The following is a 218263-nucleotide window of genomic DNA, read 5'->3' on the forward strand; positions in this document are numbered from 1 at the left end:
CGCCAGCGACGGGTGCAACACGCCATATTCGGCCAGCACCGCCTTCGGCCCCAGCCGCAGCGTGCCGGACTGACCCGGATGATAGGCGGCCGACGCCTCCCCGAAATTCTGGAGATTGCCGACCGGCGCGCCGGCCGCCGCCAGCAGCGCGATCACCTCGGCTTTGGCGTCGAATGCGTCGAGGCCCTGCGCCTTGCCCGTCTGCCAGCCCCGCGCGAACTTCTCGCCAGCCAGCACGAAGCCGACGGTCGCCCGCTCACCCTGCTTGAAATAGCGGCGGCCCAATTCGAACAGACGTACGCTCGTCGCGCTGCGATCGACATTCCGCTTCGTCGCCGATAGCAGGCCGGGCAGCAGCGATGGCCGCATGACCTTCAACTCTTCGGAAATCGGGTTCGCCAACGTCCAGTCGCCTCCGCCCACGGCGGCGGCTTCCTTTTCGGCAATGAACGACCAGTTGATCGCTTCGGCCATCCCGCGCGCCGCGGCGGTGCGGCGCACCCGGCGCTCGACCATCTGTTCGGGGGTAGCAGTCGGGCGGGCGACGCCCGGCACGCGCGGCAACGGGGTGGACGGCACCTGGTCCAGGCCGACGATGCGCACCACTTCCTCGACAATGTCGGGCCAGCCATCGACGTCGCGGCGCCATGTCGGCACAATGATCGTCCAGCTGCCCGGCACCGTCACCGGCATGCCGTCTTCATATTCGACGCGGCTCGCCTCGCCGCTGACGCCAAAGCCCAGGCTCTCCAGGATGCGCTTTTGTTCGTCGGCGGGCACATGCACGCCGGCCAGCGCCAGGCACTGGTCGGGCGCATAGGCCACGGTCCGGGGCGTCGCGGGCGGGGTGCCGGCACGGGTCGCCTGGCTGGGCGTACCACCGCACAGGCTCACCACCAGGCTGGTCGCGATCGACAGGCCGTCGTCCAGAAACGCCGGATCGACCCCACGCTCGAACCGGCCCCGCGCGTCCGACGTCAGGGTCAGCTTCTGCCCCGTCATCGCGATCCGCTCTGGCGTGAAATAGGCGCATTCGATCAATACGTCGGTCGTACCCTCCTGCGCGCCCGAATGTTCGCCGCCCATGATGCCGCCAATGTCGTGCACGGCTTCGTCGTCGGCGATGACGGTCATCGTCTCATCCACGGTGTAGCTCTTGCCGTTGAGCGCCAGCACCTGCTCGCTGGGCTTCCCCTTGCGCGCCACCAGGCCGCCTTTCAGGCGCGCCATGTCATAGACATGCAGCGGCCGGCCAAGATCGAACATGATATAATTGGTGATATCGACCAGCGTGCTGATCGGCTTCTGGCCGATGGCTTTGAGGCGCTTGGCCATCCATTCGGGCGATGTGCCGTTGGTCACGCCGCGCACCGTGCGCGCGAAAAAGGCGGGGCAGCCGTCCATATCGTCGGTGCGCACATCCGGCCCCGGACCCACGCCGGCAATCTCCGGCACGATGATGGCGTTGAGCGTGCCCAGGCCCGCTGCCGCCAGATCGCGCGCGATCCCGCGCACGCCCATGCAATCCTGACGGTTGGGGGTGACGCTGACGTCGATGACCGGATCGTTCAGCCCCGCCCAGTCGGCATAGACCTGCCCCACCGGCGCAGTTGCATCTAGTTCGATGATGCCGTCATGATCGTCGCCCAGTTCCAGCTCGCGCGTGGAACACATCATGCCGTTGGATTCGACGCCCCGGATCGCGGTCTTTTTCAGGACCATGCCGTTGGACGGCACCACCGCGCCCTCAAGGCCGAACACGCCGACCAGCCCCGCGCGCGCATTGGGCGCGCCGCACACGACCTGCAACGGCGTCCCGTCGCCATGATCGACCGTCAGTATTTGCAGCTTGTCGGCCTGCGGGTGGCGATCGGCGGTCAGGATCCGGGCGATCTTGAACGCGCCTAGCTTTTCGGCGGGATTTTCGACCCCTTCGACTTCCAGGCCGATGGCGTTCAGCGTCTTGAGGATGGTGGGCAGGTCGGCATCGGTGTTCAGATGCGTTTTGAGCCAGCTCAGAGTGAACTTCATGCGCCTACGCCTCCGCTCAGCGTGGGCACGTCCAGCGCCGAAAAGCCATAATGTTTCAGCCAGCGCAGGTCACCGTCGAAGAAAGCGCGCAAGTCGTTCATCCCATATTTGAGCATGGCGAGGCGATCGACCCCGGTGCCAAAGGCAAAGCCCTGCCACTCGTCCGGGTCCAGCCCGCACGCCTCGATCACCTTGCGATGGACCATGCCGCTGCCCAGCACTTCCAGCCAGCCGCCGCCCGGCGCGTCGCCATCGCCGCCGATGACCCGCTGGCCATTGGTCAGGGTATAGCCGACATCGACTTCGACCGAGGGTTCGGTGAAGGGGAAGTAGCTGGGGCGCAGGCGCAGGACGATGTCCTCGCGCTCGAAAAACGCCTTCAGGAACGTCTCCAGCGTCCATTTCAGGTGGCCCAGCGTGATGCCCTTGTCGATCACCAGCCCCTCGATCTGGTGGAACATCGGGGTGTGGGTGGCGTCGCTGTCGGAACGATAGACGCGGCCGGGCGCGATGATGCGGATCGGTGGCGGCGTGCCGTTCATCATCGTGCGGATCTGCACCGGTGACGTGTGCGTGCGCAGCAGCATCCGCTTCTGGCCTTCCTCATCGGGGAAGTAGAAGGTGTCGTGCATCGCGCGCGCCGGGTGCGTCTCGGGAATGTTTAGCGCGGTGAAATTATGCCAGTCGTCCTCTATCTCCGGCCCGGTTGCGACGGAAAAGCCAAGGTCGGCGAAGATTTCGGCCAGTTCGTCCATCACCTGGCTGACCGGATGGACCGATCCAAACGCACCACCGTCGGCGGGCAGGGTCATATCGACCTTCTCCGACGACAGCTTGGCGTCGAGCGCGGCCTGCTCCAGCGCGGCCTTCCTGTCCGCCAGCGCCACCGTCACGCTCTCGCGCAGATCCTGAATCGGCGGCCCTTTTTCCATCCGCTCATCAGGCGACATCGGGCCGAGCGTTTTGAGCAGGCCGGTCACGACCCCGCTCTTGCCCAGCGCGCCGACCCGCAGCGCCTCCAGCGCATCAAGTGTGTCGGCGGCGGCGATGTCGGCGATCAGGCCGGCTTTCAATGCGCTAATCTCAGTCATAAATCTTCCAGAGCCTGTGATGGCGGAAACATGCCCGCGGCCTTAGCGGCGGCGGGCGCTCAAGGAAAGGGCCAGGCCAGGAAAGCGCTACGCCCGCGCGCCCAGCAATGCCCCGCCAAAGCCGATGAACAGCAACCCGGTGCCGCGGTTGAACAGCGTCTGCCGGTTGGCCGGCTCCAGCCAGCGGGCCAGGCGCAACCCGCCCAGCGCATAGACGGCGTACCAGAAGCTTTCGATCACCACGAAACTGGCGATCAGGATCACAAGCTGGAGCCAGAAAGGCCGGTCCAGCTCGATGAACTGCGGAAAGAGCGCCGCGGCGAAGATGATCAGTTTGGGATTGGCCAACCCCGTCAGCAGCCCGCTGCCATAGAGGGCGCGCGCGGAACGGGCGTTGGTCGCTTGGCGCTCGCCGCCGCTCACCGGCGCGCGCCACGCCTTGATCCCCAGCCAGACCAGATAGGTGACGCCGGCATAGCGCAGCACATCGAACAGCCGCGGCGACGCCTTGAGCAGCGCGCCCAGGCCCAGCGCGGACGCGATCAGGCACAGCAGCACCGCGCTCATCAGCCCCGCCATCGTCGCTGTCGCCTTGCGCGGGCCATGGGCGATGCTCTGCGTCATCACATGCAGCATATTAGGGCCGGGCGTGGCCGATATCAGGAAAACCGCCGTAACATACAACCACCACAGATGCAGCGACATGGGATGCCTTCCGAAATTAGGTCCGTTCGGGCTGAGCGAAGTCGAAGCCTTCCGCTGAACGAAATGAAGCGCCTCGCCAAGCTCGGCAGAACCCTTCGACTTCGCTCAGAGCCTGCCCCCGGCTTGATCGGGGGGCGAACGGGGCGCGTTAGCGAACAAACAAAAAGGGCGCCGGAAGCATCTGCCCCCGGCGCCCTTTTGACGATCTTGCGACCGACTGGTTCAGGCCGCGGGCAGCGCAGCCTTCGCCTGGGCGATGATGGCGCTAAACGCCTCGCCTTCGTGCATCGCAATGTCGGCCAGGACCTTGCGGTCCAGTTCGACACCGGCCAGCTTCAGACCGTGCATGAACTGCGAATAGGTCAGGCCTTCGGCGCGGACACCCGCGTTGATGCGCTGGATCCACAGACCACGGAAGCTGCGCTTCTTGACCTTGCGATCGCGATAAGCGTACTGGCCGGCCTTTTCGACGGCCTGGCGAGCGATACGGATCGTGTTCTTGCGACGGCCATAATAGCCCTTCGCCTGAACCAGCAACCGCTTATGCTTCGCCTTGGTGGTTACACCACGTTTTACGCGTGCCATGTGCCTCTACTCCTTACTTCAGGCCGTAGGGCGCCCACAGGCGCACATGGGCAACATCCGAATCCGACAGGACGGACGTACCGCGGTTCTGGCGAATATATTTGGCATTGTGGCTGATCAGGCGGTGACGCTTGCCAGCGACGCCGTGCTTGACCTTGCCGGTCGCGGTGAACTTGAAGCGCTTCTTCACACCGCTCTTGGTCTTCATCTTGGGCATTTTCGTCTCCTTATCTGCGCGACGATTACAGACAGCCCCGGCAGCCCTAGTTAGCCGGGCGGTCTCACTGAATACTCGCGAAGGGCGCGCATAGGGCGACATGCGCGCAAAGGCAAGCGATTCGCGTAAACCGCCGCCCGGAGCCATTTACCCCGTCGGGGCGTTGAGGCCGCCATGGTCGATAGCGATGTGCACATTTCAGAACGTCCGGCCCCTGCGCCGCGCGTGGGCTATCGCGCGCACGCGACCGCGTTGCGCGAACGGTGGCGCAAACTCCCGCTGCCCGTCCGCATGCTCTTCGCCATCATAGGCTTCCTCTTCGCGATCTGGCTGATCCTGTTCATCACCAAGGGCCGATTCCTTAAAGGCTCCTTCGAACAGATATTGGGTAATCGCCTTCAGCGCGAAGTCCGGGTCGAGGGCGACTTCCAACTCTATTTCGCTCCGCTCAGCATCAAATTCCTGGCCGAAAAGGCGCGGATCGGCAATCTGCCCTGGGCCAGCCAGCCCGACCTGTTCCGCGCCGACCTGATCGACGCGCGCATTGCGCCGCTCAGCCTGTTGTTCGGTGACAAAGTCCGCCTGCCCTGGCTGGAGTTGCGCAACGGCACCGTCGACCTGGAATGGTCGCGCGATCACAAACATAATACATGGACGCTGGGGGATCCCAATGTGGAGGGCAAGCCTATGGTCTTCCCGCTGATCACCCAGGCTAAGCTGGCCGGAACCACGCTGCGCTACCGCGATCCCCGGATGCAGTTGAACGCCGACATCGGGTTCGAGACGGTCCGCGCGCGCGACACCCGTTTCGCCAGCGACGTGCGCCTGTCGGGCACCGGCAGCATGCGGGGGAAGCCCTTCTCGCTCAAAGGCGGCCTCCTTTCCCCCAACGCCACGGTGTCGCGCGGCAAGAACAGCCTGCAAATGCGCGCGCAGGCCGGCGCGACGATCGTCGACGTCGCCGGCACGCTGCGCGGCGCGACCGAATTGGAGGGCAGCGACCTGCGCCTTATAACGCGCGGCCCCAATCTTAGCCTGTTGTTCGATTTTCTGGGCGCGGCCATCCCCGACACGCGGGCCTATCGTTTTACCTCGGCCCTGACCAAGGTCGGCGAAGAATGGCGCTTCACCCAATTGAAGGGCCGCTTTGGCGCCAGCGATCTGGCCGGCCGCTTCACCGCGTCGCTGCCCAACAACCGCCTGTTGCTCAAGGCGGACCTGGCGACCCAGACGCTCGACATCGTCGATGCCGCCCCCTTCTTCGGCTATGACCCCGACAAGATCGAGAAGCAGGGCGCAGCCGGCGCGATCGAAACCGTGCAGGGTACGCCGCGCCTGTTGCCCGACGCGCCCTTGCGGGTGGAGGCGATCCGCAATTTCGACGCGAATGTCAGCTACAGCGTCAAGCGCGTCCGGGCGCAGCATGTCCCCATCTCCGCCATCGCCCTGACCTTGAAGCTCGACCGCAGCCTGCTGACCCTGTCGCCGCTCAGCTTCGACATGTCCGGCGGCCATGTCGCGTCCGACATAGAGATTAACGCCCGTGGCGCGCCGGTGAAGACCAGCTACGACATCCGCCTGGCCCCCACGCCCATGGGCACGCTGCTGGCGCGCTGGGGCGTCGAACAATCCGGCACCACCGGCACGATCAAGGGCCGCGTGCAGATGACCGGGCTGGGCGACACGCTCCATGATTCGCTCGCGACCGCCAACGGCCGCATCGCGGTCATCCTGCCGGCCGGGACGATGTGGGCGCGCAACGTGCAATTGTCCGAACTGGACGTCGGCACCTTCGTCACCAAGATGTTCTCGGGCAAATTGAAGCAGCCGGTGGAGATCAACTGCGGCCTGATTGCCTTCACGGTGAGGAACGGCGTCGCGGCGGCCGATCCGATCCTGATCGATACGAAGAAGAATGTCATGATCGGTCGCGGCGGCTTCTCGTTCAAGAATGAGAGCCTCGACCTTGCCTTCCGCGCCGACGGCAAGAAGGTCAGCCTGCTGTCCGGCCAGTCGCCGATCGGCATCAACGGCTATTTTGCGCGGCCGGGCATCAATGTCGTCAGCCCCGAACTACTGACCCGTGGCGGCGCGGCGCTGGCGCTGGGCGTGGTCGGCACGCCGATCGCGTCGTTGCTGGCCTTTGTCGACACGGGCGACGCGAAAGGCGCGGCCTGTGGCCCGATCCTGGCCGGGGCGAGCGCCCAGGGCCAGCGCACCAAGCGCGGCAATCCGCGCGACGATGTCGGCCGCGGCACCACGGCGAAGGACGAAAAGGGCGAGGGCAGCAAGGGCGAGCAGAAGAAGCAGGACAAGAAATTCCTAGGCATCTTCTGATCGCGACCCGCTGCTAGACTGCTTTCAGTCGGTCAATGATCGTGATTGCGGCCCGGCGCGCTGCCCAGCGCCTCCAGCACATCCTCCAGCCGCGCCGGATCGCCCAGCGCCAGCACATGGCCTTCGCTGTCGGCCGTCAGCGGCTCGCCATGCCAGTCGCACATCAGCCCGCCCGCGCCCTCGACCACCGGCACCAGAGCGGCGAAGTCGTAGCTTTGCAGGCCCGATTCGATGACGATGTCGAGAAAACCCGACGCCAGCAGGCCATAATTATAGCAATCCCCGCCATAGACCGGCCCCTGGCGCGGCGACCCGCCCGACACGGCGGCGACCAGCGCCATATAATGGGGGACGTCACCCTCGCCGAACAGATGCGGGCTGGTGGTGGCGATGCCCGCGCCCTCCAGCGCGGCGCAGGCGCGCGTGCGCACCGGCTTGCCATTGAAGGTCGTGGGCTGTCCGCTCATTCCGGCCCAGCGTTCGCGCGCGATCGGCTGGTCGATGATGCCGATCGTCGGCCAGCCGCCTTGCGTCAGCGCGATCAGGGTGCCGAAGATCGGCCGACCGGCGATGAAGCTGCGCGTCCCGTCGATCGGATCGAGTATCCACACCCGCTCGGCATCCTCGCGCACCGACCCATATTCCTCGCCGATGATGCCGTCGCCCGGCCGTTCCTTCTCCAATATCGCGCGGATCGCGGCTTCGGCGGCGCGGTCGGCCTCCGTCACCGGCGATTTGTCCGCTTTCAACTCCATGTCGTAACGGGCGCGGAAAAAGGGGCGGATGGCCGCGCCGGCGGCATCGGCAAGGCGGTTGGCAAGGGCCAGGTCGTCGCGGGTTGTCATGCCCTTCGCCTAGCGGTTGCGTCGCGCTTAGGCTAGACTGAACCACAGACGAAAAGAAGGAGAGGAAGATGCCCGGTTCGCCCGTCATCCCATGCCTGCGCTACGCCGATGCCCCCGCCGCGATCGATTTCCTGTGCGCCGCCTTCGGCTTTGCGCGCCATGCCGTCCATGCCGACGATAGTGATCCCACCATCATCCACCATGCCCAGCTGATCCTGGGCGACGGCATGGTCATGCTGGGCAGCGTCAAGGATATGGAGGACGAATCGCTCTACACCTGGTCCACCGTCCGCGACCTGGGCGGCATCACCGCCTGCGTCTATATCGTCGTGCCCGATCCCGACGGTCATTGCCTCCACGCCCGCAACGAAGGCGCTGTGGTGGTACAGGAACCGCAGGCCAATGACGGCTATCCCGGCCGCGGCTACACCGCGCTTGATCCCGAAGGAAATGTCTGGAGCTTCGGCAGCTACGATCCCTGGACCGATTAAGCCTTCGGAAACCCGACCGTTCTATCCTGCATCGTCAAAGGGGGGCGCATGGCGCTGATCGGCTGGTTCCTGAGTTTCGTCGGCCTGTTCGCGGGCCTCGCCCTGCGGCAGGACATGCCGTTCGGCGGATCGGTTACGCTGTCCAATCTGGCGATCGGCTTTGCGCTGCTCGCCTGCCCGATGCTGTGGCGCGAAAGGCCGCTGGGCATCTCGCGCGGTCAGCGCATCGTCGTCGCCCTGGTCATGATCCTGACGGTGCCGTTGGTGATGCTGCCCGCTGCCTGACCACCCTCAGTCGAACAGGCTGGATACCGAACTCTCGTCCGCGATCCGCTTGATCGCTTCGCCCAGCAGCGGGGCGATGGGCAGGTGGCGGATGCGCTTGGACGTGTTCACCGCCTCGGTCCCCTGAATCGAATCGGTGATCACCAACTCCAGCAGTTCCGACGCATCGACGCGCGCGACCGCGCCGCCCGACAGCACGCCATGGCTGACATAGGCGATCACGCCCTCTGCGCCCTGCGCCTTCAAAGCCGCGGCGGCGTTGCACAGCGTTCCCGCCGAATCGACGATATCGTCGATCAGAATGCAGAAACGGCCCTTCACGTCGCCGATGATGTTCATCACTTCGGATTCGCCGGCGCGCTCGCGGCGCTTGTCGACGATGGCGAGCGGGGCGTTGTCGAGCCGCTTGGCCAGCGCGCGGGCGCGCACCACGCCGCCGACGTCGGGCGACACGACCATGATATTCTTGTCGCCAAAGCGCGCCTGGATATCGGCCGACATCACCGGCGCACCGAACAGATTGTCGGTCGGGATGTCGAAAAAGCCCTGGATCTGCCCGGCGTGCAGATCGACCGACAACACGCGGTCGGCGCCCGCCGTGGTAATCAGATTGGCGACCAGTTTCGCCGAGATGGGCGTGCGCGGGCCGGGCTTCCGGTCCTGCCGGGCATAGCCGAAATAAGGGACGACCGCCGTGATTCGCTTGGCCGACGCGCGTTTCAGCGCATCGATCATGATCAGCAATTCCATCAGATTATCGTTGGTCGGATAGGCGGTCGACTGGATCACGAACACGTCTTCGCCGCGGACATTCTCATGAATTTCCACGAAAACTTCTTCGTCGGCGAAGCGGCGAACGCTGGCGTCGGTCAGGGGGATTTCGATATAGTCGGCGATAGCGGCCGCGAGCGGCTTGTTGGAATTGCCGGTCATGAGTTTCATAGCGAAAAACCCCAGGCTGATTGGCGTGACGAATGGATGACGATGCGCGAAACGCGGTCCCTGTAGCGGCGCAAGGCGCAAGTGGAAAGGCGCTTTTGCGCCAGCCCCAAAAATGGACTAGGGCGCTGGCATGACCGACAAACTCGTGATCGCACTCGCGCAGATGACCCAGTCCGTGGGCGACCTTGCGGCCAATGCCGACGCCATGCTGGAATGGCGCGCGCGGGCGCAGGGTGCCGACCTCATCGTCTATCCCGAACTGCAACTGATCGGCTACCCGCCCGAAGACCTGGTCCTCAAGCCCGCTTTGGTCACCCAGGCCAATTATCAGCTCGACCGGCTGGCGCAGGAAACGGCCGATGGCGGCCCGGCGATGCTGGTCGGCACGGTCGTCGCGGCGCAGGGCGTCCTCTTCAACGTCGTCGCCCTGCTGGAAAATGGCGCGGTCACCGCGATCCGGCAAAAGCGCGAACTGCCCAATTACGGCACCTTCGACGAAAAGCGCCTCTTCGCCCCCGGCCCGCTGCCCGCGCCGATCGACTTCAAAGGCGTCAAGATCGGCGTGCCCATCTGCGAGGATATCTGGTTCCCCTTCGTCACCGCGCATCTGCGGGCCGAAGGCGCGGAAATCCTCATCAGCCCCAATGGCAGCCCCTATGAGGTCGACAAGGACGATCGCCGCCTCAACGCCGTCGCTGGCACCCGCGTCCGCGAAACCGGCCTGCCTTTGGTCTATCTCAACCGCGTCGGCGGACAGGACGAACTGGTGTTCGACGGCGCGTCCTTCGTGATGAACGGCGACCTTGGCATCGCGCAGCAACTGCCCGATTGGGAAGAGGCGCTGGTGCTGACGCAATGGGAGAAATGGGACGGCCAGTGGGTCTGCCTGCCCGGCGAGCCGCATCAATTGGATGACCGCCCGGCCGACATCTACAACGCGATGGTCCTTGGCCTGCGCGACTATGTGAACCGCAATCGCTTCCCCGGCGTGGTCCTCGGCCTGTCGGGCGGCATCGATTCCGCCCTCTCCGCCGCCGTCGCGGTCGATGCGCTCGGCCCCGACCGTGTCTGGTGCGTGATGATGCCTTCGCGCTTCACCTCCCAGGAAAGCCTGGACGATGCGGTGGAGTGCGCCCGCCTGCTCGGCGTCCGTTACGACACGATCCCCATAGAACCGGCCGTCGCCGCCTTCGACACGATGCTGGCCCCGGTGTTCGAAGGGCGCCAGCGCGACCTCACCGAAGAAAATATCCAGTCGCGTATCCGCGGCGTGACGCTCATGGCCCTGTCCAACAAATATGGCCATATGCTGCTCACCACCGGCAACAAGAGCGAGATGTCGGTCGGCTACGCCACCATCTATGGCGACATGGCGGGCGGCTATTCGGTGCTCAAGGACGCCTACAAGACCACCGTGTTCGACCTGTGCCGCTGGCGCAACGAGAACGTCCCGTCGCTGGGGGCAGGCATCGGCCCGGAAGGCCCGGTGATGCCCGATCGCGTCATCACCAAGCCGCCCAGCGCCGAACTGCGCGACAATCAGCGCGACGACGACAGCCTGCCGCCCTATGAAGTGCTCGACCCCATCCTCTACGGCCTGGTCGAGGAGGAACTGTCGGTCGACGGGCTGGTCGAACGCGGGTTCGAGAAGGAGACGGTCGCCCGGATCGAGCGCCTCCTCTACGTCGCCGAATATAAGCGCCGCCAATCGCCGCCCGGCGTGAAACTGGGCACCCGCAATTTCGGCCGCGACCGCCGCTACCCGATCACCAACGGCTTTCGTACGATATAACCAATATAAAAAAGCCGTTCGGGCTGAGCGAAGTCGAAGCCCTGCACTGAGCGAAGCGAAGTGACTTTGCTACGCGCGAACCGAACGGGTTTAGGACCAATCATGACCGTCATCACCCGCTTCGCCCCGTCGCCGACCGGCCATCTCCATGTCGGCAATATCCGCGCCGCGCTCCACAACTGGCTGTGGGCGCGCAAATCGGGCGGCCAATTCCTGCTGCGTCTCGATGATACCGATCTCGAACGCTCGCGCCCCGAATATGCGGATGCGATCAAAGCGGACCTGGCGTGGCTCGGCCTCCATTGGGACGGTGAGGAGAAGCAGTCGGACCGTTTCGCTCTCTACGAATCCCGGTTCGAAGCGCTCAAAGCGTCCGGCCATGTCTATCCGGCTTATGAAACCGCCCAGGAACTCGACCTGCGCCGCAAAATCCTGCTCGGTCGCGGCCTCCCGCCGGTCTATGACCGCGCGGCCCTGTCGCTGACACCGGACCAGATCGCCGCGTTCGAAGCCGAAGGCCGCACCCCCCATTGGCGCTTCAAGCTCGACCATGATCAGCCGATCACCTGGACCGACCTCATCCGCGGCGACCAGCGCTTCGACCCGAAATTGCTGTCGGACCCGGTCATCCGCCGAGCCGACGGCAGTTGGCTCTACATGCTCCCGTCGGTGATCGATGATATCGCCATGGGCGTCACCCATGTCCTTCGCGGCGAGGATCATGTCTCCAACACCGCCACCCAGATTCAGATGTTCACGGCGCTCGGCGCGCCGCTCCCCGCCTTCGCCCATGAAGCGCTGCTGACCGGCAGCGAAGGCAAGTTGTCCAAGCGCTTGGGGTCGCTCGGCGTCGCCCATTTCCGCGAGATCGGCCTCGAAGCGGCCGCCATCGCCTCCCTGCTCGCCCGCCTGGGCAGTTCGCAGCCGATAGAGCCATTCGCGGATATCCAGCCGTTGATCGACAGTTTCGACTTCGCCCATTTCGGCCGCGCCCCCGCGCGCTTCGATGAAGCCGAACTCGCGACCCTCAACCAGAAGATCGTCCACCTTCTCCCCTTTGAGGCTGTCGCAGACCGCCTGCCCGAAGGCATGGACGCCGCCGCTTGGGAAGCCATCCGCCCCAATCTGGAAACGGTCGCCGGCGCGGCCGACTGGTGGCGCATCGTCACCGGCCCCATAGACGCGCCGGCGCCAGCGGACGAAGACCGCGATTTCCTCGCCGCCGCCCATCGCATCCTGTCGGACGCCGCCTTCGATGCCGACATCTGGCGCACGCTGACGGGTGCACTCAAGGAAGAAACCGGCCGCAAGGGCAAGACCCTCTTCCTCCCCCTCCGCCGCGCGCTGACCGGGCTGGATCACGGCCCGGACATGGGACAATTGCTGCCGCTGATCGGCAAGAATGAGGCCTTGGCACGCCTGCGGACTTGAAGGCAGGCGCGACGAAATTTCTCGTCGTCCCGGCATCGTCCCCAGCCTGCGGTCGCCCGATTGGACCGCCGCCACCCGCCCCCTCCTTCCGCTTCGAACGAAGTCGAGAAGCGCCACGCGCTCCCCTCCTATTCCCCTTCCAAAATAGGATTTCCTCTGATCTATGCTTTCAGGTGGACCAGCATTTCCCCATTCCTCCGGCAGCGCCGTCGCGCGGCAAGCGCTTCGCCGTGACCCCACAGGCGCGTCGGTGTGACCCCGCCGTAACCCGCCCCTTACCTCGCCGTTACATGGCCGGGGCTTCGCGGGGGCTTTGCTGTCACTATCGGCCGGAAAAGCCCGACGACGGTGTGAACTTCGCGCCTGTAACTCTACCGAACCCGCTACTTCGCCTGCAAAGCGGTCGCACAGGATACCGGATCGACATCCGCGCCCGCCGGGCTGCGCGCATCGACATGGGTGACGACCGGCTCTTTCCCCCGCGCCGGGGCGTAGAGATAGGCGTCGAGGATGCAGCGGCCATTGGCGAACTGCAATTTGCGCACCGTGGTTTCGCGAATATCGAGCCGGGGCTGGCCGAACATCCGGGTCAGCGCACCCGCATCCGATCCCATCAGCGGCCCCTGCTTCATGAAAGCGCTGGCCGGCGGTCCGGCGGGCGGCGGGGCATAGCTGCCCTTGGGCACGACGCCGCCGCCACAAGCGGCCAGCGGCAGGCACAGCGCCGCCGTCACAACGCGCGGGAAATTCATGCGGATGTCTTTCGCCCAAGCAACATGTGCACGGCCATAGCCGCGCTCCAGATCGGCGCAAGCAGGTTGACCAGCGGGATCAGGAACGCAAGCGCCGAAACGAGCCCCAAAAGCCACCGGCTGCCGCGCGACAGCGGCGGGAGGGCGGGATGACGCGGCTCCACCATGTCGGCCATGTCGCGGCCCAGCAGATAGGCGTTCACCACCAGGAACAACCCGATCGTCCCCACCCCCGTCACCAGCAACAGGATATAGGCGGGCAACGCCAGCAGGTTCCAGCCCAGCGTGCGCGCCAGCGAGGCGAAGGCGAAGCGCAGGCTGCGCGCCCAGCCCACCGGACGCGCGGCGAGCGCCGCCTGGGGGTAACTGTCCCGCTCCACCGCTTCGATAATGTCGTCGGCGAACAGGCCCATCACCGCCATCGCCACGGCGCGGAACAGCAGCCAGCCCGCGCCGACGATCAACAGCGCGGTGGCGGTCGCTTCGGCGACACCGCCGCCGCCCCAACCGAAATGCAGCCGCAGCGCATGAAACCCGGCCCAGAGCGCACCGGCCAATCCTGCGAAGACCAGCAGCGTCAGGATCAGCGTCTTGAACAGCAGGCGCAGCGCAGCGCCGTGAAAGAGGGAGGGAAAGGCGCGCAGGGCGGCGGTCAGGACCATGGTCCCGTCTATCCTCCCCCGCGGGCGCAAGGTCAATCAGCGCCGTTGCATGGGGGGGCGCGGACCGATAAAGGCGACGAAATTTTATGTCTATCTCAAGATAAGGATATTGCGTGACCGCATCCTCCGCGCCCCAGGAAAACCCGGCCGCCACGCTGCCAGCCGCCACGCTCGACGTCGTCGCGATCGGCAACGCCATCGTCGACGTGCTCGCCCGCAGCGACGACGCCTTCCTGGCACAACATGCGCTGACCAAGGGTGGGATGCAGTTGATCGACGCCGCCATGGCGGAGACGCTCTATGCCGACATGCCGCAGGCCAAGGAGATCAGCGGTGGCTCCGCCGCCAACACGCTGGCGGGCCTCGCTGCGCTGGGCAAAAAATGCGGCTTCATCGGCCAGGTCAATGACGATCAGTTGGGCGCGGTCTTCGCGCATGACGTCCACGCCTTGGGCATCCGTTTCGACACGCCGGTCATGCATGGCGAAGTGCCGACCGCGCGCTGCCTGATCCTGGTGACGCCGGACGCCCAGCGCACGATGAACACCTTCCTGGGGGCGTCGCAATTTCTACCGGAAGCCGCGGTCGATTTCGACCTGATCCGTTCGGCCAAGATCCTCTATCTCGAAGGCTATTTGTGGGATCCCGAGCAGCCGCGCGCGGCGATGCGGGCGGCGATCGACGCGGCGCGGGGTGCCGGGCGCAAGGTCGCCTTCACCCTGTCCGACAATTTCGTGATCGACCGCCATCGCGCCGACTTCATCGATCTGATCGACAATGGCCAGATCGACATCCTCTTTTCCAACGAGGGCGAGATTCAGTCGCTGGCGCAGATAGACGATTTCGAAAAAGCGCTGGCCCGCTTCGCCGACAAGGTGCCGGTGCTGGTGTCGACCCGCAGCGAAAAGGGCGCCGTCGCGATCGTCGATGGCGTGCGCCATCAGGCCCCGGCCGCACCGGTCGGGCAAATCGTTGATACGACGGGGGCGGGCGACCTGTTCGCCGCTGGTTTCCTGGCGGCCCATATCGACGGCCGCAGCGTCGAGGATGCGCTGGCGCTGGGCGCCGCCGCAGCGGCCGAAGTCATATCGCATTGGGGCGCGCGACCGGAAGCCGACCTGGGCGTGATCCGCGACGCGCTGTTCGCCTGACACGGACAAGGCCTGCTTCTCATGGGAGAGGCGGGCCTGTCTATCGGGTCATTCCGCTTTCTGCTTGCGGAACAGGGCGCGGTCGTCGGACCCGAAGCCCCAGCGCCAGATGACGAGGCCATAGGCGCCCAATATCGCCCAGACGCCGACCGCCAGTTCGACCCATTCGAAGCGCGGCGGCAAGGCGACGAAGCCCGCGCCGACGATGCAGGCGACCCCCGCAGCGCTCAGCAACGGCCAGCGCCAGGCATTGATCGGCGCATCGAGCAACCGGGCGAGCAGCCGCGCCTTGACGAAAGCGCCGACCGCCAGCGCCAGGCAGAGCGCGAGCGCGGGCGCGGCGGCCACCCACATCACCGGCATGGCCAGCCGGCGTGCAGCCAGGATCAGGGCGAAGCTGAAGGCCGCCTGCAACCCGATCATGACGAGCGAGATCATGAGGTTGCGGTGCCGGGCGATATAGACCAGCGCCGATTCGCTGACCACCGCCGTCGCCGCCACCACTTCGGCGAGCAGCAAAAAGGCGAGCGCGCCGGTGCCGCCGACGAAATGCGGGCCGACCAGCCCCATCACCGCTTCACCGGGGATGCCGAGCGCGAGCGCGATGCCCGCCTGCGCCGCGATGATCCAGAAGCCGACCTGGCTGACCTGACGGGCGATGCCAGCCAGGTTGTTCTCCGCCAGGTTGCGGGTGATGACCGGGCCGAGAATGGGGTCGAAGCTGGTCTTGAGCTTCTGCGGCAGCGACGCGACCTGTTGCGCGACATAATAGATGCCGATCACCGCCGGGCTGACGAACAGGCCCAATATCGCCATGTCGAGCCGACGCGATCCCCATTCGACGCCGTCGGCTGCGGCGAGCGGCAGGTTGCGCCGGGCCAGTCGCCAGAGCCGTCCACCATCGGGCCGCCAGCCCCGCGGCAGGCCATAATGGCGCGCCATCGGGATCAGCGAGGCGACCAGCGCTGCAATCATCGACAAGGCATAAGAGAGGATGAGGCCGTCGCGCGTGGAATAGAAGGCGAAGGCGAAAGCGCCGATGCTGATGGTCCAGGGTTCGATGATCGAGCGCGCCCGCACGGTCGCGCCAACGTCGAAGCGATAGGCACAGGCCGCCAACGCCACGTCCGATCCCGCCACCGCGATCACCACCAGCGCCAGCAACCGGTCGAGGCCATTGATGCCGCTATTGGGGAACATGGCCTGCGGGAAGACGACCAGCAGGCCTGCGCCGACCACCGCCGCGAGCAAGGTGACAAACATGGCGTCGGTCACGACATGGGCATGAGGCCGTTCGGTCTGGCTGAGCGCGCCGGCCAGGCCGCGTTTCAGTCCCAGCGTGGCCAGTTGTGCCACAAACTCCACGACCAGAACGGCATAGGCGAAACGCCCCAGCGCATCTGCGCCATACCAGCGTCCCGCAATGAACAGGAACGGCAGGCGCGCCGCCAGGCGCAGCAGAAATCCGAATATGTTGGTCCGCCCACCCTTGGCCAGGGCGGCGATGTCATCCTGATCCTTGGATGCGGATGCCTGTGTGCCCGATACCGGCGTCGCCAACGAACCCTGAACCCCCTGCGTCATCATGTTTCTTTTTCTGCTCTAGGCGCAAGAAGGCGGCGACGCGACGGCTTATTCGGGCCGCAACGGCCGCGCGAGCAGCGCGTCGATCACGGCGCCGAGCGGCGCGGCATCGGCGAGCAGCGCGCACACCGCCTCCACCACCGGCATTTCCACGCCGGCCGCGCGCGCGGCATCGCGCAGCACCGGCGCGGTGAACGCTCCTTCCGCCACGGTGCGGCGGTTGGCGAGCAGGGCTGCGGCGCTGGCGCCTTCGCCCAGACCCTTGCCCAGCGAGAAGTTGCGCGAATTGGTGGAGGAGCAGGTGAGGACGAGATCGCCGAGGCCCGACAGGCCGCCGAGCGTTTCGGGACGCGCGCCGCGCGCCAGGCCGAAGCGGGTCATTTCGGCAAAACCGCGCGAAATGAGCGCAGCGCGGGCATTGAGGCCAAGCCCCGCCCCTTCCGCAACGCCGCAAGCGATGGCGAGCACATTCTTGACCGCGCCGCCAATCTCCGCGCCGATGACGTCGTCGGACAGATAGGGGCGAAAGGACGGACGGGCGATACGCGCGGCGAGGCGCTGGCCCAGCGCCCGGTCTTCGCAAGCCAGCGTGATGGCGGTAGGTAGGCCCTTGGCCACTTCATGGGCGAAGGTCGGGCCGGACAGGACGGCGATGGGCGAGGTCGGCTGCGCCTGAGCCGCCACTTCGGACATCAAAAGGCTAGTCCCAGCCTCGATCCCTTTGGAGCAGAGGACCAGCGGCACGCCGGCGGGGGCCTGCGCCACCACGCTGCGCAGATGCTGGGCAGGGCTGACGACCAGCAGCAGGTCACATGACCCAAGGTCCGCCATCGCGCCGGTCGCCCGGATCGAGGGGGAGAGCGGGATATTCGCGAGATAGAGCGGGTTTTCGTGGACGTGATTGATCGCATCGATCACGTCCGGCTCCAGCGCCCACAGCGCGACCGACTGGCCGTCGCTGGCCAGCAATTGCGCCAACGCCGTGCCCCATGCGCCCGCACCGATAACGCCCGCTTTCATGCCTTCACGCCCTTCATGCTTTCACTCCGGCGCCGCGCGCCTTTTCCGCGGCCGGGTCGAGCGGCCAACGCGGCCGGGCCGGGAAGGTGAGATCGTCGATCAAGCCGACCGCAAAGCGTTCCGCCCCGGCCCAGGCGATCATCGCGGCATTGTCGGTGCACAGCCAAAGCGGCGGCGCGACGAAGGGCAGGTCATGAGCGGCGGCGAGCGATTCGAGCGCCGCGCGGACGGCATTATTGGCGGCGACTCCGCCCGCCACGACCAGTGCGGTGACGCCCTCGCTCCGCCCCAGCGCGCGGCGCGTGCGGTCGACAAGGCAGTCGATCACCGCCTGCTGGAAGCTCGCGGCGATATCCTGCGTCGTATATCGGCCCAACTGGACCGCGCGCATCACCGCGCTCTTGAGGCCGGCGAAGGAGAAATGCGGTTCGTCGGTGTGGATCAAAGGGCGCGGCAGGGGAACGGCCTTGGGATCACCCAGCGCGGCCGCCTTTTCCACCTGCGGGCCGCCCGGATAGCCCAGCCCCAGCAGCTTGGCGGTCTTGTCGAACGCTTCGCCCGCCGCATCGTCGATCGTGGTGGCGACGCGGACATAGGCGCCCGGTCCCTTCACATGGAGCAGTTGGCAATGGCCGCCCGACACCAGCAGCAACAGATAGGGAAATTGCAGCGTCCGATCGGCGAGGCGCGGCGAGAGCGCATGGCCCTCCAGATGATTGACCGCGATCAGCGGCTTGCCCGCCGCATGGGCCAGCGCCTTGCCGGTGACAAGGCCGACCATGACGCCGCCGATCAGGCCCGGCCCGGCGGTGGCGGCGATGACGTCGACATCGGCCAGCGTCATCTTCGCGTCGGCCAGGGCCTCTGCGACCAGGGGGGTGAGCATTTCGACATGGGCGCGGGCGGCGATTTCTGGGACGACGCCGCCATAGGGGCGGTGCGCTTCCTCCTGCGTGGCGAGGCGATGGGCCAGGATTCGGCCGTCTGCCGTCACCAGCGCCGCTGCGGTTTCATCGCAGCTCGATTCCAGGCCAAGGATGATTGTCATTGCCGCTTCCATCTAAAGGTCGTGGCTATTAGAGCAAGCCGCATATGTTTTTGCCCGAAAGACCGTTGCGCCTCGGCACCAGAGGATCGCCCCTAGCACTGGCCCAGGCCCGCATGACCGCCCGCGCTTTGTGCGCTGCCCATGGCTGGCCCGAGGAGGCCGTGGCGATCGTCACCGTCCAGACAAGCGGCGACCGGATACAGGACCGGGCGCTGGCCGATATCGGCGGCAAGGCGCTATGGACCAAGGAATTGGACCGGGCGCTGGTCGAGGGCGCAATCGATTTTGCGGTCCACAGCATGAAGGATGTGGAGACGCTGCGGCCCGACGCCTTCCGCATCGCCGCGATGCTGCCGCGCGCCGATGTGCGCGACCGGCTGGTGGGGGCCGATGACTTCGCCGCGCTGCCCGCTAATCCGATCGTCGGCACCAGCTCGCCGCGCCGCGCCGCGCAGGTCAAGCGGCTGCGCCCCGACGCGACCATCACCCTGTTCCGCGGCAATGTCGCGACCCGGCTGGCCAAGCTGGCGGCTGGCGAGGTCCATGCCACGCTGTTGGCGGCGGCGGGGCTGGACCGGCTGGACCAACAGGATGTCGGCGCGACCATAGCGATCGACGTCATGCTGCCCGCGCCATCGCAAGGCGCGGTGGGGATAGAGACGCTGGGCGACAATGACGCCATGGTCGCGGCGCTGTGTGCGATCAACGACGGCGACACCTTTGACGCGGTGATGGCCGAGCGGGGCGTGCTCAAGGGATTGGGCGGCACCTGCCATTCGCCGATCGCTGCACTGGCGCGGGTCGAAGGAGAATTTCTGCATCTGATCGCGGAGATCATCAGCCCGGACGGGCAGGAAACGGTGCGCGAAGAGACGCGGCTCGCGCGCGGCGACGACGCGGCGCAGGCGGTCGGCCATGCGCTGCTGGGGCGGGCCAGCCCGGCGCTGCGGTCGCTGTTCGAAGCGTGAACCGGGTCTTCATCCTGCGCCCCGAACCGGCGGCGGGCAGGACGGCGGCAAAGGCGGCCGCGCTGGACCTGGACGCGCGAGTGCATCCGCTGTTCGCGCCCCAGCCGGTCGCGTGGACGCCCCCGCCGCCCACGGATTTCGAAGCCCTGCTGCTGACCAGCGCCCATGGCGTGCGCCTGGCCGGGCCGGAGCTGGCCGCCTATCGCGGACTGCCGGCTTATGCGGTGGGGGAAGCAACGGCGCGGGCGCTGCGCGACGCGGGCTTTGCCGATGTCGTGGCGGGCGTGGGCGACGGTAGCGCGATCGCGGCGCGGGTCGCGGCGCACGGTCATCGGCGGCTGCTCCATCTGGGTGGGACCACCGTCGCGCCGATGGCGGCGGATGGGATCGATGTGACGCGGATCGCGGTATATAGCATGACCAGCCTGCCGCCCGACCCGGCGCTGATCGCCGATGCCGTGGCCGGATCGATACTGCTGGTCCATTCGCCGCGCGCCGGCGAAAGGCTGGCGGCGCAGATCGCGCAGGACGCGCGCGCAGCGCTGCACATCGTCGCGATCAGCCCGGTTGCGCTGGCGGCGTGCGGCGCGGGCTGGGCGAGCGGGCGGGCCGCCGCACGGCCGGTCGATGACGAGATGCTGGCCCTTGCCGCGCGATTGTGCGAATGACGGGCATAATGACAGACGAAAGGGCCGGCATGAGCGACGAGGATGGGGTTGGCAACGCGACCGTGATACCGCCGCGCCGTCGCACGATCCTGCCGCTCCTGATCGTAATCCTGCTCGCCTTTGCCCTGGGCGTTGCGCTCACCGTCTGGGCCTGGCCCCAGATCCAGCGCCGTTGGGGCGATCCGCAACCACAGCCGACCGTCGCGACCCAACCGCAGGGACTGATCACCGGCACCGGCGCGAGCGCGACAGTCCGGCCGCTGACCGCCGATGCGGCGCAGATGCTCGACACGCGCGTCATCCAGCTGGAGGAACGGCTCAATCGCATCACCGTGGAGGCGCAGGCCGCGTCGGGCAATGCCGCCCGCGCCGAAGGGCTGCTGGTCGCTTTCGCCGCGCGGCGCGCGCTCGATAGCGGGACGCCCCTCGGCTATGTCGAGGGGCAGTTGCGGTTGCGCTTCGGCCAGGCCCAGCCACGCGCCGTCGCCGCCGTCATCAATGCGGCACGCGATCCGATCACGCTCGCTGACCTGCGTGGCGGACTGGGCGAGGTGGCCGAACGATTGGTCACGCCGCCGGCCGGCACCGGCTGGTGGGACGCGATGGAGCATGAGGCGCGCGAACTCGTCACCATCCGCAAGGCATCGACCCCGTCGCCCCGGCCGCAGGCGGCGATGGACCGGGCGCTGCGCTACATCGACGGCGGCCGGGTGAGCGCGGCGCTGGGCGAAGTGGAACGGTTGCCAGGCAAGGCGGCGGCGGATCGCTGGATGCAATATGCCCGCCGCTATCTGGAAGCGCGGCGCGCGCTGGACCTGATCGAGACGGCCGCGATCCTTGAACCGCGGCAGTTGCGCGGGACCGAAGGCGCGACCGTGACCCAGACGTCACCGCTCGCCCCTTAAGCCCCCGCCACCAACCACTGTCACAAACGACGAACCGTTTGTCGGCATCGATAAACGGCATGGACGCGGCCCTGCCTGTCATGGGAATGTCATCTTTCGATTTCGAAAGAGGACTATCCGTTCGTGCCGCCTTACGCCGATGCCATCGCCAGTTTCTGGAAAGCCCATAGTTGGAAAGACCGTATGGTCGGCGGACCGCGTGCGGCGGAGCGGCCGTCCCTCTCGCATCTGCTGGGCAATGCGTCTTTGCCGTTCGACCTGGCGCGGACCCGTGCGCAGGGCGCGATGCTGGCGCAGGGGATGCGGGGCGATGGCCGGCATGTGCTGCTGATCCCCGGCCTGCTGGCGTCCGAACAGCGGATGGAGCCGTTGCGCGCGGTGCTGGATGCGGCCGGCTATGTCGCCCATGGATGGGGCATGGGGCGCAATTTCGGGCCGAAGCCCGACAGTCTGGAGCAGATCGACCGGCGAGTGGATGCGATCCGGCGGGAGAGCGGCGCGCCGGTGACGCTGGTCGGATGGAGCCTGGGCGGGCTGTATGCGCGCGAATATGCCAAGTTCGCCGCGCACAAGGTTGGCGGCGTGGTGACGATGGGTACGCCCTTTTCCGGCGATCCGCGCGCCAACCATGCCTGGCGGCTATACCAACTGGTGTCGGGCTTCCCGGTCGATCGGCCACCCTTCCCCTGCACCCGCGAATCCAAGCCGCCGGTGCCGACCGTGGCGCTGTGGTCGCTGCGCGACGGCGTGATCCTGCCCGCCTGCGCCAGGGGCCGCGCGGGCGAACGCGACCGGGCGATCGAGGTGGACTGCACCCATATGGGCTTCGCCGCCGCGCCGGAGGGGATTGCCGCCGTGGGGAAAGCGCTGGAGGCGATCGGCGCCTGACCCGGTCCACCTGCGCGATCCGGGCGCGATGAAGCGACCGGCAGGGTCACAGCTCCAAAGTTCACACCATCGTTGGAATCGCGTTTCTGCGCTTTTTCGCGGCAATGGCGCCGGGAACCTCCCGCCCAGCTATCGCTGACGACCCGGCGACGCGCCTGTCGGGTCACGCCCACGCGTCCCTCACGCCCCATGTGGGTCACGGGCTGGCGGCAGCGCTGGGGCGATCGGGAGGGGGGAGCGGGCGTCGAGGCTGTGCGGGTCCATCGACAAGGATAGATCAGAAGAAATCCTACATTGGAAGGGGAATAGGAGGGGCGGCGTCAGTGCCCGTCAACCCACGAGTGAGGCGGTTGTTCTTTTCTTCTCCGCGGCTCCGCGGCTTCGCACGATAAAATTTCTCGCGCAGAGGCGTAGAGAACGCAGAGCAATAAGAAATATCGGCTTATCTTTCCCCTCTCTTCCAGGGGAGCGGCTATATTTCCGCTTTTTGATCGTCAGCCGCCCGATCAATCCCCGTCGACAATCCGCCCGATCGCCCAGTTCGCCGCCTCCGCCACCACCGGGTCGTCATCGCCGAGCAGCGCCTCCAACCGCGCCAGCAGGCGAGGGTCGCCGCTGTTGCCGGCGGCGATGGCGGCGTTGCGGACCAGGCGGTTGCGGCCGATGCGCTTGATCGGGGAGCCGGAGAAGATTTCGCGGAAACCCGCATCGTCCAGGTCGAGCAGGTCGGCGATTTCCGGCGCGGCCAGTTCCGCGCGGCTCATGAACGCGCGGTTCGCCGCCGCGGCATCGGCGAACTTGTTCCACGGACACACCGCCAGACAATCGTCGCAGCCATAGACGCGGTTGCCGATCCCGGCGCGCAGATCCGGCGGGATCGGCCCCTTATGCTCGATCGTCAGGTAGGAGATGCAGCGCCGCGCATCGACCACATAGGGGGAGGGAAAGGCATCGGTCGGGCAAGCGGCCATGCACGCGGTGCAGCGGCCGCAATGGTCGGTTTCGGCGGCGTCGGCCGCCAGCGCCAATTCGGTATAAATGGCGCCCAGGAAAAGCCAGCTGCCATGGTCGCGGCTGACGAGGTTGCTATGCTTGCCCTGCCAGCCCAGCCCCGCGCCCTGCGCCAGCGGCTTTTCCATCACGGGCGCGGTATCCACGAACACCTTTAGGCTGCCGGGCTGTTGTTCCACCAGCCAGCGCGCCAGGGCCTTGAGCGCCTTCTTGACGACGTCGTGATAATCCTTGCCCTGCGCATAGACCGAAAAGCGCGCCCGGTCGCCCACGTCCGCCAGCGCCAGCGGATCGCGCCCCGGCGCATAGCTCATGCCCAGCATGATGACGCTGCGCACGTCCGGCCACAGGCCCTTGGGCGATCCGCGCTGCTGCGCCCGCTCCTCCATCCACAGCATGTCGCCATGATGGCCCGCGTCCAGCCATTGGCGTAGCCGCTCGCCGGCTTTGGGCGCGGCGTCGGCGGGCGCGATGCGGCAGGCGGCAAAACCTAACCGCGTGGCCTGTACCTTCAGGCGCTGTTCCAAGGTTTCGGTTTCCACGGGCATGGGTCCAGACTATCAGGGCAGGATGATCGGCGACACCCCGGCCTTATCCCCCGCGCCTGTGCCCGCGCCTTCCGCTCGGCCCGCCTATGCTCTTGAAGGCCATGGGCTTGTCAAGACGTTCGGCAGCTTTCGGGCGGTCGATGGGATCGACATCGCCGTGCCCGCGGGCACCATATACGGCGTGCTCGGCCCCAATGGCGCGGGCAAGACCACGTTGCTGCGCACCCTCCTGGGCATTATCGACCCTGATGAGGGCACCCGCACGCTGCTGGGCGAGGTGCAGCCGCTGCGCATGGCGCGGCAGGTGGGGTATCTGCCCGAAGAGCGCGGCCTCTATCCGTCTATGAAGGCGTATGAGGCGATCGCCTTCATGGGGGCGCTGCGCGGCCTGCCGCTGAAAGAAGGGCGGGTGCGGGCGCGGGCGATGCTGGAGGATTATGGCATGGGCGGATCGATCGACAAGCCGATCCGCCAGCTGTCCAAGGGCATGGCCCAGACTGTGCAATTGTTCGGCACGATCATCCACGAACCCCGGCTGATCGTGCTGGATGAGCCTTTTTCCGGGCTGGACGCCATCAATCAGGAGAAATTGGAAGCCCTGATTCGGGAGCAGGCGCGCCAGGGCGTCACCATCCTTTTTTCCACCCATGTCATCGCCCATGCCGACCGGCTGTGCGAGCGGATCGCCATCGTCGCGGGCGGCCGCATCCGGTTCGAAGGGACGCCGGGGGAGGCGCGCGACCAGTTGCGATCGCAGGTGCGGCTGCGCACGCGGGTCAGCGACGGGGCGTGGCGGCGCGCCTTGCCGGCCGATACGGTGGCGGAGGATGGTGCCTGGCTGTTCGCCCTGCCCGACGAGGGGATAGAGCCATTGCTGCGCGCGCTGCTGGATGGGCAGGCGGGGATAGAGAGCCTGTCGATCGAGCGGCCCGGCCTGCATGACGCCTTCGTCGCGATCGCCGGGGCGGCCGCCGCGCAGCAGATGCAGGCTGAACCGACGCCGGAGGAGGACGCATGAGGGAATTGCTCCGCGCCGCGCTGGTCATCGCCCGGCGGGATTTCACTGCGGTCGTGCTGTCGCGCACCTTCATCCTGTTCCTGCTGGGACCATTGCTGCCGATCCTGATCGGCTTCGCTTTCGGCGGCCTGGGCGACCGGATTTCCAGCACCGACCTGCGCCCCGTCGTGGGCGTGGCCATGTCCGCGCGCGATACCGCCGCGCTGGAGCGGGCGCATGATCGGCTGACGCAGCGCATGGGCGACCAGGCGCTGCCACGACTGCGCCCCGTGGCGTCGACACCCAGCCCGCGGATACAATTGGCACGCCCGGATTCGGAGGTGGTGGCGATCATGTCGGGCACGCTTCTGCGTCCGGCGCTGACCGGCAAGGCGGAGGATCTGGACAAGTTGCAGGGCGATATCAGCCTGCTGTCCACCGCCGCGCTGGCCGAACGCACGCTGCGGTTCGTGACCGTCGAGCGGCAGGAAGTGGCCACCAGCCTGGGCGCGCAGGCGCAGGCGCGGCTGTTGATCGGGCGGGTGGCGCAGGTGGTGATGTTCTTCCTCACCATCTTGCTGGCGGGCATGATCCTGTCCAATCTGGTCGAGGAAAAGACCAACAAGATCATCGAGATATTGGCCGCTGCGGTGCCGATCGACGCGATCTTCCTGGGCAAGCTGATGGCGATGCTGGCGATGAGCTTTGTCGGCATCGCCTTTTGGGGCGGGACGGCCTTCGCCATTTTCGCTGCGCTGCATGACGGGGGCGGGTCGCTGCCGACGCCGGCGGTGGGCTGGCCGCTGTTTCTGACGCTGGCGGTGCTCTATTTCGCCATGGCCTATACGCTGCTGGGATCGCTGTTCCTGGGGATCGGCGCGCAAGCGGCGACGGTGCGCGAAGTGCAGACGCTCAACATGCCGATCACCATGGGGCAGATGCTGATCTTCTTCTTCGCCAGCTATGCGGTCGATCATATGGGATCGCCGGCGGAACTGGCGGCCTGCATTTTCCCGTTCAGCTCGCCCTTCGCCATGATTGCCCGCGCGGCGCAGGATGGCGCGATCTGGCCGCATCTGGTGGCGCTGGTGTGGCAGGCAAGCTTCGTCGCGCTCATCATCCGGGTCGGCGTGCTCCTGTTCCGCCGCCATGTCATGCAGTCGGGCGGAAGCTGGTGGAAGCGGCTGTTCAGGCCTGCGACAGGCTGAGGCCGATAAACCCAGCGCCATGAACAGACGGCATTTCCTGGGTGGCGTCACGACTGGCGCGGTGGCTCTGGCCTTTTGGCAGTTTGCGCCCGAAGAGGCGCAGGCGGCCTATCCCTTTGTGCTGAGCGACGCGGAATGGAAGAAGCGGCTCAGCCCGTGGGGTTATAAGGTGCTGCGCCAGCAAGCCACCGAATATCCCGGCAGCAGCCCGCTCAACGACGAGCATCGCGCGGGTATCTTTTCCTGCGCCGGTTGCGATCAAAAGCTGTTCAGTTCCAAGACCAAGTTCGACAGCGGCACCGGCTGGCCCAGCTTTTACGCGCCGCTGCCCAAAGCGGTCGGCACCAGCCGAGACGGTTTGCTGGGCTATGCGCGCACCGAAGTCCATTGCGCGCGGTGCGGCGGGCATCTGGGCCATGTGTTCGACGACGGGCCAAAGCCGACCGGCAAGCGCTATTGCTTGAACGGCGTGGCGATGAAGTTCAGTCCCGCCTGATCCGCCAGACATGGAGCGGGCCTTGCGTCGGCACCGGTTCCAGCCAGTCGGGGGGAGATCGCTTCGCCAGCAGGGCGGCGAGGCCCTGCTTATTCTCCTGCCCGTAGAGCCGATATTCGGTCAGCCCGTCGCAGGTCACGAGATAGGTGGCGCTGGTGGGGGCGATGACGGCGCGGGCCTTCTCCGGCGCATCGACGAACCCCTCGATCACCGCGGTAATGCCGGTCGCATTGCGGTGATGCGCGGTGCCGATGACGCCATGGCGCGTCTGGACGAGGATGTCGGGACCAAGGTCGAGCGGCGCGAAGAGCGTGGCGGGCGGTAGCGCCTTCAATGGAGCCAGCACACTGGCGGCGCGGCAGTTGGCGCTCGCCGCCTTGGCAGGCTCGGGCTTGGCCGCTACCGCCACCCACGCCGCACAAAGGCCCGCGGGGGTCAACAGCACCAGCGCGACTGATCCGATCACCCGCACCAGCGCCGCGCGCGACGCCTGCGTCCTAGTGAACAGCCGCGCGACCAGCCAGGCGATGCCGGGCAGCGCGAAGACATGGGCGACCGACAGCGCCCGCATCACCAGCAGCGCGATCATGGTCGATCCGGCGAGCAGCAGCGCCAGCACCAACCAGCGCATCCGGGCTTCGCCTTGGTGCGCCCGCGCGGCCAGCAGGCTGGCATAGAGGCCGAGCAATGCGGGCAGCAGGATCACCCCTTGCAGTGACAGGCTCTGTTCCCAGATCGGCCGCCCTTCCAGCACTTGCAGATACCAGAGCCGGTAAGCGATCGGGCCAAGCGCCGCGAAGGGATCGCCCGACAGGCACGGCCCGCCGGTCAAAAGGAAGGCCGCCAACGCCGCACCGCCGCCGATCGTTGCGACGGCCAGGCGACGGCCCGCATGGGTCGTGCCGATCAGCCGCGCCGCGATCGTCGTGGCGAGGGCCAGAACGACGAGCGGCCAGAGATACACGAAGGAGAGCGCATCGCAGCGGCTGTCGATGAGCGCCTGCGGTCCGCGCAGCAGCGCCAGCAACAGCAGGGCCGCGCCGCCCAGCATGGCCGCGAACGCAATGAAGCGCGGCGCCTGATCCCGCGCCATCCAGTGACGCAGGGCGAAGGCGGCGGCGAAGAGCGTGACATAGGGCAGCGACTCGCTCGAAATCTGGAGCCATAGCGCCAGTGCCAGCCCCGCGACGATCCCGCCGCGCGCCGGCCGCGTGTCGAGCGCGCCGCACAGCGCCAGCGTCGCCATGGCGATCTGCCAGCCATGATGGTCGATCCGCAGCGGTGTGAACTGCACCAATATGCTGGGACTTGTCAGCAGCAGCGTGACGCCGAGCAGGGCGATGCCGCTGCCCGTCACCCGTCGCGCCGCGACGAACAGCGTGGCGGTCAACCCGCCGAGCAGCATCAGCGGCACGAGGGCGCAGGCGACCAACTCCGCGCCCGCTGCGCCCATCATTGGCCGCAGCAGCAGGATCAGCGCCGCGATCGGCATGTCGACGATCCGCGACCAGTGCATCGGCCCGCCGACCGGCGGGTTCACCCTATGCTGGATGACGTCCCAAAAGGCTTGCCCGCCGATCCAGTCGCGCACCTGGGCCAGGCGCATGGCATCGTCGGGATCGCGAAAGGCGAGGGTAGAGAAATCGCCCCGGAACAGCCAGAGCATCGCCATGCTGCACAGCAGCCAGGCGATCAGCGCCCAAAGCGCGGTGCGCGGGGCATCAGGCCTTGCCGAAAATGCCATATTTGCGGATCGCATAGACGGTCAGGAAGCTGGCCGGGACCGACAGCAGCTTGGCGATCGGCGGAGCGAGGCCAATGGCGCTGAGCGCGCCCACCAGCGCCATGGTGATGCCCATGCCCACGGCCGCGCTGACCACGAAGCCGATGCGCTGGGCGTGGGTCGGCCCATGCGCCAGGTCGAAGACGAAACGTGTGCTGATGACCCAATGGACGACAAGGCCGACCAGATAGCCGCCCAGCGCCGCGATCATCGGTGCCGCGCCACCATGGTCCAATATCAGGAAGGTGGCGAAATCGCTCGACAGCGCGCAGACGCTCGCCAGCAGATAGCGGGCGAACATCAGCCGCGCGAAAAGCGCGCCGATCTGCTGCGCCATGGCGCTCAGGCGGCCTTCAAGCGCGAGGGTACGGCGCGAACGCTGGCCAGCGCAGCTTGCGTGTCGGCATCCTGGCCCTCATCGCCCGCCTCATGATATTCGGCGTCCTCGTTGACGCTCCACACATCATGGATGCGCGCGCCAGCGCCGATGTTGCGCACGGTCAGCATCGCCGTCATCATCGCATGGTCCTGATTATTATAGCGGTGCATCCCGTTGCGGCCGACCATGTGCAGCGTCGGGTAACGCGCTTCCAGCTCGCTGCGCATCGCCAGCACATTAGCGGCATAGTCGTCGTCATAGACCGGATAGGCCTTTTCCTGCCGCACCACCGCGCCGCCCACGACATCGTGCGGGTTGCACAGGCCCAGTTGCGCCATCTCGCGCGTGGCGAGCGCGATCAGATCAGCGTCGTCGGCGGACCAGAGGCCATCGCCTTCAAAGCAGAAATATTCCAGCCCCACGCAGGCCAAAGAAGGATCGGGCACCATTTCGGGCGACCAGCTGCGGAAATTCTGAATCCGGCCGACCTGCACCTTGCTGTCATGGATATAGATCCAGTTGTCGGGGAAGATATCCTCCCCCTTCACCATCAGCGCCACGGTCAGGAAGTCGCGATATTTGAGGTCCATCGCCTGCGGCAGTGTGTCGGGCAGCGGGTGGATGCGGCCCGCCAGTTCGCGCATCGGCGCGGAGGAGATGACATGGGCGGCGTCGATCACGACATCGCCGTCCGGGCCGTCGGCGATCAGCCGCCAACGGCCCGACGCCTGATCTTCCTCCAACCGCTTGAAGCTGTGCGCCATCAGTATCTGGTTGCCGCCCTCGACCACCCTATCGCGCGCGGCTTCCCACATCATGCCGGGGCCAAGGCGTGGATAGCGGAATGTTTCCAGCAACGTCTTGGTAGCCATGCCGTCATTGGGTCGCTTATTAAGGCCAAGCGAGCGTTTCAGCCCGTCGACGACCGCGCCCCAGAGCGACAGGCCCTTGATCCGCTGCGCCGCCCAGTCGGCCGACATTGCGTCGCAGGGCATGCCCCACACCTTCTCGGTGTAGGTCTTGAAAAAGATGGAAAAGAGCTTGTGGCCGAAAGCGTTGACGGTCCAGTCCTGAAAGGAACGGACGTTGCGGTTCGGGAACAGCTTGGCCTTGGCGAAACTCGCCATGCACAGGGTCGAGCGCCAGATGCCGAGATTCCACAAGGCTTCGAACGCGCGTAGCGGATAGCTGTAGAATTTGCCTTCATAATAGATGCGGCTCATCCGCGGGCGCTGGATGAAGTCGTCGGGCAGGATCTCGTTCCACAGATCCACGACCTGCTGCGACTTGGAAAAGAAGCGGTGCCCGCCAATGTCGAACCGGAAACCGTCCAGTTCCACCGTGCGGCTGATGCCGCCGACATAGACCGGGTCTTTTTCGATCACCGTGACGTTCAGGCCCTGCTTGGTCAGCAGATAGGCGGCGGTCAGGCCCGCCGGGCCAGCGCCGATGATGGCGACGTCCACATGTCGGTCGGTACGCGGCATGGCAGGCTATTCCCCCGGAAGATCGTTCGTGCCTGCCGGAGTGAAGGAAATCCTCTAAGGACTGGTTAACGCGCGGTAAGGATGAGCGGCCCGCGCATGACAAAGGGCCGCTCCATGGGCATGGAACGGCCCCCTGCAGTTCCCCTTCGCGTGGGGAAGGCGGATGTTCTCAGCTCTGGCGCTGGGCCAGCGTGCTCAGGTCGTTGCGCGCGCCGTCGATCGCGCTGCCGAAGCAATTGCGATAATCCTCGGTCACGGGCAGGACGGAGCCGTTCACAAAGCCGCACACCTGCTTGGCGGCGCGAGTCACGCGCGAATCGGCGCGGCGCATGCCGTTGGTGCTGGTAAGGTTGAGGTCGGCCACGGACACGGCCAGGCTGCGGGTTTCGGTGCCGGCGCGGCCGTCCACGATCACATCCATGTCGTTGCTGCCGGCGCTTGCCACGCCAGGCAGCGCAACGGCGATAGCGGCGGCCATGGCCACCCACGTTTTCTTGGTCATCCTGTATCTCCTGTCGAATATTGTTCTAATTGTCTGCCCCGCGTCTGACGTGGAAACAGGGCCATGCTCTAAATAAGCGCACAGGGCGTTGATGAAAAGAGGCCACTTTATAAAAAGTGGCTGAAAAGCGTTATTTTGCAGGTGCGAAGGGATCAGCTTCGCACCCGCGTCAAAGCTTAGTGCCGGAAGTGGCGCATCCCGGTGAAGACCATCGCCAAGCCAGCTTCGTCGGCGGCGGCGATGACTTCGTCGTCGCGGATCGATCCGCCGGGCTGGATCACAGCCGTCGCGCCGGCCTCCACCGCCGCCAGCAGGCCGTCGGCGAAGGGGAAGAAGGCGTCGGACGCGACCGCCGAACCGATCGTGCGGGGCGTGTCCCAGCCGGCCTTTTCAGCGGCGTCCTTCGCCTTCCACGCGGCGATGCGCGCGGATTCAAGGCGGTTCATCTGGCCAGCGCCCACGCCCGCGGTGCTGCCCTCCTTGGCATAGACGATGGCGTTCGATTTCACATGCTTGGCGACGGTCCAGGCGAACAGGCAGTCCTTGAGTTCCTGGTCGGTCGGCGCGCGTTTGGTGACGACCTTCAGCGCGTCGCGGTCGACCTGGCCATTGTCGCGGCTCTGGACCAGCAGGCCGCCGGCGATCGTCTTGATCTGAAGGCCGGGACGCGCCGGATCGGGCAGGTCGCCGGTCAGCAGCAGGCGCAGATTCTTCTTCTTCGCAAAGATTGCCCTGGCTTCGTCATTGGCGTCGGGCGCGGCGACGACTTCGGTGAAAATGCCGCTGATCGCCTCGGCGGTCGGGCCGTCGAGCGGGCGGTTGACGGCAATAATGCCGCCGAACGCCGATACGCTGTCGCAGGCGAGCGCGGCTTCATAGGCTTCGATCAACGTCTCGCCGGTGGCGACGCCGCACGGGTTGGCGTGCTTGACGATCACCACGGTCGGCGGGCCATTGCGAAACTCGCTGACCAATTCCAGCGCGGCGTCGGCGTCGTTATAATTATTGTAGCTCAGTGCCTTGCCCTGGATCTGGCTGGCCTGGGCGATGCCCTTGGCGGACGGACTGGTAGGCAGGTAGAGCGCGGCGGACTGGTGCGGGTTTTCGCCGTAGCGCAGCGTGGTGGACAGGGTGCTGGCGACGGCCAGCGTGTCGGGGAACATCACGCCCTGATCTGCGAAGGCGAACCAGCTGGCGATCATCGAATCATAGGCGGCGGTGGCGGCATAGGCTTTGGCGGCCAGCATCCGGCGGAAATCATAGCTGGTCGCCCCGCCCTTCTCCGCCATTTCCGCGATCAGCCGGTCATAGTCGGCCGGATCGGTGACGATCGCCACGCTCTCATGATTTTTCGCGGCGGAACGGACCATCGACGGGCCGCCGATATCGATATTCTCGATGATCTCCTCGCGCTCCGCGCCCTTGGCGACGGTCGCGGCGAAGGGGTAGAGGTTGACGACCACCAGGTCGATCGCGCCGATTTCATGGCTCTCCATCGACGCGACATGGTCGGGGTTGTTGCGGACGGCGAGCAGACCGCCATGGACCTTGGGGTGCAGCGTCTTGACGCGGCCGTCCATCATTTCGGGGAAGCCGGTGAGGTCGGAAATATCCTTCACCTCCAGCCCCGCCTCGCGCAGCGCCTTGGCGGTGCCGCCGGTCGATACCAGTTCGACGCCATGCTGGCCCAATGCCCGGCCCAGTTCGATCAGGCCGGCCTTGTCGGACACGGACAACAGGGCGCGTTTGATGGGATAGTCGGTCATGAGCAAGGCGCTTTCTACAGGCAAAGGGCAGGACGGCTTTGCGCCAGCCCCATAGGCCCGGACCGCGCAAAAATACAGTGCGAAAGCGCGATTCCGCTTGGCTTGGAACCGCATGCGCATAGTGTCCTGCTCCATCACGACAGTTGGGGAAATCATCATGCGCCGTCTGCTTGCCGCCACCGCCTTGCCGTTGCTTATCGCGCACCCCGCCGCCGCCCAGATCGCGACCCCCGACCGGCCCGTCACCGACCCCGCCAGCCTGCAATCGCCCGCCAATCCCAAGGCGCGCGCCGTGCCGGTGGCGGATATCGGCGCGTCGCGCACGCTGGGCAGCGCGGCGTGGAGCATCGATGGCAAGCAGATTTTCGTCGCGACCAACCTCACTGGCCGCACCAATATCTGGCGGACCGACACGGCGGGCAGCTGGCCGGTGCAGCTGACCCAGTCCGACGACGCGCAGACCGGCCTTACCGCATCGGCGGACGGCCAATATCTCTATTTCCAGCAGGATGTCGGCGGCAATGAATATAGCGACATCTACCGCGTGTCGGTGGATGGCGGCGCGGTCGAAAATCTGACCAACACGCCCGACCGGCGCGAAAGCGGGATGCTGCCCGGCCCGGTCGGCGGGCTGGTGGCGCTATCGACGAAGCTCAAGTCGCAGGGCCAGACCAACGTCGCGGTGATGGACGCCAGCGGGACGGTGCGCGTGCTGACGAAGGAGGCCGACCCGCAATATGGCTGGAGCCCGATCGCCTGGATCGATGGCGGCAAGGCGCTGATCGCCAATCGCGATCGCGTGGATTCCAAGGTGGCCGAGGTGTGGCGGATCGATGTCGCGAGCGGTGCGGCGACCAGGCTGATCGCCAAGGCTGATACGGTCTATGTCGCGGCGGACGCAACCGCCGATGGGAAATGGATCGCGGTCAACACCGATGTCGGCACCGGCCAGATTCATGCCGGCCTCTATGATGTCGCCGCCAAGCGCTGGAAATGGCTGAAACCCACGCCCTGGGAGCAGACCGCCAGCCTCTTCACCCGCGACGGCAAGACGCTGATCTTCGGCACCAACGCCGATACGCGCAGCACGCTCTACACCTATGATCTGGCGAGCGGCGCGGAGAGCGCGCTGCCGATCCCACCGGGCGTCAATTATCCCGTCGGGCGCGAGCCGCGATCGCCCGATGGCCGCACATTGATGGTCAATCATTCGGGCGCAGATTCGCCGGCCAATCTCTATCTCTACGATCTGGCGACCGGCGCATCGCGGCCCGCGACCCAGCTCGCCATCGCCAGCCTCCAGCCCGACGTGCTGCCCAAATCGACCGTCGTCACCTACAAAAGCTTCGATGGCACGCTGGTCAGCGCGATCGTCACCATGCCCGCAAACCTGAAGCGCGATGGCGGCAATCCCGCGATCGTCCTGCCCCATGGCGGCCCGACCGGCCAGGCGCAGGACGGGTACAGCCGCTACGCCACCGCCTTCGCCAGCCGCGGCTATGTGGTGATCCAGCCCAATTTCCGCGGCTCGACCGGCTATGGCAAGGCGTTTCAGGACGGCAATTACAAGGATCTGGGCGGCGGCGATTTGAAGGACACGATCGCGGCCAAGGATTTCCTGGTGAAGACCGGCTATGTCGACAGCAAGCGCGTCGGCATTTTCGGCGGCAGCTATGGCGGCTTCATGACGCTGATGGCGATCGGCCGCGCGCCCGACGCCTTCGCCGCCGCGGTGCAATGGTTCGGCATCATCAACTGGCGCACCATGTATCGCGACCAGGACGAGGAACTGAAAGCCTATCAGCGCGGACTGCTCGGCACGCCGGAAAGCGACCCCAAAGTCTACGACGCCGCCTCGCCGCTCACCTATATCCGCGCGGCCAAGGCGCCGTTGCTGACGATCCAGGGCGAAAACGACATCCGCGTGCCGCGCGGGCAGGCGCAGGAAGTGCATGACATATTGAAGGCGAAGGGGAATGTGGTCGAAACCATCTTCTACCCCGCCGAGGGTCACGGCTTCCAGAAGCGCGAGAACCAGCTGGATTCGCTGACGCGGACGGTTGCATGGTTCGACAAATATCTTAAGCCCGCTGCGGGGCAATGATGGGGAGTGAGTTGAAGAGCCGCCGAAGGATGGCATCCACGTCTTCTCCGCGTGAGAAAATTTAATCGCGCGGAGACATGCTGGCTTACATCCGGATGGCGAGAAGGGTGGTTAGGGGACTGTCTGTTATTAGCCCTCTACCGCCGAAAACCAGAAATTAAGGTATGATAGCTTTTGCCGTTTCGACAGCATAGTCGGCTTTGAGATCATCAAAGCGCGAGTGCCAATCTCCAATACCATGCATGGCCTTTAGAGCCGTTTCCAATCGAACGGGAGCAACCACCGTCCGAAGTCGCAACATGGCACCCTCCGATGATGTGGCCTTTCGGGTATATGATCGATCACGCGCCTCGATATACATGTCCGTACCTTGGCTGACTTTGAACCAAGGCTGAGGAATAGTACCCAAATTATCCTGATAGTTGCCGATAATACTCCAATCTCCGTGATGCAGCTTGGCGTCGAGAGTAAGGGCTGCAAATTGGATGGGGGCTCCATCCACGGTTGAAATTGCGACATCGTTGTTCACGACCTTGTCAAAGACAACGACATAGAGTTCACCCTTCCAGTCACCCACAATCTGCCCAAGGCCGTTGCGCTCTTGATCGATCGGCATGAGAAAAACATCACCCAGCTTCACACGTTGCGGCATTCGACAATCCTTGCATAGCTGAGATGTCTTGGCCCAAGCTTCCAACGTCCGCAATCGGGCAAGAAAATTCCACGGCGGAACGGCAACAAATGGTCGATCCCAGACGGTCCGTTCCATCAGCCCCACGGCCCAACCGGCTCACCCCACCCGCTTGAAAATCCAGCCGATGCTCGATCCGCCGGGCAGCGCTTCGCTGGTCACGACCAGTTGCTTGGTCGGGTGGGGGCGGCCGTCGCCGTCGACCCACAGGCTGTCCTCGACGCTCAGTACACCTGCGCCGGTGCGATATTGCCAGAGGGCACCATGGTCGATGCGCAGCAGCGCACCCATATTGTCGGCGGTCAGCGTCGGTTCGACGCCCGGTGCCAGGTGGAAGCGCAGCTGCACCGGCTGTTTGGCGGGCTTGCGGCGGCGTTCGGCGGGGGTTAGCATATCCTCGCCCCGGATTTCCTTGCCGTCGCCGCTCATCAACAGCAGGCGGCGGTGGACATAGCCCAAGCGGCGGACATAGCCGTCATGGGACAGGTCCAGCCGGCTGCCATTGTCCAGCTCCTGCCGGTTCAGCTCGACTTCGGTCACGCCCTTGCCCAGCGTGCCGTCGGGCAGCAGCGCGGTCGAATTATTATCGTTGAGGATCAGCGTGCTGTGCGCGGCGGTGGTGCGCAGTCCCTGCGCCAGATCGCGCGGTATCCACGCTCCCTCCAGGGCCGCGCCGCCGCAATTGACGACCAGCCGCAGCGGCCCGTCGCTGATCTCGATCGCGCCGGTCGATGCGCAGCCCGCTTCGGCGAGGCGCGCGACCGGGGGCGGGGCGGCGTCGATCTGGAGCACGGTCGCGCCCGCGGCGATGCGCTGATAACCCCAGTCGCGCGCCTGGCGCAGCGGCCGGGCGCGGACCCGGCTGGCCGCGACCACGGCGGACACCAGGTCGGGGTCGATCGCGCCGGACCCCTGCCAACTGCCAAGGCCGCCGTCGCCATGGGCCAGGCCCAGCAGCGCCGGGACCGCGCGGTTCAATCCTTCGATCAGGCAGGCGGGCGGGGCTTCGCGGCGCACGTCATAGACTGCGCGCAGCATGGACAGCAGCATCACCGCCTCCAGTTGCGCCAGCGGGGACCGCGACACGATGCCGCCATCGGGATGGAAGCCGCTGTCGATCGCGCGCTTGAGGCCCGCTTCGCCGAACAGCTTGCGTGGCCCCCCGCCGGGAATCAGCAGCGCTGCGGCGACGATGCCGCACCAGACGACGAGGCGGGGCAGGCCCATCGGCGCCTTGTCGGCGCTGCGATCCAGATGGCGGGCGGTGCGCGCAATGCAGTTCAGCACCAGCGAGCGATAGACCAGGTCGCTGGACGAAAGGATCAGCGGCGCATGGGCGGTCCAGAACAGCAGCCGCCAGCCGGCATTGTCCGCGCGCCAGGCCGGTTCGCTGGGCGTTTCATGATGGGCCGCCAGCCATTTGCGCATCACGCTTTCAGCGATCGGCGCGCCCTGTTCCCGCGACGCGCTGCTGGCCAGGTCGCGCAGCCAGCGGAAGCCGTGCAGATAGTCGGCAAAGGCCGGGCCGACCGACAGCTTGGCGAAGTCGAGCGCATCGACCGGCAGCTTGTGCCCGCGGAACAGGAAATAGCCCGCCCGCATCGCCGCGCCCGCCCGGCCATCGCCGGGAATGGCGTCATCCGGCACAGCCAGCAGCTTCAGGGGATATTTACCGCGCAGCTTGCGGCCGTGGATCGGCGTCTTCCAGCTGAGCAGATAGAATTGATTGGCGATCTTTTGCGCCAGCGACAGGCCTTTGTCATCCGCGACGCGGATGAGGCGCTTGCCCTGCTCTATGCCGTCGTCGCCGGCATCAGGCGCGGCGTCGGGGGTGGAGCGGCTGGCGATGCGCCGGTGGTCGTTCACCCGCCCCGCAGCTTCCGGATATTGTCGGCATAGGCGGACGGGCCGCCACGGAAGGTGGCGGTGCCCGCGACCAGCACGTCTGCGCCGGCTTCGATCGCCTTGGGCGCGGTGGTGAAATCGATGCCGCCGTCGACCTGCAAGTGAATCTCGCGGCCGGTCTTGTCGATCATCTTGCGGATCGCTTCGATCTTGCGCAGCTGATTGTCGATGAAGCTCTGCCCGCCGAAACCGGGATTGACGCTCATCACCAAGATCAGGTCGACGTCGTCGATCAGATAATCCAGCATCTTGGCCGGGGTGCCGGGGTTCAGCACCACGCCCGCCTTCACGCCCAGCGACTTGATATGCTGGACGGTGCGGTGGATGTGCGGACCCGCTTCGGGATGGACCGTAATGATGTCGGAACCCGCCGCCACGAAGGCTTCGAGATACTGATCGACCGGAGAGATCATCAGATGGACGTCGAAGACCTTCGTCGTGTGCGGGCGCAGCGCCTTCACCACGTTGGGGCCGATGGTGATGTTCGGCACGAAATGGCCGTCCATGACGTCGATATGCACCCAGTCGCATCCCGCTTCGTCGATGGCGCGCACCTCCTCGCCCAGGCGGGCGAAGTCGGCGGAAAGGATGGAGGGCGAGATGAGAATGGAACGGGTCATTAACCGTTCGCCTTAATCGCCACCGGGGGCGAGGGCAACGGACATTTGCAGGCGAGTCGCGATTGTTTCCGCGCTGCGCCTGCGGCGCTTTACAGCATCACGAAAATCGTGGGGTCCAGCCGCTGCGACGCGGGCGCGCCGCGGGGCAGCAACTGCTTGACGCCATGCAGCCCGACCACGACCCCATCATCGTCCAGCACCGGCGCGGCGATCAGTCGCATGGCGCATTGGCCCGCACCGTCGATCTGGTTGATATCGACGTCCAGGGTGAAGCCGCGTTTATGGCGGATGGCATAGGTGCGCAGCCGCTCCATCGCGTCGCGGGAGTCCGGGGTGTAGAGCGACACGGACAGCGGGCGCGATACCGCGCTGTCGCGTTCCAGCCCGAATATGTCATAGACCCCGGCGGTCCAGCTCAGCGCATTGTCGGCCAGGTTGCAATGCCACAGCCCCAGCCCCCGTTCCGCCAGCGCCGCGTCGTTGCGGGCGATGCTGGAATCGAGCAGCACCGGGGCAAGATGTTCGCGCAGGTCGTAGAGCGGCCAGCTATGATTGAGGGGAAGAGGCTCGATCGGACGCACAGGGGGCACCTTTTACGCGGGGAAATCCTCTCTAAGCCCTTCATGGTTAAGGCTTAGTTCGCCCTTTTGGCAAGCCTCGCGATGAAAAATCCGTCCGCGCCGCCCTGCGCCGCCAGCGTGTCGGGCAATGTCCGCAGCCAGCCCTGTGCCGTGGGGGCCATGCCTTCGGGCATTTCGTCAGCTTCCACAGGGATCAGCGCGAAGTCGGGGCGAGCGGCCAGGAAGCGTTCGACCTGCTCTTCGCCCTCGGCCCGTTCCAGTGAGCAGGTGGCGTAGATGATCCGGCCGCCCGGCTTCAGCCAGTCGGCGGCGCGGGCCAGCAGCGCGCTTTGCAGTTCGGCCAGTTCCGCGATCTGGCGCGGGCCGATGCGGTGCAGCACGTCGGGATGACGACGGTAGATGCCTGTCGCGGTGCAGGGCGCATCGAGCAGAATGGCGTCCACCGGCTCCTCCGGCTGCCATGTCCGCAGGTCGGCGGTCGCGACATCGGCGGTCAGGCCGGTGCGCGCCAGATTTTCGGTGAGCCGCTCCAGCCGCTTGCTTGACTGGTCGATCGCGGTGACGCGCCAGCCGGCCGCGGCCAGCTGCATCGTCTTGCCGCCCGGTGCGGCGCACAGGTCCAGCACATCGCGGCCTTCTCCCGGCCCCAGCAGCCGCGCGGCGCAGGAGGCGGCGATATCCTGCACCCACCAGGCGCCGTCCGCAAAGCCGGGCAGGGTGGGTATTGCAACGCTTTCGGGCAGGCGGACATGGCCCGGCGCGAACGACGCGCCACCCAGTTCAGCTGTCCACTTCGCTGTCTCCGCTACGTCGCGCAGGCTGATGTCGACCGGCGGGCGGATCGCATAGGCATGGGCGGCGGCCAGTGGCATGGCGTCGCCCCATTGGGCGGCCCAGCGTTCGGCGACTTGCGCGGGCAGGGTCAGGGGGACGGGCAGGGCGGGTTCGCCGCGCGTCACCGTGCCGAACACGCCATGGACCAGCTTGCGTGGCCCGCCATCGACCAAAGGCAGGGCGGTGGCGATGGCGGCATGGGGCGGGGTGTCGAGCACCAAAGTCTGGACGAGGGCGATGCGCAGCACCATCCGCGCCTTGGCGTCGGGGGGCAGGATCTGCTTGGTCGCGCCGTCGATCAGCGCGTCGAGATCGGGCAGGTGGCGCAGGGTTTCGGCGGCGATCGCATGGACCAGCGCGCGGTCGGCGGGCGGCAATCCCTGCGCCGCGCCATGCAGCGCCAGCTCCAGCGGATCGCCCCGACGCAATACCGCATCGAGCAGTTTCAGCGCGGCGCGGCGGGCGGGAAGGCCGGGGACATCTTCGGGGCGGATTGCGGGACGGCGGGACATGGGCGGCCCCTACGCGCTTTCGCCATCAAAGAAAATGGGAGACGCCAAAGCCAATGGCGAGGAACAGCGCGACCCAGGACAATATGCCGACCCAAAGGGCCAGCCAGTCGGACCGGCGCGGCTTGGGGCGGCTACCCTTGGGCACCACCCGCAGCGAGGAGGGGATGCGTTTGGTGCCGAATGTCGCGACCGCGATGAGCCGTCGCCCAATGCCGTGAAAGAAGCGGGCGGTGTGGCGGGAAAAGACATGATTGACGGTCAGTTCCACGGCAAGGCCGCCGACCTGCCGAAACAGGAAGCCGGCCGCTTCACTGACAACCTCGTCCACCATCAGCGGCCGTGCGGGTCGAGCGCGCTGCGACGGCGCGGGGGCGGCGCTGCTGGAGAGAGGGCGGAGGCGCGGGGCGCTGCGCCGATTGTGGGCGCGCCCATCTGCGCCGCCAAATCCTGTAGCGCGGCGATCCGCTTTTCCGTGGCCGGGTGAGTGGAGAAGAGTTCGCTGACATGGGTCGGCACGATATAGAGCTGCGCCGCGGCCGGATTGCGCTGCGCCACCGGGTTGGGAATCCGCTCGGCCGCTCCCGCGATCTTGGCCAGGGCGGCGGCGAGGGCATGGGGATTGCCGCTGATGGCCGCCCCGGCCCGGTCGGCGCCATATTCGCGGGTGCGGCTGATCGCCATCTGCACGATCATCGCGGCGAAGGGGGCGACGATCACCGCCATCAGGCTGGCGATCATATTGCCATGCCCGCCTTCCCGGTCGCCGCCGCGGAAGAAGAGGCCGAAATTGGCCAGCATCGAAATGGCGCCCGCGATCGTCGCGACCATCGTCATGATGAGCGTGTCGCGGTTCTGCACATGGCCCAGTTCATGCGCCATCACGCCGGCTACCTCGTCGCGACTCAGCATCGAGAGCAGGCCGCTGGTGGCGGCGACGGCGGCGTTTTCCGGGTTGCGGCCGGTGGCGAAGGCGTTGGGCGCGTCCTGGTCGATGATATAGACGCGCGGCATGGGGAGCTGCGCCCGCTGTGCCAGATCGCGCACCAGATTGTAGAAATCGGGCGCGCTCTGCGCATCGACTTCGCGTGCGTCATGCATCCGCAGCACGATCTTGTCGGCGTTCCAGAAGGTGAAGAGGTTCATGCCCGCCGCCACCAGCAGCGCGATCACCGCCCCGCCGCTGCCGCCCAGCGTATAGCCCAACGCCATGAACAGCGCGGTCAGCGCCGCCAGCAATAGGGTCGTCTTCATTCCGCTCACTTGCACTCGCCTCCGTGTCGGCCCAGATAGCATCGCAGTCCTGAATATGGGGGTGATGTCGCCCCTCCGCAATCGAAAGGCCGCCACCATGGGAACCTTCAACGGCAAACGCCCCGCGCATGTGCAGCCGCCTGCGCACCTGTCCAAAAGCCCGCCGGTGCCGCAGCCCGATCCGCTGGACCAGCCCACGCCCCATGACGAGGCGATGAGCCCGGTGCGCTATGGCGATTGGGAGCGGAAGGGCATCGCGATCGATTTCTGAGTTGGCTCTAAATCCTTGATCCTGCTGGCATGACTCGGCTCGCCGTCGATTTTGCACGGCTGCCGATGGCCCGTGCCGCCGCTGCGGGGAGTCAAGCGCCTCGCTCTGGCCTTTTGCCCCGCAAGGCCTGAAGGCTTGGGGTAAGAGGAGATAGTGGGGCGTGGGCGTACAATTGGTTTCTGACGGGAATGGCAAGGCGGTTTCGGATTATGCGCCGGAGGATGCGGCGCTGCTCTGCGCGGTCGGGCGGCTGGTCTGCGCCTGGACGATGCTGGAACAAAGCCTGGAGGCGAAGATCGGCCTGTTGCGCGACGCCATGGGCGACATACGCACCGTGGGCGCGCGGACCCGGCCAAGCATGGCCAAGCTGATGACCGAATTGCGCACGATGGTCGCGATGCGGGACCGGCGCAACGCCAGCGCGCTGACCGAAATTTCCGCGATCGAGCGCGACATACAGCGGATCGACCGCTTCCGCGCGCTCATCATCCAGGGGTTTCACCAGCCCGAACCGGGCGGATTTACCTGCCGCGACAGCCGCAACACGATCCATCATGTCGCCTTCGATCATCTCGATGGCGAAATCGCTGCGCTGGAAGGTGTCGCCAGCCGTCTTCTTGCCGTGTAGGGCGACGCCTTTTCGAATAGTGCGCTCGCCAATTCGTTCGTCTTGCCCATGTCTTAAATCGGGCTGAAAAACCCGCCACACATCATCATAACATGCGCGCGACGCTTGACCTTTTCTGCACGGGCGGCAATTCAAAGCCCGATCGCGTCCGCGTGAAAGGGATACCAACTTGACCAAGCCGATTCGTAAAGCCGTTTTCCCTGTCGCCGGGCTTGGCACGCGATTTCTGCCTGCCACTAAAGCGGTGCCCAAGGAATTGCTGCCGGTGGTCGATCGTCCGCTAATCCAATATGCGGTGGATGAAGCGCGCGAAGCGGGGATCGAGCAGTTCATCTTCGTGACCGGTCGCGGCAAGGGCGCAATCGAGGATTATTTCGACATCGCTTTCGAATGCGAGACGTTGCAGCGCGAGCGCGGCAAGGATTTGTCGGCGCTGGAAGGGACGCGGCTCGATCCGGGCAATGCCGTCTTCCTGCGCCAGCAGGAATCGCTGGGCCTGGGCCACGCCATCTGGGTGGCGCGCGACATCATCGGCGACGAACCCTTCGCCATCCTGCTGCCCGACGAATTTATGAAGGGCGAAAAGGGCAATGGCTGCATGAAGCAGATGGTCGACGCCTATGAGAAGGTCGGCGGCAATCTGGTCTGCGCGCTGGAAATTCCGATGGATCAGACGCCCAGCTATGGCGTGATCGATCCGGGCGCGCGCGACGGCGCGCTGACGGAGGTCAAGGGGCTGGTCGAAAAGCCAAAGCTCGGCACCGCGCCCAGCAACTTGATCCTGCCGGGCCGCTACATCCTTCAGCCCGACGTCATGAAGATCCTGGAAAACCAGGAAAAGGGCGCTGGCGGCGAAATCCAGCTGACCGACGCCATGGCCTCGCTGATCGGCAAGCAGCCTTTCCACGGCGTCGCCTTCGACGGTCGCCGCTTCGATTGCGGGTCGAAGGCCGGCTATATCGAGGCGAACCTGGCGCTGGCGCTCGAGCGCGCGGATCTGGGCGACCATATCCGCGCCTTCGCGACGGCGGAACTGGCGCGCTGAACTGCAGCTTGACGTGCTCCCGCGTAGGCGGGAGCACGGAACGAATGAAAAAAGGCGGCTCCCCATAGGAAGCCGCCTTTTTTCATATCGTTGAACCTGGGTGCTCAGAACGGCACTTCGTCGTCCAGGTCATTGTCGAAATTGGGGCTGCCCGCGCGGCTGGCGCCACCGCCGCCACCTGCGCTGCCCTGCGATCGTCCGCCGCCGAAGCCGCCGCCACTCGAAGCACCGCCCCCGAAATCATCATAACCGCCCGACGATGCGCCCCAGTCGCTCACGCCCTGCTGCGAACGGCCGCCACCGCCGCCACCCTGGCCGCCGCCGCCCGGCGCGCCGTCCAGCATGGTCAGCACCGCGCCCGGTCCCGACAGCGCGACTTCGGTCGTGTAGCGGTCATTGCCCGACTGGTCCTGCCATTTGCGGGTGCGCAACTGGCCCTCGATATAGATTTTGCTGCCCTTGCGCAGGAAACGCTCGGCCACGCCGACCAGGCCTTCGCCGTTGATGACGACATTATGCCATTCGGTGCGCTCTTTTTTCTCGCCGGTCATCCGGTCTTTCCAGCTTTCGGATGTCGCGATGCGCAGATTGCAAATCTTGCCACCATTCTGGAAGCTTTTGACTTCCGGGTCGGCACCCAGATTGCCGACCAGAATGACCTTGTTGACAGACCCTGCCATGATTCCTCCGAAACTCTAAAGCCGCCTCTTATAGTCCTGCCGCTTTCGCCGTCTAGGCGGAAGCTACCCCAAACCCAAAGCGGTTGCGGTCCAGTAGGTGATGCCCGCCGCGACATAGGCCAGCGCAAACAGGTAACCGACCATGAATAGCGGCCATTTCCAGCCGTTCGTCTCGCGCCGGGTGACGGCGATGGTCGATATGCACTGGGGCGCAAAGATGAACCAGGCGAGGAAGGCGAGGGCGGTGGGCAGCGGCCACTGGTCCTTCAGCCGATCGCCGAGACTCCGTTCCAGCAGCGCTTCATCGTCGCCCGCGTCGATCGAATAGACGGTGGCGAGCGCCGACACCGCGACCTCGCGCGCCGCCATTGCCGGGATCAGCGCCAGCGAAATGTCGCGGTTGAAGCCGATCGGCTCCAGCACGACGTTGAGGCCGCTCGCGATCCGCCCGGCGATCGAATGATCGACCTGGCTGGTGGGATCGCCATCAGGCACGCGCGGGAAGCTCAAGAGCAGCCATAGGATCACGGTCGATGTGAAGATGATCGTGCCGGCGCGCTTGAGGAAGATGACCGCGCGCTGCCACAGGCCGAGCAATATGTCCTGCGGGCGGGGCCACTGATATTTCGGCATTTCCATCAGGAAGCCGCCGCTCGCCCCCTTGGTCACGGTCATGCGTAGCAGCATCGCGACCAGCATCGCGCCGACGATGCCGGCCAGATAGAGGCAGAAGAGGACGAAGCCCTGAAGGCCCACGCCCGGCAACACGTCGCGGGCGGGAATGAAGGCACCGATGATGACCGCATAGACCGGCAGCCGCGCCGAACAGGTCATCAGCGGCGCGATCAGGATCGTGGTCAGCCGGTCGCGGGGGTCGGCGATGGTCCGCGTCGCCATGATGCCGGGAATGGCGCAGGCGAAGGAGGACAGAAGCGGGATGAAGGCGCGGCCCGACAGGCCGACCTTCGCCATCAGCCCGTCCATCAGGAAGGCGGCGCGGACCATATAGCCGGTCGCCTCCAGCATCAGGATGAAGAAGAACAGGATGAGGATCTGTGGCAGGAACACCACCACCGATCCGACGCCGTTGATGATGCCATCGACCAGGAAAGAGCGGAATATGCCGTCGGGCAGGGCGGTGCGCACCGCATTGGCGATGGCTTCGGCAAAGCCCTCGATCATCGCGATCGGCGCTTCGGACCAGGCATAGACCGCCTGGAACATGACGAACAGCAGGCCGAGCAGCAGGATGAGGCCAAAGACGGGATGCAGCGCCACCCGGTCGACCGCGGCGGTCAGCCGGCGGGAGGGGGTTTCGCGCACGATTGTCGCGCGCGCGATGCGGCCCGCTTCCTTGCGCACCGCATCGAAATCCTGCGCGGCGCCGGTGGGATAGGCGCGTGGCGCGCCGTTCAGCAGCCCTTCCAGTTCCTGTCGCAGATGATCCAGGCCGCGCTTGCGCACCGCCACGGTCGATATCACCGGCACGCCCAGTTCGCGCGCCAGCACCGCCGCGTCCAGTTCCAGCCCGTCGCGGGTGGCGAGGTCGACCATGTTGAGCGCGACGATCGTCGGCAGGCCGAGCGCCAGCAGTTCTAGGGCAAAGCGCAGATGATTGTCCAGATTGGCGGCATCGACCACGATCACCAGCGCGTCGGGTCGCTTTTCACCGGCCTGCTTGCCCATTACGACGTCGCGGGTGACCTGCTCGTCCGGGCTGCCGGGGTCCAGGCTGTAGGTGCCCGGCAGATCGACTAGTTCGACCGGGCGGCCATCGGACAGGGCCAGCCGCCCCGCCTTGCGCTCCACCGTGACGCCCGGATAATTGCCCAGCTTCTGCCGCGCGCCGGTCAGCGCGTTGAACAGCGCGCTCTTGCCGGCATTGGGATTGCCGACCAGCGCGACCAGCGGCAGCGCGCTCATGCCTCCTGCTCCGGTCCGGTGCGCACCGTCACCGCGGCGGCATGGTTACGGCGCATCGCCACGGTCATGCGGCCGATCTTGCAGGCGATCGGCCCCTTGCCGAAAATTCCGCCATGGTGCAGCGCTTCGACGCTGGCGCCCTCACACAGGCCAAATTCGCGCAACCGCTGTCCTTCGGAGGGCGTGAGAACGGACCAGTCGATCAGGTCGACATAGGCGGGCTGGCGCAGCGGCAGGTCGGTAAGACGCAAAGGAAGGATACTCGCGGGCTATTTCTGCGAGTGACTATCAATACCGATTGGGAAAGGCCAGCGCGAATCGCGTGCCGCCCGGATCACGCCCACTCAGATAGCGGGGTAGCGCAAGCGGCCGATGAAGCGCGACAGGCTCAGCCGCTCACCGCCGCCCACGCCCTTGACCTTCGCTTTGAACTTTTCGAAGCGCATCACATCTTCGATCCGGCGCGCCAGGAAAGCGCGGCTGTCGGCATGACCCTCGCTCTCGTCATCCACGAACACCAGCAGCGTGGCGGTATAGAGAGCGGCCAGCGTCGTGCGCTTGCTGTAATGGGCCAGGTCGGTCGTCGTGTCGCCCGCCGCGCGCCACATGACATCCGCCGCGCGCCAGCCAAGCTTGGCGGCGCGCATGGCGTTGGTCGGCAGCGCGAGGATAGCGATCGCGCGGCGCAGCGCTTCGCGGTCTGGCGCTAGCAACTCCAGGCGCGCCTCGACCAACGCCGTGATTTTTCGGCGGATCGACATCGTTGCCAACTCGTCCGCCGGCAGCGCGTCGACCATGCGCGTATCGATGCTGGCGAACCAGGCGTCGATCATGTCGATCGCGCCATCGGCGAAGGCAAGGGCGGCGATGTCCGCATCCACGCTTTTTTCCGCCGCGGCCATGGCCACGGCCGGCGGTCGCCAGCCGTCGAAAGCGGCATGGCGCGCCAGCGCGGGGGCCAGCAGCGCGCGGATTTCGTCCAGGGTGAGGTCCGATGTTTCGCTCATAGGGCTTATCTAGGCGCGCGAGGGCAGGCGTACAAGCACCAGCGCTGCGGCCACCGCCGCCGTGCCGACCATGTCGATGGGGCTGAGCCATTCGCCGAACAGCAACCAGCCGAGCAGCGCCGCCACCGCCGGTTGCAGCAGCAGGCTGACTCCCAGCACCAGCGGCGAGAACCAGCCGATCGCATAGGTCAGCAGCCCCTGGCCGATCAGTTGGCTCGACAGCGCCAATATGATGAGCGGGGTCCAGTTCCCCGGCATCACCCGTTCGCCCAGCGCCAGCGCGCACAGCAGCAGCGCCGGCGCGCTGACCACGCTCGACACGGCCAGCACCGACCAACTGTCCAGCCGCCCGCGCACCTTCTGCACGATCAGCAGATAAGCGGTGTAGAGGATGCCCGCGACCAGGCAGAGCAGGTCGCCCTTGAGGTTACCGATCGACAGGTCGTAGCTGCCGCCCATCATGACGAGCGCCCCTGCGCCCGCCAGCGCCAGCGCGGCCGCCTGCAATCCGCGGGGCTTCTGGCGCAGCACCAGCATCCCCCAGGCGGGCAGGAACAGCCCGCTCATATTGCCGAATATCGTGGCGTTGGCGACCTTGGTATAGAGGATGCCAACATGCCAGGCGGCCAGGTCGGCCGCGAAGACGAGGCCAGCGAAGACCAGCGCGATCCATTCGCCGCGCGTGGGCGGCGTGCGCCTTATGCCCGGCCGCGCCAGCAGCAGCAGGAAGGGCAGGGCGAGCGCCAGCCGCCAGAAGGCCGCCGCCACCGGTCCGACATCGGACAGGCGCACCAGCACCGGCCCCAGCGGCAGGATCAAATTCGCCAGCACCAGCGCCGGAAAGGCGAGGCGCGGCATATCGATCCGCGCGGCGGGGGTTGAACTCGACATCCCGGCTCCCTAGCTGGCTTTACGCATCAAGTCCCGTTGCAAATTGCAACTATGATTGAGAGAGATTCCATGACGACCCTGTTCGATCCGATCCAGATCGGTGCCATCGACGCGCCAAACCGCATCCTGATGGCCCCGCTGACCCGCGGCCGCGCCACCCGCAACCATGTGCCTACCCCGATCATGGTGGACTATTATCGCCAGCGCGCGTCGGCGGGCCTGATCATCAGCGAAGCGACCGGCATTTCGCGCCAGGGGCTTGGCTGGCCCTATGCGCCGGGCATATGGTCCGACGAGCAGGTTGCCGCATGGCGGCCGGTGACGCAAGCCGTCCATGATGCGGGTGGCCGGATCGTCGTCCAACTCTGGCATATGGGGCGTCAGGTCCATAGCAGCGTGACGGGCGAGCAGCCGGTGTCGTCCAGCGCGACCGCGACGGCGGGCGACGCGCATACTTACGAAGGCAAGGCGCCGTTCGAAACCGCCCGGCCGCTCAGCGTCGACGAAATTCCTGGCCTGATCGACACCTATGTCCGCGCCGCGCATAATGCGATCGCCGCCGGGTTCGACGGGGTGCAGATTCATGCCGCCAACGGCTATCTGATCGACCAGTTCCTGCGCGACAACGCCAATTTCCGCACCGACGAATATGGCGGCAGCGTGGAAAATCGCGTGCGGCTGCTCGCGGAAGTGACGCAGGCGGTAGTGGATGCGATCGGCGCGGACCGCGTGTCGGTGCGCCTGTCCCCCAATGGCGATTCGCAGGGCGTGGACGACAGCGATCCCGCCAGCCTCTTCGCCCATGCCGCCGACGTGCTGGACGCGATCGGCATCGCGTCGCTCGAATTGCGCGAACCGGGACCGGACGGCACGTTCGGCGCGACCGATGTGCCGCGCCAGTCGCCGCTGATCCGCCAGCATTTCAAGGGACCGCTGATCCTGAACAGCGATTATGATGTCGACCGGGCGCAGGCGGATCTGGCCAGCGGCCTGGCCGACGCGATCAGCTTCGGCCGCCCGCTGATGGCCAACCCCGATCTGGTGGAGCGATTCCGCATCGGCGCGCCGCTCAATCCCATTCAGGATATGACAACCTGGTATGCGCTGGGCGAGACAGGCTATACCGATTATCCGACGCTGGCGCAGGAAAAGGCGGACGCCTGAACCCTGCTATGGGCGAATGAAAAGGGCTCCGTAAGGAGCCCTTTTTTACATGCCGAAGCGTTCGCGCAGGGCGAGCATGGCGATGGCGGCCTTAGCCGCCTCGCCGCCCTTGTCCTTTTCGGTCGGCTTGGCGCGAGTCAGCGCCTGCGCTTCATTCTCGACCGTCAGGATGCCGTTGCCGATCGCAATCGCGTCCATGCTCAGCGCCATCAGGCCGCGGGCACTTTCGTTTGACACCACTTCGAAATGATAGGTTTCGCCGCGGATCACCACGCCGATCGCGACGAAGCCGTCATAACGGCCGCTTTCCGCCGCCAGCGCGATCGCGCCGGGGATTTCCAGCGCGCCCGGCACCGTCACCACCTCATATTTATGACCGGCCTCGTCCAGCGCGGCTTTGGCGCCTTCGATCAGCAGGTCGTTCAGATGGTCATAGAAGCGCGCTTCGACGATCAGAAATTTTGCCATGATGCTATGTCCTTACAGCTCGATCGGCCGTTGCCCAACCACGGCCAGGTCATAGCCGTCAAGCGCGATCAGGCTGCGGTGGCTGTTGGTCAGCAGGATCATGTCATGCACCCCCAGGTCCGCCAGAATTTGCGCGCCCGCGCCATAGTTGCGCAATTCGTCCATGTCGCCCGTCACGATGCCGGCATTATATTGCAGCATCCGGGTCAGCATGTCGGGTTCGTCGCCGCGCAGGATGACGATGATGCCAGCGCCTTCGTCGCCGATAATCTCCATACAGCGCGGCAGCAGGCCCGTGCGCGCGCCCAGCTTGCCGAATGTATCGCTCAGTGGCGACATCTGGTGCATGCGCACCAAAGTCGGCTTTTCGGGATCGACATGGCCCTTTTGCAGCACCAGCTGTTCGGTCTGGGTCGCCTTGTTGTAGAAGCTGATCGCCTTCCAGTCGCCGCCCCAGCGGCTGTCGAACGTGGTTTCGGCGCGCCGCTCGATCATATGGTCGTGACGACGGCGATAGGCGATCAGGTCGCGGATCGTGCCGATCTTCATCTTATGCTTCTGGGCGAAGGGGATGAGGTCGTCGAGGCGCGCCATCGTGCCGTCGTCCTTCATCACTTCGCAGATGACGCCCGACGGGTTGAGGCCCGCCAGCCGCGCGACGTCGACCGCCGCTTCGGTATGGCCGGTGCGCACCAGCACGCCGCCATCCTTGGCGATCAGCGGGAAGACATGGCCGGGCGTGACGATGTCGACCTTGCCCTTCGACCCGTCGATCGCGACGGACACGGTGCGGGCGCGGTCGGCGGCGCTGATGCCGGTGGTCACGCCTTCGCGCGCCTCGATCGACACGGTGAAGGCGGTTTCATGCCGGGTGCCGTTGTTACGGCTCATCAGGTCCAGGCCCAGTTCCTCGGTCCGGCTCTTGGTCAGCGCCAAGCAGATGAGGCCGCGGCCGTGGGTGGCCATGAAATTGATCGCGTCAGGGGTCGCCATCTGCGCCGGGATGACCAGGTCGCCCTCATTCTCGCGATCCTCGTCATCGACCAGGATGAACATGCGGCCGTTGCGGGCTTCGTTGATGATCTCTTCGGGGCTGGCCAGCGCGGTGCCGCCTTCACGCTTGAGCAGGTAGGATTCCAGCTTGCCCAGCGTGTCGGCGGTCGGGTTCCAGTCGCCTTCGCCCAGCTTGCGCAGCGAATTGGCATGGAGGCCAGCGGCGCGCGCTAGGCCGGAACGGGACATGCCGCCATCGGTGACGAGGCTGCGGACGGTATCGATAAGGGCAGAGGACATGGAAACGACTCCTTCCCACCAGTGGGATCGCATCGCATATCACACTGCAATGTGATTAATTCAAGATATAATCACATGCTGCGGTTGCGAAGACTCTGCATCCGGTCCAAATAGCGCGCCAGCACGTCAATCTCCAGGTTGAAAGCGCGCCCGTCGGGCAGCGCGTCCAGCGTGGTTGCGGCGGCGGTGTGCGGGATGATGTTCAGCCCGAAATGCACGCTGCCGTCGGCCTGGTCATCGACGCTGTTGACCGTCAGCGAAATGCCGTCGAGCGTGATCGATCCCTTGGCCGCCAGCGCGGCGGCGAGGTCGGCGGGCGCGCCGATCGTCAGCCGGGTCGAATCGCCTTCGCTGACCGCCGACACCAGATGGCCGATGCCATCGACATGGCCGGTCACGATATGCCCGCCCAGTTCGTCGCCGACCTTGAGCGCCCGTTCCAGGTTCAGCCGGCCCCCCTCGGCCCACAGGCCGGGTGCTGTACGCGCGATCGTTTCGGCCGACAGGTCCACCGCGAACCAGTCCGCGCCTTTTTCAACCACCGTCAGGCAGGCGCCCGAACACGCGATCGACGCGCCGATGGCGACGCCGTCCATGGCATAGGCGCAACCGATGACCAGCCGCAGGTCGCCGCGCTGCTCATGGGTGCGGATGGTCCCGATGTCGGTGATGATGCCGGTGAACATGAAACGCAAAGGCCCTTATAAACCACACGGAAACTGGAAACTGGCTCTAAGCGTTGCGAACCGCTTCGTAAACCTCCAGCCGATCGACGCCCAGTTGTCGCATGTCGGTCATCCGCCAGCGGCCATGGGCGTCTGCCAGGTCGAACAGGCCGATGTCGCCGATCCCGGCCAAGCCGGACCCTATGACGATCGGCGCGCGATAGAGCAGCAGCCGGTCGACCAGCCCGGCGCGCAGGAAGGCGGCCGCCGTTTCCGCCCCGCCCTCTACCAGCAGATGATCGACCCGCTCCAGCGTCGCAATCTCCTCTGGCGCGCCGATCCGGGTCCAGCCCGCCGGCGCGTCGCCCCGGCTCAGCAGCACCCGGCGCGGCGATCGATCCGCCAGCCCCGCCAGCCGTACGTCCAGCGACGGGGCGTCGGCCCGCAACGTGCCGCCGCCCACCAGGATGGCGTCATGCCGCGCCCGCTCCATATGGGCATGGGCGCGCGCGTCCGGGCCGGTGATCCAGCGGCTCGATCCATCCGCCAGTGCGATGCGTCCGTCCAGCGAGAGGCCAAGCTTCAACGTCACATGCGGCCGTCCCAGCGTCTGGCGCAGCACGAATCCGGCCATGGCGCGGGCGGCCTCGTCCGCCATCAGGCCCATGTCCACCGTCACGCCCCGATCGCGCAGCCAGGCGGCGCCCTGTCCGTCGGTGCGTGGATCGGGATCGCGCAGCGCGATCACCATGCGGGCGATGCCGGCGCGGGCCATCAGGTCGGCGCAGCGCGGGCCGCGCGGGGACAGATGGAAACAGGGCTCCAGCGTGACATAGGCGGTCGCGCCTGCGGCCCGGTCCATCGCCTGGTCCAGCGCCTGCGCCTCGGCATGGGGGCGGCCGCCCTTCTGGGTCCAGCCGCGCCCAACGACGTGGCCGTCGCGCACGATCAGGCAGCCGACATTGGGATTGGGAGTGGAAAGGCCACGCCCGCGCCCCGACAGGGCGATGGAGGCGGCCATGTAGCGCCGGTCCTGTGCAGACGGCGTTGGCGAGGACGGGGCCTGTGGGGGCGAAGCCGGCTCGCTCAGGGCTGGGCGGCTCCCGCAGGCGGCGCGCCCGGCGTCTTCTTCGTCGCTTCCGCCTTGGCCAGCCGGTCGTCCAGCAGCGCGTCGATTTGCTTCACCGCTTCCTTGCGGCGGGCGGTGTTGCGGGCTTCCTCCTCGCGCCATTCGATGCCGAAGGCGTCGGCGAAGCCCTGCATCTTGGCCTGATTCTTCAGTAGCGCCGCCTCGCGCTTGGCGAAGTCGATCTTCTGTTGCAGGATGATCGCGGCGTCGGACCGGTTCGCGTCCCAACTCTGGACATAGATGATCTTGTTGCGCGTCGGCATCGTATTGGTGTTCGCGTCGACGATGAACGCCCAGATGATGACATAGGTCAGCGCAGCCGAAACGCCCAGCAGCGGCCATTTATGCCGCCGCTGCTGCTTGAAATAGCCCCAGAAATCGCCAAGCGCGCTTTTGGGGGAAACGGGCCGGGGAAAGATCGCCATGCCGCCCTTATAGGACAGGGCGGGCGCAGATGCAAAATGGTCCATGATGGCGTTCCCCGAAATTCCCTTTCTTTCCCCGCGGCGACCTTGCCCTATCGCTCCGTCAGGGTGAAGCGCACCGTCAGAACTTTGGACGAAGCCACCGCCACGCCGTCGCGGGTCGCCGGGCGGAAACGCCATTTGCGCAGGGCGTGGCGCTGGGTCGCGGCCCAGAAGCTTTCGTCGGTGGCGGAGACTTTTTCGATGGCGGTGACGCGGCCTTCGGCGTTGATCGTCACGCGCACCGTCACTGTCCCTTCCAGCCCCTGACGGATCATCGCACCGGGATAATCGGGCTGGAAGGCGGCAAGGGCGCGTGGATCGATCTGGGGTTCGGTCAGCACCGGATCGGCTAGGGGCGGCGGCGGTGGAGCGATATAGGGTTGGATCGGACCTGTGCCGGTTCCGCCACCCCCGGTTGCGGTCAACGGCGGATCGCCTGTAGGTAGGTCGATCAGTGGATCGGTGACGGTCGGCTGCGCTCGCGGCTGCGGCCGGGTCTGCACCTTGGGATCGACCTGCTTCTCGACCACCGGTTCGGGTGGTTTGGGAAGGGGGATATGTCTGGTCTCGATGGGCTTGGAGGGGATGAATACGTCGATCACCTCCTTGGGGATCAGCAGGAAGGCGCCGATCAGCAGCCCATGCACCGCCACCGTGCCGCCCAGGCCCAGCGGCGATTTGCGCCTCGCGCCATAGCGCGCTGGCCCGCTTGGTTCCGTCACCCGATTCGTTGTGCTGTGTCCAATGGCCGATAGGGTCATGAGTCGCATCGTCTGGCTCCTCGTCTGTCGCATCCTCTCGCCGATGTCGGTTCTTCTTGCCCGAACCGTGATCGTCGATGAAATGATACAACATCATTTAATGATATGTTGCAACATCATTTAATGATATGTTGCAACATCATTTTTAGGCGGCGTGCAACATTGCGGCTGCATCGCGACATATGGCGGCAAAGCAAGGGTGCGAAAGCAGGGGCGATCCCGCTTTCAGGAGCCTTCATGCGTTTTCGCAACTGCCTATCTGCTGTCTCACTCGCTGTCGCGCTGCTCGCCTCCGCGCCGCTTCTGGCGCAGCCCGCTGGCCCTGAAGATGGTCCCTGGGCAGCGGATGCCGATGGCGACGGCCGAATCACGCGGGACGAGATGCGCGCCTATATGGAGCGCCGCTTCGGTCTAATGGACCAGGACAGCGACGGGCTGGTGCCGGTGCAGGCGATGCAGCGGATGCTGGGACATGAGCGGCAGGCGCGCCCCTCTGCGGAGGGCGAGGCTGGCAAAGACGGCGGTCCCGGCAAGGGACGAGGTGGTCCTGGCGGTCCCGGTGGCGGTGGTCCCGGTGGAGGCGCTGGTGGCCCCGGTGGCGCAGGCGGTCCGCCGCCCGGCGGTCGTCCGCGCGGCGGCGATCGCGCCGACGCTGCGCCGCCAGCGCCGCCGCCGGGTCGCGCCATGCCCTATCCCGAAGACAGCAATGACGATGGCCAGATCGACCGCGCCGAATTTCTCACCCCCGCGCTCGCCATGTTCGTCGATCAGGACCGCAATGGCGACGGCGTGCTGACCGCCAACGAACTGCCGCTGCCGCCGGGCGGTGAGGGGCGTGTCCCAGACTGAGTTTTCCAGCCAGGAATCGGCCGCCTCTCCTCTCCTCTGCGCGGCCGGTTCCGCCGGGGCGCGTCGTTTGGCCCGACGCGCTCCGGCATCTTTTCGGGCGATGCGCTAACGCGCGTGCCAAGACGGTGCCAGCCCACACCCCCACCCGGCACCCATAGAATACGGCCGTTGGGTGGCCGGGTGGGGGTGTGGGCTGGTGCGGTTCTACTTCAAAAAAATGTATCGACCGTGTGGATCGCGAGGCCCACCAGACCGCCGACCAGCGTGCCGTTGACGCGGATATATTGCAGGTCGCGCCCGACGGCATTTTCCAAGCGACTGGTGACCGTGCCCGCATCCCACCCACGTACCGTGTCGCTGACCAGCCGCACGATTGCGTCGCCATAGCTGGCAGTCGCGCCCACCGCGGCGCGGCGCACGAAGCGGTTGATGACCAGCCGCAACCGCGCCTCCTGCTGCAACGTGCCACCTAGTTGGCGCAGCGCTTCGCCCAGCCGCCCGGCCATCGCCTTGCCCGGATCGCGCACCGCGCGCAGCAGGCCGGCGCGCGCCTGTTCCGACATTCCCTCGATCCAGCGCTGCATCGCCGGATTATCGACGATCTCGTCGCGGATCTTGGCGACCTTGGCCTGCATCTCCAGGTCGAATTGCAGGTCGAAGGCGAGTTTCGCCATGCCTTCCTCCGCCTTCAGGCGCAGGCTGTGGCCCGGATCGGCGGCCATGTCCGCCAGCATCTTGCGCAGGCCCGACAGGATGGCGTTGGCCAGATTTTCGTCCAGCCCGGTCCAGCGCAGCACCTTGCCCGCCCGTTCCTGCACCATCTGGCGGATCAGATGCTCGTTCGCCTCCAGCGTGCGGTCCGCCCAATGGATGATGCCGTCCATCACCGGGGCGTGGCGGCCGTCGCGCATCGCCGCCTCGATCGCTTGCCCCGCCAGCGGGCCGATATTGATCGCGCGCAGCCGCTGGCCGATCGCGCCCTTCACCATGCCGCCCAGCCGTTCCTGGTCCAGCGCCTCCAATATGTCGGCCACCAGCCGCGACGCGCCCTCGCGCAGCCGCCCGTCGCCTTCGGACGGGCTGGCCAGGAAGCGTCCGGCGGCGGCGGCGACGTCCATGCCGCGCATCCGCCGCGCGACCACGGCTGGGGTCAGGAAGTTGTCGCGCAGGAAAAGGGCGAGCGTATCGCCGATCCGGTCCTTGTTGCGCGGAATGATCGCGGTGTGCGGGATGGGCAGGCCCATCGGGTGGCGGAACAGCGCGGTGACCGCGAACCAGTCTGCCAGGCCGCCGACCATCGCCGCCTCGGCGAAGGCCTGGACGAAGCCGATGGCGGGGTGGAGGTGGACGGTGGCACGCGCCGTGACGAACACCACCGCCATCGCCACCAGCATCCCCGTCGCTACCAGCCGCATGCCCCGCGCAGGGTGCGGGGCAAATTCGCCTCTGGGCCGGGGGATGCGAAGCAGCGTCATGGCCGTCCAACGGTTACGCCGCCGTTTCGTTCAGGCAAAGCCTTCTTTTACCGGCCTTACTCGGCGGGGTGCGGATGGACCGGTCGATCCTTGTCGTCGCCGGCCTTATAGGTCAACAGACCCCGGCCCAGTCGCGGCCCGACCCAGCTTTCGATCGCCACCGCCAGGCTGAAGGTCGCCGGCACGATCACCAGCGTCAGCACCGTCGACAGCAGCAGGCCGCCGATCACGGTGATGCCCATCGGCGCGCGCCAGGCACCGTCGCCCGACAGGGCGAGTGCGGTCGGCACCATGCCCGCGACCATCGCGACCGTGGTCATGACAATCGGCTGGGCGCGCTTGTGCCCGGCATCCACGATCGCCTCGAACTTGGGCACGCCCTTCTCCATCTCCTCCAGCGCGAAGTCGATGACGAGGATCGAGTTTTTGGCGACGATGCCCAGCAGCATCAAAAGGCCGATCAACACCGGCATGGAGATGGGCTGTCCCGCGATATGCAGCGCCAAAGCGCCGCCCAGCGGGGCGAGCAGCAGCGATCCCAGATTGACGAAGGGCGGCATGATCCGCTTGTAGAGCAGCACCAGCACCGCCAGCACCAGCAGGATGCCGGATGCGACAGCGATCATGAAATTGGTCAGCATTTCCGCCTGGAACTTGCTGTCGCCGGCATTGATCTTCTGGATGCCCTGGACCTTGCCGTCATTGATCGCCTTCATCAGTGGCAGGGCGTTGATCTTCTGCGTTGCCTGGCTGGTGACGATGCCGGGGGCCAGGTCCGCGCCCACGACGATGCGGCGAATCTGGTTGTAACGGCGGATCTGCGTCGGCCCCGCGCCAAAATGGATGTCGGCGACGACCTTGAGCGGCACCGATCCGCCGCTGACCGTAGGCACCGGCATGTTCTGGATCGTCGCGATATCCTTGCGGCTATCCTCGGCGATCGACACGCGGATCGGAATCTGACGGTCGGACAGCGAGAATTTGGCGCTGTTCTGGTCGATGTCGCCGATTGTTGCGATGCGGATCGACTGGCTGAGCGCGGCGGTGGTCACGCCCAGGCTGGCGGCCAGGTCCAGACGCGGGGTGATGATGATTTCGGGCCGTTGCATATCGCCCTGCACGCGCGGCGCGCGCAATTCGGGGATACGCGCCATTTCCGCGACCAGCTGATTGGCGGTGCGTTCCAGCTTTTCCGGGTCGTCGGAGCCGAACATCATGATGATGTCGCGGCCAAAGCCGCCGCCTGATTGCGACTGGAAATTGACTCGCGCGTCGGCGACGGTCTGGAATTGCGGCGCGATCTTGCGCTCCCAATCGACCGAACTGATCGGGCGGCTCTTCTTGAGCGTCAGGAAGATGTCGGCCATGGTCGGCTCGATATCGGCGAAGGCGGCCTCCACCACGTCCGTATCGGCGGCCAGCATGTCGGCGACCTTGCGGGTGATGGCGGTCGTCTGCGCCAGCGTGCTGCCCGGCACCGTCTCGATCTTCACCTGGCTGAAATCGGTGTTGGTGACCGGCTGGAACGTCATCGGCAGCGTGGCGAAGGCGATGATCGTGGCGACGAACGCCAACGCGCCGATGCCCACCGTCCAGACGCGATGGTCCAAAAACAGGCCGGTAAAGCGCCGCCAGCCGCCCCGTGCGCGATGGGCGATCGCCCGGCGCTCGTCCAGCGACCAGCGCAGCACGCTCATATAGCGGTCCATCATCCAGCCTTCGCCATGGCTTTCCTCGCCATGGGCCTTGAGGAAATAGGCCGCGATCATGGGCGTGATGAGGCGCGCGACGGCCAGGCTCATCAGCACCGACACGACCACGGTCATGCCGAACTGGATGAAGAACTGGCCCGATATGCCAGGCATCAGGGCGACCGGCAGGAACACCGCGACGATCGCCATGGTGGTGGCCAGCACGGCCAGGCCGATTTCGTCCGCGGCGTCGATCGACGCCTGATAGGCGGATTTGCCCATGCGCATATGGCGCACGATATTCTCGATCTCCACGATCGCGTCATCGACCAGCACGCCCGCGACCAGGCTGAGCGCCAGCAGCGAAATGCCGTTCAGGGTGAAGCCCATCATCTCCATGAACCAGAAGGTCGGGATCGCCGACAGCGGGATCGCCAGCGCCGAAATCATCGTCGCGCGCCAGTCGCGCAGGAACAGGAAGACGATCACGACCGCCAGCACCGCCCCCTCAATCATCGCGGCCATGGCCGAATGATATTGTTCCTTGGTGTAACCGACGCTGGTGTAGAGTTCCTTGAACTGGACCTTGGGATTTTCTTTCTTCAGCTTGTCCAACTCCGCCATCGCGTCGTCATAGACGGTGACGTCGGACGATCCTTTGGCCTTTTCCATGCTGAAACTGGTGACTTGCCGCCCGTTCATCAGCGACAGGTTGCGCTGTTCGGCATACATGTCGCGCACGTCGGCGATGTCGGCCAGCTTGACCGTCCGGGCGCCGCTGATCGCGATCTGGGTCGCGCCCAGGTCGCGGGCGTTGCGGGCGTTGCCCAACACGCGGATCGATTGTTCGGCGCCGGCGATTTCCGTACGGCCACCCGCCGCGTTCAGGTTGACCTGGTTCAGCTGTTGATTGACCTGGGCGGCGGTGATGCCGAACGCCTGTAGCTTGGCCGGGTCCAATATGACGCGGATTTCGCGGCTGACGCCGCCGCCGCGGTTGACCGCCGCCATGCCGCTGACCGACAGCAGTCGCTTGGCCACCGTATTGTCGACATACCAGGACAGTTCCTCCAGCGTCATGTCGGTGGCTTCGGCGCTGAAATAGGCGATCGGTCCGCCATCGATGTCGATGCGGGTGACCTGCGGCTCCAATATGCCGTCGGGCAGGTCGCTGCGGATCTGGTCGACGGCGTTCTTGACGTCGTTGACCGCGCGGTCAACCGGGGTGCCGATCTGGAACTGGACGTTGGTGAGCGACCGCCCTTCGGACGCGAAGGAGGTGATCTCGTCGACGCCGCTGATGCCGCGTACCGCCGCTTCGACCCGCTGCGTGACCTGCGTTTCCAGCTCGGTCGGGGCCGCGCCGGGCTGGCTGACGACGACGCTGACCGCCGGGAAGCTGATGTCCGGGTTGTTATTCACGTCCATCCGCATGAAGCTGACGATGCCCGCCAGCATCAATGCGGCGAACAGGACCAGCGGCGTCACCGGGTTGCGGATGGCCCATGCGGACATATTGCGAAAATTCATGACGGGCTTCCCTCACCGGACGCGCTGGCGCGTCCGTCCAACCTGTGCCGGACGCAACATAGCGTCCCATTCAACCTGTTCGCCGCGCCTGATGGCGCGCATCCTGCCGTCCGTGGCGCGGCCGGCATCGGCCGCGCCTATATCCTAGCGGGTCTTCAACAATTCCGGTTTCACCTTCTGCCCCGGCGCCAGGAAGGCGCCGGCGGAGGTGACGATGCTTTCCGCGCCGTCGATCCCGCTGGTCACGGCGACCCCGGCGTCGGACACCTGGCCCACTGTCACGGCGCGGCGCTCCACCTGGTTCTTGGCGTTGACGACATAGACATAGCTGCCCTTGGCGTCGCTCTGTACCGCCGATTCTGGCAGCAACGGCGCGCTGCCCGATCCGCTGGTGATGGTCGCGGCGGCAAAGCCGCCCGGCCGGATCGCGGGATTATAGGCGACGGCAATGCGCGCGATGCCCTGGCGCGTCTGGGGATCGATCACTGGCGACACCTGCCAGATGCGACCGGCGAACTGATCGCTATGGCCGATCGGCGTCACCATGGCGCTGTTGCCCGGACGCAGCGTCGCCAGGTCGCCTTCGGCCACCTGCGCCTGCAATTCCATCTCGCCATCCTTGGCCAGGCGGAACAGCACGGCGCTGCCTGCCTGGACGATCTGGCCCGGTTCGACCGCGCGGGTCAGGACCAAGCCGGACGCGGGCGCGCGAATGTCCAGCCGCCCGGTGCGGGCGCGCTGTTCGGCGAGTTGCGCGGCGGCCACGCTGACGCGGGCTGCGGCTGCGTCGCGGGTCGCGGTGCGCTGATCGATGTCGGCGGCGCTGATGAAGCCGCGGCCTACCAGCGCCTTGGCGCGGTCAAGCTGGGCCTGGGCGAGTTTGGCGTCGGCGCGGGCCACGTCTACCTGGCCAGCGAGCGATCGAACCTGTTCGACCTGGACTGATCGTTCGATGATCGCCAGCGGCTGGCCGGCGCGCACCCAGTCGCCCGGTTGCACCAGCACTCGCGTCACCATGCCGCCTTCGCCGACGACGCCGACCGGCATGTCGATCCGCGCGGCCAGCGATCCGGTCGCCGTGACGGTGCGGGCGACGACCGACTGGCCGGGCCGAATGACGGTTACGACTGGCACCTGCGCGGCCGGGGCGGCGGGAGCGGCCCCCGTATCGCCGCGCATCGATATCCAGGCGGCCGCAGCGACCAGCAGGACGGCGACGCCGCCGCCGATCAGCAGCAGCCGTTTGCGCCGCCGGCGCGCCTCATCTTCTTCGATGACGACCATCGAGTCGCCCACCAGCTGGGTTTCGTAATTCATGCCGTTTCTCATCTCTCCGGCGCATCGCCATTTCGGCAACTGTGTTATATGAATATAGCACCGCTCTCAACCCCCAATATCATGGTTCAAAGGGGGACGGCAAAGCGATATTGCGGGGCGGATGGAGGGTGGAGTGCGACGCGCCGTTCGTCTATGTTGATGTACGCACATTGACTTGCCGAATCCGCCAGTCGTGGCGCAGCGGCGATGCCATGCGGGAGAGGAGCGCGCCATGGATTTGCTGGGGTGGATCGTCATCGGCCTGCTGGCCGGAGCCTTGGCCAAGCTGATCATGCCCGGCCGCGATCCGGGCGGCTGTATCGTCACCATATTGCTGGGCATAGCCGGGGCGTTGCTGGCCGGCTTCGTCGGGCGGTTGGCTGGCGTCTATGCGCCCGGTGAGCGGGCCGGCTTCATCGCCGCCATTTTGGGCGCTATCGCCGTACTGGCGCTCTATCGCTTTTTCGCCGCGCGGCGTTGAACCGCGCACAAAAAAAGGGCCGCGCCATGGCGCGGCCCTTTTGTGTGTACGGGATGCGCGGTTAACGCATCGATCCGCGACGAACCAGGTTGACGATCGCCAGCAGGATGATCGCGCCGACCAGCGACACCAGGAAGCTGTACAGCGTCAGGCCCGCATTGTTGATCGAGCCGCCGCTAAAGATCAGGCCGCCGATGAAAGCGCCGACGATACCGACCACGATGTTCAGCAGGATGCCCTGCTGCGCGTCGGTCCGCATCACCATGCTGGCAAGCCAGCCAATGACGCCGCCGACGATAAGCCACAAGATAATGCCCATGTTACTCTCCTTGACCACGCCCCCAGCGGGTTGGGTGCTGTCTCAACGGAGGAGAAGGCGTCCCGTTCCACGGCGCAAAAAATGATTCCGGGCTGGAAACCATCTTGGCTTTGTGCCGTTCTGGCGCGTTCGTTACGGATGCAAGCCAAAAACATGGCGAAGGGCCGCAGGATCTGCATCCGGCGGCCCTTCGTCATGTCGCTATGTAGCCGTGGCGGGAGTCGCCCGCCCAGGCCGATCAGTATTTCTGCTGCCGTTCGTACAGCGACTTATAATATTGGATGCGGGTGACGCGCAGGCCGTGCATGCCCGATCGGTCGACCGCACGCTGCCAGCTGGCGAATTCCTCCAGCGTCAGATTATAGCGCGCGCACGCCTCGTCCACGCTCAGCAGGCCGCCATTCACCGCAGCGACCACTTCCGCCTTGCGCCGCACCACCCAGCGTGTGGTGTCGGCTGGCGGCAGGCTGTCGAGGGTAAGGGGTTCCCCGAGCGGCCCGACGACCTGAGTCGGCTTGATTTTCTGGTTCTCGATCATTCTTACCCTCAAAGTGCGGCACTGGCGTTACCGAATTCAGCAGTGAAACCTTTATCTGCATCAGCCCTGAAGAACGGCTAAAGCCCCACGGTAAACACGGCCTTCATCATTCATGCCCCCTGGCTAAACGGCTCGCGATCAACGGGTTGAAACTTCCCGCGAGACGAACGGCTTCGATCTTGCCGCCGGAACGTGGCGCGAAAACACCCGCCAGTTCCTGAATCCAGTCGTCGCTTCCGCCCTGCCCCCGCAGGACGCCCGCCACCGCCTGCGCGGTCGGACTGGCCGCCTGCGCTGCTGCCGTGGCAGCCCGCAGAAATGGCCAGGCCGGCACGCGCGGCCGGCTGAAGGGTCTGGGGGAGCCAGGCTTCAGCCCGCCACCCCGAAGGAAACTCAGATCCATGACCCCTGTGTAGAGGGTAATGAATAAGGGTCGGTAAACTCGACACCGCTTTCGTGACTCGTCCGGCCTCCCTTTCGCGTCGATCCATCCCGATTATGGGCAAAGTGGCGCTACCTTTTGTTAACTTTTGCACCGCCGCGGCTGCTGCATTATAGGCGCGTCCATGCAGCCCCAGTTTCAGCTTCCCGAGCCGCTTACCCAGCGGCGCATCGTCGTCGCCATGTCGGGCGGCGTGGATAGCAGCGTCGTCGCCGCGCTCGCCGCGAAGACCGGCGCCGAAGTCATCGGCGTCACGCTCCAGCTTTATGATCATGGCGCGGCGGTCGGCCGCACCGGCAGTTGTTGCGCCGGGCAGGACATCCGTGACGCGCGCGCGGTGGCCGACCGCATCGGCATTGCCCATTATGTCTTTGATTATGAAACCGCATTCCGCGATTCGGTGATCGCCGACTTTGCCGACGAATATATGGCCGGGCGCACCCCCATCCCCTGCGTGAAGTGCAATATGGGGGTGAAGTTCACCGACCTGTTCCAGATCGCGCGCGACCTGGGCGCAGACTGCCTGGCGACCGGCCATTATGTGCAGCGGGTCGAGGGTCCGAACGGCGCGGAATTGCACCGCGCCGCCGATCCTGCGCGCGACCAGAGCTATTTCCTCTTTGCCACGACTCAGGCGCAGCTGGACTATCTGCGTTTCCCTCTGGGCGGCCTGCCCAAACCGCAGGTGCGCGAGATTGCCGCCGAATTGGGTCTTTCGGTGGCGCTCAAGCCCGACAGTCAGGACATCTGCTTCGTGCCGGACGGCGATTATGCCAAGATCGTACGCAAGCTGCGTCCCGACGCGGACGAGGGCGGCGACATCGTTCATATCGACGGGCGCACGCTTGGCCGACACAAGGGAATGATCCATTTCACCGTCGGCCAGCGCAAGGGACTGGATATCGGCGGCCAGCCCGACCCGCTCTATGTCGTGCGGCTGGATGCGGCGGGCAAGCGCGTGATCGTGGGGCCACGGGCGGCGCTGGCGGTATCGGGTGCGGTGCTGAGCGATATCAACTGGCTGGGCGGCGAATTTGCCGGGCCGCTGACCGCCAAGGTGCGATCGATGGCCAAGCCCGTGCCCGCGCGGCTGGATGGCGACCGGCTGCTGTTCGATGCCCCCGAATATGGCGTCGCGCCGGGACAGGCGGCAGTTCTCTATGCGGGCGAGCGCATATTGGGCGGCGGCTGGATCGCCAGCACGCAGGCGGCGATGGCGGAAGCGGCCTGACCCCACTCCCACCGTCATGCCGGGCTTGACCCGGCATCCCGCTGTTCTTCGGGCGCAACAGAAGAAGCGGGATCACGGCTTTCGCCGGGATGACGGTAATTATGGCAGAGAGCTGGCACGATCGGCGGCGGCTATCGCCTCGGTTTCGGCAAGTAGCGCTTTGAGTGGGCCGATATCCGCTTCGCTTAGCGGCACATCAAGCGCAGCCACCCTCCCTGATGTCGTCCAGCCGGGGGTTGGCAACGGGCTGGGTGGTGAAATTATCCCAGTCCCAAGGCCCGTCGGTTCCCTCCAGAAAGCCGCGCAGATAGCCAATCACTTCCTCAGGTGAGAGGGTGCGTGGCTTCTCGAACGGCACCATCACCGGTTTCACGATCAGAAAAACCGGCAAGATGGCGATGGCAGCTATGCAGCCCACGCCGCTGGCAAGAAATTGAATAAATGAAACCGGGGGCGGCTTATAGGGCATATACTGTTATATATGGCGGATGCGCGTCATTCTCCATCCCCCCAAACCTTGCCCTTTTACGCCCCCGCGCGTAAGGCCCGCGCGTCATGACTCGCCCGCTCACCTTCGCCATCCCCAAGGGCCGCATCCTCGATGAAGCGCTGCCCCTGCTCGCCAAAGCCGGTATCGCGCCGGAGGCGGAGTTTCACGACAAGAAAAGCCGCGCGCTGCGCTTCGCCACCAACCGGCCGGACGTGTCGATCATCCGCGTGCGCGCCTTCGACGTCGCGACCTTCGTCGCGCATGGCGCGGCGCAGATCGGCATCGTCGGCTCCGACGTTGTGGAGGAGTTCAACTATTCCGAACTCTACGCGCCGGTCGATCTCGACATCGGCCATTGCCGCCTGTCGGTCGCTGAACCCACCGGCCTTGCCGACGAGGATCAGACCGCGATGAGCCATGTCCGCGTCGCGACCAAATATCCGCACCTTACCCGCCGCTATTATGAAGCGCGCGGATTGCAGGCCGAATGCGTGAAATTGAATGGCGCGATGGAACTGGCCCCCTCGCTCGGCCTGTCGCGCCGGATCGTCGATCTCGTCTCGTCTGGCGCGACGCTCAAGGCCAATGGCCTGGTCGAGACGGACATCATCATGCAGATCAGCGCCCGCCTGATCGTCAATCGCGCCGCCTACAAGATGCGCTCGGCGGAACTCTCGCCGTTGGTGGAGGCGTTCCGCGCCGCCGTGGGGGTGAAGGATGCGGCGTGATATAACGCTCCGTGCTCCCGCGCAGGCGCTGAAACGAGTCACGCGCCTCGTTTCAGTCCAGTCCAGAGGGCGGAACTGGGTTCCCGCCTGCTCGGGAACACATGGCGCTTTGGCGCAAGGAACGCGGGCATGACTTTCCGCCTTTCCACCACCGACGCCGGTTTCGCGGCCGCCTTCACCGCGCTGGTCAACGACCGGCGCGAGGCGGACGAAGACGTCTCGCGCGATGTCACCGCGATCCTCAAAGCCGTGCGCGCCGGCGGCGATGCTGCGCTGGCCGATTATACCCAGCGCTTCGACCGTCATGACCTGAACGTCAGCGGCTGGGCGGTGACGGCGGCGGAGACACGCGCCGCGCTCGACGGCATCTCGACGGAACTGCGCGACGCGCTCGAACTCGCCGCCGCGCGCATCACCACCTATCATGAAAAACAGCGTCCGCAGGACAGCGATGGCGTGGACAGCGCGGGGGTTCGTCTGGGTGCCCGCTGGAGCGCGGTCGATGCCGCCGGTCTCTATGTGCCGGGCGGCCGCGCCGCCTATCCCAGCTCGCTGCTGATGAACGTCATCCCCGCCAAGGTCGCCGGCGTCCGCCGCATCGCCATGGTGACGCCGACGCCGGGTGGAGAGATCAACCCGCTCGTCCTCGCTGCCGCGCAGATTGCGGGGATCGAGGAAATCTGGCGCGTCGGGGGCGCGCAGGCCGTTGCCGCGCTCGCCTATGGCACTGACCGGATCGCGCCGGTGGACGTCATCACCGGTCCCGGCAACGCCTGGGTCGCCGAAGCCAAGCGGCAGCTTTATGGTGTGGTCGGCATCGACATGGTCGCCGGCCCTTCGGAAATCGTCGTCGTCGCAGATGGCCGAAACGATCCCGAATGGACCGCCGCCGACCTGCTCAGCCAGTCGGAACATGACCCGACCAGCCAGTCCATCCTGTTCACCGACGACGCGGCCTTCGCCGACGCCGTCGCGCAAGCTGTCGATCGCCAGATCCCGACGCTCTCCACCAGCGAAGTCGCCCGCACCAGCTGGGACGCCAATGGCGCGATCATCCTGGTCCGCGACCTGGACGAAGCCATGCCGCTGGTCGATCGCCTTGCGCCTGAACATCTCGAACTCGCCGTGGACGATCCCGACCGTTATTTCGCGCAGGTCCGCCATGCCGGGTCGGTGTTCCTGGGCCGGATGACGCCCGAAGCGGTAGGCGATTATGTCGCGGGGCCGAACCATGTGCTGCCCACCGGCCGCCGCGCGCGCTTCTCGTCGGGCCTGTCGGTGCTCGATTTCATGAAGCGCACCAGTTTTCTTAGCCTCGACGCCGCGGCGATCGGCGCGATCGGCCCCGCCGCCGTGGCGCTGGCGCGGGCGGAAGGTTTGCCCGCCCACGCCGCTTCGGTGGCGCTGCGCCTCAAAAAGACATAGGGATATCCCATGAACGATCGCTCCAAATCCCGCTCCGCCGCGCGCCTCGCCGCGGTCCAGGCGCTCTATCAGCTCGAAATGGAGGGGACGCCCGTCCATATCCTGCTGCATGAATTCCACCAGCATCGGCTGGGTGCCACGATCGAGGATGTCACCTACGCCCCGGCGGAGGAGTCGTTCTTCGACGATGTCGTGACCGGCGTGGACAAGCGCCGCGACGAGATCGACACGCTGATCGCCGCCCGCCTGTCTAGCGGCTGGAGCCTCGACCGCCTCGACAAGCCGATGCGCCAGATCCTGCGCGCGGGCACCTATGAACTGCTCGCCCGCGCCGACATCGGCACCGGCACTGTGATCAGCGAATATGTCGATGTCGCCCACGCCTTCTACGACAAGCGGGAGTCCGGTTTCGTCAACGGCCTGCTCGACGGCGTGTCGAAGGATGTGCGGAAGTAAATTGCCGTCCTGAGCGAAGGGCGAGGGCATGGCGCTCCGCTCGATGATGGGCTTCGACTTCGCTCAGCCCGAACGGTAGGATAGCGCATGTCCGCCGAATCCCGCTTCCTCACCTTGCTGCGCCTGCTGGCGAACGATCCCGCGGCGCAGGGGCTGGCCGACGATGTCGCGATTCTGCCCGTCGGTGACACTCGCCTGATCCTGACCAGCGACACGATGGTCGAGGGCGTCCATTATCTCCCCACCGATCCGCCTGCCGACATCGGCTGGAAACTGGCGGCGGTGAATCTGTCCGACCTGGCGGCCAAGGGCGCGAAGCCGGTCGGCTGCCTGCTGAACTACGCCCTGTCGGGCGACGATGCGTGGGACGAAGCCTTTATCGCCGGTCTGGGCGAGGCGCTCGACCGCCACGCCATGCCGTTGCTGGGCGGGGACACGGTCAAGATGCCCACCGGATCGGCGCGCAGCTACAGCCTGACCGCGATCGGCGAAGCGACCGGCGCGGTCCCCACCCGCAGCGGGGCGCAGCCGGGCGACCGGCTCTACCTGAGCGGCCCGGTCGGCGATGCGGGCATCGGCCTCGTGCTTGCCAGCGCCGATGCGGCGGCGAGCGGCCCGCTGGTGGAGGCCTATCGCCGCCCGCGCCCGCGATTGGCCGAAGGCGCGCTGCTCGCGCCCCATGCCACCGCGATGATGGATGTGTCGGACGGCCTGCTGATCGACGCATCGCGCATGGGCCAGGCCAGCGGCGTCGCGATCACCATCGACCATATTCCGCTATCCCCGGCGCTGGAACGGGTGCGCGGCGCCAGCACCGCGGTTCAGATCGCCGCAGCGCGGGCGGGCGACGATTACGAGTTGCTCTTCACGATGCCGCGCGGGCTGACGCCGCCGGTGCGGGCCATCCCGGTCGGTCATGTCGCGGCAGGATCGGGCCTGACGCTCATAATCGACGGCGCTGTGATCCCGTTGCCTGACTCGCTGGGCTGGGAACATGGCTAGAGCATATTGAAGTGGGTCGGAACGGCTGACGGCTCGCAATATGCGGCAGGAAAATGCCCTAGCCGCCACCCAGCACATTGATGGTGAAGGCCAATATGCCGAGGTTGAACAGGAAGGCCGCCAAGCATTGGAACAGCACCGTCCGGCGCATCGCCGTGGCCGTCACCGATACGTCGGAGGTCTGGAACGTCATGCCGAGCGTGAAGGCGAAATAGAGGAAGTCCCAATAGCCCGGTTCCTTCTCCTTCGGAAAATCCAGTCCGCCTCGGTCTTTGCCGCTCTTGTCGGGCAGGTAGAAATTATGGGCATAATGCATGGCATAGACGAGATTGGAAAAGAGCCAGGCGATCAGCAAAGTCGCCAACAATAGCGCAATCATCGCTCCGTTCGGCCCGCCATGCTGGCTGATCGCCACGCCGACCGCGACCAGGATCACCAGACTGACGATGCCCGTCAGCAGCAGCATCAGCCCGCGATTGGCATCGTTGGCCTGCGCCTTGCGCCGCATCGATGCCGCATCAGCATCGATCAACGGCACAACAGAGATCATGAAGGCGATTGCGGCGAGGTCGAACCCCGCCATCACCGCTTCATGCCACGGCATCCACAAGGCCAGCGGCGCGACCAGGGCCAGCAGCGCCAGAAACATGCCATAGCGCCAGGGGAAGAGGGGAGGGGACCGCATGGCGCGCATCAAAGGCGCAGCCATGCCATCTGGCAAGCGCTTATAACACTGCCGCGATAAGCCCGCGCGCCTGCGCCTCGTTCGCTTCCAGATACCAGTTCTCCGGCGCCTTCTCCAGCAGCTCCTCCATCGTCACCTGCGACCCCAGGATCAGGTTCGCAAAGCCTTCATTCTGGATCGCGATCGAGGATTCGATCTCGTTCAGCGTCGCCTTCAGCGTCGCGATGCAGGTGGACAGCGGCCCGGCGAGATGGATATTCTTGGTGATGATCCGTTCGTGAATCATCAGCCGCGTGCCGCGGGTCAGATAGCGGTTTTCGGCCGCGAAGAAGCTCATGAAGGTCGCGCCGGCCGAATAGACCGCAGTGCGCCCCATGAACACCAGCCGCCGGTCGGGATAGAGTTCGGAATGGAAGCGGATATCCTCCCCCATCAGCCGGGCGATCTCCGGGTCGCCGCCCAGGGTGGACAGTTCGACCACGACCAGCCCCTGTTGCGGCGCGGTGGACAGGCAGTTCTTGAAATGCAGATACATGCCATGATCGACCACGCCCGACAGCATGATCGCGGGAAATTCGAAATCCTTGGGGCCAAGCATCGGGGCAGTCATCAACATGTTTGGGTCCTTGAGAGGGAAAGTCGCGCTGCACTACGCATGGGACGGCAAAAGGTGCCGCGCTTTTGACTGGCGCGCGGCGCGACAGGCTGTAAAGAACAGATCATGACCAAAGGGCGGGACGCCGAAGGGCAGGGCAGATGATCGCGAAACTCAAAGGGTTGCTGGACAGCACGGGCATCGACCACGCCATCATCGACGTGGGCGGCGTGGGCTATCTGGTCGGCGCGTCGTCGCGCACGCTCGCGGCTTTGGGGCCGGTCGGCGAAGCGGTGACGATCCATACCGAAATGCTGGTTGCGGCGGACTCGATCCGCCTGGTCGGCTTCGCCCGCGCCGAGGAACGCGACTGGTATCGGCTGCTCACCCATGTCCAGGGCGTGGGTTCGCGCGTCGCGCTGGCGATCCTCTCCGCGCTCGAACCGCTGGAACTACACCGCGCCGTGGCGATGGGGGACAAGGCGATGATCGCGCGGGCGAATGGCGTCGGCCCGAAGCTCGCCCAGCGCATCGTCAATGAATTGAAGGACAAGATCGGCACCGCGCCGGCGGGCGGCCCGATCGGCGTGGGGGGCGTGGTGGCGCTCCTGACCGGCAGCTTCGCCGCCGACGCCCTGTCCGCGCTCCAGAATCTGGGCTTCAAGCCGCATGAGGCCAGCGTCGCCGTGGCGGCGGCGGAAGCGGACCTTGGCGAAGACGCAAGTCTGGACGCGCTGGTGCGGCTGGCTTTGCGGAAGGCGGCGAAGTGATGAGCACATTGGCTTGCGACAGCAAAAGGCTTATGATCTGACCATGGCAAATCTGAACGTTTCCATGCCGCCGGCGCTTGAACAATGGGTCGACACCCGGCTCGCTCAAGGTCGATATGCGGATGCAGCTGACTATGTTCGCGACTTAATCCGGCGCGATCAAGAAGCGGCGGATGATGACACGCATTGGGTGCGCGGGAAGATTTTGGAAGGGTTTGCCTCCGGCGTGATCGATGCAGAACCCGAAGATGTCTTGAGAGAGATCATGGCGCGACTGCCGGATGCCTAAGATCAGGCTTACGGTCGCCGCGCAACAGGATCTCATCGCCATTCAGGATCGGGGACTTGATTTGTTCGGCCTGGATGCGGTTCGGTTACATATGCAAGGCTTTGAACATATTTTCACGCTCCTTCGCGCTCATCCGGCAGCAGGTGAAGCCAGACCCGATTATGGGGACGGCATTCGCGTGTTTTCGCATCGGCCACATCGCGTGCTGTATCATGTTGGCGAAACTGAAATCTTGATCGTGCGCGTCATTCATTCCGCGATGGATGCTATCGCCGCCTTGGGGCATACGAATTGACCGACGACGATCGCCTCCTCACCCCCGCGCGCCGTCCCGAGGATGTCGACGCGGCGCTGCGTCCGAAATCGCTCGACGAATTTATCGGCCAGAAGGCTGCGCGCGAAAATTTGCGCATTTTCATTCAGGCGGCAAAATCGCGCGGCGATGCGCTTGATCATGTGCTGTTCTTTGGCCCGCCGGGCCTGGGCAAGACCACGCTGGCGCAGATCGTCGCCAAGGAAATGGGCGTGGGCTTTCGCGCGACATCCGGCCCGGTGATCGCCAAGTCGGGCGACCTGGCCGCCTTGCTCACCAATCTGGACGAGGGGGACGTCCTGTTCGTGGACGAAATCCACAGGCTCAGTCCCGCGGTCGAGGAGGTTCTCTATCCGGCGATGGAGGACCGCGCGCTCGACCTGATGATCGGGGAGGGGCCATCCGCCCGATCCGTGCGCATCGACCTGCCGCGCTTCACCCTGGTCGGCGCGACCACGCGGCAGGGCTTACTCACCACCCCCCTGCGCGACCGTTTCGGCATCCCGGTGCGGTTGCAATTCTACACCGTCGAGGAGTTGGAACTGGTCGTGCGCCGCGCCGCGCGGCTGCTTGACCTGGCCATCACGCCCGACGGCGCGGTGGAAATCGCCCGCCGGTCGCGCGGTACTCCGCGCATCGCCGGGCGCCTGCTGCGCCGGGTGCGCGATTTTGCCAATGTCGCGGGCGTCGCCGCCGTCGATGCCAAGGTCGCCGACGCTTCGCTCATGCGGCTGGAAGTCGATCATCTCGGCCTCGACCTGATGGACCGCCGTTACCTGATGATGATCGCCGATATCTATCGCGGCGGGCCGGTGGGCGTCGAAACGCTGGCCGCAGGCCTTTCCGAAGCGCGCGACACGATCGAGGAAGTGGTCGAGCCCTATCTGATCCAACTGGGCCTTATCGCGCGCACCGCGCGCGGCCGCTGTCTCAATGGTCCCGGCTGGAAGCATCTGGGCCTCAATCCGCCGGCGGGGTCGCAGGACGGACTTTTCGAATAGGAGAGCATTCAAAACCGATGGCCGTTACGGCAGGGCGAAGCTATAGCCTTGTCCAACGCTTAGGCGCGCATCAGATGCGCCGGAAACCGCAGGAGTCGAGCCTTGAGGGCCATCGAGAAATTTCCCAACCTCGTCACCATGTTCTTCGCCCGCGCGGCGGAAAAGGGGAATGCGCCCTTCCTCTGGCACAAGAGCGGCGGCGCTTGGCATAGCCAAAGCTGGGCCGAGGTCGCGCAGCAGGTCGCGTCGCTCGCCGCCGCGCTCAAGGCGCAGGGATTGAAGCCCGGCGACCCGGTGATGCTGGTCAGCGAAAACCGGCCGGAATTCTGCGTCGCCGACCTGGCGGTCATGGCCGCGGGCTGCATCACCGTGCCGACCTACACCACCAACACCACGCGCGATCACCAGCATATCCTGACTGACAGCGGCGCTCGTGCGGTGATCGTGTCGACCGCCAAGCTGGCGCAGGCGCTGATGCCCGCCGTAGTCCGCTCGCAGGCCAGCTTCATTATCGGTATGGAGCCGCTGCGCGGGGCGCAGGGGACATGCGCCTGCCATTTGTGGAGCGACTTGCTCGCCGCGTATCCTGCCGACGTGGACGCGATCGCCGCGGCCCAAACCGCGACCCGCAATGATCAGGCCTGCATCATCTACACCAGTGGCACCGGCGGTGCCCCGCGCGGGGTGATGCAACATCATGGCGCGATCCTGGCCAATGTGGAGGGCGCGGGAACGATCGTCGCGGAGGATTTCGGCTGGGGGGAGGAGGTTTTCCTATCCTTCCTGCCGCTGTCCCACGCTTATGAACATAGCGGGGGGCAGTTCCTCCCCATGCTGCTGGGCGGGCAGATCTATTATGCGGAAGGGTTGGAAAAGCTCGCTTCCAATATAGAGGAAGCGCGCCCGACGATCATGGTCGTGGTCCCCCGTCTGTTCGAAGTGCTGCGCACCCGCATCCTCAAGTCTATCGAGAAGCAGGGCAAATTCCCGACCTATCTGCTGGCCCAGGCGCTGCGCATCGCGTCCAAGGAGCAGGGGGGCAAGACATCGGTGCTCGACCTGCCGATGAAGCTGCTACTCTCACGCACGCTTGTCCCTAAGATCCGCGCGCGCTTTGGCGGGCGGCTAAAGGCCTTGGTGTCGGGCGGCGCGCCGCTCAATCCGGACGTCGGCCTGTTCTTCCACGCCATGGGGCTGACCCTGCTCCAGGGCTATGGCCAGACCGAAGCCGGCCCGGTGGTCAGTTGCAACCGCCCCGCCGCGGGCATCGCCATGGACACGGTCGGCCCACCGCTCGACGGGGTCGAGGTACGGATCGCTGAGGATGGCGAGATATTGGTTCGCGGCGAACTGGTCATGCACGGCTATTGGCGCAACCCGGCCGAAACAGAGAAAGCGTTGAAGGACGGCTGGCTCCACACCGGCGACATCGGCGAATTCGACGCGAAGGGCCGCATCCGCATCACCGACCGCAAGAAGGATCTTATCGTCAACGACAAGGGCGACAATGTCTCGCCGCAGAAGGTCGAAGGGATGCTGACGCTGCAGAGCGAGATCGGCCAGGCGATGGTGCATGGCGATCGTCGCCCCTATCTGGTCGGGCTGGTCGTGCCCGACGCCGAATGGACCCGCGAATGGGCGGCGGCGCAGGAGGGGGTGATCGAAGGCTTAGAGGCCAACCCGGCTTATATGGCGGCGCTACGCGCGGCGGTGGACCGGGTGAATGACGACCTGTCGGTGATCGAGCGCGTGCGTCGCTTCATCCTGGCGGATGAGCCGTTCGGAATCGACAATGAGGAAATGACGCCGTCGATGAAGATCAGGCGGCATGTGATCCGCAAGCGTTATGCCGACCGGTTGGATGGGTTGTATAAGGGGTAGGGATCAGGCGGCGTAGATTGCCGGGCGATAGCGCGCTTCGGGGATAGGGAAACCCCGATCTTGCGCGACAGCCAACCAGCCCTCAATTGCATCGTTGATATTGGAGAGCGCTTGCGCTCGTGTATCCCCGTGCGCCGAGCAGGGTTTTAAGTCTGGCGCGTCCGCAATCCAGCACTCGTCTTCGGCGGACCAAAAAAGATTGATGTGATAATGTGGCTCGTTCATTCTTCGATATATAGGCCGTAGGCTTCTACCAGTTCAAGCAATTCTCGGATTTGATAGCGTTTGGCATCTTTGCCATCGGGCTGAACGGGAAAAGATCGCGGGACGTTGGAATGCACATATTGGCGATGGCTGCCGGTTGTACGGTCCAGTTCGAAGCCAGGCGCGCGAAGCAGGCGCTCAAGATCACGGAATGTAAGAGAGCGATTGCCCTGCAGCAGGCGTTCGAGCAGTTTGGTGGGTTTGACCATTATGGATGCCTCGTAGAGGATATACCCCGTCTTGCCCCGGTCATCTCGGTTTCGGGAGTGATGGAGCAGATCACGAGCTTTGTCCGGTAATGGAATCCAGCTTGCGCCAAAATGTATCGACCGGGCGACGAGCTTCCCAGAAGCGGAGACCGTTGACGTTGTTGCCGGTGATAGCGCGGGCTGCGGAGGAGGGGCTGGAATGTTCTTGCCCCTTTTCGTCAATCCATCTTCCGCCTTCTATTCTGGCCTGAAACTCTTGCCCTTTATAACGGGCGCGCAGCCCTGTGCCGTCGGGCAGGATCAGGCCACGCGAGTAAAATTCGCCCATCAGCCTGCGGAAACTGCGATTTACATCGTTGAGCGGTTCACCATCTTCGATGCCTCTTTCAGCATCGCGATCTGCTTCAATCGGCGAATCAAGCGCTAATAGTTCTCTTATTACGTCGTCAAAGCTATGCCCTTCATAACGCAATCTATCGGTAAGGGCTTTGAAAACGTCAAGGCTGACGTCAATATGCATCGTGATCTCACATCAAATGGGAAATCACTAATAGCACTAAAATAGCTATTTTGGAAGCTATTTTCCAAATTTCCGCATTGTCTTCCCATATCGCATCTTCCGTGTTCCCGGCTTCCCCTCGGTCGCGCGCCCGCGCGGGGCCGCGACTTGCTGATCCACCGGCAACCCAAGCTCCTCCGCCTCCAGCTTGCGGATTTCGTCGCGAATCCGGCCGGCTTCCTCGAACTCCAGGTCGGCGGCCGCCGCGCGCATCTTCTTTTCCAGATCCTCGATATAGGCGCGCAGATTGTGGCCGACCATGTGGGGACGGTCCGCATCCCCGGTGTCCACCGTCACCTGATCGCGGCTGGACACATGGGAGATGATGTCGCCGATATTGCGCTTGATCGTGGTCGGGGTGATGCCATGTTCGAGGTTGTAGGCTTCCTGCTTCTCGCGGCGCCGCCCGGTTTCGTTGAGCGCGCGCTCCATCGACCCGGTCACCCGGTCGGCATAGAGGATGACGCGGCCATCGACGTTGCGCGCCGCGCGGCCGATCGTCTGGATCAGCGAGGTTTCGGAGCGCAAAAAGCCCTCCTTGTCCGCATCCAATATCGCGACGAGTCCGCATTCGGGGATATCCAGCCCCTCGCGCAGCAGGTTGATGCCGATCAACACGTCATAAACGCCCAGCCGCAGATCGCGGATCAGCTCGATACGCTCCAGCGTCTCGACATCGCTGTGCATGTAGCGGACCTTGATTCCCGCCTCATGCATGAACTCGGTCAGGTCTTCGGCCATTCGCTTGGTCAGAGTGGTGACGAGCGTGCGATAGCCCTGTGCCGCCACCTTGCGACATTCGTTGATCAGGTCGTCGACCTGGTCCTCGACCGGCTTGATTTCGACCGGCGGGTCGATGAGGCCGGTGGGGCGGATCACTTGTTCGCTGAACACGCCGCCGGTCTGCTCCATTTCCCACGAACCGGGCGTGGCGGAGACGCTGACCGTCTGCGGCCGCATCGCATCCCATTCGTTGAAGCGCAGCGGGCGGTTGTCGATGCAGCTGGGCAGGCGGAAACCATATTCGGCCAGATTGATCTTGCGCCGGTGGTCGCCACGCGCCATCGCGCCGATCTGCGGCACGGTCTGGTGGCTTTCGTCCACGAACAACAGCGCATTCTCAGGCAGATATTCAAACAGGGTCGGCGGCGGCTCGCCCGGTAGGCGGCCGGTCAGGAAGCGGCTGTAATTCTCGATTCCCGCGCAGCTGCCGGTGGCCGCGATCATCTCCAGGTCGAAATTGGTCCGCTGCTCCAGCCGCTGCGCCTCCAGCAGCTTACCCTCCGCCACCAATTCCTTCAGCCGCTCGGTCAGTTCGTGACGGATCGCCTCCATCGCCTGCTTGAGCGTCGGGCCGGGGGTGACATGGTGGCTGTTAGGAAAGACCTTCACATAGTCGAGGGTCGCGACCTTCTTGCCGCTCAGCGGGTCGAACTCGACAATCTCCTCGATTTCGTTGCCGAAGAAGCTGATGCGCCAGGCGGTGTCCTCATAATGAGACGGGAAAATCTCCAGATTGTCGCCCTTCACGCGGAAATTGCCGCGCGCGAAACCCACGTCGTTGCGCTTATATTGGAGCGCGACCAGCTTGCGGATAATCTCCCGCTGGTCCTCGATCCCGCCCTTCTTCATTGTGAAGGTCATGGCCGAATAGGTTTCGACCGACCCGATGCCATAGAGGCAGGATACCGACGCGACGATGATGCAGTCGTCCCGTTCCAGCAGCGCGCGGGTCGCCGAATGGCGCATCCGGTCGATGCTCTCGTTTACGCTGGACTCCTTCTCGATATAGGTATCCGACCGCGCGACATAGGCTTCGGGCTGGTAATAATCATAATAGCTGACGAAATATTCGACCGCATTGTCGGGGAAAAAGCTCTTGAACTCCCCGTACAGCTGCGCCGCCAAAATCTTGTTGGGCGCCAGGATCAGCGCGGGCCGCTGCAACGCCTCGATCACCTTGGCCATGGTGAAGGTCTTGCCGGAGCCGGTCACGCCCAGCAGCACCTGGTCCCGCTCGCCCGCCAGCGCCTGTTCGACCAGTTCGGGGATTGCGGTGCGCTGATCGCCAGACGGTTCATAGTCGCTGACCAGCGTGAAGGGCCGACCGCCCTCGCTCTTTTCGGGGCGGGCCGGGCGATGGGGCACGAAGCCTTCCCCGGTTTCCGGTTCATCGAGCGTGGTGCGGATCTGAATCGACATGAAGCGAATATGGGGCCTTTGTGCGCAGGCGCAATCGGGATCAGGGCTTCAGTTCGAACGCGGTCCTGGGCATGGGCGGATAGACCACCGGCTTGTCTCCGAAACGCGCGCGTAATGCCGCCTGGCGGCGTTCGTCATCGATCACTTCGACGTCCACCTCGTCAGGGTAACGGTAGTTGATCTCGAACTTTCCATCCTTGATCTCATATTCCAGGATGGACCAGCGCTTGATGCCGCCTTCCGCCGACTCGGCATACCAGGCTTCCCAAAGGAGATCGGAAAGAAGCCTGCTGCCGTCGAGGTTTCGGATTTGATTTCCTTCATCCTTGAAGACATTGGGACTGATCCATCGGTCGCCAACTTCAACGTAAAGGAAAATGCCATCGGGATCGCCGCCGACGATATTGACCAGCTCCACGCCGATCTCGTTGTAAAGCGGCCCCAGAATGTCGAACTTATCTTTTGCCATCTTCGGCGCCTTTCGCTTCGTTCGGGAATTTCTTTCTGAATTTTTTGCCGTTGATTTCCCAGATGACATTGAGCTGGTAGGGTCGCTGCGAAGTTCCTTCATAGAGCGGCTCGATGTCCACGAACACCTTATGTCCAGCGCGCAATTCCCTGGCCCAGGAATCTTCCATGGCGCGATAGCTGCCGCGGTTGAAATTGGCATTCTGGGCGAAATGGTTGAAGCGATCGCTGGGGCCATTGAAGCGAGCAGCGATGAAATGACCACCATCGTCGCCGCCACGCCTGTTGGGCTTGCCTGCCTGCGCCTGATTGCGGCGCGATCGCTTAGGCGAAACGGCCAGCGATAATTGGACATATGTGCGCCGGTTACGCGCAATGATGTCGATATGGAAATCATAGCCATTCTTGCTCTCCCTCTGCCAGTTTGTGTCGAGGATCTGGCTCACCAGCGTGGGTGGATTGGCGACGTCCGGCGGCAATCTGCCGTCATGCGTCTCCAGATAATGGTCGAGCGCCAGAAACCTGTTCTTCGCCGCGCGGCCCGCATCCAGATAGGCTTGGTGCGGAAGCTTGATCTGTTGGCCGATCTGGAGCGGCTGACCGACCGACTGCCCGTTGAGCCACGCCAGATCGCGGGCGCTCAGCCCCTGTGCGTCGCGCAGCGATCCGAGACAAGGAATCCCCCGGGCCGCACGGTGTACAGCGCGTAATTGTCGGGATGATCGGCGCGGGTGCGGTTGCGGTCGGGCACACCCGATCCATCGTTTCGTCCGGGCGGAGCGGGCGCTTTGGGCGGACGCGCCATCCTCGCCTTATCCGGGCTGCTGCCACCGCCTGCGGGGACATAACGCCCTTGTCCCGCAAAGGTGAAGCGCCCGTCCTCCTCGTCATGCCAAGGGTTGAATTTCACCTCGACTGCGGTTGGGGCGATCCTGCGCCCGGTCCGCAGATACAGGCTGAAGGCCGTCAGTTCGCCCGATATAGTCCGCTGCATCAAAACTCCCCCCAAAGTTCGATGAAGTCCCCTAGCAGCTCAATAAGAACAAATCAAGAACATATAATCCGTGCATCCTGTCATTGAACCCCCGCGCGGCGCTGTTATGATCGCCGCAACAGCAGGGAAAACAGGAAGGAATGATCATGCGCCGGACAGTCTTGACGCTCGCGGTTTTGACGATCGGCCTTGCTGCCTGCAGCGAAAAGCCCGGCGACAAGACGGGCAATATCGCCGCAACCGACGCCATGAGTAAGCAAGAGGTGAAGGCGCAGGTCGACAAGGTGCAACTCAAGCCCGGCCAGTGGGAGGGTCGCTTTACCGTCAAGGATCTGGACCTTGGCAACATGCCCGGCGCGCCCGCGAACATGAAGGAGCAGATGAAGAGCGCGATGAACCAGACCGCGCTCAAATATTGCGTCACGCCCGAGCAGGCCGCGAACCCGAGCGGCGAGATGTTCGCGGGGCAGGAGAATAAGAACTGCACCTATGGCGGGTTCGAGGCGAAGGGCGGCACGGTGAAGGGGCAGGTGTCGTGCAAGTCGCAGGGCGGCACGATGAACGCCACCATGTCCGGTACTTATGCGCCCGAAAACTACGCGATGGACATGGACATGAAGATGGTGGGCGGCCCGCAGGGCATGACCATGGCGATGACCGCCCGGTCGGAGGGCAAGTGGATCGGGCCGACGTGCGTGGCCGACAAATAATTGCGCCGCGCCATGGCTGAGGCGTCAGCCGCCCGATTTCCAAGCCCCCACCCGCCGCCGCCGATAATCGTGCGCATGCGTCATTTCCGCTTGCGCTTTGGCGATGGCGGGTAGAGCCTTGGTGCCGTTCCGATCAGAGAACAGCGACAAGACAGGGGACGAGGATATGCACATGAAACTGCTGGCGGCGGTGCCGCTCGGGTTGACCCTTGGCCTTGGCGCCTGTGGCGGCGATCCGGCCCCTGCACCCCAGGCGGAGGACGCGCCGGTGCTGATGCAGGCGGGCGAATGGACGATCATCCGCAAGACGACCGGTTACAACACTCCCACCGTCACGCCGGCCGAATATCAGGCCGCGCTCAAGCAGATCGGCGAAGATAAATTGTGCATCGCCGTCGATGCGCAGGGCGTGCCCGACGCCGATGCGCTGGCGGGCAAGGACGGCACGGCCTGCACCTACAAAGACAAGATGGTGCGCAAGGGGCGTCTGATCGCCACCCTGTCCTGCACCGCCGGGACCGGCACGTCGGAAATCGTGGTGGAGGGCAATTATACCGCCGACACGCTGACACTGGGCGCCACCATGACCAAGATGCAGGGTGGCAGCGCGGTGCTGCGCACGACCCATGACGTCACCGGCAAGCGGGTCGGGGATTGCCCCAAGCCGGGCTGAACCGCGCGTCGGGCGGGCGGCCGAACCCTGACGCCTATTCCAGCGCCCGGATCGCCCGCTCGTCGCACCGCTTCGGCCCGATCGGCACTGGGCTGACTATGGGCACCGGCAGCGACTGGCCGATCCGCAGCGGGGCGAAGTGCTTGCGCGCGATCCCCGCGCAGCGTAGCGCCAAGTCCAGCATCCGGGGCGGCGTATCCCATTGTTCGTAGGACAAGCGGAACGTGCCCCAGTGGATCGGGATCGCGGTGGACGCGCCCAGCCGCTGGAATATCTCCACGGCCTGAGTCGGGCCGATATGCGCGTCCGACTGCATCTGCCCCTTCCAGAAGCGGAACGCGCCGATCGGGATCAGCGCCAGCCGGATCGGGCCATAGCGCCGCGCTTGCGTGGGCCATCCCATGTCGCCCGCGCCGGTATCGCCGGCAAAGAAGATATTGCCCGCCCGCGTCTCGATCACGAAACTCGACCACAGGGCGCGGTTGCGATCCGCGCCCCAGCGGCTGCCCCAATGATGGTTGCGGGTCACATGCACCTGATAATCGGGGCAATGTTCGTAACTGCCGCACTGGATCACCGCTTGCGGCGCCAGCCCGTTCAACGCTGCGCCGCTGACCGACTGACCCCAGTCCAGCGCCGTCGCCGGGATGCCGTGCGCCTTCAGGATGGTGTCATTGCCCAGGCTGGTGACGATCTTGGGTCGGTCCCGCTCCCACAATCTTTTCAGCGTGGGCAGGTCCATATGGTCATAATGATTATGGCTCAGCAGGATCAGGTCGATTTTCGGCAGATCGTCGAAGGCGATGCCCGGCTGCGCGACTCGTTTCGGTCCGAAGGGGGGCAGGGGGCTGGCATAGTCCGACCAGATCGGATCGGTCAGGATGTTCAACCCCGCCGCCTGCACCAGCACGGTCGCATGACCGACCCAAGTCGCCACCATGCCGCGCGGCGCGGCGAAGGGGGCAGGACGGGCGGGCTTGACCGCAATCCCCAGCGGCCATTCCGGCCGGTCGTCATGGCCGATCAGCCAGCGCGCGATAAAGCCCTGCCGGCTGGTGCCGGGCGGTGCGGGTATGTCGATCGCGCCATCGGGATTGAAAAAATGCGCGCCGTCATAATGGCGGCTGACCGGTCCCTGATAATAGAGGCGGTCGAGGAACGGCGGAACGATCGTCACCGCCAGGCACAGGGCGATGACGGCGAACAGCAGCGCGATCCCTGCGCCGCGGACGATGCTGACAAGGCGACCCATGACTGCTCCTGAAGATGACGTTCAGCGACATAGCGCAAGGCGACGATGGGGCAAGGGTTGAGGTCGACTATGGGCAGGCTGCGGACTATCTGCGTTTCTTTCCCCCTCTCCTTCAAGGGAGGGGCTATAATCGTCCGCAAAAGGTCGATTGCGCCTTATTCGCCAGATGGCCTATGACCGCCGCCAGCGAACGAAAAGGAAGAAAAAATGGCCGCGTCATTGTCAATCGACGAGCGACATGAGCATTTTGCTTATTGCGTGCAACTCTTTGGTGGCACCACCGCTTTTTCCCGGCGGCTTGGCATAGACGAGCGGGCCATCCGCCGTTTTCTCAATGGTGAGCGGCCTGTCAGCGCCGGGCTTCTGGAAGATACGGCCAAGGCGTTACGCCTGCTCATTACCGAAGCGACCACGGCCGAAGCGCAGATCGCCGCCACATTGCGCGTTGCGCCGACCGATCCGGCATAGTGGTCCGTTTCCGACATTTGCATCTCATATCGGCGAGGGCAGGCGCAAATGTCGGAAACCTAAGGACCACTAGAAATCTTTGATTCTAGTGGATTTTACGATTTTGACATTTGCAGACCCATCCCAACCGCCGGGGGATGCAAATGTCAAAATCAATCCACTAGGCTGTTTCATTGGGATCATCGCGGTTGGGGCGCCCGCGCGTTGACCCGGCCACACACCCTTAATTCGCCGATTCAGCTCTGATCCTGATAGGCCATCTGCAATATGCCCCAGTGGCGGCCCTTCACATGGATGGACGCGATCACCTGTTTCAGCAGGATCACCTCGCCCTGCGCGGTCAGGCGGCGATAGGCCTTGATGCAGAAGGGCTTGGTCGTCCGGGCCTGTTCGCGCGTGTCGGGAAAATCGAAGATCACGCCCTGGCGCGCATATTCCAGGTTCCAGCTGTCATCCCCCGGTCGCTGCTGCTGCGCGCGTTCGGGCATGGCGACCGCGCCATAGGCGTTGCGATCGGTGAAGGTCATGCCGAACAGGCCGGGGAAGCCGCGCGCCTTTTCCTGCGCGGTGCGGGCAGCGGGCAGCATCGCATCCTGCACCGGATGGGTGAAGAGCGGCGGATTGGTGCCGGTGACCGGCGCATAATAGTCGCTGAAAATCGCCGCTTCGCTGACCGTGCCCGCGTCGATCGCGCGCTCGATCGCGCGGCCGACCTGCTGCGCGCTGTCCAGGCTGAAGCGGATATAGGGCGAATCGGGAATATCGACGCCGCTTTCGGCCAGATATTGCAGCAATTCATTGGTGTCGTCGCTGGCGGTGGAAACCCGGCCGGACAGGCGTTGCAGCCCGTCGGCATTGTCGGTCGATGTGCTCGCGAGCGCGGCCAGCCCGCCGCGAATCTCGCCCGCGGAGCCCACCATCGACGCGATTCGCTCGGCCACCGCCTCGCTGTTGTTTGACAGGCCCTGCATCAGCGTGCCCAGCCGATCGACCAGCGTTTCGATATTCTTGGTGTCGTTGAGCGCGGTGCGCGCGGTCTGCGCGCCGTGGGTGATGCTGGCCAACATCCCGCCCGCCTCGCCGGTCAGCGCCGCGATCGATTGTTCGATCGTATGGGTCGCGGCCGCCGTTTCCTGCGCGAGCTTCTTCACTTCCGACGCGACCACGGCAAAGCCGCGTCCGGCATCGCCCGCGCGCGCCGCCTCGATCGTGGCGTTGAGTGCAAGGAGATTGGTCTGGCTGGCGATGCCGCTGATGACGCTGGTGACATGCGCCACCGTCTTGAGCGCTTCGCCAAACCCGTCCAGCCGCGCGTGGATGAGGCTCACCTGGTCGATCAGGCCGACGAAATTATGATTGGCTGTCGAAAGCTGCCGGCCCGAATCGTCGATGATGCCGCGGGCCGCCACGGCCTGCGCGCGTGCTTCCTGCCCGGCCATCGCCACGCTGTCGCCGTCGCGCGACAATTGCGCGGCCGCGCCGCTGATCGCCTCGATCGTGCGCGCCTGATGCGTCACCCGGTCGGCCAGTTCGCTGATGTCCGCCTGCAAATCAAGCGTGCGGATGCCCAGGTCGCCAGACAATTTGGCGACCTTCATCACCGCTCGGGCGACATTTTCGGAGTGCGCTTCTTTTCCCACTTAAGCAGGGCTAACAGCCCATGGTAAAGGAAAGCTTAGCGATGCGACGTGCCGTTCAGAGCGCGCCTATCAATGCCAGCGCCACGCCGGCGACGACCAGCAGCAGCCCGGCCGCCTCGCTCCGCCGCATCCGCTCCTTCAGGTAGAAATGGCCGAACGCCATGGTGAAGGCGACCTCGACCTGGCCTACGATCCGCACCAGCGCCACCGGCGCGGTGGCAAAGCCCGTGAACCAGCAGGCGCTGCCCAGCGCGGACAGCAATCCGACCTGTCCCGACACCCGCCAGCTTGCAAGCACCCGCCGCATCTCGCCCGGCTCGCGCGCCATCAGCCAGGCGCCCTGCATCAGCGTCTGGACCAGCACCGTGGCGACCAGCACCAGCAGCGCGGCCAGGATGCGGTCGTCCCCGCCAACCGCCTGCGTCGCCCGGCGAATACCGATTGCCGTCAACGCAAAGAAAAACCCCGACGCGATGCCGGCCTTTGCTGCCGGTTGGCCCAGAGCGCGCAGGAAATCGCCCGGCCCCATGCGCTTGCCCCCGGTGGAAAGCAGCATCACGCCGATCACGCCGCAGCCTATCCCGGCCCAGGCCAGCGGATGCAGCCGTTCGCCCAGCAGCAGGAAAGACAGGATGGCACCCTGCACCGCCTCGGTTTTGGAATAAGCGGTGCCGACCACGAAATTGCGATGCTTGAACGCGGCGATCAGCAAATTGGTGGCGACGATCTGCGCCAGCCCGCCGCCGATGCAGAAGAGCAGGAAATCAGCCTTGATCGCGGGCAGCGGGGCGGGGAAGAGCAAGGCATAGCCGCACAGCAGCAGCAGGGTGAAGGGGATGCCATAGAGATAGCGGACCAGCCCCGCCGCATTGATCGACAGGCTGTGGCTGACGCGCCGCTGGATCGCGGTGCGCCAGGCCTGCACGGCCCCGGCGATCAGCGTCGCGGGCAACCAGATCGGGGATGTGATCATGCCCGCCCTATACAGGGCGAACACAGCCCGTCATCCCATCATTATCAGGCCATCATCACGAGGAAGGTGAAGAAGAGCGAGAGCGACACGCAGGCGAAGCCGTAAAGCAGGGGCAGCCGCCACACAGCGCCCATCCGCGACAGGGCATAGGCATCCTTGAACTGGCGATACATGTGCCAGATGGCGAAGAGCATCAGCGCCAGCGTTACCAGCCCGCTGGTCACATGGACCATCGTCAGGACCATCGACAGCGAAAAGAGCAGCGACATGAAGGCGATCGAATAAGTGATGTAGATCGCATGATCGTACATTTTGTAGCGGCGGCTGAACGGGAAGAGCAGCCAGATAAAGGGCAGCGAAATCAGGATCAGCGCCCAGGAGAATTTATAGGCGTTGGCCTTGAGCTTATAATAAGCAAATTCGGGGTTCTTGGCCGCCGCGCTGATGGCGGTGCCGACGGTCTGCGCCACGCCGCCATTCAGGCCTTCGCCCTTCAGCGAATCGGTGATGCCGCTCGCCATGGTCAGCCCCTGACGCTCCTCGCGCGCTTCGGCCAGGTCTTGGGCCAGCGACTCCTTGCGAGCCGCCGACAGGCCGGGCGCGGCCAGCTTCGCCTCGACCTTTGCGATCTGCGCGTCGGCCCTGGCCTCCTCCTGCTTCAGCTCGGCGATCTCGCCCTTGTCCATCTGCACCATTTTGCTGGCTTCCGGGCCATGGCTGGTGAGCGAGAAGATGGCGTACATCAGGAAGGCGGAAAACAGGAACAGGGCGAAGGGCGACACGAATTTCGCGCGTTCGCCCTGGATATAGCGCCGCGTCAGATTTCCCGGCCGCAGCGCCAGTTCGGGCAGGGTGGTCCAGATCTTGCCCTCGAAATGCAGCACGCCATGGGCCAGATCATGGCCGATCGCGCCGAAGCTGCGATGCAGATGCGCCGCCTGACCGCATTGCGCGCAGTAATTGCCGGCGACCGCTGCCCCGCAATTGAGGCAGGCACCATGGCCTACGTCATGCGCTTCGCCATGGTCCGGCTCCGCTGCGCGCGCCAGCATGGCCCCAGTGACCGCGTCACCCGCTGCTTCGATTTCCCCTGTCATGGATCGGGACGATATCAGCGGTGTATGACGGATACCAGACAGCTTTACTGGCGATCGGAAAGGTGGCGATCAACTGGGCTTCGTGCCGGGCGGCAGCGTGTGGGGGAAACCCGTTCGCCCCATGGTCCAGTTCGCCTCCAGCCGCACCAGCGGATTGGGCGCGCACCATATTTCGCCCGATTCGCTCAGGCCCGTCACCCAGATCAGATTATGTTCCTGCCCATAATCGATGACGGCCAGGGCATAGCCCTTCCCCTTGCCCTCTACATGAACAGGCAGGGGCGGATCGAGTTGGGTGAAGGACATGGGCGATGCTCCGGCGGTATGAGGATGCCGGTGACAATGCGGGGTGAGGGGGCGAGTTCCGATGTCGGCCAGCGACTTGATCGGGGTTAACGCGATTCTTCCACCCCTCCCCATCTGGCGATGGGGAAGGGTGATGAAGGTCATGCGCCTTCGAGCAGTTTCTCGCGCTTGATCTTCTCCTGCCACACCAGCGGGGCGAGGTGATGGACATTGCGCCCTTCGCTGTCGACCGCGACAGTCACCGGCATGTCCTGCACATCGAACTCGTAGATCGCCTCCATGCCCAGATCCTCAAAGCCCACGACCTTGGCACCCTTGATCGCGCGGGCGACCAGATAGGCCGCGCCGCCGACCGCCATCAGATAGGCGCTCTTGTGCTTGGCGATCGCCGCGGTCGCCGCCACGCCGCGCTCGGCCTTGCCGACGCAGCTGAGCAGGCCCTGTTCCAGCATCATGTCCATGAAGCTGTCCATGCGGGTCGCGGTGGTGGGACCGGCCGGGCCGACCACTTCGTCGCCGACCGGATCGACCGGGCCGACATAATAGATCACGCGGCCCTTGAAATCGACCGGCAGTGGCTCGCCCTTGGCCAGCATGTCCTTGATCCGCTTGTGCGCGGCGTCGCGCCCGGTCAGCATCTTGCCGTTCAGCAGCAGCCGGTCGCCATGCTTCCAGCTCTGCACGATCTCTGGCGTCAGCGTGTTCAGATCGACGCTGATCGCTTCCTTGCTCGGCGTCCAGTTTACGTCGGGCCATTCCGACAGTTTGGGCGCCTCCAGATAGGCCGGGCCGGACCCGTCCAGCGTGAAATGCGCGTGGCGGGTGGCGGCGCAATTAGGGATCATTGCCACCGGCTTGCCCGCCGCATGGCAGGGATAGTCGTAAATCTTGACGTCGAGGATGGTGGAGAGACCGCCCAGGCCCTGCGCGCCGATACCCAGCGCGTTGACCTTGTCGAAAATCTCGATCCGCATCTCTTCGATCTTGTTCTGCGGCCCGCGGAGCTTGAGTTCGCCCATGTCGATGGGTTCCATCAGGCTTTCTTTGGCCAGCGCCACCGCCTTTTCCGCGGTGCCGCCGATGCCGATGCCCAACATGCCGGGCGGGCACCAGCCCGCGCCCATCTGCGGGATCATGTCCAGCACCCAATCGACGATCGAATCGCTGGGGTTCATCATCTTGAACTTGGTCTTGTTCTCAGACCCGCCGCCTTTGGCCGCGACGTCGATGACGACCTTGTTGCCTGGCACCATTTCGACGTTCAGCACGCAGGGCGTGTTGTCCTTGGTATTCTGGCGCGCGAAGGCGGGATCGCGCAGGATGGAGGCGCGCAGGCGGTTTTCCGGGTTCAGATAGGCCTTGCGCACGCCGTCATCGACGATTTCCTGCATGGAGCGGCTGTTGTCGTCCAGCCGGCAGTCCATGCCCCATTTGACGAAGACGTTGACGATGCCGGTATCCTGGCAGATCGGCCGGTGGCCTTCGGCGCACATGCGGCTGTTGGTCAGGATCTGGGCGATGGCGTCCTTGGCCGCCGGATTGGCTTCGGCGTCATAGGCTTTGCCCAGCGCGCGGATATAATCCATCGGATGATAATAGCTGATGAACTGGAGCGCGTCGGCCACGCTGTCGATCAGGTCGGCGGTTTTGATGAGCGTCATCTACCCTGGTCCTTATCTGCATTCTGCGGCCCGCCTCTGCACAGCGGGTCCATGCAGGGGCAGCGGCTAGTGGGGAATCCCGCCCAAGTCCAGCATCAGCCATCCGCAAAGGGGAAGAGGTGCCACCAGGGTTGTTTCTCCTCCAGCACGCGGGCGAAGCTCGGGCGCGCCTCCAGCCGCGCCAGATAGGCCGCCAGCAGCGGGAAATCCGCGCTCAACGGTATGATCTTGTCGGCGTAGAAGATCGCCGGGGCGGCGGCGCAGTCGGCCAGGGTAAAGGCTTTGCCCGCCGCCCATCGCCGTCCGGCCATCCGCGCCTCGATCAGCGCATAGGCCTTGGCCAGCAGGTCGCGCGCCTGCGCCACGCCCAGCGAGTCGCGCTGCGCCTCCGGCCGCAGCCGGTCGGCCACGATCGTCTGCATCGGCGCCATGACATAATTGTCGAACAACCGATCCATCAACCGCACCTCCAGCGCCGCGTCGGGATCGGCGGGGATGGGGCGGAAGGTGCCGGCTTCATGCTGGGCGAGATATTCGATGATGATGCTCGCCTCGCCGACCGTGGCGTCGCGCGCCGGGTCGCGCAGCAGCGGGAATTTGCCGATCGGCCACAGGTCCATCCATTCCCGCGCGACCTCCGCATCCTCCAGCGTCCGGGCCGTGAACGGCGCGCCATTCTCGTAAAAGGCGATCAGCACCTTCCAGCAATAGGAGGAGAGGGGGTGGTAATAGAGAATCATCGGGCATCCTCCGCACAACCGCAATATCTGCGCATCTGGCCGTATCCGGGCATGGCGGCCGCACCATGGCCAACGGTGCTATTACCCGACGCCCGCAACCCTTTAGACCTTCGTCTAAAAATGGCTGACAAGCGAAATTTATTTTTTGCCCCCCATCATCCCCCTTGCCTTTTTTGGGGGCAAGGCAAGTCCGTGCGTCGCCCGCGCGCGCCGTGGCAGAATGACGTCGAACATCGACGAACCGAGTCTTCCGATTGTCATTTACCCTCTTGCGCCGCCAAGTGGCTATGGCACTATCTATGGTATCGGGTTAACGGGGGTCACCCAACAGATTGTGATTGCGTCGCTGGTGGATTTTCCGGCGCGGGGGGATTTTCCTCTCTGCGATCGCTCGGTTGGGCCCTTTTCCGTCCCCGGCGCGGTACGGTTCATGCTAGGATGCGCGGCTTGTCGCGACCCGCTTGACCGAATCGAACGGAACAGGAACATCGGGGGCTCGCATGGATTTTCGAGATAGTGGACAAGGTGTTGGCGACGTGGCGACTGTGATGGACGATCTTTTGGACGATATGAAGGCGCAGGCCCAGGCCGCGCCCGTGGAAACGCGGGCGGAGCCGGAGGTGCTGACCTCCTCGACCGTGCAGGCGCGGCGTTTCGTCGTCGTGACCGATCCGTCGCGCGACGCGCTGCTGACGGAGTTCGGCAAGGATACGCTGAACGACCGCTATCTGCTGCCCGGCGAATCCTATCAGGATCTCTTCGCCCGCGTGGCGGCGGCCTATTCGGACGATGCCGCTCATGCTCAGCGCGTCTACGACTATATCTCGCGCCTCTGGTTCATGCCCGCGACGCCGGTCCTGTCCAACGGCGGCACCGGCCGCGGCTTGCCGATCAGCTGCTATCTGAACAGCGTCGACGACAGCTTGGAAGGCATCGTCAACACCTGGAACGAAAATGTCTGGCTCGCCTCGCGCGGCGGCGGCATCGGCACCTATTGGGGCAATGTCCGCGGCATCGGCGAACCGGTCGGCCTCAATGGCAAGACCAGCGGCATCATCCCCTTCGTCCGGGTGATGGATTCGCTGACGCTGGCGATCAGCCAGGGTAGCCTGCGTCGTGGTTCGGCCGCCGTCTATCTCGACGTCTCCCACCCGGAGATCGAGGAGTTTCTGGAAATCCGCAAGACCAGCGGTGACTTCAACCGCAAGGCGCTGAACCTGCATCATGGCGTGCTACTGACCGACGAGTTTATGGAAGCCGTGCGCGATGGCGGCGACTTCCACCTGCGCAGCCCCAAGGACCAGTCGATTCGCGGCACGGTCAATGCCCGCGCCCTGTTCCAGAAACTGGTCGAAGTGCGCCTGGCCACTGGTGAGCCCTATATCGTGTTCAACGACACGGTGAACCGCATGATGCCCAAACATCATCGCGACCTGGGGCTGAAGGTGTCGACCTCCAACCTCTGTTCGGAAATCACGCTGCCGACCGGCCGTGACCATCTGGGTAATGATCGTACCGCGGTCTGCTGCCTCTCCTCCATGAACCTGGAAACCTGGGACGAATGGAAGGACGAAAAGCTGTTTGCCGAGGATATCATGCGTTTCCTCGACAATGTGCTTCAGGACTATATCGACCGCGCCCCGCCCGAAATGGCGCGCGCCAAATATAGCGCGATGCGCGAACGCTCGGTCGGCCTGGGCGTCATGGGCTTCCACAGCTTCCTTCAGGCACGCGGCATCCCGTTCGAAGGCGCGATGGCCAAATCGTGGAACCTGCGCATGTTCAAGCATATCAACGCGCAGGTAAATGAAGCATCGATGATGCTGGCGCAGGAACGCGGCCCGTGCCCGGATGCGGCCGATCAGGGCGTGATGGAGCGCTTTTCCTGCAAGATGGCGATCGCGCCGACCGCGTCGATCAGCATCATCTGCGGCGGTACGTCGGCCTGTATCGAGCCGATCCCGGCGAACATCTACACCCACAAGACGCTGTCGGGCAGCTTCTCGATCAAGAATCCGTACCTCGAAAAGCTACTGGTCGCCAAGGCGAAGGACAGCAGCGCGGTGTGGAACTCGATCCTGGAAAAGGGCGGCTCGGTCCAGCATCTCGACTTCCTGAGCCCGGAAGAAAAGGACACGTTCAAGACCAGCTTCGAAATCGACCAGCGCTGGCTGCTCGAACTGGCTGCCGACCGCACGCCCTATATCGACCAGGCGCAGTCGCTGAACCTGTTCATCCCGGCGGACGTGGAGAAATGGGATCTGCTCATGCTCCACTTCCGCGCTTGGGAACTGGGCATCAAGTCGCTCTACTATCTGCGCTCGAAGAGCGTGCAGCGCGCGGGCTTCGCCGGCGGCGTGGAGGCCGACAACACGATCGACGCCCCCAAGTTCGAAATCGGCGAGACCACCGACTATGACGAGTGTCTTGCCTGCCAGTAAGGCATGGGAGCCGGGCGCGACGGCCTATGCCGCCGCGCCCGCGCGCTCACTCTTCTTCTTCGAACGTCACCGCGACGTCGGCATTGGCGCTCAGGCGCACCGTGCCGTCATCCTCTACCGCCGCGATCAGGCCCTGGCTGATATAATGATGATGCCCCTTATGGCTGCCTTCCCCGCTGTCCTTCTTGGTCAGCTTGATCCGGTCACCGTCCATATGGTCGACGGTGCCGACATGCACGCCATCGGCGCCGATCACTTCGGCATGTTCCTTGATGCTGGTCAGGTCGACCATGATATTTCTCCTGTGCGGGGGGTAACGACGCTTCAACGTCCCGCCCTTGCCCAGGTTGCAACCACCCTTCATTCGTAACGATTTCGCCCGGAGTTTCGTCCCATGCCTCTTCTCCAAGCCTCCAAGGTGTACAAGCCCTTCGAATATCCCTGGGCCTATGAATATTGGAAGCGCCAGCAGCAGCTGCACTGGCTGCCTGAGGAAGTGCCCTTGGGTGAGGATTGCCGCGATTGGGCGCAGAAGCTGTCCGATCATGAGCGCAACCTGCTGACGCAGATTTTCCGCTTCTTCACACAGGCCGACGTGGAAGTGCAGGATTGCTACCACGAAAAATATGGCCGCGTGTTCAAGCCGACCGAGGTCAAGATGATGCTGACCGCGTTCAGCAACATGGAAACCGTCCACATCGCCGCCTACTCGCATCTGCTCGACACGATCGGCATGCCCGAAAGCGAATATAGCGCCTTCATGCAGTATAAGGAGATGAAGGACAAACACGACTATCTGCAACAGTTCGGCGTCGATACGGACGAGGATATCGCCCGCACGCTCGCCATGTTCGGCGGCTTTACCGAAGGGCTGCAACTCTTCGCCAGCTTCGCCATGCTGATGAACTTCCCGCGCTTCAACAAGATGAAGGGCATGGGCCAGATCGTCACTTGGTCGATCCGCGACGAAACGCTCCATTGCGAAGGGATCATCAAGCTGTTCCACGCCTTCTGCGCGGAACGCAACTGCCTGACCCCCGCGGTCAAGGACGACATCATGGACATGTGCCAGAAGACCGTCCGCATCGAGGATGCCTTCGTCGACCTGGTCTTCGAAATGGGGCCGGTGCCCGGCATGACGCCCAAGGACATCAAGAAATATGTCCGCTACATCGCCGACTGGCGCCTGGGGCAATTGGGTCTGAAACCGATCTACATGATCGAAGAGCACCCGCTCCCCTGGCTCGCCCCGATGCTGAACGGCGTCGAGCATGCCAACTTCTTCGAAACCCGCTCGACCGAATATTCCAAGGGCGCGACGCGGGGCCAGTGGAACGACGTCTGGGACGCCTTCGACCGCCGCCAGAAGGTCAAGGGCACCGACGCAGCGAACATGGATGAGGCCGACCCGGACATGTTCAAGGCGGCGGGCATCGCTGCGGAGTGAGGAATGATGGAGGAAGAGGGGAAACCTCCCTCTTCCTCTGCGGCTGTCGTGCTGGGCGCGATCATGATCGGCCGTTGCTGAAGAAGGGCGACCCTGGTCGCAAATCAGTAGGCGCAATATCCAGGCGATATCGGCAGCTTGGCGATAGCCTGCTGCTAAATCTTTTTACCAAAATCGCTTATGCATCATCCGTTGCATTTGCTGGTCTGGCGCTGTCGAGGCGGCGGGTTGCGTAAGGTCAGCATCCGATCGGATGCGATGGGATGGCCATCGCGTCCATAACGGACCCATCTTCCCCCAAAACGGCGCGAATCGCCTTATGCTCGGGATCATGACCGAGCAAACCCCTATCCCTCGCACGCCCGTCCACCACGCCTATATCTGCAATGTCTGCGGCAGCGACCATGTCACGCGGGACGCCTGGGCGGCGTGGGACATGGCAGCGCAGCATTGGGTGCTGGAGGTCGCCTTCGAACATAGCTGGTGTCATCGCTGCATGAGCGCCGCGCGGCTCGACCGGGTCGTGCTGACCAGCCCGGTCACGTTCGCCGCGCCCGATCCGGGGCTCGATCCCGCCATAGCCGCATCAGCGGGGTGAGGCTTCCTTAACCCCGCGGTTCTATCCTGCACCCCATGTTCTTCGGCGTCCGCCTCCGCTCGATCTTCACCAGCCGCTGGTTCGCGCTGCTTTGGGCGGTGTTGGTGATCCTGACCGCGATCCAGTTCGTCGGTGCTGGCGACGACAGCCAAGGCGCGCAGGGCGACAACGCCGCCGCCGACGGCCTCACCAACGAACAGCGGGCCGCCCTCGCCAACGCGCTCTAATTCCCATAGCGGCCTCGACAAACCCGGCCGCCCGCATCGAGCGCTGTTTTCTATACCCTCGCGTTATCGTCCGCCCGGTTTCTTCGCATCGTCAGCCAGTTCTCTGCTGCGCTAAAGGTAAGGTTGCCGGACGAAGAATGTGCCAGGGCCGATAGGCGTTCAGTTCCGGACATTTAGGCCGATGCGCCGGACTCGCCTCGCCAGACCCGCCGCGCCTGTCCGCCGACTGAACGGCGCGTTTTGTTCCGTTCATGCAACATCCCCTATTCTCGCGTGTTCTACCGCCACGATACCAAGAGGGAAGGACCCCCGCCCATGACATTTTCGTTCAAACAGGCCATCGCCGCCCTGTCGCTCGGCGCCATGACCCTGACCGGCATAGCCGCCACCCCCGCTTTCGCTCAGCCGGGCCAGAATAACCGCGAACGGCGTGACGATCGCCGCGACAATCGCCAGGACCAGCGTGAAGATCGTCGCGAAGTCCGTCAAGATCGCCGCGAAGTCCGTCGTGACGTCCGTCAGGACCGTCGAGACGTGCGCCGTGATGTCCGTCAGGACCGCAACGACTTGCGCCAGGATCGCCGCGTGGACAATGGCCGCAACGATTATCGCCGTCCCGGCCGCCCGGTGTACAGCTATGACTGGAACCGCCCCGATCCGCGCTATGGCCGTTCCTACCGGCCAGACCGCTATTATCGCACTGGCTATGCCCCGATCCGCGTCGATCGCCGCACCCGCATCTATCGCGGCAATGACAATCGCTATTATTGCCGCCGTTCGGATGGCACCACCGGCCTGATCGTCGGCGCGGCGCTGGGCGGCCTGCTCGGCAACCAACTGGCCCAGGGTCAGTCCAACATATTGGGCACTCTGATCGGCGGCGGCGCCGGCGCGCTGCTGGGCCGTGAAATCGACCGTGGCGGCGTTAATTGCCGCTAAGCGCCTAGCACCAGGGGTGGCGACCGCCATCCCAACGTCGGGCCAGTCCTTCAGCGACCAGTTGGTCGCCGATCGACTGGCCTCCGCGCGTTACGATCCGCAAGGCCCGGCCATAGCGATCAATGTCGCGATCGCCGCTTTCCAGCGAGAAGGCGCCGTCGTTCATCAGCGCCTGCAATCGCTGCGTCGCCCGCGCGCCCAACTCGCCTTCCGCCGCACAGCGCGGCCCATGGGTTTCGGGCGTGTCGATGTCGGCGATTCGATATTTGTCGCCGCGAAACCAGAATGTGTCGCCATCGACCACGCAATTGGTCCCGCCGCCGCTATGGCAGAAGGTGAAATCGGCGGACAGGCTGTCGGTCAAAAGCGCCGGAGCGGAGGTCATGGTGGGCGCTTGGTCTAAGCGATCAACCCAGCCTGGCCCATACCAGCCGAGCAACAGCCCTAGGCACAACATATAAACAAGCGCCGGTCCGGTGATCCCGCTGCGCCGCTGCCGTACCGGACGCAAGCGTGCGGCACCCGCGCGCTGCGCCTCCGCGACCCAAGCCTGCTGCACCTTATTTCTGCGTGACGGCCGCGGCCGTCTGTTCCATTCGCTCGCCATGCCTATGCTCTAGCGAGCGTCCGGCAAACAGGGCGTTAAAGCCGATCCAGCTTTTCACCGATCCGGCGTCAATCTGATGTGATGCACATCGATGCCGTACGCCCGCGCGCTGCCATGCCGGGCCGGACCATCCGAAACGGCGCTAAATCGATCAACGCCGGCGTACAGCCCAGCCCTTATGCCCGCATCATCGGCGAAGTGCCCGCCCGCGCCATGGCCGAGCGTTTGCCCTGACGGGCGCTATTCGTCCTCCTCGGTCGGCCCCATCTCTTCCTCTTCATCGTCCATCTGCGGTTCGCCGGCATAGGCATCCATGTCGATCCGGCCGGACCGGTTCATCTCGTTCATCTTGTCGACCAGGTCGGGCACATCGTCGGGGATGATCTGCGCCGGATTGGTGCGCCCGCCATGCTCGCTCTCTTCCGACAGGTCGGTGGTGCGCGCCCGCGCATCGTCCGCAACATCCTGTGCCTGGGTGCCGGCTTCGGCCTGCTCCTTATTCTCGTCATATTCGTGGTCGGGGGTAGGGCGGTCCATCGCATGTCTCCTTGGGCCTGATGCCCGATCCCTCCCCAACGGCCCGGCGCGCCCGCCGTTCCGGGGGAAATTGCTGGACAGCAACAGGCGCAGGGGGCAAAGGCCGCTCTGATCCTTACGCACTGCAGCAGGAATCCTCATGCCCCGCCAGCTCATTTCCTCCGGCTCGCCCTTCGAGGCGCAGGTCGGCTATTCGCGTGCCGTCGTTCAGGGCGACTGGTGCTTCGTCGCCGGCACCACCGGCACCGATCCCGAAACCAAGACGATGCCGGACGATGTGGTGGCGCAGGGCAGGAACGCGCTCAAGGTGATCGGCAAGGCGCTGGACGACGCCGGCTTTTCCTTCGCCGATGTGGTGCGCGTGACCTATTATATCACCGACGCCGCCTATTGGGACGTCATGGGCGACATTGCCGGCCCCGTGTTCGGCGACATCCGCCCCGCCGCCAGCTGCGTCATCGCCGGCCTCGTCAAGCCGGACATGAAGATCGAAATCGAAGTCACCGCCTTCAAAGGGTAACAGGAGCACGGCATCATGATTACCATGTATGGCATCAAAAATTGCGACACGATCAAGAAGGCCCGCAACTGGCTGGACAATGAGCGCGTGAGCTACAGCTTCCACGACTATAAGGTCGCCGGTGTGGACAAGGCGAAGCTGGAAGAATGGGTGATGGAACATGGCTGGGAAACCATCCTCAACCGCTCTGGCACCACCTTCAAGGCGCTGGATGCGGGCGACAAGGCGCATATCGACGCGGACAAGGCGATCCTGCTGATGATCACCAACCCGTCGATGATTAAGCGCCCGATCCTCGACACCGGCCGCGAAACCATCATCGGATTCAAGGCGACTACCTATGAAAATGCGCTCCAGGGCGTGAAGGCATGATCGGGCGGGGGCTGGCGCGCATCACACTGTTCCTGTTGATGAGGCTCATCCCCCTTTCTGTGGTTCAGGCCGAACCGATCCTGATCGCCCATCGCGGTGCCAGCGGCGAACGGCCCGAACATACGCTCGCCGCCTATGAGCGCGCGATCGACCAGGGGGCCGACTTTATCGAGCCCGACCTGGTGCTGACCAAGGACGGCGTCCTCGTCGCCCGGCATGAAAATGAGATAAGCGGCACCACCGATGTCGCGGATCATCCCGAATTTGCCGATCGCAAGACGACCAAGACGATCGACGGCGTCGCCATGGTCGGCTGGTTCACGGAGGATTTCACCCTCGCCGAGCTGCGCACCCTGCGCGCGCGCGAACGGCTGCCCGATGTCCGCTCGGCCAATCGGCGCTTCGACGATCTTTATCCCATCCCTACCTTCGAAGAGATATTGAAGCTGGTCCGCGCCAAGGAGGCGGAGGCGGGCCGCCGCATTGGCCTCTATCCCGAAACCAAGCATCCCAGCTATTTCGCGGGCCTTGGCCTGCCGCATCAGGCGGCGCTGCTCGATTTGCTCGGCCGCTACGGCTATCAAACAGAGGCCGACCCGGTTTTCATCCAGTCGTTCGAGGTCAGCAATCTGAAAGCGCTGCGCGCCGCCTCGCGCCTGCGCCTCATTCAGCTGGTCGATGCGGAGGGTGGCCCGGCCGACCTGCCCGGCACGACTTATGCTGACATGCTGACGGTGCAGGGCCTGACCGACATCGCCACCTATGCCGACGGCGTCGGTCCGTCGGCGGCGCTCATTATCGCGCCCGAAGGCCCGACCGCGCTGGTCGGCCGCGCCCATGATGCGGGGTTGCAGGTCCATGTCTGGACGCTGCGGATGGAAAACAGCTTTCTGCCGCCCCAATATCAGCGCGCCGACGATCCGCAGGGCCGCGGCGACTTCGCCTCCTGGGTCCGCGCCATCGCGGCAACCGGCGTCGATGGCATCTTCAGCGACTTCCCCGGACAGGCGAAGGCCGCTCTGGAGCCAACGCGCTAATCAGCCTGCGCGGGAACATGTTGCTCTTCACTCTGCTGACCCAGCGCGAAAACTCTTTCTCTCTCGCCACGCTTGACTTGCCAAAGCGGGTGGGGGGGCGAATAACAGCCTGATGTTGTCCCAGAAGACCCGTTACGCCATCCGTGCGCTTCAGCATCTTGCCGACCGCTACCGCCAGGGTCCGGTGCCCCTCAACGAAATCGCGACGCGCCAGAATATCCCGTCCAAATTCCTGACCGTGATCCTGTCCGAACTATCGCGCGAAGGACTGGTCGCGACCCAGCGGGGGCGGGACGGGGGCTATTGGCTGGCGCTGGCGCCGGTGGACGTCAGCTATGGCGACATCGTCCGGCTGACCCGCGGCTCGCTCGCGCTGACCCCCTGCGCCAGCCGCTTCGCGCATGAAAGCTGCACGAACTGCCTACCCGAATCGGAATGTCGTCTGCATCGCGTGATGCTGCGCGTGCGTGACGAGACGGCCAAGGTGCTGGACAGCATCAGCCTGGCGGAACCGTTCGCGACGATGGATGAGGGCTGAAAGACTGTTTGGAAAAGCGCGAAAGGGCGCTTTTCAAGCGCGGTTCCGGCCCGCTCCCCCGCCCAACCACCCGACAGGATGATACTGGATCGGGTGGTTGGGCGGGGGAGCGGGCCGGAACCGGCTTTTCCAGACAGGCCCTGAGCCTTGCGCTTGCCCGTCACCTTCGCCACATCAGCCCCATGACCACGCCGCCGCTCAAAGCCGTCCTGATCCCCGTCACCCCGTTGCAACAGAACTGCACCCTCTTCTGGTGCACGCAAACGATGCGCGGCGCTTTCGTCGATCCGGGCGGCGACCTGCCGGTGCTCAAGAAGGCGGCCGCCGATCAGGGCGTCACGATCGAGAAGATCCTCGTCACCCATGGTCATATCGACCATTGCGGCCAAGCCGGCGTGCTGGCCCGCGACCTGAATGTCCCGATCGAGGGTCCGCATGAAGACGACCGTTTTTGGATCGACCGGCTGCCCCAGGATGGCGAGCGCTGGGGCGTACCAGGCGAGAGTTTCGAGCCGGATCGCTGGCTCAATGACGGCGATCAGGTGACGGTGGGCCAGCTGACCTTCGACGTTTATCATTGTCCCGGCCACACGCCCGGCCATGTCGTCTTCCACCACGCGCCCAGCAAGCTGGCGATCGTGGGCGACGTGCTGTTCCAGGGATCGATCGGCCGCACCGACTTCCCGCGCGGCAATCATCAGCAGTTGATCGATGCGATCACCGGCAAGCTGTGGCCGCTCGGCGGCGACACCGCCTTCGTGCCCGGCCATGGCCAGATGAGCAATTTCGCTCATGAGCGGCGCACCAACCCCTATGTCGCCGATTCGGTGCTGGCGGGGTAAACTTACCCCCGCAAAGCCATAGCCGGCGGCGCTGGCATTTCCCGCGTGGCCGTGTAGGCGATCATGAGCGCCGCGATTGCCATCGCCACCATGACGACCCAGGTCAGCATCGCGCCGCCCGCGCGCCATATCGTGGGCTTGTCGGCGTCCATGCCGAACGCATGGGCGACCCTCGCGATCACATAGACCAGCGCGCTGATCCACAGCCATAGCGACGCGCCCACCGCCAGTTCGACAAGCGCGAAAAGAATCAGCACGATCGGCGTATATTCCACGAAATTGGCGTGCGCCCGCATCCGCCGCGCCAGCAGGCTGTTGCCCGCATCGCCATGCATCACCTTGTCGGCGATGCGAATCCGCGCGCAGCGAGTCGCGATCCACAGGTTGAGCAGCGCGCAGGCGGCGGCAAAGGTCAGCGTGATCGACAGCAGCATGGAATATCCCCTCGTTTCAAGCGTCGCACCCTAGACGGCATGGGCAAGGGGGCAAGGCCAAAGGGAAAGGAAACCCTTGCACCCCGAACAAAAAGCGCTATAGGCGCAGGGCTTCGCGATCACCGGGCCGCATGGGTCTGCGGCGCCGTTGGCGTCAGCTTTTCTGTTCGGAACTGGCCGGTCGCACAACTTGATTATTTACGGAACAAGGTGCCGACATGGCTGTCCCCAAAAGGAAAACGTCCCCCTCCAAGCGCGGCATGCGCCGTAGCCACGATTCGCTGCGCGTCGAAGCATTTCAGGAATGCTCCAACTGCGGCGAATTGAAGCGTCCCCACAATTTGTGCGACGCCTGCGGGCACTATAACGGCCGCGAAATCGTCGCCGTCGGGGCGTAAGCCCATCCCCATCTCCGCAAAGGGGTGATCTGAGTGTCCAGTCAGCCGCGAATCGCAATCGACGCGATGGGCGGGGACGAAGGCGTGCGCGTGATGATGGCGGGTGTGGCTTTGGCCCGCCACCGTCATGACGGGTTGCGCTTCACCCTGTTTGGCGACGAGACGCAGATCAAGGCTGCGCTCGATCATCACCCCAATCTGCGGGCGGCGTCGGAAATCGTCCACGCCGACACCGTCGTTGCGGGTTCCGACAAGCCGAGCGTGGCGATTCGCAAGAAGAGCAGCTCGATGAGCATGGCGATCGCCGCCGTGAAATCGGGCCAGGCGGGCGCAGCCGTGTCCGCCGGCAATACCGGTGCGCTGATGGCGATGGCAAAGCTGGCGCTGCGCACCATGCCGGGCGTCGATCGTCCTGCGCTGGCGGCGCTGCTGCCGACGCTGGGCGACAATGACGTCGTGATGCTGGACCTGGGCGCCAATACCGAATGTGACGCCCGCAACCTCGTCCAGTTCGCGGTGATGGGCGCGGCCTATTCGCGCATCGCCTTCGACCTTGAACGGCCGCGTGTGCGCCTGCTCAACATCGGCACCGAAGACCTCAAGGGCACCGACGAGATTCGCGAAGCCGCCGCCGTGCTGCGCAGCGCGAAGAGCCTGCCGCTCCAGTTCGACGGCTTCACCGAAGGCGACAAGATTTCCCGCGGCGACGCCGACGTGATCGTGTGCGACGGATTTTCTGGCAATGTCGCGCTCAAGACGGCGGAGGGCACCGCCCGCTTCGTGACCGACGTGCTGCGCAAGGCGTTCACCAGTTCGATCCGCTCGAAGATCGGCTTCCTGATCTCGAAGCCCGCGATGCACCTGCTCAAACATCATCTCGACCCCAACAACCATAATGGGGCGGTCTTCCTGGGCCTCAACGGCGTGGTCGTGAAAAGCCATGGCAGCGCGAACGACAAGGGCATCGCCAACGCCGTCCATGTCGCCGCCCGGCTGTTGGAGGAAGACATCACCCGCCGGATCGCCGCCGACATGGCCGGTATCCAGTCGCTGTCGGCCGCGGCGTCCAAGCTGGAGCAGCCCGTCAAGTGATCCGCCGCTCCATCCTGCTCGGCACGGGCTCGGCTCTGCCCGTCCGTGCGGTCAGCAATGCCGAACTGGCGCAGACCGTCGATACCAGCGACGAATGGATCGTCGAGCGCACCGGCATCCGTAACCGCTATATCGCAGGGGAGGGCGAAACCACCGCCAGCCTGGCCGCGGACGCCGCGCGCCAGGCGATCGTCGCGGCGGGCCTGACCGCGCAGGATATCGACCTCATCATCCTGGCGACGGCGACCCCCGACCAGACATTTCCCGCCGCCGCTACCAAGGTGCAGGCGGCGCTTGGCATCGACGATTGCGTCGCCTTCGACGTCGCGGCGGTCTGTTCAGGCTTCCTCTATGCCGTGACCGTGGCCGACAGCATGATCCGGTCGGGCGCGGCCAACCGCGCGCTGGTGATCGGCGCGGAAACCTTCAGCCGCATCCTCGACTGGCAAGACCGCACCACCTGCGTCCTGTTCGGCGACGGCGCTGGCGCCGTGGTGCTGGGCGCGGAGGAAAGCGCGGACGGCAAGCGCGGCATCCTGGCCGCCAAGCTCCATGCCGATGGCCGCCACAACCAGCTTCTCTATGTCGATGGCGGCCCGTCCACGACCCAGACGGTAGGCAAGTTGCGGATGCGGGGGCAGGAAGTGTTCCGCCACGCCGTCGTCAACCTCGCTTCGGTGCTGAGGGAAGTGATGGCAATCGCAAACCTCTCTACCGACGAGATCGACTGGCTGGTGCCGCATCAGGCCAATGCCCGCATCCTCGACGCGACCGCGCGCAAGCTCAAATTGTCGCCCGACCGGGTGGTGGTGACGGTCGATCGCCACGCCAATACGTCCGCGGCGTCGGTTCCTTTGGCGCTCGATTATGCGGTGCGCGACGGCCGGATCAAGCCGGGCGACCTGGTCGTGCTGGAAGCGATGGGCGGCGGCTTCACCTGGGGCGCGTGCGTCCTGCGGCTCTAGGACTGCGCGCAGGATAGGCGGCGCTTGCCAAAGCGCTGCGAATCGATTACATTTCAGGCAGATCGTCCGCGAAGATGGTCGCTGGGGTGAAGAAGTGGGGATGGTCTATGAGCGGCAATGCAACCTTGACGCGGGCCGATCTGGCTGAAAGCGTGAACCGCCATGTCGGCCTGTCGCGGGCGGAAGCCGCCGCGCTGGTCGAATCGATCCTCGAATATATGTCCGGCGCGCTCGAACGCGGGGAAAATGTGAAGATTTCCAGCTTCGGCACCTTCGTCCTGCGCGACAAGACGGAACGTATGGGCCGCAACCCCAAGACCGGCGTGGAAGTGCCTATCGAACCGCGCCGGGTGCTCACCTTCCGCGCCAGCCAGACGATGCGGGACCGGGTCGCCGCGGTTTAAAGTGCGGCTCAGCGCTTTTCCAGCATTACCATTGCTTTACCATAGTTGACGTTCGTACAATTATGGGTGCAACATCGCTGTCATGGAAAAGGCAGAGGGTGCATTTCTGACCATCAGCGAGCTGGCCGGCGAGCTGGGTCTTCCCCAACATATATTGCGCTATTGGGAAACGCGCTTTCCTCAGCTGCGTCCGCTCCAGCGATCGGGCAACCGCCGCTATTATCGGCCGACCGACGTCGCGCTGGCGCGCCGCATCCACCAGTTGCTCAATGTCGAGGGGTTCACGGTCAAGGGCGCGCAAAAGGCGCTGCTGGACGGCAATGGCCATGCGCCCGCCATGCCGCTCGCCAAGGCTGCGCCGTCCGACCCACCGGACCTTCTGGCCCGGCTCATGGCCATCCGCACCGCCCTGGCCAAGGCGATCGGCGACTGACTTGTCTTAGGGCTTGGGCGCGCGATAGGGGATGAAGTCGCCCAATGCGCAGGCGCCGGTCGTGATACCGGTCTGCAAATTGGCGGTCGTGGTGAAGTCGCCCCGGCACATTTGCGATCCATAGCTGCGCACGATCATCGTGTCGCCATAGGTCAGGCCGCTGCAACTGCCGATCAGTTCATTCTTGTACACCAGCCTGCGGCTTACCCTGTAGAGCAGCACATTGTTGCTGATGACCGTCAGGCTGGTCTGCGGCTCGCGATTGATGCAGCTGACTTTTTCGCCCGCCACCTTGCCCGCCAGCGCCTTGTCGAGTTTGATCGCCTGCTTGTCGGTCAGCGGTGTCGGCTCATAGCTGCCGGTGCAGGCCGCCAGCAGCAGCGGCGCCATCCCCATCCACGCGCGCATCGTGATTCTCCCATCCATCGACCATAGGACGACACTATAGCGCAAAAACCGTCAGGCTGCGTCCTTCGCCGCGCGACGTTCCGCCAGCTGCGCCACATCGCGCGCGCGCATGAAGATGTTCGTCTCCCGCTCGATCCCGATGCTGGTCGGCACTGTGGCCTCGCCCCGCGCGCGTGCCGCCTCGACCGTTGCGACCCGTGCCGCCAACGCCGCATTGCCAGGCTCCACACCCAGCGCGAAACGGCCGTTGGAAAGGGTATATTCATGCGCGCAATAGACGATCGTATCGTCCGGCAGCGTGGCGAAGCGCGCCATGTTGGCGAACATCTGCGCCGCCGTGCCTTCGAACAGCCGGCCGCAGCCCATGGCGAACAGCGTGTCGCCCACGAACAGGATCTGATCGTCGGCCAGATGATAGGCGATATGCCCCGCCGTATGTGCTGGCACGGCCATCACCGTGGCGACGTGATCGCCGATCCGCACGGTGTCGCCTTCGCCCACCGTCCGGTCCAGCGTCCCGATCTTCTCAGCCTCCGCCGCTGGGCCGGTGATGACACATCCTGTGGCGGCCTTGATCGCCGCATTGCCGCCGACATGGTCGCCATGCCAATGGGTGTTCCAGATCTGGCCAATGGTCCAGCCGCGCGCGGCGGCGGCCTCCAGCACCGGCTCCGCCACCGCCGGATCGACCGCGACCGTCTCACCGCTGATGGCGTCATGCAGCAGCCAGACATAATTGTCGTTCAGGACGGGGATGCGGACGACCTCCAGCATGGCGCTTACCAGACCCCGACATTGGGCATCGACGCCCACGGTTCGGCCGGCTCCAGCCGCCCATCCTGCAACAGTTCGATCGAAATATCGTCGGGCGTGCGCACGAAGGCCATATGCCCATCGCGCGGCGGGCGGTTGATCGTCACGCCCGCGTCCATCAGCCGCTGGCAGGTGTCATAGATATTCTCGACCTGGTAGGCGATATGGCCAAAATTACGCCCGCCATCATAGGCTTCGGCCGGACTGCCATCCACCGGCGGCCAATTATAGGTCAGTTCGACCTGCGCATCCTCATCCCCCGGCGCGGCGAGATAGACCAGGGTGAAGCGACCCTGCTCGCTGTCGAAGCGCTTGACCTCTTTCAGCCCCAGCAGCTCGAAAAAGGCGATCGTCTTGTCGATGTCACTGACGCGGATCATGCTATGCAGGAATTTGGGCAAGTCTTTCTCCGTTCGTCGCCATAAAGCAACGGTTCATCTCGGTGATTGTAGCTATGCTCTCAAGATAAGGTCGCGCATCACCAGACGGAAGAGGAAAGCGGACAATGGCGTTGGAAATGCGGGACAAGATTTTGCTGGGCGGCGCGGCGTTGCTGGCCTTCGGGACGATCGCGGGCGGTTATCTGCTCGGCGACGGTTTGAAACGGGCCAAGGCGGCGGACCGCTCGGTTACGGTGCGTGGCCTGGCGGAAAAAGATGTGACGGCGGACCTCGCCACCTGGTCGATCAGCTATTCGGCCACCGGCTTCGACCTGCCCACCGTGCGGGCGGAGATCGACAATAATACCAAGGAATTGCAAGCCTATTTCAATGGCCTGGGCTTTAAGCCTGGCGAGTTGACCCCGACCGGCGCGGGGGTGAACCAATATCTCAACAATGGCGTCAACAACATCACCATCACCCAGCGGATGCTGCTCCGAACGACCGACGTCGCCCGCGCGCAAAAGGCGGTCGCCCAGCAGTTCGACCTGGTCCGCCGCGGCGTGACGTTGCAAGAAGGGTCGGGGATGAAATATAGCTTTACCAAGCTGAATGACGTCAAGCCCGACATGGTCGCCGCCGCCACCCGCGACGCGCGCGCCGCCGCCGAACAATTCGCCAAGGATTCAGGGTCCGGGGTAGGGGGCATCAAGAGCGCCACCCAGGGTTATTTCTCGATCGACGCCCGCGATGGCGAAGGCGGCGACGGATCGAGCGACACGCCTTATAAGAAGGTGCGCGTCGTCACGACCGTCGACTTCTACCTCAAATAAGGGGCTTTCTCAGCACCGGCCCCGGCGGCGATCCCGACGTGAGCAGCGATCATCCTTGTCGCCGATGACTGCGCCGACAGCGCCACCGATCGCGGCACCTTCAACCGTGCCAAGGCCGGTGGCGCTGCCCACGACCGCGCCACCCGCGCCGCCGATCAGGCCGCCTCGGGTCGCGCCGCGCGAACAGGCAGTGGTCGCCATCGCGCCAACCAGCAGCAGGCCGATGGCTGCGCTTTTCTTCCAATAACTGTCCAACTCGCTGTCTCCTTCATGCAATCCCGCTACGGACGAGCGAACGGGGCGAAGGCGAAAGCGGTTCCGTTACAAAGTCTTGCTGGCGTTTTACTTGGCCGCCTTGGCAATCGGTAGCCGCGACAGATTGTCCGCCGCCGCCTTGCCGGACGAGCTGTCCGGGGCCAGCTTCACCGCCCGTGCCCAGGCCGCCCGCGCAATATCCTCGTGATCGGTCAGGACGGCGATATTGCCCTCCTCCAGCGCGACCGAGGCGTCATCGGGCGACAATTGCACCGCCCGCGCGATATGCGCCTGCGCCAGGCTCATCTCGCCCGACCGCCGCGCCAGCGTGGCCGACAACAGCCAGCCTAGCGGGTCTTTGGGCGCTTGCGCCAGCGCGACGTCCAGCGAATCGCGCGCCGCATCCGGCTCGTTCAGCGCCACCAGCGCCCGCGCCCGGTCCAGATGGACCTCGCCCTTTTCCAGCCCGTCGGGCAATCCACGAGCCAGCGCCGCGTCGAAATCGCCCCGCGCCTTGGGCAGGTCGCCGCTGGCCATCGCGGCGTTGCCCGCCTGCGCCCATAGCCGCGCCGCCTCCACCATCTCGCCGCTGCGCTCGGCCTCCTCGGCCGCCTGCTCGAACGCGACGATCGCCGGCGTCCAGCGCTCGGCGCGCGCATAGGCAAAGCCCATACAGTGGCGCGCATAAAAGCTGCCCCCCTCGATCCGCCATTTCTGGGCGAAGGCGATTCCGGCATCGGGCGATTCGATCGCCTGGTCCAGGCATGCCTGAAACGGCGCGGCAAATTTGGCGGGGATGGACACCTTGCCGTCCTCGCGCGCCGGGGCCGCCGCCGCAGGATTCGCCGCCGCTGCCGCAGCGGCGCGCTCTTCCTGTTTTTCCCTCCGGCTGCGATTCATCACCGCCTCGGTTTCGGGGGAATAGGCCTGGAGCAGGAGTGGCAGGAGGAAATGCATTAGAGTGTGTCCACGGTTTGGGCCAACAGGCTGGAGACGGTGCGGATCAACAGGGCGATGTCGCCGTCGCGGGAAAGACGATGGTCGCCGTCCTTAATCAGCAGCGTCTGCACATCGGATGAACGCACCAGCCCGGCCGTTTTGACCGCCACATACCAGGGCACGTCGCGGTCCTGCTGGCCGTGGAGTAGCCGCACCGGACAATCGATCGCGATTTCGCCCTCCAGCAGCCGCAACGCCTGTCCCGACTGCCAGAAGGCCAGCGTCGTCACATAGGGGGCTTCGCTATAGGCCGACGGCTCCTCGATCCGCCCCTCGGTCGCCAGCAGCGCTTTGTCCGCATCGGTGAAGCCCCATTCGGTAAAGTCGGGCGCAGCGGCGATGCCGACTAGTCCCACAACCCGATCGGGCCGGGCCAGCGCCACCAGCAGCGCCAGCCAGCCGCCCATGGATGATCCGACCAGCACCACCGGCCCCTCGACCAGCGCGTCCAGCAGCAGCAGCACATCGTCGCGCCAACGCGCGAGCGTCCCGTCCGCAAACCGCCCCTCGCTGGCGCCGCAACCGGCATAATCCAGCCGCAGCATCGCGCGGCCCTGCTCTGCGGCCCACCGCTCCAGCGCAACCGCCTTGCCGCCCTCCATGTCGGACATGTAACCGGGCAGGAAGACGATCGTCGGTCCGATGCCGGCCTGCTGCCGATAGGCCAGACGCAGCCCGTCGGGCCGGGCGAACAGCGCGGGCGGGGCGGCAGGAATATCGTTCACGGTCAGCATCCTTCATGATCTTGCGATGACGATGCCGCCTTAGACCGGCTTTTTGCTATGGCGAGAAAAATATTGGAGACAATGCGTTGACAGCTTTGGGGGACCCGGTTAGAGGCGCCCTCCTACCCCGTGCCCAGATGGCGGAATTGGTAGACGCACCAGCTTCAGGTGCTGGCGATCGCAAGGTCGTGGAGGTTCGAGTCCTCTTCTGGGCACCAGAGACCTTTCCGGCGACGTCCGGGAAGGTCCAGCAAGCAGCTGGTTTTACAGCATTTTTTCAGTGAAAATCGCCAAATGAAATCCGGGCTCATCCACCCGAATCCATCGACAGCACCATCAGAATGGTGGTGTTTTTGATGGTGCCGGAGAGCCCCTTTGGAGCTGGCACCATCATGGCACTGAATCATATCCAGATCACCAACGCCAAACCCCGGGACAAGGCCTATAAGCTGGCCGACGCCGATGGGCTGTATCTTGCCGTCCAGACGAACGGTACGAAACTCTGGCGCATGAACTACCGGTACCTCGGTCGACAGAAGACGCTCTATTTCGGCGCCTGGCCCGAGGTAGGGATAGCTATGGCGCGCCAGCAGCGCGCCGCAGCAAGGGAGCAGATCGCTGCCGGGCTCGACCCCGCCGCCGAGAAGCGGAGCGACACACTCGCGCGCAAGGTGGCCGCGGACAACACGTTCAAGACGATCGCCGAAGAATGGGTGGCGAAGAATGAGCTAGAGGGCGCGCGCCGATCAAGCTCGACAAGATTCGCTGGATCCTTGGCATGGCCTATCCCATGATCGGCAGCTTTCCTGTCTCGAAGATATCGCCGCAGGAAGTCCTGGCCGTCCTGCGCAAGGTGGAGGCGACCGGCCGCTACGAAAGTGCACGCCGGATGCGCAGCGTGCTCAGTCGGGTTTTTCGCTATGCGATCGCGACCGCTCGGGCGGATCGCGATGTCGCGGCCGACCTGCGTGGCGCGCTCATCACCCCGAAGGTCCGGCATCTCGCCGCGATCACGACGCCCAGAGAGGCTGGCGCGCTCCTGCGCGCAATCGACGGTTACACAGGTCACGAAATCACGGCGATCGCTCTGCAGCTCTCACCCCACCTTCGTCCGGCCGGGAGCAGATTTGAGTGAAGAAGCTGTGGTGCTTGCGATCGGCACAACATGTGGATTGCCCAGATCAAAATATATCGATATATCCAGATATATGAAAACTGAATCGGCCGTCACCACCTTGTCGGGCCTTGCGCAGGAAACCCGCCTGCAAACCTTCCGCTTGCTCGTCCAGCATGAGCCTGATGGCATGGCGGCTGGTGATATCGCGCGCGCGATGGGCGTGCCGCAGAACACGATGTCCACGCATCTGGCGATCCTCGCCCGCGAGGGGTTGGTAATGTCGGAACGGCGGAGCCGGTCGATGATCTACCGCGCGAACCTCGATCGGCTGCGCGACCTCACGCTGTTCCTGCTGAAGGATTGCTGCGGTGGCCGCGCCGACGTGTGCCGCCCGCTGATCGCAGAACTCACCCCCTGTTGCTGAAGATTCATCCATGGATATCCTGATCTACCACAACCCGGAATGCGGTACGTCGCGCAACACGCTCGCGATGATCCGCAACACAGGGATCGAACCGCACGTGATCGAATATCTCAAGACGCCTCTGGCGCGGCCCTTGCTCGTCCAGCTTATCGAACGGGCAGGCATGACCGCCCGCGAACTGTTGCGCGAGAAGGGCACACCCTATGCCGATCTTGGGCTTGGTGACCTTAGTCTCACCGACGACCAGCTTGTGGATGCGATGATGGCGCATCCCGTGCTGATCAATCGTCCGCTCGTGGTGTCGCCGTTGGGCGTGAAGCTTTGCCGTCCTTCCGAGATGGTGCTGGAAATCCTGCCCGATGCGGCGATGGGTGAGTTCACCAAGGAAGATGGCGAGCGCGTGCTGGACGAGAAGGGCAAGCGTGTCTCGTAAGCCCGAGCGGCTGTCTTTTCTGGATCGCCATCTCACGCTATGGATATTCGCCGCGATGGCGCTTGGCATCGCGCTTGGCACCGTCTTCACCGGCCTACCCGCCGTCCTCAACCGTGCCTCGATCGGCACGACCAACCTCCCGATCGCCATCGGCCTGATCCTCATGATGTATCCGCCGCTCGCGCGCGTTCGGTATGAGGCGCTTCCCCTCGTTTTTGCGGACAAGCGAGTTCTCGCTTTGTCGCTGGTGCAGAACTGGATCATCGGTCCCGCGCTCATGTTTGTTCTGGCGGTGGCGTTCCTGCGCGATCAGCCTGAATATATGACTGGCGTCATCCTTATCGGCCTTGCCCGGTGCATCGCCATGGTTCTCGTCTGGAACCAGCTTGCACGAGGGGACAATCAGTATGTGGCGGGGCTGGTGGCGTTCAACTCCCTCTTCCAAATCCTGTTTTTCTCCACCTACGCATGGTTGTTTCTTACCGTGCTGCCGCCGCTGCTGGGCCTTCAAGGCAATGTGGTGGAGGTGAGCTTCTGGACCATCGCGGAAGCGGTTTTGATCTACCTCGGCGTCCCGTTCGCAGCGGGATTTTTGACCCGTCGCGTGCTCACCAAGCGGCGTGGCCACGAATGGTATGACACGCGCTTCATTCCCACCATCGGGCCGATCACGCTGTTGGCGTTGCTTTTCACGATCGTCGCGATGTTTAGCCTCAAGGGCGCGGAAGTGTTGGCGCTGCCAACCGATGCGGTACGGATCGCGATCCCGCTCACGATCTACTTCGTGGTGCAGTTTGTGATCAGCTTTGCGATGGGTAAGCTGATCGACGCAGACTATCCGCGCACCACCGCCATCGCCTTCACCGCATCCGGCAACAACTTCGAACTGGCGATCGCGGTATCCATCGCCGCCTTCGGGCTGGCGTCACCCGTGGCATTCGCCGCCGTCATCGGCCCGCTGGTGGAGGTGCCGGTGCTTATCTGTTTGGTCCATGTCGCCTTGAACCTTGGACGGCGTTGGTTTCCAAAACCGGAAGCGCTCACATGATCACCGCCATTCCGGTTATTGACGCCCTCACGGAAGCTTTGAGTGCTGCCAACCTCCCGATCGGCGACCTCGCCGAGCCCGGACGCAGCTTCTACCAAATGGGGGACGATGATGGCGGGACCATCGGCTTCGGCGGATTGGAGGGCGAGGGCGCGCACCGTCTGATGCGCTCGCTGGTGCTGCTGCCGCATCGTCGCGGCAGCGGTTACGGGCAAGCCCTGGTCGCCATGTTGGAGGATCGCGCCCGCATGGAAGGCGTTGCGCACCTGCACCTTCTGACCACCACCGCTGCGGCGTTCTTCGCCGCCCAAGGATATCAGACTGCAGATCGCGCCTCCGCGCCCGCCAGTATAGCAGCATCGCAGGAGTTCACCTCCCTGTGCCCCGCAAGCGCCAGCTACATGACCAGGGCCATAGCATGACTCGACTGCGTGAGCTTACCAACCCGGATCATCTTCCCGCGCTGGACGAGCGCTACATTCTCCGCCGTCCCGCGCTTGGCCTTGGCGACCTTGATCCACCGCCACGCATCCTGCTTCTCTACGGCTCGCTGCGCGATCGATCCTATTCCCGGCTCTGCGTAGAGGAAGCCGCAAGATTGCTGCGATTCTTCGGTGCCGAAACCCGCATATTTGATCCATCTGACCTTCCTCTCCCCGATCAGGTGAAGGGCGACGATCATCCTGCCGTCCATGCGCTACGCGAGCATTCGCTTTGGTCGGAAGGGCATGTGTGGTGCAGCCCGGAGAGACATGGGCAGCTGACCGGCATCATGAAAGCGCAAGTAGATCATCTGCCGCTATCGATGGGCGGGATGCGCCCGACGCAGGGCCGCACGCTCGCGGTGATGCAGGTGTCTGCGGGATCGCAGTCGTTCAACAGCGTGAACACGCTGCGTGTGCTTGGCCGATGGATGCGCATGTTCACCATCCCCAATCAGTCGAGTGTGGCAAAGGCATTTAACGAGTTTGACGATGCGGGGCGCATGAAAGCCGTCCAGCTATTATGACCGGATTGTGGATGTGATGGAGGAGCTTGTGCGCATGACCGTGCTGCTTCGTCCGCATGTCGATCAACTCGTGGATCGCTACTCCGAACGAAAGGAGGCGGGGGTGCCCGTCGATCCAACCACTGACCTGTCGAGCATTGCGACCGTCACACAATAGATCGGACGGGACGCTTTATGGCGCAACGCGATCTGGAAGCGCCGCGGCGCGTAGTGAGGACGGTTTTTTGGGATATCCTGGCCTAATCAGAACGACAGAGCCGCTGTAAAATAAGACTTTTTCCGATCTGGCTGTCGTGGCGTTCATCCGCGCATCCGCACCGCATGACTTCGCCTGATCGACAAGTTCGATTGGCTTGGCCGCAACTTTGGTTTATGGCCGCCGCCGAAGGGCCGGCTTGCCGGGCCTTCGATGATCGCGCCGGTGCCCCGCAAGGGGCTTAATCGGGAATGTGGTGCGGGCGTTTCGCCCAAATCCACGGCTGTCCCTGCAACTGTAAGCGGATAGCGCGATGCACAGGCGTCCTTGTCATCAGGGACGCAGCCACTGGAACCCCGCCTGACCGGCGGACCGGGAAGGCGTGCATCAAGCTGTGACCCGTGAGCCAGGAGACCTGCCGGCGCACTGGTCGCTCTTGCCTTGGTCCAGGGGATGGTCATGGCACGGTAATTCTCCGTCTGAGCGACGAACTGTGCGGCTGGGGCCGCATCGGTGCGTGGTAACGGGTGCATTGGTGCGCCCGCCCGTTGTCGCGCATCGACCGGCCATGCGCCGGCAAGCCCCGCCTTTCGTCGTTCGGCGTGCGGGGATGTTCATGTCCGATCTTACCAAGGTGCCCGTCACCATCGTCACCGGCTTTCTGGGCGCGGGGAAAACCACGCTGATCAGCCACCTGATCCGCAATGCCGGGGGTCGTCGGCTGGCGGTGGTGGTCAATGAATTCGGGACGCTGGGCGTGGATGGGGATATCCTTGCATCCTGCGCCATCCCCGATTGCCCGGCTGAAAACATCGTGGAGCTGGCCAATGGCTGCATCTGCTGCACCGTCGCCGACGACTTCATCCCCACGGTGGAACGGCTGCTCGCGCTCGATCCGCGCCCCGACCATATCCTGATCGAAACGTCGGGGCTGGCGCTGCCTAAGCCGTTGCTGAAGGCGTTCGACTGGCCCGCGATCCGCAGCCGCATCACCGTCGATGGCGTACTGGCCCTTGCCGATGCGGAAGCGGTGGCGTCAGGCCGGTTCGCGCCCGATCTTGCCGCGCTCGCCGCGCAGCGCGCCGCCGATCCCGGCATCGATCATGAAACCCCACTGTCGGAACTGTTCGAGGATCAGTTGGCCTGCGCGGACATGGTGCTGCTGACCAAGGGCGATCTGGCCGGGCCAGATGGCGTCGTCGCGGCCCGCGCTGTCATCGCGGCGGAAGCGCCCCGCCCGGTGCCGGTGATCGAACTGGTCGACGGCGTGGTCGATCCGCGCCTGATCCTGGGGTTGGACGCGGCCGCGGAAGACGACATCGCCGCCCGTCCGTCGCACCATGATGGCGAGGACGATCATGAACATGACGATTTCGACAGCATTGTGGTCCCGCTGGACGAAATCGCCGATCCGGCCGATCTGGTCGCGCGCATCGAACTGCTGGCCCGTGACCACCGCATATTGCGGGTGAAAGGCTATGCGGCGGTGACGGGCAAGCCGATGCGGTTGCTGGTCCAGGCGGTCGGTGCGCGGGTGCGCCATCATTATGACCGCCCATGGCGGCCTGGCGAGCCGCGAGTCACCACGCTGGTCGTCATTGCCGAACGGGCCGATATCGATCCACCAACCATCCGGGCGGTACTGCTGGGCTGAGCCGGCGCGATGCACGTCATCTTTCGCGAGACGCATGGGCTGGAGGAAAGCGCCGTGCCGCAGGATCTGGGGCAATCGCCTTCGGACCTGGTGGTGCTGTCCTTTTCGGACAGCGACCTTGGCGCGTTCGCAGCCGCCTGGCGGCAGGCGCGGGATCGGGCGGATGCGCCCCTGCCGTCGCTGCGGCTCGCCAACCTGGCTGCGCTCACCCATCCACTGTCGGTCGACACCTATGTCGACCGCACGCTTGTCCATGCCAAGGGGATATTGATCCGGCTGATCGGCGGCACCGCCTATTGGAGCTATGGCCTGCAACAGGTGGCCGCCCTGGCGCGGGCGCAGGGCATCGCGCTGGCGGTCCTGCCTGCTGACGGGCGGCCGGACACGCGGCTGGACGCGGCGTCCACGCTGCCCGAACCGCTGCTGCGCCAGTTGGCGCGCCGCTGCGACATGGGCGGGGTCGCCGCGGCGCGGGGCGCTCTGAGGATGCTCGCCCTGGCGGCGGGTCTGGACGATCCTTTCGGATCGGATGATGCGCCCACGCCGATGATGGGCGGCTGGCATCCCGACCTCGGCATCGTCGATCCCCACAGCGTCGCGCGGAACCCGGACCGGCCATTCATCCTCATCCTCTTCTACCGCTCCTATCTGACCGCGCATGATCTCGACCCCTTCACCATGCTGCATGCGGCGCTCGCACGGCAGGGTTTCGACGCGCTCTCGATCTTCGTCCCGTCCCTGAAAGCCCCCGAAGCCCGCGATCAGGTGGCGCAATGGGTGGCCGACTTGGGTCCGGCCGCCATCATCAACGCGACCGCCTTTTCCGCGCAGGGGGAGGGCGGGGACACGCCCCTCGACGGCGCGGGGGTACCGGTCTTTCAGGTCGCGCTGGCGACGGCGCGGCGCGAGGACTGGCGGGCGGCGACGCGGGGCCTGTCCCCGGCCGATCTCGCCATGCATGTGGTGATGCCCGAAGTGGATGGACGGATATTCGCCGGCGTCGCCAGCTTCAAGGAATCGGGCGCGCGCGACGATGCGCTGGAATTTGCCGATGTGGTCCATCGCGGTGATCCCGACCGGATCGACGCGATCGCTGCGCGGGTGGCGGCGTGGGTGGCGCTGGCGCGCAAGCCAGCTTCCGCGCGCCGCGTCGTGCTGCTGCTCTCCACCTATCCGGGTAAAGCCTATCAGATGGCCCATGCCGTGGGACTGGACGCGCTTGCGTCGGCCGAAGCGATCCTGACCGAGCTTGCCGATACCGGCTATGACCTGGGCGATCGGCGCGTGCCGGTCGCCGCCCTGGATCGCGCCTGGCTGGACTGGCCGCTGGCGGATTATCGCCGGGCGCTGGCCAGTCTGCCGGATGCGCTGCGCGCCGATCTCGACCAGGCATGGGGCGCGCCGGAGGATGATCCGGCGGTGCAGGACGGCGCGTTTCGCTTCGCGGCGCTGGTGATGGGTCATGTCCTCGTCGCGCTTCAGCCCGAACGCGGCGCGCCTACCAATCGCGAATGCGATTATCACGACCTGTCGCGCTGCCCGCGCCATGCTTATGTCGCCTTCTATCTGTGGCTGCGCGACCGGGGGACAGATGCGCTGGTCCATATCGGCGCGCACGGCACGCTGGAATGGCTGCCGGGCAAGTCGGTCGCCCTGTCCGACGATTGCTGGCCCGAAGCCCTCATCGGTGCCACGCCCCTCATCTATCCCTTCATCGTCAATGATCCCGGCGAAGCGGCGCAGGCCAAGCGGCGCACCGCCGCCGTCACCATCGGCCATGTCCCGCCGCCGCTGATGCAAACGACCAGTGGCGCGGGCCTCCACCGGATTGAGGCGCTGCTCGACGAATTTTCCAACGCCGACGGACTGGACCCGGCCCGTCGCGACCGGTTGCAGGCGACCATCGGCGAGGAAGCGCGGGCGCTGGGGCTGGGAGCCGAACTGGGCCTGGACGATGCGATGTCCCCCGCAGAAGCGATCACGCGGATCGATCGCTTCCTGTGCGACGTCAAGGAAAGCCAATTCGGCGACGGGCTGCATATCTTCGGCCGGGGCGATCATGGCGCGGGCGAGCGGGCGGGCCTGCTCGCCGCGCTCGACGGACGCCGCGTGCCGCCGGGGCCGGCCGGTTCGCCCTATCGCGGGCGCGCCGACGTGCTGCCCACCGGGCGCAACCTCTATGCGATCGACCCGCGCGCCGTGCCATCCCGCGCCGCCTATGCGCAGGGCGTTGGCCTGGCCGCAGAACTGGTGCGGCGGCACCTGCAGGACCATGGCGATTATCCGCGCGGCCTGGTGGTCGATCTGTGGGGATCGGCCACGATGCGCACGGCGGGGGAAGAATTCGCCATGGCGCTGCACCTGCTGGGCGCAAAGCCGATCTGGGACATGGCGTCGGAACGGGTGACGGGCGTAGAAATCCTGGCGCTTGCGCTGCTCGACCGGCCGCGTATCGACGTCACCCTGCGCGTATCCGGCCTGTTCCGCGACGCTTTCCCCACCTTGCCCACGCTGTTCGGGCAAGCCGTGCGCGCGCTGTGCGGGCGCGACGAGCCGACCGACTGGAATCCCTTCGCGGGTCAAGACGCCGCCCCGCGCGTCTATGGCCCACAGCCGGGGCGCTATGGCGTCGGGCTGGGCGACCGGGGCGACATCTACACCGACGCAGCGCGCCGCGCGGCCGGCGAAGCGTGGCTGTCGGCATCGGACCATGCGCTGGACACGCCCGCCGCCGCGCCCGACCCGGACGGCCTGCGCTTGCGGGTCGCGGGGGCGGACGCCTTCGTCCATGTGCAGGATCTCCCCGAAACCGACCTGCTGCTCGCCGCCGACTATGCCGCACATGAAGCCGGCTTCGCCGCTGCCAAGGCGCAGATGGGGGGCGTCGCGACGCTCTATCATCTCGACAATCGGGATCCCGCCCGCCCGACGGCGCGCACGCTGACGGAAGAGATCGCCCGCGTCGTCCGCGCCAGGGCCGCGCATCCCGGCTGGGTGGCGGGGATGATGCGCCACGGCTTTCGCGGCGGCGCGGAACTGGCCGCGACGCTCGATCATCTCGGCGCTTTCGCGCATCTGTCGGGCGCCGTCCCCTCGCACCTGTTCGATCTCTATCATGACGCGACGCTGGGGCGGCCGGACGTGCGCGCCTTCCTCGAACAGGCCAATCCCGAAGCGCTGGCGGCGATGGAGGCACGGTTCGCCGCGTTGCACGCCGCCGGGTTGTGGACTACCCGGCGCAACTCGATCCTCGCCAGCCTGGCGGGCGACGCATGAGCGACTTTATCCGCAAAGGCTGGTGCCCTGACGCCTGGCGTCCGATGATGGCGGGGGACGGGCTGCTCGTGCGGGTGAAGCCGCGGCTCGGCCGCCTGACGCGGGATCAAGCGGCTGGCTTGGCCAATGCCGCGGCGACCCATGGCAACGGCCTGATCGACATGACGCGCCGCGCCAACCTCCAACTGCGCGGCGTGTCGGAAAGCGGTTGGCGGGTGCTGCTGGACCGCTTGCTGGCAATGGACCTGGTGGATGCCGGTGCCGACCACGAAAAGCGGCGCAACATCCTTGTGTCGCCGACCTGGCGGCTGGGCGACGACAGCCACCGCATTGCAGACGATCTGCTGGCGCGGCTGGATGACCTGCCCGCGGCGCTGCCGGGCAAGGTCGGCTTCGTCATCGACGCTGGCGCTGCCCCGCTGCTCCATGACCAGCCCGGCGATTTCCGCATCGAACGCAGCGACGCAGGCGACCTGATGCTGCGCGCCGATGGCCGATCCACCGGCTGCGCCGTGGCGCTCGGCGGGGAAGCCGACGCCCTCATCGCGCTGGCCCATTGGTTCGTTGCCAGCGGCGGCGCAGCGGCCGGGCGCATGGCCCGGCACGATGCGCCGCTGCCAGGCTGGGCGGAAGGAGCCTTGCACGCCGCCGCCGCGATCCTCCCTTGGGGGAGGGGGACGAGCTATGGCCTGCCCTTCGGCCGCATCGACGCGGCGTTGTTGGCCCGGCTGGCGAAGGCATTGCCGCAGTGCAGCGGCCTCCGCACCACGCCCTGGCGTATCCTGCTGCTTGAAGCGCCCGTGGCTATGCAGGATGACGGCCTGCTCACAGACCCGGCCGATCCGCTGCTCCGCGTCGACGCCTGTCCGGGCCAGCCGGCCTGCGCGCAGGCGAGCGTCGAAACGCGCGACCTCGCCCGCCGCCTTGCCCCGCATATGGCGGGCCGGCTGCATGTGTCGGGCTGCGCCAAGAGCTGCGCCAGCGCCGCCCCCGCCGCCGTAACCCTGACCGGCCGCCATGGCCGCTACGACCTTGCCCTCGACGCGCGCGCCGGATCGCCGCCCCTTCGCGCCGCGCTCGACCGGGCCGCTGTCCTCTCCCATTTCGGAGCCGCCTGATGCCCCACGCCTATGAACGGGATGGCGCCGCCATCTATCGCCAATCCTTTGCGACGATCCGGGCCGAAGCCGACCTTGCCCGCTTTACGGCGGAAGAGGAGCCGGTGGCGGTGCGGATGATCCATGCCGCCGGTCTGGTCGATCTGGCGGCGCATATCCGTTTTACGCGCGATTTCGCGCACGCTGCCCGGACCGCGCTGGCGGCCGGCGCGCCCATATTATGCGACGCCCGCATGGTGTCGGAAGGGATCACCCGCGCCCGCCTGCCCGCGGCCAACCCGATCCTCTGCACGCTGCACGCCCCCCAAGTGCCCGCCATGGCGCAGGCGGCCGGCAACACCCGCTCCGCCGCCGCGCTGGAACTCTGGCGTCCTTATCTGGCGGGGGCGGTGGTCGCGATCGGCAATGCGCCGACCGCCCTGTTCCATCTGCTCGACATGCTGGAAGACCCCGCTTGTCCGCGTCCGGCGGCAATCGTCGGTTGCCCGGTGGGGTTTGTCGGCGCAGTCGAGTCCAAGGCCGCGCTCTGGGCTGCGCCGCCCGCGCCCTGTTGCATCGTCGAAGGGCGCCTGGGCGGCAGCGCGATCACCGTCGCGGCGATCAATGCGCTGGCGAGCCGCGCGGAATGACGCTCGGAACGATCCATGGCGTCGGCCTCGGCCCCGGCGCGCCCGACCTGCTGAGCGTCCGCGCCGACCGGCTGGTGCGCGGCGCGCGCCATGTCGCCTATTTCCGCAAGGCCGGGCGACCGGGCCAGGCGCGGCGGATCGCAGACGGGATGCTGCGTCCCGACGCGATCGAAATCGCGATGGAATATCCCGTGACGACCGAAATCCCGCTGTCCGACCCGCGCTACAATAGCTGCCTGTCCGCCTTCTACGCCGACTGCACCGCCCGCCTGACCACGCTGGCGCACCGGGGCGAAGATGTCGTCGTGCTGTGCGAGGGCGACCCGTTTTTCTACGGCTCCTTCATGCATCTCCATAGTCGGCTAACAGGGATCGTGCCGGTCGCAGTGGTGCCGGGGATCACTGGCATGGCAGGCGCGTGGAACGCCACCGGCGCGCCGATCACATGGGGCGACGACGTGCTGACCGTCGCCATGGCCACGCTGCCGGAGGATGAGTTGGTGCGGCGCATCCGCGATACCGACGCGCTGGTGGTGATGAAGATCGGGCGCAACCTGCCCAAGCTGCGCCGCGCGGTCGCCGCTGCCGGGCGCGAAGACGCGGCCTGGCTGGTCGAACATGCCGCCATGCCCGGCGAGCGCGTCACTCGCCTGGCGGATGCAGACAGCGTCACCCCCTATTTCTCCATCCTGCTGATCCACGGCCAAGGGCGTCGGCCATGAACGGCTGGCTCGCCATCGCCGGGCTGGGGCCGGGGGACGACCGGCTTGTCACCCCTGAAGTGACCGCCATCATCGCGCAGGCGACCGATATCGTCGGTTATATCCCCTATGTCGCCCGCATCGCCCCGCGCGCCGGGCTGACACTGCATCCGTCCGACAACCGCGTCGAGCTGGATCGCGCCGCCCACGCGCTCACCCTTGCGGCGCAGGGGCGGCGGGTTGTCGTCGCCTCGTCCGGCGATCCGGGCGTCTTCGCCATGGCGTCGGCGCTGTTCGAGGCGCTGGAGGCGGGGCCGGCCCACTGGCGCGATCTCGACATCCGCGTGCTGCCGGGGATCACCGCGATGCTCGCCGCCAGCGCCCGCGCCGGCGCGCCGCTCGGCCATGATTTCTGCGCCATCAACCTCTCCGACAATCTCAAACCTTGGTCGCTGATCGAAAAGCGGCTGCGACTGGCGGTAGAGGCGGACTTCGCCATGGCCTTCTACAATCCCCGCTCGAAGGCGCGACCCGACGGCTTCGCCCGCGCGCTCGACCTGTTGCGCTCGCTATGCGGCGACGATCGCCCGATCCTCTTCGCCCGCGCCGTATCCACCCCGCAGGAACTGTTACAGATCGTGCCGCTGGGCGCTGCGCGCGCGGACATGGCCGACATGCGGACTGTCGTAATCCTGGGATCGAGCCGAACCCGGCTGATCGCGCGATCGCGCGGGCCGATCCTCTATACGCCGCGCTCGGCGCTGGACGGCCCGGCATGATCCAGCCAGCGCAGCACCTCTTCAGGTACATGCAGTTCGGTCCGCGCGGGCATTGCCGGCCGGCCGATCATCACCACCGGCACGCCCAGCTGGCGCGCGGCGATGATCTTCGCCTCCGCCCCCGTGCCGCCCGCATTCTTGCTCACCGCCATGTCGATGCCATGCATTCGCATCAGGCGAAGGTCGTCCTCGACCGAAAAAGGCCCGCGATCGATGACCAGGCTGTGATGCGGCAGGGCGGGCGGCGTGGCCGGGGCATCGACGAAGCGCAGCAGATACTGATGCTGCGGCTGGGCCGCGAAGGCCTCGACATGGATCCGCCCCAGCGCGAGCATGACGCGGCGCGGCGGCCCGGCCAGCGCCGCCACCGCGCCCGTCATGTCGGCGACATGCGTCCATCTGTCCCCCGGCTGCGCCCGCCATGCCGGGCGCGTCAGGGCGACATGCGCCACGCCGGCGCGACGGGCGGCTTCGACCGCATGGGCGCTCATGGTCGCGGCGAATGGATGGGTCGCATCGACCAGATGGGTGATGCGCTCAGCGCGCAGATAAGCGACCAGCCCCTCGACCCCTCCAAATCCGCCGATGCGCACCGCGATCGGCTGCGCCAGCGGCGTGTCCGTCCGGCCCGCATAGCTCAGCGTCGCCGCAACGCCCCGTTGCGCCAGCAGCCGGGCCAGCGCGCTGGCCTGCGATGTGCCGCCCAGCAGCAGGATGTTCGGCATGGCTGATCCCGTGTCCCAGGCCTGGTTGACGATCATCGGCGTCGGCGAAGACGGGCGCTGTGGCCTGTCCGCCGACAGCCGCGCGGCGCTTGCGCGGGCGGAACTGGTCATGGGCTCGGCCCGCCACCTGTCGCTGCTCGCCCCGCTTAATGGCCCCGCGATCGAATGGCCAGTGCCCTTCGCCGACGGGATCGACCAGCTGCTGGCGCAGCGCGGACGGCGGGTGGTGATGCTGGCGTCGGGCGACCCCTTCTGGTTCGGCGCGGGGGCGGCCGTCACGCGCCATCTCTCGCCGGATGAATGGGTAGCGCATCCCGCGCCATCGACTTTCACCCTGGCGGCGGCGCGCCTCGGCTGGTCGTTGCAGGACACCGCCTGTCTCGGCCTCCACGCCGCGCCGCTGGAGCGATTGCGGCCGCATCTGGCGCGCGGCCGCCGCGTGCTGGCGCTGCTGCGCGACGGGCAGGCGGCAGGCGCGCTGGCGCATTATCTGACCCAAAGCGGCTTCGGCCCCTCGACCCTGCACATCATGGAAGCGATCGGCGGCCCGCGGGAACGGCTGCGTAGCGTGACGGCCGCCGCCTTCGCCCTCACCGACGTCGCCCATCCCGTCGCGGTCGGCATCGCCGTCTCGGGCGACGGCTTCGTCCTGCCGTCCGTCGGCGGTTTGCCCGACGACCTGTTCGACCATGACGGCCAGATCACCAAGGCGCCGATCCGCGCCCTGACCCTGTCCGCGCTCGCGCCGCGGCCGGGCGAACTGTTGTGGGACATTGGCGCAGGATCGGGATCGATCGGGATCGAATGGCTGCTCGCCCACCCGGCCAACTGCGCATGCGCGATCGAGGCCGATCCGGTGCGGGCTGCGCGCGCGCGCGCCAATGCCGCCGCCCTCGGTGTTGATCGGCTGAACGTGCTGACCGGATCAGCGCCCGACACCTTGCCGACCGGTCCCTTGCCGGACACAGTATTCATCGGCGGTGGCCTGTCCGACGAACTGCTGCGCCAACTGGTGATGCGCCTGCCCGCAGGCACGCGGCTGGTCGCCAATGCGGTCACGCTGGAATCCGAAGCCCTGCTGGCGCGCTGGCATGGCGATCGGGGCGGCAATCTGCTGCGCATCGAACTGGCCGACTGCGCCCCGCTCGGCGACCGGCGCGGCTGGCGGCCCCGATTCCCGGTGGTGCAGTGGAGCGTGCGGCTATGATCGTCGCCGGCTTCGGATGTCGCACCGGCGCATCGCTGGATACGCTGCGCATCGCCTTCGACTTCGCCCGGCGCGGCCTGCCGCCCGTCACACATCTCGCTACACTCGACGATAAGGTCGAGGCGCTCGCACCGCTAGCCGCCGCACTGGGATTGCCGCTGCTGGGCCTATCCCCGGACGCGCTTGCCGCGGTAACGACACCCACCCGCTCCCCCGCCAGCCTGAAGGCGCGCGGCGTCGGCAGCGTGGCGGAGGCATGCGCGCTCGCGGCAGCCGGAGCGCGCGCCCGCCTGCTCCGCACTCGCCACATTTCCCCCGATCGCATGGCCACCTGCGCCATCGCCCAAGGACTAATCCCATGACCGTGCATTTCATCGGCGCCGGCCCCGGCGCGCCCGACCTTCTGACCCTGCGCGGGCGCGATCTCATCGCCGCCAGCCCGGTCTGCCTCTATGCCGGTTCCCTGATCCCGCCCGAACTGCTGGGCCACTGCCCGCCCGGCGCGCGGATCGTCAACACAGCGCCCCTGGACCTGGACGCCATCATGGCCGACATCGCCGCCGCCCATGCCCTCGGCCAGGATGTTGCGCGGCTCCATTCGGGCGATCTGTCCATCTGGTCGGCGATGGGCGAGCAACTGCGTCGGCTGCGGGCGATGGGCATCCCCTTCACCATCACGCCTGGCGTCCCCGCCTTCGCCGCCGCCGCCGCCGCGCTGGAGGCTGAACTCACGTTGCCACAACTTTCTCAGTCGTTGATCCTCACCCGCACGCCCGGCCGCGCCAGCGCCATGCCGACGACCGAAAGCCTGGCGAATTTCGCCGTTACTCGGGCGACGCTCGCCATTCACCTGTCGATCCACAATCTCGCGCGGGTGGTGGCCGACCTGACGCCCGCTTATGGCGCGGATTGCCCCGTCGCGGTGGTGTGGCGCGCCAGCTGGCCCGACCAGCGCATCGTCCGGGCCACGCTCGCGACGATCGAAGCGGCGGTGGCGGGCGGCATGGAACGCACCGCCCTGATCCTGGTCGGCCGTGTGCTCGAAGCCCAGCATTTCGCGGAGAGTAGCCTCTACGCGCACGGCTATGATCGGCGTTTCCGCCCACAGAGCGCCATGTCCCGCTTCGTGGAGCCGAGCGCATGAACACGCCGGGCCTGATGATCGCTGCGCCCGCATCGGGGACAGGCAAGACCACGGTGATGCTGGGTCTGCTACGCTCGCTGACGCAGGACGGCATGGCGGTGCAACCGTTCAAGAGCGGACCGGATTATATCGACCCTGCGTTCCACCGGGCCGCGTCCGGCCGCGCCTCGTTCAACCTCGACAGCTGGGCGATGGACGCCGGGTTGCTCGACGCCATCGCGCATCAGGCGGCAGACGCCGACATGGCGATCGCCGAAGGATCGATGGGTCTGTATGACGGCGTGGCAAGTCCAGGGGCGACCGGCAACGGGGCCAGCGCCGATATCGCCCGCCGCATGGGCTGGCCTGTGATCCTGGTGATCGACGTATCGGGTCAGGCCCAGTCGGCCGCTGCCACCGCGCTGGGCTTCGCGCGGCTCGACCCGGATGTGCCGTTCGCCGGAGTCATCCTGAACCGCGTCGCCAGCCCCCGCCACGAACGGCTGGTGCGGCGCGGCTTCGACAGCATCGGTATCCCCGTGCTCGGCGCGCTGCCCCGGCGCGGCGACATGATGCTGCCCGAACGCCATCTGGGCCTCGTCCAGGCGGCCGAGCATCCCGATCTCGACCGCGCGATCGCCGACTATGCCGCCTTCCTGCGCGCCCATGCCGATCTGCCCGCCATCCGCCGCGCGGCCGCGGGGGGAAAGGACCAAGCAGGGCGATTGCCGCCGCCGCCCGCCCAGCGGATCGCCATCGCCCGCGACGCCGCCTTTTCCTTCCTCTATCCCCATTTACTTGAGGGCTGGGCGCGGGCCGGCGCGCAGATCCTGCCCTTCTCGCCGCTCGCCGACGAAGCCCCCGCCGCCGCCGCCGACCTGGTCTGGCTGCCCGGCGGCTATCCCGAACTCCATGCCGGACCCATCGCCGCGGCGCAGACCTTCCTGGCGGGCCTGCGCCGTCATGCGCAAACCCGGCCCGTCCACGGCGAATGTGGCGGCTATATGGTGTTGGGGGACGCGCTGGTCGACGCATCGGGCGAGCGGCACGCCATGGCAGGGCTGCTCGGCCTCGTCACCAGCTATGCCCAGCGCCGCATGCATCTGGGCTATCGTCACGCCGAACTGCTGGCCCCGATCGCCGGGCTGGCCGCCGGGACGCGCTTGCGCGGGCATGAATTTCACTATTCCACTATTCTGGCCCAGACCGATGCGCCGTTGGCCCGCGTAACCGACGCCGACGGACAGGCGGTGCCGGAAACCGGGTCGCGCCGCGACTATGTGACCGGCAGCTTCTTCCACATGATCGCGCCCGCCGCATGATCGACCTGGCGCTCATCGGCATCGGCACCGGCAATCCCGATCATCTGACCGCGCAGGCGGTGCGGGCGATGAATCAGGCCGACCTCATCCTGCTGCCGCGCAAGGGCGACGCCAAATCCGACCTGATCGACCTGCGCCGCACCATCTGCGCGCAACTCCTGACCGCGCCGGTGCGAGTGGTCGAATTTGACCTCCCGGTGCGCGGCGCCGGCGGCGACTATCTCGGCGCTGTGCATGACTGGCACGCGGCCATCGCCGCCGTCTGGCAGACGCAGATCGCGACGCACCTCCCCCACGGTGGCCAGCTGGCGCTGCTGATCTGGGGCGACCCGTCCCTCTATGACAGCACGCTGCGGATCGCCGACCGGCTGATGCAGGCCGGAATGGACGTCGCCGTCCGTATGATACCCGGCATCACCAGCATCCAGGCGCTGACCGCCGCCCACGCCATGCCGCTCAACCGGCTGGGGGAGCCAGTCACGATCACCACAGGCCGGATGCTGCGCGCGCACGGCTGGCCGCGCGATGCCGGGACGCTCGTCGTCATGCTCGATGGCAACTGCGCCTTCGCCACGCTGCCGCCGGACGGCATCGCCATCTGGTGGGGCGCGTATCTCGGCATGGCCCACGAAGCGCTGATCCACGGCCCGCTGGCCCAAGCGGGACCACGGATCGCGGCGGAACGCGCCGCACTGCGCGCGCGCCATGGCTGGATCATGGACATCTATCTGATGCGAAAGGAACAAGCCGATGCAAGCTGAAGACGACACGCAAGCCCGCCACGCCGACAAGATGCGCAAGAAACAGGCCGCCCAGGCGAAGATCATGGTGACCAAGACCCAGGAAAAGGGGCTGCTGATCGTCCACACCGGCAAGGGCAAGGGCAAGACCAGCGCCGCGCTTGGCATGGTCGTGCGCGCGATCGGCCACGGCATGAAGATCGGCGTGGTGCAGTTCGTCAAGGGCGCGATGACCACCGGCGAAAAGACCGTGTTCGATGCCTTTCCCGATCAGGTGGAATTCAAGCAGATGGGCGAAGGCTTCACCTGGGACACGCAGGATAGGGCGCGGGATGTCGCCGCCGCGCGCACGGCCTGGGACGAAGTGCGGCGCATGGTCGCCGATCCATCCTATCATATGGTGCTGGCCGACGAGTTGAACATCGTCCTGCGCTACGATTATCTGCCGCTTGACGAGGTGCTGGCGGTGCTGACCGCCCGCGACGCCATGAAACATGTGATCGTCACTGGCCGAAATGCGCCCGACGCGCTGATCGACGCGGCCGATCTCGTCACCGACATGACGATGATCAAGCATCCCTTCCGGTCGGGCGTGAAGGCGCAGGCGGGGATCGAGTTCTGAACCCTATCGAATCGTCAAACTGAAGGATGAAGACCCATGCTGACCCCCGTCGATGACGGCCCCGCTATCGTGGCCTGCAACACCTGCCGCCACAGCACGACCGATCGCGAGGACGATCACGGCACCCGTGGCGGCGCACAACTGGTGGCGGCATTGCGCGACGTCCGAGAAAGCGACGCGCGCTATGCCGGCATCGCCGTGCAGGAAATGCCCTGCCTGTTCGCCTGTGCCGACTTCTGCACCGTCCATCTGCGTGCGCCGGGCAAGGTCGGCTATGTGCTCGGCCGGTTCGCGGCGGACCGGGAAGCGGCGACCGCGATCCTTGACTATGCGGTTCATTATGCCGGCAGCGATCATGGCCGGGTGCCGTTCAAACAATGGCCGCAGGGGGTGAAGGGCCATTTCATCACCCGGACGCCACCGCCCGGCTTCGTCGCGGAATGATCCGCTTCGACACCCTTGCCGCCTTCGACGCGGCGCTGGTCGATCTGTCCGCGCCGGACGGGGCCGCGATCGACGCCGCCCGCGCGCGGCAGGACCAGTTGACCAAGCCTGTCGGTTCGCTCGGCCGACTGGAGGAGATCGCTGTGTTCTTCGCCGGCTGGCAAGCCACGCCGCGCCCGGTGATCGACCATGCGCGCGCCGTAATCTTCGCGGGCAACCATGGCTGCATCGTTCATGGCGTCAGCGCCTTTCCCGCCAGCGTGACGGCCGCGATGGTCGCCAATTTCGCCGCCGGGGGCGCGGCGATCAATGCGCTCGCGGGCGCAGCGGGGCTGGACCTCAACGTGGTCGCGCTCGATCTTGACCGGCCCACGGCGGATTTCACTCTGGATGCGGCCATGGATCAGGACGACTGCCTCGCCGCCCTGTCCGCCGGAGCCGCCGCTGTCGAACCGGGACTGGACCTGCTGGTCGTGGGCGAAATGGGCATCGGCAATTCGACTGCCGCCGCCGCCCTGTGCGCCCGCGCCTTCGGCGGTCCGGCCGCCGATTGGGTGGGGCCGGGCACGGGCGTCGATGGTGCCGGGGTCGCGCGCAAGATCGCCGTGGTGGACCGCGCACTGGCCTTTCATGCCGCTGCGCCGCACACGCCGTTCGAAATCCTGCGCCGTCTGGGCGGGCGGGAAATCGTCGCGATCGCCGGGGCGGTGCTGGCGGCGCGCCGCCTGCGCATCCCCGTCGTGCTGGACGGCTTCATCAGCGGCGCGGCGCTGGCCCCGCTCGCTGCGCTGGTGCCGGCGATCACCGACCATTGCATCGCGGGCCATATTTCCGCCGAACCGGGCCATGCCCGTCTGCTCGATCGGCTGGGCCTCGCGCCCCTGCTGCGGCTCGACATGCGTCTGGGCGAAGGCAGCGGCGCGGCGGTGGCGGTGTCGGTCATCCGCGCCGCGCTGTCCGCGCACAATGGCATGGCGACCTTCGCGGAAGCCGGCGTAGCCGAAACGCTGTGAACCACTTCCTCCTCCACCTGCTGCGCCATGGCGAACCGAAGGGGGCAGGGCGGCTGAACGGCCACACCGACGCCCGCCCGACCGCCGCCGGCATCGCCGCCTGCGCCGACCGAGCGCGAGACTTGGCGATAGAGGCGTTGCTTTCCTCCAACCTCTCCCGCGCCCGGTTGGCGGCGGAGGCGATCGGCCGCGCGACCGGCCTGTCCGTCACGCTGGACGCGCGCTGGCGCGAACTGGATTTCGGCGCTTGGGACGGCCTGCGCCCGACAGAGGTGGACGGCCCGGCTCTTTCCCGCTTCCAAGACGATCCCGATCGGCATCCCCCGCCCGGCGGAGAGCGCTGGTCGGCGTTAACCGGCCGCATATCCGCCGCGATCGATGCATTGGCGGCCCGCTCCACCCTAGTCGTCACCCATGGCGGCGCGATGCGGGCGGCGGTCGCGATCCTGTGCGGGCTGGACGCGCGGCAGGTCTGGGCCATCGATCTCCCCTATGCCAGCCTGTTGTCGCTGCGTGTCTGGCGGATGCCGGATGCCCCTCCAATGGCCCAGATCGTCGGCTTGCGCACATGAAGGGGCTGGTCATCGCTCTTCAGTTCCTCACTCGCCTGCCGATGCCGCGCGTTCATGCTGATGAGCAGGATTTCGCCCAATCGATGCGCTGGTTTCCCGCTGCCGGGCTGGTGATCGGCGCGCTGCTCGCCGTCGCAGCCGCGGTCGGCCTGCTGGCTGACAGCTGGACCGCTGCCCTATGCGCGCTGCTGCTATGGGTCTGGGTAACCGGCGGCCTGCATCTCGACGGACTGTCCGATCTCGCCGACGCGCGCGGCGCCGCGCATAAGGACCGGGCGCACTTTCTCGCCGTCATGGCCGACCCCCATGTCGGCAGTTTCGGCGTCGTGGCGATCGTGCTGCAACTCCTCGCAAAGCTGGTGCTGTTGCACGGCGTCGTCGAAATCGGCGATCTGGTAGCGCTTGTCTTCATACCCTTCGCCGCCCGGATCGGTCCTCTGGTCTGGACCCTGTGCCTCCCGCCGCTGCACGCCGGGCTGGGCGCGCGTTTTGCCAATGGGATGGCCTCGCGCCATCTCCTTCTATGGCCCTTCCCGCTGGGCGCGAGCGCGCTCTTCTGCCAGCCCCTGCTCGCCGCGCCCGCGCTCATCTTGCTTTGGAGCTGGTGGCTCAAACGCCATGTCGGCGGCGTGTCGGGCGACTGCCATGGCGCCGGGATCGAACTAGTCGAAACCGGCCTGCTGGCGGGCGTGCTGATCGCCCGCCACCTTTAGATCAGTTGGACGCCGCCTGCGACCACCCACAGCAGCAGGCAGGCCCGGCGATAGACCGCCAGCGCCCGGCGGATGTCAGCCGCGTCGGCGGTCTTGCGCCCCGTCCCGATCCACGGCTTGTCATGCGCCTCGCCATCATAGCTGACCGGCCCGGCCAAGCGCAGCCCCAGCGCGCCGGCCATCGCCGCCTCGGTCCAGCCGGCGTTGGGCGATGCGTGCCGCCGCGCGTCGCGCATCATGGTGGACCATCCGCCACCCCCGGCCAGGCAGATCAGTCCGCCCCCCAGCCGCGCCGGGATCAGGTTTGCGCCATCGTCGATCCGCGCCGCCGCCCAGCCGAAGGCGCGCCACCGTTCCTCGCGATGGCCGATCAGGCTGTCGGCGGTATTGATCGCCTTATAGGCCCAGACCCCCGGCAGGCCGAGCGCCAGCAGCCAGAACAGCGGCGCAGCCACCCCGTCGCAAAAGCTTTCGGACAGGCTTTCGATCGCCGCCCGGCTCACCCCTGCCTCATCCAGTTCTTCGACATCCCGGCCCACGATCATCGCCACCGCCCGCCGCGCCGCGGCCAGGTCGCCCCGTTCCAACGCGTCCGCCACCGGCGCGACATGGTCGTGCAGGCTGCGCTGGGCAAGCGCGGGAAAGGCCAACAGCGCGATGCCGATCCAGGCGAAAGGGCCAAGCGCCCATGCCAGGCCAGCTTGCAGCGCCCAGCCGCCACCGCCCGCGATGCCGATCAGCAGACCCATCGTCGCCACGCCCTGCGCTCGCCGCCGCATCGCGCCATGCGCAGGCCGGTTGCCCCACCGTTCGCAGGTGTCGATCACCCGCGCGAACAAACCGACCGGATGCCCGATCCGCCGATAAAGCCAATCCGGCCAGCCAATCGCCGCATCCAGCGCCAGCGCGACGATCGCTACGGGTTCACTCATCGCCCAGCGCGCGATCGAGCCGGTCCAGATCCGCGGCGCAGCCCGGCACGCCCAGCCGCAGCCAGCGCGGCGCATAGGCGAAGGGGCGGGTCAATATGCCGCGCCGCGCCAACCGTGCGAACAGGCGGGCGGCGTCGCAATCGACCAACCGGAACAGCGGCGACTCGCCTTGGGGTTCCAGCCCATGACGGCGCAGCACCGCATCCATCGCATCGGCGCGCGCGCGCAGCCGCTGGCGGGTCGCGGCGATCCAGTCGGCATCGGCATAGGCCGCCGCGCCGATCGCGATCGCGGCGGCCGACACCGGCCAACTGCCGATCGCTGCGCGCCACGGGGCGATGATCGCAGGCGGGGCGACGGCGAACCCCAAACGCACCCCCGCCAATCCGAAAAACTTGCCGAAGGATCGCATCACGATGACCGGCTGCTCCCCCGACAATTGGGGCAGGATGCTGGCGTCCCCATGCGCGTCGATAAAGGCTTCATCGACCACCAGCCAGCCGCCGGACTGCGCCAGCGTCGCCGCGATCGCCAGAAGGGCATCGACCGCGATCAGCCGACCGTCGGGATTGGCGGGATTGGCGCACAGGATGGTGCCTCCAAGCGCGGCCTCCTCCGCCAGTCGGTCGGCCGTTATCGCCCGGCTGCCGGGCAGCGCTTCCCCATGGGTGCCATAACCCGGCGCAACATGGCGAAATGGCGCGGGCAGGGGCAGGCCACGCAGCCCGCGCAAACCCAATTCGGTGCCGGGTAGAGCCAAAACATCACGTCCCCGCGCACCGAAATGGCACGCCGCCGCCATTTCCAGCGCCGTAATCGCCGCCGCGTCGGGCAAGCGCTGCCAATCGATCGCCAGCCACGCCGCGCCTGGCCATGGGTCGGGATTGATGCCGGTGGACAGGTCCAGCCATGGCGAAGGCGCGTCGGGAAAGGCGATCGCCGCATCCGACAGCTTGCCGCCGTGAATGGTCCAGTCGGTCAAGTCGATCATGGCGCGTTCGTCGATCATGGGCTGCCGTTCGCCAATCCCGCGCTATAGGACAATAGAAATATCATCTATCGGCCGACTCATGATCCATAAATTCGCACAATCCCTCCTTGTCCTGGGCGGCGCGCGGTCGGGCAAGAGCCGTTTCGCCCAGATGCAGGCCGAAGCCCTTCCGGGCCAACTCGTCTATATCGCGACGGCGCAGGCGTTCGATGCGGAGATGGAGGATCGGATCGCCCGTCATCGCGCGGTACGGGGGGCGCGCTGGCGCACCGTCGATGCGCCCCTCGCGCTCGCCGGCGCGATCCTGGCCGAAAGCCGCCCCGACAGCGTCGTGCTTGTCGATTGCCTGACCCTGTGGGCGTCGAACCTCCTGCTGTGCGAAGAGGATGTCGCCGCCGCGATAGCCGGGCTGACTGCCGCCATTGCGAACGCGCCCGGCAAGATCATTTTCGTCACGAACGAAGTCGGGCTGGGCATCGTGCCCGACAACGCGCTCGCCCGCCGCTTCCGCGACATAGCTGGCGACATCAACCAGGCGGTGGCGGCGTGCGTCGACAGTGCGATATTCGTGGCGGCCGGACTGCCGATGGTCCTGAAATAGGCTTCAGGCGAAGATATCCGCCAGATCCTGCGACTGCGGACCGTCCTTCCACGCCCGCAGATCGACATATAGGCTGGCCTGCACCGTGCTCCAGAAGGCGATGATCAGTGTGTTGCTGACTGCGGACACCAGCAGATAGGGTAGAGACAGGGCCGCTTCACCAATCGCCTGCGGCGTCATGCCGCCCGCCAGAATGACCGCGCCCAGCGCTGCCGATACCAGCCATATCAGCACCAGCAACAAGAGCTGTAGCGCGAAGATGCGCCAGCGCGCGCCCTTCGTCAGGAACCGGCTGCGCGCAAAGGCGGCGAACACGCCGCTATCCTCGGCGACCAGCGCTGGCGCTGCGACCGACCACATCAGGAACAGGATTACGCCGGGCACGAACAACAGCGTGAACCCGGCCATGATCCCCAGGACCAGCAGGATCGTAAGGCCGATCAGCGGCACCGCCTTGGCCAGACCTGTCCCTATACATTGGGCAAAACTCGCCCGCTGTCCTTGCGCATGGGCCAGCGTTGCCCGGACGAGCGCGCCCTGCACCAGCATCGACAGCAGCAGGAAGACCACGAAGGAAGCGACCGACACGGCAATTGCCGCGATCATGCTGGCGCGGTCCGCGCTCTCCAACGTCGATCCGATGAAATAGCTGTAGAGAAATTGCGGGATAGACCCGAATAGAAAGGCGATGCCGAAGGTCGCGAGCGGATTGTCGCCCAGCGTCCCGAACGCGCGGCTCAGCACTCGGCCGACCGAAAAGGATCGTTGCTCGCTCAAGGCCGCCCGCGTCGCCATCGTCATATCCCCCATTTTCGAACTCTGACCGGATGCTGTCGCATCCGACCGACTTTGTCATCCTTTGAATGACTTGCGCGCGTCTCCCCAGCCGCTAGGGTCTGCCGCGACGGGGGTGGGCATCGATGGCCGGACCAGGACATATGTCGGACGAACAACTGGCTGCGGCGCATCGCGCGCTGCTGGCCGGTGGTGACGTGCAGTTCGACATGATGCCAGCGCCTGGCCGTCCGCCGCCGCCCGCCTGGCTGAAGGCGCTGGGCGAATGGCTGGAATGGGCGCTGGCCCCGGTCGGGCACTTCCTGCGCTGGATCGGCAGCTTCATGCCCGACGCGCCCTATGCCCGCATTGTCTTGTGGACCATCATCGCCGCGCTGGCGCTGCTGATACTCTGGATCGTGGTGGACCGGGTACGCCACGGCGTCTGGCGCTTGCCGCGCTGGCGGCGGCTTCGTTCGGCCGCAGCGGTGGATGTGGCGGAAGAGGACTGGACCCCGGACGCGGCTCCGGCGCGCGCCTGGCTGGACGAAGCCGACGCGCTCGCCGCGCAGGGCCATTATGCGCAGGCGGTGCACCATCTCCTGCTGCGCAGCGTCGAGGATATGGCTCGTCGTCGCCCGCACATCGTCCGCCCGGCGCTCACCAGCCGCGACCTCACCCGCGCCGAAGGTATTCCGTCCGCGCCGCGCCGCCTGTTCACCGAAATCGCGTCCGCGGTCGAACGCAGCCTGTTTGGCGGTCGCCCGATCGACGCGGACGAATGGGGCCGCTGCCGCCATGCCTATGCCGATTTCGCCCAAACACGGAACTGGCCAAGGGACGGGACGGCATGAGCGACGTCACGATCGCCCCGCCATCGGCCGACACGGCGCTGTTCCGTGGCCGTACCGTCGCGCTGATGCTGGCGATCGGCATTGCCGGTTTCGCCGCCATGCTGGTGCTGGGTGCCTATGCGCCCGACCTGAGATCGGGCCGCAATGGCGGCGCGCATGCGTTGTCCAATGCGGTGACCGGCTATGCCGGCCTTGTACAACTGGCTGAGGCGACTGGCCGCCATCCGCGCATCATACGCACCGCCCACGAATTCGATACCGAAGACCTGCTGATAATCACCGCCGAAAGCGCCGCGACCGATAACAGCGCGGCGCTGATGCAGCGCGCGACCCGGCCGACCCTGTTCATCCTGCCCAAATGGCGCACCGTGCCGGATGACGATCATCCCGGCTGGGCGCGCTATCGCGGCTTGCTGCCGCTTTACGAGCCGATCGGCGTGCTTGCGCCCGGCGTCCGCTTCACCATGCGCCAATATCGCAGCGGGGGCGGCGCGTTGATATCGGATGGCGTGCCCGGCCGCTTCTGGGCGCCGCGCCCGATCCAGGTCATTACCGGCATCGATCCCGACAATGACCAGCAGCAGAACCGGTGGCGCAGGCTGACCCCGTTGCTCACCGACGGCAGGGGCGGCATCGTGCTGGCGCGGGTCGGGGAAGGGCCGCTCTATGTGCTGGCCGATCCCGACCTGCTCAACAATCGCGGCATGAAGGATCTGGGCCAGGCCCGATCCGCGATGGCCCTGCTCGACTGGATGAACAGCACCGATCCCGACGGCATCGCCTTCGACGTATCGATGAATGGCCTAGGCCATTCGCGCAGTCCGCTCAAATTACTGTTCGAGCCGCCCTTTCTGGCGATGACCCTGGCGATCGCCGCTGCGCTGCTGCTCGCGGGCCTTCACGCCTTCGGCCGTTTCGGCCCGCCCCGCGCCCGCGCCCGCGCCGTCGCCTTCGGCAAGAGCGCGCTGGTCGACAACAGCGCGCTGTTGATCCGCAAGGCGGGGCGCGAAGCGCGCCTCGGAGGCCGCTATGCCGCCGCCATCCGCGATCGCGCGGCGCGCGCCTTCGGCGCGCCAGCCCGCCTGCGCGATGGCGCGCTCGACCAATATCTCGATAGTTTGAAGGGCGCACGCCGCTTTACCGACCTTATGCAGGCGGCGGATGCGGCGAACGACCGGCGCAGCCTGCTCGACGCAGCGCAGGCGCTCCATGATTGGCAAGAGGATAAGAGCAAATGACGGTAGAAGAGGTTCAGGCGCTCGGCCAGGCCATCAAGCAAGAAGTGGCCCGCGCGGTCGTGGGGCAGGAATCGACCATCGACCTCATGCTCGTCGCGCTCTTTTCCGGCGGCCACATATTGCTGGAAGGGCCACCCGGCACCGCCAAGACGCTGATCGCGCACAGTTTCGCCCATGCGCTTGGCCTTGATTTCGGCCGTATCCAGTTCACGCCCGACCTGATGCCCGGCGACATCATCGGTGCCAATCTGTTCAACTTCCAGACCAGCCAGTTCAGCCTGACGCGCGGCCCCATCTTCACCGAATTGCTGCTGGCCGACGAAATCAACCGCACCCCGCCCAAGACGCAGGCGGCCCTGCTGGAGGCGATGCAGGAACGCACCGTCACCATCGACGGCGAAAGCCTGGCCTTGAGCGATCGTTTCATGGTCGTCGCCACGCAAAATCCGATCGAGCAGCAGGGCGTCTATCCTCTCCCAGAAGCGCAGCTCGACCGCTTCCTCTTCAAGCAGAGCGTCGATTATCCCAGCGCCGCGGAAGAGCGCAAGATCGTCGCCACCCATGGCGCGCGCACCCATCCGATGACGCCGCAGGCCTGGGGCGTCGCCCCGGTCGCCGACGCTGCCCGCATTGCTGAAGCGATCGCGGTGGTTAACGGGGTTCGGCTGGTCGATGAGGTGATCGACTATATCCTCGCCCTCATCCGCGGCACCCGCGACGTCGCCGACCTCGAAAGCGGCGCAAGCCCCCGCGCTGGCGCGATGTTGGCGGGCGCAGCGCGCGCCCGCGCGGCGCTGGACGGCCGCGATTTCGTGATCCCCGACGACGTGAAGGCGCTGGCCCCAGCGCTGCTGCGCCACCGCCTGATCCTGTCACCGGCCGCCGAAATCGACGGCCGCCGGATTGAGGATGTCGTGACCAGCATCATCGACATGATCGAGGCGCCGCGCTGAGCGCGCCCGCCATGACCAAACTCCCATGATCTATCCCACCCGCACAGCCATATGGACGGCGGCGGCCGGCGCGCCCGCGACGCTGCTCGTCGCCTTGCTGGTGCCGGGCCGCTGGTATGCCGCGCTCGCCTGGCCGATTGCGGTGCTGCTGGCGAGTCTCGCCGATGCGCTGCTGGGCAGCCGTCCGGCGCAGGCGGCGTTGCGACTCGACCTCCCCCGCACCGCCAGCGTCGGCGCGCCGGTGGAGGCGGCGGCGCATGTGACGATCGCGGGCGCCGCCCCGGCCCGCGCGCAACTGCTGCTGGAAACCGGACCGCTGCTGGAAGCAGAGGATGACGACGGCATTTGGATCGACCTCCATGCCGGCAAGGCCGCCGCCGCCATCCCGCTGCGCAGCGTCCGGCGCGGCACGGAGCGGATCGCGCGCGGCTGGCTGCGCTGGAAAGGACCGCTCGGCCTCGTCTGGAAGCAGCGCATCGTGCCGCTCGACGCGACCATCGCGATCCTGCCCGACATCCGTCCGGTGCGCGATCGCGGCGCACAGATTTTCCAGCGCCATGCCTTGCAAGGCCTGATGGCGCAGGTCGATCGCGGCGACGGCGCGGATTTCGACGCGCTGGTCGAGTTTCGCTCCGGCATGGACCGGCGCGCGATCGACTGGAAACAGTCCGCCCGCCACAGCAAATTGCACGCCAAGGAATTTCGATCCGAACGCAACAACCAGATCGTCTTCGCGATCGACGCCGGCCGTCAGATGAGCGAGCCGGTGGCGGGCCTCAGCCGCCTCGACCGCGTCGTGTCGGCCATGCTGTTGACCGCCTGGGTCGCGCTGAAGCTCGGCGACCGGGTCGCGCTCCACGCCTTCGATTCGCGCCCGCGCATCGCCAGCGGGCTGGTATCCGGCGCGGCCGCCTTCGGCGATCTCCAGCGGCTCGCCGCCCGGATCGACTATAGCGGCGATGAAACCAACTATACCCACGCCCTGACCACGCTCGCGACGCGCCTCACCCGCCGCTCGATGATCGTCCTCTTCACCGAGTTCACTGACCTCACCTCCGCCGAATTTCTCGTCCGCGCCGCTGGCCGTCTGGTCGAAACCCATCTCCTGTTGATCGTCGTGCTGCGCGACGAGGAACTGGAATCGATCCTCGACCGCCGCCCCCGCAACGCCGACGACGTCACCCGCGCCGTCACCGCCGCCGCCCTGCTGCGCGACCGGCTGATGGTGCTCACCCGGCTGCGGCATCTAGGTGTCCATGTCATTGAGGCCGAACATGATCGCGTCGCCGACCGGCTGGTCCAGGGCTATGTCGACCTCAAACGGAGGAACCTGCTATGAGCGCGCTCGTCGACGGGCGCGCCGCCGCGCCGCTGGTCAATGCCAGCCGCTTCCGCGCCGCGCATGAGGGCGAATGGGACCGACTGGACCAACTCGTCACCCGTATGGAGAAGCGTTCGGTCCGCGCCCTGTCGGAGGACGATATTCTCGCCTTGCCTTTGCTCTATCGCTCAGCCCTGTCGTCGCTCTCGGTGGCGCGCGAAACCTCGCTCGACCGGGCGCTCGTCACTTATCTCGAACAGCTTTGCACCCGCGCCTATTTCCAGCTTTACGGCGTGCCGGACACCGCGACGCGCCAGCTTGGCCGCTTCTTCGCGCGCGATTGGCCACTCAGCGTGCAGGCGCTCTGGCGCGAAACCCTGATCTGCCTCGTCCTGACGGTCGCCGGCGTCATCGCCGGCTGGTGGCTCGTCGCCACCGATCCCAGCTGGTATTACAGCATCATCCCCGACGCCATGTCGGGCGGGCGCGATCCCTCCGCCAGCGCGGAAACCCTGAGTGCGACCATCTACGGGCCGCAGGAGGGCGGTGGCCTCGCCACCTTCGCCGCCTATCTCTTCACCCATAACAGCCAGGTCGCGATCTTCGCCTTTGCCCTCGGCTTCGCCTTCACCGTGCCGACCGTCCTGCTGCTCGTCTATAATGGCCTGACTTTAGGCGCGATGCTCTGCCTGTTTGCAAGCAAGGGGCTGGGCCTCAATTTCCTCGGCTGGCTCACCATCCACGGCTCGACCGAGATGTTCGCCATCATCCTGGCTGGGGCTGCGGGCATGAAGATCGGCACGGCCGTCGCCTTCCCCGGACGCGAAGCGCGCACCGAAGCTGCCGTCATCGCCGGGCGCAGCGCCGCCATCGCGATGGCGGGCGTCGTCCTCATGCTGCTGGTCGCTGGCCTGCTCGAAGGGATCGGGCGGCAGACGGTCCAGTCGGACGCTATGCGCTACGGCATCGGTTTGTCCGCGCTGGCCGGATGGCTGACCTATTATTATTTGCCCCGTCGCCAGGAGGACCAAGATGCGCTGGCGGCGTAACCGCGTGCCAAAAGCGCCCGCCTCGCTGCGCCGCAGCTTCGTCACGCCCGAAGGCGTCGACCTGCGCCTGGAATTGGCGAGCGCGGGGACGCGGGCGTCGGCCTTCATCCTCGATATCCTCATCCTCTTCATCAGCCTGATCCTCGCCACGATCCTGCTCAGCCTGCTCGGCATCGCCAACGCCCGCGCCGAAATCTTCCTGATCCTCTGGTTGGTCGGTGCCTTCATGCTGCGCAACGGCTGGTTCATTCTGTTCGAGATGGGCGGGCGTGGCGCGACGCCGGGCAAGCGGCTGCTAGGCCTGCGCGTCGTCGCGCGCGATGGCGGGCGGCTGACCGGCGGCGCGGTGATCGCCCGCAACGCCATGCGTGAGATAGAGGTTTTCCTGCCGCTGTCCTTCCTGGGCAAACAAGCGGCGGATGGCGCCGCCGACGGTTTCCTTACCCTCTTCGCCTTGTGCTGGACCGGAATCTTCCTCTTCTTCCCGCTATTCAACCGCGACCGGCTGCGGGTGGGGGATCTGCTCGCGGGCACCTGGGTCGTGAACAATGTGCGGGCGAAACTGGGCGCGGACCTCGTCGCCGCGCGCGCGGAGCAGCCACGCCGGGTCTTCACCGACGCCGCGCTCGACCTTTACGGTATCTATGAACTCCAGACGCTGGAAAATGTGCTGCGGGCCGGGCAGGACGATGCGATCGCCACCGTTGCCGCCACGATCCGGCGCAAGGCCGGGCTACCGGACGATGGCGATGACCATGGCTTCCTCTCCGACTATTATGCCGCGCTCCGCGTCCGTCTGGAACGCGCCGTGCTGGTCGGCCGCCGCCGCGAGGACAAGCATGGGACGGCGGTGCGGCGTTAACCCGGCAGCGCGATCATCGAAATCTGCCGCCCATAATCGCGCTCGTTCCGGTGGCAGGACCGGCGATAGCTGTAGAATCGATCAGGCTGGCTATAGGTATCCTCGTCCAGCATCGCGATCCGCCCCACGCCCGCCCCTGCCAGCCGCGCCGCGACATAGGCCGCGATGTCGAACTGCTGATGCCCCGCCCGACCCGGCGTGAAGAACCGCTCATTGGCCGCGTCCTCATCGGCGAAGCGCGCTGCGAAATCGTCGCTCACCTCATAGGAGACGCGGCCGATGCACGGCCCGATGGCGCAGGCGATTCGTGCCGGATCGGCCCCCAGCGCCACCATCGCGTCGATCGTCCGGTCGGTCACACCGCCAATCGCCCCCTTCCACCCCGCGTGAGCCGCCCCCACCACGCCCGCCTCGACATCGGCGAACAGCACCGGCACGCAGTCGGCGGTCAATATTCCCAGCACCAGTCCCGGCCGGTCCGTGACCATCGCATCGGCCGGCGGGCGCGCGTCGTCCGCGATCGGCCCGGTCACCGTCACCACGTCGGGCGAATGGACCTGATGCACCGTCACCAGCGCCCCGCCGGGCAGCAGCGCGCCCAGCGCCAGATCGCGATTGCGCAGCACAGCCGCCCGCTCGTCCGCCGATCCCAGCCCGACATTCAGACCCGCATGGACCCCGCTCGACACCCCGCCGCGCCGCCCGGCAAAGCCATGGGGAACCGCTTCCAGTCCCGGCGCGCGCAGCAATTCGATCATCAGGTCAGTTCCTTGTCAGGTCCATGTCGCTCTGTGCCGCTCATGGACGCACATGTCTCACGCACGCAACATACTTGCGCATGGCGGATTAGGCGATAGTCTCCCGTCCATAGCTCAACCGGGGCGGCGTCGCGTCGTCCGAGCAGAACAAATGAGTGTAAAGGGCATCATCCATGATTTTCGGGCGCGTTAAGTCTCTCGACGCCATATTGGCGACGGCCGAGAAGAAATCGCTGCACCGGTCGCTGGGCGCGTTCCAGCTGACCATGTTGGGTATCGGCGCCGTCATCGGCACCGGCATCTTCGTCCTGACGGCGGAGGCCGCGCAAAAGGCGGGTCCGGGCATGATGCTCTCCTTCGTCATCGCCGGCTTCGTTTGCGCCGTGGCCGCGCTCTGCTACGCTGAAATGGCCGCCATGGTCCCGGTATCGGGTTCGGCCTACACCTACAGCTATGCGGTCATGGGCGAACTTATCGCCTGGATGGTCGGCTGGGCGCTGATTCTGGAATATGCGGTCGCGGCCGGCGCGGTATCGGTAGGCTGGTCCGGCTACGTCGTGGGCTTGATCGAACATACATTCCATCTCGATATTCCTGATCTCCTGACGCGCGGGCCGTTCGACGGCGGCATGGTGAACCTGCCCGCGATGCTGATTGCGGGCCTTGTCACCTGGCTGCTGGTCATCGGCACGAAGGAAAGCGCCAGCGTCAACGCGGTGCTGGTGCTGATCAAGGTCGCGGCATTGACGATGTTCATCGTCCTCGCCCTTCCGGTCATCAACATGGATAATTTCACCCCCTTCGCCCCGCTCGGCTTTTCCGGCATTTCGGCGGCCGCCGCCTCCATCTTCTTCGCCTATGTAGGCTTCGACGCCGTCTCGACCGCTGCTGAAGAAACCAAGAATCCGCAGCGCAACATGCCGATCGGCCTGATCGGCTCGCTCGGCATTTGCACCATCTTCTACATGCTGGTCGCCGCCGGCGTCATCGGCACCGTCGGCGCGCAGCCCGTTGCGGGTCCGGCCGGCGAAATTCTGGCCCCCGGTTCGACCGCCCTGTCACAGCAATGCGCCGCGCTCGCCGCGGCCGGCACCGAAGCGGTCACCTGCTCGAAGGAAGCGCTGGCCTGGACCCTGCGTGAAATCGGCTGGCCCCAGATCGGCAACCTGCTTGGCCTTGCCGCCGGCCTGGCGCTGCCTTCGGTCATCCTGATGATGATGTTCGGCCAGACCCGCATCTTCTTCGTCATGAGCCGCGACGGTCTGCTGCCGGCTGTCTTCTCGAAGGTGCATCCGACCTACCGGACGCCCTATGTCATCACCATCCTGACCGGTATCTTCGTCGCGCTCTTCGCCGCCTTCTTCCCGGTCGGTATCCTGGCGGACATCTCCAACTCCGGCACGCTGTTCGCCTTCGCCGCCGTATCGATCGCGGTAATGCAGCTGCGCAAGACCGATCCAAACCGCGCCCGCCCGTTCCGCACCCCCGCGATCATGGTGACCGCACCGATTGCGATCCTGGGTTGCCTCTACCTTTTCTGGAGCCTGGGCATTGAAACCAAGCTGATGTTCGTCGGCTGGGCGACCATCGGCCTCTTGGTCTATTTCGGCTACAGCCGCAGCCGCAGCCATGTCGGCCGCGGCGTGGTGGACGTGCCGGAGGATGATGCCGGCATCCCGCCCCAGCCGGTGCCCCCGATGCCCGGCGCGCATACGCCGGGCGGCCAGGACGCCTGATCGCGACACAAAAAAGGGGCGGGAAACCGCCCCTTTTTCCTATCCGCTTCAGCTTGCTTCAGTGGAAGTCAATCTCCGCTTCACGCATCGCGCCATGATGGGGCCGGGTGAACAGCTTGCCGCGTTCGGCCCAGATCACGATCAGGAACGATCCGATGCCGAACACCAGCAGACCGGTGGTGAAGGGCAGGGTGGTGCCGTTAAAGGCGCGGCCAACGATGCTGCCCAGGGCGCTCGACAGCGCCGTCGTCAGGAACGCCTGGAAGGAGGAGGCTACGCCGGCCCCCTTGTGGAATGGCTCCATCGAAATCGCGCTGAAATTGGACGCGGTGAAGGCGACGGTCATCATCGTCATGGCCTGCAGCACCATGAAGGTGGTCAGCGTCTCCAGGCCCGCCAGGATCACCGCCAGATGCACCGCGGCGATCAGGATGAAGGCGATCAGCGCGCTCTGGCTCATCCGCCGCGCGCCGAATCGCTGCACCAACCGGCTGTTGATCAGGCTGCCTATGCCCATGCACCCGGCGATCGCGGCAAAGGCGATAGGAAAGATATGCTCTGCCTCGAACACGTCGAAGAAGATCTGCTGGACCGACAGGATGAAGCCGATCAGGCCGCCCATCACCACGCCGCTCGCCAGCATATAGCCGATCGAACTGCGCGTGCGCATCACCACGCCCACCGTCTGCATCAGCGATCGCACCGTAATCCGCATCCGGTTGTCCGGGTGGAGCGTTTCGGGCAGGCGCACCGTCATCCAGATCAGCACCATGCTGGCCAGGATCACCAGCGCCCAGAAGATCCAGCGCCACGGCGCGATCCATAATATCGCCTGGCCGAAACTGGGCGCCATCACCGGGATCAGCATGAACACCGCGAAGATCAGCGACATCACCCGCGCCATCGCATCGCCCTTGAACCGGTCGCGCACGATGCCCACCGTGATCACCCGGCTCGCCCCGGCGAAGAATCCGGCGCAGGCCCGGCCCACCAGCATCATGGTGAAGCTCTGCGCACTGGCGCAGGCGACCGACGAGACGATGAACAGCGCCATTGCCCAGCCCAGCACCCTCTTGCGCCCATAGCGGTCCGACAGGACACCGAACAGCAAAGACCCGAAGCCCAGCCCCAGAAAATAGATGCTGATGATTAATTGCCGGTCATTGGGATGCGGGATGGCCAGGTCGCGGCCGATTTCCGGCAACGCCGGCAACATCGGGTCGATCGACAGCGCGTTCATCGCCATCAGGCAGGCGCATAGCAGCACGAATTCGCGGAACTGAATGTCCTTGCGCGCTGGGGCGGGCGAAGCAGGGGGGACTGGACTCATGCCGGGGCTATGCGGGCAATGGTCCGACGATGCCAGTCCCAATCCGCTACTGATGCCAAGAAGTTCGGCGAAGCGTTAACCCTGGTTGCGCCCCGATTACCTTATGACCGCGCCAATATGGCGAAAATCACGTTAACCATTTCTTATCGCTTCCCGGTCAAACCTGCTCTTCGTGGAAAAGGGGGTCCAGATCCATTGCGTTAGATTGGGAACAGGGGAAATCACATGGGCAACAGCATCAAGAGCGCAGAATTTCTAATGGAAGCCCGCCTTTCGCGGGCGGCTTATGGATCGGCGGAAGACTGTTTCGACCTGGGCGTGGCCTATAGCTGCGGCACCGGCGGCCTGTCGATCGATCTGGTCGAAGCCCATAAATGGTTCAACCTGGCGGCGCTGCGCGGCAGCGAGCAGGGCCAGTCGATGCGCGCCGAAATCGCCGAGGAAATGACCGCGCGCGAAATCGCCGAAGCGCAGCGCCAGGCCCGCGCCGTCATCGCCGCAAGTCAGCTACGCGCCGCCTGATCCGCTTTCCTTGCGGAACGGGGTCCGTTCGGCCAGCCACATCCGATCCTGCTGCACGCCCGCGCGTTCGGCGATCAGGAAGTCGGCAATAGCCCGGCGGAAACCCGGATTGGGGATATAATGGGCGGAAAAGGTCGGTTCGGGCGCATAGCCCCGCGCCAGCTTGTGCCCGCCCTGCGCACCTGCCTCCACCTTATGAAGCCCGCGCGCGATCGCCGCGTCGATCGCCTGATAATAGCATAGCTCGAAATGCAGGTTGGGGATGTCCTCGACGCAGCCCCAATAGCGCCCGTACAGTGTATCCGCGCCGATCAGGTTGAGCGCGCCCGCGATCGGCCGCCCGTCGCGTAGCGCCAGGATCAGCAGCACTTGTGACCCCATCGTCTCGCCCAGGATCGAAAAGAAGGTGCGGGTCAGATAGGGCTGTCCCCATTTGCGCGCGCCGGTATCCTGATAAAATTCCCAGACAATATCCCAATGCGCCTCGGTCAGGTCGCCGCCGGTCAGGTGGACGATCTCCAGCCCCTCGACCGCGCGCGCCCGTTCCTTGCGGATATTCTTGCGCTTCTCGCTCGACAGGTCGGCCAGGAAATCAGCAAAGCCGCCATAGCCGCGATTGGTCCAGTGGAACTGGCTGTCCTCCCGGATCAGCCAGCCCGCCGCCTCGAACAGCGGCACCTGTTCGGGCGCGATGAAGGTGGCGTGGGCCGACGACAGGCCGTTGCGGCCCACCAGCGTCTCGATTCCCGCAATCAGTGCGGGAGCCATATTCTCGTCGCGCAGCAGCAGGCGAGGGCCGGGAACAGGGGAGAAGGGCGCGGCGATCTGGATCTTGGGATAGTAACGCCCGCCCGCCCGCTCCCAGGCATCGGCCCAGCTATGGTCGAACACATATTCGCCTTGGCTGTGGCTTTTGCCATAAGCGGGTGCGGCTGCCGCAATGCGGCCGTCCGGCCCATCCACCACGATCGGCAAAGGCTGCCAGCCGGTCCCCTCGCCGACGCTGCCCGATCGCTCCAACGCGACCAGAAAATCCCAACTTATGAAAGGGTTAGTATTGCCGGCGCACGCATCCCATTGGTCCCGATCGAAATCCGCCACCCCCGATGCGATCCGCGCCACGACCTCAGCCATGGGAATGCTCGAAAATGATCTGATCGGCATGGCTCGACGCCCGCGCGCGATCGGCGGCGCTGCGCACGGTCCATGTCAGCACGGGCAGCCCCCTGGCGCGGGCGCGGCTGGACAGGCGGGAGGGCAGGTCGCGTATATCACAGGCCAGGAAATCGGGTTTCGACAGCCAAAGCGCAAGGGCGCGTTCGATCCCTCCGCGAATCCGCCCCTTGCCCTGCTGCGTCACGACAAGGCCGTACAGTTGTCCAACTCGTTGTTGCACGAACCAGCGTATCGCCCATGGGTTGAAGGACATGACCGCCACCGGCGCATCGGGCCATGCGGCCAGGTCGCGGGCCACCGCTGCGCAGACGGCTCGAACATGCCGCCCCTCCGCCTTGATCTCGACCAGCAACGGCACCCGACCACCGCATCGCGCCAGCAGCGCCGACAGACGCGGGATCGCCCCGCTATCGGGAAGGGTGAGGCGGTCGAGCGCCACGGCGTCCAGCGCCGCGACCGCCTCTTGCCGCCCCGCCATCCGCATCAATGTCGCATCGTGAAAGACGAAGGCGACGCCGTCGCGGCTCGCCCGGACATCGCATTCGATGCCATAGCCTACGGTGATGGCGGCATCGAACGCCGCCATCCCATTCTCGCTCACCCCGCCCCCGTGCAATCCACCGCCGTGCCATCCACGATGGGCGAAGGGGCGATCGGTCGGAAAATCAGGCCTGCGCTTTGACAAGCACGATCGCATCGATTTCGACCACCGCGCCCAGCGGCAGCACCGGCACGCCGACGGCGCTGCGCGCATGTTTGCCCGCTTCGCCGAACACTTCGACCATCAGTTCGGACGCGCCATTGGCCACCTTGGGCTGGTCGGTGAAGGTTGGCGCGCTGGCGATGAATGCGCCCAGCTTCACGATCCGCTCGACCCGGTCGAGCGATCCCAGCGCCGCCTTCATCTGGGCGATGAGGTTGAGGCCGCACACCCGCGCGGCGGCGACGCCATAGTCCAGGTCGCGGTCCTCGCCCAGCCGGCCGGTCATCAGGCCGTCGGGCGCGAGGGCGATCTGGCCGGAAATATGCAGCAGGCCGTTGGCCTCGACCGCGGCGACATAGGCGGCGACGGGGGCGGCGGCCTGGGGCAGGGTGATGCCCAGTTCGGTCAGGCGGGCTTCGATGCTCATAGGGGTGCTCCTTGGATGGTGTCTGTGTCGGTCGGCGCTGGCCCTTCCGCCAGCTTCTCCCTGATCCATTGTTCGGCCGCCGCCCAATCGTCAATCCGCGCATGGGCATGGGTGGCGTCGGCCACATGTCCGGCGATTTCCGGCTCGCCGACCATGTGCAGTCGCCATACGCCGGGGGCATGATCCGCTACCGACTTATGATGTTCGGCCAGATCGTCGATGAACAGGGCGACGCTGGGCTGGCGTTCCGCCACGATGTCGGCCAGCGGCGGCCCCTTGCCGCCCTGGTTCCAGTGGACCGGCAGGGTCAGGCCGTGGGACGCCAGTTGTTCGGCCCGCGGCTGCTGGTGCCGCTGCGTGATGTTGGTCAGCACGACGATGTCGGCGATGCGCGACAGCCGCTGGATCGTCTCGATCGCGCCGGCGATCGGCGTCTGCCGGTGCATTTCCGTCTCGAAAAAGCCCAGCAGCAATTCCCACACCAACGCCCGTTCGACCACTGCGCCGCTATCCTTGTGGCGCAGCGCTTCGCCAAAGCCGCGCTCCTGCATGTCGAAATGCACGTCATGCGTCTCGTCCAGCCAGTGGCGGAACGGCACGATCATGTGCAGCAGCACCTCGTCGCAATCGGTGATGATCAGCGGGCGGGTCATCGGCTCAATCTCTCCTGCGCCGCGATCAGCGCGGCAGGCGTGGTGTCGATCGCATCGGCGCAGGCGATCAGGTCCGGCTCATGATCGGCCAGGAAAGCCAGCACCGCGCCCAATATCGCGGGATTGTCGACCCCCGCGCGCAGCGCATCGGCATCCAGCCCGGTCAGCGAAAGCAGCCGCTCGGCCCGCCCCACGTCGCTCAGCGTCCATCCCAGCGCCATCAGCGCCAAGGTTGCTGCATCCGTGCCGCTATCCTGCTTGCCATTGTCGGTGTCGGGTCGCATGGTTGGTTCTCGGGGTGGGGGCCGCCATAAGGCGCGCTCCAAATTCATTTTCGGACCGCGGGTGACTGGTGGCAAAGCGCGTGCTCGTTGTCGAGGACAACGAACTTAATCTCAAACTTTTTTGCGACCTGCTGCGCGCGCACGGGCATGAGGTGCTGCCGTTGCGTGACGGACGCGACGTGCTGGCCCAGGCGCAGGGCTTCCTGCCCGACCTCGTCATCACCGACATCCATCTGCCCCATGTCAGCGGCCTCGACCTCATCGTCTCGCTGAAGGCGGACGACCGGCTGTCCGCCGTCCCGATCATGGCGGTCACCGCCTATGCCGGGCATGGCGACGAGGACCGGATTCGCGCCGCCGGCGCCCAAGCCTACGTCTCCAAACCGATATCCGTGCTGCGTTTCGTCGAGCAGGTGAACGCCCTGCTGTAACGCTTCCGACAGCTTCGTCACCGGGCTGTCATATGTCTTTCATGGCCGTGACTTCGTTTCGAAGTCCTGCCGTCATCCCCCTCTGCCAACCCGCTGGCCCAAGGCTGCGGCGTCCCGCTGACAGCCCTGCAACAAACCAGGGGTAGATATCCATGTCTCATCTGACCGACGAGGCGCGCGCGGCCTCTCGTGCCGCGCAGCCCACCATCGATATGGGCGCAAACAGCCTTGAAGCGATCGTCGCGGCCAATCCGGGCCGCCGCTCCGTGCTGAAGAACGGCCTGCTCGGCCTGTCGATCCTGCCTATGCTGGGCACGCTGGCCGCCTGTGGCGACGACGATGATGATTCCAGCACGCCCACCCCTACGCCGACCCCCACGCCGACCCCGGCGCCCAGCTACAGCATCAGCTTCGCGCCCGTCGCCGCCAACATGAACGACACCGTGACCGTACCCAACGGCTACACTGTCGACGTCCTGCTGAAGGCTGGCGATTCGGTCGAAGCCGGCACGCCCTATTCGGGCGGCTTCCCGACAGCGGCCGTTGCCGAAAAATGGGCAGGCGGCAACCATGACGGCATGGAATATTATGAACTGTCCGGGACCGATGCGAACGGCGGCGGCCTGCTGGCGATCAATTTCGAACTGCCCGACTTCAACATCCTGTTCGCCAACGGCCAGCCCGATCCCGTCACCGCGACGGCTGAACAGCGCGCCGTCTCCCTGTCGGCGGTGGGCGTGGGCGTCGTCGAAATCGCCAAGGGCGCCGACGGCAAGTGGGGCGTCAAGGCCGGCTCCAAATATAACAAGCGCTACACCGGCAACAGCATCTACCGCGCCAGCGGCCGCGCCGCCGGCCTGCTCTCGACCTCGATCAAGGGTACGCTGAACAATTGCTCGTCGGGCCGGACCCCCTGGGGCACTTATCTGACCTGCGAGGAATCGACCGAAAATTATCTCGATCCGTCGCAGCCGGAAGAAAATTACGGCTGGGTGGTCGAAATCGACCCTTATCAGGAACTGGACGCTGCGACCAAGCGCACCGAGCTTGGCCGTTTCGACCATGAAAACACCGCCTATATGGCTGACAGCAACAGCCGCGTCGCTTTCTACATGGGCCATGACGGTACGCCGGGCTGCATCTACAAATTCGTCTGCGACCGGGCTTTCAGCAGCAGCAACCGCGCCCAGAACCGCGACATGCTCGACCATGGCACCCTCTATGTCGCGCGCTTCAACGCGGATGGCACCGGGGAATGGCGTGCGCTGGTGCAGGGTCAGAACGGCCTTGTCGTCGGTGCGACCGATCCCGGCAATGTCAGCCAGAGCGTGACCCCGCCCGCCCCCGTAAAGGTCGACTTCAACAACCAAGCGGACGTATTGATCAACACCATCTCGGCCGCCCGCGTCGCTGGCGGCACGGTCATGGACCGTCCGGAATGGATCACGGTCGCGCCCGACAACAGCGCCGTCTTCGTGACGCTGACCAACAATAGCAGCCGCCGCGTCACCGACGCCGCCAACCCGCGCACTGTCAACCGCCACGGCCATATCATCAAGTTCAAGGAAGAGGGCAATTCGCCGCTCGCCATGAAGTTTAGCTGGGAAATCTTCCTGCTGGCGGGTGATCCGAAACTGGCCGGCTTTGGCGACAAGCTGGAAGGCAATATCAACGGCGATACCTTCTCCAGCCCCGACGGCATCCGCATCGACCCCAAGGGCCGCCTGTGGGTCCAGACCGACCACAGCGTGCCCGGCTCGTCGGGCGATTCGGCCCGCACGATCGAACAGATTTTCGGTCAGAACGCGATGTTCTACATCGACCAGGCCACCAAGAAATCGTCGCGCTTCCTGGTCGGGCCGAAGGGCTGCGAGATCACCGGCCTTGCCTACACGCCGGACCTCAAGACCTTCTTCGTGAACATCCAGCATCCCACCGGCGACTGGCCGGTGTCGGGCCAGCAGCCGCGCTCCTCGACCATCGTCGTGCGCCGCACCGACAGCCAGCCCGTCGGCAACTAGCAGGACCAAATCCCCTCCCGCTTGCGGGAGGGGTCAGGGGAGGGCCTGTCCAGGCTCTCCCCTTTTTGCTGCCTGAAGCGGTGCCAACAGAAACAGGAAAAGGCCCGCTCCCACGAAGGGACGGGCCTTTTCCTGTTTCGAAAACCGAAAGATCAAACGCGCGGGCGTGATGCCCGCCGCGGCTTACTTGATCTTGGCTTCCTTGAACTCGACATGCTTGCGCACGACCGGGTCGTACTTGCGGAAGCTGAACTTTTCGGTCTTGGTGCGCGGGTTCTTCTTCGTGACGTAGAAGAAGCCAGTGTCAGCCGTGCTGACGAGACGAATCTTGACGGTTGCCGGCTTGGCCATGGCCCTATTCCCTGGTCGTAATTGCGTAAAAAGATAGAGCGGCCCCCCGGATGTGGAGGGGAACCGCCCCGTTTCAGCGGTCGCCCTTGGGGCAGATTCGCGTTGATGTCAAGGCTGGGCATCGCATCACGCCTCGCGGTCCGCAGGCTTTACATGCCTTTAACCAATCGGGCGCATGATCGTTTGTGGGGCGATAAGACGGGGGCTTTCCCATGCGACATGATCCGATGCTGGCCATATTGGCGGACCTGATGCGCCGGGTCGATGGGCTGGCCAACCAACGCGGCCATCTATCCGTGCCGCGCCTGCATGACGAACTCGACCAGATTCGCCACATCGCCCGCGCCTTCCGCCTCGATACGGTGGAAGGGCTGGCGGGCACGCTCGAATCGGCGCTGTCGCTGCATGGCCTTGGCCCGATCGTGCTATCTTACCTCGACCTGATGCGCGATGCGATCGCACAGGATATGCCGGTGGCTGACATCGTTGCGATCATCCCTCAGGCGATGCCGTCCGCCACCATCCACGCCCTGCGCGCCTGATTCGCGCCGCCGATGGACGCCCTGCTAATCGCGTTGCTCGGCTGCCTGCTCGGCGAAATTGGCGACAAGGGCCAGTTGCTCGTCCTGGCGCTCGCCACCCGCTATAATCGTAACGGCGCGGTCATCGCCGGGATCGTCGTCGCGGCCGTCGCCAACGCCTTCATCTCCGCCTTTGCCGGTGCCTGGATCGGACCGATGCTCGGCGCGGACGCTCGGCTGCTCTTCATGGCGCTGTCCGTCCTCTTCCTGGGCGCAGGCTTGTTCTGGCCGGCCTCCGCGCCGGATCCGCTCGCCGGCTGGCCGACCGGCGCCTTCCTGACCACCGCGCTCGGCCTCTTCATCCTGGGCTTTGGCGACGGGCCGCAATTCCTGATATTGGGCATCGCCACCCGGACCGCTGATCCGATGCTGGCCGGGATCGGCGGCGCTATCGGCGTCATCGTCGCGCTGGTCCCCGTCGTGCTGCTGCGCGATCCTATTCTGGCGATGCTGCCGTTGCGGGCCATCCGCTGGACTGGCGGCGCGCTGCTGCTGCTGGCGGGCGGGATCATGGCGCTGTCAGCGACCGGTCTGCTCTGATCGATCCAGTCCATCAGGCTGATCGGATATTCCTACCGGAAAAAAATGGCACCATCTGCGCGCGCGATCATTATATATCCGAAATCATTTTCGCGAACTGGAGGATAGTGCATGACCGCGCCCGATCTGAAGACCCCGACCGACCTCAAGAGCAATGCGACCAAGTCCGTCGCCGACGCGCTCAACGGCGCACTGGCGGACAGCTATGCGCTGTATCTCAAGACCAAGAATTTCCATTGGCATGTCTCGGGCCCGCATTTCCGCGACTATCATCTGATGTTCGATGAGCAGGCGACCGAAATCCTGGGCACGACCGATTTGATTGCCGAGCGCGTGCGCAAGACCGGCAACGTGACCCTGCGCTCGATCGGCGACATTTCCCGGCACCAGACCGTCAAGGATAACGACGCCGAGTTCGTAGCCCCGGCGGACATGCTCAAGGAATTGCGCGACGATAATCTGGCGCTGGTCGAAACCTTCCGCGCGGTGAAGGCCGCCGCGACCGAGGCGGGCGACAACGCGACCGAAGGCATCGTCGATGACTGGACTGACCAGGCGGAACAGCGCGCCTGGTTCCTGTTCGAAGCGGCCCGCGGCGCCTGATTAGTCTTTGAACCCAACGCAAAAAGCCCGCCGGCGCAAACCGGCGGGCTTTTTCATGCCCAAAGAAAGGGATTAGTCCTCGCTGACGACCATGATCTGTACGATCTCGACCGCCTCGACCTTCCCGGCGAAATCCACCTTTTCGCCGACTTCCGCATCCATCATCGCGCGGGCGAGCGGGGAGGAGAAGCTGATCCGCCCCTCATGCGGATCGGCCTCGTCGTCGCCGACCAGCGCCACCGTCTTTTCCTGCCGGTTCAGTCGATATGTCACCTGTGTCCCGAACGCGACCGCATCGCCATCTGCCGCCGCCTGCAACGCCGCCGTCGCCAGCCGCGTGCGCCAGTAGCGCAGCACGCGCTTATGTTTCTTGGCCGCCTCTTCTTCCATGCCGCCGGTATCGACGCTTTCCAGTGCCTCGACCTTCTCCCGCGTCAGCCGCAGCCCCCGCGCGGTCACCCAATTGGGACCGGGCGGCAGCGGCAACTCGAACTTGGGCTCCATATGCTCGTCATCGCTCTCGCGACGAAAGGCGACGCTCATTCAAACTCTCCAAACACAAATAGGCCTGCGAAGGCAGAAGCCCGGTCCAAACGCATGAGACTGGGCTCCTGCCTTCGCAGGCCTATGTTTTTTTCGTCAATCCTCGTCGAACAATCCGGCCAGCTGCTCCACCATCGTCCCACCCAGCTGCTCGGCATCCATGATCGTCACGGCGCGCTTGTAATAGCGCGTCACGTCATGACCGATACCGATCGCCACCAGTTGCACCGGCGAACGGTTCTCGATCCAGTCGATCACCTGGCGCAAATGCCGCTCCAGATAGGTGCCGCTGTTCACCGACAGGGTCGAATCGTCCACCGGCGCACCGTCGGAGATCACCATCAGGATGCGGCGTTCCTCCTGCCGCGCGATCAGCCGGCTATGCGCCCATAGCAGCGCCTCGCCGTCGATATTTTCCTTCAGCAGCCCTTCGCGCATCATCAGGCCCAGATTCTTGCGCGCCCGTCGCCATGGATCGTCGGCCTTCTTGTAGACGATATGGCGCAGGTCATTGAGCCGCCCCGGCATCGGTGGCCGTCCGGCGGCCAGCCATTCCTCGCGGCTCTGCCCGCCCTTCCACGCCCGCGTGGTAAAGCCCAATATCTCGGTCTTGACCCCGCACCGCTCCAGCGTGCGCGCCATGATGTCGGCGCTGATCGCTGCGATGCTGATCGGTCGCCCGCGCATCGATCCGCTATTGTCGATCAGCAGCGTGACGACCGTATCGCGAAACTCGGTATCGCGCTCGCTCTTGTAGGACAGCGAATGGGTGGGATCGATCACGATCCGCGCCAGCCGCGCCGCGTCCAGCATCCCCTCTTCTTGGTCGAAGTCCCACGACCGCGACTGCTGCGCCATCAAACGGCGCTGCAGGCGGTTGGCCAGCTTGGTGACGGCCCCCTGCAAACTGACCAGCTGCTGGTCGAGGAAGCCGCGCAGCCGCACCAGCTCGTCCTCGTCGCACAGCTCTTCGGGGCTGACGACCTCGTCGAACTTCAGCGTATAGGCCTTATAATCGAAACCGGGCGGCAGGTCGGACAGCGGCCGGTTGGGGCGGACCGGCATCATGCCTTCCTCGCCCATATCGTCCGCGCCTGCATCGCTGTCGGCGTCGAACTCGTCGCTATAGTCGGTGTCGCCCTCTTCGGTGTCGCCGCCTTGGTCCTCCGCGCGGGCTTCGGCGTTCATGTCGCTGTCGCCGGACTCGTCCTGGCCGCTGTCGCCTTCGTCCTGCTGTTCTTCCTGCTCTTCGCTCTCTTCCTGCGATTCGGGCTCTTCCGTATCGGGCGGCACATCGGCGTCGATCAGTTGCAGATGCTCCAGCATCGCCGTGGTCAGCCGCTGGAAGGCGCGCTGGTCGTCAATCGCCAGGCCCAGCGCGTCGAGATCGCTGCCTGCCTTGTCCTCAATCCACTGATCGACCATGGCGACGCCAGCCGCCACATCCTTGGGGATCGCCTGGCCCGTCAGCCGCTCGCGCACCTTGAGCGCCAGCGCGGTCGATAACGGCACCTCGTCGGCGGATCGCGCCCGGCGGATCGCGTCGGATTTTAGCCGCAGGTCGAGCGCATGGTTGAGGTTGGCGCGCACACCCTCCATCGACCGCGAACCGATCGCCTCGACCCGCGCCTGCTCTACCGCATCGAACACCGCGCGCGCGACCGCTTCTCCGGGGGCGGAGTGGGCATGAACCTTGGCGTTATGATGGCGCAGCTTGAGTGCGGACGCATCGGCGAAACCGCGTGCCAACGCCACCTGATCGGCGGGCAGGGCGCGACTGGGCGTCGGCACCTTGATCGCCTTGCCCGCAGCATGGGGCGTATCGGCGGTGAAGCCGACCTCCACTTCCGCGTCGCGCGTCATCGCCCGCGCCGCGCCGGACAGCACATCCTTGAATGCGTCGAGGGGAGAGCGTTCGGTCATGCTTCCAGCAACGCTTCGCACAAGGCCGCCCGTGCGGCCGCATCGACGCCCAGCACATCGCGCAAATAGCCGTCGATGCCGCCATGCATCGCATCGAACTGCGCGAACAACGCCTCCAGATAGGCCGCGTCGGCGATCAGCAGCGGCTCCACCACATCGGCCCTGGCCTGTTGCAGCTTGCTCAGATGGCTCTCGCCCTGCGCCAGCCGCCACGCCCAGTCGGCATGGCTGTTGGTCAGCAGATAATCCTCGACGATGACGTCGCGCGACACGCCAAGCGCCGCCAGGATCATCGCCGCGCCCGCGCCGGTACGGTCCTTGCCGGCCGAACAGTTGATCAGGATAGGCAGCCGCCCGTCCAGCATCTGCGCGAACATAGCGCGATAGGCTTCCGCATGATCGGTCGCGATCTCATGATAGACGTTCAGCATCGCTGCCCGCATATCCGCGGCGGTCGTTCGATCTTCACGCACCAGGTCCATCAGCACGCCGGTCGCGCCGCTATAGTCGCGGCAATAATAATCGACGTCTGCGTCATGCCAACTGGTCGGTTCGGACCTGCGTTCGCCGGGACGGCGGAAATCGCATATCGCCCGGATGCCCAGCGACTGTAATTGCGCGCTGTCATCTGGCGTCAGCAGCGCCATCGTGCCCGATCGGTACAGCATGCCGCGGCGCACCCGTCGGCCGTCCACCGTCGGATAGCCGCCGAAATCGCGCAGGTTGAACGCACTCGCCAGCGGCAATCCGCGCCGTTCCATCGTCGACGCGCCGCTCATGGCCGCTCCGCCTCGCCGACGCGAGGCACCGCGATCGTCTCGATCTGTGTCTCGACCTCGGCCATCAGCTTGTGGACCGGGCATTTGGCGGCGACCGCGATCAGCTTGTCGTGCTGCTCGTCGCTCAACGGCCCCGTCACCGCGATGCGGGTGGTCAGCTTATAGATGCCCTTGCGTTCCTGGCTCGCATCGCGGACCACGCCGACATGGATGCCCTCCACAGGAATGGCGTTGCGCTGCGCATACCACAGCATCGTCATCGCCTTGCACGCACCCAGCGCGGCATCATACAGGTCATGGGGGTCCGGCCCGGCGTCATCGCCATCGGGCGCGGACATGTCCGCGACGATCTCATGCCCCCGGATGCTGATCCGGTGCGCGGTGCCGCTATTGTCGATCCGTTCGACGACGATCATCGGAAACTCCCGCCAAAATGGCCGGTGCGAACGGTCAGTTCGCCCGGCTCGCCACGCTCTCCGGCAGATCCTTGCCGAACACGCGCTGATAATATTCCGCGACCAGCGCCCGCTCGGCCTCGTCGCATTTGTTGAGGAAGCTCAACCGGAACGCGAAGCCGACATTCTTGAAGATCAGCGCATTCTGCGCCCAGCTGATTACGGTACGGGGCGACATGACGGTCGAAATATCGCCATTGATGAAGCCCTGCCGCGTCAGTTCGGCGACCTTGATCATGCTCTCGACTTCCTTGCGGCCGCCCTCATGATCATATTCGCCGGACTTGGCGAGGACCACCTGCGCCTCGGTCGCGGCGGGCAGATAGTTCAGGGCCACGACCAGATTCCACCGGTCCATCTGGCCCTGGTTGATCTGCTGCGTACCATGATACAGGCCCGTCGTGTCGCCCAGACCCACCGTGTTGGCGGTCGCGAACAGGCGGAAATGCGGGTTCGGGCGGATCACGCGATTCTGATCCAGCAGCGTCATCTTGCCATCCGTCTCCAGCACGCGCTGGATCACGAACATCACGTCGGGGCGACCGGCATCATATTCGTCGAACACCAGAGCGACCGGGCGCTGCAACGCCCATGGCAACAGGCCTTCCTTGAACTGCGTCACCTGCTGCCCGTCCTGCAACACGATCGCGTCGCGCCCGACCAGGTCGATGCGGCTGATATGCGCGTCCAGGTTGATGCGGATGCACGGCCATCTCAGGCGCGCGGCGATCTGTTCGATATGGCTCGACTTGCCGGTGCCATGATAGCCCTGCACCATGACGCGGCGGTTGAACGCAAAGCCGGCCAGAATCGCCAGCGTCGTGTCCGGGTCGAACACATAGGCGGGGTCCAGGTCGGGCACGCGCTCGTCAGCCTGGCTGAACGCCGGGATCTTCATATCGACGTCGATGCCGAACACGTCGCGCGCATCCACTTCGCGGTCGGGCGCATCCAGCAGCGTTTCGGCGCGGGTATCAGGCTGGACGTTGGAAATATCGGTCATCGGGTCATCATCTTCCTGCGAGTCATGTCCGCCCTAAACGATCCATGAAGGCGATGTCGAGAGAGTGGGGGCAAGGCGCGCCCGGATCAAGCTGCCCATTCCGCCAAATTGGCTTCCTCGCCGATCAGCGCCAGTCCGTGAGCGATGGAGGTCAGTTCGCCCCCGGTCGCCAGCCTATCCTGCCCGAAACGGCGGCGGAAAATGTCGCGGATCGCTGGAATGAGGGACGATCCGCCGGTCAGGAACACCCGGTCGATGGTATCAGGCGCGACGTTGGCCTTGGCCAGCGCCTTGTCCACCGTCTCTTCGATTCGGGCGATATCGGGCGCGATCCAGCATTCGAAATCGACGCGCGTGACCTGTTGCTCGATCTCCAGCCCGCCGCCCGAAAAGCGGAAGGTGGCGCTTTCGCTCTCGGACAACGCCCGTTTCAGTGCGCCGACCGCATCATAGAGCGGATAGCCCAGTTCCTTTTCGATCACGGTCATCATCCGCCCGATCGCCACCGGCACCTTCGCAGTCTTCTGCAACCGCGCCAGTTCGTCCATCGTGCGCCGGTTGCGCATCAGGGCAAGGCGCGACCAGTCGGCGAAATCGGCGAAATAGCTGCGCGGTATCTCCAATTCCTTGCCGAAGCTCTGGTAACTGCCGCCCTTGCCCAGCATCGGCAGCACCAGATGATCGAGGATGCGATAGTCGAACCGGTCGCCCGCCAGCCCAATACCGGTCGACCCCAGCGGAACGCAACGCCGCGCCGCGCCCGGCGCCTCGACCCGGACCAGCGAAAAGTCGCTGGTGCCGCCGCCGAAATCCGCGACCAGGATGGTCGCCGCCTCGGTCAGCCGGCTGGCATAGCTGAACGCTGCGCCCAATGGCTCATAGACATAATGAACTTCCGTGCCGAACCCGGCGAACATCGCGTCATAGCGCTTGCGCGCCAGCGCTTCGTCTGGGCGCGATCCGGCATATTCGACCGGTCGCCCGACGACGATCCGTTCGGGGCGCTTGTCGAGCGCGCCGCCGGCATGGCCGATCATCCGGTTGAGGAACATCTGCCCCAATTCCTCGAAGCGGAATCGCTTCTCGAACACATTGGCGGTTTCGAACACGGGACTTGCCGCCACCGACTTGAACGATTGCAGGAAGCGGCTGTCTTCGGGATATTCCATATATTCCGCGATCGCCCACGGCCCCGCCTCATGCGCCATGCCGCCCTTGACCGCCTCGTCATGCCAGAAGCAGAGCGCTGATCGGAACACCGCGCCAGTGGCCTCTTTCCCGGCAAATTCCACCAGCCGCGATTCCCCGCCGCCCGCCAGCGCAGCCACGCTGTTGGTCGTGCCGAAATCGAGGCCCAGTGCGCGCGGCACCTGCTGCATGAACATCTCCGGGGTTTTTGAAAGGCCGCGCGCTATGACAGCCCGATCGGACCGGGGCAAGGGCTGCGCTGTCCTACATCATGCAGCTCTGGTATAGACATGACCCGCGCTTGTCCCGGTCCACCATGCTCGCAGTAAAATTTCCTATCACTGTACGATAATGTCGAAACATGCGGGAAAAGTGCGAAGTTAAGCGAACACCGCCGCCTTCTTCAAATGCCCATAGGCTTCGATCACGCTTTGCAATGCGCCTTCATGGCTGCGATCGCCGCCATTATGATCGGGATGGTAGCGGCGCAGCAACGCGGTGTAACGGGTGCGCAGCGCCTTGCGATCGGCGTCGATCTCCAGCCCCATCACCGACAACGCCTTGCGATCCTCGCCGGACAGGAATTTGCCGTCCTGCCGCACCTGCGCATCCGCCCGCGCCTTGGCCATCCGTTCCTTGAATTTCGCGCCGATCGCATCGAGCGGATCGACGAAATCCGCCCATTTGGGCGACGGGCTATGCGCATTGGCGGAAAAGGCACGCGTCTCCCGCTCCCACCCGGCATAGGGGCGCTGCGCTGCGGCGATCTCGTCCGGGGTCATGCCGGTGAAGAAATTATAGCCCTGGTTGAACGCTTTGACATGCTCCAGGCAGAACCAGCGCCAGCGCGGTCCTTCGTCGCCCGGCCGGGCGCTGCCTTCGGCGGGTGGCGCGCGGAACTCGCCCGGTTCCGGGCATCCGGGCGCGGCGCAGGGGCGGTCGCCTTCCACCCGGCCATGGAAGCGGTTGAAACGGCGCGTCGAGAAAGGATCGGTAGACAAGCAAGTCCTGATGCAAGTGGCGGCAAAGCAGCCTATATAGGGGACATGACCACAGACCTCAAAGGCCCCGTTGCCACAGAAATCGAAGCGCGGCTGCGCGCCGCCCTGTCGCCCGACCATCTCGCCGTCATCGACGACAGCGAAAAGCATCGCGGCCATGCCGGCCATGACGGATCGGGCGAAAGCCATTTCACGGTTGAAATCATCTCGCCTCTATTCACCGGCCAGACCCGCGTCGCCCGCCAGCGGCTGGTCAACGCCGCGCTCGCCGACCTGCTGGCGGAAAAGGTCCACGCCCTCGCCATCAAAGCGCGTGCGCCCGGCGAGGAGTGAGACTTTACGCTGCGGCCGGACGTTCCCCTTGCGTCGCGCAGCAAGGAGTATCCACCCATGGCCTATGATTTCTGGTATTGGCCTACCATAGCGGGCCGCGGCGAATTTGTCCGACTGACGCTGGAGGCCTGCGGCATCGCCTATCGCGACCGCGCGCGGGAGGACGGCGCTGACGCGCTGATGGCCGACATAGCGGATCATGCGCGCGGCCCGGCCTTTGCGCCGCCCTATCTCGGCATGGATGGCATCACCGTCGCCCAGACCGCGAACATTCTGTTCTACCTCTCTGAACGGCATGATTGTGGACCGTCCGGCATGAAGAGCCGCTATTGGCTCGCCCAACTCCAGCTCACCATCATGGATTTGGTGGCGGAGGCGCACGACGTCCATCATCCAATCGGCGTCGATCTCTATTATGAGGATCAGAAGCCTGAATCGCTGCGCCGCGCACATGGCTTTCGCCACCAGCGCATCCCCAAATTTCTCGACTATTTCGAATATGCTCTCCAATCCGAAGCCGGTGACTGGCTGGCCGGCGGGCGCTGGAGCTATGCCGACCTTTCGCTATTCCATCTGGTCGCCGGCCTGCGCTACTCCTTTCCCCAGCGCATGGCGACGCTGATGCCCGGTTATCCCGAACTGGACGCCTTGCACGACAGGGTTGTGGCCTTGCCCGAATTGCAGGACTATCTATCCAGCGACCGGCGGCTCCCCTTCAGCCAGGAGGATGTGTTCCGCCATTATCCCGAACTGGATGCCCCATGACTGCAGATGATCTGATCCTCCAGACGATCACGCCCACCACCCACAATCTAGGCGATTTCCGGGTGCATCGCTCCCTCCCGGTAAAGGGCCGCACCATGGTCGGCCCCTTCATCTTCTTCGATCAGGCGGGGCCGGCAAAGATTGGCGCGGGCCATGGCGTGGACGTCCGCCCGCACCCGCATATCAACCTCGCCACCGTCACCTACATGTATGAAGGCGCTTTCCTCCACCGCGATTCGCTCGGCACCGAACAGTTGATCGAGGCGGGGGCGGTCAACCTGATGACCGCGGGCAAGGGCATCGTCCATTCGGAGCGTTCGCCCCAAGAAGATCGCATCAAGGAATCGAAGCTGTCCGCGATCCAGACCTGGCTCGCCCTGCCCGACCGCTATGAGGAAATGGACCCGGCCTTCGAGCATGTGGGCGAAGGCGGGATGCCCGTCATCGACGATGGCCATGTCCGTGCCCGCGTCATCATGGGATCGCTCTGGGGCGAGACGTCGCCGGTCACGACCTATGCCCAGACCATCTATGCCGACATCCAGCTGTCGCCCGGCGGTCGCATCGCCATCGATCCGTCCGCCGACGAACGCGCCATTTACGTCTCTGGCGGCGACGCCATGCTCGATGGCCTGATGCTCATACCCCAGACGCTCTACGTCCTGCGGCCCGGCACATCCGCCACCCTGATGAGCGTCGATGGCGGCCGGGTGGTGCTGTGCGGCGGGGAGGCTTTCACCTCGCCACGCCATGTCTGGTGGAATTTCGTGTCGTCACGGCCCGACCGGCTGATGCAAGCGCGCGAGGATTGGGAAGCGATGCGCTTCCCCCTCATCCCCGGCGACGATCAGGAGTTCATCCCCATTCCGCAGGGCCGCCCGAAAACGGTCAGCTACCCCTGATCGACACAATAAGGGCAGGGGCGGGCGAACGTCCGCCGCCTGCCTAACTGCCCACCGCCTTACTGTACGAACGTCAGCGACAGATTCTCGGCGTTTTTGGGAATGTCGATCCGGCTCTCGTTGATCGACGCTTCTTCGCCGGGCTTCAGGCGGCTCTTGTCCGCCTTGGTGGTCCAGCTGAACACCAGGCGGTTCTGCCGGTCACGCAACTGCACCAGCACCGGCGGCACTGGCAGCGCCTGCGTTCCGCTGTTCACGATCCGCGCGCCGAAGGCGAAATATTCCTCTCCGGTCGGCAGCTTGCGCCGCTCGGCTGGCTTGGACAGGTAGAAGAGCAGGTCCGGATCGCCCTCTTCGCCGACCAGCCCTATCGACACCATCCAGGCGGGCGGTCCAAAATAGAAGAACGCCCCACCCGCCGCCGCGACGATCAGACAAAAGCCGATAGCGGCATAGGTCCAAAGCTTGAGCGGATTGCGGCGCGCCTTGAAGGGCGGCGCGGGTGCGAAGCGGCTTTCCTCGACCGGATTGGAGGGCGCGCCGGCATAGATGTCGTCGAAGCGGTTTTCCGCGGGGGCCGCGACCGGCGGCGCTTCGGCCGCAGGTGCTTCCTCGACCGCGACAGGCGCAACCGCAGCCATGTCGGGATCGACCACTGGCGGAATGGGCGGCGGGGGAGGCGCTGGCGCAGCGACGGGCGGCGGCGGAACCGGCGCGGGCGCAACGGGTGCGGCGATCGGAGCAGGCGGCGCTTCGCGCTCCGGCAGGGACGGCGGTTCCTGGAACCAGCTATGCTTGCACGCGGCGCAACGCACCTGGCGGCCGCTCGTACCAACCGCACTGTCCGGCACGACATAGCGCGTCGCGCAATTAGGGCACACCAGGATCATGATGCTTCATAGGCATGGCAGGGACTCGCACGCAAGCGGTCAACGACGGCCGGTGCAAATCGACCGCGACTCGCGGCGATATGCGGCGCGGGCTTTACGGCGGGCCGCCCGCTGTGCCATGGCTGATGCTTCGATACGCAGGGAGCGCGACGGCGCGATATTTCAAGACATGTCGGCCATCGTCCAGTTCGAAAATGTCGGCCTGCGCTATGGTCTGGACAGCGAGACGCTCTCCGACGTCAGCTTCTCGCTTGCCGGCGGCGGTTTCTATTTCCTGACCGGCGCATCGGGCGCGGGCAAGACGTCGTTGCTCAAGCTGCTCTACCTTGCCCAGCGGCCCAGCCGCGGCGTCATCCGCCTGTTCGGGGAGGATGTGGTCACGCTGCCCCGCAAGCGTCTGCCCGGCTTCCGCCGCCGCATCGGCGTGGTGTTTCAGGATTTCCGGCTCGTCCCCCATCTGTCCGCCTATGACAATATCGCCCTGCCGTTGCGGGTATCGGGCATGGAGGAGGGGGAGATCGACGCTCCCGTCGTCGAAATGCTGAACTGGGTGGGGCTGGGCGATCGCGGCCAGGCGCGCCCTGCCACTCTGTCGGGCGGGGAGCAGCAGCGCGTCGCCATTGCCCGCGCGGTGATCGGCCGCCCCGAAATCCTGATCGCGGACGAACCGACCGGCAACGTCGATGCCGACATGGCCCGCCGCCTGATGAGCTTGTTCGAAGCACTTAATCGCCTTGGCACCACCATCGTCGTCGCAACCCATGACCTGCCGCTGATCGCGCAAGTGTCGAGCGCCCATATGATGCGGCTGGACAAGGGGCGGCTCGCCGACCCGACCGGATCGCTGCGCTATCCGCCCCGCCCGCCGCAGGACAAGCCATGATGGCGACCCGCGCCGATCGCAGGGCTGCTGCTGCCGCGCGCCATCGCCTGCTGCCGGGCGGCCGACTGGCGGGGCCGATGCCCTGGATCATCGCGATCATGATGTTCCTGACCGTGCTGGCCGCGGCGGCCGCCCTTGGCCTGGGCGCTGCCGTCCGGTCGATGAGCGCCGATCTGGCCGGCCGCGCCAGCGTGCAGGTGGTGGAGGCCGACGCGCAGGCGCGCGACCAGCTCGCCGCCCGCACGTTGCAGTCGTTGCGAGGGGCCGACGGCGTGCGCGCCGCTGATCCGGTCGATCCGGCCAAATTGGCCGACCAGTTGCGTCCATGGCTCGGCGAAGCGGCGACCAGCGGCGACCTGCCGGTGCCGGCGCTGATCGACGTCATGCTGACGCCCGGCGATACCGACGCGAAGCTCGACCGCCTGCGGCGGCTGCTCAGCGGCCTGTCGCCCAAGCTGCGGATCGAACCCCATGCCGCCTTCCTGCTGCCGCTTGCCGGACTGCTGACGGCGCTTGGCTGGCTGGCCGCCGGGGTCGTGCTGCTGATGATCCTGGCGACCGGCGCGGTCGTGGTGCTGGCGGCGCGGGGCGCGCATGACAGCCATCGCGGCACGATCGACGTGCTGCACCTGATGGGGTCGACGGATGTCCAGATCGCGCGCCTGTTCCAGCGCCGCATCGGCATCGACGCGCTGATGGGCGGGGCGCTCGGCTTTTCCTTCGCGGCTTTGGTCATCCTGCTGATCGGCCTGCGGCTGTCGGCGACCGGATCGGACGTCGTCGGCGCGGTCAGCCTTGACACGCGCGGCTGGCTGTTGCTGGTGGCGCTGCCGATCTTCGGCGTCGTACTGGCGACTCTGACGGCGCGCTGGACCGTGCTGCGCGCGCTGGGCCGGGCGCTGTGATCGTCCGCTTGCTCGCCGTTACGCTGCTGGCCTGGATGCTGGGCTTCGTCTGGTTCGCCATCTTCCTGCCCCAGCCGCTCGACGGCCGCCGAACCGACGCCATCGTCGTGCTGACCGGCGGCGCGGGGCGTATCGACCGCGGCATCGCGCTGCTCCAGAGCGGCGCAGCCAAGCGGATGCTGATCTCCGGCGTCGATCGATCGGTCCGCCCGGTCGAGCTGGCGGCGGAATATAAGACGCCCGAAGCGCTGCTGAGCTGCTGCATCACGCTGGGCCGGGAGGCGATCGACACGCGCTCGAACGGTCTGGAAACCGCGCGCTGGCTGGAACGGCGCGATTACAAGACCGTGCGCCTCATCACCACCGACTGGCATATGCGCCGCGCCGCGCTGGAACTGCGCCAGGCACTGCCGGACGGCAAGGTCTCGATCGTTTATGACGCGGTGCCCAGCCGCCCCAGCCTCACCATATTGGCGCGTGAATATAATAAATATCTTCTCCGCCGCATCGCCGCGCTGATCGGCATCTGACGACAAGGCTTGCATGTTGACCGCGATCCGTTCCCTTCTTTTCACGCTCGTCTTTTATGTCGGCAGCCTGTTCATCGTGCTGTCCGCGCTGCTGTCGAGCTGGTTCATGCCGTCTTCGGTCCTGCCGATTGCGGCCGTGTGGAGCCGCTATCATCGCTGGTGCGCCCATTGGCTGCTGGGGCAAAGGGTGCGGGTGGAGGGCGACCTGCCGATCGGTCCCTATCTGTACATCATCAAACATGAATCGATGTTCGAGACGATCGACATATTGTGCCTGTTCAAAAGTCCCGCGGTGGGAGCCAAGCGGGAATTGTTCGACATTCCCATCTGGGGCCGGGTCGCGCAGGTCTATGGCCTGATCCCGATCGAGCGGACCGCCGGGGCGAGCGCGTTGCGGACGTTGCGGGCGGCGGCCAAGGATCGCATCGCGCAGGGGCGGCCGATCTGCCTCTTCCCCGAAGGCACCCGCGTCCCCCATGGCGAGGCGCCGCCGCTGCGGGCTGGCTTTGCCGGGCTTTACAGCCTGCTCGGCCTGCCGGTCGTGCCGATCGCCATCGACAGCGGCCGGGTGTCGCCGCGCGGCAAATTTCTCAAAAGCGCTGGCGTCATCACCTATAAGGTGGGGCAGATCGTGCCCGTCGGCCTGGACCGCCGGGAGGCGGAGCGGCAGGTCCATGCCGCGATCAACGCCCTGAACCCGCCATCGGCGCTGGATCAGTGAGAACGGCCGAAGTCGGGCTTGGCATCGTCCTGGCCCTGTTCGATGATCGACCGGCGGATCGCGCGGGTGCGGGTGAAAAGGTTGAACAGCGCGTCGCCGTCATTCCAGCGGATCGCCCGCTGCAAGGCGGATAGATCCTCCGAAAAGCGCTGGAGCATTTCCAGGACCGCATCCTTGTTCGCCAGGAACACGTCGCGCCACATGGTCGGGTCGGACGCGGCGATCCGGGTGAAGTCGCGGAAGCCGCCGGCCGAATATTTGATGACTTCGGACTGGGTGACATTTTCCAGGTCGCTGGCGGTGCCGACGATGGTGTAGGCGATCAGATGGGGCAGATGGCTGGTCACCGCCAGCACCAGGTCGTGATGCGCCGGGTCCATCGTCTCGACGTCCGCGCCCACGCGCCGCCATAGCTCGGACACCCGCTCCACAGCCGCCGGATCGGCATCGGCGGGCGGGGTGACGATGCACCAGCGGCCCTTGAACAGGGTGGCGAAGCCCGCCTCCGGCCCGCTATTTTCCGTGCCTGCGACCGGATGCGCCGGGATGATCGTCCGGCCCGGCAGCGCCGCATTCAGTTGCGCCAGCACGTCCGCCTTGCAGGAACCCACGTCGCTGATGATCGCGTCGAGGGGCAAGTCATCGACGATCTCCGCCGCCGCCGCGCCCATAGCGCGGACCGGCACGCACAATATGACCAGATCGGCATCCGTCACCGATGCGCCCGCCGTGTCGGTCACATCGTCGCACAGGTCGATGCGCCGGGCGATGTCTCGCACCGCCGGGTCGGCGTCATGCCCGGTGACGCGCACCGTCGGCATGTCCGCCCGGATCGCACGGGCGAGCGAGGAGCCGATCAGGCCCAGGCCGATGATGGTGACGCGGGCGAAAGGCAGCATCGCGTCAGGCCGATTCGGCCATGGCGCGCAGCTTGGTCGCGACGGCGCGGGTCTGCGCCTTCGTGCCGATGGTGATGCGCAGGCCGTTGGGCAGCCCCTGGCCGGGCAGCCAGCGGGTGGCATAGCCTTCGTCCCACAGCCCCTTCATCGCAGCCTCAGCGGTCAGCTTACCATCGAACAGGATCAGCAGGAAATTGGTCTTGCTGGGCACGACCCGCAGGCCGTGGTTGGACAGGGATGCGACCTCACCCGCCAGCCATTCGCGCCAGCGGGCGGTGTGGGTCCGGCTGAAGGCGACCCATTCGCTGTCATTGATCGCCGCGACCGCCGCTGCCTGTCCGGCGGTCGTCACGTTGAACGGCGCGCGGATGCGGTGGAGGATGTCGATCACCTCCGCGCTGGCATAGCCCCAGCCGATCCGTTCGGCGGCAAGGCCGTGGATTTTGGAGAAGGTGCGGGTGACGAAGATGTTGGATGCGTTTTTCGCCAGTTCCAGCCCGCCATCATCCTCATCCGCGTCCAGATATTCGGCATAGGCCTGATCGAGCACAAAGAGGATGTCGGGGCGCAGCCCGGCGTGGAGACGGGCGATCTCTGCGCGGCTGGTCATCGTGCCGGTCGGATTATTGGGGTTGGCGAGGAAGACGACCCTGGTCTTGTCCGTCACCGCCGCGAGCAGCGCATCGACGTCGGTGGCGTAATCCTTGTCCGGCGCGATCACCGGGGTCGCGCCCACGCGTCGCGCGGCGATGTCATAGACGGCAAAGCCGTAGCGGACATAAAGGATCTCGTCGCCCGGCCCGGCATAGGCGGAGGCGGCGATGTGCAGCAGTTCGTCCGATCCGGTGCCGTAGATGATCCGTTCGGGATCAAGCCCATGGACCGCGCCGATCGCCTCGCGCAGCTTCGTGGCGCCCGGATCGGGATAGGTGGCAAGGTCGGCCGTGGCGGCGACGAGGGCCGCCCGCGCGGCGGCGCCAGTGCCCAGCGGATTTTCATTGGCCGACAGTTTGATGAGCGGGCGGCCGTCATCGGTGGCGGACTTGCCCGGCACATAAGCGGAAATGCCGAGAATCCAGTCCTTGGGCGCAGGTTTTATAGCGGTCTGTGTCATGGAGCGCGGCTTTAGCGCCTTCCGCGCCAAAGGCAAAGTGGCAGGCAATATGGCGGTTTCGGCGCGACGAGCGAAGTTCACACCGTTGTCGGGCTTTTTGGACGAAAAGCCATGGGGAAGTCGTTGCAAAGACCCGGCTAGGCCCCGCCAGGGTAACGGATGGGTCACACCGACGCGCCTGTTGCGCGTCAGTGCCGCGACGGTCGTGCGCCGCGTCGGCAATGCGGCGGTGGCGCGGCGCGCATCGGGAGGAAAAGGCGGTTCCATCTGCCAGGATAGATCAGAGATTATCCTACATTGGAAGCCTGTTGGAACGGCGTTTTTGCGGACGAGAAGCGGTTGGTCTTTACGCGAATAATGCCAGCCATTCATTGTGGAATGTGGGATGCTCGGAAGCGGACGTTCATGGGAAACACCTGTTTGTCGCCAAATGCGGAAAGTTCAGCAACTTTTTAAGGGTAGAGCAGATATTGCGATCCTGCGTCTCAATTGGAGCGGATGGCAGGCATGATTTTCCGCTGTATTGTGATGGCTTGTATAGTGGCATTAGCAGGCTGTTCCACCTCCTTGCCAACCTTTCGTTACAGGCTAACCGTAGAGGTTGAGACACCTACCGGAATACGCAGCGGTTCTAGCGTCATTGAAGTGCTGACGGTCGATCAACGCAGTATTGGCATGTTACACCACCGTATCCTTGGTAATGCTGTAGCCATCAAACTCCCAGATGGCCGCTACATATTTGCATTATTGCGGGATAATGGACTAAACCCGACCAACTTCAAATCGGCAGCGCCCTTTTGGGCGTTCGATCACCAGCTTCCTGCCGACAGATCAAATTATCATCGGGTCCATCGTGCGCTTACGCAAGCGAAAGGAAAGGCAGAGCTTCCGCCAAAGCATTACCCTATGTTCGTAATATTCGAGAATATCAGGAGGCCCGAGACGGTAAGGGCAGTGCCTCCTGTTGATTTCAAAAGCGAACTTGGGGTGAAATTACATTCCGTCACTGTCGAAATCACCGATGATCCCGTCAACGACGATATTGCCTCGATTCTACCGTGGGCCGGTCCACAAATGAAAACTCAGCTGGATGGAGCATCAACAACAAATTCAGATGCACTCGCGAACAAGCTTGGTGTCCTAGATTTTCGCGCTTACGATTTTTGGTCATTGACGAAATCGCAGTGACGGCAAACACACGATTGTCAGGCGTAGTTCGGCAGTTTGAATGAACGGCGCTGCACGCCTGATTTGATGTTCGAAAAACACCGTCGGATTGTGAAAGCGCCCGACAACCCCACGGGCGGGGTTTTCCGTCGCCGTGAAACGGCCGCCATCGGGCTATACCTAGCCGTCCCGCAAGTCCCGCTTCCCCCCTTTCGACAAGGCCTTGGCGGCGCTCGCGGCAACGATGCTGGCCGGCGCGAGCGTCAGTGACCCGCTTCTCCCCCATCCCCACCGCGCCGGTTTGAGGCCGCCGATCGACGGCTCCGATTGACAGCGCCCGGTCGCGGTCCTAGCGCCGCTCAGGTCATGGCCAGCGTTCCCATCAGCGAAGACAGCCGGTTCGGCCTGCGTCGTCAGGCCCGCCTGACCACCCCCCTGAACCTGTCCAGCGGCGCGCGGCTGGGGCCGGTCGATATCGCCTATGAAACCTATGGCGCGATGAATGCGGACAAGTCCAACGTCATCCTGATCTGCCATGCGCTGACCGGCGATCAATATGTCGCATCCGACCATCCCGTCACTGGCAAGCCGGGCTGGTGGTGGCGGCTGGTGGGGGTAGGCAAGCCGGTCGATCCGGCGCGCCATTTCATCGTCTGTTCCAACGTCATCGGCAGCTGCATGGGGTCGAGCGGCCCGGCCAGCATCGATCCGGCGACGGGCGACCCGCACGCCATGCGCTTTCCGGTGCTGACCATCGCCGACATGGTGCGCGCGCAGGCGGCGTTGCTCGATCATCTGGGCGTGGAGCGGCTGAGCGCAGTCATCGGCGGGTCGATGGGGGGGATGCAGGCGCTGACCTGGCCCACGCTCTTCCCCGACCGGGTCGAAAGCTGCATCGTCATCGCCTCCACTGCGCGGCACAGCGCGCAGAATATCGCGTTCCACGAGGTCGGGCGGCAGGCGATCATGGCCGATCCGCACTGGCGCGGGGGCGATTATTATGCCGATGGGCAGGTGCCGAGCGCGGGGCTGGCCGTCGCGCGCATGGCCGCGCATATCACTTATCTGTCCGAAGCGGGCCTGACCGAGAAATTCGGGCGGCGATTGCAGGGGCGGCCGGAAAATCCGAACGGGGCCAAGACCTTCGGCTTCGACGCCGATTTCCAGGTGGAAAGCTATTTGCGGCATCAGGGGTTGAGTTTCGTCGAGCGGTTCGACGCCAACAGCTATCTCTACATCACGCGGGCGATGGACTATTATGACATTGCCGACGATCATGGCGGGTCGCTGGCCAAGGCGTTCACCGCCACCAAGGCGCGCTTCTGCCTCGTCAGTTTCGATACCGACTGGCTATATCCCACCGCCGAATCGCGGATCATCGTCCACGCGCTCAATGCGTCGGGCGCGCAGGCCAGTTTCGTGGAACTGTCCAGCCCGTTCGGCCATGACGCCTTCCTGCTGGAATGTCCCGAACTCAACCGGGTGGTGGACGGATTCCTGAAGGGCGGGCGGGCATGAGCGAGACGTTGCGGCCGGACCTGGCCCTGATCGCGCGGACCGTGCGGCAGGGCGCGCGGGTGCTGGACGTGGGCTGCGGCGACGGGGCGCTGATGGCGGCGTTGCGCGACAATGCCCAGGTCGATGCGCGCGGGCTGGAGATCGATGGCTCCAACGTCGCGGCTGCCGTGGGCCGCGGCCTGTCGGTGGTGCAGGGCGACGCTGACACCGACCTTGGCTATTATCCCGACGCCAGTTTCGATTATGCGATATTGAGCCAGACACTCCAGACGACGCGGCGGCCCGACCTGGTGGTGGAGGAATTGCTGCGCATCGGCGGGCAGGCGTTCGTGTCCTTCCCCAATTTCGCGCATTGGCGCGGGCGGATTTCGCTGCTCTGGGGCGGGCGGATGCCGGTGACGCGGCTGCTGCCCGACACCTGGTATGATACGCTCAACATCCATCATGTGACGGTCGACGATTTCCGGGCGCTGGTGAAGGAGCGGGGCTGGACCATAGATGGCCAATGGTTCCTGAAGGGCGACAGGGAAACCACCCATGCCAACGCGAACCTGTTCGCCGAGCATGCCGTGTTCCTGCTGCGCAAATAGCCCCGACGGACGTCAGTTGCGGCCGAACCAGCCCTTCATCCGGCGGAACAGGCCGCGTTCGCTGACCGCCTCGAACATCTCCTCCGGTCCTTCGGGGTCCAGCACTTCATTGTCCGCGATCCACGCCTGCACGTCGTTGAGGTCCGGGGTCACATAGGGGCGCAGCGTCCGGCCCGGCTTCTGCCGCAATTCCTCTATCCCCGCGACCAGCCCGCGTTCGGCGATCACCGCCGACACCCGCTCGGCGGGCAGGTCGAGATGCTCGGCGATCAGGTCGTCGCGGATCTTGAGGATCGTCGCCTGCCGCCCGTCATTGCCGGGTAGCTGCGTGTCGATACAAATGTCGCATTCGGTGTCCAGCCGCATCGACCGGTTGTTCATATTGGACGATCCGACCCGGATCAGCCGGTCATCGACGATCAGCACCTTGGCATGGACATAGATGGGCGCGCCGCGCTGGGTGAAGGGGTGATATATGCGGAAGCGGCCGTGCGGATCGCGGCTCTTGAGCGCTTCATACAGCCGCGCGCGCGCCGTATCCATCGCCTGCTGCTCCAGCCAGCCGTCGGCCTGCTCTGGATTGACGATGACGATATCCGGCCCGTCCGCCTCGGCCAGCCGCTTCACAATCGCTTCGGCGATGCGGCGCGACGCGAAATATTGGCTTTCGGCATAGATATGCCGCTTCGCCGCCGCGATCTGGTTCAGGTAGAGCCGCTCGATCTCGATCAGTTCGTCCTGGTCGTCCATCTTCGGTGCGCTGCGGGCGATGGCGATATCGACGCCTTCGAACTGCACCGGCAACTTGTCGGGCCAGCAATCCTGCACGCCCTCGATCGGCTCCAGCGGATCGCCGCCCGCGCCCGCCCAGCGGTTACGCGCATGTTCGCCCAGCGCCGCCGCGATCGGGCCGGATAGGGCCGTGGTCGCGTCATGCCAGGGACCATAAGGCGATCCGTCGGGATGATGCCGACCCGGCTCCTCGTCGCGATGATGGCGCGTGTCCCACCGATCGCCGGTCATATCGATGCCGCCGCAGAAAGCGAAGCAATCGTCGATCACCACGATCTTCTGATGGTGCGAGGCGGCGGGCGGGTGATGGCTGTCCAGCTTCACGGTGACGCGCGGATGGGCCATCCATTTCAGCGTCGTGAACAGGTTGGTCGGCCGCACCATCGACTTCATGGCGCCGACATCCCAGCGCAATAGGAAAATCTCCAGTTCGGGCGTGCGGTCCACCAGCCAGCTGATGAAATCGCCGATTACCGCAGGCGCGCCGTCATCGACCTCATCTTCGCGGATCAGGCTGATCGCGGCGTCGAAATCCCAACCGATCAGCATGATCCGCCGCTTGGCCTTGATCATCGCGGCGCGGGCATTGCGGAAATAATTGTCGGCGTCGATGATGACGCTTGCCCGCTCGGCGCGTGCAATGCGCCAGCAATCTTCCCCCGGCTGCGGCGTCATGCGACGCTGCTCCCCACGACCAGACAACCCAGAAACATCAGCAACCCCGCAAAACGATTGGACCGGAATTTGGACAGTGGATCGACGCCATCCTCCTTAAGCGTCGCAACTTGCCACAGCAGATGCGCGGCGATCGGCAGCAGCGCGGCGAGCGCCAGCATCTGGCCCTGCACCTGCCAGATGGCGCAGGCCCATAAAGCCAGCGCCAGCGTATAGCAGAGCGTCACGCCGCCCCGCACATACCGCCCCATCGACAAGGCGCTCGATCCGATTCCGATCAGCGCATCATCCTCCCGGTCTTGCAGCGCGTAGATGGTGTCATAGCCCACCACCCAGAAAATGGTTCCCGCATAGAGCAGCAGGCCGGGCAGGCTGAGCGCGCCCATGACCTCGCTCCACCCGACCAGCGCCGCCCAGGAAAAGACCAGCCCCAGCCAGACCTGCGGCCAGCCGGTGATCCGCTTCATGAAGGGATAGGCCGCCACCAGCGCCAGGCTACCGAGCGCCACGACCTGCGCGTAACGCTGCAACTGCAACAACACGATCAGGCCGATAAGGCACAGCGCTAGCAGCCAGGCCCAGGCCACCTTAACCGACATCGCCCCGCTCGCCAGCGGCCGGGCGGCGGTGCGCGCCACTTTGCGGTCGAGGTCGCGATCGACAATATCGTTGAACACGCAGCCCGCGCCCCGCATCGCGATGCTGCCCAGCAGCAGCCAGCCGATCAGCGGCCAGCGGGCCAGGCCGCCGCCCGCCAGCGCCACGGCCCAGGCGCCCGGCCAGAACAGCAGCCACCAGCCGATCGGCCGGTCGAACCGCGCCAGTTGCGCCAATATGCGCGGCGTGTCCGGCAGGCGCGCCAGCAGGCCGCGCGCTTCGCTGTCGGGGACGATCACCTGTTTAACCGTCGTCTGATTCACCGTGACTCCGTTCGCATGAGCTTGTGGAAGCCCGCCTCTTCTCTTTAGGGAAGAACGGGCCGACCACAAGCGCGGCCGAACCGGAAGAGACAAAATGACCGCAACGCCCGCCTGGCCGCCACAAAGCGCGCCGCGACTCCATGTCGAAACCCAGTTGGGGGAGGGGGTCGCGGTGCCGATCGACGGCAATCCGGCCCATTATCTGATCAGCGTCATGCGGGTGAAACCCGACGACATCGTCCTTTTGTTCGATGGCCGGTCGGGCGAATGGGCGGCGCGGGTCCGCGACATCCGCAAGCGCGATCTGGTGCTGGACTGTGTGCAACAGACCAAGCCGCCCGAACATGTGCCCGATTTCTGGCTCTGCTGCGCGCCGATCAAGAAGGGGCGGATCGACCTGATCGCGGAAAAGGCGTGCGAATTGGGCGTCGCCCGGCTCCAGCCGGTGCTCACCCGCCGCGCGGTGGTGGACAAGCTGAACCTCGACCGGCTGCACAGCCATCTGGTTGAGGCGGCTGAGCAATGCGGCCGCACCGCGCTGCCCGATCTGGCCGACATGGTGAAGCTCGACGCCTTGCTCAAAAGCTGGCCGGCCGATCGCCACCTGTTTTTCGCCGACGAAACCGGCGGCGCAGCGCTGGACGCCACGCTGCGCGCCCATCCCGGTCCCGCCGCCTTCCTGGTCGGGCCGGAGGGCGGATTCGATCCTGCCGAGCGCGACGCGATCCGCGCCACGCCGGGCGCGGTGCCGGTATCGCTTGGCCCGCGCATCCTGCGCGCGGAAACCGCCGCGCTCGCCGCGACGGCGGCCTGGATGGCGCTGAATGGCGACTGGAATTAGTTTCATTCCGCTATTGGATTGAAGCGCTCAAGGCCAAGCCCTATGTGGTGATCGCCCGACTTTGTTTGACGGGCCAAGGGGAAGCAGTAAGGGCGGGGCATGAGCACTAGAACCGACTCCGGGGACCATGATCCCGTCATCGAGAATCGCGACCAACTGATCGCGGCCTTTTCCAAAGGCGAAAAGCCCAAGGACCGCTGGCGGATCGGGACCGAGCACGAGAAATTCGTCTATAATCGCCGCGACCATCACGCCCCCTCCTATGAAGAAAAGGGCGGCATCCACACGCTGCTGATTGGCCTGACCCGCTATGGCTGGAACCCGGTGTTCGAGGGCGAGAATATCATCGCCCTGTCCGGCACCGACGGCACGATCAGCCTGGAACCGGCGGGCCAACTGGAATTATCGGGCGCGCCGCTCGAAAATCTGCACCAGACCTGCGCCGAAACCGGCCGCCATCTGGAACAGGTGAAATATGTCGGCGACATGCTGGGCTTGGGCTTTTTGGGCCTGGGCATGTGGCCGGACAAGACGCGCGCCGAATTGCCGATCATGCCCAAGGGGCGTTACGAGATCATGCTGCGGCACATGCCGCGCGTGGGGTCGATGGGCCTCGACATGATGCTGCGCACCTGCACCATCCAGACCAATCTGGACTATGGCAGCGAAGCCGATATGGCGCAGAAATTCCGTACCTCGCTGGCGCTGCAACCGCTGGCCACCGCGCTGTTCGCCAATTCGCCCTTTACCGAAGGCAAGCCCAATGGCTTCCTGTCCTATCGCAGCCATATCTGGTCGGACACCGATCCGGGCCGCACCGGGATGCTGCCCTTCGTGTTCGAAGACGGCTTTGGCTATGAACGCTATGCCGACTATGCGCTCGATGTGCCGATGTACTTCGTCTATCGCGACGGCAAATATATCGATGCGTCGGGCCACAGCTTCCGCGATTTCCTCGACGGCAGGTTGTCCGTCCTGCCCGGCGAAAAGCCCACGGAAAAGGATTGGGAGGATCATCTCTCCACCGCCTTCCCAGAAGTGCGGATGAAGAGCTTCCTAGAAATGCGCGGCGCCGATGGCGGGCCGTGGAACCGCATCTGCGCGCTGCCGGCGCTGTGGGTGGGCCTGCTTTACGATCAGGGCGCGCTCGACGCGGCGTGGGACGTGGTCAAGGACTGGACCATGGAGGAACGGCAGATATTGCGCGATTCCGTGCCGAAACTGGGGCTGGACGCGCCGATCGGTGGCGGTCGCAAGTTGCGCGATATTGCGGCGCAGGTCGTCGATATCGCCCGTTCCGGCTTGGCATCGCGCGCGCGCCTCAACGGCGCCGGCGACAATGAAACCGGCTATCTGTCGTTTCTGGACGAAGTGGTCGCGTCCGGCAAGACCAACGCCGAACGGCTGCTCGAACGCTATCATAGCGAATGGCAGGGCGATCTGAGCAAGGTCTATGAGGAAGAGAGTTTCTGAGGGACGCTGTTTTCCGGCGCAGGCCGGAATCCAGTCCTGCCGTTGCGGTAAAGCGCCGCGGCGGAACTAGGCTCCGGCCTTCGCCGGAGCACATTTTTCTATTCTGCCGGCTGTGGCGCGATCGCTGCCGTCTCGTGCTTCTTCCCCGTCACCCAGGCGAAGAAGCGCGGCACCGGCGCGTGGCGCTCCATCCAGTCGCTATAGGCGCGATAGTCGGGGTCGGCCGACAGATGCTGCTCCTCGGTCTTCGCGCGCCAATAATAGACCGCATTGGTCAGCCCCAGCATCGCGCAATTGCGTACCATGTCCGCCAGCGATCCGCTGACCGACAGGAAAGGCAGGGCGGAAAACCACCAGAACAGGTTCTTAGACAGATAGGCCGGGTGCCGCGTCCAGCGATAGGGACCATGGGTCAATATGCCGCGATGGGTCAGGTTGGAAAAGCGCAGGCCGAACGCCACCGTCGCCCAGGCGTAGAGCGCCGTCAGCAGCACCAGCCAGCCGCCCAGCAGCCATTGCAGCGCGCTCGACCCCTGCGTCCAATGGTCCCACTCGGCACCGCCGGCATGATAGTCGAGCGGCCCGCCACCGCCCATCAGCACGAAGGGCGGGTAGCAGATCAGCGCCGCCAGCCAGCCGCTCAGGAAAGGATTGGCGGTGCGGATGTGCGAATCCAGCGGCTTGAAGGTCAGGATGTAGCCGACCGTCGCCAGGCAGACGTCGATCATGAACATGACCGCGATCAGGAAGCCGGCCAACGCGATCGGATTGTCCAGCGCGTCCTCGATCCGCCATTCGACCACGCTGGCGAAATTGCCCGGCACGATCGACACCATGAAGGCTAGGAAGAAGCCCTTCACCGCCCAGGCGCGGGCATGGTGACCGACCTGAACCATGTCGGCCTGCCCCGCCACGCCGCCGATCACCCATTGGCCAAAGCTGAAGCAGGCGTCCTTTGGCTCCACCAGCCGCCGGTCGATCCAGATGATATAGGGTACGGACAGGGCCAGCAGCCATGGCGCGGCCGCCATGAACAAATCCATCGAAAAGCGGTAATTGCCGCTCCAATACCAGCGCGCGATGCAATAGAAGATGGCGATGGCGAGCCAGGTCGCCCATAGCCCGGCGATCTTGACGATGCTGATGTCCAGCACGTCGCGCACGCTCCGCGCTGGCCCGCGCCAATCGATCCCGGTCGATGCGTTGCGATGCACCTTGTCCACGATCAGCGACCACAGCACCATGGGCAGCCCGCAAGCGACCACGGCGGCCAGGCCCGCATTGGGCCCGTTCATGCCATAATGGCGCGCCACCAGCGTCCAGAGGCCAAGGCCCATCAGGCCGGCGATGCCGACACCATGGCTGACGGCGGATTTCGGACAGGGGTCGGCCTTGCTCATATCCGCGGCTGTAGCGCGAAATGGTAAGCAAGCGGTGAACCAGCTCCTGCGGCTGGTCGATCGATATGGGGGAATGTGGTGCCCGGGGACGGATTCGAACCGCCGACACTGCGATTTTCAATCGCATGCTCTACCAACTGAGCTACCCGGGCAGGGGTCTTCGGCAGGAGGCTCCCGCCGGATGGAGGCGTGCCTATAAGCGTCAATCCGGCTCGCTGTCCAGCCCATAATTGCCGTTTTTTTGATCGCCTTCCTCGGCGGGTTGGCCCGGCACGCGATAGCCCTCGCCCAGCCATTGCAGCAGGTCGCGGTCGCGGCAGGCGGCGCTGCAAAAGGGCTTCGTCGCGGGCTGGGCGGGCTGGCGACAGACCGGGCAGGAGGCTGGTTTAGGCGACATGACCGCCCGCCAGGTCAAGAACTGCATCCGCCGCCAGGGTGATCGCGCCGCCGCGGCGCTTGGCCAGCTGCTCGATCCAGTCCTGCCGCTTGTGTAGCAGGTCGATGATCGCGGGCATGGCGGTGATCGTCGCGCCGCCGCCCTGCCCGTGCCGTTCGGCCCGGCGCAGCAGCGCCAGCGCGGCCGTCAGCACCGGGTCTTCGCGCACGATTTCCATCAGATTGGCGCGCTCGCGGCGGCGGATGATCTGGAGGAAGCCGAAGCCGTTGACCGCGGTACGCTCGAACGGCAGCGGCAGATATTTGTCGATCTGCGCCGCGGCGACCATCCGCTCGTCCTTGTTGTTCATCGTCGGCAGGTCGATCCCGATCGACCCCGAAAGCCCCATGCGGCGCACCGTCTGGGCGGCGAGTTTCGCGCCTTTGGGGCCAAGCTGCGCGGGCGGCAGCGATCCGTCGACGTCGATCAGCAGCATGGCGGGGGTCAGGAACAGGCGCAGCGCGGCGTCTTCCGCGCCCACCTCACCGCTCATCGCCTCTTCCATCAACTCGCTCCAGCCATGCGCTTCCAGCCGGTCTTCCTCATGCGCGGGGCAGGGGACGACGGGCGTGCCGGTGGCGCGGATGCGCTGCAACAGGCTGGGACCGGCATGGGGCTTGGCGCCCGGCTGGGGCATCCGGCCCTTGGCGCGCTTGGGTCGGCCTTCCTCGGGAATCGCCTCGCGGATGATCTCCACCAGGACATTGGCGCCTTCGGCCAGCCGGGGCGGGATCGGTTCCAGCAGGACTTCCTCGCCCGATATCAGCCGCACGATGCCGCGCTTTTTGGGGATGATGGTGGCGACCAGCCGACCCTGCGCCACCGCGCCTGGACGCACGGCGTCGCCCTCGCGTTCGATCAGCGCCTCGACCAGCTTGCCCTTTTCGATCAACGCGGCCCGCGCCTCGCCAATGCCTTCTTCATAGAGCCACTCGGCCATGTCTTAGTCCAATGGATAGCCCGCTGCCTTGAGCAGCGTGCGGGTTTCGTAAAGCGGCAGGCCCATGATCGCGCTGTGGCTGCCCATGATGGTGCGGATGAGGCCAGCGGCGCGGCCCTGTATAGCATAGCCGCCCGCCTTGCCGCGCCATTCGTCGCTGGCGATATAGACGTCGATCTCGGCCTGATCCAGCCGCTTGAAGATGACGATATTGTCCGACATCCGATGCCGCGCCCGTCCATCGCCATCAATCAGCGTGATCGCGCTCAGCACCCGATGCCGCCGCCCGGACAGCAAGGTCAGGCAGGCGCGCGCCTCCGCTTCGCTTTCCGCCTTGGGCAGGATGCGGCGGCCGACGGCCACGACCGTATCGCCCGACAGAACCAATGCGCCGGGATGCCGGGCCGCAACGGCCACGCCCTTTTCTGCCGCGACGCGCGCGGCATAGAGGGCGGGCAGTTCGGCCTTGCGGGGCGTTTCGTCGATATCGGCGGGATCGACGGCATCGGGGACGATGCCAATCTGTCCCAGAAGGTCATGCCGTCTAGGAGAAGCCGAAGCAAGAATGAGCCGCATCTATGAGCGGCTTATTTGAAGCGGTACGTGATCCGACCCTTGGTCAGGTCGTAGGGGGTCAGCTCGACAAGCACTTCGTCACCCACCAGCACGCGGATGCGGTTCTTGCGCATCTTGCCGGCGGTGTGGCCGAGAATCTCGTGGTCATTTTCAAGCCGGACACGGAACATGGCGTTGGGGAGAAGCTCCACAACCTGTCCGCGCATTTCAAGCAGTTCTTCTTTAGCCATATTATCCCGAATTCACAAAATCGCGCCGCCATAGCGCCAAATTGCGGGAAATGGAAGCCAAGCCTTTATCCGCCGAAATGATCGCCTGCTGCGGCGAGCGCCAGGAAGATATGATCGAGCTGATCGTCATCGAGGCAATAGGGCGGCATCAGGTAGATCGTGTTGCCCAGCGGCCTTATCAAGATGCCGCGTTCAAGGAAGAAGGCGCGCAGCCGCGGCGCCAGATCGGACAGATAGCCCGCATCGGCAGCGACAAGGTCGATCGCGGCGATCGTGCCCAACTGTCGCGGATTGGCGAAGGCGGGGTGGCCGGCGAGCCGTTCGAGTCGCGTCGCGATGCCCTGCGCCAGCGCGGCGGTACGGCCCAGCACATCCTCCTCGCGCCAGATCGCCAGATTGGCGACCGCAGCTGCGCAGGCGATGGCGTTGGCGGTGTAGCTGGACGAATGGTAGAACAGCCGGGCGCGGTCGGTCGATCGGTGCGCGTCGAAGATCGGCGCGGTCGCCAGCGTTGCGGCCAGCGGGATCGCGCCGCCGGTGATCCCCTTGGCCACCGCCATGATGTCCGGCACGACGCCCGCCTGTTCGCAGGCGAAGAGCGTGCCGGTGCGGCCCCAGCCGGTCATGACTTCGTCGGCGATGAACAGCACGCCATGGCGGCGGCAGATCGCGGCCATCTCGCGCAATACCCAGGCAGGGTAGATCAGCATCCCGCCCGCGCCCAAAATCAGCGGTTCGACGATGAAGGCGGCGGGCTTGTCGGCGCAGGCGGCGTCAAGCGCATCGAGGCAGGCCTGCTCATGGACGGGCGTGGGAAAGGGGACGGTGCCGACATCGAACAGCAAGGGCTGCCATGCGGCGTTATAGACGCCGCGTTCGCCGATCGACATCGCGCCGATCGTGTCGCCATGATAGCTATGTTCCAGCACAAGGATGCGGCTGCGGGCTTTCGCCAAGCCATCCAGGGCGAGATTATGCCAATAGCCCAGTGCCATTTTCAGCGCGACCTCGACCGCGGTCGATCCGCTGTCGGAATAGAAGACATGGCGCAGCTCCGGCTGCCCCTCGCCACGCGGGGCCAGGTCGATCAGGCCGCGCGCCACGGTTTCGGCCGGATCATGGGTATAGCCAGCGAAGATCAGCTGATCCAGCTGCTCCGCCTGCGCCGCGATCGCGGCGGCGATGCGCGGATGGCAATGGCCATGGGTCGTCACCCACCAGCTTGAAATCGCGTCGATCAGCGTGCCGCCATCGGCCAGATGCAGCAACGCGCCCTGCGCGCGCACGACATGGGGGATCGGCTCATTGAGGCCATGCTGGGTGAAGGGGTGCCAGACGGGGGATGTCATGACGCCTTCCTTAAGCCGCCCTGCCAGCCAAATCTATGGCTTTGCCGCTTCGGCCGCGTTCGGTACCACCGGCGGCGGCACGATGATGGCGGGCGGCGCGACCGTCACTTCGACCCGGCGATTCTTCGCCCGGCCGTCGGGATCGTCGCTGCCATCCTCCTGCGCATTGGGGGCAACCGGGCGGGCCTCGCCCAGCGCGACGAGGGTCATGCGCGCCTTGTCCACGCCCTTTGCCACCATATAGTCGCGGACCTTTTCGGCGCGGATGCGGGACGCGACCTTGTTGTCGCCGTCGGCGCCGCGCGAATCGCTATGGCCGCGCAGTATGATCGGCCCGCCGGCCTGCATCGCCGGGCTGGCGAGCAGCGTTTGTACTGTCGCCTTCGCTGTCTCGTCCAGCGCCATGGGCGACGCGCCGAAGCCGATCACCGCTTTTGCCGGTTCGATCCTGGGCGTTTCGAATTCGGGCACGACTTCGGGGCGCAGGATCGATCGTTGCGGCTCGGCCTCATTGGCCGCGACGCTATTATCCGCCTCGTTCATCGCATTGGCGGCAGGCGTCTGCTGAGGCGGCTGGCAGGCGGCAAGGGTGGCGCACAAGATAATGGGTGCGGGCGCGAATCTTCTCATTCTTCCTCTCCTTGTCGCCGGGGCTGGGCGGGCGGCACATAGGACAGGATCGTGTCGCCCGGCTGGGGGGTGGGACGTGACGCATGGGTGAAGAAGCGCAGCGCCCCGGTCTTGCGCAACAGCAGCAGCATGTCGCCTTCCGGCGGCAAAGCCGCGCGCGCAGCGTCATAGTCGAACTGCTCGCTGATCCGCGTCTTGCGGAACGTCCAGCCCTGTTCCTCCCGCTGCATGATGTCCTCCACGCCATGGCCCGACGCGAACAGCGCGCGCCCGCGCAGCGATTCGGGCAGGCTGCGCGGATCATGATCGTCGCTGGCGTCGCCAAGCTGATGCACATTGTCACGCCCGATTTCGGGCGCGAATTCGTTGCACACCAGGGCGTTATAAGCCTCATTATCGGTCGCGGCTGCCAGCACCTGGAACTGGGTCAGGTCCAGTCGCTCCTCGGTTGCCTCCGACAATATCTCGCCATGATAGGTCGCTATGCCCTGATGCCTGGCAGGGGCCAGCCGCTGCCAGCTATTGTCGGCGATCGTCACCGGCACATCCAGCTGGCGCAACTGGGCGGCCAGGCCCAGGGTGAAGGGCGTCGCCCCGACGATCAGCAGCCCCTGTTCGGCGGCGCCGGTCACTTTGAGCCAGCGCGCGACCGGCTTGATCGAAAATCCGTGGAAGACGATCGTCGCTACGACCACGGCGAAGGACAGGGTGACCAGGATCGACCCGTCGCTATAGCCCAGCCGATCGAGCCGCAGCGCGAACAACCCCGAAATGGCGACCGCGACGATGCCGCGCGGCGCGATCCAGGCGACCAGCAGCCGTTCGTTCCAGGGCACGGGCGAAAAAGCCAGGCTCAGCAAGACCGTCGCCGGGCGGACGAGGAACAGCAGCGCCAGCAGGAAGGCCAGGAAGCGCCATTCAAACTGGCGCAGCACCTCCAGGTCGAGCGAGGCAGAGAGGATCACGAACACGCCCGAAATCAGCAGAACGGTGACATTTTCCTTGAACGGCTGGATATCGCGCAGCGAATCGAGCCGCATATTGGCCAGCGCCACGCCCATCACGGTGACGGCGAGAAGCCCCGTTTCCTGCTGGATCATGTTTGATCCGACGAACACGCTGATGACGGCGACCAGCAGCACCGGGGCCTTGAGATATTCCGGCACATGCCCGCGCGGGAACAGCCAGCCGATCGCCCGCGCCGCCAGCCAGCCGATCAGACCGGCGACAATCGCGGCGGCAATCAACGACAGTATGACCGCCGCCAAACTGCTGCCTTCGCCCGAACGGCGCAGATATTCGTAGGTGACGACCCCTAGCAACGCGCCAGTGGGGTCGTTGACGATCGCTTCCCATTTCAGGATCGCGCGCGGCCGCGCCGCAACATTGGACTGGCGCAGCAGCGGCAGCACCACGGTGGGGCCGGTGACGACCAATATCCCGGCGAACAGGATCGCGACCGGCCACACCAGCCCGGCGATATAATAGCAGGCCAGCGATCCTAGCACCCAGCCGATCGGCGATCCCAGCAACACCAGCCGGGTGACGGCACCGTCGGTCTTGCGCAATTCGCGGAAATTGAGGCTGAGGCCGCCTTCGAACAGGATCAGCGCGACCGCCACCGACACCATCGGTTCAAGCAGGTCGCCGAACACCCCATGGGGATGGATCAGCCCCAGAACGGGGCCACCGATCACGCCGGCTGCCAGCATCAATGCGATAGCGGGCCAACCGGTTCGCCAGGCAATCCATTGGGCGCCGATGCCCAAAATGCCGATCAGCGCGATGGAAAGTGCCAATTGCTGCATTGCAACGGGTTAGCCGGTGCGGGGCTGGTTCGTCACCCCCGATATTTTTCGATGCCGTCGGAACAATCCGGGTGGGCCGGGCCGCGGAGCGCCATAAAAAAGGCCGGTCTGTGACCGGCCCTTTTCATCTGACTACTGCTGCGGCTGCGCGGGAGCCGCCGGGGCTGCCGGTGCAGCGGGCGCTGCCGGAGCCGGCGGCGCGGCGGCCTGGATGCGCTGTTGCAGCGCTGGGTCCGCAGCCGCGGCCTGCCCGATCTGATTGAACTTTTCGGGCGGCAGGCCGGACGCCTGCAACGCGGCCAGCATCTTGGGCTGCTTTTCGGCCTCGGCAATCGATGCGTCCGACTGGATTTTGGTCACCTCGACCGCCGCGGCGGCAAACAGCTTGATATCGCCGTCGCTGAAATTGCTGGCACCTGCTGCGGGCGCGGCTGGTGCCGCGGGCGTGGCTGGTGCTGCAGGGGCAGCGGCATCCTGCGCAAGGGCGGGGTAAGCGGCGAACAGCGCGATCGACGCAATGCCTACCTTCAGAAATTTACTGGTGTTGAGACCCGTCAACTTTCTTCTCCTCTTGACCGAAATACTGATGAACAGACGACCAAAGGGTTGGAATCGTTCCGGGCAGGAGAGGGCTGAACGGCGAGTTGTGGGATTCGAGGGATAACGGGACTCGGCAAAACAGCTCGTCCTGCCACAGGCGCGATCCGCCGCAGCGCCGTTCGCAGGTGCGAAAGCACGATCGGCCCGGATCCGCAAAACGGTCCGGGGCGATCGTGGGATATTACCAGATCTTCACGCGATCCTTGGGTGCCAGATAGATTTTGCCGCCCGGCGCAGGCTTGAACGCATCATACCAGGCATCGAAATTGCGCACGATGTCGGCGCGATATTGCGACGGCGCGTGCGGATCGGTGACCAGTCGCTGGCGCAGATTCGCCTCGCGATAATTGCGCCGCCACACCTGCGCCCAGCCCAGGAAGAAGCGCTGGTCGCCGGTCATGCCGTCGATCACCGGCGCGGCCTTCCCGCCCAGCGAGGCATGATAGGCGTCGAGCGCGACCGCCAGGCCGCCCAGGTCGCCGATATTTTCGCCCATGGTGAAGGCGCCCTTCACATGCGCGCCGGGGAAAGGCTCATAGGCGTCATATTGCGTGCCGAGCTTGGTGGTCAGTGCCTTGAAATTGGCGACGTCCTGGTCGGTCCACCACTGGTTGAGCTTGCCCGTTTCGTCATATTTCGCGCCCTGATCATCGAAATGATGGCTCAGTTCATGGCCGATCACCGCGCCGATGCCGCCATAATTGACCGCAGGGTCGGCCTTTGGATCGAAGAAGGGCGGTTGCAGGATGGCGGCGGGAAATACGATCTCGACCATGCCGAAATTGGCGTAGGCGTTAATCTCCATCGGGGTCATGCCCCATTCCCAGCGATAGATGGGCTTGCCCAGCTTGCCGATATTATAGTCGAATTCGAACTGGTTCGAACGCTGCGCATTGCCCAGCAGGTCGTCGCGCTTGACCTCCAGCCCCGCATAGTCGCGCCACTTGTCGGGATAGCCGATCTTGGGCGTGAAGGCGGCCAGTTTCTTGTGGGCGCGCGCCTTGGCCGTGTCGCTCATCCACGGCAGGCCGTCGATGCGCCGGCCCATGGCGGACAGGACGTTTTTGACCAGCACATCCATCGCCGCCTTGGTTTCGGGCGGGAAATATTGGGCGACATAGACTTTGCCGACTTCCTCGCCGAGCGATTCCTTGAGGAAGGTGACGCCGCGCTTCCACCGTTCCTCGCGCTCCGGCGTGCCCGACAGGGTGGTGCCGTAAAAGGCGAAGTCGGCATTGGCGACGCTGTCGGGCAGATAGCCGGCATAGGCATGCAGGCTGGACAGCATCAGCGCGTCCTTCAGAACCCCGATCGGCATCCTGGCGATCAGCGCGGCTTCACCGGTCACGGCGCTGGGCTGGGCGACCAGCAGGCTGGCGGGGGTCAGACCGTTCGCCTTATAATAGGCGGCGAAGTCGAAACCGGGCGCTGCCTTCTGCAAGTCGGCCAGCGTCATCTTATTATAGGTCTTGTCCGCGTCGCGGCTCTCGACCTGGCTCCAATGGACCTTGGCGATCTCGGTTTCGAACGCCATCAGCGCCGCGGCGCGCGCCTTGGCGTCGCTTTCGCCCGCCAGGGTCAGCATCTTTTCCAGATGCGCGACATAGGCGGTGCGGATCGCCGCCATCTTCTCGCCCTGATCCAGATAATAGTCGCGGTCGGGCAGGCCCAGGCCGCTCTGGCTCATCGCCAGGATGTAGGTTTCGGGGTCTTTATCGTCCTGCCCCACATAGAAGCGGAACGGGCCGGGCACGCCGGCGCGGGCGCCCTTGGCCGCGACCTTGGCATAGCCGGCCAGGTCGGTGACGCTCTTGATCTCGTCCAGCCAGGGCTTGATCGGGGCCAGCCCCTTCGCCTCGACCGTCGCGCCGTCCATATAGGCGGCATAGGCGTTGCCGATCTTGCTGCCGCTATCCTTCTGCGCGCTTTCCAATATTGCCCTGGTCCGCGTGCGCGACAGGTCGTCCAGCGTGTTGAACGCGCCATAATTGGACTTGTCGGCGGGGATTGGCGTGTTCTTCGCCCATGTGCCGTTGGCATAGTCGTAGAAATCGTCGCCCGGCTTGACCGACGGGTCCATGCCCGCGGCGTCGAAGCCATAGCTGCCATAGGTCGGCTTGTCGGCGCTTGCCGGGGCTGTTGAAGGCGTCGTCGGCTGGTCGGCCTGCGCCATGGTGGCGGCCAGCGCCAGCGCCGTGGCGGCCGCGCCGAGGAGGAGGGTTTTCATGGGCTGCATCCCTTGCATCATATATGGCAAACGACCTTAGGCCGTTCGTTCTGACGCGGACTTGAACGCCCGTCAAAGAATGAAGTCCATGTCGTTGGTCGAAAATTATCGACCGTTGAAATATTCGGGAAGCCGGATGTGGGCGGCGAAAGCGGCGGCCAGGGTAGCGGGATCGAGCCGGTCCAGATGCGGCAATCGGCCAAGCGACGGCACGCCCGCCAGTTGCGGGACGATCCGCTCATTTTCGTCATGCGCATCACCGATGAAGGCGATGCCCGCCACGCCCACGCCGCGCGACCGCAACGCCTCGATACTCAGCAGGCTGTGGTTGATCGTGCCAAGGCCGGTGCGGGCACACAGGATCACCGGCTGACCCCAATAAGCGAAAAGGTCCGCCATCAGCAGCGTTTCCGAAATCGGCACCAGCACGCCGCCCGCGCCCTCGACCACCAGTGGCCCGTCCACCTGGGGCAGCGCCAACTGGTCCAGCCCGATCGCCACGCCATCGATCCGCGCGGCGAGATGGGGGGAGGCGGGGGTGGTCAGGCGAAAGGCTTCGGGCAGGATGCGCGTCGCGGGCAGGCCGGAAAGGGCAGCGACGGTTTCCTTGTCCCCCTCCGGGTCGACCCCGGCCTGGATCGGCTTCCAATAATGCGCGCCCAGCGCGCCCGCGAGGGCGGCGGCAAACACAGTCTTGCCGATACCGGTGTCCGTTCCGGTGACGACCAGCACGCTCATGCCATCGCCTTAAGCAGCGCCTGACCCAGCGCGGCGACGTCGGCGCGGCCGACGTTGAGCGTCAGCGATATGCGCAGCCGGCTGGTGCCGGAAGGCACGGTCGGCGGGCGGATGCCGCGCACGTCGAAGCCCGCCTGTTGCAACGCGGCCGCCACCGCCATGGTGCGGATATCCTCGCCCAGCACGACCGGCACGATCTGGCTGCGCGGCGAGGGCAGGCCCAGCGGCGCACAGATCGCTTCGGCCGCATCCTGCCGCAACGTCTTGAGCCGGTCGCGCAGGTCGCTCGCCTGCTCGATCCGGTCGAGCGCGGCCGATGCCGCCACCGCCATCAGCGGGGACGGCGCGGTCGAAAAGATGAAGGCGCGGGCGCGGTTGATGAGATAGTCGATATGGATGCGCGGGCCGCAGATCAGCGCGCCTTCGGTCCCCATCGCCTTGCCGCAGGTATGCAGGGTGATGACATTGTGCAGCCCGTCCAGCCCGGCCGACAGACCGCGTCCGCCCGGCCCGAAAACGCCGGTGCCATGCGCTTCGTCCAGCAGCAGCATCGCGCCATGGGTCGCCGCCAGCTTGGCGAGGTCGGCGAGCGGCGCGACGTCGCCATCCATCGAATAGAGCGTTTCGACCGCGATCCAGATCCGCCCTTTGCCGCCCTCGGTCCGCCAGGCGGCGATCAGGTCGGCGAAGCTCTGCACGTCATTATGCCGCGCGAACACCGTGGCGGCCTTGCTCATGCGGATGCCGTCATGCGCGCTGGCATGGATCAGTTCGTCCGCCACGATCAGGTCGCCGCGCTGGGGCAGGGTGGAAAACAGCGCCAGATTGCCGATATAGCCATTGGCGACGAACAAAGCGGCCTGGGTGCGGAAGAAATCGGCTGCCTTAGCCTCCAGTCCTTCATGTTCGGGCGCATTGCCGCGGAGCAGCCGCGACCCGCCAGAGCCCACCGGCACGCCCCGCCCGATCGCGTCCGCCACGGCCTGCGCAATCATCGGATCGCCGGCCAAGCCGAGATAGTCGTTGGAGGCGAAATCACGCCCGGAACGGGAGATGAGGCGACGCAACCGCCCGCGCGACTCCAGCGCGGCGAGTTGCTTGGCGAAGGGTTCGGCAGTCATGCCGCGCCTATAGGCCCGGCCGGGTAAGGCGGCAAGCGCGCCTATTCCAGTTGGAGCGCGGCCTGCGCGCCGGGTTGGTGCGATCGGCGCGTTTCAACGCGCGGTGCTTTGCGATTGGGGCTGACCAGCGGCGGCAGGCGCGGGTGCCGATCGCCAAACAGTTCCGCCAGAGTGAAGATCTGCAACGCGGGAAAGCGGCCGAACTCGGTCTGGACCAGCCCATGGCTATCAGCCTCCTGCTCCATGCCCCGAGTCGGCATGCCGGCGCAGACGAACAGGCCCAGCTTGTGGCCGTCCCGCTGCATCACCCGGCCCAGGTCACGGACCATGGCCGGATTGACATGATGGCCCGCCTTTACGGAAATGACGCCGGTTTCGGTCTGTCCGTTCGCGCCGACATAATAGAAATAACCATCGACGCCGCGGTCGCCGCCCTTCTTTCCGCCCATCCAGGGCCATCCGCCCAGGCGCAGGGTTATCCAGTGCTGGAACTGATGCGGGTCGTCCTGCGCCAGCCGCTGGGCGGAGGCGAGGTCGCGCGGGCTGCCGATCGTTTCGAACCGCGCCGCATCGCCATAGCCTTCGCGCAGCCGTTTCTCGATCAGCCCGATGGCCAGATGGGTGATATCGATCCCGACCCATCGCCGCCCCAATTTCTGCGCCGCATCGACGGCCGTGCCGCAACCGCAAAAGGGGTCGAGGACGACATCGCCGGGGTTGGAGGACGCAGCGATGATGCGTTCCAGCAGTTCGCGCGGTTTTTGCGTCGGGTAGCCGAGGCGCTCCTGCGCCTGCGAATTCAGTGCCAGGATGTCGGTCCATAATGCCTGTATCGGCAAGCCTTTAGCTTCATCGAGATAGCGTTTGAGCCGGATGCCACCTGTACGGGTGAAGTGCAGGCGATTTTCGCGATCGAGCCGGACCATGGTTTCCATGGGCATGCGCCAGAGCGAGGTGACGCCGCGATATTCATAGGTGTAGCCGCCACCCGATAGACCCTTGGCCGTTATATTATCGTCCATCCATCGTCGCCCGTCGGGATCGGCGTGGCGAAACCGGTCGGCGTAGCTGTCGTCATAGGCCAGATATTGGGGGTTCCATGTCGGGCGGACGCCGCGCGCGTAAAACAGGACGATGTCGGTGTTACGCCCGTATCGCCCGCTGTCATTATGCGCGGTAGTGCGTTTCCACGTAATCTCGTTGCGGTAATTCTCAGCGCCGAACACGGCATCCAGCACCAGCTTCAAATAGTGGCTCGCGGTGGGATCGCAGTGAAGATAGAGGCTGCCGGTCGATTTGAGCACCCGATGCAGTTCCTGCAACCGCACCGCCATCATGGCGAGATAGGCCATCATCGCATTCTCGCCGATCGCGGTGCGCATGGCCTGCATCAGGACATGCAGCTTGTGGTTGCCGCCCTGGGTGATGTCCATCATCGCGCCCGCTGCCGCGGGACCCCAACTCCATGTGTCGTCGAACGCCTCTATGCTGGCGTCGGCCCCGGTGCCTGCTGGCGACCGGAAGAGGATGTTATAGCTGGCGTTCGAATTGAACGGTGGGTCGAGATAGACAAGATCGATGCTGGCGTCGGCGATATGGCCTCGCAGCACGTCCAGATTGTCGCCATAATAGAGCCTGTTGCCATTGCTGTGCGTCGCCATGTCGGATGCCCTCCCTGCCCAGGCAGAGCATCAGAAGACAGGCGACGAGGCTAATTCAACTCCATCCAGACTGAAGCGCACCGGCGTAAATTCGGTCCCTTGTCGAGCAATTCCATCCCCCGCGTCAGAAGCTGAAGCCCAAGGAGAGCGAGGCGACATTGTCGTTGCTGTCGTCGGCGTCGGGGCGGAAACCATGCTGGTGCAGATAGCCGATTTCGGCATTCACATTCTTCGCCACCGGCGTCGTGATGGCGATCATGTTGCGCATCCGCTCCTCACCCTGGACCCGCTGGAAATTGGTCTTGTTGAGGTCGAAGAAGCTTTCATGGCTGAGCACCAGCGCGGTCTTGCCGCCTTCGCGGAAGGGCATGACCAGCTTCACATAGGGGCGCAACCGCCAGGCGGTGCCGTCTACGCCGTCGCGCCAGCGCTCCTCCATCCGCAACCGCGCACTGATCGACACTGGGCCGACTTTGGCGATATTGTCGAACGTCAGTTGCTGGCGGCCCCGATGCTCCATCACGGTGAAGTCGCCACCGGCATATTGCGGGTCATGGGTGTAGCCCGCCCATATCGTCACCGCCTTGGACAATTTATAGCCGACCAACGTGTTGGATTCGATTTCATACAGGCCCTTGCGATCATCGCTGAAGCGGGCGACCACTTCCTGCGACAGCCGCCAATGCTCGCTCAGCTTCACCGTGGCGCTGGCGGTGGTCCACAGTTGCTCGTCCTCGCTCGCATGGGCGGCGGCAGGCCATGCCAGCGCGGCCAGCAAGGGCAAAAATATGGGGGTCGGGCGCATCGGGCATCATCTCCACCGCCGGCCTTGGCGGTGTCGCGCCACTATGACGGTTGCGTGACTCCGTTGTTACGATTGCATTTCAATTTGATGACAAAACATGTCTGTGATGGTTCTTACGCCGCTTCAGATCAAGCCGCGCGGATCGCCTCGATCGGGGCGAGTACCGCCCGGTTGCGGCCGTTGCGCTTGGCGGCATAGAGCGCCGCGTCAGCGGTGGCGAGCCAGTCGTGGCTGGTCATGCGGCCCGGACCGATCGCCGCCACGCCAAAGCTGGCGGTGACGCGCAGCGGCGGATCATGCGGGATGCACAGATCCTCGATCGCCGCGCAGAAACGGCGCGCCGCGGCCAGCGCGTCAGCCTCGCTGGTTTCGGGCAGCAGCAGCCCGAACTCCTCGCCGCCGATCCGGCCAAGCGAATCGCTGGGCCGCGACAGGCTGGCGCAGCGTGCGGCCACCGCCTCGATCACCCGGTCGCCGACCGGATGGCCATAACTGTCGTTGATCCGCTTGAAACGGTCGATGTCGAGCAGGATCAGCGCGGCCGGCCGTTGGTGCCGGACGAACAGCGCGATCCGCTTGTCGATTTCGGCGACGAAGGCGCGCCGGGTGAGCGCGCCGCTCAGATGATCGCGCTCGGCGAGCAGCCGCAACTCCATCTGTTCGACCACGATCGGGGCCAGGCCCTTCAATATCTCCATCTGTTCGGGCGGAAAGTCGCGAGCGCGGGTGTCGATGGCGCAGAGCGACCCGATATTATAGCCGTCGGGCGTGCGCAGCGGCACGCCGGCATAGCTGCGGATGCCCGGATCGCCCGTCACCAGTGGATTGTCGCGAAACCGGGGATCTTCGCGCGCATCGGTAATGACCAGCGGTTCGTCCTGACGGATGGTATGATCGCAAAAGGCGATGCTGCGCGGTGTTGCGGACACATCCAGCCCGGCGATCGACTTGAACCATTGCCGGTCCTTGTCGATCAGCGACACGGCGGAGATCGGCACGCCGAACAAAGCGCGCACCAGGTTGGTCACCTTGTCGAACGCGCCTTCGACCGGGGTGTCCAGAATTTCGTAGCGTTGTAGGGCGGCGATACGCCCTGGTTCGTCATTGCTTATGGCGTGCATGATCATGGCGTCCGCTGCTCTTGCTGGGTCGCGCCCATTGCGACGCGACAGGAAATCCGGCGCGGCGCAGCCTGCCCCCGTCAGGCCGACCGCTGATTCAAACTGCGCTCCTGCCCTGAACAAAGGGTTAAAATCAGCTAAGCATGGCGTATCGCGCGACCAGCCGGGGCGCTGGCAAGGGGAGGAGAGGCGCGCGGCCTCCCCTCCCCCTTCATCGCCTGTCAGGCCCCATGCGCCAGCGCCGCCAGCAACAGCAGCGCGACTATATTGGTGATCTTGATCATCGGGTTCACCGCCGGGCCGGCCGTGTCCTTGTACGGATCGCCCACCGTGTCGCCCGTCACCGCGGCCTTATGGGCTTCGCTGCCCTTGCCGCCATGATGGCCGTCCTCGATATATTTCTTGGCATTGTCCCATGCGCCGCCGCCGCTGGTCATCGACAAAGCGACGAACAGGCCGGATACGATGACGCCCAGCAGCAAGGCGCCAAGAGCGGCGAAACCGTTATCGCTGCCCGCTACCGCTGTGATCGCAAAATAAACGACGATCGGTGCCAGCACCGGCAACAGCGACGGCACGATCATCTCCTTGATCGCCGCCTTGGTCACCAGATCGACCGTGCGCGCATAGTCCGGCTTGCTGGTGCCGTCCATGATGCCCTTATTCTCGGCAAACTGCGCGCGGACATCCTTGACCACGTCGCCCGCCGCGCGGCCCACGGCGGTCATCCCCATTGCGCCGAACAGATAGGGCAGCAGCGCGCCGAGCAGCAGGCCGACGATGACATAGGGGTTTTTCAAGGAGAAATCGACCGGCTCGGTCAGGCCCAGCGCCGCGCCATAATAGTCGAGATCCTCGGTGAAGGTGCCGAACAGGACAAGGGCGGCCAGGCCGGCGCTGCCGATCGCATAGCCCTTCGTCACCGCCTTGGTCGTGTTGCCCACCGCGTCGAGCGCGTCGGTCTTCACCCGCACGCTATCGTCCAGATGCGCCATTTCGGCGATCCCGCCGGCATTGTCGGTCACAGGGCCATAGGCGTCGAGCGCCACCACCATGCCGGCCAGCGCCAGCATCGCGGTCGCAGCAAAGGCGATGCCCATCAGGCCCGCCAACTGATAGGCGACGATGATGCCGACGACGATCACCAAGGTCGGCAATGCGGTGGATTCCAGGCTGATGGCCAGCCCTTGTATGACATTGGTGCCATGGCCGGTTTCAGATGCCTTGGCGATCGACCGGACCGGGCGATAATTGGTGCTGGTATAATATTCGGTGATGACCACCAGCAGGCCGGTGACGGCCAGGCCGACCAGCATCGACCAGAATAGCTTCATCCCCGTATAGCCCCCATAGCCGTCCAGGTCCGCGCCGAAGACGGCGTTGAGGTCGCCCAGCGTATATTGGGTGACGACATAGATGGCCGGGATCGACAGCAGGGCGGTGGTCCAGAACCCCTTGTAGAGCGCGCCCATGATCGACTGGCTGGTCCCCAGGCGGACCATGTACGTGCCGATGATCGACGTGATGATGCATACGCCGCCAACGATCAGCGGCAGCGCCATCAGCTTCATCAGGAAGGCATTGTCGACCCCGGTCACCAGCAACGCGGTCAGCACCATGGTAGCGCCGACGGTGACCACATAGGTTTCGAACAGGTCGGCGGCCATGCCGGCGCAGTCGCCCACATTATCGCCCACATTGTCGGCGATGACGGCGGGATTGCGGGGGTCATCTTCCGGAATACCGGCTTCGACCTTGCCCACCAGGTCGGCACCGACGTCGGCCGCCTTGGTGAAGATGCCGCCGCCCAGCCGCGCGAAGATGGAGATGAGCGATGCGCCGAAGGCCAGCGCGACGAGGCTGTCGATCACCAGCCGGTCGTCGGGCGCATGGCCGGCGGGACCGGTCAGATACCAGAAGAAGACGCTGATCGCGAGCAGGGCAAGGCCCGCCACCAGCATCCCGGTTATCGCACCGGCCCGGAAGGCGACGGTCAAACCGCTTTGCAGCGTGCCACGACAGGCTTCGGCGGTGCGGACATTGGCGCGGACCGATATGTTCATGCCGATGAATCCTGCCGCCCCCGACAGGATCGCACCGATCAGAAATCCGACCGCGGAGGTGACGCCCAGAAAATAGAGGACCAGCACGGCCACGACCAGGCCGACGATGGCGATGGTGGTGTATTGGCGGCCCAGATAGGCCTTCGCCCCCTCCTGAATAGCGCTGGCGATCGCCTGCATGGCGTCATTGCCGGCTGGCTGACTCAGCACCTGGCGGCTGGTGAACAGGCCGTAGATGATGGCTAATAAGCCGCATCCTATGGCGATATAGACAATTTGCATGGACGTTCCTCTCCCCCTGTTATGACTATCATCGACCGCTCCGCAGGGAATGACGGGCAGGCGAAAGGCGCAAAAGCGGGCGGCCGGACGAGGACGGTCCGGCATCGGGCACCGCGTCAATCAGCAACATGGTAGCGCGCATAAGCGGTCCAACCGGGCTGAGAATAGGGTGGAAAGAAGCTACAGCCCAGACGGCGCGCGTCAAGATGGGTTGGGGATAAGGAGAGGGCATGGTCGGCGCACCTGCTCGCGTTGGGTATCGGCTTTCGTGGCCCCTTGTACGCCAGACGGCAAGGCGTTGTGGACCGGGCGCATTTGTCCTAGTCTGCGGCCCATGGACGATCAGGAAACCGGCCAGCTCAAGAGCATCGCCGATCTGGCGCGCCTGGCCGGCGTGTCGGTGTCCACCGTGTCACGGGCGCTGACCGGCAAGGGCGCGCTCAGCGAGCGCACGCGTGATCGCATCCGGGCGCTGGCCGACCGGCACGGCTTCAGGCTCAATGTCGCCGCCCAGAATCTGCGCCTTGGTCGCACCGGGGCGATCGCGGTGCTGATGCCGCTGGGTCATGCCCGCGGCCAGCAATTGTCCGATCCCTTCTTCGTGGCGATGCTGGGCTTCCTGGCCGATGCGTTGACGACACGCGGCTATGACCTGCTGCTGTCGCGTGTATTGCCCGACCGGGACGACTGGCTCGACACCTTCATTCGCACTGGCCGCACCGACGGGGTCATCATCATCGGCCAGTCGGACCAGGGTGCCGTGCTGGACCGCGTCGCCGCCCATTACCGGCCGATGGTGGTCTGGGGCGAACAGGCGGCGGACGGCGGTCCCGCCACGGTGGGCGCTGACAATGAAGCGGGCGGGCGGCTGGCGGCGCAGCATCTGGTGGAGCGCGGCCGACGCCGACTGGCCTTCTTCGGCGATGTCGGCGTGCCCGAATTTGCTGCCCGCCATGCCGGTTTCCTCGCTGGCCTGCCGGCAGCGTTGCGCGGCGACGTTGCCCTGGTCCGCAGCCCGCTCACGCCGGAGGCGAGCCATGCCACGGCGCTCGACTGGTTTGCCGCCGGCCATCGCCCCGACGGCATTTTCGCTGCGTCCGACGTGGTGGCGATGAGCCTGCTGTCGGCCGCGGCGGACCATGGCCTGCGCGTGCCGCAAGACCTGTCGATCATCGGCTTCGACGACATCCCGCTCGCCCGCCTGGCCCGTCCGCCGCTCACCACCGTCCGGCAGGATATAGAGGCGGGCGCGCATCATCTGGTCGACCTGCTGTTCCGCCGCATCGGCGGGGAAGATGCCGGATCGGTGCAGATCACTCCCGAACTGGTCGTCCGCGAAACCAGTTAGAGCCCGGCGACGATCGCCCTGGCGGCGCGGGTGACATCGTCCCAGGTCAGGTCGAACCCGGCATCGTCGCCATAATAGGGATCGACCACGCCCGTCCCCGCGCGCCCCGGCACCAGGTCCATCAGCAGGCGCAGATCCGCTGTCCCGTCCGATGGGCGGATGCGGCGCAGATTCTTCAGATTGTCGGCGTCGAGCGCGAAAATATGGGAGAAGCGGTGGAAATCCGCCGCGCCGACCTGTCGCCCCCGATAGCCGCTGATGTCGATGCCGTGGCGCAGCGCCACCGCCTGCGCCCGCTGGTCGGGCGGGTGGCCGACATGCCAGTCGCCGGTCCCGGCCGAATCGACGGTCATGTCCAGCCCAGCGCTTTGCGCCTCCGCCCGCAGCGCGGCTTCGGCCAACGGCGAGCGGCAGATATTGCCCAGGCACACGAAGAGGACCGACGGCACCGTCATCCGTCCGCCGCCGCGGTGGAGAGGCCAAGGCCCGGCACGCCGATCGAGCGTTTGCCCGAAAAATCGGTGCGGGCGACGACGACGCCCAGCTTTTCCATATAGTCGATCAGCCGCCGCACCCGCCCCGGCGAACTGGTGCCATAGGCGCGCGCCAGCGCGGCGTCGTCGGGGCAGGGCAGGCCCGCCATTGCCGCGCGCGCGATCAGCAGGAAGGGGGCAAGCATATCCTCGGGCAAAGGCTCCGCCGCCTTCATCGCGTCGGCCCAGCGGGGATCATGCGCATCGGCCATCCCCGCCTGCGCCATGGCGAAGCGCTTGCGGAAGGCGGGCAGGTCCAGCGGTGGCGTGCGCAGGCCCTTCATCCGGCAGCGAACGCCGAAATCCTGATACAGCGTCGACACGCTGGGGGCGGCATCGCCCAGATCGGCGACGATTTCCTCCAGCACGGCGACGACCACCGGCTCGTTCTGGCCGAAATCCAGTTCCGGCGCGGCGGGCCGGGCCGACGGCGTATCGGCCAGCGCGCGGATGATTTCCTCGGCCGGTCGGGGCGGGGGATCGGCGCGGGGGGCGGGGGTGGGCAGCGTGTCGTCCGCGTGGTTGGCGAACAATAATTCCTGCAAATCCTCGCCACTCGTGGTGGGCGGGGCGATCAGCTTGTGCGCGCCGCCGCGGGTGCCGGTCTTGACCGCGCCGATCTTCACATTGATGGGCCGCCGCGCGATCGCCGGGCCAAGGCCCAGAAAACGCCCGCGCTCCAGGTCGCGAATCTGCTCGGCCTGCCGCCGCTCCATGCCCAGAAGGTCGGCGGCGCGGGCCATGTCGATGTCCAGAAAGGTGCGGCCCATCAGGAAATTGGAGGCTTCGGCCGCGACATTCTTGGCGAGCTTGGCCAACCGCTGGGTCGCGATCACCCCGGCCAGCCCGCGCTTGCGCCCCCGGCACATGAGGTTGGTCATGGCCGCCAGCGACAGGCGGCGCGCCTCGTCCGACACGTCGCCGGCCGAAACGGGCGCGAACATCTGCGCTTCGTCCACCACCACCAAAGCGGGATACCAATGGTCGCGCGGCGCATCGAACAGGGTGGACAGGAAGGTCGCGGCGCATTTCATCTGCGCCTCCAGTTCCAGCGATTCCAGGCTGAGTACCACCGAGGCGCGATGTTCGCGGATGCGCATCGCCATCTTGACGATCTCGCGCTCATTATAGTCGCCCGCGTCGATCACGATATGGCCATAGGCGTCGGCCAGGGTGACGAAATCGCCCTCCGGGTCGATCACCACCTGTTGCACCATCGGCGCGGATTCTTCGAGCAGGCGGCGCAGCAGATGCGACTTGCCAGACCCCGAATTGCCCTGAACGAGCAGCCGGGTGGCGAGCAATTCCTCGACATCGACCAGCACGGCGTTGCCGTGGCTGTCGGTCCCTATGCTGATGCTGGCGGTCACGATGCGTCTTTGGCGCAGGGGGTGGGGGAGTGCAAGGGTGGTTGCGGGGGCGGCGTGCGGATGGGGCGTTTGCCGAAGTATACAGCGTCGTTGGGTGAATCGGGCCAATAGTATGGGTGAAGCCCCGGCAAAGCTGTCGCAAAGCCCCGCCGAGGTAAGGGTCGGGTCACGACAGGGTCACGCCGACGCGCCTTCATGGCCACGACCGGGCCATCGCGACGCTGCGGGTGCGACAGGGTGGGGACAGGGGCGCGTCCCCGGCAGTTCACTGGCGCGCCTGTTGCGTAGGGGGCAGACGGTCGGGCGCGAAGGGATCGGCCATGCGTTCGGTATGTTGGATCAGCGCCCAGTCCCAGCTGCGATCGAACATCGTGCCGGCCAGGCGACGGCGCAGGCGATGCGCGCTGGTGGGCGACATGCCGACGCTGCGTGCGGCAGCGGCAACCGTGCCGGTGTCGAGCAGGGCGATCAGGAAGAGACGCTGTTTGGCGGGTGTCCAGTGGGCGCGATCGGCGGCGGGCGGCAAGGGCGCGGCGGTTTGCGGGGCGGGGTGCTGGTCCATCGACGAGGATAGATCAGACGATGTCGCAATAGGAAAGGGGATTTGTGTGGGGGGGTGCGCCATCTGCTCATCTTTGCCCTCTCCCGTCTTCACGGGAGAGGGTTGGGTGAGGGTCTTGCCTGCTTGGTCGACGCAAGACGGATCGCTTCCACCACGCCATCGAAATTCGCGAGAACCTCGTGGTTCCAGATGCGCAGAATGCTGTAACCTCTTGCTTTCAGGGACAGCGTGCGTGCCGCATCTTTCTCTTCACTATGCTGACCACCGTCCAGTTCGATGATTAGCATCGTCTCGACACACAGGAAATCGACAATGAACGGTCCGATACTGGCCTGACGCCGGAATTTGAAACCTTCTAACTGTCGATTGCGTAGTACGGTCCACAGCTTGTGTTCGACGTCAGTCGCATCCCTGCGCAATCTCGCAGCGTGGGGACTGGTCTGGCGTCGGACAGGGTGCATGCTTCATGCCATACAGACAAAAAGACCCTCACCCAACCCTCTCCCGCGAACCCGAGGCCGCCTTTGTCGTAACAGCGGCTACAGGTCGAGGGTTGTCTTGCACAAATTCGAGAATGCCCATGAGCGCGCCTTGGAGCGTGGCGTGGATTTCGCCGCGCTTCTCGCCGGGATGCAGGACAATCCGGTCGATCAACGAACGGATGGCCTCCGAGGCATCGAGCCGGGTTTCCGGGTCTTCGAGCGCTTGGGTGAACCGATCCATCTGCCGCTTATAGATTTCAGCAATGCCGGGATGCACGTCGGGGATCGCTTGCGGTGCCTGTGCCATGCGGGCAGCAATATCGGCCTTCTGCCGTTCGAGCTCGTCCATGCGGGCTTTCATGGCAGGTTGATACAGCCCGTCCTCGATCGCGGCCATGATCCCGCCAATGGCGCGCTCGACCTTCTCCAGCGCGCGGGCATCCACTTCCATCTGCGCGCGCTGTTCGCGGTTCTCGCGGTTGATATATTCGGCATAGGCAGCGACGGCGGCCTGCACCTTGTCCGGTGAGACAAGTCGTTCGGCAAGGCCCGACAGCGCGCGCTGTTCCAGCTTTTCGCGAAGGATGGTCCGGTTGTTGGCGCAGATATGGCGGCGATGATGGTTGAGGCAGCCATAGCGACCATTAACGGCCACCCCGATCTTACCGCCGCACAGACCACATTCGATAAGACCGGACAACAGATGGACAGGGCGGCGGGCCAGATGCATGCGGCTGGCCTGTGTGGCATGGACGCCGTCGATCGTCGATTTATACCGGACAGCCAAGGCATCCTGCCTGTCCTTGACCGCCTGCCACAGATCGTCACTGACGATGCGCAGTTGCGGCATTTCAACCCGGATCCATTCGGACTCGGGATTGGTCCGGCTGATCCTGCCGCCGGTGCGCGGATCCTTGAGGTAATGTTTGTGGTTCCAAACCCGCAAGCCAGCGTAGAGTTCGTTGTTGAGGATACCCACGCCCTGGCACCGCTTGCCGATCATCGTCGTGTCGCTCCACGCACGTCCGGCGGGGCCGGCGACACCTTCTGCGTTGAGATCACGGGCGATAGCGCGGGGACTCTTGCCAGCAGCGAACTCGCGAAAGATGCGGTTCACCACCGACCCTTCGAGCGGCTCGATTTTGCATTCGCCGCGCACCAGTTCTCCTTCGCTCGATAGCCGCCGAACATTGCGGTAGCCATAACCCACCGGCCCCGCCGAAAATCCCTTCTCGACGCGCCCGCGCTGCCCGCGATGGGTCTTCTTCGCCAGGTCCTTGAGGAACAGCGCGTTCATCGTGCCCTTGAGGCCGACGTGGAGTTCGCTGATCTCGCCTTCTGCCAGCGTCACCAGCGGCACGCGCGCAAACTGAAGATGCTTGTAGAGCGTCGCCACGTCTGCCTGGTCGCGCGACACACGGTCGAGCGCTTCGGCAATAACGATGTCGAACTTACCCGCCTGCGCGTCCTGGAGTAGCGATTGAATGCCCGGACGCAGGATCATGCTCGCACCCGAGATCGCGGCATCCTGATAGCTGTGGACGACATGCCAGCCCTCACGCTCGGCGCGCTCGCGGCAGATGCGAAGCTGATCCTCGATCGATGCGGCGCTCTGCTGGTCCGAGGAGTAACGGGCATAAAGGGCAATGCGGGTCATGAGAAAAACTCCTGCGATCCGTTCCGCCGTCAGGCCGCCTTAGTCAGCATGAAATCGACATGGACGCCGTCATAGGGAAAGACGATGCCGCGCCCTTCCTTATGGATTACACCAGCGCCGATGAGTGCCTGCACGTCGCCATGCACCGCCTTCATGTCCCGGCCCACGCGCCGCGCAGCCTCACGGATCGACATGACGCCTTGCCCGGTCATCGCCTGGATCAAATCCCAGCGCTTGCGGGTGAGAGTCTGCCACAACAGATCGGGACTGGCGAAGCTATGATGCGCGCCCTGGGCCTCGCCCCCGAAAGCGGCAAGCGCACGGCGCGTCACATCGTCGCGGCTGGTGACGGAGAGCGTTACGATGTTCATTTTTGCCTCCATTGGTCCACGCCCTTCCAGAAGTCCGCCAGCAATGCGGCGGGCGTCGTGAAGGCATAGGCCGTTTCGCTCTCGCCGATATGCCGATGATCGCTCTTGCCGGCCTCATTGTCGTAGCGCAGCACGCAGATACTATCGACAATATAGGCGAGAGCATATTTGAGATCGTGCATCGATCCCTTCACCGGCTGCCGCACCCGCCAGATACGAAGCTCCACAAAGGACTTCGCATCAAGCTGGTGACGTTCGTTGAGCAACGGTTCCGCCTTCATGATGGATTATATGCCATCGAATGGCGTCGATGTCAATGACTCCATCATTCTGTTGCTTTCGGCTCATTGTCATTGGCTGCCCTGCACGCGCGAATATGCTGGCGCGCAATATGGCGGCCGATGGCCTCCGCGATGCGGATCAGCGCCGTGTCAATGTCCACGCTGGGCGGCTCAGTGCCCGTCCCGTTATCGTTGGCGGCGGTCAGCCGATTGGGCGGCGCGGCGTTGTCACCCTTCTCCATGGCCAGATTTCCCAAGCGATGGAGGATTGTCGTTGTCCGGCCGGTAAGCGGCGGGATCGGCGACCCAGCGATTGACGGCGGACTCGTGCCAGCCAGCACCATGAACGCTGATCGGCACTTGCCGAGGGAATGTCCCTTCCGCGATCTTGCGGTAGATGGTGGACCGGGAAAGGCCGGTGCGGTCGAGAACGGTTTTGAGGCGAATGATACGATCGGTGTTCGGCATAAAAGAGCTTTCAATTCATGCGTTGCCAAAGCCCCCTACAGCCAGAATTGGCGGAGTTTCCGCGCAAGACAAGATGCCCGCTGCAGCCTGTCAGGCCGCCCGGATACATGTCGTAGGGCTGTGGAGGGACGGTGGGGGACATCGGCGGACGTAGAGGGAATTAGCGGGAATTTGCCCGCATCATTGCCCATGCGCTTTTTCTCAGTTGCTGTTGCCTGATTGCCACGCTTTTTACGCTCGCCGGTCCCCGCAGATCGTCTGAGCTATGATGTATTTAGCATATCCATCGTCCTTTGCGATGGCCTGCCCGTCGCGAATCAATCTGCCTCAAACGATCCCATCCCGCAAGGGCAGCTCCACAGTGGTGCCGTCTCGCTCATTATCCTTGCGTGTCGCCTTTTTCATTAGCTGCATGCGATCGCGTCACCGGCGACGAAGACTTGCTATGCTCCCGTAATTCTTCAGGAGTTGAAGTAAGATGGCCGCTCTCGCGCATCCATGCAGTCGCGCCCTTCAGGATTATGCGAACTTTAGGACTGTGACAGACGCGAGAGCAGGCCACTACCAACGCGCGGAAGAGCAGGCGTGGGCACCGGCTTTCCGTATCGTTTGCCGAAAAGGCGATGTCCAAAGTCGCTTGCGACGTTGATTAGTTCGCCTGCACCGCCCCATCTAACGGAACGCTCACTTGTGGCCGAAGTTTGATCCGCAAAGGACGGGCAAACGCGCGATGGACAGATCAGAACATTCACTGGGCACGAGTAGCAAATTCGAGCTGCTGGTTCAGAGTGTAACCGACTACGCGATATACATGTTGGACGCCCAAGGACGGGTCGCCAGCTGGAATCCCGGCGCACGCCGCTTCAAGGGTTACGAGCACGATGAGATTATCGGTGAGCATTTTTCCAGGTTTTATACGCAAGAGGATCAGACGCGGGAAATCCCCCGGATAGCACTCGAAACCGCCGAGCGGGACGGCCGGTTCGAAGCGGAAGGCTGGCGCGTTCGCAAGGATGGAAGTCGTTTCTGGGCAAGCGTCGTCATTGATCCGATCCGCAATCCAACTGGAACGGTGGTCGGCTTTGCCAAAGTGACGCGTGACCTGACCGAACGCCGTGTCGCTGAAGAGGAGTAGCGCGCGAGCGAGGAACGCTTCCGGCTGCTTGTGCAGAGTGTGACTGACTATGCCATCTATATGCTGGACCGCGACGGTCATGTCAGTAGCTGGAATGCAGGAGCCGAGCGGTTCAAGGGTTACACGTCCAATGAAATCATCGGGCAGCATTTCTCTAATTTTTACACGTTAGAGGACCGGGCGGCGGGAATCCCAGTTCTGGCATTGCAAACGGCGGAGCGTGAAGGCCGCTTCGAGGCAGAAGGGTGGCGCGTGCGGAAGGACGGCTCTCGTTTCTGGGCAAGCGTCATTATCGATCCGATCCGGAATGACGAGAATGCGCTCCTGGGCTATGCCAAGATTACACGCGATCTCACGGAGAAGCGTGCGATCGAGGAACAATTGCGCCAGTCCCAGAAGATGGAGGCGGTGGGTCAACTGACCGGAGGTCTTGCCCACGATTTCAACAACCTTCTGACCGGCATCGGCGGTAGTCTGGAAATGATGCAGGTGCGGATGCCGCAAGGTCGTACGGCCGAAATCGAGCGTTATGTCTTGGCGGCGCAAGGCGCCGTCAAACGTGCCGCAACACTGACCCAGCGTCTGCTGGCCTTTTCTAGAAGACAGACGCTCGATCCAAGAACAACCAATGTTAATCGCCTGCTAGCCGGACTCGAAGACCTGATCCGCCAAACTATCGGCCCTGGCATCGCGCTTGATGTGGTAGGTGCAAGCGGTCTTTGGCCAACTTTCATCGACCCCCATCAGCTCGAAAATGCCGTCCTAAATTTGTGCATCAATGCGCGTGACGCGATGCCCAACGGAGGCAAACTCACGATCGAGACCGCAAATCGTTGGCTGGACGATCGCGCGGCTCGGAAACAGGATTTGCCCGTTGGGCAATATGTTTCGGTTTGCGTCACCGACACCGGGACAGGCATGACACCTGAGGTTATTACACGCGCGTTCGAGCCCTTTTTCACCACCAAGCCCCTGGGTGACGGAACCGGGCTTGGCCTGTCAATGGTTTATGGCTTTGCCCGACAGTCAGGCGGACAGATCAGAATCTATTCCGAAGTAGGCCACGGCACTACGATGTGCATTTATCTGCCGCGTCAGGCTGTTGACTGCATAGACGATGCCGAGGCTACCTTTCATGTGCCGGTTGAACAAGCGAGTGACGGGAAAGTGATCCTCGTGATCGACGATGAGCCCACGATCCGCATGCTTATCACTGAATTGCTGACGGAGGCGGGCTATTCCGTATTAGAGGCGCCTGACGGACCGACGGGACTTCGTGTTCTCAATTCTGATGCAAGGATAGATTTGCTTGTCACCGACGTGGGCCTGCCCGCCGGTATGAACGGGCGACAAGTTGCCGATGCGGCGCGGGTCAGCCGACCTGACTTGATGGTGCTATTCATCACTGGCTATGCTGAGAACGCGGTCGTTAGCGGTGGACTGGACAAGGGCATGTACGTCCTTTCAAAGCCGTTCCCGATGGATATTCTGGCCGGTCGCATCAGGGACATCATGAGTGATTGAAACGAAAAGAGGGGCCGCATTAGCCATCGTATCCGTGGCGATTACGATTGGTTCCTGGGTTCCTGCGGTTGCCGCCAAGGGTTTGGCTGAGTAGGGTACAGGTCATTTATATCTAAGGATGCAGGCCTGTGACCCCAGAGATGCCCAAGCCACATGACTGGAAACCAGAGCATTTACGCGTTGCCATAAACGCCGCGGGTGTCGCCTTATGGGCTTGGAATGTCGATACCGATGAATTCACGATGGATGAACAGGGCTTCGAGCTCTGGGGCCTCAAGTGGTCCGGGAAAGTCACATTCGAGCAGCTTTCAGCGCATATCCACCCCGCTGACCGAGACCGGGTGCGCGCTGCCTTCACGGCGACGCGCGCCATCCTTGGCCCCTATGAAACCGATTTTCGCATCCTGATCGAGGATGAGGTTCGTTGGATCGCTACCCGCGGACAGGGGGAAGACGTTGGGATCGTTGGGCGGACCATGTTCGGCATTTTCCTTGACGTGACAGGACGAAAGCAAGCGGAAGAAGGCAATGAACTGTTGGCGGGAGAGATGAGCCACCGCGTCAAAAACCTTCTCTCCATTGCATCGGGTCTGACTGCCATCTCTTCACGTTCAGCAGCGACGGTTGAGGATATGGCGATCGAACTGACCGAGCGCCTTTCTGCGCTGGGCCGGGCGCACGATCTCGTCCGGCCACTGCCCAACGGCCAGGGGGACGCGGCGCTGCTGGGTGACCTTCTTTCCGTGTTGTTGTCCCCCTATGACGACCTTGGGGCATTCAAGGGAAGAATCCGCGTCGCCGTGGAGCGAATGGGTGTCGGACAGTCGTCTGCAACCGCCTTGGCGCTCGTCATCCACGAATTGGCGACCAATTCGATGAAATATGGCGCGCTATCTGCACAAGCAGGAACGCTGGACATTACCAGCACGTCCGAGAGTGACGATGTCGTGCTGACCTGGTTAGAACGAGGAGGACCGCAGGTGAAAAAGCCTGACGGACTGGGTGGCTTTGGAAGCAAGCTGGTGCAGCGCAGCGTAACGGGCCAGCTTGGCGGCGCCATCAGCTATGACTGGGACGAAGGCGGCCTTATCGTGTCTCTTCGGATGAAACGAACACGCCTTACGTCTTGAAATCGTGCACCGCGCTGGTGCCGCGGACCGTCGCGTTCGCTCGGAAGACGATCGCAGGACGCGGGATTAGCTTTGCCGCCCCCATGCGGATATCACATATATCGCGGTATTCGTTCTTAGGATCACTGGCACGAGAATGATGGTCGCATCTACAGAGGGGCCGGGCTCGTTTCCGCCTAAATTATCTAAATTTAACACGTCAAACCGCTACACTCTTAAATCGTTAACCATTCTCATATATACCCCGTTAACAGGTCGCGATTGATTATCATCACCTTTGCGTAAGGATGGCAACGGTTATGGACGCTGCGGCGATTTTAGGCATATTTCGAAAATGCCATGCACCGCTGACTGCGGAACTCAAAGTCGGGCCGGTGGTCGTTCCCGTGACGATCCACAAGGCGAATGCTTACGGCATAGTGTTTTCCGGACAGTGCGTTGCTCCAGTGAATGATCCGGTGACGGTGATCCTGCGAGACCTGAAAGCTGAAGGCGTGATCAGTTCGCGGACAGATAGACGATCAGCTCTGCTGTTTGTTAGGCCGGCACAAAATTGGTCCTAGTCCGCCTTGCGTGCCTCCTGCGATTGGCACATTTCTGGCTTGCCCGCTTGGGGATGCCACGCAAGTTCGTCGGTGGGATGCATTAGCTCGTCCATCGCCCGCGCAGCTCGTTGGGCGTAAACCTCGACCAAGGTCTGATATATTTCGGCGGCTTCTGGCGACCGGGATTGCTTTGCCATCAGCGATTGCTTCCTGCACCTCTGCGAGCAATAATAGAATTCCGATCCTGGCACGCGGTATCCTTAAGGCTCAAGTAGAGGCATTTTGGGACGCGCGTGATCGGTTTGCAATGTCGTTGCGTACTCGAATCTATTTTTGATTCGTCTTTACGCGGCTTGAACGCAAACCGCCCAGCCGCATCTCGAAAATTTCTCGCGCGTGCACGATGGGTGTCGATCTGGAGTGGATCGTTATAACGGGCGCGGGCAGCGGCAGCCTCTTCCTCTGCCGCGAGCTGTAACAGCCTGTGATACTCTGCTTTTCGATTCATCATAGCTCTCTCAAACTTGCGGCCATGATTATGGTTTCACCAGGTAAGCGACAAAGGCGACTGAGGTCCACGAGTGTTGCTGGTCGCGTTCGAAGACGTCAACGGCATGGGCGGACGTTGGTGAAAGCGGCAAGAGGTGATCCCGACAAGTCAGAAGGGTCGCGCACCGACTCGCCGAGATCGACAGCCAATTAAATAGCAATATCGCTGTTTGCAAAGGAATGTTGTCGTTACGGCAACTGCGACTTGCGCCGTCGCGCGACGGGTGGTCTGGCTGATGTCCTGGGCGATGGTGACCCTGACACGACGTCCAAATGCGTGGGGGCAGCAGGCGGCAGCGCAGGGTCAATCAGACGATTAGCTTAATATCGCGACCGCGGCAAATACGACGAAGCCAACACGAAAATGCCCTGCCTCTCTCCGGCGACGAAGTGACAGGAGTAAGCTTACCTTTAGCAGAAACGGCGAGGTTTCATGCGCCCTCGTAGATTGAATATTTGCTCAGCACCGCGCGATAATTGGGGCCGTCACCCTTGATATCGTCCATGGTGGGCGGATCTGATACTCGAAGAACGGATGTGCGACCGCCTGACAACAAGCAGCTTTTTGATCGGGTATACCGCCCGGATGCTTCCCTCCCAGAGTATCAGCTAAACGAAACTTCGTTCTTTGACGCCGACTGCGGGGAAAGTCCTACCCCCTAACAAAACCGGTGCGGCGTCAGGAATCCCGCCGTCGATTAGATGGCGCTTCCTCGAATTCCTACGCGCCGATGGCAACTGAGAGAATTGCGATCGGCACTTATATTAGGCTGACAAACGATTTATTGTATGGCGAAGAGCGGGATAAAATTAGTCATGAGCCAGGGGGCGTCCCCGCGCATTCCGCACGGGTCGCGCTCTATTCCGCTTCGCTCCACCGAGCCACCTCTGCGCGCCGTCTCGTCGCCTTCGGCGTCACGATCGCATGACGCGGGGGACCGTCCAGGCCAATCCCCATGCGGACATCGCGGCGACCGCGATGGCGTTAACCGGCTCCGGCAAGCGGTGTGGGCGTCGCTACCCTCTAGGCCCGTCGCGGCGGGCCCGCAACCCGGCGGTGCCGGGTCTTCCTCTTCGTTTCAGCCTTGCAGGTGCAGCCCGCCTCTGCCGACGCGCCTTCCGGTCGCTCTTGCCGCCCACCCCGCATTCCGGGGCCGGTGTGTTGCAAGAGGAGAAAGACAGTGGAACTCAAGCATATCGACATCGCCTGCCTCTCGATATCGCCCGCCAACATGCGCGGCGTGAAGAAGGCTCCCGACCTTACCAATATCCTGCCCTCCGTTCGCGCGCGGGGCATCCTCGTGCCGTTGATCGTGCGGAAGAATGGCTCACCAGACAGCTATGAGATCGTAGCAGGCAAGCGGCGCTATCATGCCGCGCTGGCAGTTGCGGAGGAAGGCGGGAGCATCGACCCGTTGCCCTGCGCCATCATGGAAGCAGGCGATGACGCGGCGGCGCTGGAAGCCTCGCTCATCGAGAACATCGCCCGTCTGGACCCCGATGAAATGACCCGCCACGAGACCTTCACCCGGCTTGTCCGGGAGGGACGCAGCGTGGAAGATATTTCGTTGACCTTTGGCCTGACCGAATTGCAGGTAAAACGCACTCTCGCGCTGGGCAATCTCATGCCCCGCATCCGCAATCTCTATCGGTCTGACAGGATCGATTCCGTAACCGCGCGTCACCTGACGCTGGCTACAAAGGCGCAACAACGGGATTGGCTGGCATTGCTCGACAGTGAGACCGATCACGCCCCCACGGGTCAGAATCTCAAATCATGGCTGATGGGTGGCGCGGCCATCTCCACCAAGGTCGCGCTGTTCGACCTTGCCACCTATTCCGGCGAGATCGTCTCCGACCTTTTCGGCGAGGACAGCTATTTCGCTTGTCCCTCCGATTTCTGGACGGCGCAGATGGCGGCGGTCGAGGAGCGAGCCGCAAGCTATCGCGAGGCGGGATGGCCGGATGTTGTCGTCATGGAGCGTGGCGAATATTTCCACATATGGGAGCATGAGCGCTGCCCGAAGAAGAAAGGCGGGCGCGTCTATGTCGCCATCAGCCATCGCGGCGAGGTCAGCTTCCATGAGGGGTATCTGACCACCAAAGAAGCGCGCAAGCGCGAGAGAGGCGAAGTCGGAACCAAGCCGGTGCGCCCGGAGGTTAGCGCGCCGATCCAGAATTATGTCGATTTGCACCGCCATACCGCCGTGCGCGCCTCCCTTTTATCGCTACCTGCCATGACCCTGCGTCTGATGCTGGCCCACGCGATCGTCGGTTCGCCGCTGTGGCGGGTGGACGTGGAGAAGCAGCGCGCCAACAATGGTGCCATCGCAGAGAGCGTGGAGGCCTGTGCTTCGGAAGCGATCTTTGACGGCAAGCGCCGTGAAGTCCTGACCCTGCTGGGCTTCGATCCCGAGGCACCGACCATAACGGGTGGCTATGCTGGTGAGGATGGCCTGCCTGGATTATTCGTCCATCTGCTCGACTTGTCCGATGAGGCGGTGCTGTCCGTCCTCTCCGTGGTGATGGGCGAGACGCTGACGGCGGGAAGCGCGATGATCGAGTTGCTGGGCGCATTGCTCAATGTCGATCTACCCGCCGTCTGGCAGGCCGACGATGCCTTGCTCGACAGCATCCGCGACCGAGAGGTGATCGGCCAGATTGTCGCGGAGGTCGCAGGCGATGCCGTCGCTACGGCCAATGCCGGGGAAAGCGTCAAGGTACAGCGGCAGATCGTGCGCGATTGTCTTGCAGGAACAGACGGACGCACGAAGGTTGACGGCTGGGTGCCGCGCTGGATGGCCTTTGCGCCATCCACCTATACCGATCGGGGCGGCGTCGGCAGCGTCGAGCGGTGGGACGAGATTGTGCCATTGTTTGATACCTCCAAGGCCGCAGACGAAGACAAGGCACAGCCCACGGCGCAAGCCGCCTGACCTTGCCCGACCCGGAGGCGGTTTCGCCTCCGGGTTCCTTGCGTTCGCAAAAGCGGGACAGGGACGGACACGATCGATCCCGATTTGGCAAACCGCCCCGGCTTGGCCGGGGCGGTTTGCTGCGTAGAGGGTCCAGAACGACCATATTCCCCTGAGGTTGGCTTCAATCTGCCACGCCTTACCCACTCTTTGCGTCTTAGCGATTTCCTGATAAGTTACCCATGCGTTGCGCAAAGGGCAGCGCCGGGACTGGTAATCCCGATCCGAAATCACAGCCTCCGAAAACTTATCGTTTTCGGGGTGCCGTCGTATATGTCCAGGCTTTCGGGCTAAAAACGGCGGCGCATGTCTTCGGATCATGTTACCAGCCCCGGTGGCTCCCGCGTGTAACGCGCGGGAGTTTCGGGACCATTGCCGCATCCACCCCGTCGCTTCCGCCTCATCCGCTATGGATGCGGAGTGGAGGTCTCTTATGGACGACGACCATGATGCGCTGGCCCATGGTGCGGACCAACGGCACGCGACGCCCGATCACAATGAGATGCGCGAGCGCGTCCCGGCGCGGTTGCTGCACCTGGACAGTTTTGGCCGAACGGCGATGGAACGCGCAGTACGAATATTGCGCGCCTATTTCATCGATCGCCGCAGCAGCGCACCGAGGCGCGGGACGCTGCACTGGCTGATGCTGGTCGGCGACCCTGCCGACGCGGGAAAGCCGGTCAAATGGGACAACGAGCCTATCGTCTTCGACATCTGGGGCTTTGTCGATCATGAGGCCTATAAGGGACTGGAGCGCTATTGGGGACGCGCCAAGGCCGTGCTGAAATCGGAACTGGGTCGGGCAATAGCCGTCGAGCTTTCCGTCTTCACCATCGATGAGGCCGAACGCTTCCATCTTACCAACCCCTGGCTGGCCAAGCGCTATGACGGCGGGATCATTCTCTTCGACCGGGCGATGGACCCGCCAAGGAGTGCAGAACGCCAAACCATCCATGACCGGATCACGGCGGCGGCCGACGCGCTGGACGAGCCGCAGCGCACGGCGTTCGCCCAATACCGCCGCCGTGGTTTCGACCTCGCCCGGATCGCGCGCAAACTGGACGCCAGCGCCGCCGAAGCCGAAATGCATCTGTCGGAGGCGTTCGGCGCATTGCTGGCCAGCCTTGGCGACGATACACAGCCCCAGTCACTGCGTCCCGGCCTTGGCCAGCATCCCCGCCATAATCTCGACCTCTATCACCGTCCCGGCGACTTCGACCGCATCCTGGCCGTGACATTCTATCGCCGCGCAATGGATTTCGTGGGGCTGATGGTAGAGGGGGATGCGCGCGACCGTCCGTCGCTCGTCGTGCGCGAGGCGGCCTACGCGAGCGAGTTTGCGCTAAAGACGCTCCTGCTGCGCGCGGGGTATTCCGACGAGTGGAACCGCCAGCATATCGGCCTCGATCTTACGCGGGGGCTTGGAGAAGCACAGGCGAATGGAATGCCGCCGCCCTCGCCGGAACTGGCGCGGCTGATCCCGCCGCTGTCGCGCTATCACCGTCAAGGACGAACGCCCGATCAGGCGCGCGCCGTGCTTGCCGTCATGCCGCCCGCCGAGATCGTGGAGACGGTCGCGACACTGCTCGACGCCGTGGGACGGATCACCGGTTACACCGGCCTGCCGGGGGAGAGGGATGCATGATGTTGCGCACCGATCTCGACCATCTGCCATTTGCAATGCAGCAGGAGGTCCGCCGAATTGCCGCGCTGCTGTTTGAGGGGTTCGACGCCATGCTCGCGGGCAAGCGCGCCGAACGCTACAAGTCAGGCCATATCGTCAAGTTGATCCTTTATGGCCATCATGCGGCGCAGAATTGGGCATTGGCTCCTCCCGCCGCGCCGATTCGGTTGCTCGCGATCGTCAACCACAGCAAGCTTGCTGCCCGCCGCGGCGATTGGACGGCGGTGCGCGATCGGCTCCGCCGGGCGTGGGAATTGGGTGAGATCACGCATCCGGTGCGGCTCTGCGTACACAGCCTGAGCCATGTGAACCACGCGCTCGTTAATGGCGTGCCATGGTTTGTCACGATCGCGACCGAGGGCATCGCGCTTTATGAGGCGAGCAGCGCGCGACTGGAGTCGCCGCGCACATTGCCTGCCGCCCGTCATCATGAACATGGAAAAGCGGAGTTTGCCCGTTGGCATGGGCGTGCGACGGAATTCCTGTTGGGTGCAGCCTTCTATCAAAGGCGGGACAATATGCCGATGGCAGCGCTGCTGCTGCATCAGGCCTGCGAGCATCTCTATCAATGTGTGGCCTGGTCGCTCACCCTGCACGGGCTACGCACCCACGCGCTCGACGAATTGCGCGAAGTGGCCGAAGAACTGGATATCGAACTTGCCAAGGCATGGCCGCGCGACACTCTGTTCGAGCGCCGTGTCTTCGGCTGCATCCGCCGCGCTTATGTCGAGGTCCGTTACGGCCGGAACTTCCGCATCAGCTCGGAGGAACTGGCATGGGCGATGGAGCGTGCCGCGACCCTGAACCATCTGGTGGAAACCAAATGTAACGCACGGCTGGATGCAGGAGTTTCCGCCATTGGGGAGACTGCGCATGGCTGAGCCGTCCCCGCAATTGCGCGCGGCCTATGGCGCCGCCATGGCGCGACTCCCGGTCGTGACGCGCGTGATATTCATGATGCACCGCGTGGACGCCCTCTCTTACGTCGAAATCGCTTGCCGCTTGTCCATCAGCGACAGCGCAGTTCAGGCATGTGTGGCTGAAGCGCTGGGCATGATCGCTGCGATCCTGGATGGCGACATGCCCAGGCGTTGGAGAGATGCGGACATCGCGCCTGCCGAAAGCGACCTGCGCCGCCGTTATCGCGCCTCGTGCCAGGAGCGCTTGCGCGCTTTGGGCCATAGCGAACCGCTGGCCTGGGCCAGCGAGCACGATGACGACCTGATCGTCAACATCGCCTTTCTCCAGACGCTGCCCGCGCCGGTTCTCGAAACGTTTCTTCTCAGCCGCGTCGATGGCCTCAACTACCAGCGGATAGCCAAACGCATGTGGACGCTGCCTTTCGTCGTCCGCCGCAGGATGCTTCACATGGTTCGCGCACTCGATCGGCAGCCCATGACGTTCGAGCAATGGTTGCGCGCAGGGGCATTGGCAAAGGATCTGACGACCTGAGCGACATATATCACGGAAAAGGCGAGGCGAGGCTGCTCGTCAGGCATCACACTGCGGGCGATGCCGCGAATTATCAGCGATGCATGATGACTCCTCAGTGTGGGGCGTTTGCTCCCTTCGGCGCTGCAAGGAACGAGGCCCCACCGGATGCAGTCCTCAAGTTGTGGGGCCTCGCCGGACCTCCTTTAGCTGCCGTGCATGAATATTGAATGACCGGGAATGAACGATAGGCCCATAGCGAGCAATATCGCATGCATCATGCTAGAGGGGATTTTGGTCTGGATCACCGACTTGTGCGGCTGGAACGTGAGCACCGCCGATATCTATCGCCAGTATCTGAGGGCGATCGGGAGCCGATGCCAGTTTCATGATAGCGCGGCGTTCGATCTGGAGGTCTCGATCGCCCCATCGCACCCATATACAAAACTTTATCCGCATGGGGTGGCTGGGGTTCATAACATGATCCAATGCCTGGTTGAGCGACAGGCCGACCAGTTCGGGCGTATACTCCCCTTCCCGTGATCGCCTTACGCCAACTATGGCCGAAGCATCCCATGGCACTGGTAGTTTTTCGCACAGCTTCGGCATCTCTCACGCATATAGCGGTGTCATGATCGAGGAAAGCTGGGCAGTATCGAATTATCGTGGTGCCGGAATCGGTTCGCCACCTTTCATAAACGGTTCATCTGCCGTCTTCTAGGGGCGCTATCCCGGCGCTAATGCCCCCCGCTCTATGCCGGGCTGCGAAGCCTTGCTTTGTGACTGACCCCGCAAAGAAAGGCTTCGCAGAATCTCGCCGATCCTGTCAACACGGGCACTTATTGGGTCTATAAGCAGCCGGGGAGATTCAGCAGGGCATCTATCGCAAACCCATCACTCAACACAAGCCTTCGCGGTTTCTCAGCCACTTCAATCCGGACGAGATTGGCGCCGATCTGTAGCCAGAAGCTGTCATCCCCCTTTCGGATCAGGTCGATGACCATAGAGACATCTCGGTTCCACCGTTGCATGGTTTCGTGATCTCGACCACCGAGGCGGTACAAAGGGTGATTCAGTTTTGTTAGATCGCGCTGAACGCAGGAAACAAGATATTCGGCCATCAATTCCACATCGGTTAACCCCGACGCCACAAAAGGGGGGGGCGCCGGGGTCTGATCGAAGCACGCCCTGGTGGGGACCGTAAGGACGCATTAATGGTTTTGCGTATAATCATGAAAAAGTGATTAACGAAGCGTTGTTATCAGAGATCGGCCAGCGCTATTTCCGCAGTTTGCCGGACGGAGTAACCCCGCTACTGTCGCCTTGACACGTCGAACGCCATAGTCGCTCGGCTTCATCGACAACAGGCAGCAAGTCCTGATCGGCCCAGACCGATTGAAGGCGGGAGCGCACGGCGTCGGGTTCGCCATCGCGTGGGAACAGCGGATCGGCCCTGGAAAACATGATCAGACCATGCAAGTCGCCATTTATCTCGGCAATCTCGGCGAGCCATTGTCCGAATGGCAGTCCAGGGTTGGGCGGCGGCGATGTCACAGGCATACCTCAATAAGATAGCAAAATGGCCGATTTCACCGGCTGACCTTCCATCCCGCTCCTATGTGTTCTTTCACCGCTATGCGATGCAATTGTTACACAACCGTGCCATTCCTTCCATCGGAATAGGGGCCGATGGAAGCAGAAAGCGACGCTTTGTTCGGACGGCTCGGCGAATTGATCACCTCCCTCGTTGCTGCTGCGCCTTCGCTGGTCCCGAGGACGTAAACGCGGGGGACTGAGCAGCACATTGGGATCACCCTTGGCTGAATTTGCCGCGCGGTGGACTGGCCTGGCCTCGCGTTTTCGCGTCCAGCGGATCGATGTCTTTGGCGAACCGCAATCCTGCCAGTTCATCCCTGACCCAAACGGTCGTGGCCGCGATTTCTTCCAGCCGCCCGATGTCGAGTAACAGCGTCTGTCCAACCTTCAAGTGTCCGGCGCCATCGATGCAAGCGCCTCCCGCCGATATGTTCCGCACGCGATGCACCGACGGCTCGGCGGCAGTGAAGCCGGTCGCCACTCCCCGAAGGAACACGCTCTCTCGCGAAGCTACGCGGCGATTTATTCGGTTGGGCATGCCTCCTTTTTACCGGTCGAGGCTTACCAACTGATTGAAGCGTTGCCGGACAGCTTTGAGCTTTCGATCTAGGGCAGCGTGCTGGCCTCGCATGTTACCGATGCGCCGGAATATGCGGCAGAGATGCTTTATCCGCCGCATAGTCGCTTGCCATGACGAATGCTGCCATGAGGGAGCGGCCGATTGCGATGGTACGACGCTAGTTTTACCTGCGGCATGACAACGGCTATGATCGGCGATCAACCATGTTGCACACAGCGGCGAGAGGTCACTGCGACGCCTCGCCATCGGCTGCGGGTAATGGATCGTCAACTTGCAAGGTGGAAACATGAGCACCGCCGATTTCTACCACCAGAACGCCGCCAGCGAGCGTCTCGCAGCTTCGAAGGCAGATCTCCCCAACCGACGACGGCAGCATGAGCAGTCCGCTGAACGTTGGGAACAAATGGCGCGCGCTGCGGAGGAGACCGAACGGCGCACGTTGATCAATGAGGCCCAGAAGCGCGCCTTCCGATAACCGTTGGTCGCCATGCGCGAGTGAACGCAACGGCTGGATATGCAGGCGCGTATCCTACGCTGGCTAGGCAGGTTCGACCATCGCTGGCAGGAAATCATTGTCGATGTGCCCGCAACCGGGAAGCTTGCGTGCATTCCGGCAGTCATCGGCAGCCATGCAGTGGAATAGTTCAGTTTCATGCCACTGCACAATCGTCGGGATGGCCCCGCCTCAGCGATTTATTTCTGCGTTTGCTCGGGCGTCCTCTGCGGTGAACCCGCGCTTCCCCTTGCGCTTCCAGAGGGCAAGCGCGTTGGCGCGTTCCTCTCCGCGCAGCCGGTCGGCAACTGTGAGGAACGCGCCGTAGAGCGTGGCGCGATCGTCCTCGGTCAGATCGACCAGCCCGGCCTTGATGACGAGGCCGCCCAATTCGATCAAATGCCGCGTGCGTTCACGGCGTGCGACGGCCCAATCCCGCATGTCGGTTCGCGCCTTTCGTGCCTCAAGCCGATGTCGCGCCGCCATCGAGCGGGAAAGTGCCGCTTTGCTGGCCAGAAGGTCCGCCCGCAGGCTTGCCGCCCTTGCCAAGAAAGAAAGCTGCGCCCGCTTTGCGCCAGCCCTCCTTTGTCGCGGCGTCTTTCACCGTGACGGCATGGAGAAGCGCCCCGGCCAGCATATCAGCGTCGAGCGTATCCGCCCCGGTCGCCGTCACCAGCTCGCCAAGCTGGCGCACACGCCGTTCCCTGAGCGCCTTGGCCTTGTCAGCCAGGACTTTGAGTTCCGAATCAAAATCACGGGGCTTACGCATAGTAAAGTCTCCATTGAGTGATGATGGCGCTATGATAAGATGATCTTACCCCCTGCGCAGTAGAGTCGCCGGGACAGCCTGACACCGCCTAGTCCCGTCCGAGAAATTTTCGAGAAGGGCGCGCTTATACGTCGTTCCGACGTGCGCTTGAGCGTAGTAGATGGACGATCGTCATGGCGATCTTCCATTTCTCCGTTCAGGTCATCTCTCGCGCGACGGGCCGCTCCGCCGTATCGGCGGCGGCCTATCGTGCGGGCGAACGCCTGAACGATGAGCGCCTTGATCGGCCCCAAGATTTCCGTGCCCGCTCCGGCGTCGAGCATAGCGAGATACTGTTGCCCGAAGGTGCGCCTGAACAATGGGGCGACCGCGAACGCCTCTGGAATGATGTCGAGGCATTCGAGAAGCGCAAGGACGCGCAGCTTGCCCGCGAGGTTGAGTTTGCCATTCCGCGCGAAATGACCAAGACGCAGGGCATAGAACTGGCCCGCGATTTCGTGTCCGCGCAGTTTGTCGATCGCGGCATGATCGCCGACCTCAATGTACATTGGGACATCGATGCGGACGGCCAGCCCAAGCCCCACGCCCATGTCATGCTCACCATGCGGGAGGTCGTGCAGCGCGAGGACGGCACCGCTGGCTTCGGGGCGAAGGTGCGTGAGTGGAATGATCATGAAAATGTCGAGCGCTGGCGCGAACGCTGGGAGACCCACGTCAACGCGCGGCTGGCCGAACTCGACATAGACGCGCGCATCGATCGCCGCAGTCTGGCCGATCAGGGCATCGACCTCGAACCGCAGAGCAAGATCGGCGGCCCCGCGCATCGGATGGACGCCCAGGGGCTGGAAGCCGATCGCGCCGAGATGCACCGCGAGATCGCGCGGGAGAATGGCGAACGAATCATCGCTGATCCCGGCATTGCGCTTAATGCCATCACCCACCAGCAGGCGACATTCACCAACCGCGATATGGCGATGTTCATCCACCGGCATAGTGACGGAGAGGAACAGTTCAACGCCGCCATGCGTGCGGTGCGTAATTCGCCGGACCTGATCGCCCTGGGCAAGGATGGGCGCGGCGACGATCGGTTCACCTCGCGCGACATGATCGAGACCGAGCAGCGGATGAGCCGCGCCGCTGACCGGCTTGCGATGGACCGGAGCGATGGTCTCTCGGCGGCGAAGACCTACGCCAGCCGCGCCGCCGAGAGTGCAGGCCTTGCCCTGGGAGCAGAGCAGGAATCCGCGCTGCGCCATGTAACGGGCGGGCGCGGATTGTCACTGGTGCTGGGTTATGCTGGGACCGGCAAAAGCGCGATGCTGGGCGTTGCGCGCGACGTATGGGAAAGTGCGGGCCTCAACGTGCGCGGCGCGGCGCTTGCGGGCATTGCCGCCGAGGGGCTGGAGAATGGCTCCGGTATAACTTCCCGCACTATAGCCAGTATGGAGCATAGCTGGGCGCAGGGCCGCGATTTGCTCAATGCCCGCGATGTGCTGGTGATTGACGAGGCGGGCATGGTGGGCACGCGCCAGATGGAGCGCGTGCTGTCCCATGCCGCCGACGCTGGCGCAAAGGTCGTCCTTGTCGGCGATCCGCAACAATTGCAGTCGATCGAAGCGGGCGCGGCGTTCCGCGCGATCCATGAGCGCCATGGCGGCGTCGAGATCACGCAGGTTCGCCGCCAGCATGAAGGATGGCAGCAGGATGCGACCCGCCATCTGGCCACCGGCAGGACGGGCGAGGCGATTGCCGCCTATGCCGACAACGGTATGGTGCATCAGGCCGAGGCGCGCGAAGATGCACGGCGCGAACTGGTCGAACGTTGGGATCGCGAACGGCAAGTAAATCCCGACGCCAGCCGCATCATCCTGACTCACACCAATGCGGAGGTGCGCGACCTCAACGAGGCTGCGCGCGCGGCGATGCGCAATGCGGGCGAATTAGGCGACGAGCGGCAGGTGAAGACCGAGCGCGGCGACCGCCTGTTCGCGTCGGGCGACCGCATCATGTTCCTGCGTAACGAACGCAGCCTGGAGGTGAAGAACGGCACGCTGGGCACCATCGAACGTGTGAATGAGGCCCATATGTCCGTCCGAACCGATGACGGGCGCGTGGTGTCGTTCGACACCAAAGATTATCGCGACCTCGATCATGGCTATGCCGCTACCATCCACAAGGCGCAGGGCATGACCGTGGACAGGGCGCATCTGCTGGCGACGCCGGGGATGGATCGGCATGGGGCCTATGTCGGCATGTCCCGCCATCGCGACGGCATGGCGCTCCATTATGGCCGCGACGATTTCCGCGATCAGTCCCGGCTTGTTCGCACGCTGTCGCGCGAGCGCGGCAAGGACATGGCCACCGATTACAGACACGCCGACCCGGCAAGGGAATATGCCGAGCGGCGGGGCATCACCTTTGGCGAGCGGGTCGCGGAGATCGTCAGGCCCGTGGTCGAGAAAGTGCGCGGGATGTTCGACAATTTTCGGCCCACTATCCCGCCGCAGCAGGAGCGCGACATATTTGCGGGCTTCCAGCCTAAGGCCGAGCCGCCCGCGCAGGAGCGGGCCGTTCAGCGCCAGCCCGAATATGATACGCAGCCGATGCGCGCAGGCGGCGTGCGCGGTGCGGTGGAGCGCTACGCCAAGGCGCTGGACGCAATCCAGAAGACCCGCGCGCAGGGCCTGGACGCCATGCCGCACCAGCGCGAGGCGTTCGACAGGGCGCGCGATGCTCTGGACGCAATCCGGCCTGAAGGTTCGTCCGACCTCAATAGCGCGTTTCGCAACAGCCCGGAACTTGTCCGTGAAGCTGCCGAGGGGCGCGGCCAGCCCGCCGTGCGGGCGATGCAATTGGAGACCGAAATCCGCATCGATCCCTACAGCCGAGCCGACCGGTTCGTGGAAGGGTGGCAGCAATTGCAGCGCCATCATGCCGAGCTTGTGCGCGACGGCAATTTCCGGGGCGCGAAAAGTGCCGCGCAGCAGATGGCGGGCATGGCAAAAAGCCTCGAACGCGACGCCCAGCTTGAATCGGTGCTGGGCGTGCGCAGTCGCGAACTTGGGCTTGAGATCGGCCAGCAGGCGGGCCGCAGCCTGTCCCACGACCTCGCATCCTCCATCCCCTTCGATCACGGACGCGACATCAGTCGCGGCATGAGCCGCTAACCCCAAGGAGACTACGATATGGATGACGAGCAGAGCCTTTTGGACGAACCGGAGCCGGAACCCCGGCCCAATGCCGCCGCCGAAGCCTTCGCGCACCTCTCGGAGCGCGTCGCCGCTATGGAGGAGCGGCTGGACGGGCGCATGGCCGTGATGGCCCGCGCGCTTGAGCATATCGCAGTCGAGAAGCAGAGCCTCGAATTTCCCGACTATGGGCCGACGCTTGCCAAGATGAATGGCTATCTCGCGACGCTCGCCGGGCAGACGAAGACAATCATGGAAGCACCCGCCATGCAGTTGACGCCAGAGAGCATGGCGGAGCGGATCGGCGACGCGGCGGTGGTCGCGCGCGAGACTGACAAGGCGACCATCAAGAAGTCGCTGGACTTGCACCATCAAGTCCATGCGGATCAGATGCGCGCGATAGGCACTGTTCGGACCAAACAGAGACAGCGCTGGCACATGCTCTATTGCGGCGGGGGCGCGGCACTTGCCGTGTCGCTTCTGTGGCTGGTCTACCCCGGCTGGGCGGCCAGCATCGGCCCGCAAAGCTGGCTCTGGCCGGAACGGGTGGCCCGTCGTACGCTGGGCGAGCCGTCGCTATGGGATGCCGGTATCCGACTCATGCGCGCCGGAAATCCGGATGGTTGGCAGGCGATCGTGGACGCTGCCGAGATGGCGCGGGAGAACCGCGCCGCCATCGCAGCGTGCGAGAAGGCTGCCGCAAAGATTAAAGAACCGGTGCGATGCACCATCAATTTCGCAAAGCACTAACCGCTTCGGAACCACTTGGACGGCGAGCGCGTGTCGCGACCTTTCCAAGACCATTGCGCAAAAATTTGCAGGCACCTCGGCGGATTTACCGGATGCGATCTGCAAACTCGTAAAGGAAAATTAACCTTCAGTTTCGCATAGCACCAATCTGGACATAATTTTCAGGGTTGCTCATGATGTTCTATCAAGTATCCTCATTTCGTCGTCTCACAGCGACAATCTTTGAGGAGAACTACGGTGGACAATGAGCAGAAACCGTCCGATGCTTCCGAAGGTAGCGATCGCACGCTGGCATCTCGCACAGCGCGCGAGGTGAATGTTGAAGAAATGTGCGATATAGCGGGTGGCGGCTGTTGCACAACCAGCCTCCCAATCAGTGGCGGTTGCGACGACGTCGCTAATCACTGAGAATCTGGAGAGCCGCGGAAAGTTGGGTGCCCCCGTGGTGCCCAACTTTCTGTTGATTAGTCCATTCTACAACAAGCCTGACCTAACTCATGGAGGACGCTATCCTCACATTGCTTTGGGCCGTCGCCCTTTCCGCCGCACCGACCGTACAGCCCACCAAAGGTAGTGACCAGCACAGCGCATGTAATGATGTTATCTGCCTCGCGAGCCCTTGGTATAAAGCAGGCACAGAAAAATTGGAATCGGAGATCAAGGCTAGACAGGCAGCCGCAACGGCACATGCGAAAGATGATCTCGTTAGCGAGGGTTTTAAAGCCAAACGTCTGGAGACTGGGTGCTATTCAGACATTGAATGCGACAAACTCATGATCGCCCGCTCTGTCCTCAAGTTGTATGATTCTCTGCCCACGCTCGAATCCGGCAATTCGGGCGTTGAGCAATATTTTGACGGGTACATGGCGGCTGTTCGCGCATATGAATCACTTTCGCCAGTTTCATCAAACATTTCCAGCGCCGAACTCCTTCTTCGCGTGACCCTTGGCGTGCAGATGATGAGAGATTTTTTCGGTAAAAACGATCCGGCAAAGGAACTAAATATTGATGTAAAGCAAGCCGCATTACTGCGGTTAAAATTTGCTTTAGAGATCGCACCTCGAGATCGGAAAGGTCGCGACGCCCTTGAGACACTGGTGAATCGGGCAGGATGGCCTACCCTAACCAAAGACGGAGAAGACGCAGTATTGGCGTCATTTTTCATTGTGCAGCATTCTTCTGATTTAACATATCAATCCAAATCTCTCAAACAGCTGGAACCATTTAATCGCGCCGGAGAATTTCCAACGAAATTTTATGCGTTACTATATGATCGCGTAACTTTAGCACAGACTGGAGTGCAGAAATTCGGTACACAGTTTATCTGCAAGGGTGGGAAATATGTTCCAGCACCGATCGAAGAAATTGAGCGTGTAGATGATATTCGCAAAGAAGCAGGAATGGTTTCTCTAGAACGATATTCTAAGATGCTACCAACGCAGTGTTAAATTTATAAAAATGTCATTGTTCAGAGAAGACTATATGATTGCGCGAAATGATCAATTTCGCGGCGATCCATTAATTAGTCCTGGCATAAGTGCAACCGCGGTCTGGTGTACTATATTGATGATTACTGTTGCGTTGGTTGCAACACTATTTCTGTCTAGGGTTCCTCGCGCGGTTATCGGTATCGGATATCTTGATAGCGAAGGAGTTGGGTCCGACGTTAAATCTATTTCGCCGGGACGGATTAAAACGATTAAAGTGAAAGTTGGCCAATGGATCAATAAGGGAGACACGATTGCTATCCTTGACCACGATTTGATGTCTGCAACTTTGACCAGGGCAAGGAACTCAACCGTAGATCGCCAAATTAAATCGCTTGAAATCAACGCGGACAATGCCGAGGCTCGATCTGAATTGCTCAAGTCGTCTGTCGTAGCCGAGATTACAAAAACGTCATCTCGTATTCGATCCTTGCAGAGCAGGATCGCTCTGCAGAGTCGACGCGTTGCAACAAGCAGGGATTCCCTCACTCGTATCGGCGCGCTATCATCTCGTGGATTTGTTACACGGAACGAGATTGATCGTCGAGAATCTGATCTTATCCGGAGTGAACAAGATGTGTTGGCTCTCGAGTCGGAATTGGCCGACGCCCAGTCGGATTTGGCATCGCTTAAGAGCAAGTTAAAGCAAGTAAAAATAGATGGAACCATTTCAAAGATAGATTACGAAGAACGCGCAGCACAGATTATTTCAGATCACCAATCTGAAGATGGCTCCCGGCAGAGCTGGCTCATTGCTCCCCGTTCTGGCTACATTACTCGCGCTCCAGTCTCCGCAGGAGACGTGATTTCAGCCAACTATGTAGTAGCCAGCATCGCAAAAAATCAGAATCTTAACACCATAAAGGCTTATGTGCCTGCTTCAGCAATTGGCGTTATCCGCTCTGGCCAAAGGGCTGAAATAAAATTCGACGCAGTTCCATCCCTTTCCCAAACGCACGTGTACGGGAGGGTAATTCGGGTTAGCGGCCTTACCCTGCGAGACGATCTTCCACTGGCATCAATTGAACCAAATCAACGAAACGTTATTTGTGAAATTTTGGTTGATGACGCACGTAGCAAATCCCTCACGGAAGGTATCGATAGAAAGTTCGGAATGACGGCAAAAGTCACGGTTATTACCGGTTCACAGAGTTTAATTTCCCTTCTCCTGAAAAACGCGAATTAAGAGGGAGCGCTGGACGTGGGTTTGTTTCAAAAAAAAGAGCCTCCCGCACTCTTGCAATCCGAAGTCACCGAATGTGGTCTGACATGCCTTGCAATGATCGCTGCGTTTCACGGTCATGAGATTGACATGTCCTCACTTCGGAGGCGGCATAATGTTTCCCTGCGAGGCCTAACCCTGCCAAACCTTCTCCGTGCAGCCGACGATCTCGGCCTCGACAAAAGAGCATTGCGGATGGAGTTGCCAGACCTCAATGACCTTAAGCTACCTGCAATAATCCATTGGAACGAGAACCATTTTGTCGTTTTGACGAAAATAGGCGGTTCAAAAGAAAAGCGATACACGCTTAATGACCCAAAATACGGCCGAAGAGTGTTAAGCGAGAGCAGCTTTTCCAGACAATTCACAGGGATCGCGATCGAATTTACTCCATCCTCGCGATTTGAAATTAAGAAAGATGTTCGCAGCATCAGTTTGCGTGAACTTGTATCAAAGTCATCTGTTCCAAACGGAATAGTGCTACAAATCTCTGCTCTCTCTATTATGATTCAAACGATTGTCCTGATCGTACCTATAATTCTATCGATCCTAATTGATTCAATAGCTCCCTCGGGCATGCGCGACCAATTATTGGCGTTTTCTGTTGGCATAGTTTTTCTTTGTTTGACATCCGCCGCCCTATTTTTTATTCGGTCAAGAATTTTATCTGATGCGGTGCAGATGTTAAATCTCCAGATAACATCAGATGCTTTTCGACATGCGTTGATGTTGCCCTTAACTTGGTTCGAAAAAAGGTATGTCGGTGACATAATATCTCGTTTTAACTCAATAATATCTATTAACGACATATTATCGAGGAGCGTTACGACCGTAATATCCGACGGTATAACATCTATAGTTTGCATTATCGCTATTGCTCTATTTTCTTGGAAAATAGCTGCTTTTTCAATTTTATTGATAGCGATCTATGCTGTCGCCCAACATATATTATTTACTCGAACGTTCGTCGCGACTCAAGAAGCAATCACAGCTCAGGCTAATGACAACGGAACTGTAATCGAGACACTGAGAGGTATTGGGGCAATTAAGGCCTTTGGGAACGAACATCAGCGGTTTAACCGTTGGCGTAATCTCAAGATTACTACTACGAATAAAAACGTAGAGATGTTCCGGTTAATTGCCCTGAGGCAAACGATCAGCAGATCGTCGATGGAATCGATGGCGGTTTTTTCGCTATTGATTCTTATTTTTCTCACATCCGTTATACCAAAGCTTGTGGGATCTGACTCGTTGGGCCTTTCCCGAGACGCTATAACGTGATTCAACATCGCAAACTGGAGGAGGTTTGCGATGTCTGTTCCGATCAAGCTCCGTGGAGATTTCAGC

General features: G+C 64.6%; 235 protein-coding genes, 2 tRNA genes, 1 pseudogene and 1 riboswitch (1 of these 239 only partly in view). Of the genes and pseudogenes, 115 read left to right on the top strand and 123 right to left on the bottom strand.

Annotated elements, in window-relative coordinates; translation table 11 throughout:
- From pheT to rpmI, 5 genes are all read right to left on the bottom strand, one after another.
- On the bottom strand, positions 1–2031 hold the 5' portion of the coding sequence (pheT, locus tag HHL08_RS09980; protein WP_169572776.1) for a phenylalanine--tRNA ligase subunit beta. Its footprint begins 387 nt before the window's first position; only the first 2031 of its 2418 coding nucleotides appear in the window; it begins with the start codon at positions 2029–2031; its stop codon lies off the left edge, out of view.
- The gene (gene pheS, locus HHL08_RS09985; protein ID WP_169572778.1) at positions 2028–3122 is read right to left on the bottom strand and encodes a phenylalanine--tRNA ligase subunit alpha; all 1095 of its coding nucleotides are present in this window, start codon (positions 3120–3122) and stop codon (positions 2028–2030) included. The genes pheT and pheS overlap by 4 nt, the downstream gene beginning before the upstream one ends.
- An 87-nt stretch (positions 3123–3209) precedes the next feature.
- A complete protein-coding gene (locus tag HHL08_RS09990) occupies positions 3210–3827 on the bottom strand; it encodes a LysE family translocator (RefSeq protein WP_169572780.1) in 618 nt (205 codons plus the stop codon).
- Between the two features lie 222 nt (positions 3828–4049).
- Positions 4050–4412 (bottom strand): 50S ribosomal protein L20, encoded by a 363-nt coding sequence (rplT, locus tag HHL08_RS09995; protein ID WP_169572782.1) that lies wholly within the window; start codon positions 4410–4412, stop codon positions 4050–4052.
- Positions 4413–4425: 13 nt separating this feature from the next.
- On the bottom strand, positions 4426–4629 hold the full coding sequence (gene rpmI, locus HHL08_RS10000) for a 50S ribosomal protein L35 (RefSeq protein ID WP_056690492.1): 204 nt from the start codon (positions 4627–4629) through the stop codon (positions 4426–4428).
- Between the two features lie 174 nt (positions 4630–4803).
- On the opposite strand from rpmI, the gene HHL08_RS10005 reads away from it, so the two are divergent.
- Complete coding sequence (locus HHL08_RS10005; RefSeq protein ID WP_169572784.1) at positions 4804–6966, top strand: AsmA family protein; 2163 nt, start codon at positions 4804–4806, stop codon at positions 6964–6966.
- A gap of 32 nt (positions 6967–6998) precedes the next feature.
- Here HHL08_RS10005 and HHL08_RS10010 read toward each other — a convergent pair whose 3' ends face one another.
- Positions 6999–7811 carry an inositol monophosphatase family protein gene (locus HHL08_RS10010; RefSeq protein ID WP_169572786.1) on the bottom strand — a complete coding sequence of 271 codons (813 nt, stop codon included), beginning with the start codon at positions 7809–7811 and terminating at the stop codon, positions 6999–7001.
- A 68-nt stretch (positions 7812–7879) separates the two neighbouring features.
- Here HHL08_RS10010 and HHL08_RS10015 point away from each other — a divergent pair, with 68 nt between their 5' ends.
- Complete coding sequence (locus tag HHL08_RS10015) at positions 7880–8302, top strand: VOC family protein (RefSeq protein WP_169572788.1); 423 nt, start codon at positions 7880–7882, stop codon at positions 8300–8302.
- A 48-nt stretch (positions 8303–8350) separates the two neighbouring features.
- Entirely contained in the window at positions 8351–8587 is a 237-nt protein-coding gene (locus tag HHL08_RS10020) for a hypothetical protein (protein ID WP_169572790.1), read from the top strand.
- Positions 8588–8593: 6 nt separating this feature from the next.
- Here HHL08_RS10020 and HHL08_RS10025 read toward each other — a convergent pair whose 3' ends face one another.
- Positions 8594–9529 carry a ribose-phosphate pyrophosphokinase gene (locus tag HHL08_RS10025; RefSeq protein ID WP_169572792.1) on the bottom strand — a complete coding sequence of 312 codons (936 nt, stop codon included), beginning with the start codon at positions 9527–9529 and terminating at the stop codon, positions 8594–8596.
- A gap of 130 nt (positions 9530–9659) precedes the next feature.
- Between HHL08_RS10025 and HHL08_RS10030 the strand changes: the two genes are divergently transcribed.
- Together HHL08_RS10030 and gltX are read left to right on the top strand one after the other, a co-directional pair.
- Positions 9660–11321 (top strand): NAD+ synthase, encoded by a 1662-nt coding sequence (locus HHL08_RS10030; RefSeq protein WP_169572794.1) that lies wholly within the window; start codon positions 9660–9662, stop codon positions 11319–11321.
- Between the two features lie 102 nt (positions 11322–11423).
- Positions 11424–12752 (top strand): glutamate--tRNA ligase, encoded by a 1329-nt coding sequence (gene gltX, locus HHL08_RS10035; RefSeq protein ID WP_169572796.1) that lies wholly within the window; start codon positions 11424–11426, stop codon positions 12750–12752.
- Positions 12753–13135: 383 nt separating this feature from the next.
- Here the strand turns inward: gltX and HHL08_RS10040 are convergent, their stop codons facing one another.
- Together HHL08_RS10040 and HHL08_RS10045 are read right to left on the bottom strand one after the other, a co-directional pair.
- Positions 13136–13504 carry a hypothetical protein gene (locus HHL08_RS10040; protein ID WP_169572798.1) on the bottom strand — a complete coding sequence of 123 codons (369 nt, stop codon included), beginning with the start codon at positions 13502–13504 and terminating at the stop codon, positions 13136–13138.
- Positions 13501–14166, bottom strand: a complete 666-nt coding sequence (locus tag HHL08_RS10045; protein ID WP_169572800.1) for an EI24 domain-containing protein — start codon at positions 14164–14166, stop codon at positions 13501–13503. Before HHL08_RS10045 ends, HHL08_RS10040 begins: the two co-directional genes overlap by 4 nt.
- Positions 14167–14279: 113 nt before the next feature.
- Here HHL08_RS10045 and HHL08_RS10050 point away from each other — a divergent pair, with 113 nt between their 5' ends.
- Positions 14280–15317: an adenosine kinase gene (locus HHL08_RS10050; protein WP_328804635.1), complete on the top strand. Its 1038-nt coding sequence runs from the start codon at positions 14280–14282 to the stop codon at positions 15315–15317.
- Between the two features lie 48 nt (positions 15318–15365).
- On the opposite strand, the gene HHL08_RS10055 is transcribed toward HHL08_RS10050, so the two are convergent.
- Genes HHL08_RS10055 through tsaD form a run of 3 tightly spaced genes read right to left on the bottom strand, consistent with a single transcriptional unit; the run spans position 15366 to position 18969 of the window.
- Positions 15366–16904 (bottom strand): lipopolysaccharide biosynthesis protein, encoded by a 1539-nt coding sequence (locus HHL08_RS10055; protein WP_235955022.1) that lies wholly within the window; start codon positions 16902–16904, stop codon positions 15366–15368.
- A gap of 45 nt (positions 16905–16949) precedes the next feature.
- A complete protein-coding gene (locus HHL08_RS10060; protein ID WP_169572802.1) occupies positions 16950–17921 on the bottom strand; it encodes an NAD(P)H-dependent glycerol-3-phosphate dehydrogenase in 972 nt (323 codons plus the stop codon).
- Positions 17922–17934: 13 nt separating this feature from the next.
- On the bottom strand, positions 17935–18969 hold the full coding sequence (gene tsaD, locus HHL08_RS10065; protein WP_169572804.1) for a tRNA (adenosine(37)-N6)-threonylcarbamoyltransferase complex transferase subunit TsaD: 1035 nt from the start codon (positions 18967–18969) through the stop codon (positions 17935–17937).
- 44 nt (positions 18970–19013) lie between these two features.
- On the opposite strand from tsaD, the gene hemC reads away from it, so the two are divergent.
- The 4 genes from hemC to HHL08_RS10085 all read left to right on the top strand — a co-directional run bounded on the left by hemC (position 19014) and on the right by HHL08_RS10085 (position 22398).
- The gene (hemC, locus tag HHL08_RS10070) at positions 19014–19937 is read left to right on the top strand and encodes a hydroxymethylbilane synthase (protein WP_169572806.1); all 924 of its coding nucleotides are present in this window, start codon (positions 19014–19016) and stop codon (positions 19935–19937) included.
- A complete protein-coding gene (locus HHL08_RS10075; protein ID WP_169572808.1) occupies positions 19934–20605 on the top strand; it encodes a uroporphyrinogen-III synthase in 672 nt (223 codons plus the stop codon). Before hemC ends, HHL08_RS10075 begins: the two co-directional genes overlap by 4 nt.
- Before the next feature lie 8 nt (positions 20606–20613).
- A complete protein-coding gene (locus HHL08_RS10080; RefSeq protein ID WP_408021766.1) occupies positions 20614–21510 on the top strand; it encodes a hypothetical protein in 897 nt (298 codons plus the stop codon).
- A gap of 123 nt (positions 21511–21633) precedes the next feature.
- Positions 21634–22398 carry an esterase/lipase family protein gene (locus HHL08_RS10085; protein ID WP_169572811.1) on the top strand — a complete coding sequence of 255 codons (765 nt, stop codon included), beginning with the start codon at positions 21634–21636 and terminating at the stop codon, positions 22396–22398.
- Between the two features lie 506 nt (positions 22399–22904).
- On the opposite strand, the gene queG is transcribed toward HHL08_RS10085, so the two are convergent.
- On the bottom strand, positions 22905–23957 hold the full coding sequence (gene queG / locus HHL08_RS10090; RefSeq protein WP_169572813.1) for a tRNA epoxyqueuosine(34) reductase QueG: 1053 nt from the start codon (positions 23955–23957) through the stop codon (positions 22905–22907).
- Between the two features lie 22 nt (positions 23958–23979).
- Here queG and HHL08_RS10095 point away from each other — a divergent pair, with 22 nt between their 5' ends.
- From HHL08_RS10095 to msrB, 3 genes are read left to right on the top strand one after another with little or no spacing between them, the layout of a single operon-like run.
- Entirely contained in the window at positions 23980–24975 is a 996-nt protein-coding gene (locus HHL08_RS10095) for an ABC transporter ATP-binding protein (protein WP_169573200.1), read from the top strand.
- Positions 24972–26162, top strand: coding sequence for an ABC transporter permease (locus HHL08_RS10100; RefSeq protein WP_169572815.1), 1191 nt, complete (start codon positions 24972–24974; stop codon positions 26160–26162). Before HHL08_RS10095 ends, HHL08_RS10100 begins: the two co-directional genes overlap by 4 nt.
- 19 nt (positions 26163–26181) lie before the next feature.
- Complete coding sequence (msrB, locus tag HHL08_RS10105; RefSeq protein ID WP_169572817.1) at positions 26182–26658, top strand: peptide-methionine (R)-S-oxide reductase MsrB; 477 nt, start codon at positions 26182–26184, stop codon at positions 26656–26658.
- Here msrB and HHL08_RS10110 read toward each other — a convergent pair.
- The 5 genes from HHL08_RS10110 to purH all read right to left on the bottom strand — a co-directional run bounded on the left by HHL08_RS10110 (position 26645) and on the right by purH (position 32575).
- Positions 26645–28402, bottom strand: coding sequence for a hypothetical protein (locus HHL08_RS10110; RefSeq protein ID WP_169572819.1), 1758 nt, complete (start codon positions 28400–28402; stop codon positions 26645–26647). The two genes, msrB and HHL08_RS10110, sit on opposite strands and share 14 nt — an antisense overlap.
- On the bottom strand, positions 28380–28778 hold the full coding sequence (locus HHL08_RS10115; protein WP_169572821.1) for a GtrA family protein: 399 nt from the start codon (positions 28776–28778) through the stop codon (positions 28380–28382). Before HHL08_RS10115 ends, HHL08_RS10110 begins: the two co-directional genes overlap by 23 nt.
- Positions 28779–28783: 5 nt before the next feature.
- Positions 28784–30307, bottom strand: coding sequence for an NAD(P)/FAD-dependent oxidoreductase (locus HHL08_RS10120; RefSeq protein WP_169572823.1), 1524 nt, complete (start codon positions 30305–30307; stop codon positions 28784–28786).
- A gap of 169 nt (positions 30308–30476) precedes the next feature.
- The gene (locus HHL08_RS10125) at positions 30477–30809 is read right to left on the bottom strand and encodes a UrcA family protein (protein WP_169572825.1); all 333 of its coding nucleotides are present in this window, start codon (positions 30807–30809) and stop codon (positions 30477–30479) included.
- A gap of 176 nt (positions 30810–30985) precedes the next feature.
- Positions 30986–32575 (bottom strand): bifunctional phosphoribosylaminoimidazolecarboxamide formyltransferase/IMP cyclohydrolase, encoded by a 1590-nt coding sequence (gene purH / locus HHL08_RS10130; protein ID WP_169572828.1) that lies wholly within the window; start codon positions 32573–32575, stop codon positions 30986–30988.
- Between the two features lie 157 nt (positions 32576–32732).
- Between purH and HHL08_RS10135 the strand changes: the two genes are divergently transcribed.
- Positions 32733–34679: a S9 family peptidase gene (locus tag HHL08_RS10135; protein WP_169572830.1), complete on the top strand. Its 1947-nt coding sequence runs from the start codon at positions 32733–32735 to the stop codon at positions 34677–34679.
- A gap of 157 nt (positions 34680–34836) precedes the next feature.
- On the opposite strand, the gene HHL08_RS10140 is transcribed toward HHL08_RS10135, so the two are convergent.
- The 7 genes from HHL08_RS10140 to htpX all read right to left on the bottom strand — a co-directional run bounded on the left by HHL08_RS10140 (position 34837) and on the right by htpX (position 41082).
- On the bottom strand, positions 34837–35448 hold the full coding sequence (locus HHL08_RS10140; RefSeq protein ID WP_169572832.1) for an Imm26 family immunity protein: 612 nt from the start codon (positions 35446–35448) through the stop codon (positions 34837–34839).
- Positions 35449–35469: 21 nt separating this feature from the next.
- Positions 35470–37236, bottom strand: a complete 1767-nt coding sequence (locus tag HHL08_RS10145) for a heparinase II/III family protein (RefSeq protein ID WP_328804636.1) — start codon at positions 37234–37236, stop codon at positions 35470–35472.
- Complete coding sequence (gene rpe, locus HHL08_RS10150; RefSeq protein WP_169572834.1) at positions 37233–37895, bottom strand: ribulose-phosphate 3-epimerase; 663 nt, start codon at positions 37893–37895, stop codon at positions 37233–37235. The genes HHL08_RS10145 and rpe overlap by 4 nt, the downstream gene beginning before the upstream one ends.
- A gap of 89 nt (positions 37896–37984) precedes the next feature.
- A complete protein-coding gene (locus HHL08_RS10155; RefSeq protein ID WP_169572836.1) occupies positions 37985–38476 on the bottom strand; it encodes a diguanylate cyclase in 492 nt (163 codons plus the stop codon).
- Positions 38477–38529: 53 nt separating this feature from the next.
- Positions 38530–39822 carry an RsmB/NOP family class I SAM-dependent RNA methyltransferase gene (locus HHL08_RS10160; RefSeq protein WP_169572838.1) on the bottom strand — a complete coding sequence of 431 codons (1293 nt, stop codon included), beginning with the start codon at positions 39820–39822 and terminating at the stop codon, positions 38530–38532.
- 25 nt (positions 39823–39847) lie between these two features.
- Positions 39848–40153: a hypothetical protein gene (locus HHL08_RS10165; protein WP_169572840.1), complete on the bottom strand. Its 306-nt coding sequence runs from the start codon at positions 40151–40153 to the stop codon at positions 39848–39850.
- On the bottom strand, positions 40153–41082 hold the full coding sequence (gene htpX / locus HHL08_RS10170; protein WP_328804637.1) for a zinc metalloprotease HtpX: 930 nt from the start codon (positions 41080–41082) through the stop codon (positions 40153–40155). The genes HHL08_RS10165 and htpX overlap by 1 nt, the downstream gene beginning before the upstream one ends.
- Before the next feature lie 88 nt (positions 41083–41170).
- Between htpX and HHL08_RS10175 the strand changes: the two genes are divergently transcribed.
- The 3 genes from HHL08_RS10175 (at position 41171) to HHL08_RS10185 (ending at position 43017) form a co-directional block, all read left to right on the top strand.
- Positions 41171–41344 (top strand): DUF1674 domain-containing protein, encoded by a 174-nt coding sequence (locus HHL08_RS10175; RefSeq protein WP_169572844.1) that lies wholly within the window; start codon positions 41171–41173, stop codon positions 41342–41344.
- A 160-nt stretch (positions 41345–41504) separates the two neighbouring features.
- On the top strand, positions 41505–41972 hold the full coding sequence (locus HHL08_RS10180) for a hypothetical protein (RefSeq protein WP_328804638.1): 468 nt from the start codon (positions 41505–41507) through the stop codon (positions 41970–41972).
- Positions 41973–42141: 169 nt separating this feature from the next.
- Complete coding sequence (locus HHL08_RS10185) at positions 42142–43017, top strand: UTP--glucose-1-phosphate uridylyltransferase (protein ID WP_169572846.1); 876 nt, start codon at positions 42142–42144, stop codon at positions 43015–43017.
- A 104-nt stretch (positions 43018–43121) separates the two neighbouring features.
- Here the strand turns inward: HHL08_RS10185 and ssb are convergent, their stop codons facing one another.
- The 5 genes from ssb to HHL08_RS10210 all read right to left on the bottom strand — a co-directional run bounded on the left by ssb (position 43122) and on the right by HHL08_RS10210 (position 47518).
- Positions 43122–43697 carry a single-stranded DNA-binding protein gene (gene ssb, locus HHL08_RS10190; RefSeq protein ID WP_169572848.1) on the bottom strand — a complete coding sequence of 192 codons (576 nt, stop codon included), beginning with the start codon at positions 43695–43697 and terminating at the stop codon, positions 43122–43124.
- Positions 43698–43760: 63 nt separating this feature from the next.
- On the bottom strand, positions 43761–45620 hold the full coding sequence (feoB, locus tag HHL08_RS10195; protein ID WP_169572850.1) for a ferrous iron transporter B: 1860 nt from the start codon (positions 45618–45620) through the stop codon (positions 43761–43763).
- Complete coding sequence (locus HHL08_RS10200; RefSeq protein ID WP_169572852.1) at positions 45617–45871, bottom strand: FeoA family protein; 255 nt, start codon at positions 45869–45871, stop codon at positions 45617–45619. Before HHL08_RS10200 ends, feoB begins: the two co-directional genes overlap by 4 nt.
- Positions 45872–45964: 93 nt before the next feature.
- Complete coding sequence (locus HHL08_RS10205) at positions 45965–46627, bottom strand: COQ9 family protein (protein ID WP_169572854.1); 663 nt, start codon at positions 46625–46627, stop codon at positions 45965–45967.
- A gap of 9 nt (positions 46628–46636) precedes the next feature.
- Positions 46637–47518 (bottom strand): DMT family transporter, encoded by an 882-nt coding sequence (locus HHL08_RS10210; protein WP_169572856.1) that lies wholly within the window; start codon positions 47516–47518, stop codon positions 46637–46639.
- 69 nt (positions 47519–47587) lie between these two features.
- Here HHL08_RS10210 and HHL08_RS10215 point away from each other — a divergent pair, with 69 nt between their 5' ends.
- Positions 47588–48682 (top strand): alkene reductase, encoded by a 1095-nt coding sequence (locus tag HHL08_RS10215; RefSeq protein ID WP_169572858.1) that lies wholly within the window; start codon positions 47588–47590, stop codon positions 48680–48682.
- 45 nt (positions 48683–48727) lie between these two features.
- Here the strand turns inward: HHL08_RS10215 and ribH are convergent, their stop codons facing one another.
- The 6 genes from ribH to HHL08_RS10245 form a co-directional block, all read right to left on the bottom strand.
- Positions 48728–49150, bottom strand: coding sequence for a 6,7-dimethyl-8-ribityllumazine synthase (gene ribH, locus HHL08_RS10220; protein WP_169572860.1), 423 nt, complete (start codon positions 49148–49150; stop codon positions 48728–48730).
- A gap of 12 nt (positions 49151–49162) precedes the next feature.
- On the bottom strand, positions 49163–50443 hold the full coding sequence (ribB, locus tag HHL08_RS10225; RefSeq protein ID WP_169572862.1) for a 3,4-dihydroxy-2-butanone-4-phosphate synthase: 1281 nt from the start codon (positions 50441–50443) through the stop codon (positions 49163–49165).
- A 71-nt stretch (positions 50444–50514) separates the two neighbouring features.
- Positions 50515–51129 (bottom strand): riboflavin synthase, encoded by a 615-nt coding sequence (locus HHL08_RS10230; protein ID WP_169572864.1) that lies wholly within the window; start codon positions 51127–51129, stop codon positions 50515–50517.
- 46 nt (positions 51130–51175) lie between these two features.
- A complete protein-coding gene (gene ribD / locus HHL08_RS10235; RefSeq protein ID WP_268932710.1) occupies positions 51176–52198 on the bottom strand; it encodes a bifunctional diaminohydroxyphosphoribosylaminopyrimidine deaminase/5-amino-6-(5-phosphoribosylamino)uracil reductase RibD in 1023 nt (340 codons plus the stop codon).
- Complete coding sequence (locus HHL08_RS10240) at positions 52195–52707, bottom strand: hypothetical protein (RefSeq protein ID WP_169572868.1); 513 nt, start codon at positions 52705–52707, stop codon at positions 52195–52197. The genes ribD and HHL08_RS10240 overlap by 4 nt, the downstream gene beginning before the upstream one ends.
- Before the next feature lie 47 nt (positions 52708–52754).
- Positions 52755–53474 carry an energy transducer TonB gene (locus HHL08_RS10245; protein ID WP_169572870.1) on the bottom strand — a complete coding sequence of 240 codons (720 nt, stop codon included), beginning with the start codon at positions 53472–53474 and terminating at the stop codon, positions 52755–52757.
- 228 nt (positions 53475–53702) lie between these two features.
- Between HHL08_RS10245 and HHL08_RS10250 the strand changes: the two genes are divergently transcribed.
- On the top strand, positions 53703–54314 hold the full coding sequence (locus HHL08_RS10250; RefSeq protein WP_169572872.1) for an EF-hand domain-containing protein: 612 nt from the start codon (positions 53703–53705) through the stop codon (positions 54312–54314).
- A 209-nt stretch (positions 54315–54523) separates the two neighbouring features.
- Here the strand turns inward: HHL08_RS10250 and HHL08_RS10255 are convergent, their stop codons facing one another.
- From HHL08_RS10255 to HHL08_RS10265, 3 genes are all read right to left on the bottom strand, one after another.
- Entirely contained in the window at positions 54524–55789 is a 1266-nt protein-coding gene (locus tag HHL08_RS10255) for a DUF445 domain-containing protein (protein WP_169572874.1), read from the bottom strand.
- A gap of 56 nt (positions 55790–55845) precedes the next feature.
- Positions 55846–59010 (bottom strand): efflux RND transporter permease subunit, encoded by a 3165-nt coding sequence (locus HHL08_RS10260; RefSeq protein WP_169572876.1) that lies wholly within the window; start codon positions 59008–59010, stop codon positions 55846–55848.
- Between the two features lie 144 nt (positions 59011–59154).
- Positions 59155–60327, bottom strand: a complete 1173-nt coding sequence (locus HHL08_RS10265) for an efflux RND transporter periplasmic adaptor subunit (protein WP_169572878.1) — start codon at positions 60325–60327, stop codon at positions 59155–59157.
- Positions 60328–60559: 232 nt separating this feature from the next.
- Here HHL08_RS10265 and HHL08_RS10270 point away from each other — a divergent pair, with 232 nt between their 5' ends.
- The gene (locus tag HHL08_RS10270; RefSeq protein ID WP_169572880.1) at positions 60560–60808 is read left to right on the top strand and encodes a GlsB/YeaQ/YmgE family stress response membrane protein; all 249 of its coding nucleotides are present in this window, start codon (positions 60560–60562) and stop codon (positions 60806–60808) included.
- Between the two features lie 61 nt (positions 60809–60869).
- On the opposite strand, the gene HHL08_RS10275 is transcribed toward HHL08_RS10270, so the two are convergent.
- The 3 genes from HHL08_RS10275 to HHL08_RS10285 all read right to left on the bottom strand — a co-directional run bounded on the left by HHL08_RS10275 (position 60870) and on the right by HHL08_RS10285 (position 62068).
- Positions 60870–61127: a GlsB/YeaQ/YmgE family stress response membrane protein gene (locus tag HHL08_RS10275; protein WP_169572882.1), complete on the bottom strand. Its 258-nt coding sequence runs from the start codon at positions 61125–61127 to the stop codon at positions 60870–60872.
- A 238-nt stretch (positions 61128–61365) separates the two neighbouring features.
- Positions 61366–61665, bottom strand: coding sequence for a CtrA inhibitor SciP (gene sciP / locus HHL08_RS10280; RefSeq protein WP_169572884.1), 300 nt, complete (start codon positions 61663–61665; stop codon positions 61366–61368).
- A gap of 106 nt (positions 61666–61771) precedes the next feature.
- The gene (locus tag HHL08_RS10285) at positions 61772–62068 is read right to left on the bottom strand and encodes a hypothetical protein (RefSeq protein ID WP_169572886.1); all 297 of its coding nucleotides are present in this window, start codon (positions 62066–62068) and stop codon (positions 61772–61774) included.
- 163 nt (positions 62069–62231) lie between these two features.
- Here HHL08_RS10285 and mnmA point away from each other — a divergent pair, with 163 nt between their 5' ends.
- Positions 62232–63338, top strand: coding sequence for a tRNA 2-thiouridine(34) synthase MnmA (mnmA, locus tag HHL08_RS10290; RefSeq protein ID WP_169572888.1), 1107 nt, complete (start codon positions 62232–62234; stop codon positions 63336–63338).
- Positions 63339–63534: 196 nt separating this feature from the next.
- On the opposite strand, the gene HHL08_RS10295 is transcribed toward mnmA, so the two are convergent.
- The gene (locus tag HHL08_RS10295) at positions 63535–63807 is read right to left on the bottom strand and encodes a hypothetical protein (protein ID WP_169572890.1); all 273 of its coding nucleotides are present in this window, start codon (positions 63805–63807) and stop codon (positions 63535–63537) included.
- A gap of 86 nt (positions 63808–63893) precedes the next feature.
- Between HHL08_RS10295 and hisG the strand changes: the two genes are divergently transcribed.
- The 4 genes from hisG (at position 63894) to thiL (ending at position 67439) form a co-directional block, all read left to right on the top strand.
- Positions 63894–64556: an ATP phosphoribosyltransferase gene (gene hisG / locus HHL08_RS10300; RefSeq protein ID WP_169572892.1), complete on the top strand. Its 663-nt coding sequence runs from the start codon at positions 63894–63896 to the stop codon at positions 64554–64556.
- Between the two features lie 129 nt (positions 64557–64685).
- Complete coding sequence (hisD, locus tag HHL08_RS10305) at positions 64686–65981, top strand: histidinol dehydrogenase (protein WP_169572894.1); 1296 nt, start codon at positions 64686–64688, stop codon at positions 65979–65981.
- Positions 65982–65990: 9 nt separating this feature from the next.
- Entirely contained in the window at positions 65991–66437 is a 447-nt protein-coding gene (nusB, locus tag HHL08_RS10310; RefSeq protein ID WP_169572896.1) for a transcription antitermination factor NusB, read from the top strand.
- Between the two features lie 87 nt (positions 66438–66524).
- A complete protein-coding gene (gene thiL, locus HHL08_RS10315; RefSeq protein WP_169572898.1) occupies positions 66525–67439 on the top strand; it encodes a thiamine-phosphate kinase in 915 nt (304 codons plus the stop codon).
- A gap of 58 nt (positions 67440–67497) precedes the next feature.
- On the opposite strand, the gene HHL08_RS10320 is transcribed toward thiL, so the two are convergent.
- Positions 67498–68124: a DUF1345 domain-containing protein gene (locus HHL08_RS10320; RefSeq protein WP_169572900.1), complete on the bottom strand. Its 627-nt coding sequence runs from the start codon at positions 68122–68124 to the stop codon at positions 67498–67500.
- 40 nt (positions 68125–68164) lie between these two features.
- The gene (locus tag HHL08_RS10325) at positions 68165–68740 is read right to left on the bottom strand and encodes a Clp protease/crotonase-like domain-containing protein (protein WP_169572902.1); all 576 of its coding nucleotides are present in this window, start codon (positions 68738–68740) and stop codon (positions 68165–68167) included.
- Between the two features lie 140 nt (positions 68741–68880).
- On the opposite strand from HHL08_RS10325, the gene ruvA reads away from it, so the two are divergent.
- The 5 genes from ruvA (at position 68881) to HHL08_RS10350 (ending at position 72973) form a co-directional block, all read left to right on the top strand.
- The gene (gene ruvA, locus HHL08_RS10330; RefSeq protein WP_169572904.1) at positions 68881–69489 is read left to right on the top strand and encodes a Holliday junction branch migration protein RuvA; all 609 of its coding nucleotides are present in this window, start codon (positions 68881–68883) and stop codon (positions 69487–69489) included.
- Between the two features lie 43 nt (positions 69490–69532).
- On the top strand, positions 69533–69778 hold the full coding sequence (locus HHL08_RS10335; RefSeq protein ID WP_206377813.1) for a ribbon-helix-helix domain-containing protein: 246 nt from the start codon (positions 69533–69535) through the stop codon (positions 69776–69778).
- Positions 69771–70073 carry a type II toxin-antitoxin system RelE/ParE family toxin gene (locus tag HHL08_RS10340; protein ID WP_169572906.1) on the top strand — a complete coding sequence of 101 codons (303 nt, stop codon included), beginning with the start codon at positions 69771–69773 and terminating at the stop codon, positions 70071–70073. The genes HHL08_RS10335 and HHL08_RS10340 overlap by 8 nt, the downstream gene beginning before the upstream one ends.
- The gene (ruvB, locus tag HHL08_RS10345; RefSeq protein WP_169572908.1) at positions 70070–71092 is read left to right on the top strand and encodes a Holliday junction branch migration DNA helicase RuvB; all 1023 of its coding nucleotides are present in this window, start codon (positions 70070–70072) and stop codon (positions 71090–71092) included. The genes HHL08_RS10340 and ruvB overlap by 4 nt, the downstream gene beginning before the upstream one ends.
- A 138-nt stretch (positions 71093–71230) precedes the next feature.
- On the top strand, positions 71231–72973 hold the full coding sequence (locus HHL08_RS10350; RefSeq protein WP_169573203.1) for an AMP-dependent synthetase/ligase: 1743 nt from the start codon (positions 71231–71233) through the stop codon (positions 72971–72973).
- 3 nt (positions 72974–72976) lie between these two features.
- On the opposite strand, the gene HHL08_RS10355 is transcribed toward HHL08_RS10350, so the two are convergent.
- From HHL08_RS10355 to HHL08_RS25320, 7 genes are all read right to left on the bottom strand, one after another.
- Complete coding sequence (locus HHL08_RS10355) at positions 72977–73198, bottom strand: type II toxin-antitoxin system HicB family antitoxin (RefSeq protein WP_169572910.1); 222 nt, start codon at positions 73196–73198, stop codon at positions 72977–72979.
- On the bottom strand, positions 73195–73446 hold the full coding sequence (locus HHL08_RS10360) for a type II toxin-antitoxin system HicA family toxin (RefSeq protein WP_169572912.1): 252 nt from the start codon (positions 73444–73446) through the stop codon (positions 73195–73197). Before HHL08_RS10360 ends, HHL08_RS10355 begins: the two co-directional genes overlap by 4 nt.
- A gap of 70 nt (positions 73447–73516) precedes the next feature.
- On the bottom strand, positions 73517–73966 hold the full coding sequence (locus HHL08_RS10365) for a DUF2924 domain-containing protein (RefSeq protein WP_169572914.1): 450 nt from the start codon (positions 73964–73966) through the stop codon (positions 73517–73519).
- 57 nt (positions 73967–74023) lie between these two features.
- The gene (uvrB, locus tag HHL08_RS10370; protein ID WP_169572916.1) at positions 74024–76207 is read right to left on the bottom strand and encodes an excinuclease ABC subunit UvrB; all 2184 of its coding nucleotides are present in this window, start codon (positions 76205–76207) and stop codon (positions 74024–74026) included.
- A 40-nt stretch (positions 76208–76247) separates the two neighbouring features.
- Positions 76248–76676, bottom strand: a complete 429-nt coding sequence (locus tag HHL08_RS10375) for a hypothetical protein (RefSeq protein ID WP_169573206.1) — start codon at positions 76674–76676, stop codon at positions 76248–76250.
- Entirely contained in the window at positions 76663–77121 is a 459-nt protein-coding gene (locus HHL08_RS10380; RefSeq protein WP_328804639.1) for a DNA/RNA non-specific endonuclease, read from the bottom strand. Before HHL08_RS10380 ends, HHL08_RS10375 begins: the two co-directional genes overlap by 14 nt.
- 194 nt (positions 77122–77315) lie before the next feature.
- On the bottom strand, positions 77316–77669 hold the full coding sequence (locus HHL08_RS25320; protein WP_206377814.1) for a hypothetical protein: 354 nt from the start codon (positions 77667–77669) through the stop codon (positions 77316–77318).
- Between the two features lie 146 nt (positions 77670–77815).
- On the opposite strand from HHL08_RS25320, the gene HHL08_RS10390 reads away from it, so the two are divergent.
- Both HHL08_RS10390 and HHL08_RS10395 read left to right on the top strand, forming a co-directional pair.
- Positions 77816–78379, top strand: coding sequence for a DUF3617 domain-containing protein (locus tag HHL08_RS10390; protein ID WP_169572918.1), 564 nt, complete (start codon positions 77816–77818; stop codon positions 78377–78379).
- A 172-nt stretch (positions 78380–78551) separates the two neighbouring features.
- Positions 78552–79052 (top strand): DUF3617 domain-containing protein, encoded by a 501-nt coding sequence (locus HHL08_RS10395; protein ID WP_408021767.1) that lies wholly within the window; start codon positions 78552–78554, stop codon positions 79050–79052.
- A 34-nt stretch (positions 79053–79086) separates the two neighbouring features.
- Here HHL08_RS10395 and HHL08_RS10400 read toward each other — a convergent pair whose 3' ends face one another.
- Positions 79087–80304, bottom strand: coding sequence for an MBL fold metallo-hydrolase (locus HHL08_RS10400; RefSeq protein ID WP_169572922.1), 1218 nt, complete (start codon positions 80302–80304; stop codon positions 79087–79089).
- A 207-nt stretch (positions 80305–80511) separates the two neighbouring features.
- On the opposite strand from HHL08_RS10400, the gene HHL08_RS10405 reads away from it, so the two are divergent.
- A complete protein-coding gene (locus HHL08_RS10405) occupies positions 80512–80772 on the top strand; it encodes a helix-turn-helix domain-containing protein (RefSeq protein WP_169572924.1) in 261 nt (86 codons plus the stop codon).
- Between the two features lie 236 nt (positions 80773–81008).
- Here HHL08_RS10405 and HHL08_RS10410 read toward each other — a convergent pair whose 3' ends face one another.
- The 6 genes from HHL08_RS10410 to HHL08_RS10435 all read right to left on the bottom strand — a co-directional run bounded on the left by HHL08_RS10410 (position 81009) and on the right by HHL08_RS10435 (position 87189).
- Positions 81009–82370, bottom strand: coding sequence for a methyl-accepting chemotaxis protein (locus HHL08_RS10410; protein WP_169572926.1), 1362 nt, complete (start codon positions 82368–82370; stop codon positions 81009–81011).
- 97 nt (positions 82371–82467) lie between these two features.
- The gene (locus HHL08_RS10415) at positions 82468–83385 is read right to left on the bottom strand and encodes a DMT family transporter (RefSeq protein WP_169572928.1); all 918 of its coding nucleotides are present in this window, start codon (positions 83383–83385) and stop codon (positions 82468–82470) included.
- Between the two features lie 44 nt (positions 83386–83429).
- Positions 83430–84482, bottom strand: coding sequence for a DUF3667 domain-containing protein (locus HHL08_RS10420; RefSeq protein ID WP_169572930.1), 1053 nt, complete (start codon positions 84480–84482; stop codon positions 83430–83432).
- 69 nt (positions 84483–84551) lie between these two features.
- Complete coding sequence (locus tag HHL08_RS10425) at positions 84552–84788, bottom strand: hypothetical protein (RefSeq protein WP_169572932.1); 237 nt, start codon at positions 84786–84788, stop codon at positions 84552–84554.
- 140 nt (positions 84789–84928) lie between these two features.
- Positions 84929–86449, bottom strand: a complete 1521-nt coding sequence (locus HHL08_RS10430; RefSeq protein WP_169572934.1) for a fumarate hydratase — start codon at positions 86447–86449, stop codon at positions 84929–84931.
- A 95-nt stretch (positions 86450–86544) separates the two neighbouring features.
- Complete coding sequence (locus tag HHL08_RS10435) at positions 86545–87189, bottom strand: glutathione S-transferase family protein (RefSeq protein WP_169572936.1); 645 nt, start codon at positions 87187–87189, stop codon at positions 86545–86547.
- A gap of 500 nt (positions 87190–87689) precedes the next feature.
- Between HHL08_RS10435 and HHL08_RS10440 the strand changes: the two genes are divergently transcribed.
- Positions 87690–89630 carry a ribonucleoside-diphosphate reductase subunit alpha gene (locus HHL08_RS10440; protein ID WP_408021768.1) on the top strand — a complete coding sequence of 647 codons (1941 nt, stop codon included), beginning with the start codon at positions 87690–87692 and terminating at the stop codon, positions 89628–89630.
- Positions 89631–89676: 46 nt separating this feature from the next.
- Here the strand turns inward: HHL08_RS10440 and HHL08_RS10445 are convergent, their stop codons facing one another.
- The gene (locus HHL08_RS10445; protein ID WP_088184149.1) at positions 89677–89922 is read right to left on the bottom strand and encodes a DUF2171 domain-containing protein; all 246 of its coding nucleotides are present in this window, start codon (positions 89920–89922) and stop codon (positions 89677–89679) included.
- 102 nt (positions 89923–90024) lie between these two features.
- Here HHL08_RS10445 and HHL08_RS10450 point away from each other — a divergent pair, with 102 nt between their 5' ends.
- The 4 genes from HHL08_RS10450 to HHL08_RS10465 all read left to right on the top strand — a co-directional run bounded on the left by HHL08_RS10450 (position 90025) and on the right by HHL08_RS10465 (position 92841).
- The gene (locus HHL08_RS10450; protein ID WP_169572940.1) at positions 90025–91077 is read left to right on the top strand and encodes a ribonucleotide-diphosphate reductase subunit beta; all 1053 of its coding nucleotides are present in this window, start codon (positions 90025–90027) and stop codon (positions 91075–91077) included.
- Between the two features lie 331 nt (positions 91078–91408).
- Positions 91409–91675 carry a hypothetical protein gene (locus HHL08_RS10455; RefSeq protein WP_169572943.1) on the top strand — a complete coding sequence of 89 codons (267 nt, stop codon included), beginning with the start codon at positions 91409–91411 and terminating at the stop codon, positions 91673–91675.
- Positions 91676–91710: 35 nt separating this feature from the next.
- Positions 91711–91902 (top strand): hypothetical protein, encoded by a 192-nt coding sequence (locus HHL08_RS10460; protein ID WP_169572945.1) that lies wholly within the window; start codon positions 91711–91713, stop codon positions 91900–91902.
- Between the two features lie 315 nt (positions 91903–92217).
- Entirely contained in the window at positions 92218–92841 is a 624-nt protein-coding gene (locus HHL08_RS10465) for a glycine zipper 2TM domain-containing protein (protein ID WP_169572947.1), read from the top strand.
- Between the two features lie 4 nt (positions 92842–92845).
- Here HHL08_RS10465 and HHL08_RS26275 read toward each other — a convergent pair whose 3' ends face one another.
- The gene (locus HHL08_RS26275; protein WP_408021769.1) at positions 92846–93226 is read right to left on the bottom strand and encodes a thermonuclease family protein; all 381 of its coding nucleotides are present in this window, start codon (positions 93224–93226) and stop codon (positions 92846–92848) included.
- Between the two features lie 303 nt (positions 93227–93529).
- Between HHL08_RS26275 and HHL08_RS10475 the strand changes: the two genes are divergently transcribed.
- A complete protein-coding gene (locus tag HHL08_RS10475) occupies positions 93530–93682 on the top strand; it encodes a hypothetical protein (protein WP_169572951.1) in 153 nt (50 codons plus the stop codon).
- A gap of 6 nt (positions 93683–93688) precedes the next feature.
- Here HHL08_RS10475 and HHL08_RS10480 read toward each other — a convergent pair whose 3' ends face one another.
- Positions 93689–93985, bottom strand: a complete 297-nt coding sequence (locus tag HHL08_RS10480) for a hypothetical protein (protein ID WP_169572953.1) — start codon at positions 93983–93985, stop codon at positions 93689–93691.
- A 139-nt stretch (positions 93986–94124) separates the two neighbouring features.
- Here HHL08_RS10480 and HHL08_RS10485 point away from each other — a divergent pair, with 139 nt between their 5' ends.
- From HHL08_RS10485 to HHL08_RS10505, 5 genes are all read left to right on the top strand, one after another.
- Positions 94125–94505, top strand: a complete 381-nt coding sequence (locus tag HHL08_RS10485; RefSeq protein ID WP_169572955.1) for a RidA family protein — start codon at positions 94125–94127, stop codon at positions 94503–94505.
- 15 nt (positions 94506–94520) lie between these two features.
- Positions 94521–94877, top strand: coding sequence for an ArsC family reductase (locus tag HHL08_RS10490; protein WP_169572957.1), 357 nt, complete (start codon positions 94521–94523; stop codon positions 94875–94877).
- Positions 94874–95914, top strand: coding sequence for a glycerophosphodiester phosphodiesterase (locus HHL08_RS10495; RefSeq protein ID WP_169572959.1), 1041 nt, complete (start codon positions 94874–94876; stop codon positions 95912–95914). The genes HHL08_RS10490 and HHL08_RS10495 overlap by 4 nt, the downstream gene beginning before the upstream one ends.
- A 112-nt stretch (positions 95915–96026) precedes the next feature.
- The gene (locus HHL08_RS10500) at positions 96027–96452 is read left to right on the top strand and encodes an RrF2 family transcriptional regulator (RefSeq protein WP_169572961.1); all 426 of its coding nucleotides are present in this window, start codon (positions 96027–96029) and stop codon (positions 96450–96452) included.
- 182 nt (positions 96453–96634) lie between these two features.
- On the top strand, positions 96635–97294 hold the full coding sequence (locus HHL08_RS10505) for an MBL fold metallo-hydrolase (RefSeq protein ID WP_169572963.1): 660 nt from the start codon (positions 96635–96637) through the stop codon (positions 97292–97294).
- Positions 97295–97296: 2 nt separating this feature from the next.
- Here the strand turns inward: HHL08_RS10505 and HHL08_RS10510 are convergent, their stop codons facing one another.
- Entirely contained in the window at positions 97297–97728 is a 432-nt protein-coding gene (locus HHL08_RS10510) for an MAPEG family protein (protein ID WP_169572965.1), read from the bottom strand.
- A gap of 218 nt (positions 97729–97946) precedes the next feature.
- Between HHL08_RS10510 and rpmF the strand changes: the two genes are divergently transcribed.
- The 5 genes from rpmF (at position 97947) to HHL08_RS10535 (ending at position 101020) form a co-directional block, all read left to right on the top strand.
- On the top strand, positions 97947–98126 hold the full coding sequence (gene rpmF, locus HHL08_RS10515) for a 50S ribosomal protein L32 (RefSeq protein WP_066606737.1): 180 nt from the start codon (positions 97947–97949) through the stop codon (positions 98124–98126).
- Between the two features lie 33 nt (positions 98127–98159).
- Positions 98160–99218: a phosphate acyltransferase PlsX gene (gene plsX / locus HHL08_RS10520; protein WP_169572967.1), complete on the top strand. Its 1059-nt coding sequence runs from the start codon at positions 98160–98162 to the stop codon at positions 99216–99218.
- Entirely contained in the window at positions 99215–100183 is a 969-nt protein-coding gene (locus HHL08_RS10525; RefSeq protein ID WP_169572969.1) for a beta-ketoacyl-ACP synthase III, read from the top strand. Before plsX ends, HHL08_RS10525 begins: the two co-directional genes overlap by 4 nt.
- 107 nt (positions 100184–100290) lie before the next feature.
- Positions 100291–100587: an integration host factor subunit alpha gene (locus HHL08_RS10530; protein ID WP_169572971.1), complete on the top strand. Its 297-nt coding sequence runs from the start codon at positions 100291–100293 to the stop codon at positions 100585–100587.
- 82 nt (positions 100588–100669) lie between these two features.
- Entirely contained in the window at positions 100670–101020 is a 351-nt protein-coding gene (locus HHL08_RS10535) for a MerR family transcriptional regulator (RefSeq protein ID WP_169572973.1), read from the top strand.
- Between the two features lie 6 nt (positions 101021–101026).
- On the opposite strand, the gene HHL08_RS10540 is transcribed toward HHL08_RS10535, so the two are convergent.
- The 3 genes from HHL08_RS10540 to HHL08_RS10550 are packed head-to-tail and all read right to left on the bottom strand — an operon-like array spanning position 101027 to position 102642.
- On the bottom strand, positions 101027–101428 hold the full coding sequence (locus tag HHL08_RS10540) for a hypothetical protein (protein ID WP_169572975.1): 402 nt from the start codon (positions 101426–101428) through the stop codon (positions 101027–101029).
- A gap of 51 nt (positions 101429–101479) precedes the next feature.
- Positions 101480–102202, bottom strand: coding sequence for a hydroxyacylglutathione hydrolase (gene gloB / locus HHL08_RS10545; RefSeq protein ID WP_169572978.1), 723 nt, complete (start codon positions 102200–102202; stop codon positions 101480–101482).
- 5 nt (positions 102203–102207) lie between these two features.
- Entirely contained in the window at positions 102208–102642 is a 435-nt protein-coding gene (locus HHL08_RS10550; protein ID WP_169572980.1) for a VOC family protein, read from the bottom strand.
- 104 nt (positions 102643–102746) lie between these two features.
- Between HHL08_RS10550 and HHL08_RS10555 the strand changes: the two genes are divergently transcribed.
- The gene (locus HHL08_RS10555; RefSeq protein WP_169572982.1) at positions 102747–103454 is read left to right on the top strand and encodes an SIMPL domain-containing protein; all 708 of its coding nucleotides are present in this window, start codon (positions 102747–102749) and stop codon (positions 103452–103454) included.
- Positions 103455–103463: 9 nt separating this feature from the next.
- On the opposite strand, the gene HHL08_RS10560 is transcribed toward HHL08_RS10555, so the two are convergent.
- The 3 genes from HHL08_RS10560 to HHL08_RS10570 form a co-directional block, all read right to left on the bottom strand.
- On the bottom strand, positions 103464–103709 hold the full coding sequence (locus HHL08_RS10560; RefSeq protein WP_235955024.1) for a hypothetical protein: 246 nt from the start codon (positions 103707–103709) through the stop codon (positions 103464–103466).
- An 87-nt stretch (positions 103710–103796) separates the two neighbouring features.
- The gene (locus HHL08_RS10565; protein WP_169572984.1) at positions 103797–104666 is read right to left on the bottom strand and encodes a tetratricopeptide repeat protein; all 870 of its coding nucleotides are present in this window, start codon (positions 104664–104666) and stop codon (positions 103797–103799) included.
- Positions 104666–105442 (bottom strand): alpha/beta fold hydrolase, encoded by a 777-nt coding sequence (locus HHL08_RS10570; protein ID WP_169572986.1) that lies wholly within the window; start codon positions 105440–105442, stop codon positions 104666–104668. Before HHL08_RS10570 ends, HHL08_RS10565 begins: the two co-directional genes overlap by 1 nt.
- Positions 105443–105564: 122 nt before the next feature.
- Between HHL08_RS10570 and HHL08_RS10575 the strand changes: the two genes are divergently transcribed.
- From HHL08_RS10575 to cobJ, 14 genes and pseudogenes are all read left to right on the top strand, one after another.
- Positions 105565–105651, top strand: a tRNA-Leu gene (locus HHL08_RS10575).
- A gap of 123 nt (positions 105652–105774) precedes the next feature.
- On the top strand, positions 105775–106227 hold the full coding sequence (locus HHL08_RS25600; RefSeq protein WP_235955025.1) for an integrase arm-type DNA-binding domain-containing protein: 453 nt from the start codon (positions 105775–105777) through the stop codon (positions 106225–106227).
- Positions 106224–106568, top strand: coding sequence for a tyrosine-type recombinase/integrase (locus HHL08_RS25605; protein WP_235955026.1), 345 nt, complete (start codon positions 106224–106226; stop codon positions 106566–106568). Before HHL08_RS25600 ends, HHL08_RS25605 begins: the two co-directional genes overlap by 4 nt.
- A gap of 73 nt (positions 106569–106641) precedes the next feature.
- On the top strand, positions 106642–106974 hold the full coding sequence (locus HHL08_RS10585) for an ArsR/SmtB family transcription factor (RefSeq protein ID WP_169572988.1): 333 nt from the start codon (positions 106642–106644) through the stop codon (positions 106972–106974).
- A gap of 10 nt (positions 106975–106984) precedes the next feature.
- Positions 106985–107407, top strand: a complete 423-nt coding sequence (arsC, locus tag HHL08_RS10590) for an arsenate reductase (glutaredoxin) (protein WP_169572989.1) — start codon at positions 106985–106987, stop codon at positions 107405–107407.
- On the top strand, positions 107364–108455 hold the full coding sequence (gene arsB / locus HHL08_RS10595; RefSeq protein WP_169572991.1) for an ACR3 family arsenite efflux transporter: 1092 nt from the start codon (positions 107364–107366) through the stop codon (positions 108453–108455). The genes arsC and arsB overlap by 44 nt, the downstream gene beginning before the upstream one ends.
- Positions 108452–108877 carry an arsenic resistance N-acetyltransferase ArsN2 gene (gene arsN2, locus HHL08_RS10600; protein ID WP_169572993.1) on the top strand — a complete coding sequence of 142 codons (426 nt, stop codon included), beginning with the start codon at positions 108452–108454 and terminating at the stop codon, positions 108875–108877. Before arsB ends, arsN2 begins: the two co-directional genes overlap by 4 nt.
- A pseudogene (gene arsH / locus HHL08_RS10605) lies at positions 108874–109621 on the top strand (arsenical resistance protein ArsH). The gene arsN2 and the pseudogene arsH overlap by 4 nt, the downstream one beginning before the upstream one ends.
- Before the next feature lie 245 nt (positions 109622–109866).
- A riboswitch (cobalamin riboswitch) is annotated at positions 109867–110097 on the top strand.
- A 179-nt stretch (positions 110098–110276) separates the two neighbouring features.
- The gene (gene cobW, locus HHL08_RS10610) at positions 110277–111314 is read left to right on the top strand and encodes a cobalamin biosynthesis protein CobW (protein ID WP_169572994.1); all 1038 of its coding nucleotides are present in this window, start codon (positions 110277–110279) and stop codon (positions 111312–111314) included.
- Between the two features lie 9 nt (positions 111315–111323).
- The gene (cobN, locus tag HHL08_RS10615; RefSeq protein WP_169572996.1) at positions 111324–114590 is read left to right on the top strand and encodes a cobaltochelatase subunit CobN; all 3267 of its coding nucleotides are present in this window, start codon (positions 111324–111326) and stop codon (positions 114588–114590) included.
- On the top strand, positions 114587–115708 hold the full coding sequence (locus HHL08_RS10620; RefSeq protein WP_169572998.1) for a cobalamin biosynthesis protein CobG: 1122 nt from the start codon (positions 114587–114589) through the stop codon (positions 115706–115708). The genes cobN and HHL08_RS10620 overlap by 4 nt, the downstream gene beginning before the upstream one ends.
- Positions 115708–116337, top strand: a complete 630-nt coding sequence (locus HHL08_RS10625) for a precorrin-8X methylmutase (RefSeq protein ID WP_169573000.1) — start codon at positions 115708–115710, stop codon at positions 116335–116337. Before HHL08_RS10620 ends, HHL08_RS10625 begins: the two co-directional genes overlap by 1 nt.
- Positions 116334–117059, top strand: coding sequence for a precorrin-2 C(20)-methyltransferase (gene cobI / locus HHL08_RS10630; protein WP_169573002.1), 726 nt, complete (start codon positions 116334–116336; stop codon positions 117057–117059). Before HHL08_RS10625 ends, cobI begins: the two co-directional genes overlap by 4 nt.
- The gene (gene cobJ, locus HHL08_RS10635) at positions 117056–117817 is read left to right on the top strand and encodes a precorrin-3B C(17)-methyltransferase (protein ID WP_169573004.1); all 762 of its coding nucleotides are present in this window, start codon (positions 117056–117058) and stop codon (positions 117815–117817) included. Before cobI ends, cobJ begins: the two co-directional genes overlap by 4 nt.
- On the opposite strand, the gene HHL08_RS10640 is transcribed toward cobJ, so the two are convergent.
- Positions 117781–118542, bottom strand: coding sequence for a cobalt-precorrin-6A reductase (locus tag HHL08_RS10640; protein WP_169573006.1), 762 nt, complete (start codon positions 118540–118542; stop codon positions 117781–117783). The genes cobJ and HHL08_RS10640 overlap by 37 nt on opposite strands.
- Between HHL08_RS10640 and cbiE the strand changes: the two genes are divergently transcribed.
- From cbiE to cobS (HHL08_RS10690), 10 genes are read left to right on the top strand one after another with little or no spacing between them, the layout of a single operon-like run.
- Positions 118541–119749 carry a precorrin-6y C5,15-methyltransferase (decarboxylating) subunit CbiE gene (gene cbiE, locus HHL08_RS10645; RefSeq protein WP_169573008.1) on the top strand — a complete coding sequence of 403 codons (1209 nt, stop codon included), beginning with the start codon at positions 118541–118543 and terminating at the stop codon, positions 119747–119749. The two genes, HHL08_RS10640 and cbiE, sit on opposite strands and share 2 nt — an antisense overlap.
- A complete protein-coding gene (locus HHL08_RS10650) occupies positions 119746–120111 on the top strand; it encodes a cobalamin biosynthesis protein (RefSeq protein ID WP_169573010.1) in 366 nt (121 codons plus the stop codon). The genes cbiE and HHL08_RS10650 overlap by 4 nt, the downstream gene beginning before the upstream one ends.
- Positions 120108–120893 (top strand): precorrin-4 C(11)-methyltransferase, encoded by a 786-nt coding sequence (cobM, locus tag HHL08_RS10655; protein ID WP_169573012.1) that lies wholly within the window; start codon positions 120108–120110, stop codon positions 120891–120893. The genes HHL08_RS10650 and cobM overlap by 4 nt, the downstream gene beginning before the upstream one ends.
- Positions 120890–122194, top strand: coding sequence for a cobyrinate a,c-diamide synthase (locus HHL08_RS10660; protein ID WP_169573014.1), 1305 nt, complete (start codon positions 120890–120892; stop codon positions 122192–122194). Before cobM ends, HHL08_RS10660 begins: the two co-directional genes overlap by 4 nt.
- Positions 122191–122955: a precorrin-6A synthase (deacetylating) gene (gene cobF / locus HHL08_RS10665; RefSeq protein WP_169573016.1), complete on the top strand. Its 765-nt coding sequence runs from the start codon at positions 122191–122193 to the stop codon at positions 122953–122955. The genes HHL08_RS10660 and cobF overlap by 4 nt, the downstream gene beginning before the upstream one ends.
- A complete protein-coding gene (gene cobO, locus HHL08_RS10670; protein ID WP_169573018.1) occupies positions 122945–123556 on the top strand; it encodes a cob(I)yrinic acid a,c-diamide adenosyltransferase in 612 nt (203 codons plus the stop codon). The genes cobF and cobO overlap by 11 nt, the downstream gene beginning before the upstream one ends.
- Positions 123557–123592: 36 nt before the next feature.
- The gene (locus HHL08_RS10675; RefSeq protein WP_169573021.1) at positions 123593–124000 is read left to right on the top strand and encodes a DUF1636 domain-containing protein; all 408 of its coding nucleotides are present in this window, start codon (positions 123593–123595) and stop codon (positions 123998–124000) included.
- Positions 123997–125013 carry a nicotinate-nucleotide--dimethylbenzimidazole phosphoribosyltransferase gene (gene cobT / locus HHL08_RS10680; RefSeq protein WP_206377815.1) on the top strand — a complete coding sequence of 339 codons (1017 nt, stop codon included), beginning with the start codon at positions 123997–123999 and terminating at the stop codon, positions 125011–125013. The genes HHL08_RS10675 and cobT (HHL08_RS10680) overlap by 4 nt, the downstream gene beginning before the upstream one ends.
- Positions 125010–125585 carry a histidine phosphatase family protein gene (locus HHL08_RS10685; RefSeq protein ID WP_169573023.1) on the top strand — a complete coding sequence of 192 codons (576 nt, stop codon included), beginning with the start codon at positions 125010–125012 and terminating at the stop codon, positions 125583–125585. Before cobT (HHL08_RS10680) ends, HHL08_RS10685 begins: the two co-directional genes overlap by 4 nt.
- Entirely contained in the window at positions 125582–126298 is a 717-nt protein-coding gene (gene cobS, locus HHL08_RS10690) for an adenosylcobinamide-GDP ribazoletransferase (protein ID WP_169573025.1), read from the top strand. Before HHL08_RS10685 ends, cobS (HHL08_RS10690) begins: the two co-directional genes overlap by 4 nt.
- Here the strand turns inward: cobS (HHL08_RS10690) and cbiB are convergent.
- Both cbiB and HHL08_RS10700 read right to left on the bottom strand, forming a co-directional pair.
- Positions 126295–127230 (bottom strand): adenosylcobinamide-phosphate synthase CbiB, encoded by a 936-nt coding sequence (gene cbiB / locus HHL08_RS10695; protein WP_169573026.1) that lies wholly within the window; start codon positions 127228–127230, stop codon positions 126295–126297. The genes cobS (HHL08_RS10690) and cbiB overlap by 4 nt on opposite strands.
- Positions 127223–128239 (bottom strand): aminotransferase class I/II-fold pyridoxal phosphate-dependent enzyme, encoded by a 1017-nt coding sequence (locus tag HHL08_RS10700; RefSeq protein WP_235955027.1) that lies wholly within the window; start codon positions 128237–128239, stop codon positions 127223–127225. The genes cbiB and HHL08_RS10700 overlap by 8 nt, the downstream gene beginning before the upstream one ends.
- Before the next feature lie 61 nt (positions 128240–128300).
- Between HHL08_RS10700 and cobU the strand changes: the two genes are divergently transcribed.
- The gene (cobU, locus tag HHL08_RS10705; RefSeq protein WP_169573028.1) at positions 128301–128822 is read left to right on the top strand and encodes a bifunctional adenosylcobinamide kinase/adenosylcobinamide-phosphate guanylyltransferase; all 522 of its coding nucleotides are present in this window, start codon (positions 128301–128303) and stop codon (positions 128820–128822) included.
- Between the two features lie 3 nt (positions 128823–128825).
- On the opposite strand, the gene HHL08_RS10710 is transcribed toward cobU, so the two are convergent.
- Positions 128826–129617, bottom strand: coding sequence for a hypothetical protein (locus HHL08_RS10710; protein WP_169573030.1), 792 nt, complete (start codon positions 129615–129617; stop codon positions 128826–128828).
- A gap of 143 nt (positions 129618–129760) precedes the next feature.
- Between HHL08_RS10710 and HHL08_RS10715 the strand changes: the two genes are divergently transcribed.
- From HHL08_RS10715 to HHL08_RS10740, 6 genes are read left to right on the top strand one after another with little or no spacing between them, the layout of a single operon-like run.
- Entirely contained in the window at positions 129761–130450 is a 690-nt protein-coding gene (locus tag HHL08_RS10715; RefSeq protein ID WP_235955028.1) for a DUF4129 domain-containing protein, read from the top strand.
- Positions 130447–131688, top strand: coding sequence for a hypothetical protein (locus HHL08_RS10720; RefSeq protein WP_169573034.1), 1242 nt, complete (start codon positions 130447–130449; stop codon positions 131686–131688). Before HHL08_RS10715 ends, HHL08_RS10720 begins: the two co-directional genes overlap by 4 nt.
- Entirely contained in the window at positions 131685–132641 is a 957-nt protein-coding gene (locus tag HHL08_RS10725; RefSeq protein ID WP_169573036.1) for an AAA family ATPase, read from the top strand. Before HHL08_RS10720 ends, HHL08_RS10725 begins: the two co-directional genes overlap by 4 nt.
- A gap of 25 nt (positions 132642–132666) precedes the next feature.
- A complete protein-coding gene (locus HHL08_RS10730) occupies positions 132667–133980 on the top strand; it encodes a DUF58 domain-containing protein (protein WP_169573038.1) in 1314 nt (437 codons plus the stop codon).
- Positions 133977–135011: a stage II sporulation protein M gene (locus HHL08_RS10735; RefSeq protein WP_169573040.1), complete on the top strand. Its 1035-nt coding sequence runs from the start codon at positions 133977–133979 to the stop codon at positions 135009–135011. The genes HHL08_RS10730 and HHL08_RS10735 overlap by 4 nt, the downstream gene beginning before the upstream one ends.
- Positions 134995–135873 (top strand): RDD family protein, encoded by an 879-nt coding sequence (locus HHL08_RS10740; RefSeq protein WP_169573042.1) that lies wholly within the window; start codon positions 134995–134997, stop codon positions 135871–135873. The genes HHL08_RS10735 and HHL08_RS10740 overlap by 17 nt, the downstream gene beginning before the upstream one ends.
- Here HHL08_RS10740 and pgeF read toward each other — a convergent pair.
- Positions 135870–136631: a peptidoglycan editing factor PgeF gene (gene pgeF / locus HHL08_RS10745; protein ID WP_169573044.1), complete on the bottom strand. Its 762-nt coding sequence runs from the start codon at positions 136629–136631 to the stop codon at positions 135870–135872. The two genes, HHL08_RS10740 and pgeF, sit on opposite strands and share 4 nt — an antisense overlap.
- A gap of 173 nt (positions 136632–136804) precedes the next feature.
- Here pgeF and HHL08_RS10750 point away from each other — a divergent pair, with 173 nt between their 5' ends.
- Positions 136805–138367, top strand: coding sequence for an amino acid permease (locus HHL08_RS10750; protein WP_169573046.1), 1563 nt, complete (start codon positions 136805–136807; stop codon positions 138365–138367).
- Between the two features lie 58 nt (positions 138368–138425).
- Here the strand turns inward: HHL08_RS10750 and HHL08_RS10755 are convergent, their stop codons facing one another.
- The gene (locus HHL08_RS10755; protein WP_169573048.1) at positions 138426–139697 is read right to left on the bottom strand and encodes a multidrug effflux MFS transporter; all 1272 of its coding nucleotides are present in this window, start codon (positions 139695–139697) and stop codon (positions 138426–138428) included.
- Between the two features lie 225 nt (positions 139698–139922).
- On the opposite strand from HHL08_RS10755, the gene HHL08_RS10760 reads away from it, so the two are divergent.
- On the top strand, positions 139923–140219 hold the full coding sequence (locus HHL08_RS10760) for a hypothetical protein (RefSeq protein ID WP_169573050.1): 297 nt from the start codon (positions 139923–139925) through the stop codon (positions 140217–140219).
- On the opposite strand, the gene HHL08_RS10765 is transcribed toward HHL08_RS10760, so the two are convergent.
- From HHL08_RS10765 to HHL08_RS10785, 5 genes are read right to left on the bottom strand one after another with little or no spacing between them, the layout of a single operon-like run.
- Entirely contained in the window at positions 140205–141353 is a 1149-nt protein-coding gene (locus tag HHL08_RS10765; protein WP_169573052.1) for a GNAT family N-acetyltransferase, read from the bottom strand. The two genes, HHL08_RS10760 and HHL08_RS10765, sit on opposite strands and share 15 nt — an antisense overlap.
- The gene (locus HHL08_RS10770) at positions 141346–142092 is read right to left on the bottom strand and encodes a glycerophosphodiester phosphodiesterase family protein (protein WP_169573054.1); all 747 of its coding nucleotides are present in this window, start codon (positions 142090–142092) and stop codon (positions 141346–141348) included. The genes HHL08_RS10765 and HHL08_RS10770 overlap by 8 nt, the downstream gene beginning before the upstream one ends.
- On the bottom strand, positions 142061–142525 hold the full coding sequence (locus HHL08_RS10775; RefSeq protein WP_169573056.1) for a RidA family protein: 465 nt from the start codon (positions 142523–142525) through the stop codon (positions 142061–142063). The genes HHL08_RS10770 and HHL08_RS10775 overlap by 32 nt, the downstream gene beginning before the upstream one ends.
- Positions 142522–143178, bottom strand: a complete 657-nt coding sequence (locus HHL08_RS10780) for an HAD family hydrolase (RefSeq protein ID WP_169573058.1) — start codon at positions 143176–143178, stop codon at positions 142522–142524. Before HHL08_RS10780 ends, HHL08_RS10775 begins: the two co-directional genes overlap by 4 nt.
- Positions 143175–143462 (bottom strand): DUF3572 domain-containing protein, encoded by a 288-nt coding sequence (locus HHL08_RS10785; RefSeq protein WP_169573060.1) that lies wholly within the window; start codon positions 143460–143462, stop codon positions 143175–143177. The genes HHL08_RS10780 and HHL08_RS10785 overlap by 4 nt, the downstream gene beginning before the upstream one ends.
- Before the next feature lie 68 nt (positions 143463–143530).
- On the opposite strand from HHL08_RS10785, the gene HHL08_RS10790 reads away from it, so the two are divergent.
- Positions 143531–143893: a response regulator gene (locus tag HHL08_RS10790; protein ID WP_328804642.1), complete on the top strand. Its 363-nt coding sequence runs from the start codon at positions 143531–143533 to the stop codon at positions 143891–143893.
- Between the two features lie 152 nt (positions 143894–144045).
- Positions 144046–145914, top strand: a complete 1869-nt coding sequence (locus HHL08_RS10795) for a PhoX family protein (RefSeq protein WP_169573062.1) — start codon at positions 144046–144048, stop codon at positions 145912–145914.
- Between the two features lie 183 nt (positions 145915–146097).
- Here the strand turns inward: HHL08_RS10795 and rpmG are convergent, their stop codons facing one another.
- Entirely contained in the window at positions 146098–146265 is a 168-nt protein-coding gene (rpmG, locus tag HHL08_RS10800) for a 50S ribosomal protein L33 (RefSeq protein WP_066599119.1), read from the bottom strand.
- A gap of 212 nt (positions 146266–146477) precedes the next feature.
- Between rpmG and HHL08_RS10805 the strand changes: the two genes are divergently transcribed.
- From HHL08_RS10805 to HHL08_RS10815, 3 genes are all read left to right on the top strand, one after another.
- The gene (locus HHL08_RS10805) at positions 146478–146807 is read left to right on the top strand and encodes a hypothetical protein (protein WP_169573063.1); all 330 of its coding nucleotides are present in this window, start codon (positions 146478–146480) and stop codon (positions 146805–146807) included.
- Between the two features lie 12 nt (positions 146808–146819).
- Positions 146820–147386 (top strand): TMEM165/GDT1 family protein, encoded by a 567-nt coding sequence (locus HHL08_RS10810; RefSeq protein WP_169573065.1) that lies wholly within the window; start codon positions 146820–146822, stop codon positions 147384–147386.
- Positions 147387–147497: 111 nt separating this feature from the next.
- Complete coding sequence (locus HHL08_RS10815) at positions 147498–147989, top strand: Dps family protein (RefSeq protein ID WP_169573067.1); 492 nt, start codon at positions 147498–147500, stop codon at positions 147987–147989.
- A 72-nt stretch (positions 147990–148061) separates the two neighbouring features.
- On the opposite strand, the gene HHL08_RS10820 is transcribed toward HHL08_RS10815, so the two are convergent.
- From HHL08_RS10820 to HHL08_RS10850, 7 genes are all read right to left on the bottom strand, one after another.
- Complete coding sequence (locus tag HHL08_RS10820; protein WP_169573069.1) at positions 148062–148532, bottom strand: GreA/GreB family elongation factor; 471 nt, start codon at positions 148530–148532, stop codon at positions 148062–148064.
- Positions 148533–148628: 96 nt separating this feature from the next.
- Positions 148629–150455 carry a cobaltochelatase subunit CobT gene (gene cobT / locus HHL08_RS10825; RefSeq protein ID WP_169573071.1) on the bottom strand — a complete coding sequence of 609 codons (1827 nt, stop codon included), beginning with the start codon at positions 150453–150455 and terminating at the stop codon, positions 148629–148631.
- Positions 150452–151234, bottom strand: coding sequence for a tyrosine-protein phosphatase (locus HHL08_RS10830; protein ID WP_169573073.1), 783 nt, complete (start codon positions 151232–151234; stop codon positions 150452–150454). Before HHL08_RS10830 ends, cobT (HHL08_RS10825) begins: the two co-directional genes overlap by 4 nt.
- Positions 151231–151650, bottom strand: coding sequence for an OsmC family protein (locus HHL08_RS10835; RefSeq protein WP_169573075.1), 420 nt, complete (start codon positions 151648–151650; stop codon positions 151231–151233). Before HHL08_RS10835 ends, HHL08_RS10830 begins: the two co-directional genes overlap by 4 nt.
- Before the next feature lie 34 nt (positions 151651–151684).
- Positions 151685–152692 (bottom strand): cobaltochelatase subunit CobS, encoded by a 1008-nt coding sequence (gene cobS / locus HHL08_RS10840; protein WP_169573077.1) that lies wholly within the window; start codon positions 152690–152692, stop codon positions 151685–151687.
- 86 nt (positions 152693–152778) lie between these two features.
- Positions 152779–154071 (bottom strand): Hsp70 family protein, encoded by a 1293-nt coding sequence (locus HHL08_RS10845; protein WP_169573079.1) that lies wholly within the window; start codon positions 154069–154071, stop codon positions 152779–152781.
- Positions 154072–154260: 189 nt separating this feature from the next.
- The gene (locus HHL08_RS10850; protein ID WP_169573081.1) at positions 154261–154881 is read right to left on the bottom strand and encodes a J domain-containing protein; all 621 of its coding nucleotides are present in this window, start codon (positions 154879–154881) and stop codon (positions 154261–154263) included.
- Between the two features lie 45 nt (positions 154882–154926).
- On the opposite strand from HHL08_RS10850, the gene HHL08_RS10855 reads away from it, so the two are divergent.
- The 3 genes from HHL08_RS10855 to HHL08_RS10865 are packed head-to-tail and all read left to right on the top strand — an operon-like array spanning position 154927 to position 156881.
- A complete protein-coding gene (locus HHL08_RS10855) occupies positions 154927–155214 on the top strand; it encodes a BolA family protein (RefSeq protein ID WP_169573083.1) in 288 nt (95 codons plus the stop codon).
- Between the two features lie 57 nt (positions 155215–155271).
- Positions 155272–155979 (top strand): glutathione S-transferase, encoded by a 708-nt coding sequence (locus tag HHL08_RS10860; RefSeq protein WP_169573085.1) that lies wholly within the window; start codon positions 155272–155274, stop codon positions 155977–155979.
- Entirely contained in the window at positions 155976–156881 is a 906-nt protein-coding gene (locus tag HHL08_RS10865; protein ID WP_169573087.1) for a pirin family protein, read from the top strand. The genes HHL08_RS10860 and HHL08_RS10865 overlap by 4 nt, the downstream gene beginning before the upstream one ends.
- 59 nt (positions 156882–156940) lie before the next feature.
- Here HHL08_RS10865 and HHL08_RS10870 read toward each other — a convergent pair whose 3' ends face one another.
- The gene (locus HHL08_RS10870) at positions 156941–157771 is read right to left on the bottom strand and encodes a zinc-ribbon domain-containing protein (protein ID WP_169573088.1); all 831 of its coding nucleotides are present in this window, start codon (positions 157769–157771) and stop codon (positions 156941–156943) included.
- Between the two features lie 169 nt (positions 157772–157940).
- Here HHL08_RS10870 and ftsE point away from each other — a divergent pair, with 169 nt between their 5' ends.
- Genes ftsE through HHL08_RS10890 form a run of 4 tightly spaced genes read left to right on the top strand, consistent with a single transcriptional unit; the run spans position 157941 to position 160810 of the window.
- Positions 157941–158654 (top strand): cell division ATP-binding protein FtsE, encoded by a 714-nt coding sequence (gene ftsE / locus HHL08_RS10875; protein ID WP_169573090.1) that lies wholly within the window; start codon positions 157941–157943, stop codon positions 158652–158654.
- Positions 158654–159559 carry a cell division protein FtsX gene (locus HHL08_RS10880; protein ID WP_169573213.1) on the top strand — a complete coding sequence of 302 codons (906 nt, stop codon included), beginning with the start codon at positions 158654–158656 and terminating at the stop codon, positions 159557–159559. The genes ftsE and HHL08_RS10880 overlap by 1 nt, the downstream gene beginning before the upstream one ends.
- On the top strand, positions 159556–160089 hold the full coding sequence (locus tag HHL08_RS10885) for a YdcF family protein (RefSeq protein ID WP_169573092.1): 534 nt from the start codon (positions 159556–159558) through the stop codon (positions 160087–160089). The genes HHL08_RS10880 and HHL08_RS10885 overlap by 4 nt, the downstream gene beginning before the upstream one ends.
- A gap of 13 nt (positions 160090–160102) precedes the next feature.
- Positions 160103–160810 carry a lysophospholipid acyltransferase family protein gene (locus HHL08_RS10890; RefSeq protein ID WP_169573094.1) on the top strand — a complete coding sequence of 236 codons (708 nt, stop codon included), beginning with the start codon at positions 160103–160105 and terminating at the stop codon, positions 160808–160810.
- On the opposite strand, the gene HHL08_RS10895 is transcribed toward HHL08_RS10890, so the two are convergent.
- Both HHL08_RS10895 and hisC read right to left on the bottom strand, forming a co-directional pair.
- Entirely contained in the window at positions 160804–161709 is a 906-nt protein-coding gene (locus HHL08_RS10895; protein ID WP_169573096.1) for a prephenate/arogenate dehydrogenase family protein, read from the bottom strand. The genes HHL08_RS10890 and HHL08_RS10895 overlap by 7 nt on opposite strands.
- A gap of 4 nt (positions 161710–161713) precedes the next feature.
- Positions 161714–162823 carry a histidinol-phosphate transaminase gene (hisC, locus tag HHL08_RS10900; protein WP_169573098.1) on the bottom strand — a complete coding sequence of 370 codons (1110 nt, stop codon included), beginning with the start codon at positions 162821–162823 and terminating at the stop codon, positions 161714–161716.
- Positions 162824–163321: 498 nt separating this feature from the next.
- On the opposite strand from hisC, the gene HHL08_RS10905 reads away from it, so the two are divergent.
- The 3 genes from HHL08_RS10905 to metW all read left to right on the top strand — a co-directional run bounded on the left by HHL08_RS10905 (position 163322) and on the right by metW (position 166098).
- A complete protein-coding gene (locus tag HHL08_RS10905; RefSeq protein ID WP_169573100.1) occupies positions 163322–164011 on the top strand; it encodes a hypothetical protein in 690 nt (229 codons plus the stop codon).
- 345 nt (positions 164012–164356) lie between these two features.
- The gene (metX, locus tag HHL08_RS10910; protein ID WP_169573102.1) at positions 164357–165508 is read left to right on the top strand and encodes a homoserine O-acetyltransferase MetX; all 1152 of its coding nucleotides are present in this window, start codon (positions 164357–164359) and stop codon (positions 165506–165508) included.
- The gene (metW, locus tag HHL08_RS10915) at positions 165505–166098 is read left to right on the top strand and encodes a methionine biosynthesis protein MetW (RefSeq protein WP_169573104.1); all 594 of its coding nucleotides are present in this window, start codon (positions 165505–165507) and stop codon (positions 166096–166098) included. Before metX ends, metW begins: the two co-directional genes overlap by 4 nt.
- A gap of 12 nt (positions 166099–166110) precedes the next feature.
- Here metW and HHL08_RS10920 read toward each other — a convergent pair whose 3' ends face one another.
- Together HHL08_RS10920 and ubiA are read right to left on the bottom strand one after the other, a co-directional pair.
- On the bottom strand, positions 166111–167565 hold the full coding sequence (locus tag HHL08_RS10920) for a phospholipase D-like domain-containing protein (protein ID WP_169573105.1): 1455 nt from the start codon (positions 167563–167565) through the stop codon (positions 166111–166113).
- Positions 167562–168485 (bottom strand): 4-hydroxybenzoate octaprenyltransferase, encoded by a 924-nt coding sequence (gene ubiA / locus HHL08_RS10925; protein ID WP_169573107.1) that lies wholly within the window; start codon positions 168483–168485, stop codon positions 167562–167564. The genes HHL08_RS10920 and ubiA overlap by 4 nt, the downstream gene beginning before the upstream one ends.
- 94 nt (positions 168486–168579) lie before the next feature.
- Here ubiA and HHL08_RS10930 point away from each other — a divergent pair, with 94 nt between their 5' ends.
- Together HHL08_RS10930 and HHL08_RS10935 are read left to right on the top strand one after the other, a co-directional pair.
- Positions 168580–169326, top strand: a complete 747-nt coding sequence (locus HHL08_RS10930) for a 16S rRNA (uracil(1498)-N(3))-methyltransferase (RefSeq protein ID WP_169573109.1) — start codon at positions 168580–168582, stop codon at positions 169324–169326.
- A gap of 99 nt (positions 169327–169425) precedes the next feature.
- Positions 169426–170799 carry a glutamate--cysteine ligase gene (locus tag HHL08_RS10935; protein ID WP_169573111.1) on the top strand — a complete coding sequence of 458 codons (1374 nt, stop codon included), beginning with the start codon at positions 169426–169428 and terminating at the stop codon, positions 170797–170799.
- Between the two features lie 98 nt (positions 170800–170897).
- On the opposite strand, the gene HHL08_RS10940 is transcribed toward HHL08_RS10935, so the two are convergent.
- From HHL08_RS10940 to HHL08_RS11020, 17 genes are all read right to left on the bottom strand, one after another.
- Positions 170898–172199 (bottom strand): methyltransferase family protein, encoded by a 1302-nt coding sequence (locus tag HHL08_RS10940; protein WP_169573114.1) that lies wholly within the window; start codon positions 172197–172199, stop codon positions 170898–170900.
- 76 nt (positions 172200–172275) lie between these two features.
- Positions 172276–172351: transfer RNA gene (locus tag HHL08_RS10945), tRNA-Phe, on the bottom strand.
- A 50-nt stretch (positions 172352–172401) separates the two neighbouring features.
- Positions 172402–172596, bottom strand: a complete 195-nt coding sequence (locus HHL08_RS10950) for a DNA gyrase inhibitor YacG (protein WP_169573116.1) — start codon at positions 172594–172596, stop codon at positions 172402–172404.
- Positions 172586–173575, bottom strand: coding sequence for a ribonuclease (locus tag HHL08_RS10955; protein ID WP_169573118.1), 990 nt, complete (start codon positions 173573–173575; stop codon positions 172586–172588). Before HHL08_RS10955 ends, HHL08_RS10950 begins: the two co-directional genes overlap by 11 nt.
- A gap of 3 nt (positions 173576–173578) precedes the next feature.
- Positions 173579–174151, bottom strand: a complete 573-nt coding sequence (locus HHL08_RS10960; protein ID WP_169573120.1) for a Maf family protein — start codon at positions 174149–174151, stop codon at positions 173579–173581.
- Positions 174152–174162: 11 nt separating this feature from the next.
- The gene (infA, locus tag HHL08_RS10965) at positions 174163–174381 is read right to left on the bottom strand and encodes a translation initiation factor IF-1 (protein ID WP_003049127.1); all 219 of its coding nucleotides are present in this window, start codon (positions 174379–174381) and stop codon (positions 174163–174165) included.
- A 65-nt stretch (positions 174382–174446) separates the two neighbouring features.
- Positions 174447–175730 carry an adenosylmethionine--8-amino-7-oxononanoate transaminase gene (locus HHL08_RS10970; protein WP_169573122.1) on the bottom strand — a complete coding sequence of 428 codons (1284 nt, stop codon included), beginning with the start codon at positions 175728–175730 and terminating at the stop codon, positions 174447–174449.
- A gap of 33 nt (positions 175731–175763) precedes the next feature.
- Positions 175764–176360: an OmpA family protein gene (locus HHL08_RS10975; RefSeq protein ID WP_169573124.1), complete on the bottom strand. Its 597-nt coding sequence runs from the start codon at positions 176358–176360 to the stop codon at positions 175764–175766.
- Positions 176357–178168, bottom strand: a complete 1812-nt coding sequence (locus HHL08_RS10980; protein ID WP_169573125.1) for a cation:proton antiporter — start codon at positions 178166–178168, stop codon at positions 176357–176359. The genes HHL08_RS10975 and HHL08_RS10980 overlap by 4 nt, the downstream gene beginning before the upstream one ends.
- Positions 178169–178300: 132 nt before the next feature.
- Positions 178301–178726, bottom strand: a complete 426-nt coding sequence (locus tag HHL08_RS10985) for a DUF4168 domain-containing protein (protein ID WP_169573127.1) — start codon at positions 178724–178726, stop codon at positions 178301–178303.
- Positions 178727–178949: 223 nt separating this feature from the next.
- Positions 178950–180995: a M13 family metallopeptidase gene (locus HHL08_RS10990; protein ID WP_169573129.1), complete on the bottom strand. Its 2046-nt coding sequence runs from the start codon at positions 180993–180995 to the stop codon at positions 178950–178952.
- A gap of 105 nt (positions 180996–181100) precedes the next feature.
- Positions 181101–181733 (bottom strand): dethiobiotin synthase, encoded by a 633-nt coding sequence (gene bioD / locus HHL08_RS10995; RefSeq protein WP_169573132.1) that lies wholly within the window; start codon positions 181731–181733, stop codon positions 181101–181103.
- Positions 181730–182854, bottom strand: a complete 1125-nt coding sequence (locus tag HHL08_RS11000; protein ID WP_169573134.1) for an 8-amino-7-oxononanoate synthase — start codon at positions 182852–182854, stop codon at positions 181730–181732. Before HHL08_RS11000 ends, bioD begins: the two co-directional genes overlap by 4 nt.
- A 41-nt stretch (positions 182855–182895) precedes the next feature.
- Positions 182896–184515: a DNA methyltransferase gene (locus HHL08_RS11005; protein WP_169573136.1), complete on the bottom strand. Its 1620-nt coding sequence runs from the start codon at positions 184513–184515 to the stop codon at positions 182896–182898.
- 124 nt (positions 184516–184639) lie between these two features.
- Positions 184640–185320 carry a DUF2490 domain-containing protein gene (locus HHL08_RS11010; RefSeq protein WP_169573137.1) on the bottom strand — a complete coding sequence of 227 codons (681 nt, stop codon included), beginning with the start codon at positions 185318–185320 and terminating at the stop codon, positions 184640–184642.
- A 128-nt stretch (positions 185321–185448) separates the two neighbouring features.
- The gene (locus tag HHL08_RS11015) at positions 185449–186441 is read right to left on the bottom strand and encodes a sensor domain-containing diguanylate cyclase (protein ID WP_169573139.1); all 993 of its coding nucleotides are present in this window, start codon (positions 186439–186441) and stop codon (positions 185449–185451) included.
- Between the two features lie 221 nt (positions 186442–186662).
- Entirely contained in the window at positions 186663–188786 is a 2124-nt protein-coding gene (locus tag HHL08_RS11020; RefSeq protein WP_169573141.1) for a sodium-translocating pyrophosphatase, read from the bottom strand.
- A 334-nt stretch (positions 188787–189120) separates the two neighbouring features.
- Here HHL08_RS11020 and HHL08_RS11025 point away from each other — a divergent pair, with 334 nt between their 5' ends.
- Positions 189121–190134: a LacI family DNA-binding transcriptional regulator gene (locus tag HHL08_RS11025; RefSeq protein WP_169573143.1), complete on the top strand. Its 1014-nt coding sequence runs from the start codon at positions 189121–189123 to the stop codon at positions 190132–190134.
- Here the strand turns inward: HHL08_RS11025 and HHL08_RS11030 are convergent.
- From HHL08_RS11030 to HHL08_RS11070, 9 genes are all read right to left on the bottom strand, one after another.
- Complete coding sequence (locus tag HHL08_RS11030) at positions 190131–190589, bottom strand: low molecular weight protein-tyrosine-phosphatase (RefSeq protein ID WP_169573146.1); 459 nt, start codon at positions 190587–190589, stop codon at positions 190131–190133. The genes HHL08_RS11025 and HHL08_RS11030 overlap by 4 nt on opposite strands.
- Positions 190586–192037, bottom strand: coding sequence for a helicase HerA domain-containing protein (locus tag HHL08_RS11035; protein WP_169573148.1), 1452 nt, complete (start codon positions 192035–192037; stop codon positions 190586–190588). Before HHL08_RS11035 ends, HHL08_RS11030 begins: the two co-directional genes overlap by 4 nt.
- A gap of 265 nt (positions 192038–192302) precedes the next feature.
- A complete protein-coding gene (locus HHL08_RS11040) occupies positions 192303–192599 on the bottom strand; it encodes a helix-turn-helix domain-containing protein (RefSeq protein ID WP_169573150.1) in 297 nt (98 codons plus the stop codon).
- 89 nt (positions 192600–192688) lie between these two features.
- Positions 192689–193018 carry an endonuclease domain-containing protein gene (locus tag HHL08_RS11045; protein WP_235955029.1) on the bottom strand — a complete coding sequence of 110 codons (330 nt, stop codon included), beginning with the start codon at positions 193016–193018 and terminating at the stop codon, positions 192689–192691.
- A gap of 70 nt (positions 193019–193088) precedes the next feature.
- The gene (locus tag HHL08_RS11050; RefSeq protein WP_169573154.1) at positions 193089–194738 is read right to left on the bottom strand and encodes a recombinase family protein; all 1650 of its coding nucleotides are present in this window, start codon (positions 194736–194738) and stop codon (positions 193089–193091) included.
- 29 nt (positions 194739–194767) lie between these two features.
- A complete protein-coding gene (locus tag HHL08_RS11055) occupies positions 194768–195109 on the bottom strand; it encodes an HVO_A0114 family putative DNA-binding protein (protein WP_169573156.1) in 342 nt (113 codons plus the stop codon).
- Positions 195106–195390, bottom strand: coding sequence for a toxin-antitoxin system TumE family protein (locus HHL08_RS11060; protein WP_169573158.1), 285 nt, complete (start codon positions 195388–195390; stop codon positions 195106–195108). The genes HHL08_RS11055 and HHL08_RS11060 overlap by 4 nt, the downstream gene beginning before the upstream one ends.
- A 44-nt stretch (positions 195391–195434) precedes the next feature.
- On the bottom strand, positions 195435–195632 hold the full coding sequence (locus tag HHL08_RS11065) for a hypothetical protein (RefSeq protein ID WP_169573160.1): 198 nt from the start codon (positions 195630–195632) through the stop codon (positions 195435–195437).
- On the bottom strand, positions 195619–195858 hold the full coding sequence (locus tag HHL08_RS11070) for a helix-turn-helix transcriptional regulator (protein ID WP_119745862.1): 240 nt from the start codon (positions 195856–195858) through the stop codon (positions 195619–195621). The genes HHL08_RS11065 and HHL08_RS11070 overlap by 14 nt, the downstream gene beginning before the upstream one ends.
- Before the next feature lie 730 nt (positions 195859–196588).
- On the opposite strand from HHL08_RS11070, the gene HHL08_RS11075 reads away from it, so the two are divergent.
- The 8 genes from HHL08_RS11075 to HHL08_RS11110 all read left to right on the top strand — a co-directional run bounded on the left by HHL08_RS11075 (position 196589) and on the right by HHL08_RS11110 (position 206852).
- Positions 196589–196993, top strand: coding sequence for a PAS domain-containing protein (locus HHL08_RS11075; protein WP_169573162.1), 405 nt, complete (start codon positions 196589–196591; stop codon positions 196991–196993).
- Positions 196994–197017: 24 nt separating this feature from the next.
- Positions 197018–198517, top strand: a complete 1500-nt coding sequence (locus HHL08_RS11080) for a PAS domain-containing sensor histidine kinase (protein ID WP_408021770.1) — start codon at positions 197018–197020, stop codon at positions 198515–198517.
- Positions 198518–198657: 140 nt separating this feature from the next.
- Complete coding sequence (locus HHL08_RS11085; RefSeq protein ID WP_169573163.1) at positions 198658–199647, top strand: sensor histidine kinase; 990 nt, start codon at positions 198658–198660, stop codon at positions 199645–199647.
- A gap of 287 nt (positions 199648–199934) precedes the next feature.
- Positions 199935–200210, top strand: coding sequence for a hypothetical protein (locus tag HHL08_RS11090; protein ID WP_169573165.1), 276 nt, complete (start codon positions 199935–199937; stop codon positions 200208–200210).
- A gap of 1712 nt (positions 200211–201922) precedes the next feature.
- On the top strand, positions 201923–203677 hold the full coding sequence (locus HHL08_RS11095; RefSeq protein WP_169573167.1) for a ParB/RepB/Spo0J family partition protein: 1755 nt from the start codon (positions 201923–201925) through the stop codon (positions 203675–203677).
- Between the two features lie 472 nt (positions 203678–204149).
- Positions 204150–205361 (top strand): sigma-70 family RNA polymerase sigma factor, encoded by a 1212-nt coding sequence (locus HHL08_RS25325; RefSeq protein ID WP_206377818.1) that lies wholly within the window; start codon positions 204150–204152, stop codon positions 205359–205361.
- Positions 205358–206281 (top strand): HEPN domain-containing protein, encoded by a 924-nt coding sequence (locus HHL08_RS11105; protein ID WP_169573169.1) that lies wholly within the window; start codon positions 205358–205360, stop codon positions 206279–206281. The genes HHL08_RS25325 and HHL08_RS11105 overlap by 4 nt, the downstream gene beginning before the upstream one ends.
- Positions 206274–206852: a sigma factor-like helix-turn-helix DNA-binding protein gene (locus HHL08_RS11110; RefSeq protein WP_169573171.1), complete on the top strand. Its 579-nt coding sequence runs from the start codon at positions 206274–206276 to the stop codon at positions 206850–206852. Before HHL08_RS11105 ends, HHL08_RS11110 begins: the two co-directional genes overlap by 8 nt.
- An 827-nt stretch (positions 206853–207679) precedes the next feature.
- Here HHL08_RS11110 and HHL08_RS11115 read toward each other — a convergent pair.
- Both HHL08_RS11115 and HHL08_RS11120 read right to left on the bottom strand, forming a co-directional pair.
- Positions 207680–207961 (bottom strand): hypothetical protein, encoded by a 282-nt coding sequence (locus HHL08_RS11115; protein WP_169573173.1) that lies wholly within the window; start codon positions 207959–207961, stop codon positions 207680–207682.
- A 680-nt stretch (positions 207962–208641) separates the two neighbouring features.
- The gene (locus HHL08_RS11120; RefSeq protein ID WP_235955031.1) at positions 208642–208965 is read right to left on the bottom strand and encodes a PilZ domain-containing protein; all 324 of its coding nucleotides are present in this window, start codon (positions 208963–208965) and stop codon (positions 208642–208644) included.
- Between the two features lie 328 nt (positions 208966–209293).
- Between HHL08_RS11120 and HHL08_RS11125 the strand changes: the two genes are divergently transcribed.
- Positions 209294–209482 carry a hypothetical protein gene (locus HHL08_RS11125; RefSeq protein WP_169573177.1) on the top strand — a complete coding sequence of 63 codons (189 nt, stop codon included), beginning with the start codon at positions 209294–209296 and terminating at the stop codon, positions 209480–209482.
- Positions 209483–209692: 210 nt separating this feature from the next.
- Here HHL08_RS11125 and HHL08_RS11130 read toward each other — a convergent pair whose 3' ends face one another.
- Together HHL08_RS11130 and HHL08_RS11135 are read right to left on the bottom strand one after the other, a co-directional pair.
- Positions 209693–209941, bottom strand: a complete 249-nt coding sequence (locus tag HHL08_RS11130) for a conjugal transfer protein TraD (protein ID WP_169573179.1) — start codon at positions 209939–209941, stop codon at positions 209693–209695.
- 22 nt (positions 209942–209963) lie between these two features.
- Complete coding sequence (locus HHL08_RS11135) at positions 209964–210269, bottom strand: conjugal transfer protein TraD (RefSeq protein WP_169573182.1); 306 nt, start codon at positions 210267–210269, stop codon at positions 209964–209966.
- 173 nt (positions 210270–210442) lie between these two features.
- Here HHL08_RS11135 and traA point away from each other — a divergent pair, with 173 nt between their 5' ends.
- The 5 genes from traA (at position 210443) to HHL08_RS11160 (ending at position 218197) form a co-directional block, all read left to right on the top strand.
- Positions 210443–213436, top strand: a complete 2994-nt coding sequence (gene traA / locus HHL08_RS11140) for a Ti-type conjugative transfer relaxase TraA (RefSeq protein WP_169573184.1) — start codon at positions 210443–210445, stop codon at positions 213434–213436.
- An 18-nt stretch (positions 213437–213454) separates the two neighbouring features.
- Positions 213455–214207 (top strand): DUF6118 family protein, encoded by a 753-nt coding sequence (locus HHL08_RS11145; protein ID WP_169573186.1) that lies wholly within the window; start codon positions 213455–213457, stop codon positions 214205–214207.
- A gap of 497 nt (positions 214208–214704) precedes the next feature.
- Positions 214705–215655 (top strand): DUF6624 domain-containing protein, encoded by a 951-nt coding sequence (locus HHL08_RS11150; RefSeq protein WP_169573188.1) that lies wholly within the window; start codon positions 214705–214707, stop codon positions 215653–215655.
- A gap of 34 nt (positions 215656–215689) precedes the next feature.
- The gene (locus tag HHL08_RS11155; protein WP_169573189.1) at positions 215690–216880 is read left to right on the top strand and encodes an HlyD family secretion protein; all 1191 of its coding nucleotides are present in this window, start codon (positions 215690–215692) and stop codon (positions 216878–216880) included.
- Positions 216881–216895: 15 nt separating this feature from the next.
- The gene (locus HHL08_RS11160) at positions 216896–218197 is read left to right on the top strand and encodes a cysteine peptidase family C39 domain-containing protein (RefSeq protein WP_169573191.1); all 1302 of its coding nucleotides are present in this window, start codon (positions 216896–216898) and stop codon (positions 218195–218197) included.
- Positions 218198–218263: the final 66 nt, after the last annotated feature.

Source organism: Sphingobium psychrophilum (assembly GCF_012927105.1).
Classification (GTDB): domain Bacteria; phylum Pseudomonadota; class Alphaproteobacteria; order Sphingomonadales; family Sphingomonadaceae; genus Sphingobium; species Sphingobium psychrophilum.

Excerpts from the sequence above, each read along its gene's own strand:
- pheS (WP_169572778.1), bottom strand. The coding sequence starts at position 3,122 with ATGACTGAGATTAGCGCATTGAAAGCCGGCCTGATCGCCGACATCGCC.
- HHL08_RS09990 (WP_169572780.1), bottom strand. The coding sequence starts at position 3,827 with ATGTCGCTGCATCTGTGGTGGTTGTATGTTACGGCGGTTTTCCTGATA.
- rplT (WP_169572782.1), bottom strand. The coding sequence starts at position 4,412 with ATGGCACGCGTAAAACGTGGTGTAACCACCAAGGCGAAGCATAAGCGG.
- rpmI (WP_056690492.1), bottom strand. The coding sequence starts at position 4,629 with ATGCCCAAGATGAAGACCAAGAGCGGTGTGAAGAAGCGCTTCAAGTTC.
- HHL08_RS10005 (WP_169572784.1), top strand. The coding sequence starts at position 4,804 with ATGGTCGATAGCGATGTGCACATTTCAGAACGTCCGGCCCCTGCGCCG.
- HHL08_RS10010 (WP_169572786.1), bottom strand. The coding sequence starts at position 7,811 with ATGACAACCCGCGACGACCTGGCCCTTGCCAACCGCCTTGCCGATGCC.
- HHL08_RS10015 (WP_169572788.1), top strand. The coding sequence starts at position 7,880 with ATGCCCGGTTCGCCCGTCATCCCATGCCTGCGCTACGCCGATGCCCCC.
- HHL08_RS10020 (WP_169572790.1), top strand. The coding sequence starts at position 8,351 with ATGGCGCTGATCGGCTGGTTCCTGAGTTTCGTCGGCCTGTTCGCGGGC.
- HHL08_RS10025 (WP_169572792.1), bottom strand. The coding sequence starts at position 9,529 with ATGAAACTCATGACCGGCAATTCCAACAAGCCGCTCGCGGCCGCTATC.
- HHL08_RS10030 (WP_169572794.1), top strand. The coding sequence starts at position 9,660 with ATGACCGACAAACTCGTGATCGCACTCGCGCAGATGACCCAGTCCGTG.
- gltX (WP_169572796.1), top strand. The coding sequence starts at position 11,424 with ATGACCGTCATCACCCGCTTCGCCCCGTCGCCGACCGGCCATCTCCAT.
- HHL08_RS10040 (WP_169572798.1), bottom strand. The coding sequence starts at position 13,504 with ATGAATTTCCCGCGCGTTGTGACGGCGGCGCTGTGCCTGCCGCTGGCC.
- HHL08_RS10045 (WP_169572800.1), bottom strand. The coding sequence starts at position 14,166 with ATGGTCCTGACCGCCGCCCTGCGCGCCTTTCCCTCCCTCTTTCACGGC.
- HHL08_RS10055 (WP_235955022.1), bottom strand. The coding sequence starts at position 16,904 with ATGATGACGCAGGGGGTTCAGGGTTCGTTGGCGACGCCGGTATCGGGC.
- HHL08_RS10060 (WP_169572802.1), bottom strand. The coding sequence starts at position 17,921 with ATGAAAGCGGGCGTTATCGGTGCGGGCGCATGGGGCACGGCGTTGGCG.
- tsaD (WP_169572804.1), bottom strand. The coding sequence starts at position 18,969 with ATGACAATCATCCTTGGCCTGGAATCGAGCTGCGATGAAACCGCAGCG.
- hemC (WP_169572806.1), top strand. The coding sequence starts at position 19,014 with ATGTTTTTGCCCGAAAGACCGTTGCGCCTCGGCACCAGAGGATCGCCC.
- HHL08_RS10080 (WP_408021766.1), top strand. The coding sequence starts at position 20,614 with ATGACAGACGAAAGGGCCGGCATGAGCGACGAGGATGGGGTTGGCAAC.
- queG (WP_169572813.1), bottom strand. The coding sequence starts at position 23,957 with ATGCCCGTGGAAACCGAAACCTTGGAACAGCGCCTGAAGGTACAGGCC.
- HHL08_RS10095 (WP_169573200.1), top strand. The coding sequence starts at position 23,980 with ATGATCGGCGACACCCCGGCCTTATCCCCCGCGCCTGTGCCCGCGCCT.
- HHL08_RS10100 (WP_169572815.1), top strand. The coding sequence starts at position 24,972 with ATGAGGGAATTGCTCCGCGCCGCGCTGGTCATCGCCCGGCGGGATTTC.
- msrB (WP_169572817.1), top strand. The coding sequence starts at position 26,182 with ATGAACAGACGGCATTTCCTGGGTGGCGTCACGACTGGCGCGGTGGCT.
- HHL08_RS10110 (WP_169572819.1), bottom strand. The coding sequence starts at position 28,402 with ATGGCATTTTCGGCAAGGCCTGATGCCCCGCGCACCGCGCTTTGGGCG.
- HHL08_RS10115 (WP_169572821.1), bottom strand. The coding sequence starts at position 28,778 with ATGGCGCAGCAGATCGGCGCGCTTTTCGCGCGGCTGATGTTCGCCCGC.
- HHL08_RS10120 (WP_169572823.1), bottom strand. The coding sequence starts at position 30,307 with ATGCCGCGTACCGACCGACATGTGGACGTCGCCATCATCGGCGCTGGC.
- HHL08_RS10125 (WP_169572825.1), bottom strand. The coding sequence starts at position 30,809 with ATGACCAAGAAAACGTGGGTGGCCATGGCCGCCGCTATCGCCGTTGCG.
- purH (WP_169572828.1), bottom strand. The coding sequence starts at position 32,575 with ATGACCGACTATCCCATCAAACGCGCCCTGTTGTCCGTGTCCGACAAG.
- HHL08_RS10135 (WP_169572830.1), top strand. The coding sequence starts at position 32,733 with ATGCGCCGTCTGCTTGCCGCCACCGCCTTGCCGTTGCTTATCGCGCAC.
- HHL08_RS10140 (WP_169572832.1), bottom strand. The coding sequence starts at position 35,448 with ATGGAACGGACCGTCTGGGATCGACCATTTGTTGCCGTTCCGCCGTGG.
- rpe (WP_169572834.1), bottom strand. The coding sequence starts at position 37,895 with ATGACCCGTTCCATTCTCATCTCGCCCTCCATCCTTTCCGCCGACTTC.
- HHL08_RS10160 (WP_169572838.1), bottom strand. The coding sequence starts at position 39,822 with ATGTCCCGCCGTCCCGCAATCCGCCCCGAAGATGTCCCCGGCCTTCCC.
- HHL08_RS10165 (WP_169572840.1), bottom strand. The coding sequence starts at position 40,153 with ATGGTGGACGAGGTTGTCAGTGAAGCGGCCGGCTTCCTGTTTCGGCAG.
- HHL08_RS10175 (WP_169572844.1), top strand. The coding sequence starts at position 41,171 with ATGGGAACCTTCAACGGCAAACGCCCCGCGCATGTGCAGCCGCCTGCG.
- ssb (WP_169572848.1), bottom strand. The coding sequence starts at position 43,697 with ATGGCAGGGTCTGTCAACAAGGTCATTCTGGTCGGCAATCTGGGTGCC.
- feoB (WP_169572850.1), bottom strand. The coding sequence starts at position 45,620 with ATGAGCGCGCTGCCGCTGGTCGCGCTGGTCGGCAATCCCAATGCCGGC.
- HHL08_RS10205 (WP_169572854.1), bottom strand. The coding sequence starts at position 46,627 with ATGAGCGAAACATCGGACCTCACCCTGGACGAAATCCGCGCGCTGCTG.
- HHL08_RS10210 (WP_169572856.1), bottom strand. The coding sequence starts at position 47,518 with ATGTCGAGTTCAACCCCCGCCGCGCGGATCGATATGCCGCGCCTCGCC.
- HHL08_RS10215 (WP_169572858.1), top strand. The coding sequence starts at position 47,588 with ATGACGACCCTGTTCGATCCGATCCAGATCGGTGCCATCGACGCGCCA.
- ribH (WP_169572860.1), bottom strand. The coding sequence starts at position 49,150 with ATGGCAAAATTTCTGATCGTCGAAGCGCGCTTCTATGACCATCTGAAC.
- ribB (WP_169572862.1), bottom strand. The coding sequence starts at position 50,443 with ATGTCCTCTGCCCTTATCGATACCGTCCGCAGCCTCGTCACCGATGGC.
- HHL08_RS10230 (WP_169572864.1), bottom strand. The coding sequence starts at position 51,129 with ATGTTCACCGGCATCATCACCGACATCGGGACCATCCGCACCCATGAG.
- HHL08_RS10240 (WP_169572868.1), bottom strand. The coding sequence starts at position 52,707 with ATGGACCATTTTGCATCTGCGCCCGCCCTGTCCTATAAGGGCGGCATG.
- HHL08_RS10245 (WP_169572870.1), bottom strand. The coding sequence starts at position 53,474 with ATGCGACTCATGACCCTATCGGCCATTGGACACAGCACAACGAATCGG.
- HHL08_RS10250 (WP_169572872.1), top strand. The coding sequence starts at position 53,703 with ATGCGTTTTCGCAACTGCCTATCTGCTGTCTCACTCGCTGTCGCGCTG.
- HHL08_RS10255 (WP_169572874.1), bottom strand. The coding sequence starts at position 55,789 with ATGACGCTGCTTCGCATCCCCCGGCCCAGAGGCGAATTTGCCCCGCAC.
- HHL08_RS10260 (WP_169572876.1), bottom strand. The coding sequence starts at position 59,010 with ATGAATTTTCGCAATATGTCCGCATGGGCCATCCGCAACCCGGTGACG.
- HHL08_RS10265 (WP_169572878.1), bottom strand. The coding sequence starts at position 60,327 with ATGAATTACGAAACCCAGCTGGTGGGCGACTCGATGGTCGTCATCGAA.
- HHL08_RS10270 (WP_169572880.1), top strand. The coding sequence starts at position 60,560 with ATGGATTTGCTGGGGTGGATCGTCATCGGCCTGCTGGCCGGAGCCTTG.
- HHL08_RS10275 (WP_169572882.1), bottom strand. The coding sequence starts at position 61,127 with ATGGGCATTATCTTGTGGCTTATCGTCGGCGGCGTCATTGGCTGGCTT.
- sciP (WP_169572884.1), bottom strand. The coding sequence starts at position 61,665 with ATGATCGAGAACCAGAAAATCAAGCCGACTCAGGTCGTCGGGCCGCTC.
- HHL08_RS10285 (WP_169572886.1), bottom strand. The coding sequence starts at position 62,068 with ATGGATCTGAGTTTCCTTCGGGGTGGCGGGCTGAAGCCTGGCTCCCCC.
- mnmA (WP_169572888.1), top strand. The coding sequence starts at position 62,232 with ATGCAGCCCCAGTTTCAGCTTCCCGAGCCGCTTACCCAGCGGCGCATC.
- HHL08_RS10295 (WP_169572890.1), bottom strand. The coding sequence starts at position 63,807 with ATGCCCTATAAGCCGCCCCCGGTTTCATTTATTCAATTTCTTGCCAGC.
- hisG (WP_169572892.1), top strand. The coding sequence starts at position 63,894 with ATGACTCGCCCGCTCACCTTCGCCATCCCCAAGGGCCGCATCCTCGAT.
- hisD (WP_169572894.1), top strand. The coding sequence starts at position 64,686 with ATGACTTTCCGCCTTTCCACCACCGACGCCGGTTTCGCGGCCGCCTTC.
- nusB (WP_169572896.1), top strand. The coding sequence starts at position 65,991 with ATGAACGATCGCTCCAAATCCCGCTCCGCCGCGCGCCTCGCCGCGGTC.
- thiL (WP_169572898.1), top strand. The coding sequence starts at position 66,525 with ATGTCCGCCGAATCCCGCTTCCTCACCTTGCTGCGCCTGCTGGCGAAC.
- HHL08_RS10320 (WP_169572900.1), bottom strand. The coding sequence starts at position 68,124 with ATGCGGTCCCCTCCCCTCTTCCCCTGGCGCTATGGCATGTTTCTGGCG.
- HHL08_RS10325 (WP_169572902.1), bottom strand. The coding sequence starts at position 68,740 with ATGTTGATGACTGCCCCGATGCTTGGCCCCAAGGATTTCGAATTTCCC.
- ruvA (WP_169572904.1), top strand. The coding sequence starts at position 68,881 with ATGATCGCGAAACTCAAAGGGTTGCTGGACAGCACGGGCATCGACCAC.
- HHL08_RS10335 (WP_206377813.1), top strand. The coding sequence starts at position 69,533 with ATGGCAAATCTGAACGTTTCCATGCCGCCGGCGCTTGAACAATGGGTC.
- HHL08_RS10340 (WP_169572906.1), top strand. The coding sequence starts at position 69,771 with ATGCCTAAGATCAGGCTTACGGTCGCCGCGCAACAGGATCTCATCGCC.
- HHL08_RS10350 (WP_169573203.1), top strand. The coding sequence starts at position 71,231 with ATGTTCTTCGCCCGCGCGGCGGAAAAGGGGAATGCGCCCTTCCTCTGG.
- HHL08_RS10355 (WP_169572910.1), bottom strand. The coding sequence starts at position 73,198 with ATGAACGAGCCACATTATCACATCAATCTTTTTTGGTCCGCCGAAGAC.
- HHL08_RS10360 (WP_169572912.1), bottom strand. The coding sequence starts at position 73,446 with ATGGTCAAACCCACCAAACTGCTCGAACGCCTGCTGCAGGGCAATCGC.
- HHL08_RS10365 (WP_169572914.1), bottom strand. The coding sequence starts at position 73,966 with ATGCATATTGACGTCAGCCTTGACGTTTTCAAAGCCCTTACCGATAGA.
- uvrB (WP_169572916.1), bottom strand. The coding sequence starts at position 76,207 with ATGTCGATTCAGATCCGCACCACGCTCGATGAACCGGAAACCGGGGAA.
- HHL08_RS10375 (WP_169573206.1), bottom strand. The coding sequence starts at position 76,676 with ATGGCAAAAGATAAGTTCGACATTCTGGGGCCGCTTTACAACGAGATC.
- HHL08_RS25320 (WP_206377814.1), bottom strand. The coding sequence starts at position 77,669 with ATGCAGCGGACTATATCGGGCGAACTGACGGCCTTCAGCCTGTATCTG.
- HHL08_RS10390 (WP_169572918.1), top strand. The coding sequence starts at position 77,816 with ATGCGCCGGACAGTCTTGACGCTCGCGGTTTTGACGATCGGCCTTGCT.
- HHL08_RS10395 (WP_408021767.1), top strand. The coding sequence starts at position 78,552 with ATGAAACTGCTGGCGGCGGTGCCGCTCGGGTTGACCCTTGGCCTTGGC.
- HHL08_RS10400 (WP_169572922.1), bottom strand. The coding sequence starts at position 80,304 with ATGGGTCGCCTTGTCAGCATCGTCCGCGGCGCAGGGATCGCGCTGCTG.
- HHL08_RS10405 (WP_169572924.1), top strand. The coding sequence starts at position 80,512 with ATGGCCGCGTCATTGTCAATCGACGAGCGACATGAGCATTTTGCTTAT.
- HHL08_RS10410 (WP_169572926.1), bottom strand. The coding sequence starts at position 82,370 with ATGAAGGTCGCCAAATTGTCTGGCGACCTGGGCATCCGCACGCTTGAT.
- HHL08_RS10415 (WP_169572928.1), bottom strand. The coding sequence starts at position 83,385 with ATGATCACATCCCCGATCTGGTTGCCCGCGACGCTGATCGCCGGGGCC.
- HHL08_RS10420 (WP_169572930.1), bottom strand. The coding sequence starts at position 84,482 with ATGACAGGGGAAATCGAAGCAGCGGGTGACGCGGTCACTGGGGCCATG.
- HHL08_RS10425 (WP_169572932.1), bottom strand. The coding sequence starts at position 84,788 with ATGTCCTTCACCCAACTCGATCCGCCCCTGCCTGTTCATGTAGAGGGC.
- HHL08_RS10430 (WP_169572934.1), bottom strand. The coding sequence starts at position 86,449 with ATGACGCTCATCAAAACCGCCGACCTGATCGACAGCGTGGCCGACGCG.
- HHL08_RS10435 (WP_169572936.1), bottom strand. The coding sequence starts at position 87,189 with ATGATTCTCTATTACCACCCCCTCTCCTCCTATTGCTGGAAGGTGCTG.
- HHL08_RS10440 (WP_408021768.1), top strand. The coding sequence starts at position 87,690 with ATGGATTTTCGAGATAGTGGACAAGGTGTTGGCGACGTGGCGACTGTG.
- HHL08_RS10445 (WP_088184149.1), bottom strand. The coding sequence starts at position 89,922 with ATGGTCGACCTGACCAGCATCAAGGAACATGCCGAAGTGATCGGCGCC.
- HHL08_RS10450 (WP_169572940.1), top strand. The coding sequence starts at position 90,025 with ATGCCTCTTCTCCAAGCCTCCAAGGTGTACAAGCCCTTCGAATATCCC.
- HHL08_RS10455 (WP_169572943.1), top strand. The coding sequence starts at position 91,409 with ATGACCGAGCAAACCCCTATCCCTCGCACGCCCGTCCACCACGCCTAT.
- HHL08_RS10460 (WP_169572945.1), top strand. The coding sequence starts at position 91,711 with ATGTTCTTCGGCGTCCGCCTCCGCTCGATCTTCACCAGCCGCTGGTTC.
- HHL08_RS10465 (WP_169572947.1), top strand. The coding sequence starts at position 92,218 with ATGACATTTTCGTTCAAACAGGCCATCGCCGCCCTGTCGCTCGGCGCC.
- HHL08_RS26275 (WP_408021769.1), bottom strand. The coding sequence starts at position 93,226 with ATGACCTCCGCTCCGGCGCTTTTGACCGACAGCCTGTCCGCCGATTTC.
- HHL08_RS10475 (WP_169572951.1), top strand. The coding sequence starts at position 93,530 with ATGCACATCGATGCCGTACGCCCGCGCGCTGCCATGCCGGGCCGGACC.
- HHL08_RS10480 (WP_169572953.1), bottom strand. The coding sequence starts at position 93,985 with ATGGACCGCCCTACCCCCGACCACGAATATGACGAGAATAAGGAGCAG.
- HHL08_RS10485 (WP_169572955.1), top strand. The coding sequence starts at position 94,125 with ATGCCCCGCCAGCTCATTTCCTCCGGCTCGCCCTTCGAGGCGCAGGTC.
- HHL08_RS10490 (WP_169572957.1), top strand. The coding sequence starts at position 94,521 with ATGATTACCATGTATGGCATCAAAAATTGCGACACGATCAAGAAGGCC.
- HHL08_RS10495 (WP_169572959.1), top strand. The coding sequence starts at position 94,874 with ATGATCGGGCGGGGGCTGGCGCGCATCACACTGTTCCTGTTGATGAGG.
- HHL08_RS10500 (WP_169572961.1), top strand. The coding sequence starts at position 96,027 with ATGTTGTCCCAGAAGACCCGTTACGCCATCCGTGCGCTTCAGCATCTT.
- HHL08_RS10505 (WP_169572963.1), top strand. The coding sequence starts at position 96,635 with ATGACCACGCCGCCGCTCAAAGCCGTCCTGATCCCCGTCACCCCGTTG.
- HHL08_RS10510 (WP_169572965.1), bottom strand. The coding sequence starts at position 97,728 with ATGCTGCTGTCGATCACGCTGACCTTTGCCGCCGCCTGCGCGCTGCTC.
- rpmF (WP_066606737.1), top strand. The coding sequence starts at position 97,947 with ATGGCTGTCCCCAAAAGGAAAACGTCCCCCTCCAAGCGCGGCATGCGC.
- HHL08_RS10530 (WP_169572971.1), top strand. The coding sequence starts at position 100,291 with ATGAGCGGCAATGCAACCTTGACGCGGGCCGATCTGGCTGAAAGCGTG.
- HHL08_RS10535 (WP_169572973.1), top strand. The coding sequence starts at position 100,670 with ATGGAAAAGGCAGAGGGTGCATTTCTGACCATCAGCGAGCTGGCCGGC.
- HHL08_RS10540 (WP_169572975.1), bottom strand. The coding sequence starts at position 101,428 with ATGCGCGCGTGGATGGGGATGGCGCCGCTGCTGCTGGCGGCCTGCACC.
- gloB (WP_169572978.1), bottom strand. The coding sequence starts at position 102,202 with ATGCTGGAGGTCGTCCGCATCCCCGTCCTGAACGACAATTATGTCTGG.
- HHL08_RS10555 (WP_169572982.1), top strand. The coding sequence starts at position 102,747 with ATGGCGTTGGAAATGCGGGACAAGATTTTGCTGGGCGGCGCGGCGTTG.
- HHL08_RS10565 (WP_169572984.1), bottom strand. The coding sequence starts at position 104,666 with ATGCATTTCCTCCTGCCACTCCTGCTCCAGGCCTATTCCCCCGAAACC.
- HHL08_RS10570 (WP_169572986.1), bottom strand. The coding sequence starts at position 105,442 with ATGCTGACCGTGAACGATATTCCTGCCGCCCCGCCCGCGCTGTTCGCC.
- HHL08_RS25600 (WP_235955025.1), top strand. The coding sequence starts at position 105,775 with ATGGTGGTGTTTTTGATGGTGCCGGAGAGCCCCTTTGGAGCTGGCACC.
- HHL08_RS25605 (WP_235955026.1), top strand. The coding sequence starts at position 106,224 with ATGATCGGCAGCTTTCCTGTCTCGAAGATATCGCCGCAGGAAGTCCTG.
- HHL08_RS10585 (WP_169572988.1), top strand. The coding sequence starts at position 106,642 with ATGAAAACTGAATCGGCCGTCACCACCTTGTCGGGCCTTGCGCAGGAA.
- arsC (WP_169572989.1), top strand. The coding sequence starts at position 106,985 with ATGGATATCCTGATCTACCACAACCCGGAATGCGGTACGTCGCGCAAC.
- arsB (WP_169572991.1), top strand. The coding sequence starts at position 107,364 with ATGGCGAGCGCGTGCTGGACGAGAAGGGCAAGCGTGTCTCGTAAGCCC.
- arsN2 (WP_169572993.1), top strand. The coding sequence starts at position 108,452 with ATGATCACCGCCATTCCGGTTATTGACGCCCTCACGGAAGCTTTGAGT.
- cobW (WP_169572994.1), top strand. The coding sequence starts at position 110,277 with ATGTCCGATCTTACCAAGGTGCCCGTCACCATCGTCACCGGCTTTCTG.
- cobN (WP_169572996.1), top strand. The coding sequence starts at position 111,324 with ATGCACGTCATCTTTCGCGAGACGCATGGGCTGGAGGAAAGCGCCGTG.
- HHL08_RS10620 (WP_169572998.1), top strand. The coding sequence starts at position 114,587 with ATGAGCGACTTTATCCGCAAAGGCTGGTGCCCTGACGCCTGGCGTCCG.
- HHL08_RS10625 (WP_169573000.1), top strand. The coding sequence starts at position 115,708 with ATGCCCCACGCCTATGAACGGGATGGCGCCGCCATCTATCGCCAATCC.
- cobI (WP_169573002.1), top strand. The coding sequence starts at position 116,334 with ATGACGCTCGGAACGATCCATGGCGTCGGCCTCGGCCCCGGCGCGCCC.
- cobJ (WP_169573004.1), top strand. The coding sequence starts at position 117,056 with ATGAACGGCTGGCTCGCCATCGCCGGGCTGGGGCCGGGGGACGACCGG.
- cbiE (WP_169573008.1), top strand. The coding sequence starts at position 118,541 with ATGGCTGATCCCGTGTCCCAGGCCTGGTTGACGATCATCGGCGTCGGC.
- HHL08_RS10640 (WP_169573006.1), bottom strand. The coding sequence starts at position 118,542 with ATGCCGAACATCCTGCTGCTGGGCGGCACATCGCAGGCCAGCGCGCTG.
- HHL08_RS10650 (WP_169573010.1), top strand. The coding sequence starts at position 119,746 with ATGATCGTCGCCGGCTTCGGATGTCGCACCGGCGCATCGCTGGATACG.
- cobM (WP_169573012.1), top strand. The coding sequence starts at position 120,108 with ATGACCGTGCATTTCATCGGCGCCGGCCCCGGCGCGCCCGACCTTCTG.
- HHL08_RS10660 (WP_169573014.1), top strand. The coding sequence starts at position 120,890 with ATGAACACGCCGGGCCTGATGATCGCTGCGCCCGCATCGGGGACAGGC.
- cobF (WP_169573016.1), top strand. The coding sequence starts at position 122,191 with ATGATCGACCTGGCGCTCATCGGCATCGGCACCGGCAATCCCGATCAT.
- cobO (WP_169573018.1), top strand. The coding sequence starts at position 122,945 with ATGCAAGCTGAAGACGACACGCAAGCCCGCCACGCCGACAAGATGCGC.
- HHL08_RS10675 (WP_169573021.1), top strand. The coding sequence starts at position 123,593 with ATGCTGACCCCCGTCGATGACGGCCCCGCTATCGTGGCCTGCAACACC.
- cobT (WP_206377815.1), top strand. The coding sequence starts at position 123,997 with ATGATCCGCTTCGACACCCTTGCCGCCTTCGACGCGGCGCTGGTCGAT.
- cobS (WP_169573025.1), top strand. The coding sequence starts at position 125,582 with ATGAAGGGGCTGGTCATCGCTCTTCAGTTCCTCACTCGCCTGCCGATG.
- cbiB (WP_169573026.1), bottom strand. The coding sequence starts at position 127,230 with ATGAGTGAACCCGTAGCGATCGTCGCGCTGGCGCTGGATGCGGCGATT.
- HHL08_RS10700 (WP_235955027.1), bottom strand. The coding sequence starts at position 128,239 with ATGATCGACGAACGCGCCATGATCGACTTGACCGACTGGACCATTCAC.
- cobU (WP_169573028.1), top strand. The coding sequence starts at position 128,301 with ATGATCCATAAATTCGCACAATCCCTCCTTGTCCTGGGCGGCGCGCGG.
- HHL08_RS10710 (WP_169573030.1), bottom strand. The coding sequence starts at position 129,617 with ATGGCGACGCGGGCGGCCTTGAGCGAGCAACGATCCTTTTCGGTCGGC.
- HHL08_RS10715 (WP_235955028.1), top strand. The coding sequence starts at position 129,761 with ATGTCGGACGAACAACTGGCTGCGGCGCATCGCGCGCTGCTGGCCGGT.
- HHL08_RS10720 (WP_169573034.1), top strand. The coding sequence starts at position 130,447 with ATGAGCGACGTCACGATCGCCCCGCCATCGGCCGACACGGCGCTGTTC.
- HHL08_RS10725 (WP_169573036.1), top strand. The coding sequence starts at position 131,685 with ATGACGGTAGAAGAGGTTCAGGCGCTCGGCCAGGCCATCAAGCAAGAA.
- HHL08_RS10730 (WP_169573038.1), top strand. The coding sequence starts at position 132,667 with ATGATCTATCCCACCCGCACAGCCATATGGACGGCGGCGGCCGGCGCG.
- HHL08_RS10735 (WP_169573040.1), top strand. The coding sequence starts at position 133,977 with ATGAGCGCGCTCGTCGACGGGCGCGCCGCCGCGCCGCTGGTCAATGCC.
- HHL08_RS10740 (WP_169573042.1), top strand. The coding sequence starts at position 134,995 with ATGCGCTGGCGGCGTAACCGCGTGCCAAAAGCGCCCGCCTCGCTGCGC.
- pgeF (WP_169573044.1), bottom strand. The coding sequence starts at position 136,631 with ATGATCGAATTGCTGCGCGCGCCGGGACTGGAAGCGGTTCCCCATGGC.
- HHL08_RS10750 (WP_169573046.1), top strand. The coding sequence starts at position 136,805 with ATGATTTTCGGGCGCGTTAAGTCTCTCGACGCCATATTGGCGACGGCC.
- HHL08_RS10755 (WP_169573048.1), bottom strand. The coding sequence starts at position 139,697 with ATGAGTCCAGTCCCCCCTGCTTCGCCCGCCCCAGCGCGCAAGGACATT.
- HHL08_RS10760 (WP_169573050.1), top strand. The coding sequence starts at position 139,923 with ATGGGCAACAGCATCAAGAGCGCAGAATTTCTAATGGAAGCCCGCCTT.
- HHL08_RS10765 (WP_169573052.1), bottom strand. The coding sequence starts at position 141,353 with ATGGCTGAGGTCGTGGCGCGGATCGCATCGGGGGTGGCGGATTTCGAT.
- HHL08_RS10770 (WP_169573054.1), bottom strand. The coding sequence starts at position 142,092 with ATGCGATCGTGCTTGTCAAAGCGCAGGCCTGATTTTCCGACCGATCGC.
- HHL08_RS10775 (WP_169573056.1), bottom strand. The coding sequence starts at position 142,525 with ATGAGCATCGAAGCCCGCCTGACCGAACTGGGCATCACCCTGCCCCAG.
- HHL08_RS10780 (WP_169573058.1), bottom strand. The coding sequence starts at position 143,178 with ATGACCCGCCCGCTGATCATCACCGATTGCGACGAGGTGCTGCTGCAC.
- HHL08_RS10785 (WP_169573060.1), bottom strand. The coding sequence starts at position 143,462 with ATGCGACCCGACACCGACAATGGCAAGCAGGATAGCGGCACGGATGCA.
- HHL08_RS10795 (WP_169573062.1), top strand. The coding sequence starts at position 144,046 with ATGTCTCATCTGACCGACGAGGCGCGCGCGGCCTCTCGTGCCGCGCAG.
- rpmG (WP_066599119.1), bottom strand. The coding sequence starts at position 146,265 with ATGGCCAAGCCGGCAACCGTCAAGATTCGTCTCGTCAGCACGGCTGAC.
- HHL08_RS10805 (WP_169573063.1), top strand. The coding sequence starts at position 146,478 with ATGCGACATGATCCGATGCTGGCCATATTGGCGGACCTGATGCGCCGG.
- HHL08_RS10810 (WP_169573065.1), top strand. The coding sequence starts at position 146,820 with ATGGACGCCCTGCTAATCGCGTTGCTCGGCTGCCTGCTCGGCGAAATT.
- HHL08_RS10815 (WP_169573067.1), top strand. The coding sequence starts at position 147,498 with ATGACCGCGCCCGATCTGAAGACCCCGACCGACCTCAAGAGCAATGCG.
- HHL08_RS10820 (WP_169573069.1), bottom strand. The coding sequence starts at position 148,532 with ATGAGCGTCGCCTTTCGTCGCGAGAGCGATGACGAGCATATGGAGCCC.
- cobT (WP_169573071.1), bottom strand. The coding sequence starts at position 150,455 with ATGACCGAACGCTCTCCCCTCGACGCATTCAAGGATGTGCTGTCCGGC.
- HHL08_RS10830 (WP_169573073.1), bottom strand. The coding sequence starts at position 151,234 with ATGAGCGGCGCGTCGACGATGGAACGGCGCGGATTGCCGCTGGCGAGT.
- HHL08_RS10835 (WP_169573075.1), bottom strand. The coding sequence starts at position 151,650 with ATGATCGTCGTCGAACGGATCGACAATAGCGGCACCGCGCACCGGATC.
- cobS (WP_169573077.1), bottom strand. The coding sequence starts at position 152,692 with ATGACCGATATTTCCAACGTCCAGCCTGATACCCGCGCCGAAACGCTG.
- HHL08_RS10845 (WP_169573079.1), bottom strand. The coding sequence starts at position 154,071 with ATGCAGCAGGTGCCGCGCGCACTGGGCCTCGATTTCGGCACGACCAAC.
- HHL08_RS10855 (WP_169573083.1), top strand. The coding sequence starts at position 154,927 with ATGACCACAGACCTCAAAGGCCCCGTTGCCACAGAAATCGAAGCGCGG.
- HHL08_RS10860 (WP_169573085.1), top strand. The coding sequence starts at position 155,272 with ATGGCCTATGATTTCTGGTATTGGCCTACCATAGCGGGCCGCGGCGAA.
- HHL08_RS10865 (WP_169573087.1), top strand. The coding sequence starts at position 155,976 with ATGACTGCAGATGATCTGATCCTCCAGACGATCACGCCCACCACCCAC.
- HHL08_RS10870 (WP_169573088.1), bottom strand. The coding sequence starts at position 157,771 with ATGATCCTGGTGTGCCCTAATTGCGCGACGCGCTATGTCGTGCCGGAC.
- ftsE (WP_169573090.1), top strand. The coding sequence starts at position 157,941 with ATGTCGGCCATCGTCCAGTTCGAAAATGTCGGCCTGCGCTATGGTCTG.
- HHL08_RS10880 (WP_169573213.1), top strand. The coding sequence starts at position 158,654 with ATGGCGACCCGCGCCGATCGCAGGGCTGCTGCTGCCGCGCGCCATCGC.
- HHL08_RS10890 (WP_169573094.1), top strand. The coding sequence starts at position 160,103 with ATGTTGACCGCGATCCGTTCCCTTCTTTTCACGCTCGTCTTTTATGTC.
- HHL08_RS10895 (WP_169573096.1), bottom strand. The coding sequence starts at position 161,709 with ATGCTGCCTTTCGCCCGCGTCACCATCATCGGCCTGGGCCTGATCGGC.
- hisC (WP_169573098.1), bottom strand. The coding sequence starts at position 162,823 with ATGACACAGACCGCTATAAAACCTGCGCCCAAGGACTGGATTCTCGGC.
- HHL08_RS10905 (WP_169573100.1), top strand. The coding sequence starts at position 163,322 with ATGGCAGGCATGATTTTCCGCTGTATTGTGATGGCTTGTATAGTGGCA.
- metX (WP_169573102.1), top strand. The coding sequence starts at position 164,357 with ATGGCCAGCGTTCCCATCAGCGAAGACAGCCGGTTCGGCCTGCGTCGT.
- metW (WP_169573104.1), top strand. The coding sequence starts at position 165,505 with ATGAGCGAGACGTTGCGGCCGGACCTGGCCCTGATCGCGCGGACCGTG.
- HHL08_RS10920 (WP_169573105.1), bottom strand. The coding sequence starts at position 167,565 with ATGACGCCGCAGCCGGGGGAAGATTGCTGGCGCATTGCACGCGCCGAG.
- HHL08_RS10930 (WP_169573109.1), top strand. The coding sequence starts at position 168,580 with ATGACCGCAACGCCCGCCTGGCCGCCACAAAGCGCGCCGCGACTCCAT.
- HHL08_RS10935 (WP_169573111.1), top strand. The coding sequence starts at position 169,426 with ATGAGCACTAGAACCGACTCCGGGGACCATGATCCCGTCATCGAGAAT.
- HHL08_RS10940 (WP_169573114.1), bottom strand. The coding sequence starts at position 172,199 with ATGAGCAAGGCCGACCCCTGTCCGAAATCCGCCGTCAGCCATGGTGTC.
- HHL08_RS10950 (WP_169573116.1), bottom strand. The coding sequence starts at position 172,596 with ATGTCGCCTAAACCAGCCTCCTGCCCGGTCTGTCGCCAGCCCGCCCAG.
- HHL08_RS10955 (WP_169573118.1), bottom strand. The coding sequence starts at position 173,575 with ATGGCCGAGTGGCTCTATGAAGAAGGCATTGGCGAGGCGCGGGCCGCG.
- HHL08_RS10960 (WP_169573120.1), bottom strand. The coding sequence starts at position 174,151 with ATGCGGCTCATTCTTGCTTCGGCTTCTCCTAGACGGCATGACCTTCTG.
- infA (WP_003049127.1), bottom strand. The coding sequence starts at position 174,381 with ATGGCTAAAGAAGAACTGCTTGAAATGCGCGGACAGGTTGTGGAGCTT.
- HHL08_RS10970 (WP_169573122.1), bottom strand. The coding sequence starts at position 175,730 with ATGACATCCCCCGTCTGGCACCCCTTCACCCAGCATGGCCTCAATGAG.
- HHL08_RS10975 (WP_169573124.1), bottom strand. The coding sequence starts at position 176,360 with ATGAGAAGATTCGCGCCCGCACCCATTATCTTGTGCGCCACCCTTGCC.
- HHL08_RS10980 (WP_169573125.1), bottom strand. The coding sequence starts at position 178,168 with ATGCAGCAATTGGCACTTTCCATCGCGCTGATCGGCATTTTGGGCATC.
- HHL08_RS10990 (WP_169573129.1), bottom strand. The coding sequence starts at position 180,995 with ATGAAAACCCTCCTCCTCGGCGCGGCCGCCACGGCGCTGGCGCTGGCC.
- bioD (WP_169573132.1), bottom strand. The coding sequence starts at position 181,733 with ATGAGCGTGCTGGTCGTCACCGGAACGGACACCGGTATCGGCAAGACT.
- HHL08_RS11000 (WP_169573134.1), bottom strand. The coding sequence starts at position 182,854 with ATGACTGCCGAACCCTTCGCCAAGCAACTCGCCGCGCTGGAGTCGCGC.
- HHL08_RS11005 (WP_169573136.1), bottom strand. The coding sequence starts at position 184,515 with ATGGCGACGCACAGCAATGGCAACAGGCTCTATTATGGCGACAATCTG.
- HHL08_RS11010 (WP_169573137.1), bottom strand. The coding sequence starts at position 185,320 with ATGCGCCCGACCCCCATATTTTTGCCCTTGCTGGCCGCGCTGGCATGG.
- HHL08_RS11015 (WP_169573139.1), bottom strand. The coding sequence starts at position 186,441 with ATGCACGCCATAAGCAATGACGAACCAGGGCGTATCGCCGCCCTACAA.
- HHL08_RS11020 (WP_169573141.1), bottom strand. The coding sequence starts at position 188,786 with ATGCAAATTGTCTATATCGCCATAGGATGCGGCTTATTAGCCATCATC.
- HHL08_RS11025 (WP_169573143.1), top strand. The coding sequence starts at position 189,121 with ATGGACGATCAGGAAACCGGCCAGCTCAAGAGCATCGCCGATCTGGCG.
- HHL08_RS11030 (WP_169573146.1), bottom strand. The coding sequence starts at position 190,589 with ATGACGGTGCCGTCGGTCCTCTTCGTGTGCCTGGGCAATATCTGCCGC.
- HHL08_RS11040 (WP_169573150.1), bottom strand. The coding sequence starts at position 192,599 with ATGGACCAGCACCCCGCCCCGCAAACCGCCGCGCCCTTGCCGCCCGCC.
- HHL08_RS11050 (WP_169573154.1), bottom strand. The coding sequence starts at position 194,738 with ATGACCCGCATTGCCCTTTATGCCCGTTACTCCTCGGACCAGCAGAGC.
- HHL08_RS11055 (WP_169573156.1), bottom strand. The coding sequence starts at position 195,109 with ATGAACATCGTAACGCTCTCCGTCACCAGCCGCGACGATGTGACGCGC.
- HHL08_RS11060 (WP_169573158.1), bottom strand. The coding sequence starts at position 195,390 with ATGAAGGCGGAACCGTTGCTCAACGAACGTCACCAGCTTGATGCGAAG.
- HHL08_RS11065 (WP_169573160.1), bottom strand. The coding sequence starts at position 195,632 with ATGGAGAAGGGTGACAACGCCGCGCCGCCCAATCGGCTGACCGCCGCC.
- HHL08_RS11070 (WP_119745862.1), bottom strand. The coding sequence starts at position 195,858 with ATGCCGAACACCGATCGTATCATTCGCCTCAAAACCGTTCTCGACCGC.
- HHL08_RS11075 (WP_169573162.1), top strand. The coding sequence starts at position 196,589 with ATGGACAGATCAGAACATTCACTGGGCACGAGTAGCAAATTCGAGCTG.
- HHL08_RS11085 (WP_169573163.1), top strand. The coding sequence starts at position 198,658 with ATGCCCAAGCCACATGACTGGAAACCAGAGCATTTACGCGTTGCCATA.
- HHL08_RS11090 (WP_169573165.1), top strand. The coding sequence starts at position 199,935 with ATGGCAACGGTTATGGACGCTGCGGCGATTTTAGGCATATTTCGAAAA.
- HHL08_RS25325 (WP_206377818.1), top strand. The coding sequence starts at position 204,150 with ATGGACGACGACCATGATGCGCTGGCCCATGGTGCGGACCAACGGCAC.
- HHL08_RS11105 (WP_169573169.1), top strand. The coding sequence starts at position 205,358 with ATGATGTTGCGCACCGATCTCGACCATCTGCCATTTGCAATGCAGCAG.
- HHL08_RS11110 (WP_169573171.1), top strand. The coding sequence starts at position 206,274 with ATGGCTGAGCCGTCCCCGCAATTGCGCGCGGCCTATGGCGCCGCCATG.
- HHL08_RS11120 (WP_235955031.1), bottom strand. The coding sequence starts at position 208,965 with ATGCCCAACCGAATAAATCGCCGCGTAGCTTCGCGAGAGAGCGTGTTC.
- HHL08_RS11125 (WP_169573177.1), top strand. The coding sequence starts at position 209,294 with ATGAGCACCGCCGATTTCTACCACCAGAACGCCGCCAGCGAGCGTCTC.
- HHL08_RS11130 (WP_169573179.1), bottom strand. The coding sequence starts at position 209,941 with ATGCGGGATTGGGCCGTCGCACGCCGTGAACGCACGCGGCATTTGATC.
- HHL08_RS11135 (WP_169573182.1), bottom strand. The coding sequence starts at position 210,269 with ATGCGTAAGCCCCGTGATTTTGATTCGGAACTCAAAGTCCTGGCTGAC.
- traA (WP_169573184.1), top strand. The coding sequence starts at position 210,443 with ATGGCGATCTTCCATTTCTCCGTTCAGGTCATCTCTCGCGCGACGGGC.
- HHL08_RS11145 (WP_169573186.1), top strand. The coding sequence starts at position 213,455 with ATGGATGACGAGCAGAGCCTTTTGGACGAACCGGAGCCGGAACCCCGG.
- HHL08_RS11150 (WP_169573188.1), top strand. The coding sequence starts at position 214,705 with ATGGAGGACGCTATCCTCACATTGCTTTGGGCCGTCGCCCTTTCCGCC.
- HHL08_RS11155 (WP_169573189.1), top strand. The coding sequence starts at position 215,690 with ATGATTGCGCGAAATGATCAATTTCGCGGCGATCCATTAATTAGTCCT.